Annotated in this window: 228 protein-coding genes, 1 tRNA gene, 8 pseudogenes and 1 riboswitch (2 of these 238 only partly in view); of the genes and pseudogenes, 95 read left to right on the forward strand and 142 right to left on the reverse strand. The window is 60.1% G+C overall.

Going from position 1 to position 226427, the window contains the following annotated elements; genetic code table 11:
* The 3 genes in view from AC0L37_RS15615 to recR are tightly spaced (at most 6 nt apart) and all read left to right on the forward strand, a layout consistent with a single transcriptional unit that may run on beyond the window.
* On the forward strand, positions 1–1536 hold the 3' portion of the coding sequence (locus AC0L37_RS15615; RefSeq protein ID WP_212659569.1) for a DNA polymerase III subunit gamma/tau. The gene continues 216 nt to the left of window position 1, outside the view; the window shows 1536 of its 1752 coding nt (coding positions 217–1752); its start codon lies off the left edge, out of view; its stop codon occupies positions 1534–1536.
* Positions 1533–1856, forward strand: coding sequence for a YbaB/EbfC family nucleoid-associated protein (locus AC0L37_RS15620; RefSeq protein ID WP_269370687.1), 324 nt, complete (start codon positions 1533–1535; stop codon positions 1854–1856). Before AC0L37_RS15615 ends, AC0L37_RS15620 begins: the two co-directional genes overlap by 4 nt.
* A gap of 6 nt (positions 1857–1862) precedes the next feature.
* Positions 1863–2465, forward strand: a complete 603-nt coding sequence (gene recR / locus AC0L37_RS15625) for a recombination mediator RecR (protein ID WP_473315436.1) — start codon at positions 1863–1865, stop codon at positions 2463–2465.
* Positions 2466–2478: 13 nt separating this feature from the next.
* Here recR and AC0L37_RS15630 read toward each other — a convergent pair whose 3' ends face one another.
* Positions 2479–2955 (reverse strand): hypothetical protein, encoded by a 477-nt coding sequence (locus AC0L37_RS15630; protein WP_282222706.1) that lies wholly within the window; start codon positions 2953–2955, stop codon positions 2479–2481.
* 76 nt (positions 2956–3031) lie between these two features.
* Positions 3032–4459, reverse strand: coding sequence for a DNA recombination protein RmuC (locus AC0L37_RS15635; protein ID WP_282222705.1), 1428 nt, complete (start codon positions 4457–4459; stop codon positions 3032–3034).
* Positions 4460–4598: 139 nt separating this feature from the next.
* Between AC0L37_RS15635 and def the strand changes: the two genes are divergently transcribed.
* From def to truA, 3 genes are read left to right on the forward strand one after another with little or no spacing between them, the layout of a single operon-like run.
* Positions 4599–5114: a peptide deformylase gene (gene def / locus AC0L37_RS15640; RefSeq protein ID WP_212659564.1), complete on the forward strand. Its 516-nt coding sequence runs from the start codon at positions 4599–4601 to the stop codon at positions 5112–5114.
* 48 nt (positions 5115–5162) lie between these two features.
* Entirely contained in the window at positions 5163–6083 is a 921-nt protein-coding gene (gene fmt / locus AC0L37_RS15645) for a methionyl-tRNA formyltransferase (RefSeq protein WP_282222704.1), read from the forward strand.
* Between the two features lie 2 nt (positions 6084–6085).
* A complete protein-coding gene (gene truA / locus AC0L37_RS15650) occupies positions 6086–6823 on the forward strand; it encodes a tRNA pseudouridine(38-40) synthase TruA (protein ID WP_282222703.1) in 738 nt (245 codons plus the stop codon).
* Here truA and AC0L37_RS15655 read toward each other — a convergent pair.
* The 5 genes and pseudogenes from AC0L37_RS15655 to dapD form a co-directional block, all read right to left on the reverse strand.
* Entirely contained in the window at positions 6820–7392 is a 573-nt protein-coding gene (locus AC0L37_RS15655; RefSeq protein ID WP_282222702.1) for a hypothetical protein, read from the reverse strand. The genes truA and AC0L37_RS15655 overlap by 4 nt on opposite strands.
* A 16-nt stretch (positions 7393–7408) precedes the next feature.
* Positions 7409–7942 (reverse strand): hypothetical protein, encoded by a 534-nt coding sequence (locus AC0L37_RS15660; RefSeq protein ID WP_282222701.1) that lies wholly within the window; start codon positions 7940–7942, stop codon positions 7409–7411.
* Positions 7939–9098, reverse strand: a pseudogene (dapE, locus tag AC0L37_RS15665) (succinyl-diaminopimelate desuccinylase). Before dapE ends, AC0L37_RS15660 begins: the two are co-directional and overlap by 4 nt.
* Positions 9099–9121: 23 nt before the next feature.
* Entirely contained in the window at positions 9122–9586 is a 465-nt protein-coding gene (locus AC0L37_RS15670) for a DUF805 domain-containing protein (protein WP_212659558.1), read from the reverse strand.
* 90 nt (positions 9587–9676) lie between these two features.
* Positions 9677–10519, reverse strand: coding sequence for a 2,3,4,5-tetrahydropyridine-2,6-dicarboxylate N-succinyltransferase (gene dapD, locus AC0L37_RS15675; RefSeq protein ID WP_282222700.1), 843 nt, complete (start codon positions 10517–10519; stop codon positions 9677–9679).
* A gap of 113 nt (positions 10520–10632) precedes the next feature.
* Here dapD and AC0L37_RS15680 point away from each other — a divergent pair, with 113 nt between their 5' ends.
* Positions 10633–10869, forward strand: coding sequence for a hypothetical protein (locus AC0L37_RS15680; RefSeq protein ID WP_212659556.1), 237 nt, complete (start codon positions 10633–10635; stop codon positions 10867–10869).
* A 1-nt stretch (position 10870) separates the two neighbouring features.
* Here the strand turns inward: AC0L37_RS15680 and AC0L37_RS15685 are convergent, their stop codons facing one another.
* On the reverse strand, positions 10871–11698 hold the full coding sequence (locus tag AC0L37_RS15685; protein ID WP_212659555.1) for a prephenate dehydratase: 828 nt from the start codon (positions 11696–11698) through the stop codon (positions 10871–10873).
* A 288-nt stretch (positions 11699–11986) separates the two neighbouring features.
* Here AC0L37_RS15685 and AC0L37_RS15690 point away from each other — a divergent pair, with 288 nt between their 5' ends.
* Both AC0L37_RS15690 and AC0L37_RS15695 read left to right on the forward strand, forming a co-directional pair.
* Positions 11987–12712, forward strand: coding sequence for a c-type cytochrome (locus AC0L37_RS15690; RefSeq protein ID WP_473313303.1), 726 nt, complete (start codon positions 11987–11989; stop codon positions 12710–12712).
* A gap of 76 nt (positions 12713–12788) precedes the next feature.
* Complete coding sequence (locus AC0L37_RS15695) at positions 12789–13727, forward strand: 2-hydroxyacid dehydrogenase (protein WP_282222698.1); 939 nt, start codon at positions 12789–12791, stop codon at positions 13725–13727.
* A gap of 6 nt (positions 13728–13733) precedes the next feature.
* Here AC0L37_RS15695 and AC0L37_RS15700 read toward each other — a convergent pair whose 3' ends face one another.
* Both AC0L37_RS15700 and AC0L37_RS15705 read right to left on the reverse strand, forming a co-directional pair.
* Positions 13734–14666, reverse strand: coding sequence for a bifunctional helix-turn-helix transcriptional regulator/GNAT family N-acetyltransferase (locus AC0L37_RS15700; RefSeq protein ID WP_282222697.1), 933 nt, complete (start codon positions 14664–14666; stop codon positions 13734–13736).
* A gap of 55 nt (positions 14667–14721) precedes the next feature.
* Entirely contained in the window at positions 14722–16065 is a 1344-nt protein-coding gene (locus AC0L37_RS15705) for a leucyl aminopeptidase family protein (RefSeq protein WP_282222696.1), read from the reverse strand.
* Between the two features lie 197 nt (positions 16066–16262).
* On the opposite strand from AC0L37_RS15705, the gene AC0L37_RS15710 reads away from it, so the two are divergent.
* A complete protein-coding gene (locus AC0L37_RS15710) occupies positions 16263–17033 on the forward strand; it encodes a tetratricopeptide repeat protein (protein WP_282222695.1) in 771 nt (256 codons plus the stop codon).
* 243 nt (positions 17034–17276) lie between these two features.
* On the opposite strand, the gene AC0L37_RS15715 is transcribed toward AC0L37_RS15710, so the two are convergent.
* From AC0L37_RS15715 to AC0L37_RS15750, 8 genes are all read right to left on the reverse strand, one after another.
* Positions 17277–18281 carry a type II secretion system F family protein gene (locus AC0L37_RS15715; protein WP_212659549.1) on the reverse strand — a complete coding sequence of 335 codons (1005 nt, stop codon included), beginning with the start codon at positions 18279–18281 and terminating at the stop codon, positions 17277–17279.
* Between the two features lie 18 nt (positions 18282–18299).
* Positions 18300–19277: a type II secretion system F family protein gene (locus tag AC0L37_RS15720; protein WP_212659548.1), complete on the reverse strand. Its 978-nt coding sequence runs from the start codon at positions 19275–19277 to the stop codon at positions 18300–18302.
* A 1-nt stretch (position 19278) separates the two neighbouring features.
* Positions 19279–20772, reverse strand: a complete 1494-nt coding sequence (locus AC0L37_RS15725; RefSeq protein WP_249327906.1) for a CpaF family protein — start codon at positions 20770–20772, stop codon at positions 19279–19281.
* A 34-nt stretch (positions 20773–20806) separates the two neighbouring features.
* Positions 20807–22078 carry a CpaE/TadZ family protein gene (locus AC0L37_RS15730; RefSeq protein ID WP_212659547.1) on the reverse strand — a complete coding sequence of 424 codons (1272 nt, stop codon included), beginning with the start codon at positions 22076–22078 and terminating at the stop codon, positions 20807–20809.
* A gap of 138 nt (positions 22079–22216) precedes the next feature.
* Entirely contained in the window at positions 22217–23635 is a 1419-nt protein-coding gene (locus tag AC0L37_RS15735) for a type II and III secretion system protein family protein (RefSeq protein ID WP_269370661.1), read from the reverse strand.
* A 13-nt stretch (positions 23636–23648) separates the two neighbouring features.
* A complete protein-coding gene (gene cpaB / locus AC0L37_RS15740) occupies positions 23649–24524 on the reverse strand; it encodes a Flp pilus assembly protein CpaB (RefSeq protein ID WP_282222694.1) in 876 nt (291 codons plus the stop codon).
* A gap of 198 nt (positions 24525–24722) precedes the next feature.
* The gene (locus AC0L37_RS15745) at positions 24723–25226 is read right to left on the reverse strand and encodes an A24 family peptidase (protein WP_473313317.1); all 504 of its coding nucleotides are present in this window, start codon (positions 25224–25226) and stop codon (positions 24723–24725) included.
* 148 nt (positions 25227–25374) lie between these two features.
* A complete protein-coding gene (locus tag AC0L37_RS15750; protein ID WP_212659543.1) occupies positions 25375–25548 on the reverse strand; it encodes a Flp family type IVb pilin in 174 nt (57 codons plus the stop codon).
* Positions 25549–25937: 389 nt separating this feature from the next.
* Here AC0L37_RS15750 and AC0L37_RS15755 point away from each other — a divergent pair, with 389 nt between their 5' ends.
* The 4 genes from AC0L37_RS15755 (at position 25938) to AC0L37_RS15770 (ending at position 28342) form a co-directional block, all read left to right on the forward strand.
* Positions 25938–26393, forward strand: coding sequence for a pilus assembly protein N-terminal domain-containing protein (locus AC0L37_RS15755; RefSeq protein WP_212659542.1), 456 nt, complete (start codon positions 25938–25940; stop codon positions 26391–26393).
* A gap of 140 nt (positions 26394–26533) precedes the next feature.
* Entirely contained in the window at positions 26534–27082 is a 549-nt protein-coding gene (locus AC0L37_RS15760) for a TadE/TadG family type IV pilus assembly protein (RefSeq protein WP_473313320.1), read from the forward strand.
* Complete coding sequence (locus AC0L37_RS15765) at positions 27082–27654, forward strand: TadE/TadG family type IV pilus assembly protein (protein WP_282222692.1); 573 nt, start codon at positions 27082–27084, stop codon at positions 27652–27654. The genes AC0L37_RS15760 and AC0L37_RS15765 overlap by 1 nt, the downstream gene beginning before the upstream one ends.
* Before the next feature lie 67 nt (positions 27655–27721).
* Positions 27722–28342: an HAD family hydrolase gene (locus tag AC0L37_RS15770; protein ID WP_282222691.1), complete on the forward strand. Its 621-nt coding sequence runs from the start codon at positions 27722–27724 to the stop codon at positions 28340–28342.
* A 47-nt stretch (positions 28343–28389) separates the two neighbouring features.
* On the opposite strand, the gene AC0L37_RS15775 is transcribed toward AC0L37_RS15770, so the two are convergent.
* From AC0L37_RS15775 to AC0L37_RS15845, 15 genes are all read right to left on the reverse strand, one after another.
* Positions 28390–28788, reverse strand: a complete 399-nt coding sequence (locus tag AC0L37_RS15775; protein ID WP_282222690.1) for a VOC family protein — start codon at positions 28786–28788, stop codon at positions 28390–28392.
* Between the two features lie 11 nt (positions 28789–28799).
* Entirely contained in the window at positions 28800–29441 is a 642-nt protein-coding gene (gene upp, locus AC0L37_RS15780) for a uracil phosphoribosyltransferase (RefSeq protein WP_212659537.1), read from the reverse strand.
* A 24-nt stretch (positions 29442–29465) separates the two neighbouring features.
* A complete protein-coding gene (locus tag AC0L37_RS15785) occupies positions 29466–30683 on the reverse strand; it encodes a phosphopentomutase (RefSeq protein ID WP_282222689.1) in 1218 nt (405 codons plus the stop codon).
* A 2-nt stretch (positions 30684–30685) separates the two neighbouring features.
* Positions 30686–32020, reverse strand: coding sequence for a thymidine phosphorylase (deoA, locus tag AC0L37_RS15790; protein ID WP_282222688.1), 1335 nt, complete (start codon positions 32018–32020; stop codon positions 30686–30688).
* Entirely contained in the window at positions 32021–32320 is a 300-nt protein-coding gene (locus tag AC0L37_RS15795; RefSeq protein ID WP_212659534.1) for a DUF6958 family protein, read from the reverse strand.
* 2 nt (positions 32321–32322) lie between these two features.
* A complete protein-coding gene (locus AC0L37_RS15800) occupies positions 32323–34689 on the reverse strand; it encodes an aldehyde dehydrogenase family protein (RefSeq protein ID WP_282222687.1) in 2367 nt (788 codons plus the stop codon).
* Between the two features lie 95 nt (positions 34690–34784).
* On the reverse strand, positions 34785–35774 hold the full coding sequence (deoC, locus tag AC0L37_RS15805; RefSeq protein ID WP_212659532.1) for a deoxyribose-phosphate aldolase: 990 nt from the start codon (positions 35772–35774) through the stop codon (positions 34785–34787).
* On the reverse strand, positions 35771–36565 hold the full coding sequence (locus tag AC0L37_RS15810) for a purine-nucleoside phosphorylase (RefSeq protein ID WP_282222686.1): 795 nt from the start codon (positions 36563–36565) through the stop codon (positions 35771–35773). The genes deoC and AC0L37_RS15810 overlap by 4 nt, the downstream gene beginning before the upstream one ends.
* The gene (locus tag AC0L37_RS15815) at positions 36562–36972 is read right to left on the reverse strand and encodes a cytidine deaminase (protein WP_269370641.1); all 411 of its coding nucleotides are present in this window, start codon (positions 36970–36972) and stop codon (positions 36562–36564) included. Before AC0L37_RS15815 ends, AC0L37_RS15810 begins: the two co-directional genes overlap by 4 nt.
* Before the next feature lie 21 nt (positions 36973–36993).
* Positions 36994–37959, reverse strand: coding sequence for an ABC transporter permease (locus tag AC0L37_RS15820; RefSeq protein ID WP_473313327.1), 966 nt, complete (start codon positions 37957–37959; stop codon positions 36994–36996).
* A gap of 3 nt (positions 37960–37962) precedes the next feature.
* The gene (locus AC0L37_RS15825; protein WP_269370640.1) at positions 37963–39093 is read right to left on the reverse strand and encodes an ABC transporter permease; all 1131 of its coding nucleotides are present in this window, start codon (positions 39091–39093) and stop codon (positions 37963–37965) included.
* The gene (locus AC0L37_RS15830) at positions 39090–40670 is read right to left on the reverse strand and encodes an ABC transporter ATP-binding protein (RefSeq protein WP_282222685.1); all 1581 of its coding nucleotides are present in this window, start codon (positions 40668–40670) and stop codon (positions 39090–39092) included. The genes AC0L37_RS15825 and AC0L37_RS15830 overlap by 4 nt, the downstream gene beginning before the upstream one ends.
* A 28-nt stretch (positions 40671–40698) precedes the next feature.
* Positions 40699–41703, reverse strand: a complete 1005-nt coding sequence (locus AC0L37_RS15835; protein ID WP_212659527.1) for a BMP family lipoprotein — start codon at positions 41701–41703, stop codon at positions 40699–40701.
* A 194-nt stretch (positions 41704–41897) separates the two neighbouring features.
* On the reverse strand, positions 41898–42020 hold the full coding sequence (locus AC0L37_RS15840; RefSeq protein WP_282222684.1) for a hypothetical protein: 123 nt from the start codon (positions 42018–42020) through the stop codon (positions 41898–41900).
* 105 nt (positions 42021–42125) lie between these two features.
* Positions 42126–42608, reverse strand: coding sequence for a CoxG family protein (locus tag AC0L37_RS15845; RefSeq protein ID WP_282222683.1), 483 nt, complete (start codon positions 42606–42608; stop codon positions 42126–42128).
* A 239-nt stretch (positions 42609–42847) separates the two neighbouring features.
* Here AC0L37_RS15845 and AC0L37_RS15850 point away from each other — a divergent pair, with 239 nt between their 5' ends.
* The 3 genes from AC0L37_RS15850 to AC0L37_RS15860 are packed head-to-tail and all read left to right on the forward strand — an operon-like array spanning position 42848 to position 46596.
* Positions 42848–44074, forward strand: a complete 1227-nt coding sequence (locus tag AC0L37_RS15850) for a cell surface protein (protein WP_427857110.1) — start codon at positions 42848–42850, stop codon at positions 44072–44074.
* A 31-nt stretch (positions 44075–44105) separates the two neighbouring features.
* Positions 44106–45044, forward strand: a complete 939-nt coding sequence (locus tag AC0L37_RS15855) for a DUF6384 family protein (RefSeq protein ID WP_212659525.1) — start codon at positions 44106–44108, stop codon at positions 45042–45044.
* Positions 45045–45048: 4 nt separating this feature from the next.
* Positions 45049–46596 (forward strand): coiled-coil domain-containing protein, encoded by a 1548-nt coding sequence (locus AC0L37_RS15860; RefSeq protein ID WP_282222682.1) that lies wholly within the window; start codon positions 45049–45051, stop codon positions 46594–46596.
* Between the two features lie 3 nt (positions 46597–46599).
* On the opposite strand, the gene AC0L37_RS15865 is transcribed toward AC0L37_RS15860, so the two are convergent.
* From AC0L37_RS15865 to AC0L37_RS15955, 19 genes and pseudogenes are all read right to left on the reverse strand, one after another.
* Positions 46600–46998, reverse strand: coding sequence for a VOC family protein (locus AC0L37_RS15865; protein ID WP_212659523.1), 399 nt, complete (start codon positions 46996–46998; stop codon positions 46600–46602).
* 52 nt (positions 46999–47050) lie between these two features.
* Positions 47051–47809, reverse strand: a complete 759-nt coding sequence (locus tag AC0L37_RS15870) for an iron ABC transporter ATP-binding protein (protein WP_282222681.1) — start codon at positions 47807–47809, stop codon at positions 47051–47053.
* The gene (locus AC0L37_RS15875; RefSeq protein ID WP_212659521.1) at positions 47806–48768 is read right to left on the reverse strand and encodes an iron chelate uptake ABC transporter family permease subunit; all 963 of its coding nucleotides are present in this window, start codon (positions 48766–48768) and stop codon (positions 47806–47808) included. The genes AC0L37_RS15870 and AC0L37_RS15875 overlap by 4 nt, the downstream gene beginning before the upstream one ends.
* The gene (locus AC0L37_RS15880; protein WP_212659520.1) at positions 48758–49720 is read right to left on the reverse strand and encodes an ABC transporter permease; all 963 of its coding nucleotides are present in this window, start codon (positions 49718–49720) and stop codon (positions 48758–48760) included. The genes AC0L37_RS15875 and AC0L37_RS15880 overlap by 11 nt, the downstream gene beginning before the upstream one ends.
* A gap of 75 nt (positions 49721–49795) precedes the next feature.
* Positions 49796–50719, reverse strand: a complete 924-nt coding sequence (locus AC0L37_RS15885; RefSeq protein ID WP_282222680.1) for a siderophore ABC transporter substrate-binding protein — start codon at positions 50717–50719, stop codon at positions 49796–49798.
* A 157-nt stretch (positions 50720–50876) separates the two neighbouring features.
* Complete coding sequence (locus AC0L37_RS15890; RefSeq protein ID WP_282222679.1) at positions 50877–51470, reverse strand: SCO family protein; 594 nt, start codon at positions 51468–51470, stop codon at positions 50877–50879.
* Positions 51470–52024 (reverse strand): copper chaperone PCu(A)C, encoded by a 555-nt coding sequence (locus AC0L37_RS15895; protein ID WP_282222678.1) that lies wholly within the window; start codon positions 52022–52024, stop codon positions 51470–51472. The genes AC0L37_RS15890 and AC0L37_RS15895 overlap by 1 nt, the downstream gene beginning before the upstream one ends.
* Before the next feature lie 54 nt (positions 52025–52078).
* Entirely contained in the window at positions 52079–52462 is a 384-nt protein-coding gene (locus tag AC0L37_RS15900; protein ID WP_282222677.1) for a hypothetical protein, read from the reverse strand.
* 55 nt (positions 52463–52517) lie between these two features.
* Positions 52518–53429, reverse strand: coding sequence for a LysR family transcriptional regulator (locus AC0L37_RS15905; RefSeq protein WP_282222676.1), 912 nt, complete (start codon positions 53427–53429; stop codon positions 52518–52520).
* 32 nt (positions 53430–53461) lie between these two features.
* Complete coding sequence (locus tag AC0L37_RS15910) at positions 53462–54199, reverse strand: TSUP family transporter (protein ID WP_212659515.1); 738 nt, start codon at positions 54197–54199, stop codon at positions 53462–53464.
* 119 nt (positions 54200–54318) lie between these two features.
* The gene (locus AC0L37_RS15915) at positions 54319–56148 is read right to left on the reverse strand and encodes an ABC transporter ATP-binding protein (RefSeq protein WP_282222675.1); all 1830 of its coding nucleotides are present in this window, start codon (positions 56146–56148) and stop codon (positions 54319–54321) included.
* 64 nt (positions 56149–56212) lie between these two features.
* Positions 56213–58069 (reverse strand): ABC transporter ATP-binding protein, encoded by a 1857-nt coding sequence (locus tag AC0L37_RS15920; protein ID WP_473313338.1) that lies wholly within the window; start codon positions 58067–58069, stop codon positions 56213–56215.
* Between the two features lie 172 nt (positions 58070–58241).
* Positions 58242–59222, reverse strand: a complete 981-nt coding sequence (locus tag AC0L37_RS15925; protein WP_282222674.1) for an acetyltransferase domain-containing protein — start codon at positions 59220–59222, stop codon at positions 58242–58244.
* A gap of 10 nt (positions 59223–59232) precedes the next feature.
* A complete protein-coding gene (recQ, locus tag AC0L37_RS15930) occupies positions 59233–61083 on the reverse strand; it encodes a DNA helicase RecQ (protein WP_269370618.1) in 1851 nt (616 codons plus the stop codon).
* 95 nt (positions 61084–61178) lie between these two features.
* Positions 61179–61346 (reverse strand): annotated as a pseudogene (locus AC0L37_RS15935) (plasmid stabilization protein); the annotation flags it as partial.
* A 176-nt stretch (positions 61347–61522) separates the two neighbouring features.
* Positions 61523–62077 (reverse strand): DNA-3-methyladenine glycosylase, encoded by a 555-nt coding sequence (locus AC0L37_RS15940; protein ID WP_212659511.1) that lies wholly within the window; start codon positions 62075–62077, stop codon positions 61523–61525.
* Positions 62078–62152: 75 nt separating this feature from the next.
* The gene (locus AC0L37_RS15945) at positions 62153–63214 is read right to left on the reverse strand and encodes a D-TA family PLP-dependent enzyme (RefSeq protein ID WP_282222673.1); all 1062 of its coding nucleotides are present in this window, start codon (positions 63212–63214) and stop codon (positions 62153–62155) included.
* Positions 63211–63987: an SDR family oxidoreductase gene (locus AC0L37_RS15950; RefSeq protein WP_473313344.1), complete on the reverse strand. Its 777-nt coding sequence runs from the start codon at positions 63985–63987 to the stop codon at positions 63211–63213. The genes AC0L37_RS15945 and AC0L37_RS15950 overlap by 4 nt, the downstream gene beginning before the upstream one ends.
* Before the next feature lies 1 nt (position 63988).
* Positions 63989–64375 carry a RidA family protein gene (locus tag AC0L37_RS15955; protein WP_212659508.1) on the reverse strand — a complete coding sequence of 129 codons (387 nt, stop codon included), beginning with the start codon at positions 64373–64375 and terminating at the stop codon, positions 63989–63991.
* 196 nt (positions 64376–64571) lie between these two features.
* Between AC0L37_RS15955 and AC0L37_RS15960 the strand changes: the two genes are divergently transcribed.
* Positions 64572–66029, forward strand: coding sequence for a M81 family metallopeptidase (locus tag AC0L37_RS15960; RefSeq protein ID WP_269370610.1), 1458 nt, complete (start codon positions 64572–64574; stop codon positions 66027–66029).
* A gap of 151 nt (positions 66030–66180) precedes the next feature.
* On the opposite strand, the gene AC0L37_RS15965 is transcribed toward AC0L37_RS15960, so the two are convergent.
* From AC0L37_RS15965 to AC0L37_RS15995, 7 genes are all read right to left on the reverse strand, one after another.
* Positions 66181–68202 carry a beta-N-acetylhexosaminidase gene (locus AC0L37_RS15965; RefSeq protein ID WP_473315439.1) on the reverse strand — a complete coding sequence of 674 codons (2022 nt, stop codon included), beginning with the start codon at positions 68200–68202 and terminating at the stop codon, positions 66181–66183.
* Between the two features lie 170 nt (positions 68203–68372).
* Positions 68373–69035 carry a MurR/RpiR family transcriptional regulator gene (locus tag AC0L37_RS15970; RefSeq protein ID WP_473313347.1) on the reverse strand — a complete coding sequence of 221 codons (663 nt, stop codon included), beginning with the start codon at positions 69033–69035 and terminating at the stop codon, positions 68373–68375.
* A gap of 232 nt (positions 69036–69267) precedes the next feature.
* Complete coding sequence (locus AC0L37_RS15975; protein ID WP_282222669.1) at positions 69268–70344, reverse strand: ABC transporter ATP-binding protein; 1077 nt, start codon at positions 70342–70344, stop codon at positions 69268–69270.
* Between the two features lie 95 nt (positions 70345–70439).
* A complete protein-coding gene (locus AC0L37_RS15980; protein ID WP_427857108.1) occupies positions 70440–71660 on the reverse strand; it encodes an ABC transporter substrate-binding protein in 1221 nt (406 codons plus the stop codon).
* A gap of 86 nt (positions 71661–71746) precedes the next feature.
* Entirely contained in the window at positions 71747–72589 is an 843-nt protein-coding gene (locus AC0L37_RS15985) for a carbohydrate ABC transporter permease (protein WP_269370803.1), read from the reverse strand.
* An 85-nt stretch (positions 72590–72674) separates the two neighbouring features.
* The gene (locus AC0L37_RS15990; RefSeq protein WP_282222668.1) at positions 72675–73565 is read right to left on the reverse strand and encodes a carbohydrate ABC transporter permease; all 891 of its coding nucleotides are present in this window, start codon (positions 73563–73565) and stop codon (positions 72675–72677) included.
* Positions 73566–73576: 11 nt separating this feature from the next.
* Complete coding sequence (locus AC0L37_RS15995) at positions 73577–74731, reverse strand: Gfo/Idh/MocA family protein (RefSeq protein ID WP_269370801.1); 1155 nt, start codon at positions 74729–74731, stop codon at positions 73577–73579.
* A 416-nt stretch (positions 74732–75147) separates the two neighbouring features.
* Here AC0L37_RS15995 and AC0L37_RS16000 point away from each other — a divergent pair, with 416 nt between their 5' ends.
* From AC0L37_RS16000 to AC0L37_RS16010, 3 genes and pseudogenes are all read left to right on the forward strand, one after another.
* Positions 75148–75633, forward strand: coding sequence for a hypothetical protein (locus AC0L37_RS16000; protein WP_212659503.1), 486 nt, complete (start codon positions 75148–75150; stop codon positions 75631–75633).
* A 142-nt stretch (positions 75634–75775) separates the two neighbouring features.
* Positions 75776–76966: an MFS transporter gene (locus AC0L37_RS16005; RefSeq protein WP_282222667.1), complete on the forward strand. Its 1191-nt coding sequence runs from the start codon at positions 75776–75778 to the stop codon at positions 76964–76966.
* Positions 76966–78406 (forward strand): annotated as a pseudogene (locus AC0L37_RS16010) (M81 family metallopeptidase). The gene AC0L37_RS16005 and the pseudogene AC0L37_RS16010 overlap by 1 nt, the downstream one beginning before the upstream one ends.
* A 63-nt stretch (positions 78407–78469) precedes the next feature.
* Here AC0L37_RS16010 and AC0L37_RS16015 read toward each other — a convergent pair.
* The gene (locus AC0L37_RS16015; RefSeq protein ID WP_212659500.1) at positions 78470–78763 is read right to left on the reverse strand and encodes an ArsR/SmtB family transcription factor; all 294 of its coding nucleotides are present in this window, start codon (positions 78761–78763) and stop codon (positions 78470–78472) included.
* 93 nt (positions 78764–78856) lie between these two features.
* Between AC0L37_RS16015 and AC0L37_RS16020 the strand changes: the two genes are divergently transcribed.
* The 5 genes from AC0L37_RS16020 to AC0L37_RS16040 are packed head-to-tail and all read left to right on the forward strand — an operon-like array spanning position 78857 to position 82741.
* Positions 78857–79285, forward strand: coding sequence for a YeeE/YedE family protein (locus AC0L37_RS16020; RefSeq protein ID WP_212659499.1), 429 nt, complete (start codon positions 78857–78859; stop codon positions 79283–79285).
* The gene (locus AC0L37_RS16025; protein WP_269370594.1) at positions 79285–79725 is read left to right on the forward strand and encodes a YeeE/YedE family protein; all 441 of its coding nucleotides are present in this window, start codon (positions 79285–79287) and stop codon (positions 79723–79725) included. Before AC0L37_RS16020 ends, AC0L37_RS16025 begins: the two co-directional genes overlap by 1 nt.
* 22 nt (positions 79726–79747) lie before the next feature.
* Positions 79748–80641 (forward strand): MBL fold metallo-hydrolase, encoded by an 894-nt coding sequence (locus AC0L37_RS16030; RefSeq protein ID WP_212659497.1) that lies wholly within the window; start codon positions 79748–79750, stop codon positions 80639–80641.
* A gap of 42 nt (positions 80642–80683) precedes the next feature.
* The gene (locus AC0L37_RS16035) at positions 80684–81010 is read left to right on the forward strand and encodes a protein tyrosine phosphatase family protein (protein ID WP_212659496.1); all 327 of its coding nucleotides are present in this window, start codon (positions 80684–80686) and stop codon (positions 81008–81010) included.
* Positions 81011–81016: 6 nt separating this feature from the next.
* Positions 81017–82741 carry a SulP family inorganic anion transporter gene (locus AC0L37_RS16040; RefSeq protein WP_212659495.1) on the forward strand — a complete coding sequence of 575 codons (1725 nt, stop codon included), beginning with the start codon at positions 81017–81019 and terminating at the stop codon, positions 82739–82741.
* A 41-nt stretch (positions 82742–82782) separates the two neighbouring features.
* Here the strand turns inward: AC0L37_RS16040 and AC0L37_RS16045 are convergent, their stop codons facing one another.
* The 4 genes and pseudogenes from AC0L37_RS16045 to AC0L37_RS16060 form a co-directional block, all read right to left on the reverse strand.
* Positions 82783–84027, reverse strand: coding sequence for a cation:proton antiporter (locus AC0L37_RS16045; RefSeq protein WP_212659646.1), 1245 nt, complete (start codon positions 84025–84027; stop codon positions 82783–82785).
* Positions 84028–84150: 123 nt separating this feature from the next.
* Positions 84151–86489: pseudogene (locus AC0L37_RS16050) on the reverse strand (glucose/quinate/shikimate family membrane-bound PQQ-dependent dehydrogenase).
* Positions 86490–86626: 137 nt separating this feature from the next.
* Entirely contained in the window at positions 86627–88198 is a 1572-nt protein-coding gene (locus AC0L37_RS16055; protein WP_282222666.1) for a serine hydrolase, read from the reverse strand.
* Between the two features lie 160 nt (positions 88199–88358).
* Positions 88359–89045 (reverse strand): GntR family transcriptional regulator, encoded by a 687-nt coding sequence (locus tag AC0L37_RS16060; RefSeq protein ID WP_249327879.1) that lies wholly within the window; start codon positions 89043–89045, stop codon positions 88359–88361.
* Between the two features lie 183 nt (positions 89046–89228).
* Here AC0L37_RS16060 and AC0L37_RS16065 point away from each other — a divergent pair, with 183 nt between their 5' ends.
* From AC0L37_RS16065 to AC0L37_RS16110, 10 genes and pseudogenes are all read left to right on the forward strand, one after another.
* Entirely contained in the window at positions 89229–90326 is a 1098-nt protein-coding gene (locus AC0L37_RS16065) for a branched-chain amino acid ABC transporter substrate-binding protein (protein ID WP_212659492.1), read from the forward strand.
* 76 nt (positions 90327–90402) lie between these two features.
* Positions 90403–91317 carry a branched-chain amino acid ABC transporter permease gene (locus tag AC0L37_RS16070; protein WP_212659491.1) on the forward strand — a complete coding sequence of 305 codons (915 nt, stop codon included), beginning with the start codon at positions 90403–90405 and terminating at the stop codon, positions 91315–91317.
* A gap of 1 nt (position 91318) precedes the next feature.
* Entirely contained in the window at positions 91319–92281 is a 963-nt protein-coding gene (locus tag AC0L37_RS16075) for a branched-chain amino acid ABC transporter permease (protein WP_212659490.1), read from the forward strand.
* A gap of 2 nt (positions 92282–92283) precedes the next feature.
* Positions 92284–93069, forward strand: a complete 786-nt coding sequence (locus AC0L37_RS16080; RefSeq protein ID WP_269370581.1) for an ABC transporter ATP-binding protein — start codon at positions 92284–92286, stop codon at positions 93067–93069.
* Positions 93066–93791 carry an ABC transporter ATP-binding protein gene (locus AC0L37_RS16085; protein WP_249327878.1) on the forward strand — a complete coding sequence of 242 codons (726 nt, stop codon included), beginning with the start codon at positions 93066–93068 and terminating at the stop codon, positions 93789–93791. The genes AC0L37_RS16080 and AC0L37_RS16085 overlap by 4 nt, the downstream gene beginning before the upstream one ends.
* 35 nt (positions 93792–93826) lie before the next feature.
* Positions 93827–94732 carry a dihydrodipicolinate synthase family protein gene (locus AC0L37_RS16090; protein ID WP_282222665.1) on the forward strand — a complete coding sequence of 302 codons (906 nt, stop codon included), beginning with the start codon at positions 93827–93829 and terminating at the stop codon, positions 94730–94732.
* A gap of 20 nt (positions 94733–94752) precedes the next feature.
* The gene (locus AC0L37_RS16095) at positions 94753–96003 is read left to right on the forward strand and encodes an NAD(P)/FAD-dependent oxidoreductase (protein ID WP_282222664.1); all 1251 of its coding nucleotides are present in this window, start codon (positions 94753–94755) and stop codon (positions 96001–96003) included.
* 13 nt (positions 96004–96016) lie between these two features.
* A pseudogene (locus AC0L37_RS16100) lies at positions 96017–97017 on the forward strand (4-hydroxyproline epimerase).
* Between the two features lie 18 nt (positions 97018–97035).
* Positions 97036–98139, forward strand: a complete 1104-nt coding sequence (locus tag AC0L37_RS16105) for a cis-3-hydroxy-L-proline dehydratase (protein ID WP_282222663.1) — start codon at positions 97036–97038, stop codon at positions 98137–98139.
* Positions 98140–98163: 24 nt separating this feature from the next.
* Positions 98164–99195, forward strand: a complete 1032-nt coding sequence (locus AC0L37_RS16110) for a trans-3-hydroxy-L-proline dehydratase (RefSeq protein WP_282222662.1) — start codon at positions 98164–98166, stop codon at positions 99193–99195.
* On the opposite strand, the gene lhpI is transcribed toward AC0L37_RS16110, so the two are convergent.
* The 11 genes from lhpI to AC0L37_RS16165 form a co-directional block, all read right to left on the reverse strand.
* Positions 99196–100137 (reverse strand): bifunctional Delta(1)-pyrroline-2-carboxylate/Delta(1)-piperideine-2-carboxylate reductase, encoded by a 942-nt coding sequence (lhpI, locus tag AC0L37_RS16115; RefSeq protein WP_282222661.1) that lies wholly within the window; start codon positions 100135–100137, stop codon positions 99196–99198.
* A 65-nt stretch (positions 100138–100202) separates the two neighbouring features.
* Positions 100203–100973 (reverse strand): enoyl-CoA hydratase/isomerase family protein, encoded by a 771-nt coding sequence (locus AC0L37_RS16120; RefSeq protein ID WP_282222660.1) that lies wholly within the window; start codon positions 100971–100973, stop codon positions 100203–100205.
* The gene (locus tag AC0L37_RS16125) at positions 100970–102166 is read right to left on the reverse strand and encodes a CaiB/BaiF CoA transferase family protein (protein ID WP_282222659.1); all 1197 of its coding nucleotides are present in this window, start codon (positions 102164–102166) and stop codon (positions 100970–100972) included. Before AC0L37_RS16125 ends, AC0L37_RS16120 begins: the two co-directional genes overlap by 4 nt.
* A gap of 16 nt (positions 102167–102182) precedes the next feature.
* The gene (locus AC0L37_RS16130; RefSeq protein WP_282222658.1) at positions 102183–102947 is read right to left on the reverse strand and encodes an SDR family NAD(P)-dependent oxidoreductase; all 765 of its coding nucleotides are present in this window, start codon (positions 102945–102947) and stop codon (positions 102183–102185) included.
* Complete coding sequence (locus AC0L37_RS16135) at positions 102944–104125, reverse strand: aldose 1-epimerase family protein (RefSeq protein ID WP_282222657.1); 1182 nt, start codon at positions 104123–104125, stop codon at positions 102944–102946. Before AC0L37_RS16135 ends, AC0L37_RS16130 begins: the two co-directional genes overlap by 4 nt.
* A gap of 32 nt (positions 104126–104157) precedes the next feature.
* Positions 104158–104490 carry an L-rhamnose mutarotase gene (locus tag AC0L37_RS16140; protein WP_282222656.1) on the reverse strand — a complete coding sequence of 111 codons (333 nt, stop codon included), beginning with the start codon at positions 104488–104490 and terminating at the stop codon, positions 104158–104160.
* The gene (locus tag AC0L37_RS16145; protein WP_282222655.1) at positions 104490–105539 is read right to left on the reverse strand and encodes an ABC transporter ATP-binding protein; all 1050 of its coding nucleotides are present in this window, start codon (positions 105537–105539) and stop codon (positions 104490–104492) included. The genes AC0L37_RS16140 and AC0L37_RS16145 overlap by 1 nt, the downstream gene beginning before the upstream one ends.
* 4 nt (positions 105540–105543) lie before the next feature.
* On the reverse strand, positions 105544–106377 hold the full coding sequence (locus AC0L37_RS16150) for a carbohydrate ABC transporter permease (RefSeq protein ID WP_282222654.1): 834 nt from the start codon (positions 106375–106377) through the stop codon (positions 105544–105546).
* A gap of 9 nt (positions 106378–106386) precedes the next feature.
* On the reverse strand, positions 106387–107301 hold the full coding sequence (locus AC0L37_RS16155) for a carbohydrate ABC transporter permease (RefSeq protein ID WP_212659475.1): 915 nt from the start codon (positions 107299–107301) through the stop codon (positions 106387–106389).
* A gap of 55 nt (positions 107302–107356) precedes the next feature.
* On the reverse strand, positions 107357–108610 hold the full coding sequence (locus AC0L37_RS16160; protein WP_282222653.1) for an ABC transporter substrate-binding protein: 1254 nt from the start codon (positions 108608–108610) through the stop codon (positions 107357–107359).
* Complete coding sequence (locus AC0L37_RS16165; RefSeq protein WP_282222652.1) at positions 108610–109809, reverse strand: mandelate racemase/muconate lactonizing enzyme family protein; 1200 nt, start codon at positions 109807–109809, stop codon at positions 108610–108612. The genes AC0L37_RS16160 and AC0L37_RS16165 overlap by 1 nt, the downstream gene beginning before the upstream one ends.
* A gap of 78 nt (positions 109810–109887) precedes the next feature.
* Here AC0L37_RS16165 and AC0L37_RS16170 point away from each other — a divergent pair, with 78 nt between their 5' ends.
* Positions 109888–110565 carry a GntR family transcriptional regulator gene (locus tag AC0L37_RS16170; protein WP_269370553.1) on the forward strand — a complete coding sequence of 226 codons (678 nt, stop codon included), beginning with the start codon at positions 109888–109890 and terminating at the stop codon, positions 110563–110565.
* Here the strand turns inward: AC0L37_RS16170 and AC0L37_RS16175 are convergent.
* From AC0L37_RS16175 to AC0L37_RS16195, 5 genes are all read right to left on the reverse strand, one after another.
* Positions 110562–111251 (reverse strand): ABC transporter ATP-binding protein, encoded by a 690-nt coding sequence (locus AC0L37_RS16175; RefSeq protein WP_269370552.1) that lies wholly within the window; start codon positions 111249–111251, stop codon positions 110562–110564. The two genes, AC0L37_RS16170 and AC0L37_RS16175, sit on opposite strands and share 4 nt — an antisense overlap.
* Complete coding sequence (locus AC0L37_RS16180; protein WP_282222651.1) at positions 111248–112453, reverse strand: ABC transporter permease; 1206 nt, start codon at positions 112451–112453, stop codon at positions 111248–111250. Before AC0L37_RS16180 ends, AC0L37_RS16175 begins: the two co-directional genes overlap by 4 nt.
* 3 nt (positions 112454–112456) lie before the next feature.
* Complete coding sequence (locus AC0L37_RS16185) at positions 112457–113554, reverse strand: efflux RND transporter periplasmic adaptor subunit (RefSeq protein WP_282222650.1); 1098 nt, start codon at positions 113552–113554, stop codon at positions 112457–112459.
* A 157-nt stretch (positions 113555–113711) separates the two neighbouring features.
* The gene (locus AC0L37_RS16190; protein WP_282222649.1) at positions 113712–113942 is read right to left on the reverse strand and encodes a hypothetical protein; all 231 of its coding nucleotides are present in this window, start codon (positions 113940–113942) and stop codon (positions 113712–113714) included.
* 203 nt (positions 113943–114145) lie between these two features.
* The gene (locus AC0L37_RS16195; RefSeq protein WP_282222648.1) at positions 114146–114769 is read right to left on the reverse strand and encodes a DUF930 domain-containing protein; all 624 of its coding nucleotides are present in this window, start codon (positions 114767–114769) and stop codon (positions 114146–114148) included.
* 745 nt (positions 114770–115514) lie between these two features.
* Here AC0L37_RS16195 and AC0L37_RS16200 point away from each other — a divergent pair.
* Positions 115515–116024, forward strand: a complete 510-nt coding sequence (locus tag AC0L37_RS16200; RefSeq protein ID WP_473313373.1) for a cytochrome c — start codon at positions 115515–115517, stop codon at positions 116022–116024.
* Positions 116025–116214: 190 nt separating this feature from the next.
* A complete protein-coding gene (locus AC0L37_RS16205) occupies positions 116215–116910 on the forward strand; it encodes a c-type cytochrome (protein ID WP_282222647.1) in 696 nt (231 codons plus the stop codon).
* 36 nt (positions 116911–116946) lie between these two features.
* Here the strand turns inward: AC0L37_RS16205 and AC0L37_RS16210 are convergent, their stop codons facing one another.
* The 27 genes from AC0L37_RS16210 to AC0L37_RS16340 all read right to left on the reverse strand — a co-directional run bounded on the left by AC0L37_RS16210 (position 116947) and on the right by AC0L37_RS16340 (position 144418).
* Positions 116947–117441 carry a DUF305 domain-containing protein gene (locus AC0L37_RS16210; protein WP_212659466.1) on the reverse strand — a complete coding sequence of 165 codons (495 nt, stop codon included), beginning with the start codon at positions 117439–117441 and terminating at the stop codon, positions 116947–116949.
* Positions 117442–117525: 84 nt separating this feature from the next.
* Positions 117526–118977 (reverse strand): multicopper oxidase family protein, encoded by a 1452-nt coding sequence (locus AC0L37_RS16215; protein WP_269370542.1) that lies wholly within the window; start codon positions 118975–118977, stop codon positions 117526–117528.
* A gap of 534 nt (positions 118978–119511) precedes the next feature.
* Positions 119512–119901 carry a c-type cytochrome gene (locus AC0L37_RS16220; protein ID WP_282222646.1) on the reverse strand — a complete coding sequence of 130 codons (390 nt, stop codon included), beginning with the start codon at positions 119899–119901 and terminating at the stop codon, positions 119512–119514.
* Between the two features lie 292 nt (positions 119902–120193).
* A complete protein-coding gene (locus AC0L37_RS16225) occupies positions 120194–120742 on the reverse strand; it encodes a WD40/YVTN/BNR-like repeat-containing protein (RefSeq protein ID WP_282222645.1) in 549 nt (182 codons plus the stop codon).
* 181 nt (positions 120743–120923) lie between these two features.
* Positions 120924–122168, reverse strand: a complete 1245-nt coding sequence (locus tag AC0L37_RS16230) for a L,D-transpeptidase family protein (RefSeq protein ID WP_282222644.1) — start codon at positions 122166–122168, stop codon at positions 120924–120926.
* 503 nt (positions 122169–122671) lie between these two features.
* A complete protein-coding gene (locus AC0L37_RS16235) occupies positions 122672–123421 on the reverse strand; it encodes a TSUP family transporter (RefSeq protein ID WP_282222643.1) in 750 nt (249 codons plus the stop codon).
* A gap of 73 nt (positions 123422–123494) precedes the next feature.
* On the reverse strand, positions 123495–124604 hold the full coding sequence (locus AC0L37_RS16240; RefSeq protein ID WP_282222642.1) for a nucleoside hydrolase: 1110 nt from the start codon (positions 124602–124604) through the stop codon (positions 123495–123497).
* A 9-nt stretch (positions 124605–124613) separates the two neighbouring features.
* Complete coding sequence (locus AC0L37_RS16245; protein ID WP_249327875.1) at positions 124614–125477, reverse strand: ABC transporter permease; 864 nt, start codon at positions 125475–125477, stop codon at positions 124614–124616.
* Entirely contained in the window at positions 125477–126373 is an 897-nt protein-coding gene (locus tag AC0L37_RS16250) for an ABC transporter permease (protein WP_269370532.1), read from the reverse strand. The genes AC0L37_RS16245 and AC0L37_RS16250 overlap by 1 nt, the downstream gene beginning before the upstream one ends.
* A gap of 63 nt (positions 126374–126436) precedes the next feature.
* A complete protein-coding gene (locus AC0L37_RS16255; RefSeq protein ID WP_282222641.1) occupies positions 126437–127786 on the reverse strand; it encodes an ABC transporter substrate-binding protein in 1350 nt (449 codons plus the stop codon).
* 53 nt (positions 127787–127839) lie between these two features.
* Positions 127840–128895, reverse strand: a complete 1056-nt coding sequence (locus tag AC0L37_RS16260) for an ABC transporter ATP-binding protein (RefSeq protein ID WP_282222640.1) — start codon at positions 128893–128895, stop codon at positions 127840–127842.
* A gap of 89 nt (positions 128896–128984) precedes the next feature.
* Positions 128985–130409, reverse strand: a complete 1425-nt coding sequence (locus AC0L37_RS16265; RefSeq protein WP_282222639.1) for an L-fucose/L-arabinose isomerase family protein — start codon at positions 130407–130409, stop codon at positions 128985–128987.
* A complete protein-coding gene (locus tag AC0L37_RS16270; RefSeq protein ID WP_282222638.1) occupies positions 130409–131167 on the reverse strand; it encodes a GntR family transcriptional regulator in 759 nt (252 codons plus the stop codon). Before AC0L37_RS16270 ends, AC0L37_RS16265 begins: the two co-directional genes overlap by 1 nt.
* A gap of 30 nt (positions 131168–131197) precedes the next feature.
* Positions 131198–132688 carry an aldehyde dehydrogenase family protein gene (locus AC0L37_RS16275; RefSeq protein ID WP_282222637.1) on the reverse strand — a complete coding sequence of 497 codons (1491 nt, stop codon included), beginning with the start codon at positions 132686–132688 and terminating at the stop codon, positions 131198–131200.
* Complete coding sequence (locus AC0L37_RS16280) at positions 132685–133602, reverse strand: tagatose 1,6-diphosphate aldolase (protein WP_282222636.1); 918 nt, start codon at positions 133600–133602, stop codon at positions 132685–132687. The genes AC0L37_RS16275 and AC0L37_RS16280 overlap by 4 nt, the downstream gene beginning before the upstream one ends.
* A complete protein-coding gene (locus AC0L37_RS16285) occupies positions 133602–134633 on the reverse strand; it encodes a dihydroxyacetone kinase subunit DhaK (RefSeq protein WP_282222635.1) in 1032 nt (343 codons plus the stop codon). The genes AC0L37_RS16280 and AC0L37_RS16285 overlap by 1 nt, the downstream gene beginning before the upstream one ends.
* Positions 134630–135178, reverse strand: coding sequence for a DAK2 domain-containing protein (locus AC0L37_RS16290; RefSeq protein ID WP_282222634.1), 549 nt, complete (start codon positions 135176–135178; stop codon positions 134630–134632). Before AC0L37_RS16290 ends, AC0L37_RS16285 begins: the two co-directional genes overlap by 4 nt.
* Positions 135175–136014, reverse strand: a complete 840-nt coding sequence (locus AC0L37_RS16295; protein ID WP_282222633.1) for a sugar phosphate isomerase/epimerase family protein — start codon at positions 136012–136014, stop codon at positions 135175–135177. The genes AC0L37_RS16290 and AC0L37_RS16295 overlap by 4 nt, the downstream gene beginning before the upstream one ends.
* Before the next feature lie 49 nt (positions 136015–136063).
* The gene (locus AC0L37_RS16300; protein ID WP_282222632.1) at positions 136064–137722 is read right to left on the reverse strand and encodes an AMP-binding protein; all 1659 of its coding nucleotides are present in this window, start codon (positions 137720–137722) and stop codon (positions 136064–136066) included.
* On the reverse strand, positions 137723–138109 hold the full coding sequence (locus tag AC0L37_RS16305; protein ID WP_282222631.1) for a Zn-ribbon domain-containing OB-fold protein: 387 nt from the start codon (positions 138107–138109) through the stop codon (positions 137723–137725).
* Positions 138106–139266, reverse strand: a complete 1161-nt coding sequence (locus AC0L37_RS16310) for a thiolase family protein (protein WP_282222630.1) — start codon at positions 139264–139266, stop codon at positions 138106–138108. The genes AC0L37_RS16305 and AC0L37_RS16310 overlap by 4 nt, the downstream gene beginning before the upstream one ends.
* The gene (locus AC0L37_RS16315; protein WP_282222629.1) at positions 139251–140495 is read right to left on the reverse strand and encodes an MFS transporter; all 1245 of its coding nucleotides are present in this window, start codon (positions 140493–140495) and stop codon (positions 139251–139253) included. The genes AC0L37_RS16310 and AC0L37_RS16315 overlap by 16 nt, the downstream gene beginning before the upstream one ends.
* A 534-nt stretch (positions 140496–141029) precedes the next feature.
* On the reverse strand, positions 141030–141506 hold the full coding sequence (gene ribH, locus AC0L37_RS16320) for a 6,7-dimethyl-8-ribityllumazine synthase (RefSeq protein WP_282222628.1): 477 nt from the start codon (positions 141504–141506) through the stop codon (positions 141030–141032).
* A gap of 9 nt (positions 141507–141515) precedes the next feature.
* Positions 141516–142715, reverse strand: a complete 1200-nt coding sequence (gene ribB / locus AC0L37_RS16325; protein WP_282222627.1) for a 3,4-dihydroxy-2-butanone-4-phosphate synthase — start codon at positions 142713–142715, stop codon at positions 141516–141518.
* Positions 142691–143269, reverse strand: a complete 579-nt coding sequence (locus AC0L37_RS16330) for a riboflavin synthase (protein WP_473313386.1) — start codon at positions 143267–143269, stop codon at positions 142691–142693. Before AC0L37_RS16330 ends, ribB begins: the two co-directional genes overlap by 25 nt.
* 49 nt (positions 143270–143318) lie before the next feature.
* Positions 143319–143801: a RibD family protein gene (locus AC0L37_RS16335; protein WP_282222625.1), complete on the reverse strand. Its 483-nt coding sequence runs from the start codon at positions 143799–143801 to the stop codon at positions 143319–143321.
* A 110-nt stretch (positions 143802–143911) separates the two neighbouring features.
* Positions 143912–144418, reverse strand: a complete 507-nt coding sequence (locus AC0L37_RS16340; RefSeq protein ID WP_473313393.1) for a hypothetical protein — start codon at positions 144416–144418, stop codon at positions 143912–143914.
* Positions 144417–144566, reverse strand: a riboswitch (FMN riboswitch). (Overlaps the previous gene by 2 nt.)
* Before the next feature lie 356 nt (positions 144567–144922).
* Between AC0L37_RS16340 and AC0L37_RS16345 the strand changes: the two genes are divergently transcribed.
* On the forward strand, positions 144923–145633 hold the full coding sequence (locus AC0L37_RS16345; protein WP_282222623.1) for a flavodoxin family protein: 711 nt from the start codon (positions 144923–144925) through the stop codon (positions 145631–145633).
* Between the two features lie 227 nt (positions 145634–145860).
* Here the strand turns inward: AC0L37_RS16345 and merA are convergent, their stop codons facing one another.
* The 5 genes from merA to AC0L37_RS16370 form a co-directional block, all read right to left on the reverse strand.
* Positions 145861–147309, reverse strand: coding sequence for a mercury(II) reductase (merA, locus tag AC0L37_RS16350; protein ID WP_282222622.1), 1449 nt, complete (start codon positions 147307–147309; stop codon positions 145861–145863).
* 138 nt (positions 147310–147447) lie between these two features.
* On the reverse strand, positions 147448–148803 hold the full coding sequence (locus AC0L37_RS16355; RefSeq protein ID WP_282222621.1) for a dihydrolipoyl dehydrogenase family protein: 1356 nt from the start codon (positions 148801–148803) through the stop codon (positions 147448–147450).
* A 68-nt stretch (positions 148804–148871) separates the two neighbouring features.
* Positions 148872–149102 carry a mercury resistance system transport protein MerF gene (gene merF / locus AC0L37_RS16360; protein WP_282222620.1) on the reverse strand — a complete coding sequence of 77 codons (231 nt, stop codon included), beginning with the start codon at positions 149100–149102 and terminating at the stop codon, positions 148872–148874.
* Positions 149103–149177: 75 nt separating this feature from the next.
* Positions 149178–149489, reverse strand: a complete 312-nt coding sequence (locus AC0L37_RS16365) for a heavy-metal-associated domain-containing protein (protein WP_282222619.1) — start codon at positions 149487–149489, stop codon at positions 149178–149180.
* Positions 149490–149507: 18 nt separating this feature from the next.
* Positions 149508–149891, reverse strand: coding sequence for a mercuric transporter MerT family protein (locus tag AC0L37_RS16370; RefSeq protein WP_282222618.1), 384 nt, complete (start codon positions 149889–149891; stop codon positions 149508–149510).
* Between the two features lie 73 nt (positions 149892–149964).
* Between AC0L37_RS16370 and AC0L37_RS16375 the strand changes: the two genes are divergently transcribed.
* Positions 149965–150390: a MerR family transcriptional regulator gene (locus AC0L37_RS16375; protein WP_282222617.1), complete on the forward strand. Its 426-nt coding sequence runs from the start codon at positions 149965–149967 to the stop codon at positions 150388–150390.
* 104 nt (positions 150391–150494) lie between these two features.
* Here AC0L37_RS16375 and AC0L37_RS16380 read toward each other — a convergent pair.
* The 3 genes from AC0L37_RS16380 to AC0L37_RS16390 form a co-directional block, all read right to left on the reverse strand.
* Positions 150495–150571 (reverse strand) — tRNA-Arg (locus AC0L37_RS16380).
* A gap of 122 nt (positions 150572–150693) precedes the next feature.
* Entirely contained in the window at positions 150694–152124 is a 1431-nt protein-coding gene (locus tag AC0L37_RS16385; protein WP_269370501.1) for a sensor histidine kinase, read from the reverse strand.
* Positions 152125–152178: 54 nt separating this feature from the next.
* Positions 152179–153624 carry an FAD-dependent oxidoreductase gene (locus tag AC0L37_RS16390; protein WP_282222616.1) on the reverse strand — a complete coding sequence of 482 codons (1446 nt, stop codon included), beginning with the start codon at positions 153622–153624 and terminating at the stop codon, positions 152179–152181.
* 215 nt (positions 153625–153839) lie between these two features.
* On the opposite strand from AC0L37_RS16390, the gene rpmH reads away from it, so the two are divergent.
* The 4 genes from rpmH (at position 153840) to yihA (ending at position 156947) form a co-directional block, all read left to right on the forward strand.
* Positions 153840–153974: a 50S ribosomal protein L34 gene (gene rpmH, locus AC0L37_RS16395; RefSeq protein ID WP_046136922.1), complete on the forward strand. Its 135-nt coding sequence runs from the start codon at positions 153840–153842 to the stop codon at positions 153972–153974.
* A gap of 14 nt (positions 153975–153988) precedes the next feature.
* Positions 153989–154393, forward strand: coding sequence for a ribonuclease P protein component (gene rnpA / locus AC0L37_RS16400; protein ID WP_212659396.1), 405 nt, complete (start codon positions 153989–153991; stop codon positions 154391–154393).
* Positions 154390–156225 (forward strand): membrane protein insertase YidC, encoded by a 1836-nt coding sequence (yidC, locus tag AC0L37_RS16405; RefSeq protein ID WP_282222615.1) that lies wholly within the window; start codon positions 154390–154392, stop codon positions 156223–156225. The genes rnpA and yidC overlap by 4 nt, the downstream gene beginning before the upstream one ends.
* A gap of 77 nt (positions 156226–156302) precedes the next feature.
* Entirely contained in the window at positions 156303–156947 is a 645-nt protein-coding gene (gene yihA, locus AC0L37_RS16410) for a ribosome biogenesis GTP-binding protein YihA/YsxC (RefSeq protein ID WP_212659394.1), read from the forward strand.
* Here yihA and AC0L37_RS16415 read toward each other — a convergent pair whose 3' ends face one another.
* The 6 genes from AC0L37_RS16415 to AC0L37_RS16440 form a co-directional block, all read right to left on the reverse strand.
* Positions 156948–157655 carry a type 1 glutamine amidotransferase gene (locus AC0L37_RS16415; protein ID WP_282222614.1) on the reverse strand — a complete coding sequence of 236 codons (708 nt, stop codon included), beginning with the start codon at positions 157653–157655 and terminating at the stop codon, positions 156948–156950.
* A 101-nt stretch (positions 157656–157756) separates the two neighbouring features.
* Complete coding sequence (locus AC0L37_RS16420) at positions 157757–157918, reverse strand: hypothetical protein (protein ID WP_212659393.1); 162 nt, start codon at positions 157916–157918, stop codon at positions 157757–157759.
* Positions 157919–157971: 53 nt separating this feature from the next.
* Positions 157972–158457 (reverse strand): peptide-methionine (R)-S-oxide reductase MsrB, encoded by a 486-nt coding sequence (gene msrB, locus AC0L37_RS16425; protein WP_269370796.1) that lies wholly within the window; start codon positions 158455–158457, stop codon positions 157972–157974.
* 190 nt (positions 158458–158647) lie between these two features.
* The gene (locus AC0L37_RS16430) at positions 158648–159178 is read right to left on the reverse strand and encodes a fasciclin domain-containing protein (protein ID WP_249327893.1); all 531 of its coding nucleotides are present in this window, start codon (positions 159176–159178) and stop codon (positions 158648–158650) included.
* 275 nt (positions 159179–159453) lie between these two features.
* Positions 159454–160170, reverse strand: a complete 717-nt coding sequence (locus tag AC0L37_RS16435) for an anti-sigma factor (RefSeq protein ID WP_269370488.1) — start codon at positions 160168–160170, stop codon at positions 159454–159456.
* Positions 160167–160721 carry a sigma-70 family RNA polymerase sigma factor gene (locus tag AC0L37_RS16440; RefSeq protein WP_249327869.1) on the reverse strand — a complete coding sequence of 185 codons (555 nt, stop codon included), beginning with the start codon at positions 160719–160721 and terminating at the stop codon, positions 160167–160169. Before AC0L37_RS16440 ends, AC0L37_RS16435 begins: the two co-directional genes overlap by 4 nt.
* A 194-nt stretch (positions 160722–160915) precedes the next feature.
* Between AC0L37_RS16440 and argB the strand changes: the two genes are divergently transcribed.
* Positions 160916–161818 (forward strand): acetylglutamate kinase, encoded by a 903-nt coding sequence (argB, locus tag AC0L37_RS16445; RefSeq protein WP_282222613.1) that lies wholly within the window; start codon positions 160916–160918, stop codon positions 161816–161818.
* 59 nt (positions 161819–161877) lie between these two features.
* Here the strand turns inward: argB and AC0L37_RS16450 are convergent, their stop codons facing one another.
* Both AC0L37_RS16450 and AC0L37_RS16455 read right to left on the reverse strand, forming a co-directional pair.
* Positions 161878–163374, reverse strand: a complete 1497-nt coding sequence (locus AC0L37_RS16450; RefSeq protein ID WP_282222612.1) for a DHA2 family efflux MFS transporter permease subunit — start codon at positions 163372–163374, stop codon at positions 161878–161880.
* A complete protein-coding gene (locus AC0L37_RS16455; protein WP_282222611.1) occupies positions 163374–163997 on the reverse strand; it encodes a TetR/AcrR family transcriptional regulator in 624 nt (207 codons plus the stop codon). Before AC0L37_RS16455 ends, AC0L37_RS16450 begins: the two co-directional genes overlap by 1 nt.
* Positions 163998–164260: 263 nt before the next feature.
* Between AC0L37_RS16455 and ilvA the strand changes: the two genes are divergently transcribed.
* From ilvA to AC0L37_RS16470, 3 genes are all read left to right on the forward strand, one after another.
* Positions 164261–165769, forward strand: coding sequence for a threonine ammonia-lyase, biosynthetic (gene ilvA, locus AC0L37_RS16460; protein WP_282222610.1), 1509 nt, complete (start codon positions 164261–164263; stop codon positions 165767–165769).
* Positions 165770–165949: 180 nt separating this feature from the next.
* Positions 165950–167191, forward strand: a complete 1242-nt coding sequence (locus AC0L37_RS16465; protein WP_282222609.1) for a hypothetical protein — start codon at positions 165950–165952, stop codon at positions 167189–167191.
* An 81-nt stretch (positions 167192–167272) separates the two neighbouring features.
* Positions 167273–167974, forward strand: coding sequence for a pyrimidine 5'-nucleotidase (locus AC0L37_RS16470; RefSeq protein ID WP_282222608.1), 702 nt, complete (start codon positions 167273–167275; stop codon positions 167972–167974).
* On the opposite strand, the gene AC0L37_RS16475 is transcribed toward AC0L37_RS16470, so the two are convergent.
* Complete coding sequence (locus AC0L37_RS16475) at positions 167975–168343, reverse strand: VOC family protein (protein ID WP_282222607.1); 369 nt, start codon at positions 168341–168343, stop codon at positions 167975–167977.
* A gap of 171 nt (positions 168344–168514) precedes the next feature.
* On the opposite strand from AC0L37_RS16475, the gene AC0L37_RS16480 reads away from it, so the two are divergent.
* Entirely contained in the window at positions 168515–169504 is a 990-nt protein-coding gene (locus tag AC0L37_RS16480) for a potassium channel beta subunit family protein (RefSeq protein WP_282222606.1), read from the forward strand.
* Positions 169505–169613: 109 nt separating this feature from the next.
* Entirely contained in the window at positions 169614–171491 is a 1878-nt protein-coding gene (locus AC0L37_RS16485) for an ABC transporter ATP-binding protein (protein WP_282222605.1), read from the forward strand.
* On the opposite strand, the gene AC0L37_RS16490 is transcribed toward AC0L37_RS16485, so the two are convergent.
* Entirely contained in the window at positions 171488–172477 is a 990-nt protein-coding gene (locus tag AC0L37_RS16490) for an acrylyl-CoA reductase family protein (protein WP_282222604.1), read from the reverse strand. The genes AC0L37_RS16485 and AC0L37_RS16490 overlap by 4 nt on opposite strands.
* A 396-nt stretch (positions 172478–172873) precedes the next feature.
* Here AC0L37_RS16490 and AC0L37_RS16495 point away from each other — a divergent pair, with 396 nt between their 5' ends.
* Both AC0L37_RS16495 and AC0L37_RS16500 read left to right on the forward strand, forming a co-directional pair.
* Positions 172874–173170: a hypothetical protein gene (locus tag AC0L37_RS16495; protein WP_212659381.1), complete on the forward strand. Its 297-nt coding sequence runs from the start codon at positions 172874–172876 to the stop codon at positions 173168–173170.
* Positions 173167–173415: a hypothetical protein gene (locus AC0L37_RS16500; RefSeq protein WP_212659380.1), complete on the forward strand. Its 249-nt coding sequence runs from the start codon at positions 173167–173169 to the stop codon at positions 173413–173415. The genes AC0L37_RS16495 and AC0L37_RS16500 overlap by 4 nt, the downstream gene beginning before the upstream one ends.
* Before the next feature lie 93 nt (positions 173416–173508).
* Here AC0L37_RS16500 and AC0L37_RS16505 read toward each other — a convergent pair whose 3' ends face one another.
* Positions 173509–173946, reverse strand: coding sequence for an FKBP-type peptidyl-prolyl cis-trans isomerase (locus AC0L37_RS16505; RefSeq protein WP_212659379.1), 438 nt, complete (start codon positions 173944–173946; stop codon positions 173509–173511).
* A gap of 143 nt (positions 173947–174089) precedes the next feature.
* A complete protein-coding gene (locus AC0L37_RS16510) occupies positions 174090–174620 on the reverse strand; it encodes a LuxR family transcriptional regulator (protein WP_282222603.1) in 531 nt (176 codons plus the stop codon).
* A gap of 150 nt (positions 174621–174770) precedes the next feature.
* Between AC0L37_RS16510 and AC0L37_RS16515 the strand changes: the two genes are divergently transcribed.
* From AC0L37_RS16515 to AC0L37_RS16580, 14 genes and pseudogenes are all read left to right on the forward strand, one after another.
* Positions 174771–175487, forward strand: a complete 717-nt coding sequence (locus AC0L37_RS16515) for a CoA transferase subunit A (protein ID WP_282222602.1) — start codon at positions 174771–174773, stop codon at positions 175485–175487.
* A pseudogene (locus AC0L37_RS16520) lies at positions 175487–176136 on the forward strand (3-oxoacid CoA-transferase subunit B). Before AC0L37_RS16515 ends, AC0L37_RS16520 begins: the two are co-directional and overlap by 1 nt.
* Before the next feature lie 4 nt (positions 176137–176140).
* Positions 176141–177316, forward strand: a complete 1176-nt coding sequence (locus AC0L37_RS16525) for an acetyl-CoA C-acetyltransferase (protein ID WP_282222601.1) — start codon at positions 176141–176143, stop codon at positions 177314–177316.
* Between the two features lie 68 nt (positions 177317–177384).
* Positions 177385–178461: a sigma-54 interaction domain-containing protein gene (locus AC0L37_RS16530; protein WP_473313418.1), complete on the forward strand. Its 1077-nt coding sequence runs from the start codon at positions 177385–177387 to the stop codon at positions 178459–178461.
* Positions 178445–178810 carry an AAA-type ATPase lid domain-containing protein gene (locus AC0L37_RS16535; RefSeq protein ID WP_473313420.1) on the forward strand — a complete coding sequence of 122 codons (366 nt, stop codon included), beginning with the start codon at positions 178445–178447 and terminating at the stop codon, positions 178808–178810. Before AC0L37_RS16530 ends, AC0L37_RS16535 begins: the two co-directional genes overlap by 17 nt.
* 159 nt (positions 178811–178969) lie before the next feature.
* Positions 178970–179749: a 3-hydroxybutyrate dehydrogenase gene (locus AC0L37_RS16540; RefSeq protein ID WP_282222599.1), complete on the forward strand. Its 780-nt coding sequence runs from the start codon at positions 178970–178972 to the stop codon at positions 179747–179749.
* An 8-nt stretch (positions 179750–179757) separates the two neighbouring features.
* Positions 179758–180537, forward strand: coding sequence for an ABC transporter ATP-binding protein (locus AC0L37_RS16545; protein WP_249327866.1), 780 nt, complete (start codon positions 179758–179760; stop codon positions 180535–180537).
* Positions 180530–181255, forward strand: coding sequence for an ABC transporter ATP-binding protein (locus AC0L37_RS16550; RefSeq protein ID WP_282222598.1), 726 nt, complete (start codon positions 180530–180532; stop codon positions 181253–181255). The genes AC0L37_RS16545 and AC0L37_RS16550 overlap by 8 nt, the downstream gene beginning before the upstream one ends.
* Positions 181256–181294: 39 nt before the next feature.
* On the forward strand, positions 181295–182491 hold the full coding sequence (locus tag AC0L37_RS16555) for an ABC transporter substrate-binding protein (RefSeq protein ID WP_282222597.1): 1197 nt from the start codon (positions 181295–181297) through the stop codon (positions 182489–182491).
* A 68-nt stretch (positions 182492–182559) separates the two neighbouring features.
* A complete protein-coding gene (locus AC0L37_RS16560; RefSeq protein ID WP_212659370.1) occupies positions 182560–183447 on the forward strand; it encodes a branched-chain amino acid ABC transporter permease in 888 nt (295 codons plus the stop codon).
* Positions 183447–184424 (forward strand): branched-chain amino acid ABC transporter permease, encoded by a 978-nt coding sequence (locus AC0L37_RS16565; RefSeq protein WP_282222596.1) that lies wholly within the window; start codon positions 183447–183449, stop codon positions 184422–184424. Before AC0L37_RS16560 ends, AC0L37_RS16565 begins: the two co-directional genes overlap by 1 nt.
* A 209-nt stretch (positions 184425–184633) precedes the next feature.
* Positions 184634–185680, forward strand: a complete 1047-nt coding sequence (locus AC0L37_RS16570) for an aromatic ring-hydroxylating dioxygenase subunit alpha (protein ID WP_282222595.1) — start codon at positions 184634–184636, stop codon at positions 185678–185680.
* Between the two features lie 4 nt (positions 185681–185684).
* Entirely contained in the window at positions 185685–186428 is a 744-nt protein-coding gene (locus AC0L37_RS16575; protein ID WP_212659368.1) for a GntR family transcriptional regulator, read from the forward strand.
* 10 nt (positions 186429–186438) lie between these two features.
* Positions 186439–187407: a PDR/VanB family oxidoreductase gene (locus AC0L37_RS16580; protein WP_282222594.1), complete on the forward strand. Its 969-nt coding sequence runs from the start codon at positions 186439–186441 to the stop codon at positions 187405–187407.
* Between the two features lie 61 nt (positions 187408–187468).
* Here AC0L37_RS16580 and AC0L37_RS16585 read toward each other — a convergent pair whose 3' ends face one another.
* The 4 genes from AC0L37_RS16585 to AC0L37_RS16600 all read right to left on the reverse strand — a co-directional run bounded on the left by AC0L37_RS16585 (position 187469) and on the right by AC0L37_RS16600 (position 191329).
* Entirely contained in the window at positions 187469–188497 is a 1029-nt protein-coding gene (locus tag AC0L37_RS16585; protein ID WP_269370461.1) for a TRAP transporter substrate-binding protein, read from the reverse strand.
* A gap of 94 nt (positions 188498–188591) precedes the next feature.
* Positions 188592–189914: a TRAP transporter large permease gene (locus AC0L37_RS16590; RefSeq protein ID WP_212659365.1), complete on the reverse strand. Its 1323-nt coding sequence runs from the start codon at positions 189912–189914 to the stop codon at positions 188592–188594.
* Entirely contained in the window at positions 189911–190447 is a 537-nt protein-coding gene (locus AC0L37_RS16595; protein ID WP_282222593.1) for a TRAP transporter small permease, read from the reverse strand. The genes AC0L37_RS16590 and AC0L37_RS16595 overlap by 4 nt, the downstream gene beginning before the upstream one ends.
* A gap of 108 nt (positions 190448–190555) precedes the next feature.
* Complete coding sequence (locus tag AC0L37_RS16600) at positions 190556–191329, reverse strand: crotonase/enoyl-CoA hydratase family protein (RefSeq protein WP_269370457.1); 774 nt, start codon at positions 191327–191329, stop codon at positions 190556–190558.
* A 97-nt stretch (positions 191330–191426) separates the two neighbouring features.
* Here AC0L37_RS16600 and AC0L37_RS16605 point away from each other — a divergent pair, with 97 nt between their 5' ends.
* Genes AC0L37_RS16605 through AC0L37_RS16615 form a run of 3 tightly spaced genes read left to right on the forward strand, consistent with a single transcriptional unit; the run spans position 191427 to position 193490 of the window.
* A complete protein-coding gene (locus tag AC0L37_RS16605) occupies positions 191427–192131 on the forward strand; it encodes an acyl-CoA dehydrogenase family protein (RefSeq protein ID WP_282222592.1) in 705 nt (234 codons plus the stop codon).
* Positions 192091–193014 carry an acyl-CoA dehydrogenase family protein gene (locus tag AC0L37_RS16610; RefSeq protein ID WP_473313441.1) on the forward strand — a complete coding sequence of 308 codons (924 nt, stop codon included), beginning with the start codon at positions 192091–192093 and terminating at the stop codon, positions 193012–193014. The genes AC0L37_RS16605 and AC0L37_RS16610 overlap by 41 nt, the downstream gene beginning before the upstream one ends.
* Positions 193014–193490, forward strand: a complete 477-nt coding sequence (locus AC0L37_RS16615; protein ID WP_282222590.1) for a MarR family winged helix-turn-helix transcriptional regulator — start codon at positions 193014–193016, stop codon at positions 193488–193490. Before AC0L37_RS16610 ends, AC0L37_RS16615 begins: the two co-directional genes overlap by 1 nt.
* 10 nt (positions 193491–193500) lie before the next feature.
* Here the strand turns inward: AC0L37_RS16615 and AC0L37_RS16620 are convergent, their stop codons facing one another.
* The 4 genes from AC0L37_RS16620 to AC0L37_RS16635 are packed head-to-tail and all read right to left on the reverse strand — an operon-like array spanning position 193501 to position 197801.
* Positions 193501–193920: an acyl-CoA thioesterase gene (locus tag AC0L37_RS16620; RefSeq protein WP_269370453.1), complete on the reverse strand. Its 420-nt coding sequence runs from the start codon at positions 193918–193920 to the stop codon at positions 193501–193503.
* 10 nt (positions 193921–193930) lie between these two features.
* Complete coding sequence (locus AC0L37_RS16625; RefSeq protein WP_282222589.1) at positions 193931–194692, reverse strand: SDR family NAD(P)-dependent oxidoreductase; 762 nt, start codon at positions 194690–194692, stop codon at positions 193931–193933.
* Positions 194689–195942, reverse strand: coding sequence for a thiolase family protein (locus AC0L37_RS16630; protein WP_282222588.1), 1254 nt, complete (start codon positions 195940–195942; stop codon positions 194689–194691). Before AC0L37_RS16630 ends, AC0L37_RS16625 begins: the two co-directional genes overlap by 4 nt.
* The gene (locus AC0L37_RS16635) at positions 195942–197801 is read right to left on the reverse strand and encodes a feruloyl-CoA synthase (protein ID WP_282222587.1); all 1860 of its coding nucleotides are present in this window, start codon (positions 197799–197801) and stop codon (positions 195942–195944) included. The genes AC0L37_RS16630 and AC0L37_RS16635 overlap by 1 nt, the downstream gene beginning before the upstream one ends.
* 137 nt (positions 197802–197938) lie before the next feature.
* On the opposite strand from AC0L37_RS16635, the gene AC0L37_RS16640 reads away from it, so the two are divergent.
* From AC0L37_RS16640 to AC0L37_RS16670, 7 genes and pseudogenes are all read left to right on the forward strand, one after another.
* Positions 197939–198418, forward strand: a complete 480-nt coding sequence (locus AC0L37_RS16640) for a hypothetical protein (protein ID WP_282222586.1) — start codon at positions 197939–197941, stop codon at positions 198416–198418.
* A pseudogene (locus tag AC0L37_RS16645) lies at positions 198415–199260 on the forward strand (arylsulfotransferase family protein). The gene AC0L37_RS16640 and the pseudogene AC0L37_RS16645 overlap by 4 nt, the downstream one beginning before the upstream one ends.
* Positions 199245–199553, forward strand: coding sequence for a hypothetical protein (locus tag AC0L37_RS16650; protein WP_282222585.1), 309 nt, complete (start codon positions 199245–199247; stop codon positions 199551–199553). The pseudogene AC0L37_RS16645 and the gene AC0L37_RS16650 overlap by 16 nt, the downstream one beginning before the upstream one ends.
* Positions 199554–199555: 2 nt before the next feature.
* Positions 199556–199936 (forward strand): hypothetical protein, encoded by a 381-nt coding sequence (locus tag AC0L37_RS16655; RefSeq protein ID WP_282222584.1) that lies wholly within the window; start codon positions 199556–199558, stop codon positions 199934–199936.
* The gene (locus tag AC0L37_RS16660) at positions 199929–200996 is read left to right on the forward strand and encodes a sulfotransferase (protein ID WP_282222583.1); all 1068 of its coding nucleotides are present in this window, start codon (positions 199929–199931) and stop codon (positions 200994–200996) included. The genes AC0L37_RS16655 and AC0L37_RS16660 overlap by 8 nt, the downstream gene beginning before the upstream one ends.
* 161 nt (positions 200997–201157) lie before the next feature.
* Complete coding sequence (locus tag AC0L37_RS16665; RefSeq protein WP_282222582.1) at positions 201158–202006, forward strand: NAD(P)-dependent oxidoreductase; 849 nt, start codon at positions 201158–201160, stop codon at positions 202004–202006.
* Positions 201978–203081, forward strand: coding sequence for a sulfotransferase (locus AC0L37_RS16670; protein ID WP_282222581.1), 1104 nt, complete (start codon positions 201978–201980; stop codon positions 203079–203081). Before AC0L37_RS16665 ends, AC0L37_RS16670 begins: the two co-directional genes overlap by 29 nt.
* A gap of 3 nt (positions 203082–203084) precedes the next feature.
* On the opposite strand, the gene AC0L37_RS16675 is transcribed toward AC0L37_RS16670, so the two are convergent.
* From AC0L37_RS16675 to AC0L37_RS16705, 7 genes and pseudogenes are all read right to left on the reverse strand, one after another.
* The gene (locus tag AC0L37_RS16675) at positions 203085–204143 is read right to left on the reverse strand and encodes an AroB-related putative sugar phosphate phospholyase (cyclizing) (RefSeq protein WP_282222580.1); all 1059 of its coding nucleotides are present in this window, start codon (positions 204141–204143) and stop codon (positions 203085–203087) included.
* Positions 204136–204852 carry an SDR family NAD(P)-dependent oxidoreductase gene (locus tag AC0L37_RS16680; protein WP_282222579.1) on the reverse strand — a complete coding sequence of 239 codons (717 nt, stop codon included), beginning with the start codon at positions 204850–204852 and terminating at the stop codon, positions 204136–204138. The genes AC0L37_RS16675 and AC0L37_RS16680 overlap by 8 nt, the downstream gene beginning before the upstream one ends.
* Complete coding sequence (locus AC0L37_RS16685; RefSeq protein ID WP_282222578.1) at positions 204852–205463, reverse strand: D-sedoheptulose-7-phosphate isomerase; 612 nt, start codon at positions 205461–205463, stop codon at positions 204852–204854. Before AC0L37_RS16685 ends, AC0L37_RS16680 begins: the two co-directional genes overlap by 1 nt.
* 9 nt (positions 205464–205472) lie before the next feature.
* Positions 205473–206510, reverse strand: coding sequence for a Gfo/Idh/MocA family protein (locus AC0L37_RS16690; RefSeq protein ID WP_282222577.1), 1038 nt, complete (start codon positions 206508–206510; stop codon positions 205473–205475).
* A 27-nt stretch (positions 206511–206537) separates the two neighbouring features.
* Positions 206538–207527 carry a class I SAM-dependent methyltransferase gene (locus tag AC0L37_RS16695; RefSeq protein WP_282222576.1) on the reverse strand — a complete coding sequence of 330 codons (990 nt, stop codon included), beginning with the start codon at positions 207525–207527 and terminating at the stop codon, positions 206538–206540.
* A 19-nt stretch (positions 207528–207546) separates the two neighbouring features.
* Positions 207547–208320: a 3-deoxy-manno-octulosonate cytidylyltransferase gene (locus tag AC0L37_RS16700; RefSeq protein WP_282222575.1), complete on the reverse strand. Its 774-nt coding sequence runs from the start codon at positions 208318–208320 to the stop codon at positions 207547–207549.
* Between the two features lie 33 nt (positions 208321–208353).
* A pseudogene (locus AC0L37_RS16705) lies at positions 208354–209125 on the reverse strand (HpcH/HpaI aldolase family protein).
* Positions 209126–209452: 327 nt separating this feature from the next.
* On the opposite strand from AC0L37_RS16705, the gene AC0L37_RS16710 reads away from it, so the two are divergent.
* The 18 genes from AC0L37_RS16710 to AC0L37_RS16795 form a co-directional block, all read left to right on the forward strand.
* Positions 209453–210652, forward strand: a complete 1200-nt coding sequence (locus AC0L37_RS16710; RefSeq protein WP_282222574.1) for a glycosyltransferase family protein — start codon at positions 209453–209455, stop codon at positions 210650–210652.
* Entirely contained in the window at positions 210649–211419 is a 771-nt protein-coding gene (gene rfbF, locus AC0L37_RS16715; RefSeq protein WP_282222573.1) for a glucose-1-phosphate cytidylyltransferase, read from the forward strand. Before AC0L37_RS16710 ends, rfbF begins: the two co-directional genes overlap by 4 nt.
* A 33-nt stretch (positions 211420–211452) precedes the next feature.
* Positions 211453–212550 carry a CDP-glucose 4,6-dehydratase gene (gene rfbG, locus AC0L37_RS16720; protein ID WP_282222572.1) on the forward strand — a complete coding sequence of 366 codons (1098 nt, stop codon included), beginning with the start codon at positions 211453–211455 and terminating at the stop codon, positions 212548–212550.
* Positions 212550–213059, forward strand: coding sequence for a dTDP-4-dehydrorhamnose 3,5-epimerase (locus tag AC0L37_RS16725; RefSeq protein ID WP_282222571.1), 510 nt, complete (start codon positions 212550–212552; stop codon positions 213057–213059). The genes rfbG and AC0L37_RS16725 overlap by 1 nt, the downstream gene beginning before the upstream one ends.
* A gap of 41 nt (positions 213060–213100) precedes the next feature.
* Positions 213101–214045 (forward strand): dTDP-glucose 4,6-dehydratase, encoded by a 945-nt coding sequence (rfbB, locus tag AC0L37_RS16730; RefSeq protein WP_473313462.1) that lies wholly within the window; start codon positions 213101–213103, stop codon positions 214043–214045.
* Positions 214042–214911, forward strand: a complete 870-nt coding sequence (rfbA, locus tag AC0L37_RS16735) for a glucose-1-phosphate thymidylyltransferase RfbA (protein WP_282222569.1) — start codon at positions 214042–214044, stop codon at positions 214909–214911. Before rfbB ends, rfbA begins: the two co-directional genes overlap by 4 nt.
* Positions 214901–216439, forward strand: a complete 1539-nt coding sequence (locus AC0L37_RS16740; RefSeq protein ID WP_282222568.1) for an aminotransferase class I/II-fold pyridoxal phosphate-dependent enzyme — start codon at positions 214901–214903, stop codon at positions 216437–216439. Before rfbA ends, AC0L37_RS16740 begins: the two co-directional genes overlap by 11 nt.
* 7 nt (positions 216440–216446) lie before the next feature.
* Positions 216447–217967, forward strand: a complete 1521-nt coding sequence (locus tag AC0L37_RS16745; protein ID WP_282222567.1) for an ATP-binding cassette domain-containing protein — start codon at positions 216447–216449, stop codon at positions 217965–217967.
* A gap of 41 nt (positions 217968–218008) precedes the next feature.
* Entirely contained in the window at positions 218009–218242 is a 234-nt protein-coding gene (locus AC0L37_RS16750) for a hypothetical protein (RefSeq protein ID WP_282222566.1), read from the forward strand.
* Positions 218242–218706: an acyltransferase gene (locus AC0L37_RS16755; protein WP_282222565.1), complete on the forward strand. Its 465-nt coding sequence runs from the start codon at positions 218242–218244 to the stop codon at positions 218704–218706. The genes AC0L37_RS16750 and AC0L37_RS16755 overlap by 1 nt, the downstream gene beginning before the upstream one ends.
* A complete protein-coding gene (locus tag AC0L37_RS16760; RefSeq protein WP_282222564.1) occupies positions 218703–219167 on the forward strand; it encodes an acyltransferase in 465 nt (154 codons plus the stop codon). Before AC0L37_RS16755 ends, AC0L37_RS16760 begins: the two co-directional genes overlap by 4 nt.
* 106 nt (positions 219168–219273) lie before the next feature.
* The gene (locus AC0L37_RS16765) at positions 219274–220413 is read left to right on the forward strand and encodes a DegT/DnrJ/EryC1/StrS family aminotransferase (RefSeq protein WP_282222563.1); all 1140 of its coding nucleotides are present in this window, start codon (positions 219274–219276) and stop codon (positions 220411–220413) included.
* Positions 220406–221347, forward strand: a complete 942-nt coding sequence (locus tag AC0L37_RS16770; protein WP_282222562.1) for a glycosyltransferase family 2 protein — start codon at positions 220406–220408, stop codon at positions 221345–221347. Before AC0L37_RS16765 ends, AC0L37_RS16770 begins: the two co-directional genes overlap by 8 nt.
* A 202-nt stretch (positions 221348–221549) precedes the next feature.
* Positions 221550–222668, forward strand: coding sequence for an O-antigen polymerase (locus AC0L37_RS16775; protein ID WP_282222561.1), 1119 nt, complete (start codon positions 221550–221552; stop codon positions 222666–222668).
* Positions 222669–222781: 113 nt separating this feature from the next.
* Positions 222782–223882 (forward strand): polysaccharide biosynthesis protein, encoded by a 1101-nt coding sequence (locus AC0L37_RS16780; protein ID WP_282222560.1) that lies wholly within the window; start codon positions 222782–222784, stop codon positions 223880–223882.
* Positions 223806–224939: a UDP-2-acetamido-2,6-beta-L-arabino-hexul-4-ose reductase gene (wbjC, locus tag AC0L37_RS16785; protein ID WP_435905168.1), complete on the forward strand. Its 1134-nt coding sequence runs from the start codon at positions 223806–223808 to the stop codon at positions 224937–224939. Before AC0L37_RS16780 ends, wbjC begins: the two co-directional genes overlap by 77 nt.
* Positions 224926–226236, forward strand: coding sequence for a non-hydrolyzing UDP-N-acetylglucosamine 2-epimerase (gene wecB, locus AC0L37_RS16790; protein WP_282222558.1), 1311 nt, complete (start codon positions 224926–224928; stop codon positions 226234–226236). The genes wbjC and wecB overlap by 14 nt, the downstream gene beginning before the upstream one ends.
* Positions 226166–226427, forward strand: partial view of a glycosyltransferase family 4 protein gene (locus tag AC0L37_RS16795; RefSeq protein WP_473315447.1) — the start only. 860 nt of this gene lie beyond the right edge of the window; 262 of the gene's 1122 nt are visible here — the first part of the coding sequence; it begins with the start codon at positions 226166–226168; its stop codon lies beyond the right edge, outside the window. Before wecB ends, AC0L37_RS16795 begins: the two co-directional genes overlap by 71 nt.

A 226427-nucleotide genomic window follows, 5' to 3' on the forward strand; every position in this document is an offset into this window, starting at 1 on the left:
GCCAGCGGACCGCACCCGACGCTCGACCTGAGTGTTGAGGGCGAGCACTGCCGCGCGATCATCGAAGGCCGCCACGTCGATGTGATCGAAATGGACGCCGCCTCCAATACCGGCATTGGCGATATTCGCGAGATCATCGACTCGGTCAAATACGCGCCGTCATCGGCGCCCTACAAAGTCTATGTGATCGACGAAGTGCACATGCTCTCCACGGCCGCCTTTAACGGCCTGCTCAAGACGCTGGAAGAGCCACCGCCCTATGTGAAGTTCATCTTCGCCACGACCGAAATCCGCAAGGTGCCGGTGACCATCCTGAGCCGCTGCATGCGGTTCGATCTGCGCCGCATCACGCCCGAAATCATGTCGGCCTATCTCGAGTCGATCTTGAGCCAGGAAGGCATCAGCTTTGAGCCTGAAGCACTGGCGATGATCGTGCGGGCCGGCGAAGGCTCGGCGCGCGACAATCTCAGCCTGCTCGATCAGGCGATTGCCCATGGCAATGGCACGGTCACCGCCGCAACGGTCAAGGCCATGCTGGGGCTGGGCGACCGGGCGCGGATCATCGATCTGTTCGAAGAATTGATGGGTGGCCGGATTGGCGAAGCCATCGAAACGATGCGCAGCCTGTATGACATGGGTGCCGATCCACAGACGCTGGTTGCCGATCTGGCCGATTTCACCCATCTGGTGACGCGCATCAAGGTTGTGCCCGCCGCAGCTGATGATGTGTCGCTGACACCTGATGAGCGCACACGCGGCGCCGATCTGGCGGGCAAATTGCCCATGCGGGCGCTGACACGGGCCTGGCAGATCCTGTTCAAGGGCTATGACGAAGTGGCGCGGGCCAATAATGGCCTGCAGGCTGCCGAAATGGCGTTGATCCGCCTGGCCTATGCCGCCGATCTGCCCAGCCCGGACGATCTGATTGCCAAGCTGGCCAATCAGCCCGCGCCGGCCGCCGGCCAGCAATCAATGATGCCGATGCCGCGCGGTCCCTCTGGCGGGTCTTCGGGCGCCTCCTCGGCCATGCGCGTTGAGCAGCCCCGCCCTATCGATACTGAAGCCATCGCGAGCCAGCCTGCGGTACCGCAGGCGCAGGTTCAGCCCGCGCTGGCCACTGTGGCCAGCTACAAGGAGTTGATCGCCCTGGCGGGCGCCAAGCGCGACGTTCTGGTCAAGCTCGCCCTGGAAGGCTCCATGCGACCTGTGTCGTTCGAGCAGGGCCGGATTGAGGTCGCGCTGGTCGACGGCACCGACCCGGGCATCATTGCCACGCTATCGGCGCGCTTGCAGAAGTGGACCGGCGAGCGCTGGCTGGTGATGGTTTCAACCAAACCGCCAGAGGGGCTGACGGTTCGTCAGGAGACCGAGCAACGCACACAGGCTCACCATGCCGCGGCGCATGAGGACCCTTTGGTCAAAGCCATTTTAGAGACATTTCCGGGGGCCAAGGTGGTCAACGTCAAGGTGCGCGATGACGCAGCTGTCGTTGATGATGTTCCCCCACCCCCAGTTGAAGAGGATGACGACGAATGAAAGACATTATGGGCATGATGAAGGCCGCCAGCGAGATGAAAGGCAAGATGGAGGCCATGCAGGCCGAGCTTGCCGAGCTGGTCGTTGAAGGCCGCTCCGGCGGCGGCATGGTCGTGGTTTCGCTCACCGGTAAGGGTGACATGAAGGGCGTCAAGATCGACCCCTCCATGTTCAAGGAAGATGATGTCGAGGTCCTCGAGGATCTGATCATCGCCGCTCATGCTGATGCCAAGACCAAGAGCGAAGCGGCCATGCAGGAGCGCATGAAGGAAGTCACCGCCGGGTTGCCCATCCCCCCCGGCATGAACCTGCCGTTCTAGGCCATTCTGCAATTGGCCAATGGTGGACCCGAGATTGAACAACTGATCCAGCTGCTGGCACGCTTGCCGGGGCTTGGACCGCGCTCGGCTCGTCGGGCCGTTCTGCAGTTGATCAAGAAAAAAGAGCAGTTGATGATCCCGCTATCGGCGGCGCTGGATCGGGCTGTCGAGGCTGTGCGCACCTGTGAAGTGTGCGGCAATGTCGATACCATCAACCCATGCTCGATCTGTTCGGATCCGCGCCGGGGCGATAGCGGCATGTTGATTGTGGTGGAAGACGTGGCCGATCTGTGGGCGCTGGAGCGCGCTGGTGTTGGCGCGGTCAGATATCATGTCCTGGGCGGCGTCCTGTCGCCGCTGGATGGGATAGGCCCTGATGATATCAGCATCAATGAGCTGATCGCGCGGGCACATGAGTTCCGCGAGATCGTACTGGCGGTCAACGCAACCGTCGAGGGACAGACCACAGCCCACTACATTATGGACCGACTTGGCGAGACCGAAATCAAGGTCAGCCGCCTGGCCCACGGCGTACCCGTGGGCGGTGAGCTGGACTATCTCGACGAAGGCACGCTGAGCCAGGCGCTGAAAGCGCGTACCGCGATCTAGTCGTCTTAGGTGTCTAGTGGGTCTGGGCGTCCAAATCCTCGGCCGCCTCCTCGGTATCTTCTGCCTCTTCGGCAACGCCATCGTCAGCGGTGCTGCCCTGCTCGATGGCTTGTCGGGCGTCAAAATCATCGGGTGACAGGGTGTCGAGGCGATCGCCCTGACCGGTTTCGAGCGGGGCACCCAGACCGGTAAAGTCGGCATTATCGTCGACATTCTCCATGGACCCGCTCAGCTCCTCAATGGCGCGGTCCACCTCATCGAGCAGAGCCGCCGGGTCTTCCTCGCCCCAGTCGCCGCTCTCACGTGCGGCGCTTTCGTCGCGCAGTTCCCGCAGCCGCGCCAGACGCTCGCTGGCCGGACGGTCTGCGCCATAGCGCAGGTCTTCGACCTCGCTCTGACTATAGGGCTGCGCGATGCCGGGCTGATCGGCGTTGTCGAAATTGGTGTCCTGCGGCAGCAATGTGCCGGGGTGATCGATATGTTGTGCCAAGACGGCCTCCTGCAATTGGTTTTGCGGGGAGAAACGCGACGGTGCGAAACTGGTTCGACCGACAGAGCAATCGTGATCAGGCCAGGTCGCCCGGATCGTCGACCACCAGCCGCAACGTCGGTTCAGGATCGCTCTGATCGCCATCAACGCCATCCCAGTCGGGTGGAATGGCCCGGCTGGACTTGGCACCGAGTTCACGCAGCATTTCGACCTGACGCACCACATTGCCATTGCCTGAGGACAGCTGCTTTTTGGCGTCGTCGAAGCTTGACCGAGCCTTGCCCAGATGACCATCGAGCTTGTCCATGGTGCTCAGGAACCCAGCCACCTTGTCGTAGAGCGCACCGGCACGGCTGGCGATCTCTTCGGCATTGCGGTGGCGCTTTTCGATGTCCCAGACATTGCGCACTGTGCGCAGCACGGTCATCAGCGTGGTGGGTGTGGTCAGCATCACGCCCTGACTCATGCCATATTCGACCAGCTTGGTATCGGCCTGAATAGCGGTGGCCAGCGCCGATTCGATGGGCACGAACATCATCACGTAATCGAGGCTGCTACGGGCGTGGCGTTGATATTCCTTGCCGCCCAGGGTCTTGATGTGACTGCGGATCGAGACAATGTGGGCCTGCAGATACTGGTTCTTGGCGTCATCCTCGCAATTGACGTAGGCCTCAAAGGCGGTGAGCGACACCTTGGAGTCGATGACCAGACGGTCATTATTGGGCATCAGCACTTCAACGTCAGTGCGCACTCGTGCACCGTCCTCGCCCGTGTGGCTGGCCTGGGTGATGAACTCTTCGCCTTCGCGCAGGCCTGAGCCTTCCAGAATGGTCGAGAGGATCATTTCGCCCCAGGCACCCTGAGTCTGGGAATTACCCTTTAGCGCCCGGGTCAGGTTCTGCGCTTCGGTGGTGATCTGCAGATTGCTGGCTGCCAAAGCGCGGATCTGTTCGCTCATGGTGGCGCGGTCGCGCAGCAACTCGCCCTGAAACTCGACGATTTTCTCGTTGAGCGGCTTGAGCAGCACGTCGACCTGCTCACGGTTCTGCTTGGAAAATGTCTCGCCATGGCTTTTGAGCACTTCGCCGGCAATGGCCTTGAACTCATCGGTCATGTGCTGGCGCGCCTCAAGGAAGCGCTTGTGGTTCTCTTCGGCCTGCTTGACCTGCTCAGCCATGCGGGCGCGCAGGCCCGAGACTTCCGAGAGCAGCGACGACCCCTTCTCACGTTCGATGTCGAGCAGTTCTTCGCCGCGCTCTCGCTCCTGGGCGAGCTGATGGTCCAGTTCCTGAATGCGGCTGTCGCGCTCGGTAATCTGAGCCAGGAAATTGCTGCGCAACTGCTCGGACGCCTGCTGGGCAGCCGCTTCGGCGCGCGCGGCGCTGGCGCGCATGGCGCCCACCACAATAGCGGCCAGCACCAGAACGAGTAACACCCCGCCCAGAATTGCCGCGGTGAGGTAGGAGACCGGCCAGTCGCCGAGTGTAAAAAGCAGTGTGTCCATGGGTGGAGTTCTAGCCGATTCGAGGCGTTGCCATAATGTTCCAATGCGCCGATGACGCCATCGCGACTGCCACAAGAGTTGACCTCACGCGCGAAAATACCATATCGAGAGGCACTTCCCTTATTGCCGGACCTTCATCATGGCCATTCGCCCCATTCTCGTCATTCCCGATGCGCGCCTGCGTGCTGTCACCGATCCGATCATCGAGGTCGATGAGGAGATCAAGACCCTGGCCGCCGACATGCTTGAAACCATGTATGACGCGCCCGGTATCGGTCTGGCTGCGCCGCAGATCGGGGTGATGAAGCGTATCGTGGTAATGGATCTGGCTGGGGAAGATGAGAAACCCGAGCCGCTGGTGATGATCAATCCCGAAATCACCCATTTCGGCGAGCAGATGCAGGTGACCGAAGAGGGCTGCCTGTCGATCCCCGAACTGTATTACGAAGTCGAGCGTCCCAATGATGTGGTGGTGAAGTACACCGATCTTGAGGGCAAGGAAGTCACCAAGGAAGCCGAGGGCAAGCTGGCCGTGTGCATTCAGCACGAACTCGATCACCTCGATGGCGTGCTCTATATCGACTATCTCAGCCGCCTCAAGCGCGACCGGGTCATCAAGAAATTCGACAAGGCTGCCAAGCGCGCCGCTGGCTAGAATTGCGCCGGCCCCAGTGTGGGCCAGGCCATCAAGGAAGGTCGGACAATGCGTGTCGTCTTCATGGGTACGCCCGATTTTTCCGTGCCGACCCTGACAGAACTTGTTTCCAGCGGTCACGAAGTGGTGGCGGTCTATACCCGCGCGCCCAAGCCGGCTGGCCGGGGACAGGAAGAGCGCAAATCGCCCGTCCACATGGCGGCCGAAGGTTTCGGCATTCCCGTGTTCACACCACGCTCACTCAAGGGCGAGGCCGAGCAGATCATCTTTGCCAGCCATGATGCCGATGTTGCGGTTGTGGTCGCCTATGGCCTGCTGCTGCCCAAGCCCGCGCTTGATGCGCCCCGCCTGGGGTGCCTGAACCTGCATGGTTCGCTGCTGCCACGCTGGCGTGGCGCGGCACCGATCCAGCGCGCGATCATGGCCGGCGACAGCCAGACCGGCGTGCAGGTGATGCAGATGGAAGAAGGGCTCGATACGGGCCCGGTCGGTCTGGGCGAAGTCATCGCCATCGCCCCCGACATGACGGCAGGCGAACTGCACGACACCATGATGCGGGTTGGTGCCGATCTGATGGGGCGGGCCTTTGCCGCGCTGGAGCGCGATAGCCTGGAGTTCACGCCACAGCCTGAAGAAGGCACCACCTACGCCAAAAAGATCGAAAAGGCTGAGAGCCGCATCGACTGGTCGCGACCCGCCGCGGACGTCCATAATCACATTCGGGGGCTGTCACCCTTTCCTGGCGCCTGGTTCGAAATCGACCTGGGTGGCAAGTCGGTGCGGGTCAAGGCACTGCGATCCAGCCTGGGTGAGGGCACCGGTGCCCCCGGAACCCTGTTGGGCGACCTGACAATCGCCTGTGGTGACGGTGCGGTGCGGCTGACTCAGGTGCAGCGCGAGGGTAAGGGCGCAATGGATGCCGCCACCTTCCTGCGTGGTGCGGGTACGCTGCCGGCTGCTGTCCGCTAGGCATGCCCCGCTTCAAGCTCACCATCGAATATGACGGCACGCCGTATTCCGGCTGGCAGCGGCAGAAGACGCAGCCGAGTGTGCAGCAGACGCTGGAAGATGCCATTTTCAAGATGACCGGCGAGACGCTCACGCTGCAGGCCGCAGGTCGCACCGATGCGGGTGTGCATGCGCTGGGCCAAGTGGCTCATATCGATTTGACCCGAGAATGGGACCCGTTCCAGGTCCGCGAAGGGCTGAACCATCTCATGCGACCCAACCCGGTTGGGATCATCGCGGCCGAGCGAGTAGACGAGACGTTCGAGGCGCGGTTCTCTGCAACTGCGCGCCACTATGAATACCGCATCCTCAATCGCCGTACGCCAGCGATCCTGGAGCGCAATCATGTGTGGCATGTGCACAAGCCACTGAATGCCGAGATCATGGATCAGGCCGCCCAGCTGATTCTAGGGCATCATGATTTTACCACCTTCCGGTCATCGGAATGTCAGTCCAAGTCGCCGATGAAGACGCTGGACGTGCTGCATGCGCGGCGCGAGGGCGATCATATCGTCATCAATGCCAGCGCGCGCAGCTTCCTGCACCATCAGGTGCGGTCGATGGTGGGTTGTCTCAAGCTGGTGGGCGAGGGCAAATGGACGCCAGCCGATTTCCGGGCGGCGCTTGACGCCAGAGACCGCAGCGCGTGCCGCGCGATGGCGCCATCAGCCGGACTATACCTGACGCAAGTCGACTACTAGCTGACCGCCGGCATGAAGATGTCGGGGGCGACCATGGCGATGATCAGTCCCATGGCCACGGCCTGGATGATCAGCTTGGCCACGATGAAGATCACGATCTGCAGTGGCGCCAGGGTGACGATCAGGCGGGCAATATTGACCTCCACGACCAGTGCGGCCACGCCCACCAGAATGGTGGCGAACTGACCGGCCCCGACCATGAGCAGGATCAGGGTGATCACCGAGGCGAACAGGTTGATCCAGTTAAAGGTCACGATATAGGGCACAAAACCGTCGAGGCGACCGAACTGGCGCAGCACCAGCCAGCCAGCACCAGCCTGCAGCACATAGAGCATGGCGCTCATGAACAGCCCTGTCGACGCTGCACCCGACTCCATGGAGAAGCCGAGCAGTCGCGGGCCATAGGCCGACAGTGCACCGGCAATCAGAAAGGCGATAAAGCTACTGACCAGACCACGCTGGCCGAAGTCAAAATAGGTCGGCGCCTTGCGATCTCCGGTAAGCAGGGCAAAGCTGCCCTGGGCGGCGGCAACCAGTTCGTCGAAGAAGGTCGGGGTCGATTGGGCCAAGGCGCGTCTCGATCGGTCAGAGGGGGGCGTTGGACAGCATGTAGAGCGCATAACGCATCGCCACAAGAAGCAGGACCGTCAAAACAGCAAAGCCGGCCGCAGTACCGAGGCTCCAATCGCATGCCTGACGGGCAAGACGATATAGCAGAAATCCCAGCGCGAACCATGCCATCATGACGACGGGACCGCCGATCATGGCCAGCAGGCCCTCGATCAGCAGGAAACCGGTCATGGCGTAGATGCCGGGCACCAGCACTGGCAGCATGGGCGCTTCACTCTTGAGGATATTGCGCGTGGTGACCAGCGTCACCAGCAGCGAAATGACCGGCAAGGCCAGAATGACCATGGCGGCGAGTACGCCGAACGTTGCAGGCATGCCGATGCTCATCGAGGCGATTGCCACAGCCAGAAAAGCGAAAAAGGCAAAGACGCACAGCGCCGTTGCCAGGCCGGCACCACTCAGAGTGAAGCGATCGCGCCAGCCGGGCTGGCCGCGGATGATCATCTGCCAACCTCTTGTCGCGTCGCTCAGGACCGACCAGATTTTCATGACGCCACTCCAAAAAAGCCAAGCATGAAACGGCGATATATATCCGTCAGCCCCGTGAGGTCGCTCAGGGCGATGTGTTCGTCTGCCTTGTGCATGGAGGGACCGACAAGACCGCATTCCACCACTGGCCCATATTGGGCGATGAAACGGGCGTCAGAGGTGCCACCACCCGTCGAGAGCGCCGGTGGCTGGCCCGTGATGGCCGCAATGGCTGCCGAGAGGGTTTGCACATCGTCACTGAGGGGTGACAGGAAGGAGCGCGAGGGCGTGCCAGCCAGTTCAAAGCTGATACTGGCGCCAGCTGGATCTATGCTGGCGATGCGGGAGCGCACCCAATCCGTCAGCCTGTCTGGCGTCCACAGGTCATTATAGCGGATATTGAAGCGAATGGTACCGGCGGCCGGAATGACATTGGAAATGGCATTGCCGACATCAATCGAGGTGACTTCGAGATTGGTCGCTGGAAAATGCTCGGTGCCGGTGTCGATGGTCGTGTCTAGGGCCGTGACCACGCGCGCCAGCGCCGGCATGGGATTGTTGGCCTTGTCGGGATAGGCCACATGGCCCTGTGTGCCCGCTACGGTGATGACCCCGGACAATGAGCCGCGGCGGCCAATCTTGATGCTGTCACCCAGGGTTGCAGCAGAGCTGGGCTCGCCCACAATAGCGAAGTCGAAGTGGTGCTGGTTCTGCTCGGCCCATTTCATCAGCTTGTCGGTGCCGTTAATGGCGTCGGCTTCCTCATCATTGGTGATGGCGAGCATGATGGTGCCGGCATCGGCAGGCATGGCTGCAGCAGCGGCAACAAAGGCAGCAACACCCGACTTCATGTCTGCTGCACCGCGACCATAGAGCTTGCCGTCAGCTTCGCGCGGGGTGAAGGGGTCGGCGGTCCAGTTGGCCAGATCGCCGGGGGGCACGACGTCGGTGTGTCCGGCGAACAGCAGACGGCGCCCCCCGTGCCGCGGGTGGCAAACAGATTGTCTACCGGATAGGAGCCATCGCCCTCAAAGACCAGCCGAGTGACTTCAAAGCCAATGGATTTGAGCGTGATCTCGAGCAGATCGAGCGCCCCGGCTTCGGTGGGGGTGACCGAGGGACACGCAATCAGATCCTTGAGAAGTCGAGCAGGATCATCCGCTACGCTTTTGGTCACCAGGTAATCCCGTTCTTGTTGGTTCAGGCCGCGCCGTCGAGCGGATCAGGGCCGTATGTGTTGCTGCCAGTCGTTCCGCGCAGAAAGCCCAGCTGAATGATGATATAGAGGCCGTAGATTGCGGCCGCGAAGAAGACGATCGCCAGCGGAAAGCTCGGCGTCGACATCGTCGTACCAGCGACATCGCTACTACTCATGCCGATCCCCAGAGCCTGTACCAGCGCGAGCACACCCGAAAGCCCCATGAATATCTTGAAGTCCTTGGCGCCGCTGTCCCGGTCGTGGCGGCGCTTGATGCCCAGCGACCAGTTTGGCACGAACATGATCACGTAGGCGACCAACTGTCCCCAAGCATCATTCAGCCCCAATGTCCGCAGGACGATATTGAGCAGAATGCTGGCGATCAGCAGGATCATCACCCCAAACCACCAGGTCTTGCGGGAGATACGCCCTTCGGTCGTGGTCAGAAGTGGCACGAGAGTGTCCATGATTTTCCCTCAAAAAATCAGCACGCGGCATGCCGAAATCTCCGACATGCCGCATGTTAGGCGACTCGTGTAGTTTGCACCAGAACGGGTCTAGTCGCGCAGCAGGTCGTTGATGCCGGTCTTGGAGCGAGTCTGGGCGTCGACCGTCTTGACGATCACCGCGCAGTAGAGGCTTGGGCCAGGCTCGCCATTGGGCAGCGGCTTGCCGGGGAGCGAACCGGAAACCACCACCGAATAGGGCGGCACCTTGCCAATATGGATTTCGCCCGTGGCGCGGTCGATGATCTTGGTGGACGCGCCAATAAACACTCCCATGGAGATGACCGCGCCTTCGCCGACGACGACACCTTCGACAACCTCGGAACGGGCGCCAATGAAGCAGTTGTCTTCAATGATGACCGGGCCGGCCTGCAGCGGCTCAAGCACGCCGCCAATGCCGACGCCGCCCGAGATGTGCACGTTCTTGCCGATCTGGGCGCAGGAGCCGACGGTCACCCAGGTGTCAACCATGGTGCCTTCACTGACATAGGCACCCAGATTGACGAAGCTGGGCATCAAGATGACGTTGCGCGAAATATGGGCCGAGTGGCGTACGATAGCCCCAGGCACGGCGCGGAAACCGGCTTCACGGAACTGGCTTTCGCCCCAGCCTTCGAACTTTGTGGGCACCTTGTCCCAGAAGGACGAGCCACCGGGGGCACCTTCGATCAGCTTGTTGTCGTTGAGGCGGAAGGAGAGCAGCACGGCCTTTTTGAGCCATTGATTGACCTGCCAGCTGCCATCAATCTTTTCGGCGACCCGCGCCTTGCCGCTGTCGAGCAGGTTGAGGGCCTCGACCACGGCCTCGCGAACGGGACCCTTGGTGTCGAAACCGATCGAGGCGCGCGCCTCAAAGGCGTCATCAATGGTCTTGGCGAGATCGGTATAAGACATGGCTGGTTCCTCAGAATATGGCGCGCGGACCATAGCGAGACAGTAAGGGGTGTCAATTGGCTAGGGAATGGCGCGACGAGGTGATAGGCCCACACCAACCTCTGGAGAGCGCCATGGCGACGATGTATCTCGTGCAAGCCTTTAAACTGAACGGCAAAAAACTGATCGCAGACCCGGTGCAACAAGCCAAGAGCGAAGAAAAGGCCATTGCCACGGCGGAACGGCTGGCGCCCATGCGCGCAGGCGTTCTGGTGTTTTCGCAAGAAGTCGACATCGAGACCGACGCCTATGATGAGCCGCGCGTCATCCTGCGCATCGGCTCGCTGCCACCGGGCCTGATGGACGGCTGAGCTATTCGCCGCTGGCGGCGGGATAGACGCCCAGAATACGAAAATAGTCGGTGAAGAAGCCCAGTTCCTCGAAGGCATGAATGACGCCCTGATCGTCTGGGTGTCCTTCAATGTCGGCATAGAACTGGGTCGCCGTAAACGCGCCGCCGACCATATAGCTTTCGAGCTTGGTCATATTGATGCCATTGGTGGCAAAACCGCCCATGGCCTTGTAGAGCGCGGCGGGCACGTTGCGGACCCGGAATACGAAGGTTGTCTTGACGTTGCCCCCCTGGGGCGCATGCTTTTCGTCGCGCGAGAGAACCAGAAAGCGCGTGGTATTGTGGTCGGCGTCCTCGATATTGGAAGCCAGCACATCCAGCCCATAGGTCTCACCCGCAAAGCGCGAAGCAATGGCCGCTACCGATTTATCGCCCTTCTGGGCGATTTCGCGGGCCGAGCCGGCGGTATCGACCGCATTGATGGTGCGCAGACCGTGCTCGGTGATGAATTTGCGGCACTGGCCCAGCGCGACAGAGAGTGATTGCACGGCCTTGATGTCGTCCAGCGTGGCGCCAGGCACACCCAGCAAGGTCATCTCGACCCGCAAATAGTGGTCACCAATAATGTGCAGCCCGCTTTCGGGTAGTAAGTGGTGAATGTCGGTGATGCGGCCATAGAGCGAATTTTCAACCGGGACGACTGCAAAATCGGCCTTGCCGGACTGTACCGCGTTGATCGTCTCCTCGAAGGTGACGCAGCCAACCGCATCCTCACCGGGAAAAAGATTATTGGCGGCGGCGTGGCTGAATGCGCCGGGCTCACCCTGAAAAGCGATCTTCTTGGTCATCTGCGGGTCCAATTGCTGTTGGCGCAAAGGCTTTTGGACCCGAGGGGGAGCGGAGTCAATTCGCGCTCGACCGCCATCGCGGACATGCCAGCGGTGGGGAATTGTCGCAGAGCGGGTTTGCATGGTTGCACCTTGCCAGCCTTGCGACTATCTTCCGCCCGCGTCGTGCCCCTCCGTTGAGGCGATTTCCCTATGGGACTATCGAAATTTGAGACGGGTACGACTATCGTCCGCAGGGGATGGACTGGCAGAGAGACCAAATGGATTCTGTTCGAGCTAAACAAGATCATGGGCGCCGTGCTGGGCACGCTGTTGTTCGTCATGGGTGCCGGCTTTGTCGCCGAGGCCATCTATCATCCGATCGAAGACAACGGGCCGGGCTATGCCTTGCCTGAGCCTGAGGCAACGCATGGCGGCGCGCAGGCCGAAGCTGAACCAGAAGTGCCGCTTGGCGTGTTGCTGGCCAGTGCTGACGCCTCCAAGGGCGCCAACTCGGTCAAGAAGTGCCAGTCGTGCCACAATTTCGGCGAGGGTGAGCCCAACAAGCAGGGTCCGCATCTTTATGATGTGGTCGGCCGGCTTGAAGGCAGCGTCGATGGGTTTGCCTATTCCGACGCGCTGCTGGCCCACAATGCCGCTGGCGATGTGTGGAGCTACGAGAACCTCAACGCATTCCTGACCAAGCCCAGCGAGTATGCACCGGGCACCAAGATGAATTTTGCCGGTATTCGCACGCCAGAAGAGCGCGCCAATATCCTGGCCTATCTGCAGACATTGTCGGGTACGCCCGTGGCCTTCCCTGAGCCAGTTGCCGTTGAAGCCGAAGCGGCACCTGCCGCTGACGATCACGCCGCAACCGGCGAAGCTGGTCATGACGCCCCCGCACCGGCTCCAGCTGAAGCCGCACCTGCCGCAGAGGCGCCAGCGCCTGCTCCGGCAGCGGTGATTGAGACGCCAGAAACCACTGCGACCGAAACGCCGGTTGAAGGCACACCAACCACGACTGCCCAGTAAGGCCGTCGCCAGTTGACGTGAATTGCAGAGCCGCGCCCCACAATGGCGCGGCTCTTTTTTGTCTGGAGAAATCTAAATGCTGTTGCTGCACCTGTCCGATGTCGATGAAGCGAGCTGGGCCGAAGCGCTGCGTGCTGCCCTGGGCGACTATCCTGTCGTGCGCCGCGGCGAGGATTACGATCCGGCAGATGTGCGCTATATCTTTGTGTGGAAACCCGAGCCGGAGGCCTTCGACGGGCTGACAGGTCTGCGCGCCATCCTCTCTCTAGGCGCGGGCGTTGATGCCCTGCTCAAGCATCCCGCCCTGCCCGACGCGCCCATTGTGCGCTTCGTCGATGAGGACCTCAGCCAGCGCATGAGCGACTATGTGGTGGCCCATGTCACCATGCACCATCGGCTCTATACCCGCTTCCAGGCCGACCAGAAGGCCAAGCGCTGGAGCCAACTCTATCCACCCGCCGCCTCGGAAACCACGGTGGGCATCATGGGCATGGGTGTACTGGGTCAGGACGCGGCCAGTCGACTGAAGCCTTTGGGCTTTGACTTACGCAGCTGGAGCCGGACGTCCAAGGACATGACAGGTGTCGAGGGCTTTGCTGGCGCCGAGCAGTTCGACGCCTTTCTGGCCGGCACTGACATTCTGGTCAATCTGCTGCCGTTGACGCCCGAGACCACGGGCATTCTGAACACACAGACCTTTGCCAAGCTGCGCCGGGACCGGCTGGCTGGTGGCCCGGTTATCGTCAATGCTGCCCGCGGCGGGCATCAGCGCGAGAGCGATATCGTTGCGGCGTTGCGTGATGGCACACTGGGCGCTGCAAGCCTTGATGTGTTCGAGACCGAACCACTTCCCGCCAGCAGCCCTCTTTGGGATATCGAAAACTGCTACATCACACCGCACATCGCGGCGATCAGCAATGAAGCCACCGGTGTGCGTTACTTCACTAACATCATCAAGCGGCATGAAGCCGGCGAGGCGCTGGTCAATGTCGTGGATCGCCGCCGCGGCTATTAGAACACGCTATAGCTGCAGCGCCCAATACTGGCCGTTGAGGTCGACACCAAATGAATGGTGCCGGTCCTCGCGCACCAGTTCGAAGCCTGCGCTCTGATAGATGCGCCGCGCAGAACTCAGGCAATCCTGCGTCCATAGAATGACGCGGCGGTAACCGGCGGAACGACAAAAACTGATCGCCTCTGCAACCAGTTGCTTGCCGACTCCGCGGCCCCGGAAGGCTGGTTCGACATAGAGCATACGCAATTGGGCAGTGCCTTCACCCTCGCTGGCGGCGGCTGGGATGATGTAGACCGAGCCGGCCACTTCCTTACCCAGCTCCGCGATCCAGAGCGCTTTGGGCGGCGTTTCGGGGGCATCAGCAAACTCACCATATAGTCTGGTGATCAGGGTCTCGAACTCCCCGTTCCAGCCCTGTTCAAGGTGATAGAGAAGACCCTGACGATGGATAAGCCAGCCGAGATCGCCAATACGGTGCGGCCGCAGGGTCAACGGGCTGTCATCGGGCTCGGCGAGCATGGCCTGAATCCGCCGCATTGAGCTGACCAGATCACGTCGCTCGAACTCATCGAGCGGCGTAAGCAGGGTATCGGCTGCGGCCCTGTCACTCATTTCGTTGAAGCGGCGGTACACCGTGTCGCCATCAGGCGTCAGCGCCAAGGGCGCGGCACGCTTGTCGTGACCAGGCGGCAGCAAAGCCACTACACCCCGATCGGTCAGTTTTAGTACCAGTCGGCTCATCTGACCGCGATCCATGCCCAGATGCTCGGCGATGGCAGATGCTGTCGCCGTGTTGCGTCGGCCGAGTTCGTAGATGACCCGCGCTTCAGCGAGCGTGAATGGGCTTTCGTGCATTGACTCGGCAAGCAGACCGATCACCTGCGTGTAGAACCGGTTGAAGGCGCGCACCTGCGCAATGTCCTCGGCTCTTACCGACATGACGGCCTCCCTAGCTGACACTTGGTGTTGTCAGCTAGTTAGTTGTCAAAGTCAACTATCTTGGAAACCGCTGCTTGAGCACGCCATAGACCGCTCGAATGGCCTGATCGGTCCCGCCATGAGAGCGACCAGCCCGCGCTTCGGGCGACCAGCCATAGATATCCAGATGCACCCAGGCGGCGGCCTTGGTGACGAAGCGCTGGAGGAACAGGGCTGCGGTGATCGAGCCAGCAAACCCGCCAGCGCCAGCATTGTTCACGTCAGCAATTCTGCTGTTCATCATGGTGTCGTAGGGCGACCAGAGCGGCATGTGCCAAAGCGGGTCGTCGGATGCCAGGCCGGTCTCCATGAGCAAGCGCGCCAGTTCGTCATCGGCCGTATAAAGTGGCGGCAGTTCGGGACCCAGTGCCACGCGAGCCGCGCCGGTGAGTGTTGCCATATCCAGCAGAAGTTCGGGACTTTCTTCGTCCGCCAAGGCCAGTGCATCAGCCAGGATCAAACGTCCTTCGGCATCGGTATTGCCGATTTCCACTGTCAGTCCCTTGCGCGACGGCAGTACATCGCCAGGTCGGAAAGACGCGGCCGATATGGCGTTTTCTACGATTGGAATAAGCACGCGCAGGCGCAAATTGAGGCCCGCTGAGACAATGGCGTGGGCCAGACCCAACACATTGGCGGCGCCTCCCATATCCTTTTTCATCAGTAGCATGCCGGCGGCACCCTTGATGTCGAGACCGCCAGTATCAAAGGTGACGCCCTTGCCGACCAAGGTCACCTTGGGCGCTGCGGGATCACCCCAACTCAGGTCAATCAGACGTGGCGGCTCGGCCGCAGCGCGCCCTACGGCGTGGATCAACGGGAAATTGGCCTTGAGAAGATCATCCCCAGCAGTCACGGCTATATCCATGCCGCGCGCCTTGGCGAAGTCGCGGATCGCAGCCTCAAAGGCATCGGGCCCCAGATCATTGGCCGGGGTATTGATCAGGTCGCGGGCAATGATGGCGGCTTCGACCAGTCGGTCGATCTCGGCGGCATCAGCGCCGTCAGGCGCGCTCAATGTCGGCGCAGGCCTGGCCGAGCGATAACGATCGAAGCGATAGGCGCCCAGGCGAAAGCCAATGGCCGCCATGGTCGGGTCGCCAAAGGCACCCTCGAGGCAGTAGTGGGCTGCGGGCAGCGCCGTGCCAGCCAGACCGGTGACCAGCGTGGGGCGGTCGGTGGTAGCGCCCATCCCGAACAGATAACTCGTCAGTGCAAATTGCGCATCGGGCACAGGCAACAGGCGGCCGCGCTGTCCGGAGAAATCGCTGGCCTGTGCCCACGCCAATTGCGCGGGCGACAGACCGGCAGAGGCCAGTTCACCCTCCTGCACGCAAACGACAGGAATTGGCTTGGACATGAGCGTGCTCCGCAACTGATTGACGTGGATTTGTAGCGATCAGGCAGAGGCACGGCAACAGCCGAGCCTTAGCTTTAACCGGCTGTTAGGGTTAATGTTTTATTGCTTGAACGCAATGGGCCAAAGCCCAAGACAGACTTTCGCATGGCGGCATTGGCGAATTTTTCGCGCGCCCGACCGTGCCTTGGGAGCCGCCCGTGACGTTCCGCAAAACCCGTTTCAAAGCCCTGCGTCCGCTGCTGCTGGCAGGTGTGGCTATTGTGGCGTTGAGCGGCTGCGCATCCAATCGGGGCAGTGCGCCCTCCCCCGACTATTCGGGCCTTTCCGCCAGCCAGAGTCAGGCTAGCCTGGGCGAACTGGCTGCCCGCTACAAAGCCAATCCGCGCGACAAGAATGTGGTTATCCACTATGCCGCAGCACTGCGTGCCGTTGGCCAGCCCAAGCAAGCCATTGCCGTCCTTGAAGTAGGCATCGACCTACATCCCGGTGATGCCGATATCTCGGTTGCCTATGCCAAGGCGCTGACGGCCGATGGCCGGTTCGACCAATCGCTGACCGTTCTGGACAACGTCATCCGTCCCGACGTGCCTGATTGGAATGCGTTGCTGGTCAAGGGCGCAACCCTGGACCAGCTCGGCCGTAATGGCGAGGCTCGCCAGCTTTACACTCAGGCGTTGACAATTGCACCGAGCGAAGCCTCGATCGAAGCCAATCTGGGTCTGAGCTATGCGATGACCAATGAACTCACCACAGCTGAGCATCACCTGCGCCGTGCCGTGCAGATGCGCGGCGCCAGCAGCCAGATCAGGCAGAACCTGGCGCTGGTTGTCGGGCTGCAGGGTCGCTTTGACGAATGCCGGGCGCTCTATGCGGCCGAACTGCCGCCTGACCAGGTCAACAACAACATGGCCTATGTCCGCGCATTGCTGACTCAGCAGAACCGCTGGGACATGATCGCCAAGAGCTAGGCCTGTCGCGCGGATAGGCGAGTTCACACAAGTTTCCTGACAATCGCAGACTCGGAACGTCCGGCCTCGCCACGGCTGATCGCCTTTAGGCAGCTCCATTGCTGGGCAGGTTTCTTGGCCACGTCCTGCCAGAGCACAATCTGGTGGCTTGTGGCGCCTATCGCAAAATCTATCGACGACTGGAGTCGGGCCGGAACGCCGCAAGGTTGTCTCGCGCCAGCCGGTGCGGCGCAGCTGAGCACATTAGCCGCCGGCGACGCCGCCCGGACCGAATACCTTGATCAGGGCGGGTGCGATGATGACGATGAACAATACTGGCAGGAAAAACAGGATCAGCGGCACGGTCAGCTTGGGCGGCAGGGCGGCAGCCTTCTTTTCGGCATCCATCATGCGCTGCTCACGACCTTCTTCTGCCATGACGCGCAGCGCCTGCCCCACGGAGGTACCGTAGCGGTCAGCCTGGATCAGGGCGGTCATCACGGATTTGACGCCGTCGAGCCCACTGCGGCGACCCAGATTTTCATAGGCGCGACCACGATCCTCAAGGAAGGCCAGTTCGGCCGTGGTGAGCGCCAGTTCTTCGGCAAGTTCGGCACTCTGATGGCCAATTTCGCGACCGACACGCTTGAAGGCATGTTCCATCGACATGCCCGATTCAACACAAAGCAGCAGCAGATCCAGGCAATCGGGCCACGCCGAACGGATCGAAAGCTGGCGCTTGGTTGTGGTGTTCTTGAGCAGAATGCCGGGCAGGAACGAGCCAAGCAGGCCGGCGCCGATCGCATAAACCAGATTGAGGTATAGCGGCCGGTCACCCGGCGACAGCACCAGCACGTAGAATGCCGCGATGGCAAAAATGGCGATGGGCGTAGACAGGCGCATGAACAGAAAGGTGGTCAGATGGCCTTGGCCACGAAAGCCCGCCATAGCCAGCTTGTCGACGGTGGCATCGTCCTGAAATGCCTTTTTGAGGTCGAGTTTTTCGACCACGTTCTTCATGTAGGATTTGGTTTCGCCGGTGCGACGGATGCCCCGCCCCTCAACAACTGCGCTGCCATTACCGCGCAGACGGGCCATTTCTTCGGCGCGCATCTTTTCGCGCTCCAGCGCGACCCGCTTGATGCGGTCCTTCATCTCGGACTTGACGATGAAGCTTGAGCCGAAGGTGAAGACCACCGCCGCCATCGAGATGGCGGCAAGGACGGCGATCAGAAATTCGCGCTTGGCGAGAAGTTCAAAGATAATCATTGGTGCTTCCCCGCGCGATCAATAGTCGAACTTGACCATCTTGCTCATGACAAAAATACCGGCAGAGAGCATGACGACGCCAATGCCCAGCCAGATATTGCCCAGCGTGGTGAAAAACAGGGGAGCCAGATAGGTAGGCGATGTCAGACTGACCAGAATGCCCACCACGAATGGCAGTGAGCCAATGATACCAGCCGAGGCCTTGGCTTCGGAGGACATGGCCTTGATCTTCTGCTTCATCTTCTTGCGGTTGCGCAGCACCTTGGCCAGATTGCCCAGCGCTTCCGACAGATTGCCGCCTGCCTGCTGCTGCACGGTGATGACCACGACAAAGAAGTTCACCTCGGGCAGCGGCACGCGATCCAGCAACACGCCGACCGCCTCGGTCATGCTCATGCCGAAGGCCTGCTGATCCAGCACGCGCCCGAATTCAGATTTTACGGGCTCTTTGGCGTCCTTGGCCACTACGCGAATGGAATCGTTGAGCGGCAGACCGGTCTTGACGCCGCGCACGATGGCTTCGACGGCGTTAGGCAGTTCATCAAGGAAGCGGTCCTGATAGATGCGGCGCTTGCGGTTCACATACATGCGCGGCAGCAGGTAGGCGGCGGCAACGGCAAACACCGGCGCGAAATAGACAGGCACCTGCACAATAATCAGGATGACAAACGCCACGGCGCCGAAGATGACGCTGTTGCGGATAAAAGCCGCTGGCTTGATGGTCATGCCAGCCTGAAACAGCAATTGCTTGAGGCTGACCCGTTTTTTCTGGTTGAGGGCAGCCGTCTGGCTCTTGAGCGTCTGCTGAAGTTCCTTGCGACGCTGGTCGCGCGTACGCGCGGCGTCATTTTCGAGCCGATTGACACGAATATCACCCTGAAACGACTTTAGCCGCTGTTCGGCGCGGCCGCCGCCAATTGCCGAGGGCACCAGCGCAAAGCCGACCGCCCCCACGACGATCATGGCAAGGATGGCAATGACGAGGGGACCAAGCATTCTACGATCCCATGAGTTCTTGATGTTCGGTGTTGGACTTTTCGAGCGCCTCGACCAGATTGGCCTCTTCGTTGAAGTAGCGCGCGCGTTCGGCAAATTGCGGCTTGGTGATGCCGGTGGAGCGGTGGCGCCCCAGCAGCATGCCATTGGCATCTTCACCCATGATATCGTAGAGGAAAATGTCCTGTGTCACGATCACATCACCTTCCATGCCGAGCACTTCGGAGATGTGGGTGATGCGGCGCGAACCGTCGCGCAAACGCGCTGCCTGCACCACAACATCAATGGACGATGTGATCATTTCGCGAATGGTGCGGCTGGGCAGCGAATAACCGCCCATGGTGATCATGGATTCCAAACGTGAGAGGGCTTCGCGCGGGCTGTTGGCGTGCAACGTGCCCATGGAGCCATCGTGACCAGTGTTCATGGCCTGAAGCAGATCGAAGCTCTCGGGGCCACGTACCTCACCCACGATGATGCGTTCAGGCCGCATACGCAGGCAGTTCTTGATCAGGTCGCGCATGGTTATCTCGCCCTCGCCCTCGAGATTGGGCGGGCGGGTTTCGAGGCGAACCACATGGGGCTGCTGCAGTTGGAGTTCGGCGGAGTCTTCGCAGGTAATGACGCGCTCGTCTTTTTCGATGAACGCGGTCAGGCAGTTGAGCAAAGTAGTCTTACCTGAACCGGTACCGCCTGAGATCAGCACATTGGCGCGCACCTTGCCCAGAATGCGCAGCACTTCGGCGCCTTCGGGCGAGATGGAGTTGTATTTGACCAGCTGCTGGAGGGTCAGCTTGTCTTTCTTGAACTTACGAATGGTCAGTGCTGCGCCATCGATAGCGAGCGGTGGCGCAATGACGTTGACGCGAGAGCCGTCTGGGAGACGGGCGTCACATATGGGTGAACTTTCGTCCACGCGACGGCCGACCTGGCTCACGATACGCTGACATACATTCATCAGATGCGCGTCGTCGCGGAAGCGCACATTGGTCAGGCGCACCTTGCCCGCGACTTCGATGTAACAGCGCTGGCTGCCATTGACCATGATATCGGCGATGTCGTCGCGGGCCAGCAAAGGCTCGAGCGGTCCATAGCCAAGCACGTCATTGCAGATGTCTTCGAGCAGGTCTTCCTGCTCGGAAATCGACATGATGATGGATTTGAGCGCGATGATTTCGGCGACGATATCGCGGATTTCTTCGCGCGCGGCGACCTGATCCATGGTCGCAAGCTGGCTGAGATCGATACTGTCGATCAGCGCATTGAAAATCGCCGACTTGGTGTGGAAATACTCCTTGTCGCGCTGGGCCTCGGCAGGTGCGCGCACGTCAACGACTTCTTCCCCGCGCAGGCGCGAGGCCATGGAGTCGCTATCAGCTGACCGGCGCGCCGGTGCCGCGGGAACTTCGGCCCGTGGCGGCGGGCTCTGCACCGGACGCGCGGCTTCGCCGACGCCGGGGGTGTTGCCGCCAAAACTGGTGCGCTTGCCAAACATAGTCATCCTACCGTTTCAGGCTGCCGATGGTCGGTCAGGCCCGCTTCTTGAGGAACGAAGGCAGCTTCATCAGGCTTCCTGACTTGCCTCCGACATGCGCCGCCTGCCGACCTGTTACCTGCATGCCGATGGCGCGATAAATCTCGTTGATCTTGTTGTTGGCAGCGACCTCGGCGATCATCTGACCATTATTGGCCGCCGTGCCGAACAGGGCCGCGTCAAACTGCAGCTGACCGATCAGTTCGCATTCGATCGAGCTGGCAAATTCGCCAGGGCTGATCTCGGGGCGACGTGGCAGACCGACCTTGTTGAGGACCAGCGAAGGCGGATTCTCGGTCGGCCGCAGCGCCTTGATTGTGTCTGCCAGATTCTTGGCATTGCGCAGATTGGCCAGGTCGGGCTCGGCCACGATGACAACTTCATCAATGGTCGCCAGCGTATGACGCACCCAGGCGTTCCAGGCGTGCGGAATATCGAGCACCACGACCGGCATGGTGTTCTGACACATTTCGATGATCTGCTCGAACTCGCGCTCTTCGAAATCGAAGGTGTGGTCGAGCGTGACGGGTGCGGTCAGCAGGTTGATATGGCTGGCGGCCTTGCTCATCAGGCGGTCCAGCATGGTCTGATCGACCTTCTGGTTGGCCGTTACGGCATCGGCCAGCCCGTGTGGCGGGTCCTGATTGAAATTGAGCCCGGCAGTGCCAAACGCCAGATCCATATCGAGGATCAGGCTGTCCTGACGTAGCGCGGTTGCGATGGCCCAGGTCACATTATGCGCGACAGTTGAACCACCCGCGCCACCCTTGGCCGACACAAAGCCCACGGTGCGTCCGATAGGGGCAGCATTCTCGGAGGCAAACAGCTCGGTGATGGCCGACACGATCTGGCTGGCCGTTGCCGGCAGCACAATATATTCGGAAATGCCCGACCGGACGAGATCGCGATAGAGCAGCACGTCATTGACGTGACCCAACACGACCACACGGGTTGAGGCATCGCAGACCTCAGCCAGCTTTTCGAGGGCGCCGAGCATCATGTCGGGCGCGAGCGTGCTCTCGACCACAATCAGATTGGGCGTGGGGTTGGATTTGTAGGTTTCGACGGCCCCGTCAATGCCACCATTGTGCGTGGTCAGTGCGACCTTGGACATGCGGCGGTCATGAATGGCGCTTTCGACCAGCTGGGCAGTCTGGGAGTGTTCGCAGAATGCCTGGATGGTAATGCGCGGAATGAGCCGAGCACCGGTCGCAATCTCTGCTGCCGGCTCATCTGCCTTCTTGGAATCTGGGGTCAGAAAACTCATCGAATCTACTCTCCTTGACCGGGGCTGGTACGCTGTCCCCGTTGCCGCTGACCTGACTGTGTCGGATCAACGGCTCGTCCAAATTGTGTGCCGCAGGGCGTCGTGCTGAAATCGATACTCACTCTTCCCACCTCAGCTCTAATCGAGCACAAAGCCCACTGAACCCGAGAAGCTGCCGCGCATTTCACCGCTGCCGGCGACGCCATAAATGTTCTCAATGCGTCCCAGGAAAATGCCCTCGGCATCACTGGCCACAACCGAGTTGTCGGTCGGAACCGGGATGGAGTTAGCCGGACTTGGATTGACCAGATAGGGCGTGACCAAAATGACCAGTTCAGTCTGTTCAGTCTGGAAATCGCGTGAGCGGAACAGTGCACCCAGAATGGGAATATTGCCCAGTCCGGGTAGCTGATCGATCTGCTGGCGGGAAGATTCCTGCAGCAGACCACCAATGGCCAGCGTCGTCCCCGCAGGCAGCTCAACCGAAGTATTGGCCTGGCGCCGCGTCAGCGAACCATCAGTCTGAGGATCAGATACCGAGGTATCGATCTTGAGCGCGATGACATTGTTGGATTTCACGACCGGCGTAAATTTGAGCTCGACGCCATAGGGCTTGAACAGCACAGAGCGCGTATTGCTGGCGGGATCATAAGTATAATAGGGCAGCTCTCCACCGGCGAGGAACTCAGCTGGCTGGCCAGAAATCGCCGTGAGCGTGGGCTGTGCGAGAATGCGCAGACCGCCGCGCGACTCCAGCGCACGGATCGCAGCGTCGATCTGCAGATCACCGATACCGAAATTGCCCGAAGCGCCGTTGCCGGTGAAGGTCGATGGCGTGGAGGTGTTGTTGAAGCTGAGATTGGCGTTGCCCACACTCAGCGTGCCCGAGAGATTGATGCCGAACTGCTTGGCGACATCGCGCTTCACTTCGGACACTGTCACCTGCAGCATGACCTGCTGCGGGCCGATGACATTGATCAGGCTGCCCGTGCCGCCATCTTTGTCGGACAGATCAGCGGCCAGCGATTCCGCCACGGCCTTGTCCTGCGCCGTCAACACCGTACCGGTGAGCACAAAGTGGGTGACGCCATTAATGGCGTTGTTGGAGAGCGTCTCAACCTTGATATTGGAACCAGGGATCACGCGGGCCAGCGTGGATTCCAACGCGCGTCCCACCTCGGAAGCAGGTTCGCGCACATCGAGATCGAGCACCGAGATGGTGCGGCCGGCATCATCGATAAAGAACACATTGGTGCTGCCGGCCTGTACGCCCTGCAGAATGGCTCGGGTGCGGGTGCGCATGATCGCGGCCGCCACGTTGGGTTGGCTGACCACCACTTCGGCTACGCCGGCGGGCAGGTCCACCAGCATGGACTTGTTGACCTCAATTTCCACCGACCGGGTCGCGCCGTAGGCAGCAGATGAGATCGTCAATTGGGTCTCACCAGCCGTTACAGGTGCCGTCACAATTGCAGCCCCTGCCAGCAGTGCTGCCAAGGCTGGTGCAATGAGCCGGCTGGTCGCGGAACGGGGGAGATGGTTCAAAAACGTCTTCATATTCTTCTCCACCCTACTCGGACCCGTTCTCGGACTGATTGCCCGTCTCGGCGAGCTGCACCTGTCCGGCGCTGCCTGCCATCACGCTCTGCTCTTTGCCAAAGCGGAAAACGCGCACGGTCTGGTTATTGCTGGGGAGCTGCGCCAGGGCATCTTCCCCAAAATCTGCGATTGAGCGCAGCGTGAGGGAGAGTTGGCCCCGGGTTGCTGCATTGATCAGGGTTTCGGCCTGACTTGGATTGAGTTCGATTGTGGCGATCGCACCATCATCGAAAGTGATGGGTTGTGGCGTGCCGCCAGCCGCAACGTTTTCCTCAGACTGGCCGCCGCTGGCACCCACTTCGCCGAGGCGCTTGCCTATGGCAAGGATGCGCACATTGGCCAGGATCACCTCGGAGCGCTCGCCCACTTCGGTGGCTGTCGTGAGAACCACATCGACATGATCGTTTGGTACGATGAAGCCGCCGGCGCTCGATACGGCGCTGACACCCACAGAGACACCGCGCATGCCTGGCGAGAGAACCGCCGACAGGTAACCCTGATCGGCGCTGACCAGCTTGGCCTCGCGGATAGGCTCGCCGGGGAAGAATTCGTAACGGGCCACGGCGCCGGTCAGGTCTGCCGGGGCATCGGGCATGGCCGAGATGGTCACATAGTCAGCGCGCAGGGCGCCTTCTGGCCAATCCTGCCATTCCACGGTTTCCTGATTGAGTCTTTCACCAACGCCGATCGGCAATTTGGCGACCAGAACCTGAGTCTTGGCCTCTTCGATAACCTGGGTGACCTGCTGCGGCTCGGGCGCCTGACCACCGCCACGCGTGACCAAAAAGGCAGCGAGGCCGCCGGCCACAAGGGCTACTAGCAACAAGATAATACGCGCCGGCTTCATGACTCACTCCGGTTGTACTCAGGGCAACAATGCCCAATTCGACCGAGTGAACCTTGCGCCCAAAGGGTCAAAGTTTGGTTAATCGGAGCTTTGCGAACTCAGTTAACAATAAGTAAATTTTGCCGATTTACGAAAAGCACGCAGCAAGACGCGGCGGATACTTTATACCCACACGCTCAAATTTGAAAAATGAAGTAATCAGGCGGCCAACAGTGCGAAAATCGCGGAGTTGGCATAAGTCATCAGCCCTGCAAGGGCCAGCGCGACACCATAAGGAACACCCGACTTGGGGTCACGAAGACGTTCGAGCCAAGCATAGCGAGTGAAGATTGGCATGAGCGGCAAGCGACGCAGTCCTAGAATCATCAAGGTGAGCACCCCGCCAAACAGCGCCGAATAGACAAGATAGGGGACAATCAGCGCGAATCCGAGCCAAAGCGCCGTTGCTGCGGCCAGTTTGGCATCGCCGCCACCAATCCAGCCGAGGGCGAACAGGGCAAAGCCACCACACAGCACCGCCAGTGCACACATGACATGCATCCCCAGCAGTTGCAGGGGAAGCTGCACAGCCAGAGCAATGATGAAGAACGCCGCGGTGATTGCCAGCACCAGCTTGTTGGAGATCTTCATGGTGAGAACGTCTGACGACGCGGCCAGCGCCATACCGGTGGGAAACAGCAATAGGGCGATGGTGGACAACATGAAGCGCTCCTGGTGGGCGATCGCCCTGCGCGCTCAACTTGTCGAATGGGCGTTAAGAAAGCTCAAAAAAGAAAACGGGGAGAGTGCAAGCACCCTCCCCGTCCGAATATTGGTAGCTGACTTACCCGTCAGCGGTCATCGCGACCGCTTATGGCAGGTTGTTGCCGAGCTCGTTCGAGATACCGTTGAACAGGTTGCCAAGGCTGCCGCCGAGAGCGGTAGCGGCAACGATGATGCCAACAGAAATCAGAGCGGCGATAAGGCCGTATTCAATTGCGGTCGCGCCGGACTCGTCCTGCGCGAAACGTGCGAAGAGGTTCATTCCCAGACTCCATTTATTACGTCATCAAGAGACGCCATCGTTCGACACGTCACACATCGAACATTGGGCGAAGCTAGGCCGTAGTCCTTGAAAATAGGTTAATCCGGGCCAGCAATCCCGAGATACCGCCATGCAAACAGCTTATGGTTACCAGATATTTAACGGTTTATATTGTATTGCAACAATATAATTACGCATATCTTCTGCTGTATATTTAAACACGCCTCTTCTTTTCACAACTTGCTCCAAGCGCTGTTTGATAAGGTGATGTCAGCCTCTGTCGCGGCTGGAGTTTATGCTGGCGTATGACGCTCCAGCGTTGTTTGCCAATTATTCACCATTCGGGGGGAAAATGGCCCCATTGAGTATCAGTACTGCCGGAAGAAGCCATGCGCCCCCATCTCGCTGCCGTCGTCGCCCTCTGCATGACATTGGGAACTGCTCTGAGCACGGCGCCTGCGCTGGCGGTAGATGGGGCAGCCATCAATGTAAACGTGAACATGGCACGTATTCTGCGTATTAATGCTTCAGCAGCAACTGTGATCGTCGGCAATCCCGGCATTGCTGACGTCACGATCCAGGACCCCCAGACACTGATCCTGACCGGCAAGAGCTATGGCCAGACCAATCTGATTGTGCTGGACAGCGTCGGTAACCCAATTGCCGACACCATGATCGAAGTGGTGCAGATGCAGGCGGGGGTGACCACGGTTTACCAGGGTCTGGCACGCACCAGCCTCGCATGTGCGCCGGTGTGTCAGAACATCATCATGATGGGCGACGACCCGGGGTTCTCGGGCCAGGCGGTAGCTTCGTCTAGCCTGGTTGAAGCCATGGGCAACTGATCTGGGCGCTTTAACCGGACATTAACCGCATACGCAGTTGTCAGCCCTTTCGGCCCCACTCCTAACCTTCAGTTAGCCATGCACCGTTAGCGTTGCCCTCTAGCAAGAAGGCACGGCTAATGGCCACTCTATTGGGAAGATTGATCAGACGGGTTTGCCGTCGCAAGGCAGGCGCTGCATTGCTGCGCAATGAGCGCGGCACCACCGCAGTGGAATTCGCGCTGCTCGGCCTGCCCTTCTTCATGATCATCGGTGCTATTCTGGAGACCTCGGTGGTGTTCCTGTCCAGCCAAGTGCTGGAAAGTGCGGTTCAGGACACTAGCCGACTCATTCGCACCGGCCGGTCCCAAGGCACCATCACCACAGCCGCTGAATTCAAGACCAAGGTCTGCGATCGCCTATTTGGGCTATATGGCGATTGCAGTGGTCTCCATGTCGAAGTCTCGACCATCAACGATTTCGCCTCGGCGGCAATTTCACCGCCCGTGGACTGGACCTGCGAAGTCGATTGCACCTGGAGCCGGCCCGAGACCTATGTGGCAGGCAAAGGATCGAGCATCGTTGTGGTGCAGGTCTATTACAAATGGCCCATCCTTTTGTCACTGGGCGAGATGAGCCTGGCCAATCTGCCCGGGCAGAAACGCCTGCTGGCGACATCCACCGTGTTCCGCAGCGAGCCGTACAGCTAATGGGTGTTCGCTCAAAACTGCTGCAGCGCCTCCGCCGATTCAAGCACGCCGAAGCCGGTGTTGCTGCGGTTGAGTTCGCCATGATCCTGCCCATCATGCTGATGCTCTATATTGGCATGGTCGAGGGCAGCACCCTGATCTCTATGGACCGCAAGGTGCAGACGGTATCGGGCGCCGTGGGCGATCTGGTGGCCCGTATTGATGGCAATATCAGCGCGAGCATGCTCAACGACTACGTCAAGATCGCCAGCGGAATCATGACACCCTACCCGGTCGACAATCTGGAGCAGATCGTCTCACAGGTATACGTCAACAATAGCGGCCAGGTCACCGTGGATTGGTCAAAGCGCTATCTCGGCCAGACCCCCAAGGCGTCTGGTGCGCATGCATCTGGATCCAGCATTCCCTTGCCTCCCGAAATCCTTGCAATCGCCAAGGGGCAGTATGTGATCGTGACCGAGGCGGCATTGTCCTACTCGCCACTGTACGGCATCGTCTTTGACACAGCGGTCAATCTGTCACGAGAGAACTTCTTCATGCCGCGGTTTCGTGAACGGATCGTGCTGAACTAGTGCACTTGCACCGTCCCTGAGTGCGTGTCACAAGCCGGGCAAGATCCCTCCATCCGGCAGATTCAGCATGACCGATACGCTCGTTCCCGTATTCGACCTTGGCGGCGTTTTCGTCGACTGGAACCCGATGTACCTATTCCGCAAGCTCTTCGAGACTGAAGAGGATGCATTATGGTTCCAACAGAATGTCTGCACGCTGGACTGGAATCTGGAATTCGATGCCGGCGAGATCTACTCTGAAGGCGTGGCCAAACTGATCACGCGCTTTCCCAAATACTGGCGCGAAATCCAAGCCTATGACCTGCGCTGGAAAGAAACCCTGGGCGGCTTTATCCAGGGCACGATCGACATTCACGATGAACTGGTCGAGCAGGAAATCCCGACCTTTGCGATTACAAATTTTTCGTGGGAGAAATGGGTGAGCTGCCTGCCTGAGTGGCCGTTCCTCGAGAAATTCGATGGGGTGATCGTCTCGGGTCTGGAGGGTCTGGTCAAGCCGGACCCGCGGCTCTACCGCGTGTTCAGCGAGCGATATGGCATTGCCGCAGAGAATTGCGTGTTCATCGATGACAGCGAACCCAATATCATCTCGGCCCGCAAGTTCGGCATGCATGGCATCCACTTCAAGGACCCGATCATGCTGCGCAAGGAACTGATTACGCTGGGGCTGCCGCTCAAAGCGAAATAGGACAAACGAAAAACCCCGGAGCGATCCGGGGTTTTGTGTCTATCGGCCTAGCCGAAGCGGCCACCCTTCTGGATGACCTCGATCTGGTAGCCATCGGGGTCGGCAATGAAGAAGAAACGCCCCACCAGTTCTTCGCCGTTCCTGAAATCGACCAGCTTGCGCGGGCTGAGACCAGCCGCGTCCAGCCGCTCATGCTCGGCATCAAGGTCATCGACCACGACAGCGAGATGGCCATAGCCATCGCCCAGATCATAGGGCTCGGTGCGGCCGATATTGACCGTCAGCTCTAGCTCAAAACCGCCCGTTTCCGGGTCGTTGAGATAGATCAGGGTGAACTCGGGAAAAGCAACGCGATCCACGACCTGCAGGCCAAAGGCACGGTGATAAAACTCGACCGACCGCGCCTCGTCGAGGACGCGGATCATCGAATGGACAAGCTTGGCCATGGCGAGGGATCCTATTTGGTGCCGTACATGCGGTCGCCAGCATCGCCGAGGCCGGGGATGATATAGCCCTTTTCGTTGAGCTTCTCATCGATGGAGGCGGTAAAAATCGGTACGTCGGGGTGAGCTTCGGTAAAGCGTTGGACACCTTCGGGCGCAGCCAGCAGGCAGAGGAAGCGGATATTGTTGGCGCCGCGTTCCTTGAGCTTTTCGATAGCAGCAGTTGCCGAATTGGCAGTCGCCAGCATGGGGTCGACTACGATGATCAGGCGATCTTCGAGGTTGGATGGTGCCTTGAAATAGTACTCGACCGGCTGCAGCGTTTCATGGTCGCGATAAAGACCGATATGGGCCACACGCGCTGCGGGCACGAGATCGAGCATGCCATCGAGCAGACCGTTGCCAGCACGCAGGATGGAGGCGAATACCAGCTTCTTGCCCTTGATGGTGGGCGAATCCATCTGCGCCATCGGCGTCTCGATGGGGATCATCTCGAGCTCCAGATCACGCGTGACCTCGTAGCACATGAGATGGGCGATTTCGCGCAACAGGCGGCGGAAACCCGCAATCGAGGTCTCCTTGTTCCGCATGATGGTCAGCTTGTGCTGAATCAGGGGGTGATCGATGACGGTTACGTTGCCGCGCACTGGGTTCATGAGATCACCTGCCTTATTGTTGTACTAGAGAAAGCTCTTGCCGTGGCTGCCGGGCACGAGACCCAGCCAATGGGCTATGCTTTCGCCAATATCTGCGAACGTGGTTCGAATGCCAATCTCTGACTGCCCCAGGCTTGGGGAAAAGACAAGGATGGGAATCTGTTCGCGGGTATGATCGGTGCCGGTCCAGGTCGGATCATTGCCATGATCAGCGGTGAGCACCAGCAAATCATCGTGGCGCAAGGCTGCGATCATTTCCGGCAGGCGGCTGTCAAAGTATTCGAGTGCAGCGGCATAGCCTGGCACGTCACGGCGATGACCATACTCGGAGTCGAAATCGACGAAATTGGTCATGACAAAAGCGTTGTCGGCAGCCATTTCCATGGCCTCAAGGGTCTTGTCAAAGAGCTGCGGCAGTCCTGTGCCCTTGATCTTGTGGGTAACACCATGGCCAGCATAAATGTCGGAGATCTTGCCAATGGCATAAACCTGATGACCCGCCGCCTGATTACGATCAAGCAGGGTCGGCTCGGGCGGGGCAATGGCGAAGTCGCGCCGATTGCCGGTACGCTTGAAGCTCGCAGCGTCTTCGCCCACGAATGGCCGGGCGATTACACGGCCAATCATCAATGGCGCCGTCAGTTCAAAGGCGATCTGGCATATCTCGTAAAGGCGTTCGAGGCCGAAATGGCTCTCATGGGCCGCAATCTGGAATACCGAGTCGATCGAGGTGTAGCAGATGGGTTTGCCGGTGCGGATGCTCTCTTCGCCCAGCTCAGCGATGATGGTGGTGCCCGAGGCGTGCTTGTCGCCCAGAATGCCGGGCAGCTTGGCACGTTTGATGAATTCTTCGATCAGATTAGGCGGGAAAGTCGGCTCGGTGTGGGGGAAATAGCCCCAGTCAAACGGTACCGGCACGCCAGCGATTTCCCAATGTCCCGAGGGCGTATCCTTGCCGTTGCTGACCTCGCGGCCTACGCCGAAACGGCCACCTTTGGCAGTGGCTGACAGCCCCGGCGGCAATGTGCCAGTCGAAAGTTTGATGGCCGCGCCGATTCCCAACGCATCCAGATTGGGCACATTGAGTGGTCCGGAACGCAGGCCTTCGAGATCTGCTTTGCCGGCATGGGCCCATTCGGCGATGTGGCCAAAGGTATTGGAGCCAACATCGCCATATTTGTCAGCGTCGGGGGCACCGCCGATACCGACGCTATCAAGAATGCACAGAATAGCGCGTGGCATGGTCAGACCTCCTGGGCCGTGGTGTGTGGCACGCTATCGGGAATCAGTTCGTGGGGCGTCAGCTCGCCACCCTGTGTATAGGCAGCCTTGATGCGGGCTTCGGCATCAGCAGCGCTGTCTTCGTCGGCCGCATGGATACGGGCGATGGGAGTGTTGCTGTCGAGCATGGCGCCCAGGCCTGCCAGACGATCAAAGCCAACGCGGTGGTCGATGTTGTCGGTGGGCATAGCGCGGCCGCCCCCCAGTGCAACAACAGCCATGCCGACGCCGCGCGTATCAATAGCCGAAACGGCGCCAGGCTCATCAGCAAACACGTCGCGGATGATCGGCGCCACCGCCAGATGGCTGTCGATGTTGTCGATAAAGTCGCCCGGTCCGCCCAGAGCATGCACCATGATGCCGAAACGCTCGGTGGCGCGCCCACTATTGAGCGCGGATTCGGCCAGCATGCGACCAGCATCAACCGTGGCAGCAACGCCAGTCATTTCCGCGACGGTGGCGCACAGGGACAGGGTCACCTCGCGCAGGCGTGGGTCCTGATGGCGGCCGGTGAGGAAGTCGACTGCGTTGCGGACTTCGAGACCATTGCCTGCAGCACTGGCAAGTGGTTCGTTCATATCGGTGATAAGAGCACCGGTCTTGAGGCCCGCGCCATTGGCGACCTCAACGAGGCTCTGTGCCAATGCGCGCGAGCGTTCCAGCGTCGGCATGAAGGCACCCGAGCCTGTCTTGACGTCGAGCACCAGCGCGCCAAGGCCTGCAGCAAGCTTCTTGGAGAGAATAGAAGCGGTGATCAGGGCGATGGATTCCACTGTGCCAGTGACATCGCGAATGGCGTAGAGCGCCTTGTCTGCAGGCGCGAGGTCTGCCGTCTGGCCGATGATGGCGCAACCGGCCTGCCGCACGACCTGACGGAACAGGTAGTTGTCAGGCTGGGTCTGATAGCCGGGAATGGCATCGAACTTGTCGAGCGTGCCGCCGGTGTGGCCCAGGCCACGGCCCGAGATCATGGGCACGTAAATGCCCATGGCTGCCAGAATTGGCGCCAGCATCAGGCTGACATTGTCGCCAACACCGCCGGTGGAATGCTTGTCGGCCACCGGGCCTTCGAGATCAGACCAGTCGAGCACTTCACCGCTATCGCGCATGGCCAGGGTGAGCGCAACGCGCTCAGGCATGCTCATATCCTTGAAATAGACCGCCATGGCTAAGGCTGCGGCCTGGGCATGCGAGACGCTGCCCTTGGCAAAGCCTGCGATAAAGGCGGCTATCTCATCATTGCTGAGCGTGTGGCCGTCGCGTTTGCGCGCGATAACCTCTTGGGGCAGAAAGACCATTCAGTGTCCTGACGAAACTCGGTACAGACGGACGGGCGACGGCGTGCGAGCGATGACTCGCTTGGCTTCGAGGTCGAGTTGCACGCATTTGACCCACCAGCCTGCGGTGTCGCCACCAGGAAACAGGTCCTGGGGCAGGTGCGGTTTGACGGCAGCGATGACGTCGGCAACAGTTTGCCCCGGCGGTTCAGTGGACAGAACCTTGAGCATCGCGTCGCGCATGGCCGTGTATTTGGCCGCATCGACACGATAGGTCTTGCCGGGTTGGCCGACGTTTTCGACGTCCATCTTGTCGTCCATGATCAGGCTCCGTATGGAATCCAAACGTTCTTGACCTGGGTCGCCTTGGCAAGGAAGTAGTCGCCCTCAAAGCGGCGGTCAGCGAGATCATAGTAAAGACCCCGGCTGGTCCAGGTCTGCTTGAGATTGGTGATCGAGACCTTCTCGACCATGGCCGAGCTCTCTGCATCGCCAGCATACCACAGTCCGTCAACGCCATCATGCTCGGCCAGGGTCTTGGCGAGGCTGACACTGTCGCCGGTGACGATATTGATGACGCCCTTGGGCACGTCAGAAGTTTCAATGACCTGATACAGGTCGGTGACGGACAGCGGGGACTGCGCCGAAGGTACCAGCACAACCGGATTGCCCATGGCCAGCGCCGGGGCGATCAAGGCAATCGAGCCCAACAAGGGCCGCGATGGTGGGGCGACAATACCCATAACACCCAGCGGCTCGACCATGGCAGCCGCCACAGCGCGCAGTGGCGGATTGTGCACAGCACCGTCATATTTGTCAGCCCAGCCGGCAAAGGCAAACAGACGCTCTACCGAAAGCGCGACTTCTTCGACACCGTTCTCACCAGTCTGTGCCTTGATGCGATCAGCGAATTCGTCGCGGCGGTAGTCGAGATTTTCTGCCAGGAAATAGAGTATCTGGGCCCGGCTATGGGCTGCAGTCGTGGACCAGCCGAGCGCCGCGCGCGCGGCTTCGACGGCGTTTCGGATATCCTTGCGATTGCCATCGCCGACTTCGCCAACAAGCTTGCCGGACGGATCGTACACGGCACGGGAATAGCCGCTATCGGGGCGCGACTGCTTGCCGCCAATATACATTTTTGCGGTCTGGTCGAGATGCCCGCTGTCGAGTGGGTTTGTCGCCTTGGCCGCAGCGATCTTGGGGGCTGGCGCTGGCTTGAGGTCTTTTTCCCAGGCTGGCTTGAGATAGGCACTCATGCCTTCACGACCGCCTTCGCGGCCGTAGCCGGATTCCTTGTAGCCACCAAAGCCAACAGCGGCGTCGAAATTATTGGTGCCATTGATCCAGACCACGCCTGCCTTGATCTGGGGCGCGATATCGAGCGCGAGATTAATGTTCTCGCTCCAGACGGTGGCAGCCAGACCATATTTGGTATTGTTGGCAAGTTGCACGGCCTCTTCGGGCGTACGGAAGCTCATGGCGACCAGAATGGGTCCAAAGATTTCCTCGGCCACCAGGGTGTTGGCGGGCGAAACATTGGTGACCAGTGCGGGCTTGAGGAAGCAGCCGCGCGCAGGCATCTGCCCATCGGGTTCATAGACTTCTGCGCCTTCAGCAATGCCGCGCTTCATCAGATCCTTGATGCGCTCGACCTGAATGGGGGCGATCATGGCGCCGATGTCGATGGACTTGTCGAGCGGGTCGCCGACGCGCAAGGTCTGCATGCGCTTTTTCAACTTGGTGATGAAGCGCTCTTCAATGCTCTCCTGCACCAAAAGGCGCGAGCCGGCGCAGCAGACCTGGCCCTGATTGAACCAGATCGCGTCGATCAGGCCTTCAATGGCGCTGTCGATATCAGCGTCTTCAAACACGATATAGGGCGACTTGCCGCCCAGCTCGAGGCTGAGACCCTTGCCCGACCCTGCGGTGACGGCACGGATGGCCTTGCCCACATCGGTCGAGCCGGTAAAGGCGATCTTGTCGATCCCCTCATGGGCGGTGATGGCCTGACCGGTGCCGCCTTCGCCGGTGACGATATTGACCACGCCCTTGGGCAGGCCGACGCGCTCGCAGATTTCAGCGAACAGCAGTGCGGTCAGCGAGGTAAATTCTGCGGGCTTGAGGATCACCGTATTACCCGCGGCCAGCGCCGGGGCAATCTTCCAGGCCAGCATGAGCAGCGGGAAGTTCCATGGAATGATCTGTCCGCACACACCATAGGGCACGGCATCGGGGAATTCACGGTTCAGATGCTGGGCCCAGCCAGCATGGTGGTAGAAATGGCGAGCGACCAATGGGATGTCGATATCGCGGCTTTCGCGGATCGGCTTGCCGTTGTCCATGGTCTCGAGCACGGCGAACAGACGGGCATGCTTCTGCACTGCGCGGGCAATGGCGTAGAGATATTTGCCGCGCTCATAGCCCGACAATGCGCTCCAGCCCTTGAAGGCGGCGCGTGCCGCTTTGACTGCTGCGTTGACGTCCTCGGCAGTGCCGTCGGTAATCTGCGCCAGGCTTTCGCCAGTCGCCGGATTGTCTGATGAGAAGGTTTTGCCCGGCTTGGTCCATTTGCCATCGATGAAGTGACCGAACTTACGGTCATGGGCATCGAGCCAGGCAATGGCCTGATCGGGGCCTTCAGGGGCCGGACCATAATCGAGCGACTGGAATATCTGAGCGATCTTGTTCATGTGTGGCCTCCTTCAGAGTGCCGGTATTTCTCATGGAGATCGACTGGACCTCCTCCCTGCCCGTTCCTTTGGAGCGGACGCGGCGCGCCTCGCGCCTAAACCATGGGTTGCCGATAATCGGCAGAATAGTGACCGGTCAGGCCATGTTCGATCTGGCGCTCGATGTCGGTGAGCAGGCTTGAAGCACCAAAGCGGAACAGATGAGGCTGCAGCCAGTGGGTGCCCAGCTCTTCCTTCATCAACGCCATATAGGTCAGCGCATCCTTGGTCTTGGAAATGCCACCCGCGGGCTTGTAGCCGATCTCGATGCCGGTCTCTTCGGCAAACCAGCGGATCATGCGGATCATGGTCAGGCTGGTGACCAGATTGGCGTTGACCTTTTCCTTGCCGGTCGAGGTCTTGATGAAATCGGCACCGGCCATCATGCACACCAGGCTCGCCTTGGCGACATTGGTCTGGGTAGCCAGTTCGCCTGTGCCCAGAATGGTCTTGATATGGGCGTTGCCACACGCCTTGCGGAAGGCGCGGACCTGATCGTAGAGCGCCTGCCAGTCATTGCGCAGTACCATGCCGCGTTCGATGACGATGTCGATTTCGGCCGCGCCATCGGCGACCGACATCTCGATCTCCTTGAGCTTGGTTTCGATCGGCGCCAGACCATGCGGGAAAGCCGTGGAGACAGCTGCAACGGGAATGCCCGAGCCTTCCAGCGCGTCGACAGCCGTTTTGACGAAGCTGTGGTAGACGCAGACCGCGCCGGGCAGGATACGCAGATCGCCCAGATCAAGCTGGTCGAGAATGTCCTGACGCAGCGGGTGCAAGGCCTTGGCGCAAAGCCGTTCGACGCGACCATCGGTATCGTCAGAATTGAGCGTGGTCAGGTCGATCATGGTGATCGCCTTGAGCAACCATGCGAGCTGATAGTCCTTCTTGACCGTGCGACGCGCACCGATAGAGCCGGCACGGCGCTCGAGCGCCGAACGGTTCATGCGGACGCGTTCGACCCAATCGAGATCGAGCGGAAAACCGGGATTCCTTTTGTGCGGAATGTGGGGCTGGCTGTTGTCGACGACGCGCAGGCTCATAGTTCCTCCACCAGCGCGGGTATCAGCTGTTTCAGCTTGGCCGCGCCCTGTACCGCCATGGTTTTTGTATGCTCATGGCTGATGTTTTCGCTCGACAGGCCGGCACCCATATTGGTGATCGAGGAGCAGGCCCAAACTTTCATGCCCAGGAAACGCCCGAGAATGACTTCTGGTGCCGTCGACATGCCGACGGCATTGGCGCCCAGGCGCACGGCCATCTGGATTTCGGCCACCGTTTCGAAGCTAGGGCCAGAATACCAGAGATAGATGCCTTCGCCGAGCTTGATGTCGAAACGGTCCGCAACGGCATGCGCCTTGGCGCGCAAAGCGGGGTCGTAGCAATCGACCATGTTCACAAAACGGCGCTCAGTTGGTTCACCGATCAGCGGGTTCATGCCAGCATAATTGATGTGATCGGAGAGCAGCATCAGATCGCCGGGCTGAAACCGCTCGTCGAGCGAGCCAGCCGAATTGGTCAGCAGAAGGGTCTTGGCGCCCAGCTCTGTCATGGCTTCAAGCGCGGGGCGCATGGCAGCGGCATTGCCGTGTTCGTAATAGTGCTCGCGCCCCGTCAGGATGGCAACACGCTTGCCCCCCATGGTGCCGATCAGCAAGTCTCGGCCATGCCCGGACACGCCCCCGCCGGGAAACCCCTTGAGCTCGGAATAGGGAATGGTCACCTTGTCTGTCAGCAGCTCGCCGATGGCCGACAGCCCTGAGCCGAGCACAATGGCGGCGTCGATGGGCTGATCGCCGGCAATCTTGCGGATTGTCTTGGATGCCTTGGTCATTTCGAAAGATACTCCGGGCCGAAACTATGCGGCAGCAAATAGTCGAGCGTGCAGGTAAGCGGATCGCCGTCGACACCGTGGGAGATCACCTCCACATCAAGATCGGCAAACTCGCGGATGCGCTGGCGGCAGCCACCGCAAGGGGTGACCGGTGCGGCGCCCGTGCCGATCACATAGATGCGCTTGATGCGTTTGCCACCCGCCGCGATCATCGCCGAAATGGCGGAGGCCTCGGCGCAATTGCCCTGCGGGAAGGCCGCATTCTCGATATTGCAGCCGGCGTAGATCTGACCGTCATCAGCCAAGATCGCTGCACCAACGGCAAAGTTGGAATAGGGCGAGTAAGATTTAGCGCGAATAGCAGCCGCGGCCTCGTACAAGGCCTTGTCCGTTGCAGTGTGTGTCATTGTCTGACGCCAGCGTAGCCGCTAGCGCTCCTTGGTATAGGGGACGCCGCCAGCCTTGGGGCCTACAGCCTTGCCGATAAAGCCCGCCAGCAGAACCACTGTGAGCACATAGGGCAACGCCTGAATGGCCTGTACGGGCACTTCGATACCGAACAGCTCTGCGCTCTGCAGACGGATCTGCATTGCATCCAGAAAGCCGAACAGCAGGCAGGTAAACATGGCCGGGACAGGCTTCCACTTGGCAAAGATCAGCGCGGCCAAAGCAATAAAGCCCTTACCCGCCGTCATGTTATTGCCGAAGCCCGAGCCTTGGGCGATGGAGAAATAGGCGCCGGCCAGCCCGCACAGCAGACCGGTGATGATAACGGCTTGAAAGCGCAGTTTGACCACGGAGATACCGGCGGTATCGACGGCCTTGAGGTTTTCACCCACAGCGCGCAGCCGCAGGCCAAACCGGGTACGGAACAGCACGAACCAGGTTACCGCCACCATGATGAAGGCGATATAGACCAGCAGGTAGTGGCCCGATAGCAGGTCGTAGTAGATTGGCCCGAGCACGGGCACGCCCTGAAGCTGTTCGGCGAATGGCAGGGTGATCGGCTCAAAGCGGCCGCCATCGCCCAGCGGCGGGGTGCGCCCGCCCTGATGGAACCAGGTTTGCCCCAGAAATGTCGTCAGACCAGCCGCCAGCATGTTGATCGCAACGCCGGCAATCAACTGATTGCCCTTGAGCGAGATTGCGGCAAAACCCTGCAACAGTGCGGTGGCCAATGAGACGAGCATGCCGGCTGCAAGGCCCAGCCAGGCCGAGCCTGTAACGGCGGCGACGGCACCAGCTGCGAACGCGGCAGCAAGCATCTTGCCTTCAAGACCAATATCGAACACGCCAGCGCGTTCGGAATACATACCAGCCAGGCAGGCGAGCAGAAGCGGGGTGGACAGGCGAATGGTCGCGTCCAGAATGGAAAGGGTTGCTGAAAGATCCATCGGTCAGCTCTCCGTCTTGGCGGTTTCCCGCTCGATGGCTTCAGACTTTTGCTCAGGTGAGAACAGCATGAAGCTGCGCTCCAGAGAGGGGCGGAACAGCCCTTCCATGGCACCGGTGAACAGGATCACCAGCGCCTGGATCACGACAATCATTTCCTTGGTGATGGCGGGAATAACGAATTGCAACTCCTGACCACCCTGATAGAGGGCGCCAAACAGAAGCGATGCAAGCAGGATGCCGATGGGATGGTTGCGGCCCATCAGGGCCACAGCGATGCCCACGAACCCGGCACCTGCGACAAAGTCGAGCACGAGCCGATGTTGAACGCCCATCACTTCGTTGATCGCCACCATCCCGGCCAGTGCGCCGGAAATAGCCATGGTGATCATGATCATCTTGGAGTTTGAAATACCCGCGTAGCGGGAGGCGGTCGGGTTGGCGCCCAGTACCCGTACGGCATAGCCGAACTTGGTGTGCCAGATCAGGATGTAGACTCCGATCAGGGCCAAAACCGCAATGACGATGGACAGGTTTACCGGCGAGTAGCCAAAGAATGAGCTGAACTCGCGCAGCTGCGGCACGCGGCCACCCATCTCGATGGTGTCGGATTCAGGTGCCATGCTGCTGGCAGGCTTGAGCACGCGATTGACCATGTAAACCATCAGCGCGGCGCCGATGAAGTTGAACATGATCGTGGTGATCACGACGTGGCTGCCGCGCTTGGCCTGCAGATAGCCGGGAATGAAGGCCCAGAAGCCGCCAACGGCCGCAGCGGCCAGAATGGCCAGCGGCATGGCGATCAGCCAATGGGTCTGATCAAGCGCCAGCGCGACAACAATGGCGCCAAGCCCGGCAACATAGGCCTGTCCATCACCGCCAATATTGAACAGTCCGGCATGGGCGGCAACGGCCACGGCCAGGCCGGTGAAGATGAAGTTGGTCGTGTAGTACAGCGTATAGCCGAAGCCGTCGCCATAGCCGAAGGCGCCGTAGATGATGACCTGAATGGCGTGCAGCGGATTTTCACCCACCAGCAGCACCACAAGACCGGACACCAAAAACGCCAGAAGCAGGTTGATCGCGGGCAGCAGGGCCACATCAGCCCAGCGCGGAAGAGGTCTACGGGCGCTCATTGGGCGGCCTTCTTGTCGTTGCCGATACCGGCCATCATAAGGCCCAGCTCGCCTTCAGTGGCGGTGGCTGGATCGGCTTCACCGACGATCTGGCCGTCAAACATCACCAGGATGCGGTCGGCCAGAGAGCGGATTTCGTCTAGCTCGACCGAGACAAGCAGGATCGCCTTGCCCTCGTCGCGCATCTTGATGATCTGATTGTGGATGAACTCGATGGCCCCGATGTCGACGCCACGCGTGGGCTGACCAACGACCAGCACATCGGGGTCGCGCTCCATTTCACGTGCCAGCACGATTTTCTGCTGGTTGCCGCCGGAGAACAGCGAGGTTTTGAGATTGATATTGGCCGGTCGCACGTCGAACAGTTCGACATGTTCGGCAGCACGCTTTTTGGCGGCCTTGATGTCGAGGAAGCCGTTGATGCCGTATTCGGGACTGTTCTGGTAGCCCAGGATGGCATTTTCCCATTCGGCAAACTGGGTCACCAGACCCATGCGCTGACGGTCCTCGGGCACATGCGCCAAACCCGCGGCGCGGGCGCGCGAAGCGCCATCATCGCCGGCCAGCGAGAGGGTGACACCCTTGAGGATAATATCGCCCGCGGACTGGTCACGCATGCCGCTGACGGCCTCAAGCAGATCGCTCTGGCCATTGCCGGAAACGCCGGCAATACCGACGATCTCGCCGGCGCGTACCGAGAAGCTGACATTCTTGACCCGGGTGACACCCATGTCGTCCTTGACGACGAGATTGTGCACTTCGAGCAGCTTTTCGCCGGGCTTGGCCGGGCCTTTTTCGACTTCGAGCAAGACGTGGCGACCGACCATCAGTTCGGCGATCTCTTCGGGGCTGGTGTCGGCGGTCTTGAGGGTGGCCACCATTTCGCCCTGACGCATCACCGACACGCTGTCGGTAATCGCCATGATTTCACGCAGCTTGTGCGTGATCAGGATAACTGTCTTGCCCTGAGCGCGCAGTGTTTCCAGCACGCGGAACAGATCGTCGGCTTCCCTTGGCGTCAGCACGCCCGTGGGTTCGTCCAGAATCAGGGTTTCAGCGCCGCGGTAGAGCGCCTTGAGAATTTCGACGCGCTGCTGCTGTCCGACCGAGATGTCCTCGATGATCGCATCGGGATCGACCTCAAGGTCATATTCGGTTTCGAGCCGGTTGAGCTCCTGACGCGCGCGGTCAAGGCTGGGCTTGATGAAACCGGAGTCCTCGGCGCCCAGAACGACGTTTTCGAGAACCGAGAAATTATCGACCAGCATGAAGTGCTGGTGCACCATACCGATGCCCAGTGCCAGAGCATGGCGGCTATCGGTGATTTCCTGCTCGGTGCCGTTGACGCGGATGGTGCCGCTGTCGGCCGTGTAGAAGCCATACAGGATGGACATCAGCGTGGATTTGCCAGCGCCATTCTCGCCCACGATACCATGGATGGAGCCCCGCGCGACCTGGAGGTCAATGTCCTTGTTGGCGTGAACAGCGCCAAATCGCTTGTTGATTTTCTCAAGCTGAATTGCCCAGCCATTGGCCGGGGCGGATGCAGCGGCCGTTTCCGGCCGCTGCGAGTTCATTGAGTCGTCTTGGCTCATCTAGCTGGGCTTAGAGCGGGCAGGTTGAGTCGGTGGTGTAGTCGTGCACGACCAGCGCACCGGACTGGATCTGAGCCGAGAGCTCGTCAACCGTGGTCTGCATATCGGCAGTGATCAGGTCGGCGTTGTTCTCGTCCAGCGAGTAGCCAACACCGTTTTCAGCCAGACCAAGCACGGTCAGGCCGGGCTGGAAGGTAGCGTCATCGGCGGCTTCGGTCAGAGCGTTCTGCACAGCCACGTCAACGCGCTTGAGCATAGAGGTCAGCACCGAACCGGGCTGGAGGTAGTTCTGGTTGCTGTCGACACCGATCGAGTACTTGCCGGCATCCTTGGCAGCCTGAAGCACGCCAAGGCCCGAGCCACCAGCGGCAGCGAAGATCACGTCAGCGCCGTTATCGATGGCAGCCTTGGTCAGTTCGCCAGCAGTCACGGGATCATTCCAGGCAGCTGGAGTGGTGCCAGTGTAGTTTTCGATCAGCTTGATGTCAGCGTTGACGGCCTTGGCGCCCTGAGCATAGCCACAGTAGAACTTGTGGATCAGTGGAACGTCCATGCCGCCAACGAAGCCGACCGTGCCGGTTTCGGACTTGAGTGCGGCCAGAGCGCCGACCAGGAACGAGCCAGTGTGCTCATCAAAAATGATCGACTGCACGTTTGGTGCGTCAACGACGGTATCGATCACGACGAAATTGGTGTCGGGGAATTCTGGCGCCACAGCGGTAAGCGCAGCAGTCCAGGAGAAGCCAGCCATAACGATGGGGTTTGCACCCTGACCAGCAAAGCGGCGCAGAGCCTGTTCGCGCTGGGCATCGTTCTGCAGTTCAAGATCAAGGAAGCTGCCGCCGGTTTCGGCCTTCCAGGCTTCGGCACCGTTATAAGCGGCTTCGTTGAACGACTTGTCGAACTTGCCGCCCAGATCATAGATGACTGCGGGGTCGGCAAAGGCAGTGCCTGTGAGGATCGCGCTCAGCGCAACGCCGCCAGCAACAGCCTTGGTAAAGGTGGAAAATTTCATCGAGTTCGTCTCCCTGTCTCGCACGCTCGCGCTGGCAATACGCTCCAGCGGACACTCGGCGTGCTCTAGGCAGCGATACAACCGTGCAAATGCAGCACTTGCAAGATGGAATCGCCCATTTTTTTCCGATTGGTCAAATTTTGGACATCAAGCCTGCGTGCTACGCGGCGATTTGCCCAAACTATCGGCCAGAGCTACCAGCGCGACAGGACGGACTGGAACAGGCCCTCGAGATCAATATCGGGCGAGAACACCACCAGAATGGCCAGGGAGCCAATAGCGAACAGGGCGATCGTGTCTCTTGTGCGGGAGGTCATTACAATTTGTTTCAAGGTTGAGCGAATGCGGAGGCATTCCCTACTGCATTGAGACCGTCCGATTGTGATGGTTTGAGGGCAGATGCGGGCATGGTTAGCGCGCGCTTAATTGCTGCCGGCGTCCTCCTCGACCGGCAGCGGGGTAACCTCAGCACCCATGGCCGCGCCGAACCGCTCAAAGAAGCCGTCAATGATCTTCTGCGCCGAATTGCCGATGATTGCCTTGCCCAGCTTCATGATCTGGCCCGACGCACCGCCCTTGGCGTCAAACACCAGCAACGTCTGCTCGCCGCGATCGGAGAGAACGATGTCGGCCGAGCCTTCAGCCAGACCGAGCAATCCACCCTTGCCCCGCCCGGTCAGCGTATAGCGCTCCGCTGGCACGATGCCGGTCAGGGCCAGATCGCCTTTGAAGACGGGGTGCACCACGCCAAGATTGACCTTGATCTCAAGATCCAGCGTGTCCGCGCCGGACCAGGCAATCTTGTGACAGCCCGGAATCGCCGCCTTGAGCATGGCGGTGTCGTTGAGTGCAGCCCACACGGCCACGCGCGGGGCGGCGACGATATAGCGTCCACCAAAGTCCATTAGCGGCCACCTTCGCGCTTATGTTGCATGACGGCCCTATTGTGGCCGCGATACCACCAGAAACACTTGCTTGCCATAGTTGCGGGCCTTGCTCTTTACGTGCGGCTTTTTCGCACCAATATGGTCTAAATAGTTGTCTGAATGGGCAGTTGCAATTGTCAGGCAGCGACCCAGCGGCGATCAATAGCGCGACGAGGGCATTCCGCCGGTTCGGCGTCAATCATACGGGGAGCGATACAATGGCCAATGAAGTGACCACTGCACCAGCAACTGAAGTGGCGCCAGTCGCGATGTCGGCTGACAAGCCGCTGCAGTATCTGGACAAGGCGGTCAACGCCATTCGCGACCTGGGGATCTGGCCTGAACAGCAGGGTGAAGCCCCAATTACCGGCCTGCTCGCCAAGATCACCGAACTGGACGAGACCCGCGTGGTACTGATTGGTCGCACGCTAAGCCAGGCGAGCGCCTTCAATGAAGTGGTCCGCGAGCAGATCGCCGCCATGAAGATCGGTGAGCGCTACGAAGACATCACCAAGGGTTTTGATTCCATCCGCGACGACGCCAAGGGCATGGTCGACCAGTTGGCAGACAACAAGCTCGACCTGCTTGAGCGGGCGTCCAATGTGTGGATGAAGGTCAGCCGCGGCGATATCGCCACGCGCTTTGACAAAATCCGTGACACCTATCTGGCCGTCACGGCCGACACCAAGGATCAGATCGACCGCGAACACACCATTCTGGAGGCCTATCGCGACTTCCGTGGCGCGCTCAAGCAGTCAGAAGTGATGGCCCTGGAAGTGCTGGGTACCGCTGAAAAGCGTCTAACCGAGAAAAAGAACATCCTCCAGGCTGCTTCGGAAGCCGTCTCGACGTATGCCGGCAGCGTTCCTGCTGATCGTGCGCGTCTGGAAATGGATCGCGACGAAAAGCTGCGCGACATGCAAAATGAAGAGTCGCGCTATCAGATCGCCAAGGATCTCTCGGACAATCTGACCATTTCGTACAACACGTCCGAAGTGGTGATGGCTCGTCTGATGCAGACGACCAATGCCAAGGAGCGGGTCTATCAGCAGTCGATTTCGTTCTTCTCGACCAATGAGACCGTGCTGACCGCATTGTCCGCGTCGTTCACCGGCATGTTTGGCCTGCATGAATCCACCGAGACACTGAACGCCATGAAGGAAGGGATGAGCAAGAGTCTCGAAACCCTTTCCGAGATCGGCGACAAGGTGACCGAGGAAGCCGTCCGGGCTGGCTACGGCCCAACGGTGCGCGCCGACGCGGTCAAGAAGCTGGTGGATTCGGTGGTGAACTTCCAAGAGAAGAGCCGCACCATCATCAACGAGATGCGCGTCGCGTCGACCAAGAATTCCGAGGAAATCCGCGACGCTGTTGAAGATGGCAAGCGCCGTCTGGCGGCTTTGGCTGCCGAGGGCAATGCGCTGCTGCTCGAGGACCGGAACTGAGCCGAGAGACGCATACGGGTGGACGGCAATTATGAGTGACGCGACCGCAAAGTCCGCTGCACCCCTGGACGAAGTCATGCTGGCGATGGATGTGGTGGATACCCTGCGTCACCAGCAAGGTCTGGCGACGCGTGAACTCGACACCGACGCCAAAGAAGCGCAACTGATCTCCAAGCTGCGCGATATCTATCATCAGCAGGGCATTGAAGTGCCAGACCACATCCTCAAAGAGGGTGTGGCGGCACTGCAGGAAAGTCGTTTTGCCTATGATGCGCCCGAGCCAAGCTTTGGTGTGACCCTGGCCAAGCTCTATGTGGGTCGCAAGCAATGGGGTAAGCCCGTGCTCGCCATAGTCGGCGCAGTACTGGCGGTCATGATTGGCTATTTCGGCGTCTGGCAACCGTATCAAGCCGGACAGGCCGAACAGGCCAGGATCGAGCTGGCCGAAGGTCTGCCAGCGCAGATGGACGCGCTATATGAGACCATTTTTGAAGAAACCAAGGTGCAGCAGGCCGTTGTGGATGCCGAGGCCCTGCGGACCCGCGGTCAAACCTTTGCTGCTGAAGGTGACCGCGCTGCTGCAGAAGCAGCGGTTGCTGATCTGACCACGCTGCGCGATCAGTTACGTCAGGAATATACGCTGCGGGTGGTCAATCGCCCCGATGAACAATCGGGCTTCTGGACCTTTCCGGAAATCAATACCGACGCCACCAATTACTATCTGGTGGTCGAAGCGCTCGATACCGATGGAGATGCCATCAGCCTGCCAATCCTGAACGAGGAGAACGGGCAGACAGAAACTGTGGCTAAATGGGGCGTGCGGGTCCCAGAGTCGGTCTACGAGGCCGTCGTGGCCGACAAGCAGGATGACGGCATCATCCAGAGCAATGAGATCGGTCGTAAATCGTATGGTTTTGTAGATGTCGAATACAATGTGCCGGTATCCGGCGGGGCGGTAACGCGGTGGTAGAGCTATGAGTATCCGCGGTCCCGAAGCCCTGGCGAGCCTTGACGAGGCGATGCGCGATATCCGTCGCGAGGAAGACGAAATTTCCAAGCGTCTTGCCCGTTCGGCCGAGCGTATCAGCAAGATCCGCGAGAGTGAGGCCGAGCTGTTCCGGCAGTTGGCCCGTTTGCGGCTCGACCCGGCGGTGCAGGGCGAGCTTGATGGCGCCATTACCACGGCTGAGACCAAGGCACGCGCGCAGATAAAGACCCATGCCAAGGAGCTGAGCAAGGCTGAAAGCGCTATTGCCAGCATTGACGAAGCGCTCAACAAACTCACCGGTGAACGCGCCGATGCGCTCAAGCAGTTTGAGAGCCATCAGGCCCAGCTCAAGGCGTTGGCGAGCAAGCTGGGGGCGACGATTGCGCGCGACCCCGCCTTTGCTGCCAAGCGGCAGAAGGCCAGCGAGCTGGCTGAAGTGGCGGCGCAGTCGATGCGTAAGACCGAACAGGCCGAAGCGGACCGTGATGAAAAGGGACAGCCTTACCGCGACGACCCTCTGTTTATGTATCTGTGGGAAGCCGGCTATGGCACCTCGAACTATCGCGCCAACAATCTGGTGCGCTATCTCGACGGCCTGGTGGCCGGACTGATCAAATTCCACAAGGCGCGGCCGAACTTTGCCATGCTCAATGAGATTCCGTTGCGGCTGCGTGAGCATGCCGAACGGCAGATTGCGATTGCCAGCGTGGCCGAGACCGAGCTGGATGCTCTGGAGACCGAAGCCATCGACACCGCCGGGGGCAAACCCATTCGCGAAGCGATGGAAAGCGCTCAGCAGCGGATCGATGCGCTGGATGCTCAAATCATGGCGCATGAGGACCAGCGCGATGAGACCGCCAAGACCGTTGCCGGCCTGTCGCAAGGGCTCAACCCGGCCTTTGAAAGCGCATCGGCAGAACTGGCGACCGCACTAGGGCGCGAAGATATCAAAACCCTGCTGGCTGACGCCCGTCGCACCCGCACGGGCCAAGACGACACGATCGTTGCCCAGATCGACGATGCCCGAGCCCGGGCACGCGAAGAAGATCAGGAGACGCGCGAGCAGAAAGAGCGCCTCAAGACCCTGGCGGCCCGGCGGCGCGAGCTGGAAGACATTCAGTGGGAGTTCAAAAAGCAGCGGTTTGATGATCCGCGCTCGACCTTCCGCGAAGACCGGCTGGTGGGCGATCTGCTCAATGATTTCCTGCGCGGCGGCATTACCGCTGCGAGCTATTGGGACAGTTGGCAGCGCAGCCAGAACTGGAGCGCAGGCACCTCGGACTGGGGTGGTGGCGTCGGCCTGCCCAATAATGGTCGTCAGCGCTCGAACAACCCCTGGCCAGATAATGGCGGCTTCAAGTGGCCCGATAATAGCTTTGGTGGCGGTGCGGGCGGCAAGACCAAGGGCGGCTTCGGTGGCGGTTTCGGACGCCCCTCGGGTGGCTCGGGATCAGGCGGCGGGTTTTCACGGCCCCGCACCGGCTCAGGCGGCACACGCAAGCATGGCGGCTTCAAGACCGGCGGCGGCTTCTAGCAGCTAATTGGCGGGCGGCTGAGCCATCAGCTCCCAGATATTGCCTTCACTGTCCTCGAAATAGGCAGAATAGCCCCATTCGGACTGGGTGCCTTCGGTGACTATGGCGCCACCACCGGCCAGCACCTTGCGCAAGATTTCGTCGACTTCTGCTGCGCTGGATGCCTGGTGGCTGAGCACAAAGCCGGGCGTCCCGGCCACGGCGATGTCCTTGCCGGCTGTCTGGGCGATCTGCTCGCGCGGGAACAGTACAAAGGAAAAGCCGTCATCAAAAAAGAAGGCTACGTGGTCTTCTCCAGCGCCGATCTGCTCTTCGGCGATGTCGAACAGAGCCCGATAGAACACGAAGGCGCGCTCCAGATCATCGACACCGATGGTAATGATGGAAATCGATGGCTTCATGGTGCGCTCCTTTGCGATCTTGGCTTCACGTTAGCCATCGCAAGCTGAATCGTCACCCGTAATAGACACTGATTTTCTGCCCACCGATCTGGTGCACCTTGATGTCCATCTCATAGATTTTCGAGAGGACGTCGGGATCAATCATGGCATCGGCAGCGCCCTGCCCCACCACCTTGCCCAGCTTCATGGCGACGATGTAGTCCGAATACCAGGACGCGAAATTGATGTCGTGCAGCACCAATACCACGGTCTTGCCGAGCTCATCGGCGGCACGGCGCAGCAGTTTCATCATGCCCATAGCGTGCTTCATGTCGAGATTGTTGAGCGGCTCGTCGAGCAGCACATAATCAGTGTCCTGACACAGCACCATGGCGACAAACGCCCGCTGACGCTGGCCGCCCGAAAGCTCGTCAAGGAAGCGATCAGCAAGTTCGAGCAGGTTGAGGTAACCCAGCGCCTGTTCGATGTGGTGCTGATCCTCTGTGGTCAGACGTCCTTTGGAATAGGGATAGCGACCAAAGCTGACCAGATCGCGCACCGTCAGACGGGCGGTCATGTGGTTGTCCTGGCGCAAAATGGACAGGCGGCGCGCGAGCACGTCGCTGGGCGTGGTCGCGATATTGAGTCCATCAATGACAACGGTGCCGGTGTCCATGGCCATCAGGCGGCTGACCATTGAAAGCAGCGTGGACTTGCCCGCGCCGTTGGGGCCGATAATTGAGGTGATGCCGCCGGCCGGCAGGTTCAGCGAGACGCCGTCGACAACGCAACTGGTTCCGTAATGCTTGGTCACGCCCTGGGTGACGATCATCGGGCAGCTCTCCGCAGAACAAGGAAGATAAAGACGATACCACCCAGAAACTCGATGATGATCGAGAGGGCCGTATCAAAGGCAAATACGCGTTCGAGCACGGTCTGGCCGCCGACCAGAAAGATGATCGACAGCAGCACGGCAGCAGGCAGCACGAATTTGTGACGGCTGGTGCCCACCAATCCATGCGCAAGACTGGCGACCAACAGGCCGAAAAAGGTGATGGGTCCCACCAGCGCGGTGGAGACGGCGACCAGCACCGAGACCAGCATCAAAATGGTCACCACCGTGCGCTTGTAGGGCACGCCCAGATTGATCGCCTGGGACCGCCCAAGCGCGAGCACATCGAAGGTGTGACCGAGGCGGAACGCGACCAGGCTAACGGCGATGACAATGATGGTTGATGTGGTCAGCAAGGTCGTATCGACCGTGGCGAAACTGGCAAAAAAGCTGTCCTGCAGCACATTGAAGGCGTTGGGATCGAGCAGACGCTGCATGAACTGGCTCAGGCTGCGAAACAGAATGCCAAAGACAATCCCGACCAGCACCAGCAAATGCAGGCTGCGCTCTTCACCCAGAAACAGCCAGCGGAACAGCAGGCCGGAGAACACGACCATCACGACGATCTCGACACCGAACTGGGCCTGGTCGTTCAGCGTGGTCAAGGCACCGGCGCCCAGAAAAAAGACAATGGCGGTCTGGAGCAGGATGTAGAGCGCGTCGAACCCCATGATGGAGGGGGTCAGAATGCGGTTATTGGTGACCGTCTGAAATAGCACGGTCGAGACCGCCACCGCATAGGCCACCAGCACCAGCGCCAGCAGTTTGCGGCCTCGGAACGGCAGCACAAAGCTCCAGCTACCCTTGGCGCCGAGCGTCATGAAGCAGAGAAGTGAAACCAGCGCGAGCAGGCTGAGAACGATCAGAGCAAGGACCGGGCGAGAGAGCTTAACTGGCATGGCGCGGGGTCCGCAGCAGCAGATAGAGGAAGATGGCGCTACCGGCGACGCCGACCACCACACTGATGGGGATTTCATAGGGAGCCCGGATCAGGCGTCCCAGAATATCGCAGGCCAGCACGAAGCCGGCTCCAGACACAGCCACCCAGGGCACGGTGCGGCGCATATTGTCACCGACAAACAGGCTGACCAGATTAGGAATGATCAGGCCCAGAAACGGGATGGACCCGGCGCTGACCAGTACCACTGCGCTGATCAGCGAAACGATGACCAGTCCGAGCACCATGACGCGCTCATAGTTCAGACCCAGATTGGTGGTGAAGTCCTTGCCCATGCCCGCCACGGTGAACCGGTCAGCAGCGATATAGGCGAGAATGGCGCAGGCTAGACCGATCCAGAGCAGTTCATAACGGCCGCGAAGAATTCCGGAGAAGTCGCCCATGTTCCAGGCGAGCAGCGAGGGCAGCAGACCGTATCGGTAGGCAAAAAAACTGGTGACGGCCCCAATAATGCCGCCCAGCATGATGCCGACCAGCGGCACCAGCAATTGGTCGCGCAGCGGCACCACCCGCAAAATCCGCAGGAACAAAGCGGTTCCCGCCAAAGCAAAGGCAGCGGCAACCAGCATCTTGGCCATCAAGGGCCAGCCCGGCGCCAGAATGGTGACGACGAGAAAACCGAGGCTGGCAGCTTCGGTTGTGCCCGCGGTGGAGGGTTCGACGAAGCGGTTGCGCACCACCATCTGCATCACCAGCCCGGCAATGGCGAGCGAACTGCCCGCCAGAATGATCGCCAGTGTGCGTGGAATACGGCTGATCAGCAGTACCTGCATCGCGCGGCTATCAGCGTCAGACGCCAAAAGGGTGCCAAGCGAAACATCGCTGACACCAACAAACAGGCTGACAATGGCCAGGGCAATAGTTGCCCCGATGGCAAGAGCAAGCAGGCGCATCGCGACCAGCTCCAATCAAACAGGCAAACACCCGGCTGCCGAAACAGCCGGGTGTTGGTTGGTTCTCGTGGGGGATTAGCCGTTCAGGCCGGCCAGCACCTGATCGAGCAGCAGCATCACGCCGGTATAGCCGTGCATGGTGATGTAAGCAGCCTGCGGATCGAGATAGACGATGTGCCCGTTCTGGGCAGCACTGGTCTGGTTGACCAACTCGTTGTCGAGCAGGGCAGCGGCTGCGCCGGTGCTTTCGCCGGTTCCCGCATTGCGGTCGATAACGAACAGCCAGTCGGGGTTGGTTTCCAGGATGAACTCAAACGAGATGCCGTCGCCACCGTGATCGCCATCTTCGACGTCAGGCATGGCAGTGGGAATACCGAGCTGATTGTGGATCCAGGCAACGCGGCTGTCGGGACCATAGACGCCGACATTGCCGGCATTGGTGACCAGCACCAGAGCATTGCCCTTGCCGTCGGCAGCAGCCTTGACCTCAGCCACTTTGGCATCGAGCGCGGCGTTGAGTTCGGCAGCCTTGTCCTGCAGCTGGAAGATTTCCCCCAGCTTGGTCAGATTGGCCTCAATGCCACCGATGATGTCGGCATTGTCGATCGACATGTCGATGGTGGGCAGAATGTCCTTGGCCGTCTCGTAGGCTGCGCGCGAGCGGGCGCCAACGACGTAAAGATCAGCTTCCGAGGCGGCGATGCCTTCAAAATCGGGCTCAAACAGCGAGCCGATCTGCAACGCATCTGGCGCCACGAACCCCTGAAGATAAGCCGGGGAGTTGGAGGCAGGTACGCCGGCAACGGCAATGCCCATGGCATGCAGGTTATCAAATGCAGCCCAGTCCGAGGTCAGCACCTTTGCTGGTACACCGGAAATAGTGGTTTCGCCCTGTGCATGGGTGACCGTGACGTCTTGCGCCAGGGACATGCTGGGCAGGGCAAGAGCGCCAGCGACCAGCGCTGCGAGAATGGCGGGCGTGTGAGTAAGCTTGTTCACTTGGCATCCAATCGGGAACGACAAACAGGGGCACAATCAAACATGATTGAGTATGTCCGGTTATTATCCACGCCGCCAAGCGGAGTCAAAAGCTAATGTGATATTTTCCGTCATATTATAAGCGCCCGGGCTGAACTTAATCAGACCGGGCGGGGGATCAGGACTTGGCCAGCAGCATGCGCAGCTTTGCCAGTGCCGTGGTCTGATCTTCGCGATAGGCAATTGTGCCCTGGAATTCGCCGTTGTCGTCGATCAGGAAAACCGAGGCGCTGTGGTCCATGGTGTAATCGTCGCCTTCGAGCGGCACGCGCTCGTAAAAGACAGCCCAGGACCGGGCGATCTTGGCAATTTCCTCGGGCGAGCCGGTCAAGCCGGTAATGCGATCACTGACCCAACCGACATAGTCAGCGAGGATTTCTGGCGTATCGCGTTCTGGATCGACCGTGACGAAGTAGGCGCGCAGATCCTCGCCTTCATCGCCAAGCGCTTCAAACCAACCGGCCATTTCCGCCATGGTTGTGGGGCACACTTCAGGGCAATGGGTGAAACCAAAGAATAGCGCCGAGGGATGGCCCACAAAGATGGTTTCATCCACCGCATTGCCTTTCTGATCAACCAGATCATAGCTCCCCGTGCCAAAGCCCGAGGCGGGTTTGGGTGGTTCGCGCAGCAAAAACGCCCCGGCTCCGGCCGTCAATGCAAGCACGCCAACCAGTCCCCAGAGCCAGAAACGAATGGTCCCAAGATCCATCAATTGGTGCTTTCGCTGTTCAGGGCGTCATGGTCCATCATGGGCGCATCATCCTGGCTGGCGCCGTGATCCATTTCCATTGCGCCATGCCCTGCACTATCGGCAGCAGTGCCCAGCACGGGCAGTTCGACTTCAACCGGACCGGCCTTCTCAAATACCAGCGTGATGGTGATGCTTTCGCCTTCAACGAAGGCCTGATTGAGACCCATGAACATGATGTGGTAGCCGCCGGGAGCCAGGGCCACGGTTGCACCGGCGGGGATTTCCAGCCCTTCGGCCAATTCACGCATCTTCATGACGTCGCCCTGCATGGACATTTCATGGATCTGGGTGTCGCCAGCTACGCTGGATGTGGCCGAGATGAGACGGTCAGTCTGATCACCTGTATTCTCGATGGTCAGAAAGCCACCCCCGACCGGCGCATTGGGCAGGGTGGCGCGGGTGAAGGGCGCCGAGATGCTGATTTCACCGAGGTGAACAACACCGTTATGGGCTAAGGCGGGGGTAACGAGCAGAAGAGTGGCCGCAAGGGCGGCGCGCAGCAGAGTGATCATGATGATCTCCGGAAATGGCAGTGTGATTTGAGGCGAGCCCAATGGCTCAGGCGGTCAAACCAGTGCCGGCGGTCCGCGCGGTCCCGATGGTGCGGCAATGATCGCAGGCGTCGGGGTCTGCGTTGCAAAGGGGCGCGGGGCCGTCAGGCGTGCGGGGCGCTGCTCGAGTACCAGCGCTGTCGACGTGGGCGCCACCGCGGCAGGCTTGCCAATACCGGTTACGGGACATTTGGTGAGCGAAACGTCGCCGTCCTGCCCATTGGTTTCGAGCGAATTACACAGCACCCAGCCGGTCTGGATGGTGCTGTAGCCGAGTTCCTCAAAGGCCAGTTGGCTGGCGCGGGCTTCGTGCAGCGGCGCCAGGATGGTAAACAGATAGACGGCGAGGACAGCCAGGGCCGTTCCGATCTCTCTGCTGAAGCTGCGCGCGCTGTTCATGGCTCACTCATAGGATGGCACCGCGGCGCGCGAAAGCGCCGAAATGTCGCAAGCCTCAGATTGAGGGGACGTAGGTTTCGCTGCACAGCGTAATGAAGGTCTTGACCGCTGCCGAGAGCGGCGTCGACTTGCGGCGTGCCACCAGAAGCTGGCGCAATGCCCAAGGCTCAGCCAAAGGGGCGCAGATCAGATCGGTGCCGGCCAGCAGATGCAGGCTGGTCGAGCGTAGAAAGCCGATGCCAAAACCGGCCTCAACCATGCGTACCAGCGCCGGGAAACTCTCGACGCGCAGCGTTTCCGTCAGCGGCTTGTCGGCGGCCTTGGCGGCATCGGCCAGTAGTCGATCAAGCGAGCCGGCGTGATGAATGCCGACAATGGGATGATCGAGCACATCGGCAAAGGCGATATCCTTGCGCGGCTCGATCCGGTCCGCCAGGGCGTGATCAGGCGGCGCCACAACCCACACTCGATCATCCTCAAAAGGTTTGATGTCGAAGCGCGTGAAATCGTAATTGTCCGAGACGATGGCGACATCGGCTCGCCCTTCGTCCAGCGCCAACAGTGCCTTGGCTGCGCTCATTTCCTGAATATCGAGATCGATGCCGACATGCTTGTCAGCGTAGCGTGCGAGCAATTCGGGCAACCGCCCGGTGAGTGCCGAACTGGTACAGGCCAGTCGGAGCGCGCCGCGCTGGCCGCTGCCAAAATCGGCCATGACGGCATCGAGGTCGGCAATGGCGCGCAAGACGGTGCGACAACCCTCGGCATAGGACAGACCCGCCGTGGTCAGCTTGACCCCGTGCGCGGAGCGGTCAAACAGGACGACCCCCAGGCGGCTTTCGAGATCGGATACGCGGCGGCTGACAGCCGAAGAGGCAATGCCCTCGCGCTCGGCGGCGCGGCCGATCGAACCGGTATCGGCCAGCAATAGAATCAAGCGCGCGGTAACGCTGTCGAACGGTGTCATCTGGTCTCCTGAGGGCACCATACCCATCAGCGTCAGATCAGCAAGGAAATGCCGCGCAGCAGATAGAAAATCCCTATCGCGGTCACGATCAGTCGCGTCCAGGCGCGGAAATTGGCGTCGGTCAGCCGCTGCAAGATCCAGTGTCCTGCACTGGTGCCAGCAATGGCGAAGGGCGCGGCCAGCGCAATGGCGCCCCATTCAAGCGGGGTCAGGACCTGGGTGGCATTCCAGTAGAACACAACCTTGGCCGCATGGGACACGACCTGGGTGGCCGCCTTGGTGGCAATAACCTTGCGGCGATCCATCTCGGTACGGATGAAGAAGATATCGACGGTGGGGCCGGACACGCCGACCGTCAGGTTCAGCCCACCGCCGAGCAGGCCACAGAAAAATGCGTGCGCTGGCTTGCTGGCATCAAGCGCCAGCCAGTGCTTGGGGATCCAGACCAGAACGGGCAGCAGACCGATGGTGATGCAGACGGTGGCCAGATCGGGCGTGTAACGCACGATGAACAGGATGATGCCCGCCACCAGCAGCCCCAGGCAGATGGTGCCGAGGATTTTCCAGTCGATGAAGGCGCGGGACAGAAAAGCCCGAGAACCATTGGCGACAATCTGGATGGCGCCCTGAACGGCTATTGCTGTGCCCACGGGCAGAATCGTCAGCAGAATGCCCAGAAGTACGAGGCCGCCGGCCATGCCGAAGACGCCCGAGAGTGTTGACGTGGCAAACACTGCCAGCAGCAGCACCGCAGTGATCAAGATCGTCATGCCCGTTTTCCCTCAAAGCTGAGGCTAGTCATGACTGCGCCGGTGGCATGCGCCAAGAACCAATGCGGCATGAGGGGATGCCGAATACGCGCCGGGAAGCGCCGGCCAGCCAGACCGCCTCAGGTTGAGGCGGCCTTTGCGTTGCCCTGGCTCACCAGTTCATCGGGAATGTCGTCAAAGCTGGAATAGTTCATGTTGTAGAGCTTGGCGTAGAGCCCGCCGAGTTCCATCAGTTCGTCATGATTGCCGGTTTCGATCAGTTCGCCATTCTGCAGCACGATGATCCGATCGGCGCCACGAATGGTGGCCAGCCGGTGGGCAATGACCATGCCGGTGCGACCCTCAAGCAGGGTCAACAGCGCCTTCTGAATCTGTCGCTCGGTATAGCTGTCGATATTGGCAGTGGCTTCGTCGAGCACCAGTATCTTGGCGTCGGCCACCAGCGCCCGTGCAAAACTGAGCAATTGCCGCTGGCCTTGCGAGAGGTTGGATCCACGCTGTTCGAGCACTGTGTCATAGCCTTCGGGCAGGCGGACGATGAACTCATGCGCTCCCACGGCCTTGGCCGCGTCAATGACGTCTTCAAGAGTAGCCGTACTTTTATTGTAGCGAATGTTCTCGAACACGCTACCGGTGAACAGGAAGGCCTCCTGGAGCACCATGGCAACCTGTTGACCCAGCGATTCCTGGGTGATGTCGCGCACGTCGTGCCCGCCAACCAGCACGGCGCCCGACTGCACTTCGTAGAAGCGATGCACCAGTGCCATGGCACTGGTCTTGCCCGATCCGGTGGGGCCGACCAGCGCGACGGTCTCGCCCGGCTTGACCTTGAAGCTGACCTTCTTGAGCACCGGACGATCAGCATCATAGGCGAAGTCGACATTGCGGAACTCGACCGAGCCATCCATGTCGCGGGTCAACTCGATCGCGCCGGGCCTGTCGTTGATGGAGGCTGGAATATCGAGCACTTCGGTGATGCGCCGGCCCGAGGTCATGGCCCGCTGCATGATGGAATACTGCATGGTCAACGAGCGGATCGGATCAAAGAAGCGCTGCACATAGAACAGGAAGGCGACGATGACGCCGACTTCGAGTCCGCCATTGAGCACCAGCGAGCCGCCCACCACCACAACGATGGCCATGGCTGAACCGGTGAGACTGTCGACGATGGGCACCATGACCTGGGCAAAGCGTGAGCCGGTCAGCTGGGTGCGCAAATTGGCGTAGGCTTTGTCATCGAACAGGTCGAAATTGACCTTCTGGCGGTCCAGATTCTGCACCGTGCGCACGCCATTGATCCCCTCGGCCATGGCGCCGGCGGTGATGGAATTAGTTTCATGCGCCGCCCAGAAGGCACGCTTGGCGCGGGGCAACCAGAAGATGCGCACCACAAACAGGATGGGCATGGTGGACAGGGTCAGCAAGCCCAGACGAAAATCGAGGCTGAGCAGCACCACCACGATACCGACCAGCAGCACCATGTCGCCGACCGAGATCACCGAGGTTTCCAAAAACTCCTGCATGGAGTTCACATCGCCCTGCAATCGGCTCATCAGGCGGCCGACTTCAGTCTTGTCCATGAAGCTGAGCGAGACACGCTGGAGTTGTGCAAACATGGCGCGGCGCATGTCGAACAGCACGTTTTCAGCAACCTTACCAACTTCGGTTTCCTGAACGAAGGACGCGCCAAAATTGAACAGGACAGCGATGGCAAAGGCGCCGATGGCCCACAGCAGATTGGTGGCGTTGCCGCCCTGGGTCATGCCGCTATCGATGGCGCGCCCGATGATCAGGGGGATCGCCAGCTGGGTGGTGGTAAACACCAGTACCGCTGCCACGGCCAGATAGATGCGCAGCCTGTAGGGGCGCACAAAGGCCCAGATACGGCGCACCGTTTTGGGGTCATAGGCCTTGCCGAAGATCTCTTCTTCAATGCGGTGGCTGCCCACGCTGGCACGGGGGGACGCTGACCGGGGAAGGATGCGGTTTCGCGTTCGTCTTGATCAATAGCGCTCATTGGGCTGCGCTCCCGAGTTCGATATCGTCGGTGGGGCGGGTTTGCAGGTCATAGAGCGCGCGATAGCGCCCTCCCAATGCCAGAAGTTCGTCATGCGTGCCCTGTTCGACAATCTTGCCGTTCTCGAGGAACAGAATGGTGTCGGCATGCAGCAGCGAGCTGAGGCGATGGGAGATGACCAGCGTCACCCGGTCCTTGGCGTAACGGCGGATGGCGCTGCGAATACGGTGTTCGGTGCCCGCATCAATGGCCGCGGTGGAATCATCGAACACCATCACTGCTGGCTTGAGCACAAGGCTGCGGGCAATCGACAGGCGCTGGCGCTGCCCACCGGAAAGCGAAACGCCGCGCTCACCCACCACGGTGTCGTAACCGGCGGGCAGACCCATGATGTAGTTGTGCAGCTGGGCGCTTTCGGCGGCCTTTTCGATCTTGGTCTCCTTGGACCAGGGATCACCATAGGCGATGTTGTTCTCGATGGTGGTGGTGAACAGGAAGGTATCCTGCTGCACGACGGCCACGGCGCGGCGCAGCGACTGCAGCGTAACCTGGCTGACATCCTGACCATCAATGGTGATGGAGCCGCCATCGATGTCATAAAAGCGCGGGATCAGATGCGCCAGCGTCGACTTGCCACTGCCCGGCGCGCCAACAATACCGACCGTCTGGCCGGCCCTGGCTTCAAAGCTGACGCCATCAAGCGTTGCATGGGTGGCGCCGGGATAGGTGAAGCGAACGTCGTTGAAGCGCAGCGTGCCCTTGTCGGTGATGAGGTCGGTGGCGCCGGGCGCGTCATCAATGGCCAGAGGCTCATCGATAAAGCCGAACAGGCGCTCCCCACAGATCGAGGCACGGGCATAGGAATTGACCATCATGCCCAGCTGGCGCACCGGCATCTGCAGAATGGTCATGAAGGTCAGAAAGGTCGCCAGCGTTCCGACGCTGATCTCACCGTCGATCACTTTGTTGCCACCGAACCAGAGCACCAATCCCATTGCGGCAAAGAAGGAAAAGGTCATGGCGCTGGTATTGCGCACACGGACATTGACGCGCTGGTGAGACAACTCAAGCGCCTCGCGCGATGCGGCTTCAAACTTGTCGAGTTCGAAATCCTGCGCCGAGAACGCGCGGACCACGCGAATGCCCCCCAGGTTTTCTTCCATCACCCGGGTCAGTCCACTGAGCTTTTTCTGCAGCGCGATCCAGGTGGCGCGCAGGGTAAGCTGGGCCACCGAAGAGCGCCACGCCACGAAGGGCACAAAACTCAGCGCCAACAGGCCCAACATCAGGTCGGTGCTCAGCAGCATATAGGCGCCCACTCCGATCAGTACCGAGAGCAGGATGGTGCGGACCAGACCGGTGGCGAAGAACATGCGCACGCCGTCCAGGTCGAGCAGCCCCATGGTGATCAGATCACCGGTGTGGACCTTGTCATGATAGGAATAGGAGAGCTTTTGCACCTTGTCGTAAAAGGCCAGGCGCAGTTCATAGCCAACATGATGGCCTACTGATTCAGAGAAATAGTTCTGCAACAGGGTGAAGGCGCCGCGGGCAACCGAGACGCCCAGCAGGGTCATGGCGGTCCACATCAGGGCGGCCTGCGCATCATCGGCCGCTACGGTGAGGATGTTCTGCGCCTGATCAACCGCCTGCCCCAGCAGACGCGGGATCATCAATTGCAGTACCGAGGCGACAATGGTCGCACCAATCGCCAGCGATGCCTGAAAGGGATGACGCAGGGAAAACAGCGCAATTCGAACCAGAGGACGACGGCCTTTGCCTGCATGTGCGGCGGCCAAATGTGCCCGTGCATCGCCGCGTGAATGGTCGCGGCCAGCCGTGTGGGTGGTCAAGGAAGTATCCAGACTTCAAAATTGTGTGGGGTCCGAACGAGCCGGGCGGCAACCGTCACCGGGGCTCGGACAAATCAACTCGCGTGCGTATTGAATGCCCATTCCGCCTACCATTCAAGATAGAATCTGAGCAAAAAACGCAAATCGCAACGTTCTAGTGCCCGTCAGGACGTTATTGGGTGGCATCGAGCTCGGGATATATCAGGGCCGAACACTGGCGATTGCTGGCGTCCAGGATGGTCTGTTCCTGGGCCGTCACCATGCCGGTAAACACCGCATTCCAAAGATCGTTCTGCTCCACCCCTTCGAGCCCGCACTGGCAATATGTGGTGCAGAGCGGGGCCGTAGTGCCGCCCGCCATGCAGGTCGACTGGCAGGCAGCGAGAAAATCGTTCTGCCGCATGGCGATCTCGGGCTGCAGCAGGCCGGCTGCGGGCGCGACAAGCGCCAGCAGGATGGGCTGATGCAGCAGATAGATCAGCAGACTCCAGCGCCCCATGAACGCCAGGGTATTGGCCAGGCGTCCCTGTGGCCTGATGGCCGCGAGTTTTGTGGCCAACGAGGAGGCCAGCACAATGCGCGCAGCAATGATGCCGACCAGCACGGCCCCAAACCATGGGAAGAGCGGCACCAGATCGTTGGTGGGTGGCGGCACCTGCCAGAAACCGATCCACGAGTACGGTTTGGCGTTGAACAACGCGTCTGCATAGAGGAAGGGCAAAGCGATCACCGCCACGGCCACCCCGATGACCAGCCAGAGCGGCGCGCGCACAAACGCCAGACCCAGCAGGCTGAACAGCGCGATGGCATGCAGCACGCCGAAATAGACGAAGCCATCGGGGAAGACGAGCCAGGTGCCAATGGTTATGGCCAGCGCGCCCAGAACCACAAAGGCCCAGCGTCGCCAGAAGCTGTGCCACCGAATACCGCTGCCATGACCGAGCACCAGCCCTACCCCGACCAGTGCCAGAAATACCGCGAGGATCGAACGGGCAATGACCACCCATTCGGGGTCGCGGCCGACATCTGGCGCAATAAAGCGGAAGAAACTGAGATCCCAGCAGAAATGGTAGGCGACCATGGCGATGATGGCCACGCCCCGGGCAATGTCGATGACAGCGAAACGGGGGCGGGCGACAGGCTGGTCAGTCATGGACAATGGCTCAGTTCTGCAGTGCCAAAACGGCCAGAAAGGCATCGCCATAGCGGTCGAGCTTGGCCTGACCGACACCGGGCAGGTTGAGCATGTCGTGGGGATGGCCGGGCATGGCCAGTGCCATGGCGCGCAGCGTAGCATCGTGGAAAATCACATAGGGCGGCACGCCCTGATCCTTGGCGATGCGCAGACGCTCCTCGCGCAGGGCGTTGAATACGCTCATGGCGGGTTCAGGAAGTTCCACGGCATTGGCCAGTTGGCGACGCACCTCGGTAGCTTTCTTGGGCCTGTCCTTGCGCAGGATTACGCTGCGCTCATGCCTGAACACCGCCCGGGCGCCCTCGCCTAGGGTTAGCGCGCCATGGGCCGCCTGATCGACAACGATGAGGCCCGAGGCCGTCAGCTGCCGGATGACCGATTGCCAGGTGCGCGCGTCGAGATCGGACCCCTGACCGAATACGGCCTGATTCTGATGGCCGAAGCGTTCGACCTTTTCGGTGGATTTGCCCATCAGCACATCAATGACGTGCGCGGCGCCAAAGCGCATGCCGGTGCGGTAAATGGCGGCCAGCGCCTTGATGGCTGCCTCGGTGCCATCCCAGGTTTCCACGGGCGAACGGCAGGTATCGCAATTGCCGCAATTGCCGGGATAGGCCTCGCCAAAATGGCTCAGGATCGCCTTGCGACGACATTCGGCCGTTTCGCAAACGCCGAGCAGGGCGTTGAGCTTACCGTGTTCGAGGCGCTTGACCTCATCGGGGGCATTGCCCTCATCGATCATGCGGCGGCGCTGCACCACATCGGCCATGCCATAGCTCATCCAGGCATCTGATGGCTGGCCATCGCGACCGGCTCGGCCGGTTTCCTGATAATAGGCTTCGATGGAGGCGGGCAGGTCCATATGGGCGACGTAGCGCACGTCGGGCTTGTCGATACCCATACCAAAGGCCACAGTGGCCACGATGCAGATATTTTCTTCCTTAAGGAAGGCGTCCTGATTGGTGTTGCGCATCTCGGCGCTGAGCCCGGCATGATAGGGCAGCGCCGGAATACCCTTGCGCGACAGCCAGTCTGCCGTGTCCTCGACTTTGGCACGGCTGAGGCAATAGACAATGCCCGAGCTGCCCTTGTGCGCCGCCAGGAAACTGAGCAGCTGGTCGCGGGCCTTGTCGCGCTCAACGATGGAATAGGAGATGTTGGGCCGGTCAAAGCTGGTGGTGAAGACCTCAGCGCTTTCCAGCCCTAGACGCTCAATGATGTCTTCGCGCGTTGTCGGATCAGCCGTCGCGGTCAGTGCAATGCGCGGCACGCCGGGGAACAGCTCGGTGAGCTTGGTCAGCTCACGATATTCGGGCCGGAAATCATGCCCCCACTGGCTCACGCAATGGGCTTCATCGATGGCGAACAGGGCTATATCAATGCCCGACAGCATGTTGGCAAAGCCGGGCGTCGCCACGCGTTCGGGCGCCACATAGAGCAGATCGAGTTCGCCGCGCCGCAATTGCCCGCGCACTTCAGCGGATTCGTCAGCGCTCAGCGATGAATTGAGGGCAGCGGCGGCAACACCAGCCTGCTTGAGCGCTTCGACCTGATCGCGCATCAGGGCAATCAGGGGTGAGATGACAATGCCGACACCCGGGCGGCAGATGGCCGGGATCTGGTAGCACATGGACTTGCCAGCACCGGTGGGGAACAGCACCACCGCGTCGCCGCCGGTCACCACATGACTGACGACATCGTGCTGCAGGCCACGAAAGCTCTTATGGCCGAAAACTTCGCGCAGAACCGCGAGCGGGTCGCGCGGCGTCGCCGTGCGCTCCGCCTCGAACAATGCAAAGGCCGATTCTAGTGTGCTCACCCGGCTCTTGAATCACAGGGGTGGGTGCGCCGCAAGGCGTCAGGGGTCACGTGTGGGTGGTATCCACCGCACAAGCGAGCGACCGGTTAGTCGTCGCGGCCCGAACCCGATTTGTTACCCCCGCCATCCTGCTTGTTGACGGTCGCCCAAGCGCGGCGTTCCGCCTCGTCCTTGCCGACGCCCTGCTCCTCGTAGCTATCCTCGATGTGCTCGGCCTTGCGCTTCTGCTTGTCGGTGTAAGCGGATTTATCACCCTGTGGCATGCCTGGCTCCCGAGTTTGAGGTGAGACCAGCGCGGGCGGGATAAGGGCTCGGCTGCCGCTTCGTTGGCCGGGGCGGGAAATCGGAAAAACCACCCCGTTCCCTGTGCCGCCATGTCCGATTGACGCGCGCTGGTCTCGTGCTGGAAAAATTCAGATCCGGGCAAAAAGTTCCCCGATCAACGTAACGGCTTGCTCAAAAAGGGCGAGCCGCGCCGCACGAAACGCCAGGGTGTATCGATCGCCTTGGTAATGCCGATGCGGGGTCCGGCGGCGATATCATGGGCCTGTTCGCGGGGGATCAGCGCAAAGGGCGGCGCGTCGAGCGGCAGGGTGTTCTGAGCCGCATCAATCCCCAGCGCCTGACATATCTTGCCGGGTCCCGAGCAGAGCTGACGCGGCGTAAGCTGACCTCGGCGCGCCTGCATGCGCTCAACCCCATGGGCTGGCTCCAGCGCCCGGATCAGAATGGCGCTGCCGGGCTGGCAAACGAAATTCAGGCACCAGTGAATGCCGTATATCTTGTAGACATAGGCGTGGCCGGGCGGACCAAACATGGCGGCATTGCGCGGTGTCGGCCCGTTAAAGCTGTGTGATGCGGGGTCGGCGCCGTCATAGGCCTCCACCTCCACGATAGGACCGCCAACGCCGTTTACCAGCAGGGTAACGCCGATCAGTTCGGCGGCGACGGTGGCGACGGGACGGTCGAAGAAGGTTTGGTCAACTGCAGTCATCGGCGCGCTTTGCTCCACCTCCTCCTGCCCCCCATCAGGGGTAGGGATCACGCCACACAGGTGGCGCTTACCTCCTCAGCCCACTCGCCCTCGCGCACCAACCGCGACCGTCTCGACGACGTCATCGCCCGAAATCAGCGTCACATGATCGAACAGATTGCTGACCACGCAGGCGTGGTTGGGGATGATGCGGACGGTGTCGCCGATCTGCGGCTTGTCGGTACAGGCCGACAGATCAATCGTACCGTGCTCTTCGCTTAGCCCGACAATCCGGGCCTCGGGGTATTCCTCGATCAGACCAAAGCCATCCATGCCCAGTGTATCGCTGGTCAGCGCCTTGGAGCCGGCGTCGATAATGGCGCGATCGTCGGTGGGGCGACTGACGATGGTGGCCAGAACCGTCAGGGCGCAATCGTCGAAACCGCCAACGTCTTTGGAAACCTGGAACCGGTCCATATAGATATAGGTGCCGGGGCGATGCTCGGTGGCGGCGGTCACTTCGTGGGCGCGCCAGAGATCGGGTGTACCGCCGTTGGAAATGATAGTTGGTGCCAGATCGGCTGCAATCAGGGCGTCCTGTGCGGCGGACAAAAAGGCCTGATTGGCCTCAACCTGACCGGCAGCGGGATAGGTCATCAACCCGCCGAAAACCAGTCCGGGGGACGCTGCAATCGTCTGCGCCAGCGCCAGCGCTGCCTCGGGACTTTGCACGCCGCAGCGGCCCATGCCGGTATCGCATTCCACCAGCACGGTGAGAGGCTCGGCCGCATCGGCAAAGGTGGCCGAGAGACCAGCGACAGTCTGCGCGCTATCGGCGGTGACGGTGATATGCACGCGCTCATGCAGCGCCTTGAGGCGGGCCAGTTTGGCCGACCCGAGAATGTTGTAGGGCAGGAAGATTTCGGTAATGCCGCTATCGGCCATTACCTCGGCTTCACCCAGTTTCTGGACGGTAATACCTACCGCACCCAGATCCATCGCCAGCCGGGCGAACCTTGGCAGCTTGTGGGTCTTGATGTGCGGCCGCAGCTTGAGCCCGTGGCTGTCGGCATAATCCTGTGCGCGCTTGAGATTGGCCTCGACGCGGTCGAGATCGATCAGAACGGCGGGGGTATCAAGGTTGGAAATCTTGCTCATTTGCCCCTCAGGACTTCATCGACGAAACGCAGATTGCCGGCGGTCAGGCCAGCGTCGACAGGCAGCACCGTGCCGGTGATACCCGAAGCGGCGGCGCTGGAATAGAACACCGCGGCATTGGCGACTTCGACCGGCAGAACCATGCGTCCCAGTGGATAATGCGGCAGCACATTATCGAGCAGGGTGGGGTCCGCCTCCAGCCGATGATCCCAGGCCGGAGTGCGCACCGAACCGGGGCAGATGACATTGGCGCGGACGCCCTGCCCGCCCCGTTCGACCGCGATCGCCCTGGCATAGGCGATCAGCCCGGCCTTGGCGGCCGAATAGGCCGGATTGCCGTAGTGACCCAGCGCATTGACCGAGGAGATGAACACCAGACTGCCGCTGCCCCGCGCGGCCATGGCGGACACGATAGGGTCGGTCATGGCATAGGCGCCATTGAGGTTGATTGCCAGTTCGGCGGCCCAGACATCATCATCGAGTTGATCGAGATGCTCAGCCCGGGTGAAGCCGGCATTGGAGATCACCGCATCGGGCGCGCCATGGGTAGCCAGATAGTCCATCACGGCGGCGCGCGTCGCCTTGGCATCGGCCTGGTCGAACAAGAGCTGGGCGCTCAGTTCGCGGTCTTTGAGCATGGCGGCATCCCGATCCGCCCCGACGACAGAGGCGCCTGCTGCACGGAAGGCGGCGACCAGCGACTGGCCGATGCCACCACCGGCGCCGCTGATCAGTACGGTCTTGCCATCAAGGCGGAAGGGAGATGGGCTCATGCTACTTTTTGGCCTTGTAGGCGACGCAATCGATCTCGACCTTGCAGTCCACCATCATGTGGCTCTGCACGCAGGCACGGGCTGGCGGGTGCTCGCCGAAATAGCTTTTGTAGACGCCATTGAAGCTCCAGAAATCGCGCGGGTCATCAAGCCAGACGCCGCAGCGCACCACATCTTCAAGACCGTAGCCAGCCTCTTCGAGAATGGCGATGACGTTCTTGATGGTGAGGTGGGTTTCTTCGACAATGCCACCGCGCACGATCTCGCCATCCTTCATGGCCACCTGGCCGGAAACGTAGAGCCAGCCATCGGCTTCGACAGCGCGTGCGAAGGGCAGGTTCTGGCCACCGGCCCCGGATTTTTCAGCACCATAGCGTTTGATCGACATAGCGGGTCTCCTGGATGATTTTCTGAAAGGCAATTTCGCTGAAAGGCAGCATAGCGAGCTCAAAGCGCGGTTTCATCGACTAATTGCGGACAAAAATGTAAATTTCTTACGTGATTGCACCCCATGGCCTGTGCTAACCTGCTTGAAGGGCACCTCAAGGCCAAGCCCATCGATTTTCATTATTGCGAGTTTCCACGTGCGCGTCTTCACCGCCGCCCTGGCCACTGAAACCAATACGTTTTCTCCTATCGCCATCGACAAGCGGGCGTTTGAAGCCTCGCTTTATGCCAAGGCGGGCGAGCATCCGGCGACGCCGACATTGTGTACGGCGCCGATCACGGTGGGGCGTGCGGTATGCGCCGATCTGGGCTGGACCCTGATCGAGGGCAGCGCCAGCTGGGCCGATCCTGCCGGTCTGGTGGCGCGGGCAACCTATGAAGAACTGCGCGACGAAATTCTTGCCCAATTGCAGGCGGCTATGCCGGTTGACGGCGTGGTGCTGGGGCTGCATGGCGCGATGGTGGCGCAAGGCTATGACGACCCTGAAGGGGATCTGCTGGCACGCGTGCGGGCCATCGTCGGGCCGGATGTGCTGGTCTGTGCCGAGCTTGATCCGCATAGCCATCTGACGGCCAAGCGGGTGAATGCGGCCAACTTCTTCGTGGTGTTCAAGGAATTCCCTCATATCGATTTCGTCGATCGGGCGCGGGATCTGTGGGCCATCGCGGTGCGGGCGCTCAAGGGCGAGATCAAGCCGGTGATGAGCGTGTTCGATTGCCGGATGATCGATGTATTCCCGACCTCCAAGGAGCCGATGCGGGGCTTTGTGAACAAGCTCTATGCGCTGGAGCAATCGGAACCCGATGTGCTGTCGCTATCGGTTATCCATGGCTTCATGGCGGGTGACGTGCCCGAACTGGGCACCAAGATCATCGCCATTACCAACGACAATGCGGCCAAGGGCGACGCCCTCGCCGAGACGCTGGGGCGCGAGTTGTTTGCCCTGCGCGGGACCTTCATGGTGGCGCAGGTGGATGAGCATGCCGCCGTCGATGCGGCCGTGGCTGCGCCGCGCGGGCCTGTGGTGATTGCCGATATGTGGGACAATCCCGGTGGCGGCACGGCGGGCGATGCAACGGTCATTCTAGCAGAGCTGATTGCGCGGGGGATAAGTGACGTTGCGGTGGGCACGATCTGGGACCCGATTGCGGTGCAGATCTGCATGGCAGCGGGCGAAGGTGCTGAAATTCCACTGCGTTTCGGTGCCAAATCGGCGCCACATACCGGCAGTCCGATCGACCAGTTCGTGCGGGTGAACCGGCTGGTGCGGGATGCCGAAATGCGGTTCGGCGAGAGCTATGCGCCCTTTGGTGACGCGGCGTGGATCAGCTTTGCCGGGATTGATGTGATCCTGAACTCCACCCGCGCGCAAAGCTTTGATCCGTCACTGTTTTCCGTGATGGGGATCGATCCGACATCGCGCAAGATCCTGCTGATCAAGTCGACCAATCACTTCTACGATTCCTTCTCCAGGATCGCCTCGGAAATCGTTTATTGCGCGGCCGGAAAACCCTATCCGAACACCCCGGCCACCACGCCCTATCGCAAGGCGCGGCGCGATATCTGGCCCATGGTTGAGAACCCCTGGGCCTAAGCATTTACGCGTGACAGGTGAGGCTTTGGCGCTCACACACTGTTAGCGTCGACGCGCTGACGCGTGAAATTGCCATCGCGTGACCAGCCCAATCTCAAGATGCATCCCGGCTTTCGCCGGGATGACATGGAGTGCGCAGAACCGTCTGGTCTTATTCGGCAGACCAGTGGCCGTACATGATGGGCATCAGGCCGACCAGGGATTTGAAGCGATCCCAGCTCTTGCGATCGGGCGCGGTCCAGCCGGCCTCGGCAATGGCCGACAGACGGGGGAAGACCAGACGATCAAAGATGGCGCGGTCGGTCATGGATTCGCTCCAGATACAGGCCTGCACGCCCATGAGCTTTTCCAGCCCCTGTTCAGAGAAGCCGGCACGCGCTTCGAACTCATAGGTTTCCTGTGGACCAGACCAGCCGGCCCAGCCGGCGCCGGGCTCGGCCCAGTCGACGCCATTGGCCATATCGAGATAGTAGCGCTGGCCGGGCGAGACCACGATGTTGAAGCCCTTTTCGGCCAGCGCCGCGTTGATCTCGACATTGCGCCAGCCGATGACGAAGCTCTTGTCGGGGTCAACCGCATTGCCATGGGCGGCCTCTTCCCAGCCGCCGGTAATCGCCCCCTTTGACGCGATGTATTCGTGCACGCGGCGGACGAAGGCGGCCTGAATGAGCGCGGTGGGCGAGCCCTCGATTTCGTCGGCGCCGTGATACTCGCTGAGCTTGTTGAACTGGCGCTCATGCTTGGCGCGCATCTCGGGACCGCCGAGCTTTTCGATCATGTCCAGGGCCAGCGGCGAGCCCGACCAGGCGGCCAGTGGCACTTCGTCAGCCCCGAGGTGGAAGATGCCCGCCGGGAACAGCTCAAGGATTTCATCGACCACGGTCTCGACGAATTTATAGACCGGCTCATAGGCCGGGTTCAGGCTATTATTGGGAAAACCCTGCACCGACTGATACTCACCCTGCTCGGCCGGATCGCGCAGCTGCGGCAGCGATTGCAGCGTGGCATAGGAGTGCCCAGGAATGTCGATTTCAGGGATGACGGCGATGGCCAGGCTATCGGCCAGCGCAACGATCTGACGGGCGACGTTCTTGGAGTAGTAGCCACCGGTGGGCTGTGGACCAGAGCCAAGCAGCGGCGGCAGGGCCTTGCCGTGACCGCGCCAGGCGCCGATCTCGGTCAGCTCGGGGAATGCCTCGATCTCGATGCGCCAGGCTTCGTCTTCGGACAGGTGCCAGTGGAACTTGTTGAGCTTGTTCCAGGCCATCAGCTTGATGAGCTGGCTGACTTCAGCGGCCGAATAGAACTGGCGCGCCACATCGAGATGGCAGCCGCGATAGGCAAAGCCGGGTTCGTCGGTGATGATGCCACCGGTGGGGAAGACGAAGGTTTGTGGGTGCTGTCTGGCGCCGCGCAGGATCTGCCCCAGCGTGATCAGACCATAGAGCATGCCCTGACGCGTGGTTGCCGATACGTTGGCGGCAGCTTCATCAAAGGTGATCTCATAGGCTTCGGCGCCCAGGCCTGCTTTATGCCTGATGGTTACGGGCATGCCCGCTTCGGCCGCTGGCCGCACCAGACCTTCAACGGGGAAGAGATCGTCGACCAGCCCAGCGAAGGCGGCTGCGGCCTGGCCCGCATCATCGCCCTGCGGCTGCAGGTCAAAACCCTGTGGGGCGATGCGGGCGCCCGTGGTGGCAACCGATTTGGGCCAGGGGATGATCGAGACGGCGACCGGTGCCTTGGCGGGCACAGGGAATTTGGCAGCGCCCTTGAGCAGCGGCGAATTGTGGCCCTTGCCCTGGGTGGGGGCGGTGTCAAGATTGACGATGGTACCATCGGCCAGTTCGACATAGGCAGCATTGGCGCCATCGCTCCAGTGGCGCAGTCCATAGGAGAGGCCGCGTGCGACCGAGCGCCATGTTTCGCCCGGCGCCAGGGTGTAGCCATCAGGCGGGGCGATCAGCGTGTAGTTGGACAGGCGCTTGAGCAGCTTGCCGTTTTCCAGCGTCGCTGTGGGGTCGATGCGAGCGGGGCCTGAAAAGCCCATGGTGAAACCGGAAATGGGCGCGTCACCATGATTGGTGAGCTCAAGCCCATAGGCCAGTCCTTCCGTCTCGGTAGCTGGGGTCCAGGTGGTGGCAAGCGAAAGTGCGATGGGCATGGAAGTCATCCTGGGGAAGTGGGGGAATTGAGATTTGCCGCACATGAGGCGGCGCCCTCCCCATTCCGGGCAGGGCTGGCAATGGGGGAAGCTGGACGGGCGACACACCCCCTTCCGGCCTCCCCTATCAAGGGGGAGGTGTCGCGCCGGGCACGGGGGATTTGGTGCGCCTGCCATCATCAATCCCCGAGGGGTTGGGCGTCATCGCCATCGCGATTGACGACGAGCTGGTGCTTGATGCGGCGCATGCTGGCGACAGCGGATGGACCCAGTCGGGTCGCCACGGTCTGGGCCAGTACGTCGATGGTCGCGAGGAAGGCATAGCGACCCGGTGTGGGGCGCAGAATATCGGTGTTCTCGTGCCAGTTGATGGGCAGCAGGATATCGGACTGCGCCGAGACCATGGAGGCGGAACGGGTGATGACGATGCGCGTCAGCCCGTATTCACCGGCCACGGTGAGGGTCTTGGCCAGCTGGGCGTTATTGCCTGACAGCGAGAAGGCCACGATGACAGTGCCGGCCGGTGCAGCAGCGGCGCGCATCATCTGGAGCTGGTGATCATCGGTCGAGGCGATCTTGAGACCGAGGCGAAACATGCGGGCCTCGAACTCGCCAGCCATCATGGAAGAGGCGCCACCCGAGCCAAAGGAGAGGATGTAGCTGGAATTGACCAGGCTTTCGGCGGCGCGCTCGACGGCAGCAAAATCGAGGTGATCGAAGGTTTCGTAGATGATGGACTGGATGCCATTGACCACGCCCTGAGCGATCTCATGCACGCTTGAAGGCCCGGCGGCAGGCGCGAAGTAGCGCTGTCCGACAAAACGCGACTGCGCCAGCCGCACCTTGAAATCGGCATAGCTGTCGCAGCCCAGCCGACGACAGAAGCGGGTGACGGTGGGGGGGACACATCGGCCTGGGCGGCCAGATCAACGATGGAGAGCTTGAGAACGCTATCAACGTCGGCCAGCACGATTTCGGTCAGGGCACGCTCGGAACGGGTAAATTCGTTCTTTTCGGTCTGCAGCAGTCCAACAATATCGAGCATGGTCACCTCCCCGGCGCGTGATGTGCCGTTCAGTAGACCGCCAGACCCGCCTGATCAAACAGGTGCACCTGGCTGCGCGCGAAACTGATCTGAGATGGCGCACCTTCGGGAATCTGCGGATCGCCCTCGAACAGGGCGATGAAGTTCTCGCCAGCGGGGAGCGTCGAATAGCTCACGGTATGGATGCCGAGCTGCTCGACGATATTGGGCGTGATCGAGAGGGTGAAGTCACCCGTGCCCAGCTGAAGATGCTCTGGACGGATACCCACAGTCACCGTCTGGCCGGCAATGGCGGCTGCGGTACGCGGCAGATCCAGCGTGCCGAGCGCGCCCAGATCGATGGTCGCGGTGGTGCCATCGGCCTTGCTGACCGTGCCGGAGATGAAGTTCATCTTGGGGCTGCCGATGAAGCCGGCAACAAACAGATTGTCGGGCTTGTGATACAGCTCGAGCGGCGAGCCAACCTGGGAAATCTGCCCGGCATCAAGCACCACGATCTTGTCGGCCATGGTCATGGCTTCGACCTGATCATGGGTGACATAGACCATGGTGGAGCCCAGGCGCTTGTGCAGCTCCATCAGCTCGATGCGCATTTCGGAGCGCAGGGCGGCGTCGAGATTGGACAGGGGTTCGTCGAACAGGAAGATCTTGGGCTGGCGCACAATGGCGCGGCCAATGGCAACGCGCTGGCGCTGGCCACCTGAGAGCTGGCCGGGGCGATGCTGCAGGCGCGATTCCAGCTGCAGCACCTTGGCGGCAGCGTCAACGCGCGCCGCGACTTCAGCATTGGGCAGCTTTTCCACGCGCAGGGGGAAAGCGATGTTTTCGTATACGGTCATGTGCGGGTAGAGCGCGTAGCTCTGGAACACCATGGCGATGCCGCGCTGCACGGGTGGCAGATCATTGACCACCTTGCCGCTGATTTCGATCTCGCCTTCGCTGACGTCCTCAAGACCGGCAATCATGCGGAGCAGTGTGGACTTGCCACAGCCGGACGGGCCGACAAAGACCACGAATTCACCTTCGGATACCTCCAGATCGATGCCCTTGATGATGCGGGCTTCGTTGAAGGACTTTTCGAGGCGTTTGAGGCTGAGCTGCGACATGGGTCGTCTCCGGTCGGCGGACTGGTCCGCGGGCAGGCGATGGGAAAGAAGGTGCCGCCGCCCCGGTGCAGGGACGGCGGCCAGGTCGGAGGACCTTACTTGTACTGCTCGAGTTCGCCAGCAGCCTTGGTGAGGGCTTCTTCTGGCGTGGCAGCGTCAGTCACAACGGACTGAACCATTTCGATCATGGTGTTCTGCAGGCCGACATAGTCGGTGAACAGAGGCTCAGGACCACCGAATTCGATGCCGTCCAGGAATGGCTTCCAGTAGGGCTTTTCGGCGACCAGTGCGTCGGTCTGTGGCTGCAGTGGGCGCAGTGGGGTCAGGCCCTGGGCCATTTCAGCATCCCACTGACGCTCAGGCGCAGTGATGAACTTGGCCAGGCTGATGGCCTGCTCTTCAACCCCGGTACCCTTGAACACGGCGAGCGAGTCAGTGATCAGCAGCGTGCCGGGACCCTTGGCATCGGGACCCAGTGGCAGTGGCGCCACGCCCCAGTTCATGCCGGCTTCTTCACCGCGCAGAGCGGCACCAACGCTGGCTTCGATCATGGCAACGCCACCGTCGAGCCAGATGGCACGGACTTCATTCTGCTCGTAAGCGGTCGGACCTTCTTCTGCATAGGCAGTGATGTCATGCAGAGCGGTCAGGGCCGCCAGGACCTGTGGGCTGTCGGCAACGATATTGCCATCGGCGTCGATGATCTGGCCGTCATTGGTGTAAACCCAGTGCAAGAACTGGTGCATGGTGTTGTCGAAGGTCTTGGCGACAACGCCATAGCCGGCAGCGTCGGTGTTTTCCGAAATCTGCTTGGCGAAAGCGATCTTTTCTTCCCAGGTCTTGGGCGCAACTTCGGGATCGAGGCCTGCGGCTTCGAACAGGTCCTTGTTCCAGAACAGGGCCTTGGTCGAGAAGGCAACCGGCACGCCCCACTGAGTGCCGTCAAAAGTGACGGTGTCGGGCACGTAGTTGTAGTAGCCGGCTTTTTCTTCATCGGTCATCGGCACGGGCACGATGAGGTCGTTGAGCGCAAACTGCTTGAGGGTACGCGAGCCAACATAGGCCAGCGAAACGGGCGTGCCAGCAGCGGCCAAGGTGGTCACCTTGTCCTGGCACTGGCCCCAACCGACGATCTCGGGAGCGACCTTGTAACCTGGGTTGGCAGCTTCCCATTCGGCGAAGTATTCGGCGTAACCAGCGGTCAGCTCGTCACCACAGTTGATGAAGCTGATTTCCTTGTCCTGGGCGAAGGCAGCGGGTGTTGCAACGGCGACAGCCAGCAACGATACCGCGGTCAGTGCGATAGTCTTTTTCACTTTGTAGTCTCCCTTTGTGTGCGCCCCGAGAGGCGACTTCCCTCAACCGGGATCGCTAGACCCCGATCTCGATTCCCTTGGTGGTCTTACTGCTTGATGGCACCGGCGGTGAGGCCGGCAACCAGGTAGCGCTGCAGGAACACGATGACGATCATGACCGGCAGGATTCCGATGAAACTGGCTGCCATCAACTCGTTCCAGATCACTTCCTGCTTGCCGAAGAAGGCGAAGAGGCCAACCGGCAGGGGCATGAATTCGGTCTTGGAGTTGAAGGTCAGGGCGAAGATGAACTGCTGCGCATAGGCACCGATAAAGGTCATGATGGCGACCACCACGATGCCCGGCATGGCCAGAGGCAGAATGACCCGGCGCAGCGTGTAGAGACGGGATGCGCCATCGACCCATGCGGCCTCATCCAACTCCTTGGGAATGCGCATCATGTAGGTGCGCAGCAGCCAGATGGAGCTGGGGATCAGGAAGGCGGCGCCCGGCACGATCATGGCCCAATAGGTATTGAGCAGGCCCAGCTGGCGCATCAGGCGGAACAGCGGGATCAGCAGCACAGCGCCCGAGAACATGTTAACCGCCAGAAAGCCGCCCAGCATCAGGCTGGAGCCGGTAAACTGGAAACGGGCAAAGGCGTAGGAGGCCGGCACCACAATGGCCACCACGATCAGTGTGACGACGCTGGAGATGAAGAAGGAATTGAAGATGTGCATGCCCAGCATGGGGACCGATTCCCACATGCTGAAATAGGCATCGAACGACCCGTTCTTGGGCAGGAAGCTGTAGGGCGTGGAGAACAGCAGCGCGAGGGGCTTAAGCGACACCAGGAAGCCTTCGATGAAAGGCGCCAGGATGAAGAACAGGAACACCGCCATGCCCAGATACATCAGCGCGGTTTCATACCATTTGTAGCGGTCGATCATCGGCTTGGTGGAGCGGGCGCGGCGCGGCTTCGGCTTGACCAGCGCCTTGCTGTCGACGGCAGCGACTTCGGTGGTGCGGGCGACGTCACTCATTTGGCTTCTCCTGCGCGAGCTTCCGGACGGCGCGGAAATAGACGATGCAGAACAGCGACACGAAGATGCAGATCACCACGGCGCGCGCGGCGCCTTCGCCGTATTTGCGGCTGCCCATGGCGGTCTTGTAGGTGTCGATGATCATGGTGGTGGTGGTGCCCGAAGGACCGCCCTGGGTCAGGATCCAGATGATGTCGAACGAGTTGAAGGTGGCGATCATGCTGAGCAGGCTCATGGTCAGCAGGGCAGGCACCAGCAGCGGCAGGGTGATGCGGCGGAAGCGATAGCCACGCCCGGCACCATCGGTCCAGGCGGCCTCATAGAGATCCTTGGGGATCGATTGCATGGCGGCCAGCATGTAGATGGTGACCATGGGAATACCGATCCACACGTCGGTGACGATGGTGGCCCAGAAGGCGCTGTCGCCATAGGCGAGGATCGGCCAGGGCTTGTCGATGACACCGAAGTTCTGCAGCAGGCCCGAGATCATGCCGAACTGGCCGTTATACATCCAGCCCCACATGAAGATGCCGATGGCCATAGGAACGATCCAGGGCGGCATGATCAGGATGCGGAAGATGGCCTGACCGGGAATGGCGGCATTGAGCAGGGTGGCGCCCAGCGTGCCGATGATCATCTTGGCGGCAACCGAAAAGAAGGTCCAGATGAAGGTGCGGATGATGACTTCGGTGAAATTGCCAGCGCCGAAGATGCGCTCGTAATTGGCCCAGCCAACCCAGTCGGAAGTGGGGCGGAGCGACGCATTGGTGAAGGACAGCACCACTGTGTCGAACAGCGGATAGGCCACGATGATCAGGATATAGATGAGAGCCGGAGCCAGCAGGGCCAGGGCAAACAGTGAAGCGCTTCTTGTGCTGGTCATCGGCTTGTCTCCTAGCCCGCTTTGCCAAGGGCGGCGTCGAATTGCTGCCAGATGGGGGTCATGTCGATGACGGATCGGGTGCGCATGGCGCGATCCATGGTCAGAGCCAGCAAGCCGGCCTCGAGTGCATCGGTGATCGAGACGGGCAATGGATCGCCATCCAGGACGTGATTGAGGATGTCCTCGGCCATCTGCTCATCGGCACCATAATGCTGGCTGAGCTCGCTCATCTTGTAGGTGGTGTCGACCAGTCGCTCGGATGTACGGCTGTCAGTGACGCGCAGGAAATTGCGGATGAAATCGCCCTCAGCCATGCCCTTGGCGCCCATGACGGCGAAGCGGCGGAAATCATCGGGGACGTTGAGATTGGTGTGGAAGGTCAGCGCGGCGCCATTGGCGTATTGCACCATGGCAGTCTGGAAATCGATGATGTCACCATCACTATCAAAGACCTTGTCGCTACCCTGCCAGCCACTGGGCTTGCGGTGATAGACTTCCATGTCGTTGATGCCGACATTTTGCGGGGCATTGGCCGGCACGAAGGTGCGGCGACCGCCAAAGCTGGAGACATATTGCGGGCGGCAGCCCATCACGCCGTTGTAGAGATCAAGGTCGTGACAGCATTTTTCGAGCATGAAGCTGCCCGAATAGCGCTCATAGCGGCGCCAGTCGCGCATGAAGAAAGCGCCGTGATAGGGCGGAATGTGCTCGGAAGCCTCGATTGAGGTGACATCGCCCAGATGGCCCTCGGCCTGCATCCTGCGCAGATCGACATAAAGCGGCGCGTAGCGCAGCACCAGGCCAACCATCAGATTGTCGGAGCCGTACTGAGCGATCAGCCCGGCGATTTCCATGGTGTCTTCAATGGATGTGACGACTGGCTTTTCGGTGAAGATCTTGAGGCCGCGTTCAAGGCCGATGCGAATGTGTTCGAGATGGAGATGGTTGGGCGAGCCCACCATCAGCAGATCAAGCGGCTCGCTGTCGAGCATGGCCTCGAGGCTATCGAACTGGGCGCCGACATCAACACCATGTTCGCTCGCATAGGGCAGACCGGCGGGCGCCGGATCCACATATCCGGCAATAGAGAAGTCATCCCGGGCGGCGGAAAAAACCCGCGCCAGATAGCCCAAACGATAGCCAAGGCCGATGATGCCTACCCGCATATTAGTGCCCGTCATCCCTGTATTGCCCGCCAAACTCTGCTGGTTTGGTCGTGCTTTCTGTAAACGATTTTCAAGATTAGGATCGTTCTGAAAGCAATGTCAACACAGAATCCGCCGCAATAACAATACCAATATAAGCCACTTGAGCGATTTGCCTAAAGAGGCAGCGTTTTGGCGCATTTCTGGGCGTTGTACTGGGGCTTTTCGCGCTTATGAATGTGGACAAGCCGCGACTTAACGCGCAGATTGTCCAGATTGGTATTCATGTGGGCTTGAAAAATTACCTCTACCCAGATGACAGCTTTGAAAATTTGGAACACAAATAGTGACGCGACGCCATCGCATTGAAAATCGGCGTTCTCTGGCGCAGCACCGAACCAAGCCCCGCACGATCACAGCACAGACACGAGATAATCATGAGCAGCACCAACCCTTTCCCCCATGACGCCGACCGCAGCGCAATATGGACCATGCTGGTGGAGCGCGACATTGCGGCGTTCGTTGCAGCGGACTGGAGCATGGTGGATGGCGATTTCGTCAAAGAGGGCTTTCTGGGAATCAATGGCGGCAAATCGGGCAACCCCGATGACTGGCGCATCAGCTACCCCACGCTTGAGGCCTATCGCGATGACTGGCTCAACCAGGCGCGGGAAAGCCAAAAGCTGGACTATGCCGAAGACGTGCTGGCCGGCATTCATCGCGCCACCTCGCTAAGCGAAATCGAGATCAGCGGCGACATTGCCATTGCGCACAAGAAGTTCGACGGCGAAATCGCGCTGAGCGATGGCGGCAAGGACGTGCTGAACTGGCAGACCCTGTATTTCTGCCGCAAGGTGGACGGGCAGTGGAAGCTGACCGGCTTCACTGGCTACCTGCCCTATCCCATGGGCAAGGCAGGGTAGCGCCATCTGCTTGCATCCCATGCCGGGAAGAAATGAGGGTGGAGTAATTCAAGCACTTTTGCTGAGGCCCACCCACCCCGGCCCTTCCCATCAAGGGGAGGGAATCCGTCCAGCGACTGTTTTCGCATCGAGTTCAACGACCATGTCCTTCCTTACCGCACAGCGCCTGACCATGCTGGTGTTCTTTCTGCAGCCGATCGCATTCGGCTCCTGGCTGGTGCGCATTCCCGAAGTGCAGACGGCTTTGGGGCTGGGGCCCGCCGGGCTGGCGGTAGCCCTGCTGGGGCTGCCCTGCGGTACACTGCTCACCCTGCCCTTTGCCGGACCGCTGGTGGGGCGGATCGGGGCGCGCGCGGCGATCCTTGTGGGGTTCGTGCTGTATTCGATGGCGATGGTTCTGCCCGCGTTTGCCAGTGACGCCACGCTGCTGTTTGTGGCGCTGATGCTGATCGGCTCGTCGATGTCGTTTGTCGAACTGGGGCTGAACGTGCAGGCCGACGCCGTGGAAAAGGCCACGGGGTCGATGATCATGACCACATCGCACGGCTTCTGGTCTGTCGGTATCATGGCGGGGAGCCTGATCGGCTCGGCATTGGCGGCGCTGGGACTGGAAGCGCGCTGGGCCATCGCGCTGGTGTCAGCGCTGGTTCTGCCGCTGTCGATCGTGGTGGCGCTGGCCCTGCCGGTATATGCCGAGAGCAGGGAGAGCGGTGAGAGCAAGCGATCGGCCTGGGCATTGCCCAGCTGGGCCCTGCTGGGGATCTGCTTTTTTGTGTTTGGCATCACCATGACCGAGGGCGCGATGGCGGATTGGTCCGCGATCTTCCTGCGCGATGCACTGGGCGCCGAAGCGGGCACGATGGGGCTTGGCTATTCGGTATTCGCCCTGATGGTTGCGGCGGGCCGATTTGGCGGCGACACGCTCAAGCGCCGCTTTGGTGCGGTGATCACGGCGCGCATTTGCGGCGTGCTGGCACTGACTGGCGCCGCGATCCTGTTTGTCACACCCAACACAGCGCTGGCGCTGATCGGGTTTGGCGTAATCGGCCTGGGCGTTTCGGTGGGCTTTCCGCTGGCGGTGACGGCTGCCGCCGGGCTGACTGATCGGGCCGCATCGGCCAATGTCGCGATTTTGAGTTTTGTGGCACTGCTGGGCTTTCTGGTGGGCCCGCCGGTTATCGGCTTTGTCGCCGAACATGCCGATATCCGGCTGGGGGTTGCCTGTGTGGTACCTGCGCTGCTGGTGAGCCTGATGCTGACCGGAAGGCTGGCAACCAAGAAACCCGCCAAGACCAATCATAATCCTGAAGCCGATATTGCTGGAGTGCTTTGATGCGTATTGCTGTTGCCGGCCTGCACACCGAGTGCAGCACCTATAACCCCGTGCTGGCGCGCGAGGCCGATTTCCGGGTGCTGCGCGGACCATCCATGCTCAAGGACGGCTATTTCGATTTCCTGACGCATTTCCCGGCCGAGTTCATCACCGTGCTGCATGCGCGCGCCATTGCAGGCGGGCCGGTGGAAGGGGCGCTCTATGCGCGCTGGAAGGCCGAAATCCTCGAAGGCATCAAAGAGGCCATGCCCGTTGACGGGGTTTATCTGGCCATGCATGGCGCGATGTTTGTCGAGGGTATTCACGACGCCGAAGGCGACTTCATCAGTGCGGTGCGCGCACTGGTCGGTCCTGATGTGCTGATCGCTGCGAGCTACGACCTGCATGGCAATGTCAGCCAGAAGATCATCGACGGGCTCGACATCTTTTCGACCTATCGCACGGCGCCCCATATCGATGTGGCGGACACCATGCGGCGCGCGGTGACCATGCTGGTGCGCGCCTTGCGCTCGGGCCAGCGACCCGTTGTGGCCTGGGCGCCTGTGCCGGTGCTGTTGCCCGGCGAGCGCACCTCGACCCAGGACGAGCCGGCGCGGAGCTTTTACACCCAGTTGCAGGCCACAGAGGATCCGACGGGAATTTGGGATGCCTCGTTTCAGGTGGGTTATGTGTGGGCAGACGAACCCCGCGCCACCGCATGTGCGGTGGTCACGGGCACTGACCGGCTGGCAATGACTGCGGCAGCGCGGGCGCTGGCGCAGAACTATTGGGATATTCGCGAACAGTTCGTGTTTGGCACCACCACGGGCAGCATTGAGGCCTGTGTCGACTGGGCACTGGAAGCCACGACCAGCCCGGTGGTTCTGGCCGAGTCCGGTGACAATCCAACCGGCGGGGGCGTGGGTGACCGGGCAGAGGTGCTGGCCGAACTGATGGCCAATGATGCGCAGGGCGTGGTGTTTGCCGGTATTGCCGACAAACCCGCCACCGACGCAGCTTATGCAGCCGGCGTGGGCGCCACCATTGCGATCCACGATCGGCGCCAGCCTTGACCCTTCGAGCACCATGGTGGAGGCGACAGCAGAGGTGGTATTCCTGCTTGAAACCGCGCAGCCCCATCTGCGTGAAGCGGTGGTGCGCATTGGCGGGATTGATCTGGTGCTGACCGCGCGGCGGCGGCCATTCCACAATATAGAAGACTTCACCCGGCTGGGTCTTGATCCGCACACGGCCAAGATTGTGGTGGTCAAGTCAGGCTATCTGTCACCCGATCTGGGGCCGATCGCCAATCCGAGCCTGATGGCGCTGTCGCCCGGCGTGGTGGATCAGTTTGTCGAGCGGCTGGAGCGCCAGCACAAGAGCGTGCCGCAATATCCGTTCGATACCGACTTTGCCTGGGCGCCGGAAGTAAAATGGTCAAGCCGCGCCGACGCACGTTGAACCGGTTGCCAGAATAGTCATACGGGGCCGGCGGCGATGTCGCCGGTCCATGCGTTTTGCCTGTCAGTCGCAGTAGATGTCGTACAGCGTCGTCAGGATCTTGCTCACCTCATCTGAGGCGATGGAATAATAGACCTGCTGGCCGTCGCGCCGCGTTTTGACAAAGTCCCAGGCGCGCAGCTTGGACAGGTGCTGGCTGAGCGGGGACTGGGCCAGACCCACGCGCTCTTCAAGATCACCCACATTCATCTCGCCATCGAGAAGACAGCATAGAATCCGGAGGCGCTTGGCATTGGCCATGGCCGTGAGCAGGCGCGAGGCCTGCTCGGCATTGGCTTCCAGTTTTGCGATTTCCATCTTGACCTTATTAGAATGTTCTAATAAACATATATGCAGATCGAGACCTAGCACTCAATCCCCCTATAAATCAATGTGCAGAGTTATTCATAAATGACGGAATTCACCCCTCTCGCGTCGCTGTCCGGTGGCGCGCTGATCGGTCTTGCTACCGTATTGCTGATGGCCTTTCACGGCCGCATCGCCGGCATGACCGGCATCCTGACAGGCCTGGTGCCGCCCCTGGCGAGCGACTGGGGCTGGCGTGCTGCCTTTCTGGCTGGCGCGATCATCGCCCCTGCCATTCTGGTGTCGTTCTCTGAAGCCAGCGTCGGCTTCGTCAACCCCGTCCCCACCCCCTGGCTGGTGATTGGCGGATTGATTGTTGGCGTTGGTGCCTATCTGGGCTCAGGCTGCACGTCAGGGCACGGCGTGTGCGGCATGGCGCGTTTGTCCCCACGCTCGATTGCGGCCACCGCCACCTTCATGGCGACCGCCATCATTACCGTTTTTGTCATTCGTCACGTGCTGGGAGGCTTCTGATGCGCCGCACTCTGCTTGCGGGCCTGATCGGCCTGATCTTTGGCACCGGCATTGCCATCTCCGGCATGGCCAATCCGGCCAAGGTGCTGAATTTTTTCGACCTGGCCGGCACCTGGGACCCCTCACTGGCGTTTGTCATGGGTGGTGCCCTGGTGGTGACTGCGATTGGTTATTTCTTCGTGCTCAAGCGCGACAAGCCGGTGCTTGAAGCGCGCTTCCACCTGCCAACCAATCGCAAGCTGGACACCCAATTGCTGGCAGGCTCAGCCATTTTCGGCATTGGCTGGGGCATAGCCGGCTTCTGCCCGGGCGGCGCCATTCCGGCGCTCGGCCTTGGTGAAAGCTCGGCCTGGATTTTCGTTGGCGCCATGCTCACCGGCATTGCCGCCGCCCGTACCGTCCGTGTGGCCCTGCAGGCCCGGACAACACAAACCGCCTGATGACCAAGAAGAGGATATGACCATGACGTCCATTCCATTCACCCCCGAACTCGATGTGCATCCTGAAGTGGTGGCGTTCTTTGACGCGCCGACCAACACCATCAGCTATGTGGTCAAGGATCCCGACTCGAACGCCTGTGCGGTGGTCGATTCAGTAATGGATATCGACTACGCGGCCGGCCGCATCACCTATGACGGCGCCGACAAGATCATCGCCTATATCGAGGATAACAAGCTCGATTTGCAGTGGCTGATCGAAACCCATGTGCATGCCGATCACCTGTCGGCCGCGCCCTATATCCAGGGCAAGCTGGGTGGCAAGCTGGGCATTGGCGAGAACATCAAGATCGTGCAGGAAACCTTCGGCAAGGTCTTCAATGAAGGCACCGAATTCCAGCGCGATGGCAGCCAGTTCGACCGGCTCTTCACCGATGGCGACAGCTACAAGATCGGCGGGCTGACGGTGCGGGTGATGCACACGCCAGGCCATACCCCGGCCTGCATGACGCATGTGGTGGGCGACGCCGCCTTCGTCGGTGACACCCTGTTCATGCCCGATGGCGGCTCGGCCCGTGCCGACTTCCCCGGCGGTGATGCGCGCACGCTGTATCAGTCGATCCAGCGCGTGCTGGCCCTGCCCGGCGAGACCCGGCTGTTCATGTGTCACGATTACGGCCCGAACGGCCGCGACATCCAGTGGGAGACCACGGTGGCAGACGAGATCGAGCACAATATCCATGTCGGCAAGGGCACTGACGAGGACAGCTTCGTGGCGATGCGTGAAGCGCGCGATGCGACGCTGGCCATGCCCAAGCTGATCATCCCGTCGCTGCAGATCAACATGCGCGGTGGCAAGCTGCCGCCCAAGGATGAGGATGGCAAAAGCTACCTCAAAGTTCCCGTGAACGGGCTGTGAGCCATGTGGCCCTTCAGCAGTTCAAACCCGAAAGAGAAAACCATGAACGTCACCAAAATCAGCCCTGACTTCGCCACAACCGGCCAGATCACTCCCGATCAGGTCAAGACCGTGGTCGATGCCGGCTACAAGTCGATCATATGCGCCCGTCCCGACAATGAAGAAGGCGGCCAGCCTGCTTATGACGATGTCGCGCGGGTCGCCGAAGCGGCAGGCCTGAAGATCGTCCACATCCCGGTTTCCGGGCCGCTGGGCGAAGGCCAGATCATCCGTTTCCACGACGCCTGGGCCAACCTGCCCAAGCCAATGCTGGGCTATTGCCGCTCGGGCATGCGCGCCGGCAGCCTCTACGCAACTCTGTCCAAGTAAGATCCCATGAAGCTCAAGACCTATCTTCCCATTCTGGACTGGGGCAGCCGCTATAATCAGGCGACCCTGACCAGTGATCTGATCGCGGCGGTGATCGTGACGATCATGCTGATCCCGCAATCGCTGGCCTATGCCCTGCTGGCTGGGCTGCCGCCGGAAGTGGGTCTTTACGCTTCGGTGCTGCCGCTGGTGGCCTATGCCATTTTCGGCACGTCGACGGCGCTGGCTGTCGGCCCCGTGGCCGTGGTGTCGCTGATGACCGCTTCGGCGGTTGGCAGCATCGCCGCGGAAGGCACGGTGGACTATGCCAGTGCCGCCATTCTGCTGGCGGCGATGTCGGGCATTATCCTGGCGGCGCTGGGGCTGTTTCGTCTCGGTTTCATCGCCAATTTCCTGTCCCATCCGGTGATCTCGGGCTTCATCACCGCGTCCGGGCTGATCATTGCGACCAGCCAGGTTGGCGGCATGCTCGGCATCAAGACCGAAGGCCATGCCCTGCCCGACCTGGTAATGTCGATCGTGCACAATATCGGCACCATCAACTGGTACACGCTGGCTGTGGGTGCGGTGTCGCTGGCGCTGCTGCTGTGGATCCGCATGGATCTCAAAAACTGGCTGATCCGTTTCGGCCTGCCCAAGGGCGCGGTGACCATCATCACGCGGGCTGGCCCGGTGCTGGTGGTGTTTCTGACCATGGCCTGGTCGGTGCTGGGTGATCTGGGTGCCAAGGGCGTCTCGCTGGTTGGCGATGTGCCACAGGGCCTGCCCATGCTGTCGCTGCCCAATTTCAATCTGGACACCATTCAGGCGCTGTTGCTGCCCGCGCTGATCATCTCGATCGTGGGTTTTGTGGAATCGATCTCGGTGGCGCAGACGCTGGCGGCCAAGCGGCGTGAGCGCATCAATCCCAATCAGGAACTGATCGGGCTGGGTGCTGCCAATATCGCGGCAGCCGTCGGTGGCGGCTATCCGGTGACGGGGGGCTTTGCCCGCTCGGTGGTCAATTTCGATGCCGGCGCCGCTACGCCAGCGGCTGGTGCCTTCACCGCCATCGGCATTGCCGGGGCAACCCTGCTGCTGACCCCGTTCCTGGCCATCCTGCCCAAGGCAACGCTGGCGGCAACGATCATCGTGGCCGTGCTGACACTGGTGGATTTCTCGATCCTCAAGCGTGCCTGGACCTATTCCAAGGCCGACTTTGCCGCCGTGGCCATCACCCTGCTGGGCACGCTGCTGATGGGTGTCGAAGTCGGCATTTCGCTGGGCGTGGGCGCGTCTATCCTGATTTTCCTTTATCGCTCATCGCAGCCGCATGCGGCCGTGGTGGGGCAGGTTCCGGGCACAGAGCACTTCCGCAACGTCAAGCGCCACAATGTCGAGACCACGCCCAGCGTGCTGTCGATCCGGGTCGATGAGAGCCTCTATTTTGCCAATGCGCGCTATCTCGAGGATCTGGTCTATGACCAGGTTGCGGGACGGCCCGAGCTCAAGGATGTGGTGCTGATGTGTTCGGCGGTGAATGCCATCGACATGTCGGCGCTCGAAAGCCTTGAGGCCATTGAGCACCAGCTCAAGGATCTGGGGGTGCGCTTGCACCTGTCGGAGGTCAAGGGACCGGTGATGGACCGGCTGGCAGGCACCGAGTTTCTGGCGCATCTGTCCGGTGGCGTGCATCTGAGCCAGCATCAGGCAATGCAGGCGATCAACAAACCACCGGTTGCTGCAGCCTAGCCACCGATACAGACCCGCAGGGCCAACGCCCTGCGGGTTTTTCAATCGACGACGCGCTTGACCAGTCCTGCCAGGGTGAGACCCTGAATGATGATGGTGAACACCACCACGGCATAGGTGGCCGCCAGGATTACGGTCTTGATGTCGGACTCCGGCAGCGAAAGCGCCAGCGCCACCGAAATACCGCCGCGCAAACCACCCCAGGTCAGCACGCGCACCGTGCCTGACATGACTTCCGTGCGGCGACGGATCAGGCTGACGGGCAGCCCTACCGCGAAAAAGCGCGCCAGCAGCGCCAGCGGGATCGAGGCAATTGCCAGCGCGATGAAGGAAAGATCAAAGCGCAGCACCAGCACCTCGAGCCCGATCAGCAGGAACAGCACGGAATTGAGGATTTCATCGATCATGGTCCAGAAGCCAAACAGGAAGCGCTGGGTGACATCGCTGAAGGCGTCGAGGGGGCCGCGATGACCAACCAGCAGGCCGGCAACCACCACCGCAATCGGTCCGCTCATGTGCAGCTTGCTGGCCACCGCATACAGACCGGTCACCAGCGCCAGTGAGATCAGCACCTCGACCGGATAATCGTCAATGGCCCGCATGGCGCGATAGGCCAGATAGCCGGTGACCCAGCCCAGCAACCCACCGCCGACGGCCTCGACCAGAAACAACTCACCGATGTGGAAAGCATCAAGGCCCTCGCCGCCCATGGTGGTGGCCGCGGCCAGCACGACGGTGAACAGCACAACCCCAACGCCATCATTGAACAGGGATTCCCCGGTCATGGTGCTCTCCAGCGCCTGCGGCACCTTGACCTGTTTGAGCGTGGACAGCACGGCCACCGGATCAGTGGGACTGATCAGGGCACCAAAGACCAGGGCCCAGACAAAGGGGATGGCAACGCCAAACAGATTGGCCAGCAGCCAGAACCCGGTACCGATCAGCGCGGTCGAGATCAGCACGCCAAAGGTGGCCATGATGGAAATGGTCAAAAGGCGCGAGCGCATGGCGTTGAAATCGACATGCAGCGCCCCGGCAAACAGCAGGAAGGCCAGCATGCCGTCGAGCACGGTCGACTGGAAATCGACCTGGTTCAGCAGCGCAACGGCGTCCTCGTAGATCACGAACTGCGGGAAGGCGAGTTCGACACCGATCAGCACCAGCGAGGCGGCAAGGGCCATCACTAGCAGACCGATGGTCTGGGGCAGTTTGAGCACGACGTGGTTGATCCAGCCAAAGGCGGCGGTGAGAACCAGCAGGACAGCGATCATATCGAACAGGGACAGGCTGGGCATCGTGGCTCGCTTGGTCGGTACGGTTGAGAGCGCCAGCTTGGCACTATTGCCGGCACGCGCAAAGGGCCGGGCAACACTTGGTTGCCCGGCCCTCTATCTAAGCATGCGAACGGCCTATTGGGGCAACGCGTAGGCGATGATGGAATCGCCAGCCTTGGTGCCGGTCGACCCGTGGCCGCCGGCGACAACCACCACGAACTGGCGCTGGCTGTCTTCGGACCAGTAGCTCATGGGCGTGGCCTGACCACCGGCTGGCAGACGGCTCTCCCAGAGCTGGTTGCCGTTGTTCACGTCATAGGCGCGCACATAATAGTCGAGCGAGCCGGAGAGGAAGGCCACCCCACCGCGGGTGATGATCGGACCACCAATGCCGGGGACGCCCATCTTGATCGGCAGCGGCACAGGCGAGAGATCCTGAATGGTGCCGTTGACGTGGCGATAGACAATCTCACCGGTGCGCAGGTCGGCGCCGGCCACATAGCCCCAAGGTGGCGACTGGCAGGGCAGACCAACCGGGCTGAGCAAAGGGCCCATCTCGGCAGCATAGGGTGCGCCATAGTTTTCGTTGAATGGCGGGGCACCTTCATCGGTCACGACGCGCTCTTCGGGATTGTCGCGCGGAATGAGCTTGGAGGTGAAGGCCAGATAGACAGGCATGGCGAAGACAGCCTGACGGACAGGATCAACGGCCACAGCCCCCCAGTTGAGCGTGCCGAAATTGCCGGGATAGACAATCGAGCCCTGCTCGGAAGGCGGGGTGTAACGCCCCTCATAGCGCAGCGACTGGAACTGGATGCGGCAGGCCAGCTGGTCAAAGGGTGTCATGCCCCACATCGATGCTTCGGTCAGCGGTTCAGGATTGAACGAGAGGGCCGAGAGTGGCTGGGTTGGCGCGGTAAAGTCACCGGCCACAGCACCCTGGGGTGCGGGTACTTCGTTGACCGGCAGGATAGGCTCGCCGGTTTCGCGATTGAGTACGAAGATTTCGCCCTGCTTGGTGGGGACCACTACGGCGGGCACGGTTTCGCCACCGATATCGAGGTCGACCAGACTTGGCTGGGCCGGCATGTCCATGTCCCAGATGTCATGGTGCACGCCCTGGAACACCCAGTCGACCTGCCCAGTATCGGCATTGAGCGCAACGACGGCGGAGGAATAGGTTTCGGCTTCCTCGCTGCGATTGCCACCGAACTGATCAGGGGACTGATTGCCCATGGGGATGTAGATCAGATCGAGTTCAGGGTCATAGCTCGAGACACTCCAGCTATTGGGCGAGTTGACCGAATAGGTCTGGCCGTCAGCCAATGGTTCGGTCTGCTCGGGGTTCAGCGAATCCCAGTTCCAGACCAGCTCGCCGGTGAACTTGTCAAAAGCCCGGATGACGCCCGAGGTCTCATTGGTCGAGACGTTGTCATTGACCGCACCGCCGACAACCACGACGCGGTCGGTAATGACTGGCGGGGAGGTGGAGTAATACGAACCGGCCGTGACGTTGGGCATGTTCTGCCACAGATCCACAGTGCCATCAGCGCCACCAAAACCGGGGCAGATTTCGCCGGTTTCAGCACTGATCGAGATCAGGCGTGCGTCAGCGGTCGGCGCGAAGATGCGGGCTGCACAATCGCCCACAGGACCGCCCGCGGAGGGGGCATCATAGGACACGCCGCGGCAGGTCAAATGCTGGGTCTGATTGCGCGGTGGCTGATCAAGATGGGGATTGAAGGTCCAGCGTTCGGCGCCGGTTTCGGCATCGAGCGCGATGATCAGATTATGCGGCGTGCACAGATAGAGACTGCCACCAACCTTGAGCGGGGTTACCTCATAGGTGGTTTCGCCGGGATCGCTTTCGCCGCGCACATCACCGGTATTGAAGGTCCAGGCGACTTCAAGGTTTTGCACATTATCGGGGGTGATCTGCTCAAGCGGAGAATAGCGCTGGCCATAGGTATCGCGGCCATAGGAATGCCATTCCCCATCGGGCACGGCCGGGTCAGAAAGTGCCGCCTCGGCGGTCATGCTGGATTCGGGCAGTGTGCCTTCCAGATCATGGGTGGGCGTGAACATGGCGATGCCTGCCACGATGACGCTGAGCACCAGTGCGACGGCAAGGGCAGGCCAGCCGCCGGACGCCGAATAGCGATTGAGGCTGCGCACGCTCCAGGGCAGCACCAGCAGAATGCCCAGAATGACCAGCCAGTCGCCGCGGGGGCCAGCTGCCACCAGTCAAAACCGACTTCCCAGACCGCCCATGCCATGGCTACGATAATGGTGCCGGCATGCAGCCAGAGCGCGCGGCGATCGCGCTGCCAGACCATGATGGCGGTGATCAGCAGGGCTGCGCCGAGCAGCAGGTAGAACCAGCTGCCCCCCAGCGCCGCAAGCCAGATACCACCGCCTCCCAGAAACAGCCCGCTCAGGGCAAACAGAGTGGCAAGAATGCGGGAAAATATCATGGGACGCCTCCGGGTGTGTCTCTACCCGAATGCATGTGGCCGCTGATCGTTCCAACTATGGCACGATTGCGGCACCGGCCCCGGTTCAGAACAGGGGCAGAGCCGACAACGGTGCACAGTGGATTGCGGTTCCCCCGCTAGCGCTGCCAGGTGGCCAGACCGTTGCCGTCCAGATAGTCGATATTGACGCTGCCCGTAGCCAGATCGAAGCTGACAGAGGACCGTGAACCGGTCGGGGCATTCTCATTGTGCGGTTCGACAGCAAAGACATCGCCATCCCAATGGGTGAGCGGGAAACTGTCACCACGTGGGCCAAGCTGGGCGACCAGGGCGCCATCATCCAGAACGATATCGAGAGGACCGAAATAATCATTCTGGTAGGTGCCGACATAGTTCTCAAGCGCCTGGTGCGGCTTGGGCTCGGCAGGCAGGCCCCTGTCAACGAGATCGCCGACAGGATCGTAAAAGCCGGCCATCAGCGCATGAAAGCCCGCATACCAGTCGCGGGTGGGGCCGCCGAACTGCGCGGTGTCGAGGAAGATGTTGGCAATCGCTTCGGGGGCACCGAGCGGACCGGCATTGGTCAGCACGATAATGCCCAGATCGGCAGATGGCACAAACTGGATGCGGGTGGCCGCGCCCAGCGTGAAGGCACCGGAATGCCCGAAAGTGGTGCGCCCGTCGGCGCCCACACCGACATTGAAGCCATAGCCATAAAAGCCGGGGCGCGCGCTGGGCACGTGGCCGGGCGAGCTGAAAGACTGCGGGCTGAGCGCGGCCTGGAGCGCGGCGGGGTCGATGAGCTGACGCTCATCATGGACGCCATCGGCCAGCAGCACCTTGAGCCATTCAGCCAGGTCAATGACATTGGATGAGACGCCACCAGCGGGCGATTGGGCGTCGCCATTGCGCTCATAGAGCGGTTGCAGCGTGCCATCGACAAGCGCGTGCAGGCTGGCGCGATCGGGTTCTGCCTGAAAATCGGCATAGCGCGAACTGGTGTGATCCATCTTCAGGGGCGCGTAGAGCGACTGGGCCGACAGGTCCTCCCAGCTCTTGCCCGTGGCCGCAGCGACGGCCTGAGCGGCGCTGGTGATGCCGAAATTGGCGTAGTTGTAAGAGGTGCGGAAGGTATCGAGCGGCTGGTAGCGCAGACGCGCCATCACATCGGCCCGGCCGAAGCCGAGATCTTCGAGGTCATCGCCCGCGCCCAGCGGCAGGCCGGAGCGATGGGCATAGAGATCCCCGATGGTGAGATTGGCACTGACCCATTCCTCGCCGAGACGGAAATCGGGCAGATAGCTGGTTACCCGATCATCCCAGGTGATCAGCCCCTCGGTAACGGCAATCGCCGCCACGGTGGCGGCGAGCGGTTTTGACACCGAGGCAATCTGGAAGACCGTCTGAGGGGTGACAGGATCATCGGCGCCGCGTTTCCTGACGCCATAACCCCTGGCAAACACAGTCTGCCCACCCTGCACCACCGCAACGGCAACGCCTGGAACGCCGCTGCGCTCCATAATGGTGTGCACCGTGTCATCAAGCTGCTCAAGCGCCAGTTCGACCCCGCCGGGAGCGAGCTTGCTGACATCCATGGAGGGCGCGGGCCCGATATCGAGATTGGCGGGCTGGGCCTGGACCGGCGCGATAGCAAAAACGGTGCCAAGGCTGGCCGCGGTCAGAAACGCAGAAAAACGTGTCTTGGTCATGCAAATAGTCCCCCGACTGCACTGTCCTGTCATGCGCACCGTCCCGCAATATGGGTATGGTGGCAATGGCGACACTGCCATGGCGGGGTGATGAGCGGGTTAGCCCAATGCCGGACATTTTACGGGCCAAGGGTAACAGTCACGAGCGCATGCGCCGCGATCAGTCGCGCTGCTGGACCTGTTCTTCAATGACACGGGTGAGGGACAGCGAGGCATTGACGATGTGCTGGCGTGTCAGATCGGCGGCGCGTTCGGCATCGCCGGCACGACAGGCATCGATGATCTGCTGATGCTCTTCAATGGCGCGTTCGCGGCCATGGGCGAGGCTGAGCTGGGCGCGGATATAGCGTTCGATGCGATCATTGGCGGCTTCGGCAGCCGCGAAATAATAGGGCAGATTGGCGTCGACATAGAGCGAGGAATGGAACTGGCGATTGAGGTCGCCCCAGCGCACGCCATCGGTTTCTTGCTCAAATGAGTTGCACAGATCCTGCGCGTGCTCGATGGCCTGCTGGCTCATGCGGGGTACGGAATGGGCAATCAACTTGGGTTCGACCGTGGCGCGGAAATCGAAAATCTCGCGGATCTCGTCGCTCGATATGCGGCTGACCACGACGCCCTTATAGCGCACAGAGGTCACCAGCCCGCTGGCTTCGAGCTGCTTGAGCGCCTCGCGCACCGGGATGCGGCTGACATTGAACATCTTGGCGATGGCGTCCTGGCGGAGGGTCTGGCCCTCCTCGAGTTCACCGCGAATGATCGCCGCGCGCAGGGCGTCGTGAATGACGTCCGATGAGGACGCCCCGGCTCCAAGATTAGATGCTCGCGCGCTGAGCTGGTCGATCAATCCACTTCCTCCAAGATTGGCAATGCCCGGCTTTTACCGGTGCTTTTTGCCAACCACAATCACTTCGTGGGACCACCAACATAGCATGTTGTATATTGGATACAATCGTGCAAATCTTGGTTTCAGAAGCCTTGGTGAGGGGAACGAAGCCAGGGTCGAAAACAGGGTTGAGGAGCCTTTAATATGAAAATCACTGCACTTCTTGCGACCACCGCGATTGCCATGGCGTTCGCTGCGCCCGCCTACGCGGAAATGAAGATCGGCATCCTGGTGCCCACCACCGGATCGGAAGCAACCTATGGCCAGGACATGGCCAATGCGGTTGATCTGGCGATCGCCGAAATCAATGCTGCCGGCGGTGTGCTGGGCGAACAGCTCAGCTCGGTTGTTGGTGATGATGGCTGCGACCCACAGCAGGCCGTCAACGCTGCCAGCAAGCTGGCTTCGTCCGATGTGACCGGCATTGTCGGTGGCTACTGCTCGGGCGCGACTGTTCCGACCCTGAAGATTTTTGGCGATGCGAACATCCCATTCGTGATCGCAGCTGCGAACTCGACCAAGCTGATCCCCGCCAATCCCGGCAATGCCTTCATGATCAACTCCACCGGCAATGATCAGGTGGCCAAGGCCATCGAATATTTCACGGCCAATGGCGTGAGCTCGCTGGCCATCGTGAACCAGGGCGATGCCTATTCGCAGGACCTTGCCGATCTGACCAAGAAGAACTGGGAAGAAGCCGGCAATACCGTGCCCGCGTTTGAAGTCGCCAATAAAGGCGAGCAGGACTATTCGGCCATCGTGACCGCCATTCGTTCGGCCAATCCCGATGCCGTGTTCTGGACCGCCTATTACGCCGATGGTGGCCTGCTGATCCGTCAGCTGCGTCAGGCCGGCTATCAGGGCAAGATCGCCGTGGGCGATGGTTCAAACTCGCCCGAGCTGTTCAACATTGCCGGCTCGGCCGCTGATGGCGTGGTCGGCTTCTCCAACCCGACCGCCGAATTCCTGCCAGAAGCAAAAGCCTTCATCGCCGACTATACCGAAGCCAATGGCTCGGCTCCCGGCCCCTATGCCCCACTGGCCTATGACGGCATGCACCTGCTGGCCAAGGCAATCGAGACTGCTGGCAGCACCGATGCCGAAGCGATCAACGCCGCGCTCGCCGCGTCGGATTACACCGGCATTGCCGGTCAGATCACCTTCACCCCTGAAAACACCCTGGCACGCTCCAACTTCGTGGTGCTGCAGGGTAAGGGCGGTGCCTGGACCCTGGCTGAATAGGCGACCGATTACAGGCCCCGCCGCTCACCAGAGCGGCGGGGTCAATCACAATCGGGGTCAGGTGGGGAGCTTGTGAATGTCGGTCCTTGATATCTTTTTGCAGCAGCTGGTGAACGGGCTGGTTCTCGGCTCATTCTATGCGCTGGTGGCGCTGGGCTACACCATGATCTTTGGTGTGGTGAAGCTGCTCAATTTCGCCCATGGCGATATTTACATGGTCGGCGGCTTTGTCGGCTTTCTTATTCTTTCGGTAATCGCGCCCATTGTCGGGCCCGGCTGGACAGGCGTTGCGATCTCGATGGTCGTGGCGATGATCGCGGTGGGCTTTCTGGGCGTGGTGATCCAGCGGGTTGCCTACCAACCCATGCTCAATGCCCCCCGGCTCTCGATCCTCATCACGGCACTGGCCGTGTCGCTGGTGTTGCAGAACGGCGTGCTGACCCTGACCCATGGCCAGTATCAGCCCATGGGCGCTGATCTGGGCTTTGGCGGTATCAATCTGGGCCTGTTGTTCATCAGCCATAACCAGATGATCCTGGTGGGCACTGCTGCGGCGCTGATGATCGGGCTCGAACTTTTCGTCTCGCGCACCCAGTACGGCCGCGCCATGCGCGCCATTTCAATCGACAAGGACATGTGCCGCCTGATGGGGATCAATGTCACCGCAGTGATCGCGGTGACATTCTTTGTCGGCTCGGCACTGGCCGCTGCGGCAGGCACCATGGCCGGGGCCTATTACGGCTCGGTCTGGTATTTCATGGGCTTTCTGATCGGCATCAAGGCGTTCACCGCAGCGGTGATCGGCGGCATTGGCTCGATCCCCGGCGCCATGCTGGGCGGGTTGATCCTGGGCCTGCTGGAAGCCTTTGGCACACAGATCCCCGGCATTGGCAGCGAGTGGAAGGACGTGTTCTCGTTCTCCGTGCTGATCCTGGTGCTGGTCCTCAAGCCGACCGGCCTGTTGGGCAAGTCAGAGCAGGAGCGCATGTAACATGGCCCAGCCCCGCTCAAACGCTTTCAACAACATCATCGCCCAGTTCAACGAACCCTGGAAACGCTACACAGCCTTTGCGGTGATCATCGCGCTGCTGCTGATCGCGCCCATTTCGCTTGGGCCCTATGCCACCGTGATCCTGACCAATGCATTGCTCTATGTGGTGCTGGCGCTGGGGCTCAACGTGGTGGTGGGCTATGCCGGCCTGCTCGATCTGGGTTATGCCGCCTTCTTTGCGGTTGGTGCCTATACGGTGGGTATCCTGACCCACACATTCGGGCTCAACTTCTGGGTCACCCTGCCCGTGGCCGTGGGTGCGGCCGTGGTTGCCGGTATTGTCATCGGCACACCAACGCTGCGCCTGCGCTCTGACTATCTGGCCATTGTGACGCTGGGCTTTGGCGAGATCGTGCGCTTTACCGCACGCAATCTCGACATCACCGGCGGCGCCAGCGGCATTTCTGGCATCCAGCAGCCCTGGCTGTTTGGCTGGCACATCAATACCCCGTTTGAATTCTACTATGTGTTCGTGGTGCTCGCGATCCTGGCTGTGATCGTCAGCGTACGCTTGCAGAATTCGCGACTGGGTCGGGCCTGGCTCTATGTGCGACACGACGAAGATGCCGCCGAAGCGATGGGCATCGACACGGTGCGCGTCAAACTGGCCGCCTATGTCATCGGCGCAATCTTTGGCGCCATTGCCGGAGCGTTCTTTGCGGTCAATCTGGGCGCCATTTCGCCGGAAAGTTTCTCGTTCCAGCAATCGGTGCTGATCCTGATGGCCGTGATCCTTGGCGGTATGGGCAAGATCCCGGGTGTGATCCTGGGTGCCTTCATCGTGGTGCTGGCGCCCGAACTGCTGCGCGACATGGGCGAATTCCGCCTGTTGCTGTTCGCTGTGGGTCTGCTGCTGGTCATGCTGTTCCGACCCAGTGGCATCTGGCCTGTGAGGGGGAAATAATCATGAGTAATCCCCTCCTCGAACTGGCCGGCGTCAATCTCAGCTTTGCCGGCAATACCGTGCTGGACAATGTCGACTTCACTGTCGGGCGCGGCGTGATCGCCAGCCTGATCGGCCCCAATGGCGCGGGCAAGACCTCGCTGTTCAACTGCATTACCGGTTTTTACAAACCGCAGTCGGGCTCGATCAAGGTTGATGGCCATGAGCTGATGAACCTCAAGCCCCACAAGGTCACCCAGGCAGGGATCGCGCGCACATTTCAGAACGTGCGGCTGTTCCAGCAGATGACCGTGCTGGAAAACGTGATGAGTGGCAGTCATTGCCGCTCCAAGGCGGGGGCCCTGTCGGCCATTCTGGGCTTGCCCAGCCAGCGCCGCGAGGAAGCAATGATCCGCGCGCACGCCATTGAGTGTCTGGAGTTTGTCGGCATTGCCGATGAGATGGATCGCGATGCCACCAATCTGGCCTATGGCCATCAGCGCCGGGTCGAAATTGCCCGTGCCTTGGCGACACGGCCCAAGCTCCTGCTGCTGGATGAACCCGCAGCGGGGCTCAATGCCGGCGAAAAGCAGGGTCTGCTTGAGCTAATCGGGCGCATCCGCGATGAGCTCGATATCTCGGTGCTGCTGATCGAACACGACACGGGCATGGTGATGAAGATTTCCGAACACATCAACGTGCTCGACCATGGCGTGATGATTGCCGAAGGCACACCAAAGCAAGTCCAGGCCAACCCCAAGGTGATCGAAGCCTATCTGGGTCAGGAAGACGGGGAGGACCTGCTATGAGCACCCCAGCTGAAACCATCCTGCAGCTCGAAGGGGTCACCGCTGGCTATGGCCGGATCGTGGCGCTGAACGGCATTGATCTCAAGGTCGAGACTGGCGCCATGGTGACCCTGCTGGGCGCCAATGGCGCGGGCAAGACCACAACGCTCAAGACCATTTCGGGCCTTGTGCGCGCAACCGGTGGCCGCGTGCTGTTTGAGGGTGAAGACATTACCCAGACACCCGCTCACGAGATCGCCCGGCGCGGTCTGGTGCATGTGCCTGAAGGGCGCCACGTGCTGCGCGGGCTCAGCGTGCGCGAAAACCTCGAACTGGGCGCCTTTACCGTCAAGGACCCGGCCCTTCGCGCCAAGCGGATGAAAGAGGTGTTCGGCCTGTTCCCCGTGCTGGAAAAGCGCCAGCATGGCGACGGCTCCCTGCTCTCGGGCGGCGAGCAGCAAATGCTGGCCATTGGCCGGGCGCTGATGCACGGCCCTCGCCTGCTGCTGCTGGACGAACCGTCGATGGGTCTGGCCCCCAAGCTGGTGATCGAGACGATGCAGATCGTCAAACGGCTGCACGAGGCCGGCACCACCATCCTGCTGGTCGAACAGAATGCGCGGCTGGCGCTCAAGCTGGCCGATTATGGCTATGTGCTCGAGGGCGGGCATATCCGCATGCAGGGCGAGGCCGCCACGCTGCGCGCCGACAAATCCATCGTCCAGGCCTATCTGGGCGAATAGAACTTCAATCAATCCCTCTAGACTGTGAGACTGAAATGACTGTGAATTGGCAAGGCGTTATCCCCGCTCTGATGACCGAAATGAAGCAGGACGGGGCGCTGGATATGCCCTCGACCGCAAAGCATGTCGAATCCAGCCTCAAGGCGGGCTGCGAAGGCTTCATCATGCTGGGCACGCTGGGCGAAAACTCGTCGCTGTCGCTGGATGAAAAAGAACTCGTCGTGCGTACCGCCGTGGAAGCATCCAATGGCCGCGCACCGGTGATTGCCGGCATTGCCGAATACACCACTGATCTGGCTATCGAGACCGCCAATCGCCTCAAGAAGGCCGGCGCTGACGGCATCATGGCACTGCCAACCATGGTCTATCAGCAGGATGCGCGCGAAGCTGTCGAGCATTTCAAGAAGCTGGCGCAGGCCGTCGATCTGCCGATGATGATCTACAACAATCATGTCGCCTACAAGGTCGACCTGCTGCCCGAGGATTTCGTCGGGCTGAACGATCAGAAGAACATCGTGGCGGTCAAGGAATCCAGCCATGACAGCCGCCGCATCACCGATATGATCAATGTGTTGGGCGATCGCTACAAGCTGTTCTGTGGCGTGGACGACCTGATGCTGGAAAACGTGCTGTTCGGCGCGGTTGGCTGGGTGTCGGGCATGACCAACAGCTTCCCCAATGAAGCCGTGCAGATGTACAAGCTGGCCAAGGCCGGTCGGGTCGATGAAGCCCTGGCGATCTATCGCTGGTTCATGCCGGTGCTGCATCTCGATACCAAGGTCAAGCTGGTGCAATATATCAAGCTGGCCAACCAGATGGCTGGCGAAGGCGCCGAATGGGTACGCGCACCGCGCCTGCCGCTGATCGGCGAGGAGCGCAAGATGATCGAAAAGATCGTCCAGACCGCCATTGATACGCGACCCACGCTGGCAGCACTTTAGCCCGATCGGCAGACAGCCAAATGGTCAAAACCAACCAGGCTGATGTCGTCATTGTCGGGGCGGGTATTATCGGCCTTTCAGCTGCGTTCCGCCTGCAAGAGGCGGGGCGCAGTGTGACCTTGATCGACAAGACAGGCATTGCCCGGGGCACAAGCTTCGGCAATGCGGCCGCCTTTGCCTTTTCCGACGTGCTGCCCATGGCGGCCAAGGGAATGATCGGAAAGGTTCCCGGCTGGCTGATGGACCCGCTGGGGCCCCTGAGCATTCCGCCCGCCTATTTCGTCAAAATCATGCCCTGGCTGGTGCGCTTCTGGCGCGCGGGCTGGCTCGACAAGCGCGATGCCAGCATTGCCGCGCAGGTTGCGCTGATGGAGCTGGCCCGCAGCGAGATGGCGGCCCTGACGCAGGCGGCCGGCACCGCGCATATGGTGCGCTCGGAAGGCTCGCTGGAGCTTTACGAGAGCGAAGCAGAATTCAGCGACAGCCTGTCGGGCTGGGCGGTGCGCGAGGCAAACGGGATCGGCTTTGAGCATGTGCGCGGGGCGCGGCTGGCGGAATTGCAGCCGGGGCTGGCCGCGCGGTTTGTTGCCGGCACATTCGTGCCGCAATGGCAGACCGTCAGCGAGCCCTATGAGTTTGCCAGCGCGCTTGGCGCGGCTGTGCTGGCCAAGGGTGCCACGCTGCTCACCGAGACTGTCAGCAGCGTCAAGCCGGGCGATGATGGCATCATCGTCGCGCTGGGCAATGGCGAGATGCTGCTGGCCAGGCAGGTGGTGATTGCCTGTGGCGCCTGGTCGAAAAACCTGGTTGCGGGATTGGGCGACAGCGTGCCGCTCGATACCGAGCGGGGCTACAATACCACCCTGCCCGCCGGTGCCTTCCCCTTGCAGCGTCAGCTGATCTTTGGCGGGCACGGCTTTGTGGTGACGCCGCTGGATAATGGCATACGCATTGGTGGCGCGGTGGAACTGGGCGGGCTCGAATTGCCGCCCAATTATGCCCGGGCCGATGCGATGCTGAAAAAGGCCGCAAGCTTCATGCCGGGGCTGAAAACCGACGGCGGCAAGCAGTGGATGGGCTTTCGGCCGTCGCTGCCCGACAGCCTGCCGGTGATCGGTCGTTCAACGGCAAGCCCTGATATCGTCTATGCTTTCGGGCACGGGCATCTGGGCCTGACGCAATCGGCAGCAACAGCGCGGCTGATCGCGGATCTGATCAGCGACAAGGCACCGGCAATCGACATCACGCCCTTTGCGGCGGACCGTTTTTAATTCGAGAACAGCCATGGCACGACACAGTTTCTTTTGCGTAGATGGGCACACATGCGGCAATCCGGTGCGACTGGTGGCCGGCGGCGGGCCGCTGCTCAAGGGTACCACCATGCTGGAGCGGCGGGCCGATTTCCTGGCGCACCACGACTGGATCCGCACCGCGCTGATGTTTGAGCCACGCGGGCATGATGTGATGTCGGGCTCGATCCTCTATCCCCCGCTGATCCGGCCAATGACATGGCGATCCTGTTCATCGAGACCTCGGGGTGTCTGGCCATGTGCGGACACGGCACCATTGGCACAGTGACCATGGCGATTGAACAAGGGCTGATCACCCCCAAGACACCCGGCACTGTGCGGCTTGAAGTACCCGCCGGGCTGGTGGTCGCCGAATATAGGCAGCTGGGTGATTACGTCGAAGAGGTCAAAATCACCAATGTGCCCTCCTTCCTCTACAAGACCGATCTTGAGGTGGAATGCCCTGATCTGGGCATGCTGAAGGTCGACGTGGCCTATGGCGGCAATTTCTATGCGATCATCGATCCGCAGGAAAACTTCGCCGACATGGACCAGTACTCGGCGGCCGATTTCATTCGCTGGAGCCCGGTGCTGCGGCAGCGACTGAACGAAGCACACAGCTTCATCCATCCCGAAAAGCCCGAGATCAACGGGTTGAGCCACATGATGTGGACCGGCGCGCCCAAGCACGACGGATCGACGGCGCGCAATGCGGTGTTTTATGGCGACAAGGCCATCGACCGCTCGCCCTGCGGCACGGGCACCTCGGCGCGCATGGCGCAATGGTATGGCAAGGGCAAGCTCAAGGCGGGCGATGCCTTCATCCATGAGAGCATTATCGGCTCGATCTTCAAGGGTCGCGTCGAAGATACGCTGAGCGTGGGCGGGCTGCCTGCCATCGTCCCCTCGATTGCCGGCTGGGCCCGGATGACCGGCCTGAACACAATTTTTGTCGATGACCGCGACCCGTTCAAGCACGGCTTTCTGGTCAACTAACCCAAGGACATCACTGCCATGAAAATCACCGCCATCACTGCCTGGCAGGTCGATCTGCCGCTCAAGGAAGGCCGCTATAGCTGGTCCAATGGCAATTTTGTCGATGTGTTCGACACCACCGTGGTGGCGATTGAAACCGATGCGGGCATTACCGGTTATGCCGAATGCTGCCCGCTGGGCTCGGCCTATCTGCCATCCTATGCGCTGGGCGTGCGCAGCGGATTACACGAAATCGGCCCCAAGCTGATCGGCATGGACCCGACCAATCTCAATGGCATCAATCGGCATATGGATGCGGTACTGCGCGGGCACAATTACATCAAGGCGCCAATCGACATTGCCTGTTGGGACATTCTGGGCAAGCTGACCGGGCTGCCGGTCTATACCCTGCTCGGCGGCGCGGCGCAGGAGAAGGTGGCGCTCTATCGAGCCATCTCCCAGCAATCGCCCGAGGAGATGGCGGCCAAGATCGCCGGCTATCGCGCCGAGGGCTATACCAAGTTCCAGCTCAAGGTGGGCGGCAATGCCGAAGAGGATATCGAGCGCATCCGCGCCTGCCGCGCCATCCTGTCGCCCAGCGATATTCTGGTGGCCGACGCCAATACCGGCTGGAACCGCGCTGAAGCCGCCCGCGTAGTGGCGGCAGTGGCTGATCTCGATGTCTATATCGAGCAGCCCTGCATGACCTATGAGGAATGTCTGTCGATCCGCCGGCGCACCAGTCGCCCGTTCATCCTTGATGAAGTGATCGACAATGCCGGCTCGCTGGTCAAGGGCCTGGCCGAAGACGCCATGGACGTGATCAATCTCAAGATCTCCAAGGTGGGGGGGCTGACCAAGGCGCGGCTGATGCGCGATCTGGCGGTGGCCAGCGGCATTCCCATGACCATTGAGGACACCTGGGGCGGCGACATCACCACCGCGGCGATCGCCCATCTGGCGCGCTCAACGCCCGAAGAATTCTGCTTCTCGGCGACCGACTTCAACAGCTATGTCACCACCTCGATTGCCGAGGGAGCGCCGGTACGTGAACAGGGCTTCATGACGGCGCCCGATGCACCCGGTCTGGGCGTGACGCCGCGTCTGGATGTGCTGGGCGAGCCTGCGCTGCATATCGTCTAACCTCTTACCCCGAGACCCCTCGCCATGCGTTCCAGCAAGTCCATTCACATCATCTCCTGCCACGCTGAAGGCGAGGTGGGCGATGTGATTGTCGGCGGGGTGGCACCACCGCCCGGCGATACGCTGTGGGAGCAGTCGCGCTGGATCGCCAGGGACCAGACGCTGCGCAATTTCGTGCTCAACGAGCCACGCGGCGGGGTGTTTCGCCATATCAATCTGCTGGTCCCTGCCAAGGACAAGCGGGCAGTGATGGGCTGGATCATCATGGAGCCCGAGGATACCCCGCCCATGTCGGGGTCCAACTCGATCTGCGTGTCTACCGTGCTGCTCGATAGCGGCATAGTGCCGATGACCGAGCCGGAAACCCGCATGGTGCTTGAAGCACCGGGTGGACTGGTCGAGGTGGTGGCGCAGTGTCGCGACGGCAAGGCGCAGTCGATCACCGTGCGTAATGTGCCCTCCTTCGTCGACAAGCTCGACGCCACCATTGAGGTGGAAGGCATTGGCACGCTGAATGTCGATACGGCCTATGGCGGCGACAGCTTTGTGATTGCCGACGCCAAGGCGCTGGGCTTTGCCATTCGCGAAGACGAAGCGCGGGAGATTGCCGAGACCGGCATTCGCATTACCCGCGCCGCCAATGAACAGCTGGGCTTCACCCACCCGACCAATCCGGAATGGGCGCATATCTCGTTCTGCCAGATCGCGGCACCGCTCGAGACCATTGAGGGTCGCTTGACCGGGGCCAATGCCGTGGTGATCCAGCCGGGCAAGATCGACCGTTCACCCACCGGCACGGGCTGTTCGGCCCGCATGGCGGTGCTGCATGCGCGCGGGTTGATGGGCGTGGGCGACGAATTTGTCGGTCGCTCGATTATCGGCTCGGAATTCTTCTGCAAGCTCGAAGCGCTGAGTGATCTGGCGGGCAAGCCGGCGATCATTCCCTCGATCACTGGCCGCGCCTGGATCACCGGGACGCGGCAGGAAATGCTGGACCCGGCCGACCCATGGCCGGCCGGTTATCGGCTGTCGGACACCTGGCCCAAGATCAGCTGATCAATCGCGATCTGCAGCCGTCAGGGCGACGGCAGCAGCCAGGTCTTCAAGCGCCGTGCCGACCGATTTGAAGGCGGTGATCGCCGTGTCGCTTTGACGCCCGGGATGTTCGCCACGGCACAGCATTGCCAGATCGGCCAGCAGGCTCTCCTGGGTAATGGTACCCGCTGCCATTGGGATGGTGATGTCGCCGGTTTCCTTGCTGGCGCCCTCAAAGGTATCAACGAAAATGCCCCCGGCGCGGGCCAGCACGGCATCATCGGCTTCGCGCATATCGGTGCGGAAGCTGCCGACCAGATCAACATGGGTGCCGGGACGCAGCAGCTCGCCGAGCACGATTGGCGTCTTGGCCAGCGTGGCGGTGCTGAGAATATCGGCATCGCTGACGGCGCTGGCGAAATCGGTCGTGGTGACGACATTGGGCGCGATGGGGCCCAGCTCGGTGGCCAGCGCCTGCGCCTTGTCGAGCGAACGGCTGCACATGGTCAGCTTGTCGATGGCGAAGATGGCGCAATAGGCCTGCGCCAGATTTTTGGAGACGCGACCCGTGCCCAGGATCACCAGATTGCGGGCGCTGGTGCGCGCCAGAAATGTTGCGGCCAGCACGGAGGCGGCGGCGGTGCGACGGGCGGTGAGTTCGCCACCATCGATCTGGCCGATAATGGTGCCGTTCCGGCCATCAAACAGCGTATAGACGCTGGCTACGGCGGGGAGGCCGACGGCGTCGTTTTCAGGAAAGACCGTCACCAGTTTGACGCCGATATGCTGGCCTGCCTGCCAGGCGGGCATCAGCAACAGATTGCCATTGATGGCATCGCCGCCGACATGCAGATGCTGGCGCAATGGCGCCTCCACCCCCTGGGCAAAAGCGGCCTTGAGCGCGGCAATCAGGTCAGGCCAATCAAGGCCCTCGCGAACGTCTTGTGCGGAATAGGTTTTCATCCCCCAACCATAGGCGAAGCGCACTGTTTTGTAACGCGTGGCCTGCCTTGGGGTGGCGAAATGTCCTAACGGCGTTTGAAGGTCGGAAAGCGCTTTTCCTTGAAGGCGGCGCGGCCTTCCCGGGCGTCGTCGGTGGCAAAGCAGATAGTCTGCAGATCGCGCTCATAGGTGATGGCGTCAGCAGTGGATTTGTCCCAGGCGGCGCGCAGATTGAGCTTGGCGGTTTCAGCCGCAATCGGGGCGCGGGCAGCGATGGCCAAAGCGATCTTTCTGGCTTCATCGAGCAGGCTGGACTGAGGCACAACGCGGCTGACCAGTCCCCAGCGCTCGGCTTGGAGCGCATCGATGGGATCGCCGGTCATGATCATCAGAGCGGCGTTGGACGGGCCCACCGCGTGGGCGAGATTGACCGCCATGCCACCACCGCCGATCCAGCCCAGCTTGATTTCGGGCGCGGCGAAGCTCGCCGTATCGGCAGCAATGCGGATGTCACAGGCCATGGCAGTTTCGAGCCCGCCGCCAAACGCATAGCCGTTGACCGCGGCAATGGATGGCTTGAGCAGCGCCCGGATCGCATCGCAATAGTCAGGGCGGTTGCGGAAGTTCCAGGGCGTGTCGTAATCGTCGAGGACCCGGATATCGGAGCCGGCCGAAAAGGCCTTATCGCCCGCGCCGGTGAGGATGACGCAGCGAATAGCATCATCGGTATTGAAACCCGTGACTGCCTCGACCAGCGCGCTGGCCATTTCGGGTGTCATGGAATTGAGCTTTTCGGGCCGATTGATGGTGATGATGCCAACAAAGCCGTCGCGCTCAATTTTGATGTTGTCGCTCATAACTGTCCCTCCTGCAGCACGGCTTTTGATGCCAGCAGCGCATCGATAGCGGCGTCGGCAAAACCAGCTTCACGCAGCACGTCGCGGGTGTGCTCGCCGGTCAGGGGCGCGCCGCGATCCACCGTCGAGGGCGTCTTGGAAAACCGGATCGGGAAGCCCGGGGTTTTGACATGACCTTCGGTGGGATGGTCATATTCGACAAAGGTGCCGTTGTGCTTGATCTGCTCGTCCTCGATCAGATCGGCATAGCCATAGACCGGGCCACACCAGATATCGGCAGCGCGCAGTTTTTCGAGCCAGGCGGCGGATGTATCGGTCTTGAGCCGCTCCCGCGTCCTGGCAAAAATCTCGTCGCGACGGGACCAGCAATCGACCTCGTCATCCATGTCGAGGAAGCTGGGTTCGCCGATGACCTCACCCAATGTCGCCAGCTTGGGGAAGGCGACAATGATGAATCCATCGCTGGTGGCGAAGGCACCATAGGGCGCCCGGATATAGACATGGGCGTGCGGTTCGGCCGAGCGGGTCTGTGGCTTGTTGCCGACCGAGAACACCGAGAGTTCCTGCATCTGGATGGTGGTGATGGCGTCGAGCATATTGACCGAAACCATCTGGCCTTCGCCGGTGCGTTCGCGGTGCAGTAGCGCGGCAAGCACGCCCTCAAAGGCGGTATAGGCCGTGATGGCGTCGACGAGATATTGTCCAGCGGGGGTCGGCGCTTCTCCGTCGCGGCCCGCCGAGAGCATGGCGCCCGACATGCCCTGGAGCACCAGATCCTGACCGGGGCGGTTCACATAGGGACCGTCTTCGCCATAACCGGAAATCGAGACATAGATCAGCTTGGGATTGATGGCGCTGAGGGTTTCGTAGTCCACGCCCAGCCGCCTGGCGACACCGGGGCGATAGTTCTGCAGGAAGACGTCGGCGGTCTTGACCAGCTCGATCAGAGCGGCCTTGCCATCGGGGTTTTTCAGATCCACCGCCAGCGAGCGCTTGTTGCGGTTGAGCGAGAGGAACGAGACGTTGACCTTGTTGCCCTGCGCCCCGCCCGCTGCAACATGGCGCTGCCATTCGCCGGTCACCGGTTCAACCTTGACCACATCGGCCCCCAGATCGCCCAGGCGCTGGGCCGCAAAGGGCCCGGCCATGGCGATGGAGCAGTCGAGAACGCGATAGCCGCTGAGAATACCCATGTGAGTTCCGGTCTGGTTAGTGCATGACCCAGCCGCCATCGACATTGATGGTCTGGCCGGTAATGAAGGAGGAAGCGTCCGAGGCCAGGAACATCAGCGCATTGGCGATGTCGGCAGGGCTGCCGCGACGCTGGATGGCCTGATGCTCGTAGATGCGTTTTTCATAGGCTGGCAGGTCGGGGTGGATCTTTTCGGCGTCGGTGGGGAAGGCGCCTGGTGAGATGGCATTGACGGTGATGCCATGGGCGCCAAATTCGCGGGCCCATGCACGGGCTAGCCCGATCAGCGCGCCCTTGGACTGCACATAGGGGGCCAGTTCGGACCAGCCGCCCGAAAAAGTCACCGAGGCGATATTGATGATGCGGCCACGGCCAGTGGCCTTCATGTGCGGCAACGCCACCTGCACGCAGACAATGCCGGCCTCGACATTGATGCGCTGGATCAGCTGGATTTCCTCAATGGTGAAATCCTCGAAGGGCTTGGACGGGTAGATTGCGGCATTGTTGATCACAACATCGAAGCCCCCGACCTGTTCGGACAGCGCCTCAAGCCCGCTGCGCAGACCGGCCAGGTCGGACATGTCGATCCTGGCCACAGTCAGACCGGGCAGGCCTTCTGCTGCAGCTTCAAGCGCGGCGATCTTGGCAGGGTCATTGTCGATGGCGACAACTTTTGCGCCGGTGCGCAGGAATTCGAGCGTCGTTTCGAGGCCCAGGCCACCGGCCGCGCCGGTATAGAGAATGGTCTTGCCGGCCAGTGAGCTGAAGGTGTCGGTGCTCATGAGCGGCCCTCCAGTTTGGCGTAGAAGCCCGAGGGCATTGGGTAGTCGCTGTCGGGCTGCCGGGCGATGGCGGCGATGCGCGCTTCAGAAGCCGCAATGGCCTGGGCACCATCGAGCACGCGGAAAATGGTGTCGTAGCGGCGCTCATCGCCGTGTTCGAGCCAGATCATTTCGCCGCGTTCGCGCGCCGCCAGATTGCCCAGAACGTGATGGGTAGAGGGCTCGATGCCCAGCGCATATTGGCCGGCCTGCAGGTTCTGCCACTCGAACTGACAGGGGAACTGCTCCTTGCGGGTGGTGACCTCAAAGCCCAGACCGATCCGGTCATTGACCAGCGCCACGGGGACTTCGCCGGCTACGTCGGCGCCCATTTCGTGCTGCCAGACCTGCTCGTGGAAGCCATGCTGGGGCGCGGGCAGCGTGCGGTAGCCGGACTGCTGTTTTTCATAGTCAGCGCCAGCATGAGCGGCCCAGACGACGTCGCGGATTGGCGCCAGATAGCGCGACCCGGCGTCGAGCACGGGGTGGCCGAGATTGATGTGGTAACACAGCATGTGCGGGGTCTTGTAGAAGCCGTGATTGACCACGCGGTCGCTCATGCGGATTTCATTGGTGCCCACTTCGGCTTCAATGCGGCGGATCAGATGCAGGTCTTCGCCAAACACGGCGGCCTGCTGCACCATACCCTCGGCCCAGAGGAAGCAGCGGTCACCCTCCCAGCGCTCGCCATAGCCGCTCATCTTGGCCGGGATCGTGCCGACACGGCCATGCAGGGAGTGGCTGACAGTCTCCTTGGGACCATAGACATAATTATCAGCGGGCACGTCGTTCATGAACAGGATGTGGTCGAGCCCGCAGGTCACCAGCAATCCGGAAAACGAACGTGCCCAGGCCAGACCGCCCTCGCCCTCATATTCGTGCAGGCCGGGATGGCGGAATCCGGCGGGCGAATTCCAGCCAATGGACTGGCCCTTGAATTCGCAATCGGCCAGATCAAAGGCGCGGTCGATCAGCACGGTGAAGCGCAGACCGGTGCCGGTGCGGAACTCGAGCATGCGGATGCCGCGCTCAAGCCCGTCGCCCAGTGTCATCAGGCGCACGCCGGCGAACTGGGACAACGCCCCTGCCCGCTCGGCGAGCGCACGACGCGACAGGTTTTCTCCAAACAGTTCAACCATGATGCCTCATCTCGTTGTGGTTTGCCGATGGCTCAATCGAGGTGAAAGATTTCGGGCAAATAGCTCCACCATTCCCCCGGCGCCGCGCTGTCGAGCGGGCTCTGACAGGGATCGGTAAGGGCTAGCCAGCGCTTGCACACATCTGTCTGGCCGAGCACGGCCATGTCGGCGGCAAAATCGTTGCCGCCATATTCCCAATAGCCAAACAGCAGGTTTTCCGGCTCGCGCAGATAGATCGAATAGTTGGCGATCTGCGCGGCCTTGAGCGCTGCGTTCATTTCCGGCCATGGCGCGGCATGCAGCCGTTTGTAGTCTTCAATACGCTCTGGCTTGAGCGCAATGACCATGGCCATGCGCTGGCCCATCAGCGCAACCGCATACCGGCGGCGTTGAACAGTCGGACCTTTTTGGGATCAAACCGGACCTCGATGGTATCGCCCAGACTGCAGCCACCAGCGCGCTGCTCGGCCACCACCGTCTCGCCGGTCTCGAGCACACCATGCACATAGGTGGTGGAGCCGAGCTGCTCGACCAGTTCAACCTTGAGCGGCAGTACCACACCGGTTTCGCTATCGAGATGCTCGGGGCGGATGCCGACGCTAACCTCGGCCCCGGACGTGACGTCGATCGGCGCATCAAATTCGATGCCGCCAACCGCGATGCGATTGGCTGGCAGGCCCTTGCCAGCGACGAAGTTCATGCGGGGTGAGCCGATAAAGCCGGCAACGAAAGCATTGGCGGGGTTTTCGTAAAGTTCAAGCGGTGAGCCGACCTGTTCGATCACGCCGCCCCGCAACACGACGATGCGGTCCGCGAGAGTCAGCGCCTCGGTCTGATCGTGGGTGACGTAGATCATGGTATTGCCCAGCGTCTTGTGCAGCTTGGCAATTTCCACGCGCATCTGGACGCGCAATTCGGCGTCCAGATTGCTCAGGGGTTCGTCGAACAGGAACACCTTGGGATCGCGCACGATGGCGCGGCCAATGGCGACGCGCTGGCGCTGGCCGCCCGAGAGCTGGCCCGGCTTGCGGTCGAGCAGTTGATCGAGCTGCAGTATCTTGGCAGCACGGCCGACCTTGTCGTCGATCTCGGCCTTGGGCCGATGCGCCATGCGCAGGCCAAAGCTCATATTGTCGGCCACGCTCATATGGGGATAGAGCGCATAGCTCTGGAACACCATAGCGACGCCGCGATCGGAGGGTTCCTCATCGGTGACGTCCTTGCCAGCGATATGAACGCTGCCATCGGTGACGTCTTCAAGCCCGGCGATGACCCGCAGCAGGGTGGACTTGCCGCAGCCCGAGGGGCCGACAAAGACCACGAACTCGCCGGATTCGATTTCCAGCGACACATCGCGGATGACGTCGACCTTGCCGAAGCTCTTGTGGATATTCTGCAGTGCGATTTCTGGCATGGTATCAGCCCTTCACGGCGCCAACGGCAATGCCGGAGACGATCTGCCGTTGGAAAATGATGTAGATGATGACGATGGGTGCGGCGGCCAGCACGATGCCGGCTGACAGCAGGGGCACATTGGTGGTGTATTCACCGCGCAGCGCGGCGATACCCACCATCAGGGTGCGCTTGTCCTGCAGCACCAGCAACGAGATGAGCACGTCGTTCCAGCAATAGAGCGTGTTGAGAATGCCCAGGGTGATCAGCGCGGGTTTGCCCATGGGCAGCATGACATGCCACCAGACCTGGATCAGCTTGGCCCCATCGATGCGGGCCGCCTCGACCAGTTCGCGGGGCAGACCGCTATAAAAGGCGGTCATCAGATAGACCGAGAACGGCAGGAAAAACGCGGTGTAGGAGATGATCAGTCCGACATGGGTGTTGAGCAGGCCCAGCCCGATAATGGTCTTGTAGAAGGGCACCAGCACCACCTGCACCGGGATCATCAGCGACGCCAGAATGACGATGAAGATCAGCTTGCGCATGGGAAAGCGCAGCACGGCCAGCGCAAACCCGGCCAGCGAGGACACCACCAGCAGCAGCGCCACCGCGCCGACGGTGACGATCACCGAATTGAGGAAATAGGTGTCGAGGTTGGAGCGGGTCCAGGCCTGCACGAAATTGTCGAAGGTCGGCGCTGTCGCCAGCCCGAAGCGATCCAGAATGTAGCTCTTGGAGGTCTTGAGCGCGTTGTTGATGGCGAAGAAAACCGGATAGACGCAGCTGAGCGCCAGCAGTGCCATGGGCACCGAGATGATCCAGAGAATGCGCTTTTCTTTATTGCCCGCAGCAGCCATGTCCGCCTCCTATAGATTGGCGTTGCGGTTCATGATGCGGATCTGGAGCCAGGCCAGCCCCCCCATCAAGACGAACAGCACCATGGAAATTGCCGCGGCATAGCCGGGCCGGTTCATCTTGCCCTGCTCGAGCCAGATGAGGAATTCGGGCATTGTGGTCGCTGTGCCCGGACCGCCGGCGGTCAGCACATAGATCAGGCCGAACATCGAGGTGAGCACGCCAATAGTGGTGACCACGGCAACGAATTCGATGATGGGGCGCAAGGCCGGAATGATGATGTGCCACCAGGTTTGGCCCAGCGAGGCGCCTTCGAGGCGCGCGGCTTCTATCATGTCCTTGGGCACCGTCGACAGCCCAGCCAGGAAGATCAGCAGGCTCATGCCGAAGGTGGACCACAGCTGTACCGCAATCAGGCTGCCCAGTGCGGTGGCGCCAGTGCCCAGCCAGTCGACGGCATTGATACCGAAAAATTTCAGCAGTGCATTGAGCGAGCCATCATAGCGCAGCACGACGTTGAAGATGGAGCCCACAATGACCGAACTGAGCACGGCGGGGAAGAAATAGACCGCCCGGAACAGCTTGCCGCCCGGCACACCCTGATGGATCAGGATGGCCAGCAACATGGGCAGCATTATCCAGATCGGCAGGGTTGCCAGCAGGATCACGGTATTAAGCAGGGATGCGTGAAAGGTCGGATCGCCGGCTATGGCGGCATAGTTATCCGCGCCGACGAAATCAGCCGTGCCCAGCCCGGTCGAATTGGTGAAAGAGAGCGCAAATCCCCAGATCAGCGGAATGATGCGGAATACCAGCACCAACAGTACCGCCGGCAGCACGAAGAGATAGGCAAAACGGCGTTCGGCGCGAGAGCCCTGCCGGGGCTTGCGTTTTCTGGTCATCGGCGCGGTCGTGGTGGTGGTCATTGATCAGCTTCCGGAATGGGTGGGGCCAAGGCCCCACCCGTGATCGTGCGTTCGATCAGCCCTGCGGCTTGGCTTCGGCCTGCACGGTATCGAGCCGGGCAGCTGCATCATCCACGCTGGTCTCGCCATTGAGCAAGAGCTGGCTCTGACGATGCCATTCTTCGAGCTCCTGAGCGGAGGCATTGGCATGAGCGGTCGGGGCACTCGATGTGCCCAGCCATTCCAGAATGGTCTTGATGGAAGGGCTGGCCAGACCGGAGGTATCGACCTTGGTATTGGCCGGCACAACGCCGGCAATGTTGACGAAGGTCTGGATCGGGCCGGGCGAAGCGAGTTCAGCAACAAAGGCCTTGGCCAGATCAACATTGGCCGATGCCTTGTTGACGCCGTAACCGATGCCGCCCGAGACGGGGACCTTGGGCTCACCCTCGGTCTTGTCGGCAGCGATGGTGGGGGAAGGATGGCGGAAGACGCCCAGATTGTCGGCACCGAGAAATTCGTCAAACTGCTTCCAGTGCGCCACGTCGGAGAGCAGGCCGATGGTGCTGGCTGCTTCGCCGCGCATGAACATCTCGTATTCGTCCATGAACTTGGCAGTGGAGTTGGCGCCCTGTGGGTACCAGCCATTGGCCTGGGTATCGACCCATGCCTGCAGGATCGCCTTGATCTGCGGGCTGGACCATTTCAGCTTGCCGGCGGTCCAGTCAGCCTGTTCCTGGGCGGTCAGCGAGGTGGCCGCCACAGAGGACAGGAAGAATTCGGCGCCGTAGCCTTCCTTGTTGCCCAGAGCAAAGCAGGGCACGGCGCCCTTGGCCTTGATGGCCTCGCACGCGGCTTCAAGTTCGGCCCAGGTGGTGGGCGGGTTTTCGGCATCAAGGCCCGCCTCGGTGTAGCGGCCCTTGTTGTAATAGACCACGAAGCCCTGCAGCGTCAGCGGCAGCGCATAGAGCTTGCCGTCGTCGCCAGCGAATTCTTCAGTGCCGATCAGGTCGGCGCCTTCGGCAGTCAGGTCGACCAGCGCCTCGATGCGGGCCTTGGCCTGGGCGCCACCATTCATCAGAAACACGTCCGGGCCCGCGCCCGAGGACAGCGCTGTACCGAGCAGGGTGTAATACTGGTCATTGGGCTGAAAGACATAGTTGATCGTGGCGCCGGGATGGGCGGCCTCAAAGGCGGTCTTGGCCTGATCGAAATAGGCTGCCGCTACCGGGTCGCCAGACTTCCAGTCCCAGACGGTAATTTCCTGGGCCAGCGTGGGGCTGGCTGCCAGCAGCGCGGAAAGCGCGACGAGTGTGTGAGTCAGTTTCATCATTGTCTCCTCCATGATGGGTGTCGGCAGCACCGGTTAACCCCGGCTGACTGCCAATTTCGGTGCGCTTCTGACGCGCGGATTGTGAGGGCCTCGCCCAGTTCGGCGCGGCTCAGCAATTTGGGGCGGCGCCATTGGGTGCGCGCGGTTTCGCTGAGCACCAGACCGTGGCCGGGACGATCGGGGGCATAGGCCCAGCCGTCGCGAATTTCGATGGGCTGGTCGACCAGATGGTCAAAGTTCTGGAAGGAATATTCCAGCCACTCGACCTCGGGCAGCGCGCAGGCGGCGTGGATGCCAACCTCAAGAAAGGTATTGCCGAGCGACACCGGCACACCCAGATCGGCGGCGAGCCAGCCAACGCGCATGACGTCGGTGACCTGACCATGGACGTTGAGAATGTCGGTACCACCAGCAGCCATCAGCGCGCGCTTGCCCGAGACATCGAGATACTCGCCCGAATTGATCTGGGTCCATGGTGCGCTTTCGCGCAGCAGGCGCAGGCCATCGATGTCGTGACGCAAGATGGGGTCTTCGACCCAGAGCAGATCGTAGCCGGCAGCTCGGAAGGCTTCGAGCTTGACCAGTGCCTCCTTGGCACCCCAGGCCTCATTGGCGTCGACCATGAATTGCGCGCCGGGCCGCACGACATTGGCAAGCAATTGCATGCGGTGCAGATCGCGCTCGAAATCGGCATGACCAACCTTGATCTTGAAGGCGGTGTAGCCGAGCTCGTCGGCATGGGCGAAGAAATCGGCAAAGGCGTCATCATCGAGATGGAAGTCGAGGCCACTGGCATAGGCCTTGACCCGCTCGCGCTGGCCGCCAAGCATTTTGTGCAGCGGCAGATTCACCTGCTTGGCCGCCAGATCCCAGAGCGCCACCTGCAGCGCCTCATGGAATGGCAGCGAGAAGCTCCGCTGTTTGCCGCCACGCGGCCGCCCGACACGATTGCACAGCGCCACGGGCGGCTGACCTTCTAGATCAGGCCAGGCTTCGGAGAGAAAAACGCGCTCGATTTCACTTTCGTCGGGCAGCGGATGGAACAAGGTCTGGATAAAGCCCAGGCCCACCTCGCCGCTATCGGCAATCAGCTCTAGGGCAGCTACATTGGCGTCGTCGGCGCGCACCTGGCTGTCGCCGATCACGCGATCACGGGCAAACTGGAAACGGGTAATCCTGAATTCGGTAATGCGCATGATGTTATTGATCGACCAATTCGTGTTACTGATATATCAGTGATACGAGTTGATAGACCATTGTTTGGAGGACCGCAAGTGGGTGCAGATGTAGCAGCAGGGACTGGGGGCAGCAGACGGCTCAGCGATGTGGCCTATACGCGCATCCTGGAAATGCTGTTCGCGCGACGGCTGCCTGCCGGCGCCTTCGTGTCGCAGAACGATCTGGTCAAGCTACTCGATATTCCGGTGGCGCCGCTGCGGGATGCGCTGAAAATCCTGGAAACCGAGGGCGTGCTGACCATTCATCCGCGCTCGGGTATTCAGTTCGTCAAGCCGGGGCTGGAGCTGACGCGCTCGACCTATCAGTTCCGCAGCATCATCGAGCGGGCGGCGGTTGCGGTCTATGCCGAAACGGCCGAGGACGCCGAGCTTGCCGAGATCGAACGCCGCCATCTGGCGCTGATCGCTGCCATTGAAAGCGACGGACTGACCGATGTGGGCAAGAGCGAACTCGAGAGCCTGGAGCAATTGCTGCACAACGCCATTATCGGGGCGCTGAACAACCCACTGATCGAAACCAGCTACAAGCGCATGCATAATTATCTGCGGCTGGTGCGGCTCGATCGCAAGCTGACCGCCCCGCTGGCGCAACGCTCGCTGCGCGAGCACATGCAGATCATCACCGCCTGCAAGGCACGCGATCCGGCGCAGGCCGAGGCGGCGTTACATGCCCACTTTTCGGCAGCCATGCAGCGCCATATGGGGCTGTTCTAGCCCTGGGACTGGCTTGCGGTGCGACCGTCAAGCACCCGGATCTGGCGGCGACAGGTCTCGGCGATCTTTTCGTCGTGGGTGGAGATCAGGAAAGTGGTCTGCTCGTTGTCATTGATCTCGGCGATCAGTTCCATCACCTGGGTGGCCGATTCCCGATCGAGATTGCCGGTGGGCTCATCGGCCAGCACCAGTTCGGGCTGGTTCATCAAGGCGCGGGCGATGGCGACGCGCTGTTTCTGACCGCCTGACAGCTTGGTGGCCAGAAAATCGGTGCGATCCTGCAGCCCCACCCGCGCCAGCAGTTCCCGGCCCCGATCGCGGGCGGCGCGTGTTTCGCGCCCAGCCGCCACAGCAGATGGAAAGATGACGTTTTCCAGCGCGGTGAAATCGGGCAGCAGGTGGTGGAACTGGAAAACGAAACCGATATGACGATTACGGAACTCGGTGAGGTCGCGGTCATCGGCAGTGGTCAGATCCTGCCCCAGCATGATGTGCTGTCCCGAGGTGGGCTTCATCAGCGTGCCCAGAATGGTCAGCAGGGTCGACTTGCCCGAACCCGACGGCCCCAGCAAGGCTGACAGCTCCCCGGTTTCCAGTGACAGATCAAGCCCCTTGAGCACGCGCGTTTCCGCATCCCCCTCGCCATAGGTCTTGACCAGATCGCGGACGTCCAGCAGCGCACTCATTGACCGATCACCGAAACGGGGTCGACGCGGGCTGCCGAGCGCGCGGGCAGGATGGAGGCGAGGATGGCGCCCAGGGTGGTCAGGCCGATGGCCAGACCATAGGCGCCCTGGCGCACATCGACCGGCAGGCCGCCGGGCGGGGCCAGTTCGGGGACCGGAAAGGGCGAGAGCGCGGCATAGCCGAGCCCGGCACCGATGAGACCGCCCAATATGCCGATCAGCGAGCCCTGGGTGACAAAAACAAAGATCACAAAGCCACGGCTGGCGCCCATGGCGCGCATGATGCCGATCTCGGGGCGGCGGCGATACGTGGAGAGCAGCAGGGCACTGGCCACGCCGATGACAATGGTGATCAGGGCAAAGGCCTTGATCAGGGTGCCCGAGCTGCCTTGCGCCTGCAGGCCAGAAAGCAATTGTGCATTGCCCTCGGTCCAGGAGGTCGCCTGCAGTCCGGTTTCAGCCGCGATGCGCGCGGCAAAGGCATCGGCCTGATCAAGATCATCGAGCTTGATCTCAATGCGCGAAATACCCTGCGGCAGTTCGAACAGGGTGCGGGCCGTGGCCAGGCTGACAAAGGCGGCGCGACTGTCGAGTGCATCAAGGCCAAGCTCGAATATGCCGCCAACCACGAGCGCGCGCTCGACGCCGCGATCAGACTGCAATCGGGTCACCTGCCCCACACCAATGCCGAGATCGTGCGCGAGCGTCTTGCCGATGATGACGGTGGAATTGCTCAGATCAGTGCTGCCATCAACCAGTGCGTTTTCGATATTGGCGATGGCGGAGACCTTGCCGATCTCAACCCCGGTCACGCCGACCGGAGCGGTCACCATGCCGCGCACCAGAAAGCCATTGCCGACAATCTGCTGGGAGGTGACAGCCACACCAGGCAATGCCTCGATCACCGGCACGAAGGCATCGGCGGTGCGCAATTGTTCGCGCTGATTGGTGACGCGCTGCTGCACCACCAGCACGCCGGCGCTATCGGGCAGCAGCGATACGGCATCGCGGCTGGGCGCCTGGACGGTAACATGGGCAATGTCACCAACCGTGCGCTGCACCAGATAGACGGCCAGGCCACCGATCAGCGCGCTCATGAAGATGAAAACAAACACGCCCACGGCCACGCCAGCAATCAATAGCCCGGTCTGGGCCTTGCTGGCGGTGAGATATCGCATGGCAATCTTGAGGCCGTAGAGCATTGGCTATTCCGCCACCACGCTCTGGCCCGGCGTCACACTGGTCGGATCAAGAATGACCTGATCGCCAATGGCCAGGCCCTGGTTGACGATGACGCGGTCAGCAGGCCAGTCGGAGAATTCGATTTCACGCGCAACCGCCAGACCATCCTGGACCAGCAGCACATGGCTCTGAGTGTCTTCGGTCAGGATCGCACCGCGCGGAATGGCCAGGGCGGCGTCGGTTTGCGCCACAATGATATTGGCGTTGACGGTCAGGCCCACGGGCAAATCGACAGGCTGGTCAAAGGCGATCTTGATGGCCCTGCCCCCGGTGCTCGGATCAACCGTGGGCGCGGCAAAAACCACCGTGCCATGCTGGGGGACGGTATCACCAACAGGTTTGAGCAGAGCCTTCAGGCCCTGCTTGATGCGGGCAGAATAGAGTTCGTCGACATCGGTCTCAACCAGCAACTGGCTGAGATCGGCGACGGTGAACAAAGCCGTCTGGGTGTCGATCAACTGGCCCTGATCGACCGAGCGGTCAAGTACGGTGCCGCTGAGCGGGGCGGTGATGGTGTATTGGCTGAGCTGGCTTTGCACCTGCTCCAGGGCTGCCGTCAGTCGCGCAACTTCGTTGCTGGCGGCGGTGAGGCTGCGTTCGGCATCTTCGCGGGTGGCGCGGGTAGCGTTATCACCCAGAGCACGGGCCCGGTCCGCATCGGCCTGCGCCTGAGCCTGCCTGACCAGTCCGGCTGCGCGGGCCGCCTGCGCCTGATCCACCAGCGCCTGGGGCTGGGCGGTGTCGACTTGCACCAGCAGATCGCCCAAGGCCACGCTGGCGCCTTCACGAGCCCCGACATTGGTGACCAGACCGGATACAGCAGAGCGGATATTGACCACATCGCGGGCAGCCACCCGCCCATTGACGGCCAGCAATTGGGAGACCGGTGCTTCGGACACGGTTTCAACGGCCACGGCGGTCGGTTTGGTTTCCCAGGGGCGCTGCACATAGCCATAGGCGCCCGCGCCGACCAGCAGCACCAAGAGTACGATCAACCAGCGCCAGTTTCGGCGACGACGGCGCACTGGCTGGGGATTATCCGCGTGCTGGGGTGACGCCATTGCTGTGTTTCTCGGGTTAACTACTCAAACTGATACGAGCGTTGTTCCCCATTGGATTGCAAGCACCATCGCGGCGGCCGATCGGTTTGCCGCAACAAAGCCCGCATGACACGGACTGCCTTTGGCAGTGGTGGCTGAAGTGATGTTTGAAAAGAAGTCACGCGCCGGTCAGATCAGAACTGCAAACTCTTACTCCATTGAAATCAATAGATAGTTCTGTGAAACCGATGCTCAACAGCGACACCATGCAGGACATCCGCCCGCCCGCAACAATGGGGCCGAGGCTGTCATCTAATCGCATGTCGTTTTGCAACGCCTTTTTTGGCGCCGATGGGCGTCGTTTACCGGGAGCAGTGTCATCTCCGCGGTCGGCATTGAGCTGCCGCATGGCGGGGCTTCGCAGGGGAACCTTTGTGTGAAGCGCACGCATCGTCTAGTCAGGGCAGATGGTGCAACAGCCTCCGCGGAATGGTCTTCGCCACGTCCCGGCAGGAACGCCGGGGCGCGTCGAAAGACTGACGCGGGTGGTTTTGGATCAAGCCAAGGCTTCCGCTTCGCGCTGGAAAGACTGACCGGACTTCAGACCATCGATCAGTCGTCGTCGAAATCTTCTGCTATCAAGTTGTGGCTCTCCCAAGCGTCTTTCGGGATTGGCCTGCCAAGGCGAAACTTGAACGCGGCAACGCTCTCGAGATCGTCTCCAACAGTGCATTCAAAGCTAATTTCGAACCACCTCCTATCCGCACGGTAGGCGCCGTTCGGTGCTTTCATGACGACTCCAGATATCGAAGTATCCCCAAACGCACTGGGCACTGCAGAGTCAGCCAACGCTGCGGCACCGCTTAACCGCACCTGTTCCAGCGCTTCAATGCTGCACAGTTGGGTAATTCTCTCGTATCGGTCCAGTCGCGGCAGCATCTCTCGGACTTCCCGATTAGCTGGATCGTGCAGGATGTCGCTCGCCAGCAAGTTGACCGCATCGGTCATATCATCGGGGTTGTTGGTAGCTGGCATGGGCGCGACCGACTTGGGTGCCACAAGAGGTGGCGTGGCGGTCTGGGGAGCAGAAACTTGTGCAGTTAGCTGCCCCGTATCGGGTAGCGGTTCTGTGGGGGCCGCCCGTTGCGCGGAAACCAGATCCACCGAGATGACGCGCTGGCGTGGGCTGGACAATTGCCGGGACACAGGAAAGGCCAGCAAAGCAGCAACGAGCATGACGTGCCCTGCGATCGAGATTGCTCCGGGGCCCCACATCGGACTTCTCATGGGGAAAGCAATTGGCATGGGCATAGGTTGGACTGTTGGCCGTAAAGATCGGATGATGCGCAATCCAAGCCAAAGCTCTCCTCGCGCGGATTGCCCTGGACTTCAGTTAGCGCTTTGTTAACCTGAAGACGGTGTGCTGTCGCTTGAGTTCGTGCGCAAGACACTCAATCGTCATCGGGGCGAACAATAGGATACATTGGTTGAAGTCGTTCCGCTGCATCGTCCACCTTCTTGCCATGTGCTTGGTGATATACCTGGGCAGTGCTCCTGCCCATGCGGCGCCAGACCTGGACCATGCCCAATCGGTGGCGGCGCATGTCGATTTGGTCCCAGAGCTCAATGGGACCGACCATCATCAATCGCCTGGCTCGCTGGTACACTGCGGCTCTCCCATGATCTTCGCGGTGTTGTTAGTCGAACACTGTCGAGTTGCAGACCGTATTGGCTTTGTCCGCCTACTCAAGACCCGCAGTACCGCCATCGGCCCTCCGCCGGATATTCGTCCTCCGCGCCCCTAACCACCGACCATCTGGTGCGGCCGTCCTAACGGCCAAGGAAACCTTGCGGGAAAATTTTTATGAATAGAATCAGTGTATTCGCTTGGCTAGTAGCCGGCGGAATTGCGCTTGGAACAAGCGTAACGGCAACGGGCCACGGGGGTGCAACGGGAATCGTTGCAGACCGGATGATGGGCATGATGATGCTCGCCGAGCAGGTGAAAGCCCTGACCCCGCTGCTGGAAGGCGGAGGACAAGTCGAGCAGGCAACCATCGTAGAAGCGGCCGGTATGATCAGCATGCATGCTGGCAGCGCTATGACAGGCCTGTTCCCGGAAGGCAGTTTGGACGCACCTTCCGTTGCGCGGCCCGAGATATGGCAGCGCTGGGAAAAATTCTCCGACTATTCGAGCCGCTTGGCAGAGTTAGGCGACGAGCTTGCCATGGCGGCAGAGCCAGCTCGTCTTGGACTTGAGCCAACTGCTGCTGAGGTAGTGGAACAGCCACCGACAGAATGGGAAGCAATGAGCTTTGAGGGCCTGATGGGGCTTCCAAGCGAGGAGCAGGCAAGCTCGGACGCCATTGATTCCCTGATAGCCAGCTCCGCGCCTTCGGGCGATATCGCCGCGCAGCCCCGCGAGCCAAAGCAGATTGTTGCCGAGATCACGGCAACTTGTTCTTCCTGTCATGCAGCGTTTAGGCGGTAGCATGAAACGGCTATATTTATTGTCGATCTTGACCGTTTTCGCTGCGGCTATGGCCGTGCTTGCCTTGGTGGTTTGGCCTCTCCCCGCAACGCAGTCGGTACCCGAGCTCAAAGGGGATGCAAAGCGGGGAGCCTACTTAGCCAGGTTGGCGGGCTGCGTAACCTGCCACACGGCGCCAGGCGGGAAACCAATGTCTGGTGGAGCGGCCCTGGAATCAAAATTTGGCAATTTCTACGCCCCCAACATCACCCCGGATGCCGAGTACGGCATCGGGCGCTGGACATTTCAGCAGTTCGCACGCGCGGTACGCCAAGGCGTGTCGCCGGACGGGGAATCCTATTACCCCGCGTTTCCCTTTGAGTTCTACGCCAGTCTGACGGATCGGGATCTCGCCGATATCTGGGAAGCTCTTCAAGAGGTGCCTGCCGTAGCGGCGCCGTCAACGCCCAACGCCGTCAAGTTCCCGTTCGATATCCGGCTAGGGTTAAAGCCGTGGCGGTCACTGTTTGAAAGAGTTTACACCTACAAAGAGGACCCTTCGCGATCTGAGGCCTGGAACCAGGGCAGGTATCTTGTTTTGGGACCAACACATTGTGCGGCGTGCCATTCTCCGCGAAATCTCGCCGGTGGTTTGGCGCCTGAAGGAGACCTCAGCGGTGATCCTGTTATGCAGGACGGCGGTGCATCCCCTTCAATAACGTCGCATGATCTGCTGACTAATGGGTGGACGAAAGAAAACCTCGTTTCGGCGTTGAAAACGGGCGTTCTGCCAGATGGAGATACACTTGGAGGCTCCATGGCTGAAGTGGTGCACGGCAGTACCAGATTCCTGCTTTCCAAACATCTTGATGACATGGCCACCTACCTGCTGGACATCAAAGACTAGCGCCGCCCCCAGTTGAAGGAGCGACGCCTAGTAGAGCTATTGAGTGGGAACAGTCGGCGGCAGTTCGTTGGCACCTGCCGCCGGCGGATTGGCCTCGAGATCGGCGATCAGCTGTTTCATTTCGGCTATCTCACGCACCTGAGCCTCAATAATGCCATCAGCCAACTCACGCACGCGCGGGTCTTTAATGTGAGCGCGGGAACTGGTCAGAATGGCTATCGAGTGGTGAGGGATCATGGCCTTCATATAGTCCACGTCGCCGACAGTCTGCTGACTGCGAACCAACCAGAGCGAGCCAGCAAAGATCACAGCTGCGCCCACCAATATGGCGATGTTCACGGCCTTGTTCTTGTACATGGAGAGCATGAACAGCAGCATGATGATGGCCATTACGGCGCCCATCAACAGTGCCATCCAGCCGCGGGTCTGGCTCCAGAAGATGTGGTCGAGTGCAAAAGTATTCAGGTACATCAGGCCAAACATGACGATGGTAGACGTCAGGATCATTGCCGCAAATTTTGCGTAGCTCATGGAGAGCCTCCTTGTTGTGCAGTGTTGGGGTGCTGGCTCGGGTTCCGCACAATCATACCGCCGCCCGGAACCCCATGGGTCAGGCTATACGTATCGGACTTCGCCCATCATGCCGGTCGCCATGTGGTAGAGGTTGTGGCAGTGGAACAACCATCTGCCTGGATTATCGGCGTCGAATGCAATTGAAATACGGCCCATGGGCGGCACAACGACCGTGTCGCGGATCGCACCAGCCAAAGGTTTCCCGTTGATATTGGTGACTTGAAAGTGATGCCCGTGCAGATGCATCGGATGGGCCATCATGGAGTGGTTCATCATTTCAAGCTCAATGCGCTCGCCTTGCCTCACCTCAATTGGTCGGGTATCGGGCCAGTAATTGCCATCGATGTTCCAGGCATAGGGAGACATGGCGCCCATCAGCATGACTGACGACTTGGCAGTCGAACGTGCTCCCGGGGTTGATTTGGCGCGCAGTACAGCCTCAAGCGATAGGTCGACCGGTCCTATGTCATTGTCTGCGAGCTCGGAAAATCTGGGAATGGTAACGTCGGGCGCGGCGAGGATTACCCCCGTGCGTTCCCGCCCACCTTCCCGCTGCGCAAAGACTGGCACAATTGAGCCGGGAGCAACATCGATCAACAAGTCGATCCGTTGGGCCTGGGCGAGGGGAAACAGAGACCCCTCGACTGGCTCAACATCATTGCCGTCCACAGCAATCACGGTGCCTTGCGTGGCACCAAGGTCAATCCAGAAGGCCGTTGAGGCCGCCCCGTTGATCAATCGCAGCCGCACTCGACCGTTGCGCTCAGCCCGAATGACCTCGGGATCCTCTAAAGTCCGGTCATTGGCCAGATAGGCGTCGTATTCAACATCATTGAGATCCATGGCCATCATGGAGGTCCCACCCATCATGGGGGCGTTGTTCATTCCCGGCATCATCATGCCACCCATCATGCCGCCCATGGACACGCCATCTTGACCGCTTGCGGTCGCGCCTACCAAGTCTTCGAGAATGTCTTCCGGGCTGCGGAAAGCGAAGTCATGAAGCAGCACGGTTGCATCCTGCACGTCGGCGGCTTCGTCTTCACGTGTCCGTACAATCAACGGGGCAGCAAGTTGGCGCTGCTCCTGGAGTCCGTGGTGGGAGTGCATCCAATGGGTGCCGGGTCGTGGCGTAAAATCGTACTCTCGCGTTTCCCCGGAAGCCAAGGGCCCGACGTAGCCTGTGTCCGCGACACCATCGAGATCGGGGGCGGGTGTCTGACCATGCCAGTGGATGATGCTGTCCACATCCAGCTGGTTATCGAGGGTGACCGTGAACGGCTCATCGGCCCCGAGAAACAAACCTTGTCGTCCGTCTGGTCCAGCAAGGCCGTAAACACTGGCAGCTCTGCCGAGAACCTCGATCGTGCGTTTTTCGATCGTCAGGGTCTTGGACTGCGAGGCGCCAAGGGCCCATCGCGACGGCAGGATAGTGGCGGCACCAGCAATGGCCGCAGAACCGAGAAATGCTCGGCGTGAGAGCTTCATGCTCATGTGAATCTCCATCAAAAGAGGTGTCCGGCATATGCCGGAGTGACATCAATCGAACGGAGCTATGGGCGGGCGGAAATGGGGAAGCTGAACCGAATGTGCGAGCATCTGGACGAAAGGAATGACCTGTGAATGCTTAACCGACCGGGACCCAAAGCTGTACAACGGCGCCACAATCGCGCACCCGATGCAGTGTGCTCCCCCAGAATGATGAATTGTCCCGTCTTCATGGTCAGACATCGACAGCATTGGGGAAAGTTCTACATGCGGCATCGCCGATGCCGCAATTGTCTGACCCGAGCCATTCACGGTTGCGCCGTGCGCTGGGGCGAACGCAATCAGCTGTCCAAGAAACAGCATCGTGACCAGCAATAGCGTGCCAATTCTGCAGATGACCGGTATCCCCTTTGGTGTCATTCAGCGACCGATGTAGTGATTACAACCGTGGCAAGGTCAAGATGGTTGCACAGCCAAATCTACGGCGCGCGAACGCCCCCTGCAGCCATTAAGTGGCGGCGGGTCGGCGTAGCGTCTGGTTCACCGTTCCTGCTGGTACCGCCGCTCGCGCTCCGGCCAGCCTTGCTTGATGAACCCCAGTATCGACATGATTTCCGCGTCGGAGAGTGTTTCACCAAAGACCGGCATGTCGGATTCATAGCCAGGCGCTATGGCGCCCAACCCGTCTCGGATTATCCTTAGCAATTGCTCGTCTGAATGATGCCAGGTGTGACCCGAGGCGTCGTGCGGGGGCGCCCGACGCCTGCCATCAGGCAAGGGTGACATCCAGTCTGGCTGACCTTTCAGATCTGCACCGTGACAGCTCGCACAATTGTCTCGATATAGGGCCGTCCCATCGGGCAGTGTGGCTTGGGCAAAAGCTGGCGTCGTCAGAAGTGCCGCGACAATGGCGGCCCGCAAAGCAATCATGACCCCAAGGCGCGCCAGGTCACACCGCCGTCTGAGCTGAGTAGAACCGAGCCGTCGTCGAGCACCGATGCCATGCGGTCTGGCGAGGCCTCGTCCAAAGCGATGTGCAGCATCACTTGGTTTCCGAAACTCTCTGAGAGAGCAGACCACTTTCCGTCAGAGTTCCGAGCGAACAGGCCCGCGCCGGCAAAAAACGCATACACCGTTCCCGTAGAGCTCGCCTCTACTGCCGTGACTGGTACGCCCTCGGGCCCTTGAAGTGCCCAGCTTGCACCAAAGTCGTCGCTGAACATCAGGCCCGAACGGGTTCCTGCGTAGACGGATCCGCGAGAGTCAGGTGCAGCTGCGATATCGATCGTGTCGGGAGCACCGGGACCAGTCTGGGTCCAGCTCTCCCCCCGTCCTGGCTGACCTGGATCCCCCCATAAAGTCCATAGACCGTCTGCCGGTCAGCAGCGCTGACACTCATCGCGTGGAAATCGACTGGGCCATTGCTGCCATCGGCGATGCGATCCCAGTCAGCTCCCGCATTTTCGGATAGCAGAACGCCCATATTGCCGCCTTGCACGGGGTGTCCGCTAGCTATGAAGCGGTCTCCCTGAACACGAGTGAACCCCATGAAATCGTCTGGCTGAGAAATCAAAATTGCCTGACCTGCGTCATCGACATTGTAGACCCCGTGGTGCGTCGCCAGGATCACACCGGCCGCCGGGTTCGTTGCGAAGGCTATACCGTGAGCATGCGCCAGTGAGGATATGGGAACACCGTGACTATCAGCACGAACGGCGGGTGCGGACAGCAAGGCAATTGATGACAGAAGGAAAAGGGTAAAGCGGTTCATTTCGGTTCCATTTTTGGTAAGCTGCTTTGGACGGCGAATGTGCCAGTCGCCCAAAGCGGCGAGACCGCACGCACCAGAGCAAGTTCAATGCCGGCTGAGGCGTTTCGCGATCGCGATCGTCAACATATTGGCGACAGGCGGGAGAGCCAGATAATCTGGTCCTTCACGCCTATTCTGAAGGCTATCCCTCGAGATTTACTTTGCCCGCCATATCGAATTCATACACGTCATCGCGGAAGCTGACGGTCCCCTGGCGATTGGCCCATGCCGAAATATAAGTGGTGTGAAGTTCGACAGGATTTTTCACCGCGACGTCCTTGCGCTCGCCGCTGGCGAAAATGCCAGCGATCTCAGGTCTTGCCCAATCGCCATTGTCGCGCAGCACCCACTCAACAAAATCTTGAACTTCGTCGACACGAACGCAGCCAGATGAATAGAAACGTGCGTTCTCTCCGAACAATCCCTTGGTCGGTGTATCATGCAGATAGACTGCATGACGGTTATGAAAGTTGATTTTCACATTTCCCATGGAATTGTTTGGTCCAGGGTCCTGGCGGAAGTTGTAGTTGACCGCATCTTCAGTTTGCCAGTTGATGTCGGAGGGCTGTAACTGCTTGCCCTGTCCATCATAAATCCTGATATTCTGCTTGGTCAGGTAATCGGCGTCCTCATTCATGTACTTGATCAGATCACGTCGGATAATGCTGACCGGGACGTTCCAGAACGGGTTGAAGTTAATCTCGTGAATACGGCTTTTGAGAATTGGGGTTTGCCGATCTATGCGACCCACGATGGCTGTGTGTCGGCGTGAAACCTTGCCGGCATCGACGGTCTCAATTGACGCGGCAGGAATGTTGACCACAACGTAACGATCCGCCAGCTTCGGGGCCATTGCCTGCACCCGTAACAGGTTCAGGCGCAGCTGGTGCAAGCGAGCCTCGGCCGGCACATTTAGTGCATACCAGGTGGCTTCATCCACCTGGCCGCTAATCAGCAGCCCATGCCGTGCTTGGAACCTGCGTAGGCCGGCATCCAGCGGCGTATCAAATCTGTCGTCTATGCGCTCGGTCAACGGCATGTCCGTCGACGATATCAACCGACGTTTGAGCGCAATTACCGCATCGCGAGCGTTGCCGATGTTTAGTCCATACGCTTCTTGCGGCACCTGTTCCCAACCGCCCGCGAGAACGAACGGCTCATACTGTGCGATAGCGAGTTGCAGGTTGTTGGCAGTGTCGTACGACAGGATAGGTTCATTCGTATCCACCGCTTGTAACGCCGCGACGCTATGCGTTTCGCGATCGGTCTGGTCGAGCGTGCGGCTGCGGGACATCATATCCCATATTGATTGCTGAGCGTATCCTGGCTTGGCCAGCATCGCGCCGGCAGCAAGAGGGAGCAGTCTTATGAAGTCTCTTCGTTTCATCTTGATTTCCTGATTTGATGTTGGAGCAACGTCAAAAAATCAGGCGGATCTCGGCGGGCGCTCAAGACGGTTCGAAATCGCAGTAGCGGCGTTTACCAGTGGCGAAGAAGTGGCAATTTCGCAGCCTACGGACCGTAAATCTGATTCTGTTCGGGGCAATAGTGCAACGCACCAAATTCCTGAACAGCAACGATCGAGACGGCTGTCCACCGTTGTGTCAACGTTCTCTTGGGAGGTGTGATGCGAGGCGATATCCGCGACGTCGATGGTGTGTGCCTGGGCATCTGGTACGTGATGCAAACCAGCGCCGGCAGTCCATAGAGCAACCAACGCGACAAGCAAAATGGCGCGCGTCTTGAAAACTGCCTGTACTGCTCGCGAAGCGTTCAAAGCCTAACCCCAAGGCACTGGATCATATCCGCATCGTGCCAAGACATTACAATAGGGAACATTGCGGCGATAGTTCGCCAAGCGTCTTTGAGCATCGCCGAGAACGGTGATCGCTAGAGCAGCGCCTGAACGCTCAGGCTGAGCCCCGAAGCCAGCAGCAATCCGAATGTTAGCCGACGTAGGGTATTGGGTGCCATCGCGGGGGGCCATCGATGGGCGATTTCAGTGGCCATCAGAATGGCAGGGATTGCCAGCAGGCTCCACCACACCGTGGCATACGGAAAGCCACCAGTCGCAATGGCCATCGTCGTGCGCAACAGAATGCTGACTGTGAACACCAGGACCAGCGTTACACGAATCGTCGCAACCGCCATGGGCTGGCGATAGAACAGATAGACCAGAGGCGGCCCCGCCGTTGAAAACAACCCTCCGAGCAGACCTCCGGCGGCACCAGCCATAATGAAGTGCCGTGGGGGTGATGGCTCGGCCAATGGGTGAGGTCTGAGGAGGAGTTGTGCGGCTGCCGCGATAATCACCAGGCCCAGGACCAATTGCAGCACTGCCAGGTTTGCAGCGGCCACATGCTCGATAATGGCATAGCCGGCGATTGTTGCAGCCAGCGTTGGGCCAATCACCAGCAAGAATTCGTGCCAGGCGACATTCCGCCATCCTCTGACAAGAATGTGGACCGCGTTCACCAGGGACAGGATGCCCACGACAATCGCGGCGTCGGACAGCGAAATGAGCCCCAGCAAGGCTATGGCGGCCATCATGACCAGGCCAAAGGCGAAGCCGGTCAGGGTTTGCAGGTAGGCGGCGGCGCCGGCGACCAGCATGAGCTGGCACAGATCAACTATGGTCATTCCGGTGCCCAACTCAGTTTGGAGATATGTCAGTCGGGGTGGTACCGACCTTCGCACCGCAAAACCAAGACACCTAGGCAGGGGCCTTACTCAGGCAACGGTAGAAATCCTCGAAGATCGCATCGCGGTTGAGATCAAACGCCTCGACCATGGGGTGCCTTGTGCTGTCCTGGCGCCAGTACAAGTCTTCGTCCAGGCTGGGCGACTGGGTGTCAAAGGTTGAAACATAGCCCGGGTCGAGTAGCCAGGCGATGTTGATCATGTCCCAGATCACCCAGGTCTTGGCCTCGGCGCCGGTTATGGCGAACATCTCATGCAGCGGATTGTTGGTGTAGAGCTGGTGCAGATAGTCGCCAATGGCACCCTGCTCCTTCACGAAGCGCTCCATTTCGGGAAGTGAAATCTTGAGCTGCGCACCGACGTGATAGCCTGGCAGATAGACCTGCGGCACACCGCAGTCAAACAGCAAGCGGGAGGATAACCTGTCCTGCACCAAATTGAGCGATGGCAGGTTCGAAAATGGTGCATAGGTTGGGAAACCGGCGGTCCAGACCACCACGATATTGTCGATGATATCGGGCGCTAGCAGCAGGGCCGAGGCGACATTGGTCAACGCACCCATGGCCAGCACATAGACCGGCCCATCCTCGCGACGGCGGGCGCTGTCGATGATGAATCGTGCCGCCGGGGTATCTAGAGGCGCATCGAAGCTCTCAAGATAACCAGGAGATCCCCGGAACACCTTGTCCTCGGGGTCCACGCCGCACTTGGCAAAGACGCGCAGGATTTCCTGATAGGACAGTTCGACGCCTTCGTCGGGGAGCGTAAACAGCGTCTGGTTGGGATCGCGTCCGGTATCGACCATGCGCTGCGCCCAACCGGACAGACCACCCATGAACTTCTCTTCAACAGGATTCTCCGGACCACCTCTTTTGAGAATGGCGACCGAGCGAATGAGGTCTTTCTTGTGGTGGGCAAAGGAGAACGGCACTGCCGTCACGCCTTCAAGCCGCACGCGATCAGGAGAGAGCAAGGCCCAGGCCAGCGCATACTGATCATCTATCTCATTGGCAGTGTCCGTGTCGATGATGACGCGGGCGGCATGGCCGGGATGGGCGAGACGGCTTTGATAGAGCTCTGCGGACAGCTTGGGAAAGCGCGCGAGCACAGACTGGTCTAACATATCGAAATCCTAGTTGCCGAAGCCCTTGCCGAAGGCTTCTTCCTTGATGAAGCGCTCGGAAATGATGAGCAGGACCACCCCTGGCAGGGTCACCACCAGCGTGATGCCGGCTGCTGACGCATCCAGTGTTCCGCCCGCGATCTTTGAGAACAGCAGGGTTGGCAAGGTGATGATCTTCCCCTGCCCCAGAAAGAAGGTGAGCAGGAAGATGTTGGTGGACACCAGGAAGGTGAACAGGGCACCCGCCACTACGCCGGGCAGCAGCATGGGTAGCGTGACAAGCCGCATAACCTGCCAACGGCTCGCGCCCAGGATCATCGCCTGTTCTTCAAAATCCTTGCCCAGGCCCTGATAAACCGCGGTCAGCATGCGGATCATGTAGGGAATGGTGGGAATGAGGTGCGCAATGATGATGCCGACATAGCTGCCGGCGATGCCCATGCGGATGAAGATCATCAGCAAGGCGATGCCGATTGCCGCCTCAGGGACGATCAGTGGCAGGGACAGGAAGAACTCGAAGGCGGATTTGCCGCGAAAACTCTCCCGAGCGAGAACGCGCGCTGCCGGCAGGCAGATGGCCAGACAGATCACGGTGACGATGCTGCCGATCAGCACGGTATTGATCGTCGCTTCCAGAATGCGGCTATAGGGCGAGAGCACATAGTCCCATGCAAGCGGCAGCTTGGAGATTTCGCGCTGATCCATCCACCACGTACTGGGGAGCAGGTCAGGCCAGGCCCAACGGAAGGCCAGGCTCTGAATGATAAGCGGCAAGAATGGTCCCAGAATGAACCCGACGATGAGGATCAGATAGATCTTCTGGAAGCCCGAGAGCTGGTTGTTCAGCGCCGTATTAGAAAATTTGCGGGCCATCAGTTTCTCCCGATCTTGCGTTCAAAGCGGCGATAGATGGCCAGGTAGGTGAACAGGATGACGCCCGCGACCAGCGCAATGGACACCACGGTGGCCATGCCCTGAAGTTGCAGCGTGTAGTCCGCATCGTTGAAATAGCGCCATGCCACTACGGGCAGCGTATCGGGGAAGCCACCACCCAGGATGAACGGGGCCTCGAAGGCACCCACATTGAAGGCAAAGCAAATCAGGGTCGACGAGACGACGCCGGGCATGATCTGGGGCAGTGTGACCTGGGAAAGGATCTGCCAGCGATTGGCGCCAAGAATGGCTGCGGCCTCTTCGGTCTCGCGCCCAACACCCAGCATGACGGCATAGATTGCCAGGGTAATGAACGGCACCTGTTTCCAGACATAGACAGCGATAATACCCCAACCCGCATGGGTCTTGAGGATTTGCGGAAACTGTGAGGGATCAGAAATGAAGCCAAAGAACGCAGCCAGTCGCGAAACCATGCCGCCATTGCCCAGCATGATCACGGCCAGGGCGATACCCACCGTATAGGGGATCATCAGGGGCAGCTTGTAGATGTATTTGTAGAGCTGCTTGCCGGGGAAAGTGCGCACCAGCGCCAGAGCGAGCGCGATGCCCATGGCCAATGCGATCACCGTAGAAACAGTCGCATAGTAGAGCGTCAGCCACAGTGACTCCCAGAATGATACTGAGCCCCACAACGCGCCAAAATACTGGAAGCTGGGAAAGGTGTTGACGCCGAACCAGGGTGCGAAGCCCAGAGATTGCACGACGGCGAGCACCAGCGCGCCACCAAAGAGCACAGCGAGGATGAGCAATACCGGGGAGAGCTGCAGCCACAGCCACAGTTTTTCCCTCAGTGCGCTTTCTTGGGAGCGTGCCATATCAAACTTCCGGGACGAAATTGAAGACAGGTGACCCGGCCTGCAGCCGGGCCACCAATTGCACTACTGGTTCAGGTTTTCCGCAGCGCGGGTCACGATCGTTTCGATCGAGTCCGTGCTGTCGCGTTCGATGTATTCGAGCCAGGTGGCTTCGATCACATCGACCAGGGTCGCATTGGTGTCTGGAGCGATGTTGGCGTCGAGATCGGCTGCTTCCAGACCGGTGTGGCCTGGCGAGGCAGCAGCGAGAGCTGCAGCATCTTCGTCGCTGAGCAACCAGGGATCGATACCCGCTGGCATGCCAGTGAACTCGAGCTTGGAAATCTGCGCTTCCACGGTCGACATGTAATCGGCCAGAACAAGGGCTGCACCGGGGTTCGGAGCATTGGCTGGAATTGCCAGATAGTTCTTGTTCTTGATCATGTTGCCTTCGGGAAACACGAACTCCTGAGCCGCTTCAGGATAGGTACCCTGGCTGAGGCCGGTGGCGACGGCATAAAGACCGAACTTGCAGTTGAAGTTCACTTCACCGTTAAGGAACAGGCCATCCAGCGCGTTTGAATCTTCGGGATAGCGTGGCGTACCGCTGTCACCACCGAGCAGCAGTGGCTCGATGTTCTTGAGGTATTCCAGACCCGGTGCGATCAGGCGAGCCAGTTCGGCAGCACCCAGTTCGTCAAGCGACTGCTGAAACGGTGCTGCGCCGGTGCCATCAGGATTGTGCGCATAGACCGCTTCCTGAACGAAGGTGTTGCCGATGTAGTGCGGCGGCTTGACGTAGATGAACTTGCCCGGATTGGCTTCGAGATAGGTCTGCAGGCCATCAAAGGAGTGCGGTACGTCTTCAGCGCTGACGCGATCAGCATTGACGGCGCAAACATACTGCTCGCCAGACCATGGCACTTCTGCGCCGCCGGTGAGCACGCCGAAGTCGCGCAGGTTGAGCAGCGAGCGGGGATCTGCTTCGTCCCACTCAATGTTTTTGGCATTGGGCAGCAACGGAGCAAACGCGCCAAACAGAGCGTCCTGCTTTTTCAGGGTCGAGAAGTTCTCGCCGTTCAGCCAGATTGCGTCGACGCTGCCTTCACCAACCATCTTGCCCGAACCGAGTTCGGCCAGCACGAGATCAACGGCGTCCTTGGTGCCCGTGATGCGAACGGGATTGAGCGTCACACCCAGTTCGGCCATCGCTGGCGCAACAATGCTGTCCATCCACACATTGAGTGGGTCGCTACCACCCCAGTAGTAGAGGTTCACAGTACCTTCGGATTTGGCGCGCTCGGCGACGGCAGACCAGTCGAGGCTGCCGGCGAGGAAGCCCTCGCGGAATTCTGTCGCTGCCGGATCCTGTGCCTGTGCGACGCCAGTGGCGAGCATCGCGACGATTGAAACGCCTAGTGCTATCTTACGCATGATTGACTTTCCTCCTCATTGAAAACATTCGTTTTTCTGGTTCGTTCGCTTTTCTAACGGGCGATGGTCCACACCCGGTCCGGCTGGACCGAGAGAACAACTGGCTGGCCAACATCGAGCAGGCGACGGGATTGTTCGGCGACGGTTATGTCCGCGCCACCGGCACTGACGACATACTGGACCGACGCACCGAAGAACTCGCGCGCTTTGATCTGGCCGGAGATCAAGTTTTGGGTGCCCTGCGGCGCCTCAGCCTGTGGGTAGAGATCGATGCCTTCGCTGCGCAGCATCACATGCACATCGGCACCAGTGGTGAGCCCCGCTTGCGGGGTGATCTCAATGATGCCGAAGGAGGCTTCTGCCCGATTAGCCGCCAGGAGCCTGGCGCTGAAAATGTTGCTGGCCCCCATAAAGTCGGCAACTTCAGTAGAATTGGGCTGCTGATAGAGCTCCTGCGGCGCGCCAAACTGGGCGAGCTTGCCGTTGAAGATCACCGCCACCCGATCCGCCAGCTCCATGGCTTCGACCTGATCGTGAGTTACGAAGATTGTGGTAATGCCCAGACGCTTCTGTAGTTCGCGGATGAAGCGTCGCATCTCGCCGCGCAGCTTGGTGTCCAGATTTGCCAGCGGTTCATCCATCATCAGAACGGATGGCTTGGTGATCAGCGTGCGTGCGATGGCAACGCGCTGCATCTGGCCGCCGGAGAGCTGCGCCGGGAAGCGTTTACGAAACTGATTGAGCTGCACGACGTCGAGAATTTCCTCGAGCCGCTCGTTGATTTCCTGCTTGGGCAGGCCACGCACGTCCAGACCAAACGTGACGTTCTTTTCGACTGTCATGTGGGGGAACAGCGCATAGCGCTGAAAGACCATGCCGACATTGCGCTTCTGCACGGCAACGTCAGATACGTCCTTGCCGTCAAACAGCACCTCGCCGCTGGTCGGCGCTTCCAACCCGGCGATCATGCGCAGCGTTGTCGTCTTGCCACAGCCGGAGGGACCCAGCAGAGCAACCAGCTCTCCGGACTTGATATCGAGATCAATGGACTCGATTGCCGTGAAGGCACCAAATCGTTTTTGAACCGCATTGAGCCGAACTTCGGTCACGCGCGCCCTCCCCTAAGAGTGAATTGGTTGTATCCAATTCGATACTACAAATTAATGCGGAAAATTCTGTCCTGTCAACTCCAAACGCCCTATTGGCGCGGAGAAAGGCCGATGTTTCTTTCCCGCTTGGCGATGTCCAGAGTGACGAGGTTTGACCACTCGCCAAATTCTGCAAGAACCTGATCCCAATGCCCAGAAACCAGGACAAAATGGTGCTCTACGCCATGGTCGAGCACGGCGCCGACAATGTCGTGGGCGCTGCGCGTTTCGCCGTTCTCGGCAAAACCGGAGACCCAGCCTCTGCACCCGGTGAAGCCGGATTCCGGCGCCTTGATGACCTGGGCTTCAAAGCTGAACCGGCTCGCACCGCTACGCCCAATTCGAAGCACGGTCACCGGACCCAGCGCAAAACAATAGTCTGCGATGGCGCCATAGATCGGCCCCTGCTCGGTGCCGCGTCCGATCATTGGATGGTTGATCCATCGGGCCCGTCCGTCTGCCAGATAGAGCGGGCCACCACCACCATGCCACATCAGGATACGGTCCTCGGCGAGCTGCGGGGAGGTCATGTCGAGCAGGCAACCGACCTGCCCGGTCATGGCCTTGACCGCAAGCTGGGTTACCGCACCCATGACATCGCCTTCCGAGGCGACGGGGATTTGATCGTGTTCTTCCAGCCAGCTGAAAGCGGCACCCGGATGAAAGCCGGGATCCTGCTGCAGCGCCGGCCAGTCGGAAACCGCAAGGGCATCATAGCGATTGGCCTTTGCCAGTTCGCGCAGTGCCAGAACCATGCGCGCGGTCAGATTCATCTGCGCATCTGATACGCCATCCACATCGGCTGCTGCTGCCATTGCGGTCAGTTCCCGCGCGACGGCATCGCCGGCAAAACCGGTCATCGCCTGGGTGAGTTGGTGCATGTCGACATGCTCGACTTCGACGCCGAGCCGCTTGAACAGCTCTTCTTCCCGCACTGCCATATTGTAAAAGGTCGGTGCCAGACCGCCAACGACGCCGATCCGCGAGCCGCGCAGCGCTGTGCACATGCCCAGCGCCTGGATTGTCTGTCGCAACACACCCTGTAGCGCCGCGTCATCGGGCGCCCCAAAGTACCAGCGGACTGGCGACGCCTGCAGATCGCGGACACCGCGGGCAATCGACATGCTCATATTCAGCGAGACGAAATTGTTGAGCTGGATGTCGCCTTCATGACTGGGTTCGGGCGTTGCCCAGAATCCCAAAGGCACATCATAGCTCGCCAGGACCCGAGCCACGTCACCCATGGTGAAGCCACCATGCAGCAGGATGACGAAATCGGCACCCTGTGCGAGAACCGCATCCATGGCCTGCCGCGCCTGCGATGCATCCATCGGCACATCCGGCGCAACAACCAGTTGTGCGCCCTCTTCCGCTACCAGGCGACCCAGCGCGGATTCGGCCTGTTCAAAGACACCATGCTTTTCCGGAAAATAGCTGGGCAACGATGCTTTGATCAGGCCGATGGTAAAGGTCATTACACAGAGGTTCCCGCCGAGTTTCCGGCTGTTCGTATTGGGGCTGACTTGTCGAGATTGTAGGTGATGGGCGACTGCCGGAAGACCTGGTCGTAAAAGACCGGCTTCTGGTCTTCGTCAAATGCCGTACAGGCCTGTGAAAGAATAGGCGCATTGGGCTGCACGGCCAGCAATTCGGCAACTTCGGCGTCCGCGATCAGTGAACTGATAACCTCGCAGGCGCGGGTCCACTGCATCTTGAAGCGACGCCCCAGAATGCGCAGGATCGACTGGTTCTGACCGGTTTCGGGCAGGTCAGCGGCGGAAATGTCGGGCACGAGATGGCTTGGCACCCAGGTGCGCACCAGCATGACCGGCGCGCCATCGACAGTGCGCAGACGACGGATCAATGTCAGTTCACCGTCAAACAAGGCAGCAACTTCTGGCGGTACCGATTTAGCCGGGGCGTCAATGCCCAAGAGCTTGGCACCGGGTATCCGCCCCTCGCCTATCACCTGGTCGGTGAACGACACCAAACAGGTCGAGGATGGAGGCGACAGCGTCGAAACGACGTAGCCGCTGCCCTGGCGCGCGGTGACGTAGCCGGACTGCACCAGCATATCGAGCGCCTTGCGCACCGTGACCCGGCTGACGTCAAACGACTTGGCGAGCGCGTCTTCCGTGGGCAAGCGCGTGCCCACCGAGTACATGCCAGTATCGAGCCTGTTCAGCACCTCGTCATGCACGGCCTGATATTTTGGAACCGACTTGCTTTCCACCTGATCACCCTTTCAAAAGAAACAAATTGATTAGATCAAATCAGATTCCCTGAGACCAAGCCATACGCTCTTGGTCTGTGAGTAAAGCGCGATGGCTTCCTGGCCCATTTCGCGGCCGTAGCCACTTTGCTTCATGCCGCCAAAGGGCGACGCCGCATCGGTATCGCCCCAGGTATTGACCCAGATCGTACCGGCCTGCAGCCGAGCCGCCATGCGGTGGGCACGTGACAGGTCATTGGTCCACAGACCGGCGGCCAGACCAAATTCAGTACTGTTGGCGCGCTGCAGAACTTCGGCTTCATCGTCAAACGAAAGAACGGCCAGGACGGGTCCAAAGATCTCCTCGCGGGCAACAGACATGGTGTCTGTCACCCCATCGAGGACGGTCGGCGCAACGAAATACCCGGCATTGCGAATACGCTCGCCGCCGGCAACACATTGCGCGCCGTCTGCCTGGCCCTGGCAGACATAGGACAAGACCTTGTCCATCTGTTGCTGGGAGATGATGGGGCCCAGATCATGCTGCTGGGCGTCCATGCCGGGACCAACCGAAAGCGCCTTGGCGCGCTTGACCAGACCGGCAACGACCTGCTCGCGGATGGACGAGTGTACAAACAGACGGGCACCGGCAGTGCACGATTGCCCGTTATTGCCGAACAGCGCCCAGAACGACCCCTCGATTGCCGTTTCGATATCGGCGTCGGGAAAAATGATATTTGCGGCCTTGCCACCCAGTTCGAGCGAAACCTTCTTGAGATTGCCTGTCGACGCCGCAACGATCCGTCGACCGGTCTCGGTCGAGCCGGTAAAGCCGATCTTGTCGACCCCTTTATGGCTCGCCAGAGCCGCACCAGCGCCAGCACCCAGACCCGGCACGACATTGAGCACTCCCGGCGGGAACCCGACTTCCAGGGCGAGATCGGCCAGATAAAGCGCACTGAGCGGCGTCTGTTCGGCAGGCTTGAGGACAATAGTGTTGCCGGCAGCCAGTGCAGGCGCCAGCTTCCAGGCCACCATCAAAGTGGGATAGTTCCAAGGTGTAATAAGGCCGCAGACGCCTACAGGCTCGACGCGGGTGTAGTTGAACCGCCCGGGATCGGAAACCGGAATGGTGCGCCCTTCAATCTTGCTGGCCCAGCCGGCAAAATAGCGGAAATGGCGAGCGGAATAGACAGCATCCACATCGCGGGCCTTGGTGAACGGCTTGCCGTTATCCAGCGCATCGAGCTGTCCGAAGATGTCCTTGCGCGCTTCAATCGCATCGGCCAGCCGCCAGATCAGCACCCCGCGGTCATGGCTGGACATGGTGCCCCAGGGACCTGAGAGCGCCAAGCGTGCCGCGTCAACGGCAGCATCGATATGGTCAGCTTCGCCGCAGGCCACCTGCGCCAACCGCTCCTCGGTGGATGGGTTCAGCACGGTGATGGTTTGGCGTGCCTGCACCTGTTCGGCACCAATGCGCAGTCCCTGAACCGCGTTCAGAAAGGCTGAAACGTCCGGGTTAAGGGCCAGCAAGGTCATGCAATGGCCTCGCCCATGCGGGCCAGCCGGTCACGGCCTGTTGTTTCCATCCACTTGGCCATGGCGCTGCCGCCATCAGCGCCAAAAACGCCGATGGCATCACTCCACAGGGCCCGCCCACACATGAAGCCGGCCGCCTTGCCCGAGCTGGATTTACAGAACGACAGGCCCTCGATAAAGCGCTCGAATGTGACGCCAGCGCTCAGATAGAGGAACGGCATGTCACCAGCGGCATTGGAAACATCCACTATTGCCGCTTCGGCGTCACGGCGGCTCATTGCTGCCGTTCCGAAGTCCTCGACGAAATCCAGGGTGACCGGAATTTCGATCTTGAGAATGTCGATCTTGTAATCAGGATTGACGAAATCCTCGACGGCCCGGCGCACGAGGCTGGGCTTGAGCAGCGCGAATTCCGTCGATGTGACATCCGATATAGCGCGATCATAGACGATGGGTTCGAACAGGAAGGTAGTGCCCTGTGCGCGACATCGGTCACCGATTGAGCGTACCAGATCGAACTTACGCTGGTTCAGTTCGGCAGGATCGTTTGGACCGTAATACAGGAAGAATTTGAGTACTGGTGCGCCAAGAGCGGGAAACTGTTCCACGCTCAGATCATCTGGCAAGCGGGTGATCCGATCCTCATCAGCGATGTGATAAACATCGGCTTCAAACGCCAGCATCGGAATGCAGGATGACGCCATGTGTGGGAGCAATTGGGGTCCGTAATTGGAGTCGACCAGCAGGGTCGTCGCCAGGGGACTTGCCGTTTCCACAACGATCCGCTTGAAGGTCTTGAGGTCATCATCGCGTGCATCAGCGCCACGAGCTGCGGCAATTGCCGCCGCCAGACCACTGCCTTGATCAACGGCCACGCCGTGGATGAGCTCTTGGGATTTGAAAGGAGCGGGCATCACGACAGTGCCTCCTGGGTCAGCAGTGAAACTTTGGGGAAGGCCGGGCTGTCGGAGGGTTCACACCAGTAGTCCAGCATCTGTTCAGTTGGCTCGAGTAGCGAGATGGAGAAGCCACCCATTTCCTGGGTGGTGACAAAGCTTCCTACCATTGGCGCAATCGCGGTGATCCCGCGCGCGGCCAGCGCTTTGCTCGTCTCGTTCCAGATGGTGTAGAGCTCCATCAGGGTGGTGCCGCCCATGCCATTGATGATGACGGCGGCGCGTCCGCCCGCAGCGATGGGGCGATCCTGCAGCAGCTTGTCGACGATGGTCTCGACCAGTCTGTCGACCGGCCCATGCGGCATGCGGCCTGCACCAGGCTCACCATGCACGCCCATGCCGATGAAGATTTCGCCTTCCGGCAATTTGAACATGGGCTTGCCGGTCAATGGCGAGATACCAGGAGAGATGGCCGCCGAAAGGCTCACCGTGCGATCACGCACCGCTTCGCCCAGCGCCATCAGGCCATCAAGGTCCAGCCCAGCTTCAGCGGCGGCGCCGACGATCTTGTAGATAAACATGGTGCCGGGCGCGCCGCGCCGATCCTGCCGCCGTTCTGGCGGCGCCGAGGCGACATCGTCATACATCAGCAGCGCCCGGGCGTTCAGCTTCTCGTCGTCAGCGAGCATGATTGCGGCACGGCCATTGATCACGTCGCCGGAGTGCTGCGAGATCAACAGCAGCGTACCGGCTGTCCCGTTCACTTCGCGAATACCGTCCAGAATGAGATCGGCCGAAGGAGCGGCAAAGACGTCGCCAACCACATTGGCGTCGAGCAGGCCCTGACCGACAAATCCCATGGCGATTGGCTCGTGGCCCGATCCATTGCCGATCAGCACGGTGACCTTCCGGTCGGGGTCCTTACGTGCCCGGCTGCGCACGACGACACGCGGATCGATTTGCCCCCGTTTGACCTGGGGAAACGCGGAAACAAAGCCGTCGATCATATCGTCGACCATCGTCTCCTGGCTGTTGAAGAGCTTGGTCATAGGTTTTCCTGGGTTTCGCGCAGAACTTCAAACAAGATCACGATCGATGTCGCGCCAGGGTCCTGATGGCCCCTGCCCTTGCCTTCGACATATTGGGCGCGTCCGCGGCGCGCCTCGAGCACAATGGTGGCCTCGCACCCATGCCGCGCCGCTTCGATGGCGGCGTCCAGACCGCTGCTTTCCAGAGCCGCAACAGCGGGTGTCAGCGCGTCAATCATGCTCTTGTCGCCCGGCTTGACCTGGCCCAGATCGCAAATGCGCGCTTCGGCCAGCGCAAGCTCGGCCGCCAGATCTGCCCCGGAGTCCAAGTGCCGCTCGATGGCAACGAGCACCAGCCCGAACAGCGTCCCGGCCGCCCCGCCAGAGGCGCGCATGAAAGCCTTGGCACCCAGACCCGGCTCGGCCTGTGCCGCCTTGGTCAGCCCGCGGACCATAGTGGTACCGTGATCGCCATCGCCCAAGGCCGCATCAAGCGCATTGAGCTGATCCTTGCGGGCGGTGATGCTGGCCAGGAGCCGCGTAAAATACTGTTGCGCCGCGGTCATCGGGAAAAAATCCTTTGCATGAATGACAGCGTGGCTCGCGCTGCCTCGGTCGGATCCGCTTCAATGTTGCGCCAGATATTGACGTCCGCACTATTGGGATTGCCCGCCGTGACGAACATTTCGGCCATCACCCAACCGGTGTAACCGATCTGGCTCAGCGCCTGCGCGGTCGTCTTGAAGTCGTAATGGCCGGAGCCCGGCACGCCGCGATCGTTCTCGGAAATGTGAAAATGCACCAGTGACTTACCGGTCGCGACGATTGCCGCGGGCGGTGATTTTTCTTCGACGTTCATGTGAAATGTGTCGAGCAGAACGCCAATATTCTGGCTGCCGATGGCAACGGCAATCGCCTGCGTCTCGGCGGCGGTATTGGTCAGGTCAGACTCGAAGCGGTTGAGCGCCTCGATCCCCATAACGATGCCCTCTTCACGCAATATCGGGTCAAGCTTGGCCAGGGATTCTGCGGCGTACTTCGCACGTTCGGCCTTGCGCGTCGGCTCGTAATAACCCCAGGGACTGGCGACCACTCCGGAGAGATTTCCCGCGCCCATTGCGCCCGCCGTGCGCACAGCATTGGTCAGCGTCGCAATCGCTGCAGCGCGACGCTCGGGATCCGCCGAGCCAGGGTCATCGCCAGCGCCCAGACCTGTCGAGCAGGTCAACGCCAGATCAAGCTCGCCAGACAATTTCCGGAGCGCTGCCGCGTCAGCCAAACCGACGCCGAGCAGGGAAAGCTCGACCCCGTCAAAGCCAAGACTTTTGGCTTGCCGCATGATTGGGGCTGGATCGTCACTCCAGGCGCGCTGCCAAAGGCCTGCATGGATACCGAACTTCATGGGACCTCCAAATTGATAACTACAGATTAGTATGTACCAATTGGTGACGTCAATGCTTTTGGGCGTCGATTTCTGCTAAACGGAGCTTCTTGCGGTTGATTTTCCCCGACGACGTCATGTCGAAGCCCTCGACATAGGCGATTTCGCGCGGTGCCTTGTAGGGCGCCAGCCGGCTGCGCACATGGTCGCGCAATTGTTCGGTGAGTTCGTCGGAGGGCTCAAAGCCACGCGCCAGCTGCACGAAGGCCTTGATGATGCTGCCGCGATCCTTGTCGGGCTTACCGACAACAGCGGCTTCAGCAATCGCAGGATGGCCGATCAGGCATTCCTCGATTTCGGCGGGGCCAATGCGGAAACCTGATGACTTGATCAGGTCATCGCTGCGGCCCTTGTACCAGAAATAGCCATCGGCATCACGTACGGCCAGATCATAGGTCCGCATCCATTCGCCCAGACGCAGTTCAGATTCCTTCTCGGCATTCTTAAGATAACCCAGATAGCGGGTCGGGGCGTCGGCCCGAGTGACGATCTCGCCCTCCTCGCCGCGCGCCACTTCCACACCATTGTCGTCGACCAGCCGGACATCATGCCCCGGATAAGCAACGCCCATCGAACCGGGACGACGGGGGTACATGGCCTGACAATTGCCGATCAGGTGGTTGACCTCAGTCATGCCGTAGAACTCGTTGCACACGGCGCCCAGCTCACGCCCCACCCAGGTCAGCGTTTCAGCCGCCAAGGCCTCGCCGCCTGTGCAAATGACACGCAGTGACAGGTCATACTTGCCGCGCGGGTTTTCAGTGTCGGCCAGCCGCTTGATCGCGGTCGGGGGCAGGAATGTGTGGGTGACCTTGTGGCGCGCCATGAAATCATAGGCCCAATCGGCCTTGAACCGTGACTCGGCCGTCGCTACCGGGCGGCCTGCCATCCAGGCGGGAAACAGCATGTCCAGCAAGCCGCCGACCCAGGCCCAGTCGGACGGTGAGAAATACACGGCATCCTCGTCCTCAAGCGTCAGGTTGAAGAACAGATTGATCGAGGGCCGGTATGAAGCCAGTACCCGATGACCATGCAGGATGCCCTTGGGCATGCCGGTTGACCCGGAGGTATACATCAGCAGGGCCGGGTCATTGGCGCCGGTCAGATCCGGCACGAAATCGACAGGCGCCGAACCGGCCAGGATGTCGGTCAGATCTGCCTCGGGCCCTGCCGAGCCGGCTACCAGCACATGTTCGATATGGGTGAAGTTTGCGGTTGCTGTGTCGCGCAGCGGCGCCCAAGCCTTTTCGATGGTCAGCAGGCATTTGGCTTCGCTGTGATTGAGCGCATGGCTGAGGGCATCGGGGCCATAGAGCTGGGACAGGGTGACTGCCGTGCCACCAACCTTGCAGATCGCCATGTGGGCGATCGCGGTTTCCGGGCGATTGCCGGTATGCAGCGCGACGAGGCTGCCGCGCCCAAGGCCCAGTCCGCGCAGATGCGCCGCCAAAGCGGTCGCCGCCTGGTCGATCTGGTTGAAGGTCCAGCGCGTGACGCCATCGGCCTGCTCAAAGATCATGGCAAGGCGTTCGCCCTTGCCCGCGGCCAGTTGCGCCCCCACCGTCATTGCATAGATGTTGGCATCATCGGGAACGCTGATCGACAGGCCCGTCTTGCCGCGCACAAGACCAATTTTGGCAAGTTCCTCGGTATTCAGGTCGTTCAGCATCTAGTCTTCCTTTCCGGAGTCAGGCGCATCAGCACCGAGCCACAAGCCAATGAGTTCATCGTGCGGGGCGATCAGCCGCCCGTGTGACAGGTGAGGATCAATTGCGTGCAGCCGCACGATTGAGCGGGTCTCTGCGCCGTCGAACTGGACCAGCGCAAACGTCTGTTCCAGCCCCGCTGTGCGCTGCAAAATCCGGGCGCGACCCGAGAGCTTCTTCCAAGCGATGACGTTGCCGGTGCATTGCGGACAGACGATGCGGGCGGGGAATGCGGTGTGGCCGCAGTGCTGGCAGACACTGGCCAGCGCCTCGCCAGCCCGTACCGCCTCGGCATAGGGCGCCAAGGCGCCAAAGACCAAAGTGTAGTCCAAAACCATCTGGCGTTTCATGGTGCCTCCACAATACTGACGGCGCACAGCGTGGCGATACCGCCATGGGTGTCGACCAGTCCCCGGCGGGGTATCCGGGCAGGCTTGCGTCCCCAATAACGGCCCTCGAGCTGGCGGGCGATGGTGAGCACCTGCGCCACTCCGGTTGCGCCGACCGGAGCGCCCTGCCCCAGCAGCCCACCGGAGAGATTGACCGGCAGACTGCCCTGAGCGCCAAAGCGTCCCGCGCGTTCATCCGCGAGCAACTGGTCGCTCAGCCCAAGGGCTTCGATGGCCTGTAACTGCGCACCAGAATAGCTGTCATAGACTTCGGCGATATCGATGTCGGATAGTGCCCCTCCGGCAGCGGCAATCGCGCGCGCCGCAGCAATCTGCTTGGCACCGAAATATCCGGGGTCAGTCCGCTCGCCCAGACGGACGCGGTCATTGGCGGCACCCATGCCGACCAGCCGGGCACGATCGCGACCAGCGTGTGGCAGACCCACGCCGCGCCCGACAATGAGGCAGGCCGCGCCATCACTCAGCGGCGAGCAGTCCAGCCGGTGATACGGCGCAGAAATCATCGGCGACGACAGCACATCCTGCACGCTGATCTCGAGTGGCAGATGCGCAAATTTATTGTCGCGCGCATGGTCCCGATTGCGTACGGCCACTGCGGCGAAGTCGCTTTCGCTGGCGCCGGTTCGCTCCTGAAATGCCAGAGCGGCCAAGGCATAAAGCGCGGTGGAATCGATGCCAGTCATTCCGTCCGTCCAGGCGTCGAACGACAGCCCGTAGAGAGTGGACACGGTGGCGCCGGGCAGATGGGCTGCCAGCGCCTCGACACCAAGCACCGCGACACGGTCCGCCTGACCGGAAAGCACCTGCATCACCGCCGCCTGCACCGCGAGGTGACCCGACGCACCGCCACCTTCGACACGCATCACCGGCTTGCCAAACAGCGCCAGATCATCGGCCAGCACGCTGGCCGGGTTCAGTTGCAGGGTGAAGAAGTCGCTCTCGCTGGCCACGACCAGCGAATCAATGTCCGGCCGCTCCAGATTGGCGTCGGCCAATGCCGCCTCGAAGGCTTGTCTGGCCCAGTCGCGCCAGGACGAGCCGTCCTTGCGTCGGTTGAACGGCGTCATTGCACCGCCAGCAATTATGACTGGGTCCATCTCGCTCTCCCATGCGATTCAAACTGCCCGAAAACCGCAAAACCGAGCGCGGTCAGATTGACCGCCAACAGCGATGCGATCAGCCCCTGATAGCCCAGATTCTGCATCATGACGCCCCCAAGCGCGGGCGCGGCGGCCATCATCAGCAAACCAATTGTCGCTATCGAACCAAGTGTCTGACCCAGACTGGACAGCGGCAGCACTGAAGCGGCAACGAGCGGGCGCAAGACGGTGTGGATGCCATAGAGCCCACCTTGCACTAGCAGCGCCAGCAAGACCCCCATCCAGTGCGATTGCGCCACCAGCAAGATCAGCGGCGGCAACAGCAACAGGGCGAACATGGCATTCGCCGCACTCTTGGGCTGACTTCGCGGCGCCAGGCGGCGCCACAACAAGCGCCCGGCAATCTGGGCAGGGCCCAGAATGGCGGGCAAATAGAGGGCCCAGCTGTTGTCACTGCTGACTTTCAGCAATGCCAGTGGGAGCAAGAATAACAGCGCCGCATGGGTGAACATGGCCAGCCCGAATGGCACGGCAATCAGCGCTACATCAAATCTGGTGCGATGCGGCGGCTTCTCAGGCGACGCCGGAGCGGAAAGGACGGACGTCTGCGCATTGGCTTGACCGGGGATACTGGCAACGCCAAGGGCTGCAATTGCTGCGAAGACCAGCACCACGCCCTGCCACGGCCATGCGGCGGCAATCAGCATGACCAACGGAAAACTGAGCAAGGTGGCAAGGCCCGCCACCAGCGTCACTGTGGTTATGGCGCGACTGGCATCCAGTCCGGTCGTGCGCAACAGGATCGCGAAACAGGGGTCATAGAGGGTGGCGGCCATCGGCACGCCCAACGCCACAATCACCAGCGGCACGCTCGCATAGGGCACGACGGTCATCAGCACCAGAAGGGCGACACCCAGAGCACCGCCCAGGCGCATCATGACAACGCCATGGCCGTGGTCGACCAACCGCCCTGCCACGGGGATGAGCACGGCCCAGACTAGGATCGCGGCGGTGACAGCACCTGAGATACCACTGAAGGACAGCTCACCGCCTGTCATATGGGGCAATAGGGCGGGAAGCTGGTAGTAGAATGCGGACCACAACAACAGCTGGGCCGCCCCGTGCCGGGTCACCGCGTCTAATTTCGTCCCCCACAACACGCCATCAGCCCCCAACATTGATGCATATCTATTGATTAGGACAAATGTGATGTCAAGTTCCCACAACCGGATAAGTTTGGGGCCTAGCGCTCAAACAAAAATGCAAAATGTCTGACCGCACCAACCATGCACTTCCCGCCAGCATGAGGCCGTTGGCTTGGTAGGCGCGGAACCAGAGAATGAGACGGCGGATACGGTATCGATTATTCTCACAAGCCGCGGGCCCGCTTGCGGCCCCCACTCAGCCGTTTATCGGAATCCGGGCAATGGCAAGAATGGGGCCGGTTGGGGACCGGCAGCTGTCAGGACCTGAATGACGATAGCCGCCGTTCAGCAGAAAATCGCCCCAAGGTACAACCGTCCCCATTCCGGTCGTTCGCGGTCGGTTCTCTGCCCCGCACAACCAAGCACTCGCATATTGTCATGAGAAGCAGCGATTGGGCGAATTCGGGCTACCGGATAAGGCACGGCGGGGGCAGTTCGGAGCGTTTAGACGGGTGGCGTAAAGCATGTCGATGTAGCAGTCCGATCTCCGCTCCTGTTCTGGCGACGTGGGGATGGTACCGGCCGCGCCGAGCTTCAGATCATGAGGCTAGTCGGTCATCGGGCCGCACCAGAGAACTGGTTGATCGCTGCGAGGGTGTGGATCGCTTCCAGACAGGCCAGAGCCGCCTCTCGCCCCTTGTTGTGAACGTCGTCACGACTGCGCACAGCGGCCTGTTCATCGGTGTAGGTTGTCAGAATGCCAAAGCTGAGCGGCACACCGGTGGACAAGGAAGCCGCCATCAGGCCCGAGCTGGCCGCTTGGCTGATGTATTCGAAATGGGCGGTGTCCCCCTTGATCACGCAGCCCAGGCAAATCACGCCGTCGAACTGGCCAGACTTGGCCAGGGCTTGTGCGATCAGCGGGATTTCAAAGGCACCGGGCGCCGACAATACGTCGGTCTCGGCCAGCGCGATGCCATGTTCGACCAGGCAGGCCCTGGCACCCCAGAGCAGGCCATCGGTCACATCTTGATTGAAACGGCTCACCACGATGGCGATCCGGCTATCTTGGGAAGCGATAATATTGATCATGGGTTACTTTCAGCTAGGATGAGTCAGCGCGTGACCGAATTTTTCACGCTTGGTATCGAGATAACGCAGGTTGAATCGGTTCGAGGCAATAATCAGGGGCTGTTGCGCCTGAACGGTGATACCATTGGCCTCTAGCGCCTCGGCCTTGGCCGGATTGTTGGTCAACAGCGTGATCGTGTCGATCTCGAGTGCCCGCAAGATCTGGGCGGCGATCGCGTAGTTGCGGGCATCGGGAGCAAAACCGAGATCGGTATTGGCTTGCACGGTGTCGCGGCCCTTGTCCTGCAGGGCATAGGCGCGGATCTTGTTGGCTAGGCCAATGCCGCGGCCTTCCTGGCCGCGCAAATAGATCAGCACACCGCCGGTGCCGCTGATCATTTGCTGCGATTGCTGCAATTGAGGGCCGCAATCGCAGCGCAGCGATCCCAAAGCATCGCCCGTCAGGCATTCGGAATGCACCCGGACCAACGGCACGCCGGAAATTGGTGCGTTGACCACTGCAAGGTGCTCCGCTCCATCAAGAAGACTGCGAAAGGCATAGACCCGCGCGGCAACGCCCGACAGGGACGATGGCAGATCGGCGACGGCCACCTGTTCGACCAGTTGTTCGGTCCGGTAGCGATGGGCGACAAGTTCGGCAATCGTCAGTATGGGCAGACCATGTCTGGCGGCAAAGCGCTCCAGATCAGGGCGTCGCGCCATCTCACCGTCATCCCGCATGATCTCGCAAATTGCGGCGGCCGGCTCCAAGCCAGCAAGACGCATCAGGTCGACCCCGCCTTCGGTATGACCGTTGCGCACGAGAACGCCACCCTCTGCCGCGCGCAGCGGAAAGACGTGCCCCGGCGAGACAATGTCTCCGGACCGGGCTTCGGGATTCACAGCAGCCAAAATCGTGCGCGACCGATCATGCGCCGATATGCCGGTGGTTATGCCCGCATGCGCCTCGATCGAAACCGTGAACGCCGTTGTCCGGCGGCCCTTATTGCTGTTCGTCATGGGCGACAGTTGCAGCCGGTCGACCTGCTGACCACTCAGCGCCAGACAGATCAGGCCCCGCCCATAGGTGGCCATGAAGTTTACAGCGTCAGGAGTCGCAAATTGCCCAGCAACAATCAGATCCCCCTCGTTTTCGCGGTCTTCGTCATCAACCAGGATCACCATTCCCCCCTGGCGAAGCTGGCTCAGGGCTTGGGATAGGGCTGACATAGGCGCTCCACATATTTGGCGATCATATCGACCTCGACATTGATTTCGTCACCCGGTCCGGTGGCGTGCAAGTTGGTGTGGTTCCACGTATGGGGAATAATGGTGATGCCGATAATGGTTTTGCCGTCTGCCGCGGCGCTGACGCTATTGAGCGTCAGACTGATCCCGTCCAATGCAATCGAGCCTTTTTGCACGCAGTAGCGGCCAAGTTCTGCGGGCAGTGCCAGTTCCAGTCTGAACGCCCCGTCCTCAGGGGTGGCAGCGATCAGTTGAGCAGTGCCATCAACGTGACCTTGTACCAGATGACCCGACAGCCTGGTTTCCAGGCGCACCGCACGCTCAAGATTGACGCTGCCGCCCACCGCAATCCGGCCAAGGCTGGTACGCGCCGTCGTTTCGGGGCTGACAAAGAAGGTCGCCTCGCCCCCCGTAGTCAGGTCGGTGACGGTCAGGCAAACGCCATTGACCGCGACGCTTTCCCCCAGCGCAAGGTCATCCCAACCGGTCTGCAACACCAGCACGCGGGTCTGTCCCCGCTGGGTGATGCTGATCACCGGGGCCAATCGTTCAACTATTCCAGAAAACATCGGTTTCCTCTCAACTTTAGGTTGTCGTGGAGCGGTAGCGGATCGTGACCAGATCGTTCGCGCCGGGATCTGCGGCCTGCCGGATCAGAACGTGTTCATCCCAGTGCCCTCCGGCCAGGATGGACTGGGTCAACTCGGCCCCGGCCTCGACCAAGACCTCCAGACATCCGGCTGCGCCCAGCCGCGTCAGGGCAGTGGTGATGTCGGTCTCGATCGACACCAGGAAGCCGCGGCTCTGCGCGGCCGCGATATAGGCGGGCGCGACGCGAGCACGACGGTCAAGAATGACCAGATGACGCTGCTTGTTCTGGAAATCGGAGACACGACGGACGCTGAAATCGGGTGCATCGGCGAGGACAGTGCCCGACCCCGTCAACACGGCGTCGGCCTGCTTGCGCCGGCGATGAGCGAGATCGAGCGCTGCGGGACCCGTGAATGTTTTCTGCCCTGCTGGGGGGACCATGCCGCCTTCGCGGCTGATCGCCTGCTTGAGCGTCACCCAGGGAAGTCCGGTTTGGGTGTGTTTGACAAAGGGCGCCAGCAGGCGGGCTGCCCTTCTATGAAGTTCTTCGGTCGTCCCGGTCTCAAGTTCGGCCAGGTCATGTACCGTCAGCCCTGCGCGTTGAAGATGCTCTGCGCCACCGCCGGCAACGCGTGGATTGGGGTCGCGCGCGCCGATCCAGACATGGTGGGCCGGCGTTTGCAGGAGGGCCCCGCGCAGGGCGGTGTTCGGCCCGAATGGTTGCAGGGCTCTAGGGTGACGATAATGGTGTGAATGCGGGCGAAGCTGCCATTTGATTGGCTCTGGGCAATAGCGAGCGCTTCAGCGTGAGGCTGGCCCGCTCGCTGATGTGCGGCCGCCGCCAATATTTCTCCGTCAACACCGAGCAGGACGCAGCCAACGGGCGGATTGGGCGCGGTCGCCCCTTGCCATTGCTGAGCCAGATCCAGCGCGTGAGCAAACGCCGAGGCGATTGCCCCTGCTGGCAGTGTTGAGTGTTCTTGGGTTTTTGACGTCTGCATGCCGGCCCGCACTTTCTCAAGAGAAAGACGCAGCGCAGGGCAATGACAGCAATTCCCCGTCTCCGGAGTGCGGAAACGTGGTTCGCCTGTCATGTGTTCTCTACCATCCGGACTATACCGTCGGCCTCGGAGTCAAACCGAGTCTGCTGACCTTGCCTCGATTGAAGCAAGCGCTCGCGGGCTGATGCGCCAAAGCGCAAACACCGCCGGTGGGGAATTGCACCCCGCCCTGAGAACGTCTGTCAGACCAGTTTGGTCTGACGACGGCGATATAGGCGGCAAAACCGGTTCACGCAAGTCACGTCCAGTTTAGCTGAAGCAAGATAATCCTCCCATGGCGGCGAACATCCCGACCGTCGGGGGCGCAAAAACTCGCCAACGGCCTAACGAATTGCTGCAGACCTCCGGGTCCAGCGGATAGGTATCCAGGCGCCACCCCGACAATATCGACTTGCGCTATCGTGCGGGGCTTCTGAAGTCGGTTCAGTCTTTCGCGCCAACGACGCAACGCTAGGGCGCATGGAGCGTTGTCGTCAGAAGACGTCGGCAACGGTCGGGTGTCTGAACCCTCATAACACGCCCCCAAGGATCATGGCGATGTCCGTGCCTCTCAAAGCCGTGATGATCAATTGCAGCCTTAAGCCTGAGCCGGGTGCCTCCCACACTGGGTCTGTGTTGCAGGCCGTTGAGAACATTATGGGCAAGAATGCGGTAGACGTGGTCCACATCCACGCCGCAGCCCGACAAATTGCGTTTGGGATTTATCCCGACATGACAGAGCACGGCGCCAAGATTGATGACTGGCCCGATATTTGGAAGCAAATCGACGCCGCGGACATCCTCGTCGTGGGGACGCCGATCTGGCTGGGTGAAGAAAGCTCGATCTGCCGGCTGGTGATCGAGCGGCTATATGCCATGTCCGGCATCCTGAATGACAAGGGGCAGAGTATTTTCTACGGCAAGGTCGGCGGGGCCGTTATTACCGGCAATGAGGACGGTATCAAACACTGCGCAATGACCATCCACTACGCCATGAGCCACGTCGGCATTACTATTCCGCCTCAGGCGGACTGCGGCTGGATCGGCGAAGCTGGCCCTGGCCCCTCCTATGGTGATGAGGTTGACGGTAAGCCAGTCGGTTTTGACAATGAATTCACGCAGCGCAATACAACGATCATGACTTGGAATCTGATACACTTGGCCCGCATGCTCAAAGTCGCGGGTGGGTATCCGAACGAGGGCAATGACCGTAATGCCTGGAATGCGGGCCAGCGCTTCGATTACGAGAATCCAGAATACCGTACCTAGGACGTGCGGCCGATATCCTGGGTCAGATCCATCGCGACTGCCAAACTCAAGCGCCTTAGTGTAGATATAACCAAGCTTACTTCATAGTCGGAGGAATCGCCCGCCTATCGGCGAAGACTCATTTCTTACTCCGACATGGCTTTTCTTCATCAGGAAGTCTTGTGTCGTTATGAGCGCAATTGACGGGTGCTATACTGTAGATTGGGTGGCATCTGGAATGCGCCGCTTCACCCCGCGCAGCAGGACAGTTTTGCAACGTCGCGGTCAAAGGTCTGCGCGGCGAGTTTCAGGCCTTCAACCGTTGTCAGGTAAGGGAATAGCGTTTCACCGAGTGCCTTGGTTGTCATGCCAAACTTCAGAGCCAGCGCAAGGGTCTGAATACTGTCTGAACCCTCAGGCGCCAAGATTACACCACCGAGCAAGCCGTCGGTATTTGCGTCCGCTATAAGCTTGATGACACCACGCGTATCGCGTGCCGCCAGTGCGCGTGGGACATTGTCGAACGTCAACACGCTGGTTTTCACCTCATGCCCTGCGGAGATCGCTCCGCTCTCGGTTAGCCCCACTCCCGCCACCTGCGGATCGGTGAACACGACCCATGGCATCGCCGCATTGTCATAGCGTTCTGTCCCGCCCATTGCGTTCTTGGCGGCAAGTTTTGCGCCATAAGCGGCCATGTAGACAAACTGGTCGCGGTCAGTCACATCGCCTGCAGCGTAGACACCGGGGCGCGTGGTCTGCATGTCATCGCCGACTTTGATCGCACTGCGCCGGTCAGTTGCAACGCCCATGGCTTCTAATCCCAGCCTGTCAGTATTTGGACTGCGACCTGTAGTAACCACCAGATGATCGGCACTGAGCTCAAGCGGCCTGCCATTTTGTGTAACGCTCAAAATTACGGAACCACCATCAGCGCGGCAGCCATCGTAAGTCACACCGCTACGCACGGCGATATCCTCGTCATCGAATACTTGTGCGAGCGCTTCGGAGACCTCTGGCTCGACCTCTGGCAGAAGGCGGGAACGGCAGACCACCGTCACCTTCACGCCCATACGCGCCATCATTTGCGCCAGCTCGACGCCAATGTAGCCGCCGCCAACAAATATCAGACTGTCGGGTAAAGTATCGAGTTCCAGGAGTGAGGTGCTGTCGAGTGTTGGAACATCTGCAATGCCGGCAATGCTCGGTAGTGATGGTCGCCCCCCAGTGGCTATTATGATCCTGGGTGCCTGGATCAGGCGATTGCCAACTTTTACGCCGTCCTTTACCAGCACAGCAGCACCCTCATCGAAATAGGTGATGTTTTCATACCCGGGGAGCAGGTCGGCATATTTCTTCTGGCGTAGACCTGCCACCAAAGCCTCCTTTCCCGCCATAAGTGCGCCCCAGTCATCGACTTGTGCTGAGCCCGACACGCCAGGAAACCGCATGGCTGTCCGTGCGCCGTAAATTGCCTCGGCTGCACGGATCATTGCCTTGGAGGGAACGCAGCCAACGTTGACACACGTGCCGCCGATGAGCCCATGGCCGATGAGCGCCACCCGCTTGCCTGCCTCTGCCGCCGTTATCGAGGCCGAAAATCCCGCTGAACCAGCTCCGATCACAGCGATATCAAAGGTGTCTTTGTCGACACTGGGAATGGTGCAGCAATCGTGCGTCTCGACCTGCTGGTCCATAGCTAAGTCCTTTCAGCGAGCGTATCCGCGCATTTGGTGTTGAGATGCGCGCGCGCAGCGGTGACTGGGGTCAGGAGCGGCGTCAGAGCCCATCCGATCTGGAAAAGCGGTTGCCATCATTGGCAATGGTCTCGAAGATCAAACCATGGAGCCTATGTCCGAGGCGTAGCTCGGATAGGCAAATATCATGGCTTTGATCTGATTGGCGGTCAGGCCAGCACCCATCGCCATTGCAAAAAGATTGATCTGTTCTTCAGCTCCAGGCCCGATTAGATGTGCGCCCAAGATCAGACCTGTACCCTGTTCAACTAGAACCTTGAAGGCTGATCGCTTCGCACCAACCCGCATAGACGAATACCAACCCGGCGTTCGCTCGAAATGCGTGTCGAACTTTAACCCGCGCTCTGTTGCAGCGAATTCTGACAAACCAACGGTGGCGACTGGCGGTAGCGTGAACACCACGCTTGGTACAGGTGGGTAAGACACTGTGCGTTCGTCCTTGCCTGCCAGCAAATTCTTGCCCGCAATGCGCGCCTCATACGCTGATACAGGGGTGATATTCAGGCCGCTATCAGCGCAGTCTCCGGCAGCGAAGATCGCAGGATTGGTGGTGCGCATCGCGCTATTTACCTGAATTCCGCGCGGTCCAGCCTCAACTCCAGCCGCTGGCAAATTGAGGTGATCAATATTGGGCACGCGTCCCGTTGCATGGACCACCAGGTCACATGTCTGTGTCTTGGTGCCGTAGGGCGTTTCAAAGACAACGGCGAATTCCTCTTCGCGCTTTTCAACCTTCAGTACCTTTGCCTCTGTCTGCAGGTCGATGCCCAACTCGACCGAGGCCTCAACCAGCATTTCAACCAGATCAGGATCGAACGGTCCGAGTGGTCGCTTTGCCATTTCCAGAACCGTAACTGCGCTGGCTCCCGCACGTTTGGCGATGTGGGAAAACTCCATCGCGATAAACCCGCCACCAACGAAGACAACGCGGTTGGGCCGTTCGGGCAGGTCGAGAAATTCCGTGCTGGTGGTCAGAAGACCTTCGCCAGGAATGTTCAGGGTCATCGGGCGGGCGCCGGTCGCAATATGGAAATGTTTGGCGCGCAAGGTTTCGCCGTTCAACTCAATTGCGTCAGACCCCGTGAACCTCGCCGACCCGTGCAATGTGGCGATGCCAGCCTTCTTGAAACCTGTCTCAATGCGTTGTGGCATTGCATCGGTGAAGGTGCGTTTGAACGCCATCATCTCGGGCCAGTTAATTGATGGACGGGCGTCAAAGCCGTTTCCCGACATGTTCTGCGCCCATTCCACGCCTTCGGTGACAGCGATCAGCATCTTCTTGGGATCGCACCCTCGCAGCGCGCAAGTGCCGCCATACGGCAACTCGTCGATACTGGCGACCTTCCAACCCGCTGACGCCGCCATCCTGGCCACCCCATTGCCGCCGGTTCCCGCTCCAATCACGATCAGGTCGAAGTCAAATGCCTTAGTCATGAGGGTTTCCCTTTATTGAAACAAAAATGGCGGCTCGGTTTATCGAGCCTGCATGGTCATGGCCCGCGTCAGGAATTCTTGCGCTGCTGACGGCGCCATACAGCGTAAACCGTCAACCCGATGAAGAACGCGAGTGCGGGCAACAGCACAAAGTCCAGCCAGCCCAGCACCGCCGACATCCCAACAATACCGAGAAGGATCACCAGAACCGGTGTGAAGCAGCAGAGTGCCAGAATTACCGTGCCGAACAGGCCAAGGCCGAGCAGTTGCTTGTTCGATTTCTCGGACTTTGAATTCATGAATATCGCCCTTGTTCATTGCCTGGTGTCACAAAGCTGCGCTGGCAGCGCGCTCTCCGAATTTCCTCGTCGGGCCTAACCCTGAACCGCTGCGGGGTAGCCTGATTGTTCAGACGCCAGTGCAATTGCCGCGATGTCGGTCTTCGCCGGATCAAACGAAACATGTGCTGTGCGCGCGTCAAAATTCACTTCGACCGATTGCACACCTTCGACACCGCTCATCGCGGCCTTGACCGTTACGGGGCACAATGCACAGGTCATGTTCTCAATAAAAAAGGTGGCCTCAGCGAGCTCTGTCTGGCTGATCGATTGCGCATAGGTTGCGGGAGCGATTGCGGAGACACCAAACAGCAAAATTCCAAGCGCCAGGAAGACGGTACTTCTCATGATTACTTCTCCTTTGATTCAGTAAAATAGTGGCGCCCACCAGTTGACCGTCAACGACAGGAGCACCAGCACGGCGGCCACCCACAGCACCGCCTTGGTGATGCGCGAGGATTGCGGTCGCGCACAGTATGAGTCGTCGACACAGGCTGGCTGCTTGCGAAAATAGACGTGCCAAAAGCCCACTGAGATGAAGGCAATTGCGATCCCCGATGTGATCGGCTTGTAGGGTTCAAAGGCCACCAAATTGCCGATCCAGGCCCCGGAAATTCCCAGCGTAACGAGTGCGAGGGGCACGATGCAGCAGGCAGAAGCGAGAAATGCGCCAGTCAGTCCAAGGGCCGCGAACAAGCCCTTGCGATCAGGGGCGTCCGTGGTCCTATGCTCGTCTTGAATGTCGGTCATGTGCACGCTCCTTGTCAGCCGCATGCAACATCCCTACGGTCTGTAGTAGGTACAGATGCAAGGGGAAACCGACATGTCAGCCCATCACGGTGCCGTGACGTCCAAAGCCATGCGCCGTGCAGATTTGGCTACAGCCACGGGCTGCAACATTGAGACCATCCGCTATTATGAGAAAGCTGGTATTCTGCCGGATCCAGACCGCACCCAAGCAGGGCACCGCGTCTACGGTGCCCCAGACGTTCAGCGTTTAAGGTTCGTAATGCGGGCGCGCGAGCTGGGTTTTTCGCTTGAAGATGTCCGCGGACTGCTCGGTCTGGGCGACGGCGCCATGCGGACCTGCGCAGAAGTCAGGGAGAGGACAGAAGTTCATCTGGCCGAAGTTCGCGCCAAGATCGCTGACCTGCGGCGGATCGAGACGGTGCTGGCAACCACGGCAGCGCAATGCTCGGGCTCGGATGTTCCGGAATGCGCCGTGTTGGACGCTTTGGAGCGCGTTTGACCGTCGCGACGACGAACCTGATGCCGTTCCCCGGCATAGATGCTGACGTTGCCCCAACTTCTATCCAGCGTGATGGACACTCTGTCGGTTGTTTTGTTCAGAAGTGGCGCGCCCTAAGAGATTCGAACTCCTGACCCCCAGATTCGTAGTCTGGTGCTCTATCCAGCTGAGCTAAGGGCGCGCACGGCCGTTTGTCACGGCGGTTTCAGGAAACGGCGAGAACGCCTGTCTGCCTGAAGCGGCGCAACCCATACAGGGGCGTTTGGAGCTTGGCAAGCGCAGATGACAGTTTTTCTCTGCGCGCTAGTTTTTCACCAGCAAACTGCGCGGCAGGAACAGATCAAAGCGGGTCCCGACGGGCTGGTCAACAAAGCTGAGATGGCCGCCATGGGCCTCGGCGATTTCGCGGGCAATGGCCAGCCCCAGCCCCGTGCCACCGGCGCGCGCGGAGCCCTCAAAGGCCACAAACAGATTGTCGCGCGCCCGCGGCGGCAAGCCGGGGCCGTTATCGGCCACCGACAAGGTGATGCCCTGATCACTGGTGACCTGCGACAGAGTGACCGCGGGGTCGCTGACCTTGGCACCGGCCGCCTCGAGCGCTTCACGAGCGTTCTTGAGCAGGTTGAGCAGCACCCGGCCCAACTGGCCGCTATCGACACTGAGCACCAGGGTGTCGGGGATGGCATTGGTAAAGGTAATGGCAGGGTGCCCCGAGAGCCGGGCGTCAAAGGCCGCCTCGTCCACCAGGGGTCTGATCGGGGTGGGCGCAAGCACGGGCGGGACCGATGTCTCACGGCCATAATCGAGCACGGACTGGGCAAAACCGATGGCGCGGTCCAGCGTGGTGACCAGACGCGGCGCCAGACGCTGCACCTTGGGATCGTCGAGCGTGGCCACCTGATCGGAGAGCAATTGGGCCGAGGTCAGCGTATTGCGCAGATCGTGGTTGATCTTGGCGACCGCCAGCCCCAGATCGGCCAGATGTCGCCGCTGGCGCAGCAGGGTGAAAATGTCCTGCTCCATGGCGGCGAGCTCGCGCTCGGCAATGCCGATCTCGTCCCGCCGTGCCGATGGGGTGATGATCAGGCTGCCATTTTCGGGCGCCTGGCGGAAGGCAAGCATGTTTTCGGTCAGCCGCCGGACCGGGTGGATGAACAGGTAGCTGGCCAGCAGATAGAGCGCCATGGCTGTCAGGATGGCCAGTACCAGCGAGAGAATGACCACCTGGCGGGAATAGTCGAACATCTCCTGACGCAGGGGACGCTCGGGCATCAACAGCTCGACCATGGTCTGGTCGAGGTCGCCGGGACCGACAATGCGCAGCGTGCGACCGGGGCCGGCCAGCATGGTGTCGAGCGCACCCATGATCAGGGTGGGCAGATCGCGCTGGCGCATATCGGCGGTAACAACGGTTTCGGGGGTTACCGGATTGGCCAGCTCGATCAGCTGGCTCTGGCCCTCGCGGCGATAGACAATGGCATAGGCACCTGCCGAGGTCAGCAGCCTGTCGGTCAGGTTGCGCGGCAGGGCCATGACATCGGGTACGGCATCGAGCACCCGGGCCCCGACAACACCCACGCGCAGGCGGTCATCGAGCCAGTTGGCACGGTAGGTGGCGAGCGAGGGCAGATAGACCACAACTTCGACCAGAAGTATCACCGCGCTGATAGTGGCGATGAGTTTGATCGAGAGGCCGGCAAACCGGCTGGGCAAAGCGCTGCTTCTGGCTGTCATCGGGCAATACTATAGGCGAAGCTGAGCGGTGCGTAAGCCCCGTGGCTGCGCATTTCAGGGGAGCAAACGCCGCAGGGCTGCCCGGCGTCGGGCCCAGTCGGAGGGGCGATGCTGAGCGATGAACTGGCGCCCCAGATCAACCAGTTGAGCGGCGGGGCTGGCTGGTGGCAGCAGCAGGCCAGCCAGGTCTGCCGCGCCCATGCCGCGCTCAAGCGCCAGTGCGAGCATGGCGATAGTTTCGCTGCTATGCGCGCCAATCATGGCAGCGCCCAGGATAGTGCCATCGCTTGTGGTGATCAGCTTGGTATTGCCCGGCAGATCAGCACTAGCGCGGGCTGCCGTGGTTTCGCTGGCATTTGCGCGCAACACCATTTGACCGGGTCGCAGGCCATTGGCTGTCTCGACCAGGCCGATCTGGGCAATGGCGGGGCTGGTATTGACGCTGTGCGGCACCAGCAGCGGATTGATGCGGCCAGCGGCTGCGCCGGTGGCCCGCTGCAGGACGATAGCGGCCTGTCGCAGGGCGCTCTGAGCATCATATATGCCAGCCGCGCCACCGATGGCGGTGACCCGGCCATTGGATGTCTGGCCTTGAGGGGAAAGCTGCAGGAAATCGGGACGCGCAGGATCGCGTTTGAGACGGGCCTGCTCCAGCAATTCGGGATCGAGATCCGGTACGCGCCCGAAGGCCAACAGAACGTGGGAAACATCGAGCGTGTCGAGGCTGCCATCGGCATGGGCAATGGCAATGCCGGTGCCCTGACTGCGGGGCAGAATAGCGGTGACGCTGGCGCCATCGAGGATAGCCACACCCTCCTGACGCAGGCTGCGCAGCAGAATCGCGACAGGCTCGGGATCAAAGCCTTCCAGCAAGGGGCCATGGGGCACGACGGTCACATCCGAGCCGAGACGGCGATAGGCCTGGGCCAGCTCGAGCGCCGTGGCATCGCCACCGATGACCACCAGATGGCTCAGCTTGCGCATATTGGCCAGAATGGTGTCGGGATTGAAGCTCTGGACCTTGTCGTGTCCGGGCAGATCCGGCGTAGTTGGGTGGCTGCCGGTGGCCAGCACAAACTGGCCAGCACGAACCAGCGTGGTGCCCACCCGCAAGGTCTGCCGATCAGAAAACGCCGCGGGCTCATCGCGCAGGATAACGCCCAGCGCGGCCAGACGGTCGGGCGCGGTCTGGGGCGCAACAGCGTCAGCTATGGCGCTGGCGCGCTCGCCGATGGCGCGAAAACTGGGTTTGGGATCGGTGTCCTTGAGTCCCAGCGCGGATGCGGTACGCATGGCGTGAGCGCGCGCGGCACTGGCCATAAAGGCTGCCCTGACAGCCTCGTCCCGCGCCGTATTGCCGGGCTCATCGCCTGGTCTTTGCACCAGCACGACACTGAGGTTGCGCGCCCGCGCATCGATCGCCAGAGATATGCCAAGCGCGCCTGCACCTATGATGCAGAGATCAGGTTTGAGTATATCGACCATGTCCGCCAACGGCATGAAGTGCTCTATAAAGGTCTTATGGGGCGATCCGGATGTGAAAACAACGGGGCAAGACTGGCTGGGAAGTGTCGCTAGGCGCGTTGACTTGGGGTCCAGTTTTCCCTATAGACGCCACCAACCCGCACCGTGGGCGCCCCGCGCTCCATGTGTGTCCGATATTCTTGCTCAAGAGCAGCAATCTAGAGGAACCGCGCCCCGCGCGGTTTGATGTCATGAAACGTACTTATCAGCCGTCTCAGCTCGTGCGTGCCCGCCGCCACGGTTTCCGTGCCCGTATGGCCACCAAGGACGGTCGTGCGATCATCAATAAGCGCCGTCGCGACGGCCGCAAGAAGCTCACGGCCTAAGGCCGCTTGGCCGGATGACGGCCGTAGCGCCCAAGCCTGACGCCCTGCGTCGGCTCACCAAGCGCTCCCAGTTTCAAAGGGCTGCCCGGGGCAATCGCGCCGGGCGCTCTGCGTTTGGGCTGCAGGCTGTCGCCGCGCCCACGCCGGAACCGGGAATCGGGTTTACCGTCACCAAGAAGACGGGCAATTCCCCCGAAAGAAACCGTATAAAACGTCGCTTGCGCGCGGCTGTGACAGCATGCGCGCGTGACTTTGTGCCCGCCCACGACTATGTGCTGGTCGGACGGCGCGAAGCGCTGAGCGAACCCTTTGCCAAGCTGGTTGCCGATCTGGGTGCCTTGATCGTGCGTGTGCACGCTCCCAGATCGACTGATCAGCGCAACTCTTCCGGCCGCGGCCCACGGAAACAAAAACAATGACCGATAATCGCAATGTCATCCTGGCTATCGTGCTCAGCATGATCGTGCTGTTTGGCTGGCAGTTCTTTATTGCCGGCCCGCAATTGGAGCGGGCACAGCAGCAGGCACAGATCGCGGCTGAACAGGCCCAGAGCGAAGCAGCCCTTGCCACGCCCAATGCAACTGCCGTTGCTGCAGGCACACCCGGCACCGTGGCCGCTGACGGTACTGCCTTTTATACCGATCGCGCCGCAGCGATTGCCGCAACAGATCGCGTTGTCATCGACACGCCCGATCTGCACGGCTCGATCAACCTGACCGGTGCGCGGCTCGACGATCTCGAACTCAAGCAGTATCGCGAGACGGTTGATCCGGAGTCGCCGATCATCACCCTGCTGACCCCGGCGGGCGCCCCCAATGCCTATTTTGCTGAACAGGGCTGGGTTCCCGCTGCAGGCGCTGCAGTCACCGTGCCCGACAGCAAGAGCGTGTGGAGCGTTGAAGGCAATGCCACCACGCTCAATGCATCAAGCCCGATCACACTGCGCTGGGACAATGGCGATGGCCTGACTTTCCGTCGCACCTTTGCGGTCGACGAATACTACCTGTTCACCGTGACCCAGTCGGTGGAGAACAACAGCTCGGGCGATATCGCGCTGTTCCCCTATGCGCGCGTTGCCCGTCATGGCACGCCCCAGGTGGCCAATTTCTTCATCCAGCACGAAGGCCCGCATGGCGTTCTGGGCTCCAACAACATGGTGTCCAAGAAATATAGCGACATGCAGAAGGACCAGCAGGTTCGCTTCGACAACACCTCGGGCTGGCTTGGCTTTTCGGACAAGTACTGGGCAACCGCTGCGCTGCCCAAGCCCAATACCGATATCAATGCCCTGTTCTCGTGGAAGAATACCGGCGCCTATGACGACTACCAGACCAGCTTCGTGGAAACGACGCCGGTTGTGGTTGCTGCAGGCGCAACGGCCACCAATGAGAGCTATCTGTTTGCCGGCGCCAAGGAAGAAGCGGTCATCAATCGCTACCAGCAGGAATACGGTTTTGACCGCATCGACCTGCTGATCGACTGGGGCTGGTTCAGCTTCCTGACCAAGCCGATGTACTATCTGCTGACGTTCCTCAATGGCATTATCGGCAATTTCGGCCTGGCCGTGATGGCGGTGACGGTGATCGTCAAGGCCGTGTTCTTCCCGCTGGCCAGCCGCTCTTATGCATCGATGGCCGCCATGCGCCGCGTGCAGCCGGAAATGAAATCCATTCAGGAACGCCTGAAGGATGACCGTCCGGCCCAGCAGCAGGCCATGATGGAGCTGTACAAGAAAGAAAAGATCAACCCGCTCAGTGGCTGCTGGCCGGTTTTGATCCAGATCCCAGTGTTCTTCGCACTCTACACGGTGATCTTTATCAGCCTGGACATGCGCCATGCGCCGTTCTTCGGCTGGATCCGCGATCTGGCGGCACCCGATCCAACCAATATCTTCACGCTGTTCGGCCTGATCCCCTGGGATCCGACGGTTCTGCCAGTGGTAGGCGGCTTCCTGCATCTGGGCGTGTGGCCCGTGATCATGGGCCTGACCATGTGGGTGCAGATGAAGCTGAACCCGCCGCCACCCGATCCAACCCAGGCGATGATCTTCAACTGGATGCCGGTGATCTTCACCTTCATGCTAGGCACCTTCCCCGCTGGTCTGGTGATCTACTGGGCCTGGAACAACACGCTGAGCGTGACCCAGCAGTACTTCATCATGAAGCGCCATGGCGCCGAGGTGAATCTGCTTGGCAATATTCTGGACGCCTTCAAGCGCAAGCCCAAGGCGAATGAACCGACCAAACCCTGATCGCCACAACCGATCAGCCATGCTAAATGCCCGCCGGGACCCTCCGGCGGGCAAATTGTTTTGAAGGCAGCAGCACCATGAGCACTATTGATTACGCGCCTGAAATGATTGAACGCGGCCGGCTGCTGTTTGCGCGGCCGTTCCTGTTCGTCAAAGGCTGCGTCAGCATTGCCGATCTGCCCGAAATGGACCGGGTGGAAATCTCGTTCGCCGGCCGCTCCAATGTGGGCAAGTCGAGCCTGATCAACGCGCTATGCGGTGTGTCGGGCCTAGCGCGCACGTCCAACACCCCGGGCCGCACGCAGGAGCTCAATATCTTTGAGAGCCAGAGCGAAAACCTGCGCATTGTCGATATGCCCGGATATGGCTATGCCCGCGCGCCCGAGGACAAGGTGCGCAAATGGACCCGACTGGTGCATCGCTATCTCACCGGCCGCGCTACGCTGCGCCGCGTCTATGTGCTGGTCGATGGCCGCCATGGCCCCAAGGAAAACGATCTGGTGGTGATGAACGAACTCGACAGCACCGCGGTGAGCTATCAGGTGGTGCTGACCAAGTCGGACAAGCCGACCAAGGAAGAGCTTGAAAAGGTCATTGCCAAGACCCAGGCGGCCATCGCCAAGCGACCCGCAGCACATCCGCATGTGATCCTGACCTCGTCGGTCAAGGATGTGGGCCTGAAGGAACTGCGCACCGAAATCGCCATGCTGCTGGAAAGCTGATCAGCTTTTCTTGAAGAACCGGGCGATGTAGTCGGCAGTCTGAGCGCTGTCCGATGGAGTAGCGATGGACGAGACTGCGGTGTCGACCAGCTCGTCAGGCACATTGCCACGGCGCAGTTCGGCCAGTGCGACCGTATAGGCATCGTCAAATTCGGGATGCGGCTGGAGGCTGAGCGCTGCGCCATTGCCATAAGCCAGCCCGGCATTTGGCGTGAACGCTGATGCCAGAATGACTTCGGCATTGGCTGGCGGGGTGATGACCTGATCCTGATGCGAACAGGCGATGGCCAGACTGGCCGGGGCGGCCTGCATATAGCGGGGCCGCTGGGTCACGGCATAGGTATGGCGCCCCAGGCCCCAGCCCTTGTGCGATTTGCGCACTTCGCCACCAAGCGCATCCGCCATGATCTGATGACCAAAGCAGACCCCGAGCATGGGCGTGCGTTGCTGATAGCCCTTGCGGATGAAATCGCGCAACGGATCGAGCCAGGCCAGCTTGTCATAGACACCGGCGGCCGAGCCGGTGATGACAACGCCTTCAAGGCGATCAAGATGGGGAAACGGTTCGCCATCGGCGATGTTGATGGTCTGGTACTCGAAGCCCTGCCCTGTTCGATCGAACATGGCCTCGAACATCTGGCGATACGGAACGAAGCGGGAGCGCAGCGGCGCGGGCACTTCACCGGTCTGGATAATGGTCAGTTTCATGGGTGGTGGCATCACTGAAAGAGACCACCCTTAAACGCCTTCGGCCGACGCAAGGCAATGCCTGCATCGGCCGAAGTGGGGAGGATTAGAAACAAGCGGGACTACTTGTCCGAACGGGGACGGGTCTTGCCCTGGTCGGGATGTTTGACCTTGGCTTCGCCCGGGGCCTGACCAAACTCGGTGCCCCCGAGGTGACCGCCAGCGCTCATCTTTTCGACCTGGGCCAAATCGTGCTCGACCTGTTCGGTAATGCTCTTGCTCATGGTTGGTCTCCTTTTGCTGGAATTTCCAACCGCTCAGGAGCCAAATCGTTCCACTAGGCGGGCACGAAGTCGAGCGAAACGCCATTGATGCAGTAGCGCAAACCGGTTGGTTGCGGACCGTCCTCAAACACGTGACCTTGATGACCACCGCAATTGGAGCAATGCACTTCGGTGCGGGTCATGAACAGGCTTTGGTCCACCGAGGTGCCAATGGCGCCTTCAATGAAGGTATAAAAACTGGGCCAGCCGGTGCGGCTGTCATACTTGGTTTCGGAGGCAAAGAGCGGCTGTGCACAGCCGGCGCACACAAAGGTGCCAGTGCGTTTCTCGTCATTAAGGGGCGAGGTAAAGGGGCGCTCGGTGCCTTCGTGGCGGAGCACGTCATAGGCGCTAGGCGATAGCTTGGCGCGCCATTCCTCATCGCTGAGCTGGTAGGGGAAGTCGCCTTCTGCGGCCTGGGTAGAGCCCATGGAGCGCAGGCCGAAAAAGGCGCCGAAGGCGGCGATGGCGGTGCCACCCAGAAGATTACGTCGGTTCATAGCCATGACAGTTCTCCTTTACGAGATTGCCCCGCGCCCGGGACCGCAGGAGGGAGTGCGGGCAGCGGCGCGGGGCGTATTGACGTGCACTATACGTTCTTGGGCAAGACAGTGGCACGTCAAGATTTGGTGAGAGACTGCACGCCGGCAGCCTCTCTCATGGGGCCATTCGCAGTGGCCCCATGATTGGTTACATAGCCGAGGCTGGGGTCAGCACAGCGTCGATGACGTGGATGACGCCGTTGGACTGGATGACGTCGGCAACCGTGACGTTGGCCACGGTGCCGTTTTCGTCGGTGACGGTCACGCCGCCATTTTCAGCCTTCAGGGTCAACTTGCAGCCACCAACGGTGTCCACAACGTGTTCGCCGCCATCGGCTTCAACCATGCCAACGATATCGGTGGACAGGGCCTTGGCGGGGATCACATGGCACGCCAGAATGGTTGCAAGGGTGTCCTTGTTTTCTGGCTTGAGCAGGGTTTCGACGGTACCGGCTGGCAGGGCGTCAAAAGCGGCGTTGACGGGGGCCAGCACAGTGAATGGGCCTTCGCCGGAGAGGGTCTCAACCAGGCCAGCGGCCTGTACGGCTGCAACCAGCGTGGTGTGGTCAGCCGAGTTCACGGCGTTTTCGACGATGTTCTTGTCGGCATACATGGCGGCGCCGCCAACCATTGGGTTGTCCTGGGCCATTGCACCACCGATCGAAGCAGCGGAGAGCATGGTAGCGACGGTAAGTGCGCGGAGAGAGAAGTTCATTGGGTCGTTCCTTCCTGTGTTTCGTTCCCAGTTCGCTTGGGACATGTGGAGGAACGGACGGTTTTCCGGATAAGTTTCAGATTGTTTCGCGAAATCGGAAAATAGTTTGAAATTTTCTTCGACGCACCTGAAACCCCTATATTTACTGGTACAAACAAAACTGCCGTCGACCAATTTAGGATCAACGGCAGTACTTTTTTCGATCACAAATATTCTTATTTTCTAGTGATCCAAGAAAACTATATCTTCGTAACGGCGCCCTTGGCCACTATGGGACCATGCGGATTGCCATCTGGCGAGCCACCGGCCTCCTCGAGGGTAATAGCCAGTACAGACCCTTCACCCCAACCGGCCATCACGTCAGGAGAGATCTCCACGGCACTCCGCTGATCGACGGGAATGACGCCCATGGAGATGGGGTTGTTGCCGCCCTGAATGGCCCAGAGCTCGAAATCCTTGTTCGGGACAGCGTCGCCCGAAAGCGCAGTGAGCCGAACATTGCCGCTGCCATCATAGAGAGCGACAAACTTGACGGCGCTGCCTTCTTCCTCGAGCGCGGCGACCAGTTGCGTGGTCAGACTTGAAACGTCGCTGGCAGGCTGCATCAGATTGAAGCCCACGGCAGCCACGGCAACCGCAAGGGCGCCGGCAGCAATTGAACGCCACACCATCAGGCTCTCCCAGAAGCTGGCCGTCGGACGTGCCTTGACCACGTCGCCAAAGGCGCGTGCTTCGATAGCGGCGTAGATGTGGCCGGGAACGGGGGTTTCTTCGTATTCCTCGTTGAGCGCGGCAAAGCGCGACACCCAGAAGTCGCGTTCGGCACGCAGGCCCTGGTCGTTTTCGATCAGGCGACCGACGCGCTCGTGTTCGCCGCTGGAGAGAAGGCCGAGCACATACTCGGCCACCAGGGCGTTGCGGTCCTCGCCATCCTTGATGTGGTCATCTGTGCTCATGCGCTCAGGCAATCTTTCAGTTTGATCAGACTCCGGCGCAGCCAGGTCCGCATCGTGTTCAAAGGCACGGTATGACGGCTCGCCAGTTCCTCATAGCTATAGCCATCAAGATAGGCACCGCGCACCGCATCGGCACGATCAGGTTCGAGCGTGCCCAGACATTGTTCGATCTGGGCTCTTTCCTGGTTGTCCTGCGTGGCCCGCTCGGGAGAGGGACCAGCATCGGGAATTTCCAGCGCCACATCGATATCGTCAGAAACCGGGCGACGGGCCCGCAGAATATCCAGTGCGTGATTGCGTGCCACGGCAACGAGCCAGCTAATGGGGCTGGTATTGCCTGCCACGTAACGATCGGCGCGTTGCCAGATCTTCACATAGACTTCCTGAATGGCCTCCTCGGCTTCTGATCGGTCCTTCAAGATACGCAGGGTGACGCCAAAAAGTTTCGCGCTGGTCCGCTCATAAAGAGTGCGGAAGGCAGCGCGGTCGCGCAGGGCGCAGCGCGAAATCAGATCAGCGATGTCCTGGGACGGCGTCTGTGTCATCGTCATGGTATAGCGGACCTCCGGGCAGTGGCCCATCCCCCGCCTTGCCCCAGGCGCGGTCTGGCAAGAGGTTATACGCGCCTATCGCGGAAAAGGATCAGTCGCAAAACCGGTACAAGCGTCTTTTCCTTTGCAGCCGAATGCTCTATTCCCGGTGCGGACTTTTTATTGCCGTTCGACCAACCGATTGGGTCTGCCAAATGTCCGATAAAGCCGCCGAGACCGACCGGTTCAGCCACGATGCTGGCATTCTGGCCCAGGCGCTGCCCTATATGCAGCGCTATGAAGGAAAGACCGTTGTGGTCAAGTATGGCGGGCACGCCATGGGTGACGCCAAGCTGGGTCAAGCCTTTGCCCGCGACATCGCCCTGCTCAAGCAGTCCAAGGTCAATCCGATTGTGGTGCATGGCGGTGGGCCGCAGATCGCGCTGATGCTGAAGAACCTTGGCATTGAATCCAAGTTCGAAGGTGGGCTGCGCGTTACCGACAAGCGGACGATGGAAGTGGTCGAGATGGTCCTGGCCGGCTCGATCAACAAGGAAATCGTGGCGCTGATCAATGCCGAGGGCGAATGGGCAATCGGCCTGTGCGGCAAGGACGGCAACATGGTGTTTGCCCGCAAGGCCGAAAAGACCGTCAAAGATCCGAACTCCAATATCGAGCGCGTGCTTGATCTGGGCTATGTCGGTGAGCCGGTCGAGGTGGACCGCACCCTGCTCGATCTGCTGGCCCGTTCAGAGCTGATCCCGGTGATTGCGCCAGTGGCGCCGGGTCGCGATGGCAATACCTACAATATCAATGCCGATACCTTTGCTGGCGCGATCGCCGGATCGCTGGGTGCCAAGCGCCTGCTGTTCCTGACCGACGTACCCGGCGTGCTCGACAAGGACGGCACGCTGATCCCCGAGCTGAGCGTGCGTGAAGCCAAAGAACTGATCGCTAATGGCACCATTTCGGGCGGCATGATCCCCAAGGTGGAAACCTGCTTTGCCGCGCTCGAAGATGGTGTGGAAGGCGTGGTCATTCTCAATGGCAAGCAGCCCCATGTGGTGCTGGTCGAGCTGTTCACCGAGTTTGGTGCCGGCACGCTGATCATTCGCTAGGGCGCGCTCCGAAACTACACGAGAAAGGCCGCCATTTCTGGCGGCCTTTTGTTTTGGGATCAGACCTCGACCACAGCTGGGGCCGCGCCGGGTCGCTGTGCTGGCACAACCCGCTTGAACAGCGGGGATAGCAGCAGCACCACACTGAAACTGCCCATGACATAGAGCAGGGCTGTGCTGGCGGCACCGGCAAAGGCAGCGTGCTGGCTGGAGCCAGCGGCGAATGCTGTGCCCAGATTGCCAAAGAACAGCTCGCCGATAATGGCCACGCCCAGCGCGCCACCGACCTGCTGGAAGGCCTGTAGCGATCCCGAACCGGCCCCGGCGTCGCGCGGTGGCACATTGGCCAGCACGAGCTGGAACAGCGAGGAGAAGCCCAGGCCCAGCCCGATACCGGCAATCAATAGCGGCGGCAGAAAGGCCCAGTGATCAATGCTGTCGGTTACACCCGCGATATAGAAATGCAGCAGACTAATGCCCACCGTGATCAGTGCGCCAGCTGCAGCCAGACGGGCGCGCAAAAACCGCGCGCCAAAGCGGCCGGCAATGGCCGAGGCAACCAGAACACCGACCGAGAAGGGCGTGTTGGTCAGACCCGATTCGAGTGGAGTGAAGCCAAAGCCACCTTGCAGGAGCAGGGAAATTACCATGAACATGCCGGGAATGCCCGAGGCAAAAATGGTGGTGACAAAGGCGCCGAACATGAACTGCTGATTGGTAATCAGATCGAAGTTGAGCAATTGCGACAGACCAGCGGCAGCGCGGGCGCGGGTCCACAGGACAAACAGCACCAGCAGCACCAACCCTGTCGCGATCATGGCAAACGCCCAAAGCGGCCAGCCATAGGCGCGCCCCTCGATGATGGGGAAGATCACGCACAAAATGCCCAGACCAAACAGCAGGATGCCGACATAGTCGTTACGCAGGACCGCATGGCCGGGAAGCCGCGGGATGAGGAACCAGCCTGCAACCACGGCGGCGATGCCGATGGGAATGTTGACCAGAAAGATTGGCTGCCAGTCCAGCCCGAACAGATTGGCCGAGACCAGAACGCCGCCCAGAATGGGGCCACAAACGGCGGCCAGACCCGCGGACAGGCCAAACAGGGAGAAGGCCTGACCGCGTTCGTGGGGCGGGAAGGTGACCGTGGCGATGGCCAGCACCTGCGGGGTCATCATGGCGCCAGCCAGACCCTGAATGACACGGGCCGCGATGAGGAGTTCGATATTGGGAGCCAGACCACACAGCGCCGAGGCGGCCGTGAAACCGGCAACGCCCCACAGGAACAGCGTGGTGCGCCCGACAATGTCGCCGAGCCGTCCGAATGGCAGCAGGCCCAGGGCAAAGGCCAGAATATAGCCCGCGACAACCCATTCAATCTGGTTGTCCGTGGCACCCAGCCCTTCGCGCATGGAGGGCAGCGCCACATTGACGATGGTGACGTCGATCAGGTTCATGAAATTGGCAATAAGCAGCACGAACAGCGCCGGCCAGCGGCGTGGATCGGGCGCGTCGGTGGCCATCTGGCCCCCTGCTGCGGCTGAGTGAGCAGACATCAGGAATGATCCTCTAATAATTTGGGGTCGGCAATGAAGGCCCGCTCCACTTCGGCTATCAAAAGGTCGAGCGGGAACCGGGTGGAAAAGCCTTTGCGCCAGTGATCGGACAGGGCGCCGGTGGTGATCAGGGCAGCACTGGTGGGGTCAAGATTGGCGCGAAACATGCCTTCGGCTATGCCGCGGGCAAAGATCTCGGCAAACTCGTCGCGCCAGTGGTCGTACATGGGCTGCATGATGTCGCGAATGGCGGGCTCAATCCGGGCCTTTTCAGTCAGCACGGTCAGCACGATGACCAGTTCTGGCATATCGAGAGTGGTTTCACGGAAATCTGCGAATTCGAGTCGCAGCAGTTCCAGCGCTGTCTTGCCTTGGCGCGAATTGCGCTGGGCCTGAACCCTGAAATCGTGCCGAATGCTCTCGGCCACCAGCGCGACCAACTCGGCCTTGGAAGGCACGTGATAGTGCAGCGTGGCAATGTTGATGCCGACGCGTTCGGCAATGTCGCGTGTGCGCAGACCCTCAAGGCCTTTTTCCACGATGATGTCGCGTGCAGCTGCCGCAATGGCCAGTCGGCGCTCATTACCGCTTTCGCGTCTGGTGGGTGGGCTATCTTGGGTCATGCGGTCCTCTGAACGCGGCTGCTATACACCCGTGACATTTATCAATCAATCATTTGATTGAGAATAATGTCAGCTGCGCATAGGCCCGCTTGCATGCGTGCGGATTCCCAAACTTCCGAACCGGCAACTGTCTCGAACTGTCTCCCCTCCCCTGTCTTCGCCCCCAAGCCCATACAGGTCATCAAGCGCGCACGGATTGGCGCGCCACTGTTGACAAATCTGCCGCCAAAGCGTTGCTCGCGGACATCATTGGAGTGCCCGCCATGCAGGATTATGTCCGCCGCATCCTCACCTCATCGGTCTATGAAGTGGCCGAGGAAACACCGCTGGAAAAAATGGTCATGCTCTCGGCGCGACTGGGCGTTGATGTGCAGCTCAAGCGCGAGGACATGCAGCCGGTCTTTTCGTTCAAGATCCGTGGCGCGCATAACCGGATTGCCCAGCTCAGCGCCGATGAGAGGGCGCGTGGGGTCATCTGTGCCTCGGCAGGCAATCACGCGCAGGGCGTTGCGCTGTCAGCCAGTCGGCTGGGTATCAAGGCGGTTGTGGTGATGCCTACCACCACGCCGGTGATCAAGATCAATGCAGTGCGCAAGCGTGGCGGCGAGGTAGTGCTGTTTGGCGACGGCTTTGATGCAGCCCGCGCCCATGCAGCCAATCTGGCCGAAAAGCACGGCTATGTGGTGGTGCATCCCTTTGACGACCCCGACGTGATTGCCGGGCAAGGCACGGTGGGCATGGAATTGCTGCGCCAGCATCCGGGCCCTATCGGGGCGATCTATGTACCGGTTGGTGGTGGCGGGCTGGCAGCGGGCATTGCCGCCTTCGTCAAGTTTCTGCGCCCCGAAATCCGGGTGATCGGGGTCGAGCCCGAAGAGGCTGCCAGCATGAAGGCTGCGATTGCAGCAGGCCATCCAGTTGCGCTGGACCAGGTCGGGCTGTTTGCCGATGGCGTGGCCGTGCGGCAGGTGGGCGATGAGACCTTCCGGCTGTGCCGCGAACTGCTCGATGACATTGTCACCGTCAGTGCCGATGAAATCTGTGCGGCGATCAAGGATATCTTTGACGATCACCGCGCCATTGCCGAACCGGCCGGCGCTCTGGCGCTGGCGGGTCTGCGCCGTCAGGTCGAACAGGGCGAAGCGCCCGAGGGCGCGCTGATTGCCATCAATTCGGGCGCCAATGTCAATTTCGACAGGCTGCGTTACGTTGCTGAACGGGCCGAGATTGGCGAGCGCGCCGAGGCGCTGCTGGCGGTGGAGATCCCGGAGCGCCCCGGCAGCTATCGGGCGTTCATGCGTCTGTTGGGACCGCGCGCGATCACCGAATTCAACTACCGCTTTGCCCATGGCGAGAGCGCCAAGATCTTCGTTGGCATCAAGCTGACCGGTGGCGATGCCGAGAAACACGAGATCATCGCGCTGCTGCGCAAGAATGATCTGGGCGTGATCGACCTGACCGACAATGAAGTGGCCAAGCTGCATGTGCGCCACATGGTGGGTGGCCGGGTCAAGGACCTCAGCGACGAAGTGGTCTATCGCTTCCAGTTTCCCGAGCGGCCCGGCGCCTTGCTGAAATTCCTTGAAGGGCTCAACGACGCCTGGAATATCTCGCTGTTTCACTACCGCAACCATGGTGCCGATTATGGCCGCGTGCTGGTCGGGGTTCAGGTACCGGCGGAAACCCACGCCGATTTCATCGCTCATATCGATGCAGTTGGATTTCCCTATTGGGCGGAAACCGACAATCCAGCCTATCGGCAGTTTTTATGAGAACAGTTTGAGTGTCGCGACAGCGCAATAAACACGCAATAGTATGACAGGCCCTATTTGTGGCTGCTTTGCATTGCAATTGGACTGCTGCAACGCCATTTGCAAAAGTTCAGACCACAAGAATTTTTGACGACGCCTAGCCGCTAAAAAATCAAAGCAATAACCAGCCGGAGACGCCATATGTGGACCACCAGAACAACCATTGTGATGCTGATGAGTGGCGTGGCCACCATCGCCTCGCTGGGTCAGGCCAGCGCGCTTGAAGCCCAGGCCTTTGTTGATCGCCTGACGGCGGTGTACAAATCGGCGGGGTTGGATTTTGAGTTTGGCGCCGCCACCATGGACGGCGACACCATCATTGTCGATGGCGTGACCATCTCGCCAGAAATGCATGGCGGTCAGGATCCGATGCACCTTGACACTGAGATCACCTTCTCGGGCGTCACCGAGGGTGACGATGGCAGCTACTATGCCGACAGTGCCACCATTCCCGACATCGAAACCGAATTTGCCGATGATCCCAAGGGAGAGTTCAGCCTCAAGGATATCCGGATCGAGGACCTGTATGTTCCCGGTGAAGATCCTGTGCCGGCCATTGCCAATATGCAGCTGGTGGGCGCGATGAGCACAGGCCCGCTGTCGGTGCGCCGCGCTGGTGAGGAAGTGATCGCCTTTGAGAGCTTTGTGAACAACTACAGCTACAATCCCGCTCAGGGCAGCGCTGATCTGGTCGATATGCAGTCGAGCGTGCTGATCAGCGGCATTGAGGCTGATCTGTCGAGCGTGAGCGAGGAAGACCCCGGCGCCGGTGCAATCATCGAGGCGCTGGGCCTGACCCAGATTTCGGGCGATATCAGCCAGGAATCTTCCTGGTCGATGGCCGACGGTCATCTGACGATCGATGAATTCCTGTTCGACTTCGCCGACGTCGGTGCGCTGGATATTCAGGCTGAAGTAACGGGCCTGACGCCAGCGGTGATCGAGCAGATCGTTGCCATGCAGGCCAATATGGAAGCCGGTGGCGAAATGACCGACGAGAAGGCCCAGGCGCAGATGATGCAGGGCATGGCCATCATGCAGGGCGTCTCGATCGTGGGCGCTTCGGTGCGCTATGACGATGCGTCGCTGGCCAGCAGCCTGATCGATTTCTTTGCAACCCAGTCGGGCGCCGACCGCGACACCTTTGTGGCAGGTCTGAAATCAATGCTGCCCATGATGATCGGCGAGACCGGCATTCCGGCTCTCAAGGATATCGTGGTGCCGCCTGTTGAGGCATTCCTGGACAATCCCGAGAGCCTTGAAGTGCGCATTGCGCCACCATCGCCAACCTCGGCGCTGGTGCTGATGGCCGCCGCCGCCAATCCAGCCGGCCTGATCAAGGCGCTTGGCCTGGTTGTCGAAGCCAATATGCCGCTCGAATAGAGCCCGAAGGAGAGCGGCGCAGCCGTGCCGCTCTCCAGGCCGTGAGATGAAACATTCAGGAATTTCGGGCATAGTGGCGACATGAATGATTTGACGCCACCGATCCGCAGCCTGAGCCATGTCACCGACTGGGTGTTTGACCTGGACAACACCCTGTATCCGCGCAGCTGCAATCTGTTCGCGCAGATCGACATCAAGATCACCGAATATGTGATGGGGCTGACCCAGCTTGAGTTCGATGCCGCGCGAACCCTGCAGAAGGGCTATTACCGCGATTTCGGCACGACGCTGAACGGCTTGATGAGCCAGCACAAGGTCGACCCGGACCACTTTTTGGATACCGTGCACGCCATCGACTATTCACCGGTCGATCCGCATCCCGATCTGGTGGCGGCGATCCGTGCCCTGCCCGGTCGTAAGTTCATTCTGACCAATGGCGATACCGGCCATGCCCGCGCCGTACTGGCCAAGCTGGGCGGCGGCGACCTGTTCGAGCATGTGCACGACATCCGCGCCATGACCTATGTGCCCAAGCCGCATCGCCAGGCCTATGAGGGCTTCTTTACCCTGCACGACATCGACCCCACCAGCGCGGTGATGTTTGATGATCTCGAGAAGAACCTTGTGGTGCCCCATGATGTGGGCATGGCTACCGTGCATGTGGTGGCAGGCGAGGATTTTGCCCATGATCAGGTCGAGGCCTGGGAGCTGGGTCGCAGCAACGGTCCGCATATCCATCACATTACCGATGATCTGGCCCGCTTCCTGCGCGAGCGCCCCTGATCAGATATTGTTGAGGTGAAGCAGATTGCCGTCGGGGTCCTTGAACCAGACGGCCTTGAAGTCACCCGCCACATGCACATCGCCACGCCGCTCGATGGTGTCGTAATGCTCGAAGGTCACGCCCTTGGCCTGAAGGTCGGCGACAATGGCGTCAAACTGGTCCCCCACACCCCAGACCACCGCATTGGCCTGATTGGTGCCTGCATGTTCTGAGACATAGACAATCAGTGACGTGGTGCCCGTGCGCAACTGGAGCACATTGCCGTCATCCTTGATCAGCTCAAGGCCCAGAATGGTGGTGTAATAGTCGCGCGCGCGGCCAATGTCGGTAACGGCCAGAATGGCTGAAGAATCGATGTCGCTGAGCATGTGGCAAACCCTGCGGGCCCTGGTTGGGATAACTGAGAATAAGCCGGTGCAACCAAGTGGTCCAGCGGCGGGTTTACAGCGTGCACGTCAAATTGTATGACAAATCAGTCCATCGGCAATTGCCGATGGAACGAGGGGCGGTCCAGTGCCGCAAAACAGCAGGAAAATCTCATGGAATATCGTCGCTTGGGCAAATCTGGCCTCAAGGTCAGTGAAGTCTCGCTTGGAAGCTGGGTCACCTTCTCCAAGCAGGTGGATCACTCCGAAGCCATGGCCCTGATGAGCCTGGCCTATGACGAAGGCATCAATTTTTTCGACAACGCCGAAGGTTATGAGGCCGGCGAGTCCGAAACCCTGATGGGCGCTGCGCTCAAGGATCTGGGCTGGAGCCGCGATAGCTTTGCAGTGTCCTCCAAGGTGTTCTGGGGCGGCAGCAAGCCAACGCAGAAGGGGCTGAGCCGCAAGCATGTCACCGAGGCGTGCCACGCCGCACTCAAGCGGCTGCAGGTGGATTATCTGGACCTGTATTTCTGCCACCGTCCCGACATCGACACCCCGATCGAGGAAACCGTCTGGGCGATGCACAATCTGGTGACGCAGGGCAAGATCTTGTACTGGGGTACCTCGGAGTGGAACGCCCAGCAGTTGACCGAAGCCTGGGCCGTGGCCAAGGACCTCAAGATCACCCCGCCCGTGATGGAGCAGCCGCAGTACAATCTGTTCACGCGCGAAAAGGTCGAGAATGATTATCTGCCGCTTTATGACCTGATGGGTCTGGGTACGACGATCTGGTCGCCCCTGGCATCGGGCGCCTTGACCGGCAAATACAATGACGGCATCCCCGATGACAGCCGCCTGAACCTGCCCGGCTATGAATGGCTCAAGGACGCCTGGACCAGCGACGAGGGCAAGGCCAAGCTCGAAAAGATCCGCCAGCTGGCCGATCTCGCCAAGCAAGCGGGCATGCCGATCCATCACATGGCGCTGCTGTGGTGCCTGCGCAATCCGCACGTCTCGACGGTTATCCTGGGCGCGTCCAAGAAGTCCCAGCTGGCAGACAATCTGTCGGCGCTAGACAACAAGGCCAAACTCACGCCCGATGTGATCGAAAAGATCGAAGCGATCATGGGCAATAAGCCTGCTGAACGGCAGCGCTTCTAGCTGCATGTGCAGGCCTTCGCGCGCGTAGCGCGAAGGCCTGCGCTTTTGGCATGGTGGCTTGCCACGCAAATCAGTTTCAGAGTGCGCCGCGCCGGGATAACATGGCGACATGACCGACCTTCCCGGGCGCCGACCACCGCCCATCCCCGAACAGACCCCCAGTTTCCGCGAGCGCATAGATAATCTGCGCCATCTCGGGCGTCTGCTGGCGCAGATCTGGCGCACCAGCAAACCACTGATGGCGGCCAGCATCGGCTTACGCCTGGTGGCCTCACTGCAGCCCATTGCCATGCTGTATGTGGGAAAGCTGATCATCGATGAAGTGGTGCGCCTGACGGGCATAGCCGCGCCGGGGCCGGGCTTTGCCGAGTGGTGGAGCAGTGGCGCGTTGACACCCGTCATTGCGCTGCTTGTGATCGAACTGGCGCTGGTGCTGGCATCGGACCTGCTGAACCGCGCCACCGGGCTGGTGGATTCCATTCTGTCGGAGTTGCACTCCAATACCGTCAGCGTCGAGTTGATGGCCCACGCCGCTCGGCTCGATCTGGTGCATTTCGAGTCCGCTGAATACCAGGACAAGCTGGAGCGCGCGCGGCGTCAGGCGGCAGGGCGCAATGCGCTGCTCAGTCAGATGTTTGGGCAGGCGCAGGATATCATCACCGTGGCCACGCTGGCAGCGGGTCTGTTCATCTATGCGCCGTGGTTGATCCTGCTGCTGCCGATCAGCTTTGTGCCGGCGGTGTGGGGCGAGGCACGGTTCAACACGCTGGCCTATATGGTGAGCCGCTGGCGCACGCCCGAGCGGCGCGAACTGGAATATATCCGCCATGTCGGGGCCAGCGCCGAGACCGCCAAGGAGATCAAGCTGTTCGGTCTGGGCGGCTTCCTGATCGAGCGTTTCAAGACGCTGGCGCAGCGCATCTTTGCCGATAATCGCCGCATCGCCATGCAGCGTTCTTTCTGGGGCGCGCTGTTCTCGGCGATTTCCTCGCTGACCTATTACGGTGCCTATGGTTTCATTGTCTGGCGCACGATCATCGGCGACTTCTCGATTGGTGACCTGGCGTTCCTGTCGGGCTCATTCCTGCGCCTGAACGGGTTGTTCCAGAAACTGCTGCTGGGCTTTACCCAGATTGCCGGCCAGTCGATGTATCTTGATGACCTATTCTCATTCTTTGAGATCGAACCGGGCATCGTCTCGCCAGCTGAGCCCGAGCCGTTTCCAGACCCGATCGAGCAGGGCATCGTGTTCGAGAATGTAGGTTTCCGCTATCCCGATACCGAGACCTGGGCCCTGCGCCATCTCAGTTTCACGCTCAAGGCCGGCGAAACGCTGGCGCTGGTGGGCGAGAACGGGGCAGGCAAGACCACCATCGTCAAGCTGCTGACCCGGCTGTACGACCCCGATGAAGGGCATATCACCGTGGACGGCATCGACCTCAAGGATTTCGCCGTCGCCGACATCCACGCCCATATCGGGGTGATCTTTCAGGATTTCATTCGCTACAGCCTGTCGGCCCGCGACAATATCGGGGTTGGCCGGGTTGAGGCGCAGGGCGATATGGCGCGCATTGCCAGCGCTGCCGAACGCAGCCTGGCCGATGCGGTGATCGCCAAGTTGCCGCAGGGGTATGACCAGCAACTGGGGCGCCTGTTCAAGAAGGGGCGCGATCTCAGCGGGGGCGAATGGCAGAAGGTCGCCATTGCCCGCGCCTATATGCGCGATGCAGGTCTGATCATTCTGGATGAACCAACGGCCGCGCTGGACGCCAAGGCGGAAGCCGAAGTGTTTGCCCGCTTCAAAAGTCTGGCGGCAGGCAAGACGGCGGTGATCATCTCGCACCGCTTTTCGACCGTACGGATGGCGGACCGCATTTTGGTGATGGAAAATGGCTCCATACTTGAATCGGGCAGCCACGCAGAACTGCTGGCGCTGCGTGGTCACTATGCCGAATTGTTCGAATTGCAGGCGGCGGGCTATCGCTAGCGTGGACGCACCAGCACCCGCCCCTTGATCTCGCCGGCCAATATCTGATCGGCCGCGGCGGGCAGTTCTTCGAGGCCGATTTCGCGCACCAGATCGCCATAAGCAGCTATGTCGAACGTCTCTGCTATGCGCTGCCAGGCGGCAATACGGGTGTCGAAAGGCTGCATGACGCTATCGATGCCGATCAGGGTAACGCCGCGCAGAATGAACGGCAGTACATTGGTTTCCAGACCAATACCGGCGGCATTGCCCAAGGCGGCAACCGCGCCATCATATTTGACCTGTTTGAGCAGCTTGCTGAGCACCTTGCCCCCGACGCAATCAATGGCCGCGGCCCAGCGGGCAGATTCCAACGGCTTGTCGGGCTGCGCGAGAAACTCGTTGCGATCGACAATGCAGGCGGCGCCCAGCGCAGTGAGCGCCTCGGCATGCTGAGGACGCCCCGACAGGGCCGCCACGGTGTAGCCCAGCTTGGCGAGCAGGGCGGTTGCAATGGAGCCGACACCACCGGCGGCGCCCGTAACCAGCACCTCGCCCGATGCGGGGGTCAGCCCTGCCGCCTCCAGACGGTTGATCGAGAGCATGGCGGTCAGCCCCGCCGTGCCTACCACCATGGCTTCACGCGTGCTCAACCCGCCGGGCAGTGGCACCAGCCAGTCGGCATTGACGCGGGCGCGCTCGGCAAAGCCGCCCCATTGCACCTCACCGACCCGCCAGCCGGTGAGCACCACCTTCTGGCCGACCGCGTAGCGATCATCGGCGCTGTCTCGGACCGTGCCGGCAAAATCGACGCCAGCGACATGGGGATAGTTGCGCACCAGACCACCGCCCCCGGTCAGGCACAGGCCATCCTTGTAGTTGAGGCCGGCCCAGTCGATATCGATGGTCACATTGCCCTCGGGCAAACGCGCCTCGTCGATTTCAGTGACAGCGGAGCTGACCTTGCCCGCGTCGTCGCGGTCGGTGAGAAGTGCGCGAAATCCCATGGGGTGATCCTTCATCGTGATCGTTGTTGGGGGCAGTCTGCCCTGTTGGGTTCGATTTTCCAATCCGCCCTTTGGCGCGATCAATCGTCCTGCTGGGCGCAGCATCATGACCGCGCGTTAAGGCTGAAATGTGCGCCAACTTGCATAAGGGTCCAGTTGCGCCTATATTGACGTCATACGTTTCAGCGCATCATAGCTGTCCGACAGCCGGATTACCGGTCTATTGGCTTTCCTGATTTTTGCGAGCGTGTTGTACCGACCAGCATGGTGCTGGGCGGTCGCGATGCCGTTGGCCGCATTTCGTGCGCCTGCATCGCGCTATTAGAGCATGGCCAGCGTATCGCGGCCCCACAATTAAGACTGGTTCTGGCGCATTGCTGGACCAAATGAGAGATAATGACACAGTTTGATTTCCAGGCGCCTGCCGCGCTTTTTCTTGGCAGCGACTGGCACGTAGCGGCAGCCCAAGGCTCCCGCAAGTTTCGTACCGCAGCCCAGGCCCTTTGCTTCGCACTAGAAGAAGCGGCCCCGGTCAGTCTCAAGGGCGCAAGCCTGGAGGTGAACGGCAAGCGCTATAGCAATCACGAGATGATCTGGCTTCACAGGAGCCCCGATTATCCGCTGCCGCGCAAGAAGCTGCAAAAGCTTTCCCGGGCCCGTTCGCGGGCTTCTGCCATCAAGGAGCCGACATGACGTTCAATTACAATGCCGCCGCCGAGCTGTTCCCCAGCCGCCGGGTGGCCAAGTCGCAGCAGACCCAGTATCGCCGCTTTCCAAAGGCTGCCGAAGCCATTCGCTTCTGCATGGAAGAGCTGCCCGAAGCCGGGCTTGGCGGCACGATCCTCGAGGTCCGTGGCGGTCGTTTTGATGGCCAGGCCATCAAGGCTCTTTATGAAGCTGAAGACTATCCGCTGCCGCGTCAGGAAGTTGCCGCCTAGGCACCCGACCAGCGCGTTGCGCTAGTATCACATAAAAAACAGGCGGACGCTCGATCGAGTGTCCGCCTGTTTTGCTGTGGTCGTGGGCGCGCCTTAGGCGGCCTGGACGATCTCGACCAGCTCAACGTCAAACACCAGATCCTGCCCGGCAAGCGGGTGGTTGGCGTCGACCTTGACGATTGAATCGTCGACTTCCACGACACGAATGGGCAGCATGGAGCCGTCGGCCGTCTTGGCCTGGAGCTGCGTGCCCACTTCAATATCGATGCCGGCGGGCACCTTGGCGCGTTCCAGCGTCTGGACGGCTTCAGCGCGGTGCGGGCCATAGGCCTCGTCGCACGGAATGGTCACGGTGGATTTGGCGCCCTGCTCCATGCCGGTGATGTGCGCTTCAAGGCCACGGATCACCTGGCCTTCGCCAAGGGTGAACTGTAGTGGCTCGCGCCCTTCGGATGAATCAAAGGCAGTGCCGTCGGTGAGACGACCGGCATAGTTGATACGAACGGTATCCCCGGTTTTTGCTTCGGTCATGGCTGTTCTCCTATTCAAGGGGGCCGAGAAGAGGCCCAGTCTGGATCAGCCGCACGCCCGATTACGCACGACGGTGACCCCATTATGTAGGCAAAAGCGGCATAATTTAAACCGTTTGGGGGCAGAAACTTTGACGGGGCCGATTACTGTGCGGAGAACCAGGCCACCAGTTCAGCGCTATTGCGCACGCCAACAGCGCGCATCAGGCGCAGTCTGTGGGCCTCCACGGTTCGGCGACTAAGCCCTATTTCCTCGGCGATCAGCGCATTGGTCTTGCCCTGGGCCACCAGCGTCAATATCTGGCGCTGCCGTCCGGTCATGGCAGCCTCGGTCACCGGCCGGCTCATCGGCTCAAAGCAATAGAGCGCTTCAGCGAAGGGGTCAGTGTCGTGGCGCGAGCGGCCATTGACGCGGCACCAGAAACGCCGCCCGCCTGCCCCCACCATGATGCGCTCGTCATAATAGACCTGACCACCCGGCAAATGGTTGCGCCACATCTGCCCGGTGCGGACAAAATCGGCGATCTTGGGATAGAGCCGTGAGAAACTCTGGTCGACCAGTTCGTGGCGCCCAAAGCCGAACAGGCCGGCAAACTCGGCATTGCAATCGCGAATGATGCGATGGCTGGCAAATACCATCGGCACCGGAATATCGCCCAATGCGAAGCGTGGCATGGCCCGGTCGGCGGCCGATAAAGCAGGTGCATCCATAGGGTATAAATACGACTAACCGGGCAGCCTCAGCAAGACCTAGCCTTGAGCAAAGGCCGGCGCTGCGGGGAGCAGGGTTGCGCCCTATCCAGAACACTGTGAGGAGGACGGGCTGTGCAGAAAGTCTATGCGGACGCCACTGACGCGCTTGCCGGATTGCTGAAAGACGGAATGGTGGTGATGGCCGGCGGCTTTGGCCTGTGCGGCATTCCTGAATCACTGATCGCGGCGATCAAACAGTCGGGCGCCAAGGATCTGACGGTTATTTCCAACAATGCGGGCGTGGACGGCATCGGGCTGGGCACGCTGCTGGAGACCCGGCAGATCAAGAAAATGATCTCATCCTATGTGGGTGAGAACAAGCTGTTCGCCCAGCAATATCTGGCGGGCGAGCTGGAGATCGAGTTTACCCCACAGGGCACGCTCGCCGAACGCATCCGGGCCGGTGGCGCGGGCGTTCCCGCCTTCTTCACCAAGACCGGCGTGGGCACGCTGATTGCCGAGGGCAAGGAAGTGCGCGAATTCGACGGCGAGGACTATGTCATGGAGCGCGGTCTGGTGGCCGATGTCGCCGTGGTGCACGCCTGGAAAGGCGATGCGGAAGGCAATCTGGTTTACCGGAAGACGGCGCGGAACTTCAATCCGATGATGGCGACCGCCGGCAAGATCACCGTGGCCGAGGTTGAACATCTGGTCGAGACCGGCGCGATCGAGCCTGATCAGATCCACACGCCGGGTATTTTCGTGTCTCGGCTGATCCATGTTCCCAATCCGGTCAAACATATCGAGCAGCGCACCGTGCGGTCGCGCGCCACTGCGGAGGCAAACTGATGGCCTGGACACGCGAACAGATGGCGGCCCGCGCCGCGCGCGAACTCAAGGACGGCTTCTACGTCAATCTGGGCATTGGCATTCCCACACTGGTGGCCAATTTCATTCCGGACGGCATGGATGTGCGCCTGCAGAGCGAAAATGGCATGCTGGGCATGGGCCCCTTCCCGTTCGAGGGCGATGAAGATGCCGACCTGATCAATGCGGGCAAGCAGACGATCACCGAGTTGCCAATGACCAGCTTTTTCTCCAGTGCCGACAGCTTCGGAATGATCCGGGGGGGCATATCGATCTGTCCATTCTGGGCGCCATGCAGGTGGCCGAAAATGGCGATCTGGCAAACTGGATGATCCCGGGCAAGATGGTCAAGGGCATGGGCGGCGCCATGGATCTGGTGGCCGGCGTCAAGCGCGTGGTGGTGGTGATGGAACACGAGGCCAAGGGCACGCCTAAGCTGCTCAAGGCCTGCACCCTGCCGCTGACCGGTCAGCGCGTTGCCGATCTGGTGATCACCGATCTGGGCGTGTTCACCATCGCCCGGACCGGGGAGCCATCCATGGTATTGATTGAACTGGCCGATGGCGTCTCGCTTGACGAAGTGACGGCCAAGACTGAAGCGGCGTTCAGCGTTCAGCTGGACCAGGAGTAGCAAGATGCGTGATATTGTAATCGTAGGCGCCGCCCGCACCGCTGTAGGCGCCTTCATGGGTAGCCTCGCCAGCGTGCCCGCCCACGAGTTGGGTGCTGTGGCCATCAAGGCGGCTCTGGAGCGATCTGGTGTTTCTCCCGACGATGTCGATGAAGTCATTCTGGGTCAGGTGCTGACAGGCGGCGCGGGTCAGAACCCGGCTCGCCAGGCCGCTATGGCGGCAGGCATTGGCCAGTCAGCCACCGCATGGGGCCTCAATCAGGTGTGCGGCTCGGGCCTGCGCGCCGTGGCGCTGGGCATGCAGCAGATCGCCATGGGCGACGCGGAGATCATCGTTGCCGGTGGGCAGGAATCGATGTCGCTGTCGCCGCATTGCCAGCAATTGCGGGCACCGGCAAAAATGGGCCCGATCACCCTTGTGGACACCATGATGAGCGATGGTCTGGTGGACGCGTTTGGCGGCTATCACATGGGCATCACGGCCGAGAATGTGGCGCGCAAATTCGATATCAGCCGGGACACCCAAGACGCCTTCGCGCTGGCCTCCCAGCAGAAGGCTGCCGCAGCGCGGCAGGCCGGGCGTTTTGTTGACGAAATCGCACCGGTCACCATCAAGACCCGCAAGGGCGAGATCGTTGTCGATCAGGATGAATATATCCGCGCTGACGCCAGCGCCGAGGCACTGGCCAAGCTTCGACCAGCCTTTGACAAGGCGGGCAGCGTCACCGCCGGCAATGCATCGGGCATCAATGACGGCGCGGCGGTGCTGGTACTGATGAGCGCCGAGGAAGCTGCCAAACGCGGTCTGACGCCACTGGCGCGCATTGCCAGCTGGGCCACGGCGGGTGTTGACCCCGCACTAATGGGTACAGGCCCCATTCCGGCCTCGACCAAGGCGCTGGTTAAGGCGGGATGGAGCAGCGGCGATCTGGATCTGATCGAAGCCAATGAGGCCTTTGCGGCGCAGGCCTGCGCGGTCAATCAAGCGATGGCCTGGGCGCCTGAAAAGGTCAACGTCAATGGCGGCGCCATTGCGATTGGCCACCCGATCGGCGCCTCGGGCGCGCGCGTGCTGGTGACCCTGCTGCACGAGATGGTGCGGCGCGACGCACACAAGGGCCTGGCGACCCTGTGCATTGGCGGCGGCATGGGTGTGGCGCTGTGTGTCGAGCGCCCGTGAGCGCGTTGCGATCCCTTGCGCCGGGGCATAGACTCCGGCGCAACTGATCGCGCAACAGAGACCGCACCATGGCCCGCCCACCGACAACTGAACGCTGGCCAGCTTCCAATGGCCTGGCCAGTATTGAAGAGGCTGTGGGCGCCTTCAGCCTGCTGCGCGACTTCTTTGAAGGCGCCATTATCGTTGATGCCGACACCCACATCACCTGGATGGATGCGCGCTATCGCGAACTGCTCAAGCTGAACTCATCCTTTGACCCGATCGGCCTGCCGGTCGAAGATGTCATTCCCCATTCCCTGCTGCGGCGCGTGGTGGAAACAGGACGACCGATCCTGCTCGACATCATGAATTTCAACGAGCGGCAGTTTGTGGTCTGCCGCATCCCGCTCAAGGATGCCTCAGGCGCGGTGGAAGGGGCCATCGGCTTCGTCTTTTACGACAATGTCGATTATCTGGCGCCCATTCTGGACAAGTTCGAGACCCTGCACAAACAGCTGACCCGCGCCCAGGCGGCGCTGACGCGGGAGCGGCAGACCAAATATTCGCTGTCGAGCTTTGTCGGGCAGAGCGAAGCAGTCAGAGAGCTCAAGGCCATGGTGCGCCGGTTTGCGCTGCGCGACGGTGCTGCGCTCATTCTGGGGGAGACCGGCACCGGCAAGGAATTGCTGGCGCACGCTATCCATCAGCAATCTGACCGCGCCGATGGACCGTTTGTGGCGGTCAATATCGCCGCCGTGCCCGAGGCACTGCTCGAAGCGGAGTTCTTTGGCGTCGCACCGGGGGCCTATACCGGAGCGGACAAGAAACCACGCAAGGGCAAGTTCGAACTGGCCCATGGTGGCACGCTGTTTCTCGACGAAATCGGCGATATGCCGCCCGCCATCCAGGCCAAGTTCCTGCGCGTATTGCAGGAAGGCGAGGTCGAGGCGCTGGGGTCCAATACGGTCAAGAAGATCGATGTGCGTATCATCGCCGCGACATCACAGGATCTCGAAGCCAAGGTGGCCGACAAGAGCTTCCGCGCCGATCTCTATTACCGCATCGCGGTGCTGACCGTGCATGTCCCGCCCTTACGGGATCGGCGGGGAGGACATCGCCCTGATCTGCGAAGTGCTGCTCGAGCAGACCATGCGCGCGGCCGATGAGCGGGGCTGGGTGATTACACCCGAGGCTGTTGCCCTGCTGCAAAACCATGACTGGCCAGGCAATGTGCGCGAACTGCGCAATGTGCTGGAACGGGCGGCGGCGCTCGCGCCCAGCGAGGTGCTTGATGGCGCGGTGATCAGCCGCGCCATGCCGCCGGGCGCAGCCCGCTCGATGATCACAAGCACAAGCGGTCAGGCGCTGGCCCACACCATCGCCGACACCGAACGGCAGGCCATTATCGATGCTCTGGCGACCACGGGCGGTCAGAAGTCAGCGGCGGCCCTGCGGCTGGGCGTATCGCGGTCGCAGTTTTACGAGAAGCTGAAGCGCTACAATATCGACATCTGAGGTGTCCGGATTTCCGGACAGCTGTATGTTTTTCCGGACACCACCGCCGGACACTGCCATCGACACCCTCCAGAAACCGGCGTTTCTGAGTTGGCACGGAACTTGAAAGAGTACCGTCAAAACAAAGCGGGCCGCCAAAGGTCCGGATCAGGGTGGGGTATGAACACAAAGCGCGTGGCATTGGTCACCGGCTCAACGAGCGGCATTGGCTTGTCGATCGCCAGCAAATTTGCGGCGATGGGCTATGACGTGGCGATCAACAGCTTTGAGGCCGAACAGGATGCCGGTGCCGCGCTTGAAGCGCTGGCCGCCAGCGGCGCCAATGTACGTTACTTCCAGTCTGACCTGGCCGAAAATGGCGGCGGCTATGATTTGGTAGGCGCCGTAGTGGCCAGCTTTGGTCGGCTCGACGTGCTGGTCAACAATGCCGGCATCCAGAAGGTCGCGCCGATCGAGGAGTTTCCTCCCAGCGACTGGCAGCGCATTGTCGCGGTCAGTCTGGATTCGGCCTTTCACACCATTCGCGCCGCGCTGCCCGGCATGGCTGAGCGCGGCTGGGGGCGCATCATCAATATTGCCTCGGCCCATGGCCTGCGCGCCTCGCCCTTCAAGTCAGCCTATGTCGCCACCAAGCACGCTGTGGTCGGACTGACCAAGACAGTGGCGCTGGAGACGGCAGAGAAGGGCATTACGGTCAATGCGATCTGCCCGGGCTATGTCTGGACCCCACTGGTGGCGGCTCAGGTGGCTGACCAGGCTCGCGTGCATGGCATGAGCGAAGAGCAGGTCATGCGCGAAATCATCCTGGCGCCGCAGCCGACGCGCCAGTTCGTGCAGCCCGAAGAGATTGCGGAGATGGCCGGTTACCTATGTGGTGATCTGGCCCGTTCGATCACCGGGTCAACCATTTCCATCGACGGAGGGTGGACCGCCAAATGAGTGCAGCCATGAACCAGTCGCCTGTCGCATCGCCCAAGGCGGACATCATCCTGTCGGCGCGCGGCCTGACCAAACGCTTTTCCGGCTTCACGGCCGTGGACAGTGTCGATCTCGATATCAAGCGCGGGACCATCCACGCCCTGATCGGGCCCAATGGCGCGGGCAAGACGACATGCTTTAACCTGCTGACCAAGTTCCTGCAGCCCAGTGCTGGCAAGATCACCCTGAACGATCGGGACATCACGCGGCTGTCGGCCGCCGATATCTCGCGACGGGGTCTGGTGCGTTCGTTCCAGATTTCGGCGGTATTCCCGCAGCTCAGCGTGCTGGAAAATGTGCGCATTGCGCTGCAGCGCCGCCGTGGCGACAGCTTCGATTTCTGGCGCCCCGAAAAGGTATTGTCCGCCTATGACGAGGAGGCGAGCGCCCGCGTCGAAGAGGTCGGGCTATCGAGCCATTTGCACGAGCCTGCCGGCGAATTGAGCTATGGCCGCAAGCGGGCGCTCGAAATCGCCACCACGCTGGCACTGGAGCCCGAAATGCTGCTGCTGGACGAACCCATGGCCGGCATGGCGCAGGAAGATGTGGGGCGCATCTCGGCGCTGATCCGCAAGATTTCGGCCAATCGCACCATTTTGATGGTGGAGCACAACCTGTCGGTGGTGGCGGACCTGTCCGATCAGATCACCGTTCTGGCGCGCGGTCAGGTACTGGCTGAAGGCACCTATGAAGATGTTTCGCAGGATGAACGCGTCGTTGAAGCCTATATCGGAGCTGGCCATGAGTGAGACCACCACCGCCAGCGCGGTACCCTTGCTCGCCGTGCGCGATCTCAATGGCTGGTACGATGAAAGCCACGTGCTGCACGGCATCAATTTCGATGTGAAGCCCGGTGAAGTGGTGACCCTGCTGGGCCGAAATGGTGCGGGCAAGACCACGACGCTGCGCGCCATTATGGGCATTCTGGGCAAGCGCCAGGGTTCGGTGCAGTTCGAGGGCACCGAGTTGATCGGCCTGCAGCCGCGCGCCATCGCCAAGGCCGGCATTGCCTTTTGCCCAGAAGAGCGCGGCATCTTTGCCAGCCTGTCGGTGGACGAAAACCTGATGCTGCCGCCCGAGGTCAAACCGGGCGGGCTAAGCCGCGAGGCAGTGCTCGAGATGTTCCCCAATCTGCGGGAACGGCTGAGCAGCCAGGGCACCAAGCTTTCCGGCGGCGAACAGCAGATGCTGGCCATTGGCCGCATCCTGCGCACCGGCGCCAAATTCCTGCTGCTGGACGAACCCACCGAGGGCCTTGCTCCGGTGATCGTGCAGCAGATCGGACGCACCCTGGTGCAGTTGAAGAACCAGGGCTTCACCATCGTACTGGTGGAGCAGAATTTCCGCTTCGCGGCCTCGGTCGCGGATCGGCACTACGTGGTCGAACAGGGACGGGTGATCGACACCATTCTCAATGCCGACCTCGCCGACAACATCGACAAGCTGCACGCCTATCTGGGCGTCTAGCACCAGCCGCAAGGCTTCACTCGGGAGGAGAACCGACACATGAAACTACAGACCCTAATCCTGGCCTCCGCGGCCAGTCTGCTGATGGCGGGCACCGCCATGGCAACCGACATCAAGATCGGCGTGCTCAATGACCGCTCCGGCGTTTACGCCGATCTGTCGGGCGAAGGCTCGGTGATTGCAGCGCGCATGGCCGTCGAAGACTTCGACGCCGCTGCCAAGGGCATCAATGTCGAGATCGTCTCGGCCGATCACCAGAACAAGCCAGACGTTGCCTCCACCATTGCCCGGCAGTGGTATGATCAGGATGGCGTCGACATGATCGCCGACGTCCCGACGTCTTCGGCAGCTTTTGCCGTGGCCGAAGTGACCCGCGACAAGAACAAGATCTTCATGGATTCGGGCGCTGGCTCGGCTGATCTGACCGGCGCGCAGTGTTCACCCAATACCGTTCACTGGACCTATGACACCTGGGCCCTTGCCCATGGCACAGGCACGGCCATGGTGCAGGAAGGCTACAAGAAGTGGTTCTTCATCACCGCTGACTACGCCTTCGGTCAGGCGCTGGAAAAAGACACCTCGGCCGTGGTCGAATCGGCGGGCGGCGAAGTGCTTGGCGCAGTGCGTCATCCCTTCCCCGGCACTGACTTCTCATCCTATCTGCTGCAGGCTCAGGCCTCTGGCGCCCAGGTGATCGGTCTGGCCAATGCTGGTGGCGACACCGTCAACACCATCAAGCAGGCTGCCGAGTTCGGCATCACCCAGGCCGGTCAGGCACTGGCCGGACTGCTGATCTTCATCACTGACGTGCATGCCCTTGGCCTTGAGACCGCTCAGGGTCTGGTGCTGACCGAGGCCTTCTATTGGGATCTCAATGACGATACCCGGGCCTGGTCGGAACGCTTTGCGGCCCAGAATGGCGGCAACATGCCTACCATGGTGCATGCCGGCGTCTATGCCAGCGTGCTGCATTACCTCAAGGCAGTTGAAGCGACCGGTGGCAAGGACACCGCCGCGCTGATGGACGAGATGAAGGCAGAGCCAAGCCAGGATCCACTGTTCGGTCAGGGCATGGTCCGTCCCGATGGTCGTCACATCCACGACATGTACCTGTTCCAGGTGAAGTCGCCAGATGAGTCCACCGGTCCATGGGACTATTACAACCTGCTCGCAGCCATTCCTGCCAAGGACGCCTTCCGTCCGCTGGCCGATGGCGGTTGCGATCTGGTGAAGTAGATTGAGCTGGGTGCCCCGGCCGTGTCGGGGCACCCGTTTTCAAGACCAAGAGAAACCGGAAAACATTCATGTTTGAGCTTTTGGGGATACCGCCACAGGCGCTGTTCGGCCAGCTGCTGCTGGGCCTGATCAACGGGTCGTTCTATGCGCTGCTGAGCCTTGGGCTCGCCGTCATCTTCGGGCTGCTCAACATCATCAATTTCAGCCATGGCGCGCAGTACATGATGGGCGCCTTCGTCGCCTGGATGCTGATGACCTATGCTGGCATCAATTACTGGTGGGCCCTGCTGCTGGTGCCGATCATTGTGGGGGCGACGGGCGTGGTCATCGAGCGGGTTATGATCGCCCGGCTCTACCATCTCGATCATCTCTACGGGCTGCTGCTGACCTTCGGTCTGGCGCTGATCATCCAGGGTCTGTTCCGCAATCAGTATGGTGTGTCGGGGCTGCCCTATTCCATTCCAAGCGAGCTGTCGGGCGGCACCAATCTGGGCTTCATGTTCCTGCCCAATTATCGCGCCTGGGTGGTGGTGGCCTCGGCCATTGTCTGCTTTGGCACCTGGTTTGCCATTGAGAAGACCCGGCTTGGTGCCTATCTGCGCGCAGCCACCGAAAACCCGGTTCTGGTTGGTGCATTCGGCATCAATGTGCCGCGCATGATTACCCTGACCTACGGCTTTGGCGTTGCCCTGGCGGCGCTGGCCGGGGTGCTTGCTGCACCGATCTATTCGGTCAATCCCAATATGGGCGCCGATTTGATCATCGTGGTGTTTGCCGTGGTGGTGATTGGCGGCATGGGTTCGATCCTCGGCGCCATTCTGACCGGCTTCGGGCTGGGCGTGGTTGAGGGGCTGACCCGGGTATTTTACCCCGAGGGCTCGTCTGTGGCGATTTTCGTGATCATGGCGCTGGTACTGCTGGTCAAGCCAGCTGGCCTGTTTGGAAGGACGGTCTGATGACCACGCAATCTGAATCCGCGCTCGTGACGACCCCGGCGCCGCCTGTGGGCACGCCGCGTCACCACATCGCGATCTTTGTTGGCCTGCTGGTGCTGCTGCTGGTCGCGCCGTTCGTGCTCTACCCGGTCTTTGTGATGAAGGTGCTGTGCTTTGCGCTGTTTGCCAGCGCACTGAACCTGCTGCTGGGCTTTGGCGGGCTGCTGTCGTTTGGCCATGCGGCGTTTTTTGGTTCCGCCAGCTATGTCGCGGCCCATGCCGCCAAGGTATGGGGCCTCAACCCCGAATTCGCCATTCTGCTGGGCGTGGCTGCCGCGTCCCTGTTGGGACTGGGCATCGGCGCGCTGGCGATCAAGCGCCAGGGCATCTACTTCGCCATGGTGACGCTGGCCTTTGCGCAAATGGTCTACTTCATCGCCGTGCAGGCGCCGTTTACCGGCGGTGAAGACGGCATCCAGGCGGTTCCGCGCGGTATGCTGTTCGGCATTTTTGATCTCAGCTCGGACTTCACGCTGTACTTTGTGGTGCTGGCCATTGTGATGGGCGGCCTGCTGGCGATCTACCGCATCATCCATTCGCCCTTCGGGCAGGTGCTCAAGGCCATTCGCGACAATGAACCCCGCTCGATATCGCTGGGCTACAAGGTCGATCGCTACAAGCTGGCGGTGTTCGTCATGTCGGCTGGACTGGCCGGCCTAGCCGGGGCCACCAAGGCCATTGTATTCCAGCTGTCCTCGCTGACCGACGTCTACTGGTCGATGTCGGGTGAAGTGGTGCTGATGACGCTGTTGGGCGGCATGGGCACGGTTTTCGGCCCGTTCGTCGGCGCTGCCGCCATTGTCACCATGCAGAACTATTTCGCCGGTTTCGGGGCCTGGGTGACGGTCATTCAGGGCGCGATCTTTGTGGCCAGCGTGCTGCTGTTCCGCGAAGGCATTGTCGGCGTCCTCGCCAAATGGCTCAAAAAGCCACTCTGATTTTCGGCCGTGCCCGACGAACCTTGGCGTTGGTCGCTCTGGGTCAACGTCGTTCGGAGCAAGTAAGTGCCGGCGCCCAATTCAAAAACGTGCTCTGACGTACTGGCTCCGCACCACCGGGCGGAGCCAGTCTCGCGTGGGGACTTGTAAATTGTATACAACCGATGTTTCCTGCCTGCACAATCAATCGCAGGGAGAGGAGCCCAGTGATGACCACTCAGACGTTTCCAATGAACGCATGGTACGCCGCAGCATGGGACACCGAGCTGAAGCGCGAACTCGTTCCGCGGACAATATGCGGAAAACCAGTGGTTATGTATCGAAAACAGGACGGATCAGCCGTTGCGCTGGCCGACGCCTGCTGGCATCGCCTGCTGCCGCTCTCTATGGGTGAACTGCATGGTGACAATGTCATCTGCGGTTATCACGGCCTTGAATTCGATGATTCCGGCCGCTGTGTATACATGCCTTCTCAAGACACTATCAATCCGTCGGCCTGCGTGGTGTCCTACCCGCTGGTCGAGAGGCATCGCTTTATCTGGTTGTGGATGGGCGATCCGGCGCTGGCAGACCCTGCCAAGGTGCCCGATCTGCATTGGAACGACGATCCTGAATGGGCTTCTGATGGCAAGCTGATCAAGGTCAAATGCGATTACCGCCTTGTGATCGACAACCTGATGGATCTGACGCACGAAACTTATGTACACGGCTCCTCTATCGGCAACCGAGCCGTGGCTGAAGCCCCGTTTACCGCGACACATTCTGACCGGACAGCGACCATTACCCGCTGGATGAAGGACATTGACGCGCCGCCCTTCTGGCGTGGCCAATTGGGCAAGTCCGGAAATGTCGACCGCTGGCAGATCATCAATTTCGAGGCGCCGGCGACAATCGCTATTGATGTCGGCGTGGCACTGGCGGGAACAGGTGCACCAGAGGGCGACCGCAGTCAGGGTGTCAACGGCTTCGTACTCAACACCATCACCCCTGCGGACGAAAAGACCTGTCATTATTTCTGGGCCTTTGCGCGCAATTACAAGACATCTGAGCAGCGCCGGACCCATGAATTGCGCGAAGGGGTGGCCAAGATATTTGGCGAAGACGAGATCATCCTGGAAGCCCAGCAGATCGCCATCGACAACAATCCGGATCACGTCATCTACAATCTCAATATCGACGCCGGTTCAATGTGGGCGCGCAAGCTGATCGACGCGATGATTGCTGAAGAACAGCAGCAAGCGATAGCGGCGGAATAGGGCAATGGCAGCGAGACCGGCGCATCGCCAGCAATCGCGATCATTGAAGGCCCTGATGGGCGTGCGTGATCTGATATTGGGGGGGCATGCCCGTCCGGGGGAGCGGCTTTCGGAGGTGGCTATCGCCGACAGGCTCGGCATATCACGCACGCCTATTCGGGCGGCACTGGCGCGACTTGAGCAGGAAGGGCTGCTTGAACTCATCCCGTCGGGCGGCTTTGCAGTGCGCAGCTTTGCGCGGGACGAAGTGATCGACGCCATCGAGTTGCGCGGTGTGCTTGAAGGCACGGCAGCGCGACTGGCGGCAGAACGCGGCCCACACCCCGCCCGGCTGGCCGAGATCAAGAAGCTGGTTCAGGCGCTGGACGACACCATCTGCGACGGTCCTGAGGCAATGGACTTTGAGCGTTATGTGGAGCTCAACGCTACCTTCCATGCGGCTCTGGCGGGTCTGTCCGGTAGCGAAACCATCCGACGCGAAATCGCCCGGGTGACAGGACTGCCATTTGCGTCACCGAGCGCCTTTCTGGATAAGCAGGCCGATGTACCCGCCTTTCGGCAATCGCTGGTGATCGGGCAGGCGCAGCACCGCGCCATCATCAATGCCATTGAAATGCGCGAGGGTGGCCGGGCCGAAGCACTGGCGCGCGAGCATGCACGGCTGGCCCGACAGAATCTGGAATATGTGATGGCCCAGGACCGCAGTTTGCTGCGCAGTGTGCCGGCGTTGGCCCTGGTGGGCGAATAGGAGAAGCGCTATGCGCAACAAACTTGACTGGCGGCAAGCAGTGGTCAGCCATGCCGAGCAGATCGCCGACGAAGTTAAGCTGCTTGAGTTTGCTGTCGAGGGAAACGTGCCGCGCTTTGATCCCGGCTCGCACAGCAATTTCAGGGTTAGCCTCGGGAGCGGAGAAGCGATCCGCACCTATAGCTGCCTGCCAGCGGCGCCTGGTCACATCCGGATCGCAGTCAAGCGCCACGACAATAGCCGGGGCGGCTCGCGTTTCATGTGGACGCTCGAACCAGGCAAGACAATTGCATTGACCATTCCCGAGAACCGGTTCGAGTTGGCGTGGCGAGCACCCTACTATCTGCTGATGGCGGGGGGTATTGGCATTACCCCAATTTATGGCATGGCGCTGGCGCTGCAGCAGCGGGGGATTCCGTTCCGGCTGGTGTATGGCGGCCGGACACGTGGCGTCATGGCCTTCGCTGACGGGTTGGAAAGCCAGCTGCCTGATCAGGTTGTGGTTCACGCTGGCGATGCGGGGCAAAGGATCGATGTGGCCGCCGAGATCGCTAACCTGCCCGCCGACGGGGAGCTTTATGTTTGCGGCCCCATTGCCATGCTCAATTCGGTCAAGGCAGCTTGGCAGGCGGCTGGACGACCGATGGGCCGGTTGCGCTATGAAGTTTTCGGTGACAGCGGTCTCTATGCCGAAGCGCCATTTCAGGTCGCGGTCCAGGGACTGGACCGTACCGTCGACGTTCGAGCGGATCAGACGCTGCTGGAAGCCTTGCTGGGCGCCGGGGTCGAAATGATCTATGATTGCCAGCGCGGCGAATGCGGTCTTTGTGCCGTCGAGGTCATCTCACATGATGCGCCCATTGATCACCGCGATGTATTTTTCAGCGAGGCCGAAAAGGCAGACGGCAAACGGATGTGCGCCTGCGTCTCGCGCCTGGCAGAGGGCCAGGCCGTCATCGACGTCGGCTACCGGGCCTAAGCTGGAGATAAAATAAAGGGCGCCGTGTGGCGCCCTTCGTATTTGGTGATGACGCGCCGGATTACAGGCCGGATTCGGCCGCAACCAGTGACTGGGCTTCTTCATAGAGCGCCCGGCCATCAATGCCCTGGCCATCCATATCAGCAAACCACTGATCGATAGTGGGCTGGGCCGCAGCCTTCCAGCGGGCAGTTTCGACAGCGTCGAGGGTGATGATGTTGTTGCCCAGGCCTTCAGCGATAGCCAGACCACCAGCATCGCCAGCATCCATGACCTTGCCGAACATGCGGGCTGTCTCAACGCCGGAATTGGCGTCGATGATTGCCTTGAGGTCATCAGGCAGGTTGTTGTAGCTGTCCTGGTTCATCACGAAACCAAAGGTCTGGGTGTACAGGCCATATTCGCCGGTGAAGCCGGTGTGGTTCTTGACCAGTTCAGCAACCTTGAGCGATGGCGTGACCTCCCATGGAATGGTGGTGCCATCGATAACGCCCTTGGAAAGCGCTTCGGTCACGGCCGGCACTGGCATGCCGATCGGCTCGGCACCTAGACGAGACAACATGTCGGAGATGACGCGCGAGCCACCGCGGATCTTCATGCCGGCGAGGTCTTCCAGCTTATTCACCGGGTCCTTGGTGTGGAACAGACCAGGGCCGTGAGTGTGGACGGCAATGACGTGCACACCGGCAAATTCATCCATGGCGTTGGCTTCCACATATTTCTGGAATGCCACCGACGTCGCCTCACCTGTAGTCACCAGGAAGGGCATTTCGAAGACTTCGGACTTGGGGAAACGACCCGGGGTATAGCCGAGCACAGTCCAGATAATGTCGACCACGCCATCCTTGGCCTGATCGAACAGCGATGGCGGCGCACCGCCCAGCTGCATGGCGGGGTACAGTTCAAACTTGATCCGACCACCGGACTGCTCTTCGACCGCTGCGGCCCATGGCGTAATGGCGTCGGCCGGAATAGTAGCCTGGGCTGGCAACATCTGATGGATGCGCAGCGTGACTTCCTGCGCCAGGGCGCTGCCACACAGCAGGGTCGCTGCCAGGGCACCTGCCAGAATTGTGTTGAGCTTTCTCATTCGTCTCACTCCCTATTTTGCGCATCTGTGTGCGCGTTGCAGTCGTTGGTGTTGGACCGCCCATCGCCCCCTCCTCAGGACGCGGCGCGCGGTCTTAATAGAGCAATCTGACCAGATACAGCGTCAGGGCCGGGAATGCGGCCAGGATAGCGGTTCGGATAAGATCGCTGGCGACAAAGGGCAGAACGCCCTTGTAGGTCTGGCCAAGCGAGGTGGTCTTGGCCATGGAATTGATCACGAACAGGTTCATACCCACAGGCGGGGTTATCAAACCCACCTCCACCACTATGAGCACCAGAATGCCAAACCAGATGGCGAACTCATCAGGTGGCAGACCGAAATCGAGCGCAGTGACCATGGGAAAGATGATCGGCACGGTGAGCAGGATCATTGACAGCGAGTCCATGACACAGCCCAGCAGCAGGTAGAGAAAGAGGATCGCTATCAGCACGACCCAGGGATTGAAGCCCTGTGCCACAACCCACTCGGCAGAGACCTGCGGCAGCTGCGACATCGCCAGGAAACCGTTGAGCGCCCCCGCACCCAGCACGATCAGGAAGATCATGGCGGTTGACGACGCGGTCGACAGGATAGCCTCGATGAAGTTCTTGCCCGTCAGGCTGCGGTTGAACAGCGAGATGATGGCCGTGCCCGCGGCGCCAATGGCGGCCGCTTCGGTGGGGGTGAACACGCCACCATAGATGCCGCCGATGACTACGATGAAGACGACCAGAACGGGCCAGACGCCAGCCAGCGCCTTCCAGCGTTCGCTATAGGGCGCGCGCTCGACCTGCCCGGCAGATTCGGGATTGATGCGCACATAGATGGCGATGGTGATCATGTAGCCGATGGCGGCCAAAAGGCCAGGAATGAGCGCGGCCATGAACAGCTTGGAAATGTTCTGCTCGGTCAGGATGGCGTAGATCACCAGAATGATCGAGGGCGGAATGAGAATGCCCAGCGTGCCGCCGGCGGCCAGCGTGCCGGTGGCCAGACCACCCGCATAGCCGTATTTGCGCAGCTCGGGCAGCGCCACCTGCCCCATGGTGGCAGCGGTGGCCAGCGACGAGCCACAGATGGCGCCAAAGCCGGCACAGGCGCCGATGGCTGCCATTGCCAGCCCGCCCTTGCGGTGCCCCATCCAGGTAGCAGCAGCCTTGAACAGCGCCGCCGACATGCCGCCCAGCGTGGCGAACTGGCCCATCAGCAGGAACAGCGGCACCACCGACAGGGAATAGCTGGCAAATGTACCCTGGGTCAGGTGCTTGAACTGGGCCATGACCGGGTTGAAGGACCCGGTGATCAGATAGGAGCCCCCAATGCCCACCGCCAGCATGGCCAGACCGATGGGGATACGCAAAAAGATAAGAATGAGGATGACCGGGAAGGAAAGCAGCCCGAGTTCGATATTGCTCAATGCACCGCTCCTTGACCGGCCTGTGGCTGACGCCCGGTGGCCGCATCGGTAAGGCTGACCGCCAGCAGATAGGCGGCGACAAGGACGAGGGTGACAGCGCCGATCAGACCGGCGGTATAGGACCACCATAGCGGCATGCGCAGCAGCAGGGTGGTTTCGCCATAGGCGAACTTGTCCATCGCCCCCAATGCCTGACGCCAGGTGATAAAGACCGCCACTGCCAGCATCAGCGCGTCACACACCACCATCAGCCAGGCATTAAAGCGCGGCCCGGCCATGTCGGTGAAGATGGAAACGACGGCGTGGCCACGGGTCAGATGAGCCCAGGGCAGGAATGCAAAGACAGCGAACCCGACTCCGGCTTCGACCAGTTCATAGTCACCCGTGATAGCGCCCAGCCCGAGCGGAATCAGCGCGCGACCAATAACACTGAGCACAATCAATATGACGGTGGCGACAAGCGCCAGGCCACCGGCGATCGCTACATAGCGCGCCAGACCGGAGACCAACCGCTCCACTGGATTCAAACTCATTTCCAAAGGCTCCTCCCTTCGTCGATGATCGCTGTCCGCCCCTTAAAACAAAAGGGAATTTCTGACCTGAATTAATAACCTCCCGATTATGTTCGAGTCTTGGACGTTTCAGATAAAGTTCGGTTTTCGCTTCTCGAGAAAGGCCTGCAGCCCTTCTTCGGCATCCGCCCCGGTCTGGCTGAGCGCTGCCGCCAGACTTTCGGCATACAGCCCGTCTTCTGCAGACATATTGGCGATGCGCGAAATGGTCTGGACGATCAGGTAATTGACAGTCGCCGAATTGGTGGCGATCTGGCGCGCCAGTTCGTCGGCCTTGGCCAGCGCCCCGTTGGCAGGCGCCAGGTAGTGCGCCAGACCAATCCGTTCGCCCTCTTCGGCAGAATAGGTACGGCCGGTCAGCATCATTTCGGTCAGCCGGTCGGCGCCGATAATGGCGGCCAGCCTTACAGTGGCGCCGCCGCCCACGAAGATGCCACGCTGGCCTTCTGGCATGCGAAACATGGCGCCCGGCTCAGCGACGCGAACATGGCAGGCAGATGCGATTTCAAGACCGCCCCCCATCACCGCGCCACTCATGGCGGCGACGACCGGCACGCCGCTGAACTGGATCAACCCCATCACGGCGTGCCAATTGCGCGAATGACGCATGACTTCCTGGGGTTCGCGCCGGACCTGCTCGCTCAGATCGAGCCCGGCGGAAAAGTGCCCGCCTTCGCCTGAGAGCACCACTGCGCGCACGCCCTTGGGGACCGCGCCAAAGAATGCGCGCAGCGCCTCGATCGTCGCGTCATTGATGGCATTGCGCTTGGCAGGGCGGTTGAATGTCAGGTGGGCAACCGCCCCCTCGACCCGCAGTTGCAAAACCGAACCATCCTGACCCATGCCAATCCCCGCTGCTTTCGACCATTCGACAGACTTTGACGCTGCCAGCTATCTATGAAATGTTCTACTATATAACAATCTGGGATGCCAGCACGCGATGGACCGAATTTCTGATATTGTTCTGACGCTGGCCGCCACGGGTGGGCTGAGTGCCGCCGCGCACTGGGATGCCGCAGCCACCGAAAGCGTCCTGCTGGCGTATAAGGAATTCATCGATACCGAGGTCGCGCCGGGTAATGGACCGGCAGATCGCACCGGTTGCCGCATTGTTGATGGGCGCGTGCGCGTACCCTCCCCACTGCCCCAGAATTATAAAAGCTATGTCGATCTGGGCTGGCATCTGCTGCCGCTTCCGGTCTCGATCGGCGGCATTGGCGCGCCATCCCCGATATGCTGTGCGGGAGCCGAATTGCTGGCCGGGGCCAATCACGCCTTTCAGATGCTGGTGGGCCTGGTGCCCGGTGCCATCGGGGTCATCGAACGCTTTGGCACCCAGGCCCAACAGGACGCTCTTATCCCCGAACTCACCGCGGGCACGACGCTGGCAACGATGTGCCTGACCGAAGCCGATGCCGGCTCCGATCTGGGGGCGATCCGCACCAGCGGCACCCGGAATGTGGCTGGAGAGTGGACGCTGAGCGGCGAAAAAATCTTCATTTCCGGCGGCGATCAGGACCTCAGCGACGCCATTGTGCATCTGGTGCTGGCGCGTACCGGCGCGCCAGCCGAAGGCGTGAAGGGGCTGTCGCTGTTTGCCTGCCATGCGCAGCGCAGCGAACAGTATCGAAGTGGTGCGGATTGAAGAAAAGCTCGGGCTGCACGCCTCCCCGACCTGCCAGTTGCGCTTTGCGGGTGCCGATGCCCAATTGCTCGGTCAGCCGGGAGACGGGCTCAAGGCGATGTTCGTGATGATGAACCATGCCCGGCTTGACGTGGCCATGCAGGGGGTGGCCCATGCTGCGCAGGCGCATGCTCTGGCCAGCGCCTATGCGGACCAGCGTCGACAGGGCGGCCGGGTGATTGCCAGACATGGTGATGTGGCGCGCATGCTCGCTGAAATGGACGCCCTGACCCTGGGCGCCCGCGCCATGGGCTATCGCGCCGCCGCGCTGCTCGAGGACGCCGATCTGGCGGCCTTTCTGACCCCGGTGTGCAAGGTCTTTTGTACCGATACGGCTTCGCGGGTTGCTGATCTGGGTATTCAGGTTCTGGGTGGCTATGGCTATCTGCCCGAATACGGGATGGAGCAAATCTGGCGCGACGCGCGGGTGACCCGGCTCTATGAGGGCACCAATGGCGTTCTGGCGATGACACTGGTGCGACGTCTGCTGGGGGGCGCCAGCGAAACTGCGTTTCTGGAGGAGATCGATCAGGCGCTGTCGCTGTCCTCATCCACGCAGGCCCATACCGGCTTGGCCCAACTGCGCGCGGACTGGGTGGCAGCCGCCGCTGCCGTGCGCGCCATTCCCGAGCCCGGCATGGTCGTCGCACCGCTGATGGCGCTTACCGGCCTACTCTATTTTGGCGCGTGCTGGGTGCGGCTGGAGGCAGCGCAGATTTCCGGTGAACAGGCGGAACGAATGGCCCGATTGGGGCAGTTTGTCCGTGACGCCCTCTTGCCGGACGCGGCTGCACTGCGAATAAGGTGTCAGGCGCCCCGACGCGCCGAAAACGAGGATGGATGATGGAACAGGCCAGTCCCGCGCTGCGGACCAAGCCGACACGGCAACGCTTTGACGATGGCGCGGTGTCCGAGATTATTGGCTATCAGCTGCGGCGGGCGCAGATCCAGATCTTTCAGGAATTCATGGCGCGCTTTGCCAGCTTTGACATGCGCCCGTCCGAATATTCGGTGATGGCACTGATCGCCAGCAATCCGGGCAGCAAGCAGATCGCCATTGCCGAAGCGCTGGGCATCAAGCGCGCCAATTTTGTGGCCCTGATCAATACGCTGGAGGCACGCGGACTGGTGGAGCGGCGCCAGCCCGCCAATGACCGGCGTTCGCACGCCCTGTTCCTGACCAGCATTGGTATATCGCTGATGGAAAAGCTGGACGCGGCTCAGGCCGAGTTTGAGGCCGACTGCATCGCGCGCCTGGGCGGCACTGCCGAGCGCGACCAACTGATGGAATTGCTGTCCCGGTTGACCGACCAGCGCTGATCCGGTCGCTTTAGCGCGACAGCGCGTCGATGACGTCCTGGGGAATGGGCAGCGATTTGATGCGCCCGGCATTGTCGGGGTCATGGCCGGTCCAGACCCGGACCTCATGGGCCTCGATCGCCAGTTCACCCCCATTGAACAGCTTGTGGCCCACGACAAAGCTGGAGCGCCGCAATTCGGTTATGCTGGTTTCAATTGTCACCACATCGCCAAAGCGCGACGGCTTGGAGAATTTGGCGCCGGTATCGACCATGGCAATGCCGACAATGCCGTACTTCTTGACCCAGGCGATTTTCTTGATCCCCAGTGCTGCCTCAAAAAGATAGGCGGTGGAAGCATCGAACATGCGGAAATAGTTGGGATAAAAGACGATGCCGGCGGGATCGCAATCGCCAAATTCGATCTCAACCTGACGGGTATTTATCAGCATGGTGGGCTTCCTATTTGGGCTGCATACGGAGCGCGCCATCGAGCCGCACGATCTCGCCATTGAGATAGTCGTTTTCGATCATGGCCAGCACCATCTGGGCAAACTCTTCGGGCGCGCCCAGTCGAGCCGGATAGGGGATGGCTGCCCCCAGGGCGTCCTGTGCATCTTGCGGGAGCTCGGACAGAAGCGGCGTCTTGAACAGGCCCGGGGCGATGGTGAGCACACGCACCCCGAAGCGCGCCAGTTCGCGCGCCACCGGCAGGGTCAGCGCCGCGATGCCACCCTTGGACGCGGCATAGGCGGCCTGCCCAATCTGGCCTTCAAAAGCGGCCACCGAAGCGGTGGAGACAATGACGCCCCGCCCACCATTGGCCATTGGTTCGGCCAGCGACATTTCGGCAGCTGCCAGCCGCATCATGTTGAAGGTGCCAATCAGATTGACGCGGATGATCTTTTCGAAGGCGGCCAGCGGCAACGGGCCGTCGCGGCCCACCACCCGGCCAGCGCCCCCAATGCCGGCGCAATTGACCAGAATTTGCGGACAGCCAAAGGCGAGACGACTGGCGGCGAGCGCCGCTGTGGCGCTGCCTTCATCTGCCACATCGCAGGCAGCGAAAAGACCATCGATTTCCTTGGCGACCGCGGCGCCGGCATCCGCGTTCAGATCAAGAATTGTCACCCGGGCCCCACGGGCGGCCAGCGCGCGCGCCGTCGCGGCCCCCAGGCCCGAGCCGCCGCCTGTCACCAGTGCCGTCGTGCCGGCGATGATCATGGGATTGCCTCGGGGTTCTCGAGCAGCAGGGCAATGCCCTGGCCACCGCCGATACAGGCCGAGGCAATGCCATAGCGCAAGCCGGATCGCTGCAGTTCGCGGGCCAGTGTCAGGGTGATACGTACCCCAGTAGCGCCGAGAGGGTGGCCGATGGCGATGGCTCCGCCATTGACGTTGAGCTTGGCTTGATCAAGGCCAAGTTCGGCGACGCATGCCAGGATCTGCGCGCCAAAGGCTTCGTTGATCTCGACGCGATCAATCTGGTCCAGGCTCAGCCGCGCCGCATCGAGCACCGCGCGAATGGCGGGTGCGGGACCGATGCCCATGATATGGGGCGGCACCCCCACCGCAGCGCCAGCGATAATCCGTGCCAGCGGCTTGAGCCCCCTGGCAGCAATATACTGGGCCGAGCCAACCAGCGCCGCGGCCGCGCCGTCAACGATGGCCGAGGAATTGCCACCGGTCTGCACGCCGCCAAAGGCGGGGCGAAGCTTGGCAAGCACCTCATAGGGCGAGGGCCGGATGTGGCTGTCCTGGGTGACGCTGTCGACGCCCCGAGCCAGTTTGATGCCCCGGCTCTCAAAGCCTTCCATGGCAAACTGTTCGGTGCTGACCGGGGTGATTTCGCCAGCGAGGAAGCCCGATTGCCGAGCGGCGATGGCACGCTCAAAGCTCTGGCTGGCAAATCGATCCACGGCTTCGCGGGAGATGTCATACTGCCTGGCAAGATTCTCGGCCGTGTCGCCCATATTGCACAGCACGGCGGGGTCCATCAGGGCCTCCCAGAGAAAGTCCTTGAACTCGACCTGCCCCATTCCAAAGCCATTGCGATGGGTATAGGCAGCGATGGGATTGCGGCTCATCGATTCTGCGCCGACGCCCAGCGCCAGTTCGGTCCGCCCCAGGGAGACCACATCCGACGCCTGCATCAGCACCTCAATGCCGGTGCCACAAATGCGCTGCACCAGATGGGCGGGACGATCCACCGGCACCCCGGCATAGATACCGATATGGCGCGGCGTCATGAAGGCGTCAAAGGATGCCTGTGCCATGGAACCGGCAATGGTGGTGCCAATATCGGCGGGATCAATGCCGGCCTTGTCGATGACGGCCCGAGCCGCCTTGATGCCCAGATCGATGGGCGAAATCGCCGATAGCGCACCACGGTAATCGACAAACGGCGTGCGCATGCCATCGATCAGCCAGGCGTCAGCATAGTGGGCCTGCAGGCCATGTGAAGCTGTGCTCATTAATTGGCCTTTCGCGCGAATGTCAGGACATGGTGGGGTGCCGGATCGCGGTAGAGATCGGCAAATAATTGCGGCCGCGCCGCCAGCACGGCACGCTGGTTGATCGAGCCCTTGTCAGTGACCTCGCCCGCATCAAGTGCTGGGGGATCCGCCAGAATGATAGCGCGGGCAATATGGCTGGCACTGCCGGTCGCCTTGGCTGCCAGGGCGTCAAAGCGCTCCTGAAACGCGGTCCGGACGGTGGGGTGTGCTACGATATCGGCGCCGCTTGCTTCAGCGTCCAGACCCGCCAGACGTCGACAGGCCTGGAGATCAGGAAACACCAGTGCGGCGATGTAATTGCGATCCAGCCCGGTCAGCACCAGATCGCGCAGCAATGGCGCTCCGATGGCGATGGCACCGCCGCGCACGCCGCCCATATTGACCCAGGTGCCGGTGGCGAGCTTGAAGTCCTCGGTCACCCGACCGTCAAAGACAAACCCGGCCGACAGATTGTCGGGGTCAGCAAACTTCATGGCGTCGCCGATCTTGTAGTAGCCCTCTTCATCGAAGGCCTCGGCAGTCTTGTCGGCCTGCTTCCAATAGCCCGGTGTCACATTGGGGCCGCGCAGGCGCAGTTCGAGCTTTTCGGCTGATGGCACCAGCTTGACCTCCAGACCCGCAGCGGGCAGCCCGACCAGCCCGGCGCGATCAACCGTCCAGGTGGTGGTGAAGGCAAAGGGGGCGGTTTCGGTCGAGCCATAGCCGGAAATGATGCGGATACGTTCGCCGGTGGCGGCCAGCGCCGCAGCATCGAGCCCGTCCCAGACATGCTGGGCCAGGCTGGCGCCGGCATATTGCATGACCTGCATCCGGCTGAAGAAGGTTTCGCGCAGCCGCGCATTGTCGGCCAGATGCTCGACCAGCAGCTCGTAGCCCTTGGGCACATTGAAATAGAGCGTGGGCGCGATCTCTTCGAGGTTGCGGACGGTGCGCTTGATGCCCTCGGGTGTGGCCACACCATCATCGATATAAAGGCTGCCGCCATTGTAGAGCGCAATGCCCAGATTATGGCTGCCGCCGGCGACATGGTTCCAGGGCATCCAGTCCACCATGACGGGCGGCGCATCGCCCAGAAACGCCAGGGCGGTGCGGATCATTTCCTGATTGCAGGTCAGCATGCGCTGGGTGGTGATCACCGCCTTGGGCATGCCCGTCGAGCCCGAGGTGAACAGCAGCTTGGCCACCGTATCGGGTGTCACGGCGTCATGCGCCTGGGCGACCGCGGGGGTGATCGCTGTTTCGGCCAGTTCGCTCCAGAGGTGCGAAGGGCGACCAGCGATGGGGTTGGTGCGCACTACAACGGGCACGTCAGGACCGATCGCTGCTGCGATCGCCGGCGCAAATCGCGCGCCGTCGCTGGCATAGACCATGCCGGGATTGAGCAGGCCAACAATGTGCTTGAGCTTGGCGTGATCCCTGGACACCAGCGAATAGGCGGGCGAGACCGGCGCATGGGGTACGCCCACCAGCATGGCCGCGTAGCCCAGCAAGGCGTGTTCGATCTCATTGCCCGACAGGATCAGCAAGGGGCGCTCAGCGCTCAGTTCGGCATCAAGCAGCGCAGCGGCCAGCGCCTGCACCTTTACCCAGGCTTGACCATAGCTGAGCCGGCGCCATTCACCGTCCGCGCCCCGATCTGCCAGAAACAGCGCCTCGGGCGCCTGTTCCGCCTTTTGGGCGAGCACGTCAGTCATGGCGCGCGGATAAGCGCCCAGCGTCTCGCTGGAGCGCACATAGATCACGCCATCGGCGCCCCGGGTCATCCCCGCTCGCATCTGCCCCATGCGCACCGGCCGATACACCACTCCATCCCGCATCACCGCTCCTCCATATTGTTATGATACATAACAATATTGTCGCAGGGAGTTCAAGGGGTGGAGGCACGGCCTAGCCCATAGCTTTGGAGCATGTTACGTGGTCCTTGGCGTAGAATGCTAATGGAGATACAGCGGCGATGCTGGAGAAGATTGAGCGTCTGATGTTTCGTGCCGTACCACTATGGCTACTTTTATTCGCCATCATCGTACTCGCATGTGGGACCGCAATTTTTTCGGCAAGCGCCGTTTTCGTTGAGCGCGGCGGGGATCTGGGACTGCCAGGCAAGATCGCCCATCGCACCAGCACGCTTCCAATGACAATCATGGCAGCAAAAGAAGAACTGCTGGAAGAAGACGTATCCGTGGCGCACGCGTTTCCACTCAAGGACGGAATTGAGATCTTCAGTTCGCCTCAGGACGGCTATCTGGCAGTGAACCAGACAGATGATGAGTTTGGCTACCTAAAGGTTTCTCTGCTCGACATCGCCTCAGGAGAAGAAGTGCACAACTGGCGCGCCTTGCCCTCTTGGTTTGACCCCCTTGACGCTCAGGGGCTCACGGCGACGCGCAGCGGCATCGGAATGGGTTATGTCGATATTGAAAGGGGGAACTGGTGACGCTGGTCGGTGCGGAAGGCCGCCTGATCAAAGTTGATGCGGATTCTCAACTGGTTTGGGAAAACCACGAGTACATCTATCACCATCTGATAAATCTTGATGCCGACGGGAATATCTGGGTACCCACCCAAATCGATGCTCACCCAGCAATGATGACATTTCAGCCGCAGTACAGAGACGACGGCTTTGCCCAGATTTCTGCACAAGGGGAGGTCCTGTACCACAAATCGGTCACCGACATTCTTCTACAAAACGGGCTGGAGAACCTGCTGTTTATGAAGCTCGTTGAACCCGATTAGATACATCTCAATTCTGTTGATGTTGCCGACGCCGATACTCCCTACTGGAAAAGGGGCGACGTTCTCCTGAGCCTGCGTCACCTTTCAATGGTGATATTGTTCCGCCCCTCAACCGACAAGGTAATCTGGTATCAAGTCGGCCCATGGCTCAACCAACACGATGCAGAATTCAGGGAAGACGGGCAAATTTCGGTGTTCGGGAATGACGTGGTGACCAACCATATTGACCGCACAACCGAAAAGTCACCATATCGCTATGGCCACAATACGATCTATGTACACGATTTCAAAACCGGGCAAACTACGAAGCCATATGACGCGCAAATGGCGGCCAGCCCAGTAAATACCGTTACGGGCGGTGCCGTCTCCTACGCGCCCAGTGGACGCTTTGTGATCAACTATGACAACCAAGCCGTGGCTGATATCTACTCCAGTTCAGGCAAGCTGGTTGGCCGCTATGCTCGATTGAATGCTGCAGGCCGCGCTGTGCGCGGGTCAGTTATGCTGTTTGATGATGGAAACTACAATTGGCTGGAAAAATGAGAGCATCACACCGCAACCGCCTGGATTTGGCACATAAGATCGTTTTGGCCGGATCGATTGTTCTGGTTACTGCATGTTTCACTGCGCAGCCGGCCTTTGCCTATATTGGCCCTGGTCTGGGCGCGGGATTGATTGCGACAATATTTGGCATTCTGGGAAGCATTGGCTTGCTAATTGCCGGGATTATCTATTTCCCGATCAAGCGCGCTCTGAAACGCCGCAAAAGCAAGAATGAGGCGCTCCCGGCGTCGGATGGAGCTGCGGGGGATCAGAACTCTCCGAAGGAGAGATAGACGTGCTGCTTGCCACAGTCTGGCTGTTTCTAGTAGCAGCGTTGTGGATGATAATCCGCCCGCTTCCCGCTGCGCGTGCGATAGCCAGCCTCTCACGTCGCGCGGCTAAGGCTCTCGGATCACCCTCAGGGTCAGACGACTCAAAGCAACGGGCGTCCTTCCTGTTTTCGCGTCAGATCATGCTACAGACACTTCGGCTGACCGCGTTTCTGGCACTGACTCTTTTATCGGGTGCCGTGACAACGTTCGCGCTTCACCCGCGCTACAGTCTGGACGATGTGACAAATACCATGTTCAGCCCAGAAGTTCTGATCTGGCTCACGGTTCTTGGCTTGGGCTGGATTGGTGTGAGCTACGCCGCGAGAAAAATCCGCCGTGGCTAATGGTTCAACTGACTACGGTTTTTACGCCAGGCTACTGCACGACATAGTGCTTTCGCGCCCTATGGTAGGCGAATTTCTGTTTGATATTGAATCCGCGCGCAAGCAGCCAGAAGTTAAGCCAACCACTGCTGGAGCGCATGTTCTAGTCTCAGGCTGCGCGCGCGCTGGCACAACGCTCGTCACCAATCTACTCCATCAGACCGGGCAGTTCTCGAGCCTGACATATCGCGATATGCCCTTCGTAATGGCCCCTGCCACATGGGCGACAATTTCAATGAGGGATTCCCGCGCCAGCGCACCTCGGGGTCGCGCCCACAATGATGGCGTCGAAATTTCCTACGACTCACCCGAAGCGTTTGAAGAAGTCTTTTGGCGAACATTCGACCCGGCATATTTCAAGCGTTCCGAACTGAACCACCATCACGTAAACGATCAGATCATCGCCGCTTACCGGCAATTCGTGACGAACGTGATCCGTGCCAAGACAAAATCCAGATATCTCGCAAAAAACAACAATGCGGTTGTGCGCCTCTCCAGCTATGTAGAAGCTTTTCCTGACATCCGGATAGTAATAGTCTTCCGAAACCCGATGGAGCAGGTTCGATCTCTGCTGCGGCAACATGAATTATTCGCCAAAATGCACCGCAACGATGCGTTTTCTTTAAGATATATGCGATATCTGGGGCATTTTGAGTTCGGACAAGCACATAAGCCTTTTGTGTTTGAACGGGCAGTCAGCGCACATTCTTCGCCAGAGCATGCTGATTACTGGCTTGACCGCTGGGTTGATATTTACCGGCACGTGCTGAAAGAAGCGGCCTCTATTCCTCCAGGCAATCTGCTGTTTGTGAACTACGACCGTCTTGTTCGCAATCCGGCAGAGAACTGGCACCAAGTCCTGGATTCTCTTGGTCTGGGAAACGATAGTGGGTTGCGCAATTTCTCTTCGATCATCCGGCAACAAACGCCAACACCTATGCCGCCCGCTGAGAATGATGGCGAACACGAGGCTATTGGCCTCTACGAAACCCTTACAGCGCGATCGGTTGGCCACATATAGTGTATGTTGCTGACCGTTGAACGATGATATCTGCTGCACCCCTTAGACCGAGTTGGGACAACAAGAACGTGCGAAACACTAGCGACCGGGTGGCTGTAGCATCCCGTTCATTTTCAACTAACCCCGTCCTCCGAGCTGAGTTGCTGGAGCGTTACGAACACGTGACCTTCAACGACGAAGGGCGCCGACTCGTTGGGGATGATCTCGTGTCTTTTCTACGCGGGCACCAGAAGGCCATTACGGCCCTCGAGACAATAGATCAGGCAGTAATCCGCCAACTGAGCGATCTCAAGGTCCTGAGCAAGTATGGTGTCGGCATCGATATGGTCGACACGGCTGCATTGCACGAAGCTGGTATCGGCTTTGGGTGGACAAAGGGGGTAAACCGCCGGTCTGTATCCGAGCTTGTTCTGTCGGCAGCGATATCTTTGCTGCACCACGTCCCCGCTGCAGTTGCCGAAGTTCAAGCGGGAAAGTGGCGCCAATTGAACGGCAACCAGCTGACAGATAAGACTGTCGGAATCGTTGGCTTCGGACATGTCGGCAGGGATTTGGTGGAACTACTGCGCGCCTTCTCCTGCCGAATCCTGATCACCGACATTGTTGACATGAGTAGCTATGTTCGCGACACGGGATGCGAACAAGTTGATCTCGATGTGCTGATGCGGACGTCCGACGTCATTACGGTCCACACCCCGCTCGACAAAAGCACTCGCGGGCTGATTGGGGCAAAGGAGATCGCATCGATGATGTCCCACGCCATTCTAATCAATATGGCGCGCGGCGGAATAGTGGACGAAGCTGCGCTTCTTGAGGGGCTCGACGCAGGCCGACTTGCTGGGGCTGCACTTGATGTGCTGGAGCTCGAACCCCCGCAGACCGAGTGCGCAACCGCGCTGATCAACCATCCCAAAGTAATCGTTACGCCCCACATGGGGGGGTCGGCAAAGGAGGCGGTTCTGGCCATGGGGCGGGCTGCAATTGCTGGCCTCGATGACTATGTCCTTTAACTCTTCGGCCTCCTTGGACGACCAGCAGCGCATCCGGTTCGTTGACGTGTCGGGCATCGGCAGCTCTGGAAAATCAGCGGTGACTGACCTTCTCCGCGAATTCGATGGTCTATATGTCCCGCATTTCCAGTTTGAGTTCGATCTCATCCGTGCACCAGGAGGGCTGCTGGACTTGCGCCACGCCGTTCAGGAGGACTGGTCTCCTGTCCGATCTCACGCTGCGCTCAATCGTTTTCGGCGTCTGGTGCGGACTTTGGGCATTGATGCCAAGCCGTGGCAGCTTGGAAAATTGTTCAGCAGCGGTAGCCAGCGCTATTCGCGGCAATTTGGCCCGTCCTATTTCAAGATATGGGAGACATTTTGCGAGGCGCTTGTAGCGCTGCGCTACCGGGCAGAATGGCCCTATGACGACTATGAAATACCGGGCTGGTGGCGCTTGGCCAAGCGGGTATTGAAGCGTTTGGGTATGCGAGAAGCATTCCTGCATCAGGTTACCGTTATAGACGGTAGCCGCTTTGATACGCTGGCCCGCCATGCCATGCAGCAATTATACGCGCCGTTGATGACACCCGGTCAGACATTGGCCATCCTTAATAACGCACTGGAACCGTTTAACCCATCACCGGGTCTGGACTTGCTCGGAGATGCACGACAAATAGTGGTTGTCCGAGATCCTCGCGATGTTTTCGCCACGGGTCAGAAAGCGAGTGGGGACGTAAAAACGCGTGGCATGCAGGCCTTCGACAATGACGGGTTGAACAAGACTTTCCTTGCCAGCGACGATGTTAGCGCGTTCTGTCTCCGGCACCGCCTTCATTGGGACTCGCTGCCCAAGTCTCGTGACCGGCGAATAATGCGTATCTGGTTTGAAGATCTTGTCGAGAAACCCGAACAAACCGTCGCTGAAATATTGCGCTTCCTAGACCTGGACCCCGCTGGACACACAGCGCCACGAACAGCCTTCAAACCTGAAGTCAGCCGCAAGAGCGTACGTGCTGCCAGACACTTTCCCGATCAGGAGGCAATCGCCGTTATCACTGACAAATTGCCCGATTGTCTCTACCCCGACTGGTAGCGGCTAGAGGGCCAGTGCTGCCTTCAAGGTATCCAGAAAGAACTGATCAGGTTTGACCGTAATCGCTTCGATCCTCGCTTCGGCGCCCACGGGGATGATGATCCCATAGCCGGCATCACTGTTTTTCTTGTCTTTCGCCATGGCGTGGAACACCGCCTCTGCGTCGATCGCATAGTCTGCAAATGATGCGTAGTTCTGTTGCAGAATGCCCAGCATACGATCGCGATGCCCCGCGTCAGCCTTGCCCAAGGCCACGGCGAAGTCATTGGCGATCTTCATCCCCATTGTCACGGCGATACCGTGCGGGATGCCGTAGTGGGTCGCGGTTTCGATGGCATGGCCGAAACTGTGACCAAAATTGAAAATCTTGCGTGGGCCACGATCAAACTCGTCAATTTCAATATAGCGCTTCTTGATGCGAAGTGCCCTCGAAATAAACTCAGCCAGCACGGCGTCGTCGCTCACTAGCTGATCGAATTTTCCTGCCAAATAGTCGAACGATTCCGGCCCATCGATGGCGTGAACTTTGATGATTTCACCAATGCCCGAGCGGACCTCGTCGTCTGGCAGTGTCTGTAAAAACCCCACGCCGACGAAAATTTGCTTGGGTGGATAGAAAGTCCCAAGGATGTTTTTACCGGCATTCATATTGACCGAACTCTTGGAACCAATAGCGCTGTCTGCCTGTGCAAGAAGCGTGGTTGGCACAAAGTGCCACGGTATACCGCGCATAAAGACGGAAGCTATAAAACAGGCAATATCCTGTACGACCCCCCCACCAATTGCTACCAGGGTCTGACTGCGCTTGAGACCGAGTTCCGCAAGTTGCTCGAGAACCGGGACGATTTTGGCAATCGACTTTGCATCTTCGTCTGCCTCAATGAAGATACAGGGGGTGCCGTCCAATACTGCAAAATCGGCGGCGTAGAGTTCCGCCACCCGCGCGTCAGCAATCACCACGCACCCCGGCAGCAGAGCTGCTGCTATCGCTTCGCCGGGTGAGCCCGCGTAGGTGACTGAGTAGGGACCCACATGCGATTGAATCTCGAGATTCTCAAGCACGGGTAAAACCTCCGTCAACGGGAATGTTTTGTCCGGTTATGAAAGTGTTGGCGTCGCTGCCCAGCCATTTAACGAAGGCGGCAACTTCTTGCACGTTTCCGAGCCGGCGCGCAGGCACTCGACTGAGCAAGGCATCAATCTGGCTGGAACTGAGCAGCCCGCGTGTCATCTCTGTATCGATGAAACCAGGGGCCACAGAATTGGCCAGGATGTCGTGCTGACTGTGTTCGACTGCAATGGCTGCTGTCATACCATCGATAGCGAACTTGCTCGTTGAGTAGCTGGCACGAAACTCCTTGGAGCGCATACCCCAAATCGATGAAATGTTGACGATTCTTCCCCAGCCATTTTCCAGCATGTTTGGGATAACTGCCTGCGAAAAGCGAAAAGGCGCATAGACATTGACGTCTTGTACGCGCCTGAATTCAGCCGGATCGATTTCGGCAAATGGCGCAATCTTGTTGATGCCCGCATTGTTGATAAGAACGTCAACACGCTCTTCTGCTAGCGCATCGGCGGTTTCGTCAACGGCAGCTGTATCCGCCAGATCAAAACCAAAGTGACGCGCTGGCTTGAGTTCTTCGCGTGTCCATTCTTTGGAGCTCAGCGTGAGGACACGGTATCCGTCCGCTGCGTATTGCCGGGCAATTTCGAAGCCTATCCCTCGGCTTGCCCCGGTGATGAGAACTGTCTTTTGCGCGCCACCCATTATGTCCGCCCCGGGTTGAGATGATTGGTCATATAGGAGACAAAGACGTGGTTGAGGATCAAATGCGCGTCCTCAGCCGGGCCATATTCCGCAGGGTCAGTAGGCACGTGAATGCAGAGGTCGGCCATTTCCCGAAGTTTGCCACCGGTGACGAAGGAAGTCAGTGCGATTGTGGTCAGCTCGTTCTTGCTGGCCCAATCGAATGCATGCACCAAATTGGGAGAGTTTCCCGAGGCGGAGATAGCGATCAGTAGATCGCCAGGTTGGGCCTGATAAGCCAATTGCCGGGTGAATATCTCGTCATAGCCGAAGTCATTGCCCACGGCGGTCAGAATCGAGTTGTTGTCGCACAGGCTCATGGTGCGAAAGGGACGGTCCGCCAGCCGGCTGCCAATAGCAAGGTCGTTTGCCATATGGCTGGCGGTAGATGTGCTGCCACCATTGCCGATGATGAAGATCATCCGGCGCTGTTCGCGTGCGGCAATCATAGCCTTGGCGACGGCGTCAATTTCGGCCCCGTCGATGCCGTCGAGAATCTTGGCCAGATGGCGAAAGTAATTCTTCGAGTAGCGTGCGATGTCGTCGTCGTGCAAGTTTAGCAGCGTGCTCATTGATCAGCCTCAGGCGTCGGGATTGTCGATAGCAGCAAACTGCCGCCACTCAGGATCGCTGTAGTAAATGCGGAAAACCTGCTCCATGGTGCGCAGCGCATCGAGTGATGACCCGCTGTCCACCGGTGTGTCTTGGCGAACATGAGCCACAAAGTCATCAACCTCCGTTTGCCAACTCGGATCATGATTATAGCGGATCAAGGTTTCCTTGGGGTCGCCCTTGTCGCTCTCCGGATTGGCCTCAATGATGGCGAGAGTCTCGGCACCATAGCTCTTCGAACCAGACAGGATGCCTCCCAGCAGAACAGCGCCACGTTCCATGGTGATATCGAGACTAAAACGGTGTCGCCAGCTGGTCGCGGTACTGTTTAGCATAGCAACGACACCGTCAGAGGTCCGCATCAACGCATACGCGTTATCCTCGACATCATACCCCCAGAACGAGTTGGAGATGAAGCTGTGGACGTCCGTAAAGTCGCCAGCAAACAGCCGCATTAGATCGACCATGTGGATGCCCTGATCGAGCAAGACGCCACCGCCCGCCATTTTCCTCTGGGTGCGCCAATCCGACTGACCAAAGGTGATGATCTGGGACTTCCCATAGACACCGCGTAAGCTGATTATCTTGCCGTAGGTGCCGCTCTCGATGACCCGCTTCGCCTCCAGAACGCTCTCATGGTAGCGATGGTTGAAGCCGTACTTCAACTTGAGACCAGGATGCGCCAACTCTGCTTCGCGAACTTGGCGGATCTCAGCAACGCTGCGCCCTGGCGGTTTTTCGCAGAAAACGTGGCACCCCTTCTCGAGTCCCGCAATTGTAGCGTCGGCAGCCACATCGTTGGTCAGACAAACGACAACCACGTCGAGTTCTTCCGATGCTATCATGCTGCGGTAATCAGGATAAGCGGACACGTCCTTGGGCGGTTCGCTGTCAGCAAAGCGCTGGTCAGCGACGGCAACAACGGTGGTGTCTGGATTTTTATCAAAACACTGGTGGCGCCGACTACCCACCACGCCATGACCGGCAATGCCTACGCGTAGGCTCATACAGCACCTCTATTCACTTGAGCTAGCTCATGCTGGCTTTCGGGCCAGCACCCAAGTGTGCGAGCTGAGCCGGTTCTGGGCAAGAAACTGCTGAAACGCCGCCGCAGTTGTATCGTCGTTGAGCAATGCCTTGATGAAGGGTTGGCTGTCCAGCAATTCGGGAAGCTCGCTCAGCTTGTTGCGAACGATATCCACATCAAGCTTGCCCGGGGTCAGCACCTCGACATCAGTCAGGCCAGCGCGACGGCACAGGATGTCAAAGCCCTCAACCGACATGAAGTTGAGGTGATGGGGTGGGAACACCGCGTTCGCATGCTCGCCGAGCACCGTGATATCAAAACCGTCAGCCCCTAGCGTGGTAAAAAAGACCCAGCCGCCAGGCGCGGTGAATGCAGCAAGGTTGGATATGAAGCGCAGGGGATTGTGTACATGCTCCATTACCTCGAGCGAGCACACCAGATCACCTCGGCCATCCAGATCTTTAACGTCTTCAGCCAAGGCTTCTCGCACTTCGAAGCCAAGCTTGCGGCAACTCTCGATCATCTCCGACGACGGTTCGACAGCAATGCCCGAAGCGCCTTCGAGCCGTCCCACCAATTCGGAGAGAAACATCCCGTGCCCAGCACCGACATCGACCACCGTCCGGGGCTCGAAACCACGATCCTTGAGCATCTTGGCGAGTTCGGCGGCACGCGGCGCGAATACGGCAGTCCGCCGCGCCTCTGCTACTTGGGGAAAGAAGGTCTTTGCCCAGAAGTCGGAAGATTCCGAGTTGACGTAGAACTGTTCAAAAACCGCCAGTTGGGGGCGCGGGGTCTGAAACAGCGTGCCGCAGTCGCTGCAGCGTGAATAGCCAAAACCATTCTTCTCAAAGGCAGGCAGGACGTTGCCGCTGTCACAGGCTACGCAGGGAACCACGTCACGCGCGCCATCGGCAAACAGCGTCGTTGCATCCTGCTCGCTTAACCGCAGGTATTCGTTGAGCAACTCACGTGGTCGTATGTCTTTTTCGCGCATCTGAGCTAGCTCCGACGGTTCAATCTAACGTCAGGTAATGACGGGTTACCGGATCAGCGCGGAGCCATGCTTCCATGGTCTTGAGCTCTTCTGGGGTATCAACACCGAGTGTCGCTGTCGGGTTCTTGATCAGCTTGATCTTGCGCCCATGCTCGAGAGCCCTGTTCATATCAACAGATTCGATCTGCTCCAGAGGTGTTTCTTCCTGATCAAGGAACCAGGCCAGCACCTCGCGCCGGAAAGCGATGATCCCAACTTGCATCCAGCGCGGTAGGTGACTCTGCCCCTTCCAGGGAGATGGGATCTGCTCACGCGAGAAATAGAGAGCGTTCATTTGCCGGTCGAACACCGTCTTGACGTTATTGACGTCAGCAAATGCTTCATCGGAACTGAATTCGGAGATAATGTTGACGATATCGACCGAAGTGTCCTCAAAGGCCGGCACCATGGCGGCAAGAGAGGACGGCGCCACAGCGGGCTCATCGCCTTGCAGCATGATGACATAGTCGTAAGAGACACCGGTCTCGGCCTCAATGTGAACAAGGGCTTCGGCCGTTCGGTCGGTCGCGCGCTGGTGGCTTTCCGAGGTCATAACCACGTTACCGCCAATTGAGCGCACATAGTCGTAGATCACCTGATCACAGGTTGCCACGTATACGGCGTCAACGCCGTCGGCCAACTGTGCCCGTTTGACACAGTGACCAAGCATCGGCATGCCACAGATTTTTTCTAGCGGCTTGCCTGGAAAGCGCGACGAACCCATTCTTGCCGGAATGACAATAAGTGTAGCCAACGACCATACCCTAATCTGAATGCAGTGATTGTATCAGGTGAGCAATGCCAACGCATCGTTCATGCCCCGGTGCATTAGCCGGAAATCCACTCCATAGGCTATCATACGATAACCCATATCGACCCTAGCCTGCAGATCGGCTGGATTCGGCTCTACCACATGATATCCGGCGGGCAAACCCATTTCCCGCCCCTTGGCCAGCAAGGTGTCCATCGCTTGAGCGAACTCCGGAGTCGTGAAGTCGCCGGGGGATCCTAGGCTGCAAGACAGATCGTACGGACCGACAAAAAAGGCATCTATTCCGGCCACCGAAAAAATGTCATCCAACTCAGCGATGGCTCGCTTGTCCTCGATCTGGACAATTACCAATGCCCCCTCCTGCGCCCAATCAAACTGCTCACGGAACCCGTTTCCGTAGGCCTGTGCCCGACCGAGGCCCACTCCACGCGTGCCACTTGGTGCATATCGCGTGGCGGCGACTGCATCCTTGGCCTGCTGCACAGAAATTACGTTGGGAATCATGATGCCGTGTGCGCCCGCATCAAGGATCTCGTTTGATCAACGCGGCATCAAGTTCAGGAGGACGTACCAGAGCGACCTTGCCAAGCAGATCAACCACGCGAATAGCCTCCGCGACATCGCGGAGGTCCAGCATGGAATGCTCCATGTCAATCATGACCCAGTCAACGTTAGTTCCGGCCAGCACTTCGGATATCCCGGCGTTTCCAAGCGTCTGCCAGGCGCCAATGCAGGGGGCGCCCGATTTGAGCTTTGCGCGGAGTGCGCGGCCAGATTCAAAGTTCATAGTGAAACTCGTTCAGTGTTAGGTGACAGTCTGTGTAAAACGTCGCTTTTGCTAAGCGGACAGATGGCACAGTGGCCGATGTGAAGCAACAATCCGGGCAGCTGCAAAGAGGAACGTGAGACGGCTTACTTGATGGCTGAGAACAATTTTTCCCTGTAGTCCTTCCGCTGGGTGTGCGTGAATGGCCCAAGCTCTGGCAGTCCTATTGTTTCACTGCCCATTCCTGATATCTGACCTGACAGCCACAAACAGCGAAAGCGTGCCAGCTTGCCTCAACTTCCCAGACTATTCTTCTGTTTCCCCTATCGGGGTGTTGGTGGCGTCGGATTGCTGTTCTTGCGTATCGGCACCTACCTGGCCGAGAAACACGGGCTGGACGTGACGCTGATTGACTACCCGGATGGGTTCATGGCGACAAATTTGCGCTCCGAAAAGGTCACCATACTACCCTATAGCGACGAGGGGGCGACACACGTCCCGGCTGACGCCATTCTTGTACTTCAGGCGATGAACCCCTGGTCTATCTTTCCAGGTCTATCTGTCTGTCGGGAGACCCGACTGATTTTCTGGAATTGCTTGCCCTTTAACCTCGTACCCGCATTGCCGGGCTTGCGTGAGATCAGTTACCGCACGCCCGCTTTGCTGATGGCCAGCCTGTCTACCCTGCTCGCAGGTCGGCGGAAAACAAACCGCCAACTGGTAGAGGCCATGCACGGGCGCCACTCCATTTTCTTCATGGACGAAGAGAATGTTGGCGCTGTCCGGCGCTTCCTGAAGGCGCGCGTAGACGACCCTGTTTTTTTGCCTATACCGGTGGCTGATCCAGCCCTGTCTGTCGTCCGACAGGCGCGCGATCTCCGTCATAGCGCCCTGCGAGTTGTTTGGGTTGGCCGGATCGCCGACTTCAAACACCACATACTCGTGCGCGCGATGCTGGATCTGGATGGTTACAGCCGTCAGAGCAAGCAAGCTGTCGAACTGACAATCGTGGGTAGCGGCGCTTTTGCTGCAAGGGTGGCGGATCAGGGATCCGAGCTTGAGTTTGTTGACCTGACGCTCATCAACAACGTACCCCCCGACCAACTGGATGCTTTTTTGACGGACCGGGCGGACATCGTCATGGCGATGGGTACGGCCGCTCTTGATGGCGCAAGACTGGGTATCCCAACTATCCTGCTCGACCCGAGCTACGGCCCCGTCTCGCCGGCTTACCTCTATCGATGGCTATTTCAAGAGAGCGGTTTCACGCTGGGACGCATTCTGTTTGATCCTGCCAGCTACCCTGGCGGCACGCCCCTCACCGACATGCTGAGCGACTTCACAGCCGATAGTCAGAGGCTGTCGCAGCTTTCGCTAACATACGTGGCGACAAATCACGCGCTCCCCAAGGTCGCCACCAAATTGGTCTACTTTGCAGAACGCGCGACCTATAAGTGGGGCGATTTGGTCGATTCGGGCGCGAACCGACGTGACTGGATCTACCGAGCCTTTACATTTGCGAGAAATTTGGTGGGGAGAGGACGTTGAAGGTTCTAATTCTAGCTGGCGGCTACGGCACACGGTTGGGCGAAGAAACAGCCCAAATACCGAAGCCCATGGTAACCGTCGGCGGGCGGCCAATCCTGTGGCACATTATGAAGCTCTATGCATCTCAGGGGTTCAATGAGTTCGTGATCCTGCTTGGTTACAAGGGATACGTGATCAAAGAATATTTCATGAACTACTTCCTGCACCAGAACGACGTCACGATCGATCTGGCGAACAATGAAGTGCTGTTCCACAATCAGCATGAAGAGGACTGGAAAGTCACTCTGCTGGATACCGGCGAATCCACGATGACCGGCGGCCGCGTGCTTCGCGCCAAGGACTTCATTGGCAATGAGCCGTTCATGCTCACCTATGGTGATGGCGTATCAAACATCAACCTGAACGAACTGCTGAGCTTCCACCAGGCACACGGCAAGACTGCGACCATGTCCGCAGTGCAGCCCGATGGCCGCTTTGGCACCTTCGAGGACGAAGATGGCCTGGTGACCAAGTTTGTCGAGAAACCGCGCGGCGATGAGGCTTGGATCAACGGCGGCTTTTTTGTCTTTGAGCCGCAGATATTCGATCATATCAGCGAAGGTGACCGGTCGGTCCTTGAGGATGGGGCGTTGCAGTCGCTCGCCAATAGCCGCGAACTGGTCATCCGCAAGCACCATGGTTACTGGAAGTGTATGGACACACTCAAGGACAAGCTTGTTCTCGACGAGTTGTGGAACAATGGCTCGCCTCCTTGGAAGCTTTGGTAACCGAATTCCTTAACAATCGACCCGTGGGGCCTGATGTTCGATAATTGCTACAATGGAAAAACCGTCCTTGTGACCGGACACACCGGCTTCAAAGGAAGCTGGTTGACGGCTTGGCTCATGCGCATGGGGGCTCGTGTCGTCGGATTTTCTGATATGGTTCCGACACAGCCGGCGCTGTTTGACCTATTGGAGCTATCCGGCCAGATCGTTGATATCCGCGCTGATGTCCGCGATCTGGATGCTGTGCGACGTGCCATTCTTGAACACCGGCCCGACTTTGTATTCCACCTTGCAGCTCAGCCTCTGGTATCGGTCGCCTATGCCGACCCCGTATCGACATATACGACGAACATTGTAGGCACCCTAGCTGTTCTGGACGCTCTGCGCTCGGTTGAGTGGCCCTGCGTGGCGGTCATGATCACGAGCGACAAGTGCTACGACAATGTTGAGTGGACTTGGGGCTACCGGGAGACCGACGCAGTTGGTGGCAAGGATGTGTATTCCGGTTCAAAGGGCGCCGCGGAACTGGTCATCAAGAGCATGTTCCACTCCTTCCTTACGCCAGAAAAATCCTCGGTTCGCATTGGCGTGGGGCGCGCCGGAAATGTCATTGGCGGCGGCGACTGGGCCAAAGACCGCATTGTCGTCGATGCCATAAAATCATGGCAGACTCTTACACCTGTCACCATCCGCAGCCCCAACGCCACTCGTCCCTGGCAACACGTTCTGGAGCCACTCTCGGGCTACCTCGCTCTCGGACAAAGTCTGGCGGAGAACCGCACGCCGAGTGGTGAGGCGTACAATTTCGGCCCAAGCGGCGAACAAAATCGCTCGGTCGCGGAGTTGCTCGACGCGCTCTATGCCAACTGGGGCAAGGAACAGAGTTTTGCTCCCTACACTGTGCAAGGCCAGTCCATGCAGGAAGCGGGATTGCTAAAGCTCAATTGCGACAAGGCCATGCACGCGCTGAAATGGACACCTACCCTGGCTTTTGAAGAGACAGCCGAACTTACAGCGCAGTGGTATCACGGTGTCATCGTGGGGCGCGCAGACCCCGTTGCCCTGACTTCTGAGCACCTCGACCGGTACCTTGCACTGGCGAACGAGCGCAACAAGATCTGGATGACCTGATGGCATCGCACCTCACATGGAGCCCCCTGGCAGGCGCGGCGGTAATGCCATCGGGGTTGATTTTGACGCCTGAGCGGCAAATTCCAACCTCGGGCGGCGCTGTGTTCCATGCGCTAAAGCAGACCAGTGCAGGTTTCAAAGGATTTGGTGAGGCCTATTTCTCCCTGGTTGACGCTCAGACAGCGCGCGACTGGAAGTGCCACTCACGCATGACTCTTAACTTGGTGGTCCCGGTAGGCAAGGTGGCGTTTCTGCTTGCCAGGCGGGTAGGAACCTCGTGGGTCGACTATCATTATGCGGTGCTTGGGTCCGAGAATTATGCAAGGTTGACCGTATCTCCAGGCTGGTTCATGACCTTTGTCGGCTTGGGGCCCGGACAGAGTTTACTTATGAATCTGGCCGATATCGTTCACGATCCGGATGAAGCCGAGAGACTGGAAGCGGGCTTTGGCCCAAGGCTGCCTGACACCAAGCAGTTGACAATGGGTAGAGGGCCAATTGCCTCATGATTTTGGTAACGGGTGGAGCGGGGTTCATAGGCTCCGAAGTAGTGCGTCAGCTGATTTCGGCAGACCGACAGGTCGTGGTTGTTGACAGCCTCACCTATGCAGGCTCGCTGGCGAATCTGGAAAGCGTTGCCGGAGCATCGAATTTTTGCTTCGTACAGGAAGACATCTGTCATGCAGACGCTATGCGGCGCGTCTTTGCAGAATTCGGGGTATCACAGGTCATTCACCTGGCGGCGGAGTCCCACGTGGACCGTTCGATCGACAACGGAATGCCCTTCATCCAGACCAATGTGATCGGCACCGCAAACTTGCTCGAGGCAGCGCGCCTCGCATGGTCGAAATCTGGCTCGACATCACACCGGTTCACCCATGTGTCGACAGACGAGGTTTATGGCGATCTCAGTGAAGCTGAGCCCGGCTTCACCGAGAAGTCCCCCTACCGCCCTTCATCGCCATATTCGGCGAGCAAAGCCGCCAGCGATCATCTCGTGACTGCGTGGGGCCGAACCCATCAATTGCCTTACGTGATTACCAATTGTTCCAACAATTACGGCCCCTTTCAGTTTCCCGAAAAGCTCATTCCGCTGACCATTGCTCGGTGCCTCGAAGGCCAATCGATACCCGTGTACGGGAACGGGCAGCAGATTCGTGACTGGATCCATGTGTCCGACCATGCTCGTGGCGTAATCATGGCGCACGAAAAAGGACTAAACGGCGAAAGCTACCTGCTCGGATCGCGCAACGAACAACGCAATCTGGATTTGGTTCGCCGCATTTGCGACGAAATGAATGACCTGTTGGGCCGCGACGACCTGCATCGACTGATCACATTTGTCGAGGACCGAAAGGGACATGACTTGCGCTATGCGATCGATCCAACCAAGGCAGAGGCCGAACTGGGCTGGGCTCCGGAGATCGACTTTAGCTCCGGGCTCCGGACGACCATTGAGTGGTATGTCAACCGCTTTAGAGGGGAAGCATCATGAAGGGTATATTGTTGGCAGGCGGTCAGGGCACGCGCCTCTATCCCGCGACCCTTGCGATCAGCAAGCAGTTGCTGCCGATCTACGACAAGCCGATGGTCTATTACCCGCTATCGGTTCTGATGCTCGCCGGCATAAGAGACATTGCAATCGTCTCTACACCGCATGATCTGCCACAATATGAACGCCTGCTGGGGGATGGCAGCCGCTTTGGCGTGCGTCTGACTTATATCTCGCAGCCCGAGCCTGGCGGGATTTCGCAGGCCTTCATTCTTGGCGAAGAGTTTCTAGCCGGCGAGCCATCCAGCTTGATCCTTGGCGACAATATATTCTTCGGTCAGGCCTTCAGCCAAGGCCTGCGTCGCGGACACGAACTGACGCATGGCGCGATGGTATTTGCCCATAAGGTTCGTGACCCGGAAGGCTTTGCTGTAGCCGAATTCGACGAGACGGGAAAATGCCTGTCGCTAGAAGAGAAACCAGCGTCACCAAAATCAGACTGGGCTGTCACCGGTTTGTATTTCTACGATGGACGCGCCTCCGAGATGGCCAAAACCCTCTCGCCGTCGCCTCGCGGCGAACTGGAAATTACCGACCTGAACCGGCTCTATCTGGAAGAAGGCAGTCTGATTGTCGAGCGTATGGGCCGCGGCTTTGCCTGGCTCGATACCGGCACCCATGACAGCCTCATGCAGGCGGGACAATTTGTGCAGACAATCGAGCAACGACAGGGCTTCAAGATTGCCTGTCTTGAAGAGATAGCCTACGCGCAGGGCTGGATCAGCAAGGAAGAGCTCCGAGCGGCAGGAATGAAGATGAAAAGCACCAGCTATGGGCGGGCAATCCTTGATATCGTCAATGAAGCTTGAGACGCAGCATCAGGTTATCGCGCTACCAAAACGGGCGGATCCCAGAGGTATTCTGGTTCCTATCGAACTGACCTCCCAGGTCCCCTTTACGGTGCAGCGCGTCTATTTCATCACCAAGGCGGACCCTGCACTGCCGCGCGGCTTCCACGCCCATCGTCGGACACGAGAAGCGATGGTCTGCGTTAGCGGCTCATGTGATCTGCGTCTTCGCTCACGAGACGGCGCTCAGACCAGCATTGAGATGGACGACCCAGGACGCATGGTCATTATCGAGCCAGGCTTGTGGCGCGAAATGCACAACATCACAGAAGACGCTGTTATCCTTGTCCTGGCGAGCCTGCCATACGACGAGGGTGACTATATTCGTGACCAAACAAGCTTTGACATGGAGCAGCCCAAAGGGGTGGTCACGGCCGTCAGTTCGCTCGATCTCAAGCGCGAGAATGCCGCTTTCGAGCCTGCATTGAGTGCTGCTGTGCAGCGTGTTGTCGAGTCAGGCTGGTATGTGGGTGGGCCCGAGGTCAAGGAATTCGAGGAAAGGTGGGCGGCGTTTTGCGGCGCGCGGCATGCTGTTGGCGTCGGTAACGGCCTGGACGCCATGGAACTCGTGCTCCGCGCCTGGGGTGTCGGTCCCGGCGATGAAGTCATTGTTCCAGCCAATACATATATCGCAACTTGGCTGGCTGTTGATGCAGTCGGTGCCCGCGTTGTCCCGGTCGAACCAGACCCGGCGACCTTCAACATATCAGCGCCCACTATCGAGCCGGCACTGACCAACCGCACGAAAGTCGTGCTGGGTGTCCATCTATATGGTCGCTCCCTGGACCATGCGCCCATTCGCCGGCTTTGCGACGAGCGAGGCATCAAATTCCTGGAAGACGGTGCGCAAGGGCATGGTGCCAGCAAGGACGGTGTTCGCGTTGGCGCCCAGGGACACGCTGCAGCTTTCAGCTTCTATCCCACCAAAAACCTGGGGGCACTCGGCGACGCCGGAGCCATCACTACCGACGATCCGGCGACCGCTGAAAGCGTTGCGCTGCTGGGTAATTATGGGTCCAAGGTGAAGTACGTCAACGATGTGAAGGGCCGAAACAGTCGACTTGACGCAATCCATGCCGCAGCTCTGTTGGCCAAGTTGCCCAGACTGGATTCAGGTTCAGAGCATCGCCGCATTTTGGCGGGCCGATATCAACAGAAACTAGGCAAAATCGAGGGGCTTGAGCTGCCTGCAGCCCCGCTATCTGCGGAAGAACATGTCTGGCATACCTATGTCGTTCGGTGTGCGGACCGGCTTGGCCTTCAAACACACTTGCAGCGCCAGGGAATCCAGACTCTGATTCACTACCCAATTGCGCCATTTGATCAGCAAGCCTATGCCGACTATGGGCTTGATCCTGCTAATTTTCCGATCAGTCGCAGCATTCACAAGAACTGCCTGAGCCTGCCGATTTCGGCCACGCACACTGAGCTCGAAATTGATCATGTCTGCGACGCGATCAGCGACTTTTTCGCTCAAGAGCAGGCATAGACGGCCAGTGCGCAGCTTATTCAAACCTCTTGCATTTTTCCTGGCGCCGTACCGCTGGAACGTGGTGGGGATCAGCGCCCTCTTTCTGCTGCTGAGCATTATCGACCTGTTTGGTGTCGGACTGATAGCTCCCTTTGTAGCCATCATCCTCAACCCCGAAGCCGTTTCGGGAGAGTTTCTCGGAATCACACTTCCTGATTGGCTGCTGGGAGGCCAGTTTGGCGTTTGGCTTGCGGCCGGCATTGTGCTTGCCTTTGTGCTCAAAGGCATCAGCGGTGTTTTCGTTCAGTGGTTGATCCTGGGTTTCGTCACCCGGTTCCGAGCCGCGCAGATCAAGACCCTGATGGATGGCTACCTCGGCCAGCCCTACCAGTTTTTTCTGACACGCAACTCATCCACACTCATCCAAACCATCCTGGTGAATTCCAAGATATTCTCCGATGACCTGCTGCTGCCCCTTTTCCGGATGCTCGCGGAACTGGCAGTGGTGTTGGTACTCACCTGTCTTCTGCTGTCAATTGCGCCCGGGTTCTTCATTGCTCTAATCGCATGCATGATGATCGCTGGCATCATCTACGTTCAGGTCATCGCCCGACGGACCAAACGGGCTGGCGAACGGGTCACCACTGCGCAGGAACAATTGGTGCGCGGCGTGACGCAGGGCATCGGCGGGATCAAGGAAATTCGCACTTTGGGTGTGGAGGTCGGCTTTTCAGACTACGTCGCCAATGCTGGCGTAAGGCTTGGTGTTAATCAGCGACAATTCTATACTTTTAGCGTCATCCCAAAATATCTGATGGAAGTTGTTGCGGTAGGCTTTGTCGTCTCGCTGGTGGGGTTTTATCTGGCCACCAATCGCGATCCAGCAGAACTGCTGCCGGTAATCGCAACTTTTGCCGTGGCTGGCCTGCGCCTAATGCCAGCTTTCTCGCAGACCTTTTCGTCACTCAACAGCATCAGCTATTCCAAGTTCGCCAGCGACCAGCTCTACGAGGACCTCAAAGGCTTCGGAGGGTCAAAGGCACCATTCAAGACAGTCACTGAGCGCGGCGAACCCCCTCCAGAATTTCGCGAAATTAGACTGTCCGACGCAGCATTTACATATAAAGGGAGCGACGCGGAGGCTGCTCCGTTTGGCCCAGTCTCGCTCAATATTCCAAAAGGAGCGATTGTGGGCCTGATTGGTCCATCAGGGGCTGGAAAGACAACTCTGGCCAATCTTATTCTGGGGCTCCTGCAGCCCAGCCAGGGCAGTATTGAGGTGGTTGGCGATGATGGCGGGGTGCTCGCCCCCGAAACCGCACGCAGCCTGTTCGCCTATATCCCGCAGGAGCAGTTTCTGCTTGATGACAGCATTGAGAAGAATATCACGCTGGACTGGAGCGGCGCCCCCGCTGACACCGAGCGGCTGCAACGCGCTCTCGATCTCGCGGACTTCCAGCGCGTGCTATCGAAGATGCCGGAGGGTTTGGCGACTTCATCTGGGGAGCGGGGGCGCGGCTGTCCGGCGGCGAACGGCAGCGGCTGAGCATTGCCCGCGCCCTGTACCACAATCGTCAGGTACTGGTGATGGACGAAGTGACATCTGCCCTTGACGAAGAGACCGAGCGTGGCATCGTCGCGGCTTTTGAACGACTTCGCGACGAGGGGCTTACCCTTATCATGATCGCGCACAGGCACAGCACACTGCGCATCTGCGACACCATACTGCGTATGGAGAGCGGCCAAGTTGTGCAAACGGGCAGCTTTGAGCAGATGCTTGTCGAACCGCATGACCCGGAAAACGCACAGGGACATTCTTGATGACCAATTCCCGCGTACCGACCAGCACCAAGGTTTGGCAGCATGTTGTCATTCTCCCCGATGCCATCATCGGGGAGAACTGCAACATCTGCAGTCATGTGTTCATCGAGAATGATGTTGTCGTTGGAGACGATGTGACCATTAAGAATGGTTGCCTGATCTATGATGGCGTGCGGATCGCACGCGGCGCCTTTATCGGCCCGGGCGTGGTATTCACCAATGATCGCTACCCGCGCGCCCGTGGCTACGACACCGAGAGAGCAATCGTGTTTGAGCCAACGGTTGTCGAGGAAGGGGTCGCCATTGGCGCCAACTCGACGATCATCTGTGGCGTTACGATCGGGAAGGACGCCATGATTGGCGCTGGGAGTGTCGTAACGCGAGACATTCCGGCAGGGGCGAAGGCATTTGGCAACCCCGCCAGAGTGGTTGGTCGGGCGCCCGATTCTGAGCGATCGCGATGAACTGGTTTATCAGAGCCACCAAGCCGCTGGTCCAACGCTTGGCACGGGCGTACGACATTCGTTTGGAGCGGCCTTTATACGCCACGGGACAACATCCGATCTTGTTTCCCAAGGGAGCCGAACGAGGTATCCCAAAATCTTGCGTATTCAACACGCGTAGTGGAGCCATCACCATTGGTACGAACGTGGTGTTCGGTGAGGATGTCCAACTTTTAACCGGCAAGCACTTGTCCATTGAGGAGGCCGAGGTCACGGGCCTGCCGCTTCACCATGTTCCGGAGTCTGGCCGTGATATTGTGGTCATGGACGGCGTCTACATTGGCACAATGGCAATAGTTGTCGGCCCTGTAACCATCGGCGAGCATGCGGTCGTGGGAGCTGGGGCGGTGGTTACCAGCGACGTGCCGGCTCGTACATTTGTTGCCGGGGTACCTGCCAAAGTGATTAGACATTTTGGATGAGTTTTAACATCACAAACTCGCCGAACCCCAGCAAACCAAACATGCAGCCATTCTCCGTATGGTATACTGCAATTCACGATTTCCCAAAGCGCGCTGAAGACCGTTGATGAACAACAATAATGCCTCCACAATCCGGCTTTCTCGCTCTGTCCTGGGCGATGAAGAGAAGAACGCTGTCATGCGTGTGCTGGACAAAGGCTTTCTCGGAATGGGGAGCGAGGTGCAGGCGTTTGAGCAGGAGCTCGCGACATTCATCGGAACAGATCGGCCGGTGCACTGCGTCAACACTGGGACATCTGCACTCCACTTGGCAGTTGAGGCCCTCGGCATCGGGCCAGGCGATGAGGTGCTTGTGCCCTCAATTACCTATGTCGCCTCGTTCCAGGCCGTTGCTGCGACCGGCGCCACGGCTGTGGCGTGCGATGTGCGTAGCGACTCTGTATATCTGGACGTGGAGGACGCGGCACGGCGAGTGACGCCGCGTACGCGTGCCATCATGCCGGTGCACTATGCCAGCAACGTTGCTGGGGTTGAGGATGTCTATCATCTGGCGCGCGCCAAAGGCCTGCGGGTTATCGAAGACGCCGCCCATGCCTTTGGCTGCCGTCGAGGCAACGAGATGGTCGGCTCAACAGGCGACATTGTCTGTTTCAGTTTTGACGGCATCAAGAACATTACCAGCGGCGAAGGCGGCGCTGTCGTAACCGGCGATGCCGACATTGCGCAATACGTCGCAACAGCCCGGCTGTTGGGCGTCGAGAATGATACGCAGAAACGGTTTTCGGGCGAACGGAGTTGGGTTTTTGATGTTCTGCATCAAGGGCATCGACACCATATGAGCGACATCATGGCGGCAATAGGCCGTGCGCAACTCAAAAAGATCGAACATTTTGGTGCGACGCGAAGGGAATTGGCCACTGGATATGCCGCAGCCTTCGGTCAAGTCGAGGGGCTTACGCTTTTCGACTTCGACTACAGCTCGTCCATACCGCACATTTTTCCGTTGCGGGTTCGCAACGGCAAACGCGATGGCCTGATGGACCACCTCAGGGCAAGCGGTATCCAGTGCGGATTGCACTACGGACCCAACCATCTGTTGTCATACTTCAAAACCGAGTACGCCCTCCCTACCGCCGAGAAACTTGGCCGAGAACTCATCAGCCTGCCGCTTCATCCGATGGTTAGCCTTGATGACCAACAGCGGGTTGTCACGGCCGTCCAAGATTATCTGCACCGCCATGACTAAGGTTTCTGTGGTCATGAACTGCTACAACGGCGCTGCGTATGTGCGCAGTGCCATTGAATCGGTATACGCTCAGTCCTTCCAGGACTGGGAGATCATATTCTGGGACAATGCCTCAACTGACCAGACCGCGGCGATCGCCAAGTCATTCGACAGCCGGATACGATATTTCTGCAGTGCCGAGAATGTACCTCTGGGACACGCCCGTCGGCTGGCGATGGCAGAGTGCCGCGGGGAATGGATCGGCTTTCTCGACAGCGACGATCTTTGGTACCCTGACAAACTTGAAAAACAGCTTTCCGCGATAGCCCAGTGCCCCGACGACACCGTGCTCTGCTATGCGGGTGTGCGCGAACAGTTGATGGATGGAACTTTGATCCGGGAGGCCTTGCCACGATCGAGTTCTGGAGACATTTTTGCCCAACAGTTGGTGCAGTTCGATATCAACATGGTTACGCCCTTGCTACGGCGTGCAAGCCTTGAGACGTTCAAACTTACCTTTGACGACCGCATTCAGGCATCCGAGGAATACAACCTCTTCATGCGCCTGCTGGCCAAGGGGCCAGCCTGCGTTGTGAATGAATGCCTGGGAATTTGGAACATTCGGGCAGGTTCGCTAACTGATCAGTCCATCGCCCGATGGGCGACAGAACGCCGTCTCACTCTTGAAATGGTGAGAGAAGAAAACCCCGGAATTGATAGACACAATGCCGAGGCGTTTGCTGCTGCCGAGCAGCGAGCCTGTTACTACGACGCCCGCTACCAGATGGCCGAGGGTAAAGGCAAGGCGGCCCGAGCCAGCCTTTCGGCAAGTAACAAGAATGGCCTTATCTACCGGCTGCTATATCTGCTGACATTCTCACCATTTGCCTGGAGATTGGCACACAGTGATATAGTCCGCAGACGAATCAGCAAGTTTTTATTCAAAGCTAGATAAACACGCCGCCAAATAGCACTCGCGCTAAACTATTTAAATCAATTCAATAAAAACCAAATGAGACGACCGTGGGCTATAGAAAATATCTTACAGTTCTCATGCGTCCTGACGCGGCATTTGCGGCGATTTGGGTCCTTGTTCTGGCGATCTACAGTCCAGCGATCGTCAATTTTTTCCTGAGCCCAATACTACCATTTTCCTGATGGTAGCTGGTTCCATCGCTATCGCCGCAGGCGGGTCTTTTCTCCTGGAGCGATTTACACCCAGTGCAGTGGCGGCTCCGCCGCCGACCGACTTAGTGATTTTCAGCACACCGTTCATACTGGCGGTATTTGCGGTTTGGACAGCCGGTTTTGCGCTGATTATCGCATATTCCGGCGGTCTTCCCGTTTTCTGGTCCATCGAAGGACTGGACCGCTACTATTATGACTATGGTGTGCCAACGTTTTCAGGTGCCTGGAACACGCTTCGCATTGTGATTTCCATACTGGCCACTATTGCTCTGGTCAGGTCGAGTTCATTCCGCTGGGTACTCGCGTTGATCATTGCGCTGCTGACACTGACCGTTGTGGCCGAGATCAACCGGGGGGGCTACGTGCTGTACTGCCTCAACGTTGTCGCTGCCGGGGCACTGGTCGCTCCTAGTTTCAAGCGGCAAGTTGCGTGGGTTGCCGTGTTGGCTATCGCTACGCTGGGCGGGATTTACGGCATCGGCAGCGTGCGCTCGATTGATGCTAAAGCGACGGTGGCCATCGCTGCCCCCTTCGAGGTTGCGCAAGGCGCCACCGATACGACCAACCCCACCGCTGCGCAGCCGACCGCTGTCACAAAAGCCGTCCGAGACCTGATGGAAAAATCGGCGGCTGTTTCCTGGGTCTATCTGTATCTGACAACCCCAATTGCAAATTTGCATCTCGCGGCCAACGAGACGCTCAAGGCGGCGCCATTCCCCGGATTTTACTCGCTTTATCCGTTTCTACCAAGCGTGATCAGACCCGACCTGCTGCCTGAGGACCGCTATCCGCTGCCGCTGGCGTCGCTGGCGTACACAATGTCGAGCGGCTACGGCACCTACATTGCAGACTTCGGATTTGCGGGGGCGAGTGTCATTATGGGCCTTCAACTACTGCTCGGTATCTGGGTGTTTAAACTGGCCCGCTACCATGTCTGGGCCCAGATCCTGTTTCCAATGTTCTTCGCCATCAGCATGCTGAGCTTCTTTACAAACTACTTTGTAACTCTGCTCACGCCCTTTCATATGGCGCTCGCCGTTCTGCTGGGTGTGATCATACCCCGCTTCTGGTCACCAAAGCAGGCTTAGACCTCAAGGTATCGACAGGTGACGTCCACATGCTGCGCACAAGGTTGCGTCTATCTGCACATGCGGATAGGCGTGGTCTCCAGTCGCCGGCTTTCTACATGCAAGGGTTCAGCATGACCTATTCGGGAAAAACACTTCTGATCACTGGTGGCACCGGGTCGTTTGGCGGCACCGTTCTGGAGCACCTTTCCAAGCTCGATTTTGCGGAAATTCGCGTGTTTAGCCGCGACGAGAAGAAACAGGATGACATGCGCCGTCGCCTGGCGAACCCCTCGCTTTCGTTTCATATCGGCGATGTCCGCGATCGTGATGCGGTTCAGGCTGCAATGCGCGGCGTCGACCACGTTTTCCATGCTGCAGCGCTCAAGCAAGTACCCTCTTGCGAGTTCTATCCAATGGAAGCGGTCAAGACCAATGTCATGGGCACACAAAATGTCCTGCTGGCCGCTGCGGCGCAAAATGTGTCGCGCGTCGTTTGCTTGAGCACCGACAAGGCGGTCTATCCCATCAACGCCATGGGAATTTCCAAGGCCCTGATGGAAAAGGTGATGGTTGCCGAGTCACGTAACGCGCCTGAGGGGACGGTCTTTACCGGGACACGATACGGCAATGTGATGATGTCGCGCGGCTCTGTTATTCCGCTGTTTATGGAACAGATCCGGCAGAACAAACCGTTGACCCTGACGGACCCCGAGATGACCCGTTTCATGATGTCGCTTGATGATGCGGTCGAACTTGTCCTGTATGCATTTGAGCACGGACAGAGTGGGGACCTGTATATCCAGAAATCACCGAGCGCAACGATCGAGGTTCTTGCAGAAGCCGTCAAACGACTGATGGGCGCGCCTGATCATCCGGTCAAGGTGATCGGTACGCGCCACGGCGAAAAGGTATACGAAACGCTACTTAGTCGCGAAGAGCGAACCAGTTGCATTGACCAGGGGCGCTATTTCCGTGTGCCTGCTGACGCGCGGGACCTTAACTATGGCAAATTCTTTGACGATGGCGATCAGGAAATCTCAGAGAGCACCGACTACAACAGCCACAATTCCGAGCGACTGACGGTCGAGCAGACCATACAATTACTTGAGCAATTGCCGCTGTTCCAAGCGGCATTGGCTGGGGGATGTCTTGATCATGCGGACTGTCTTGGTAACGGGTGCAAGTGGCTTTATCGGCAGCAACTTGATGCTCCATCTTGGTGCGAGACCTGACATAAAGGTAATCGCGGTCCGCAAAGAGGCGGAAATAGATGCGGCAATCGAACAGCTTACCAGTGCGGACATCATCTTCCATCTGGCCGGCGTAAACCGGCCCAAGACCGAGGACGCGTTTGAGACAGGCAATGCGGGCCTGACTGAGCTCATATGCAGTAAGCTTGGCTCGCTAGAAATTGCGCCGACGCTGGTTTTGTCGTCATCGATTCAAGCAACACTGGACAACCCATATGGCCGGAGCAAGCGCTTGGCCGAAATGGCGCTGGAGAATTACGGGAAGAGGCACCCAGGAAAGTCGATTATCTATCGGTTACCCAATGTATTCGGCAAATGGGCGCGCCCAAACTACAACTCCGTTGTTGCAACCTTCTCCTACAACGTTGCCAACGGGCTACCGATCCAGATTAATGACCCGAGCGCGGCCATCTCGCTGCTGTATATCGACGACCTGATTGCACTATGGATGGATTTGGTGGACGGCGTATCGCCTGCGCTGGACAGCAATGGGTTCTGCACGATCCCTGAAACCTATCAAACCACCGTGGGCAAACTCTCCGAAAAGCTCTCTGCGTTCAAAGCCTCAAGAGAGTCACTTGTGACCGAGCCGGTGGGCTTCGGTCTGGACCGCGCATTACACGCGACCTATCTCAGCTATCTCCGACCCGAGCAGTTCAGCTATGAGCTGACGACTCATTCTGATCCCAGGGGGCAGTTCGTTGAGATGCTCAAAACCCGGGATGCGGGACAGGTTTCATTCTTTACATGCCGTCCTGGCATCACGCGAGGTGGCCACTACCATCACACCAAAACCGAAAAATTCCTGGTAGTCCGCGGACATGCCCTGTTCAAGTTTCGTCACATGGCTACCGGCGAAACCGCGGAATTGAGTACGAGCGACAGTCACTTCGAGATTGTTGAAACGGTGCCTGGCTGGACGCACGACATCACAAATGTCGGCCAGGACGATATGATCGTGATGCTGTGGGCCAATGAGATCTTTGACCAGAACAACCCCGATACATACCAAGAGCCTGTGAATCATGCCGCCTCGTAAACTCAAAGTCGCGACGATTGTTGGCACTCGACCAGAGATCATCAGGCTGTCCAGCGTTATCAAGAGGTTCGATGAAGTATTCGACCACCATCTGATCCACACGGGACAGAACTACGACTTTGAACTCAATGAGATATTTTTTCGAGACTTGGGGCTGCGAAAGCCTGACTTTTTCCTGAACGCTGCGGGAAAGACCGCGTCTGAGACAATTGGACAAATAATAGCCAAAGCGGACGAAGTGCTTGCATCGTTGAAACCCGACGCACTTCTGGTTCTGGGCGACACAAATTCTTGTCTGGCAGTCATCCCAGCGAAACGCCGCAGGATACCAATCTTTCATATGGAGGCAGGCAATCGTTGCTTTGATCAACGTGTGCCAGAAGAGACCAACCGCCGGATTGTGGATCATGTCGCAGACATCAACCTGACCTACAGCGCCATCGCGCGCGAGTATCTCCTTCGCGAAGGGTTGCCACCCGATCAGGTCATTAAGACCGGCAGCCCCATGTTTGAGGTACTGACGCAAAATCGCACTGCTATTGAACGATCAGACGCTGTGTCCCGACTTGGCCTAACCCGCAACCAGTACTTTGTCGTGAGTGCGCATCGGGAAGAAAACATCGAATCTGACGAGAACTTTGCATCGTTGTCCGAAAGTCTTGATCGTGTCGCGCAAACTTACGGCTTGCCGGTGATCGTCTCTACACACCCGCGCACACGCAAGCGGATTGAACAGGCTGACCGGGTGTTCAACCCTCTGGTTCAGTTCTTGAAGCCCCTGGGCTTCCATGACTATGTCAACCTACAGATGCATGCCCGCACCGTGCTATCCGACAGCGGGACCATCAGCGAAGAAGCATCGATCCTTAATTTTCGCGCTCTCAATCTGCGCGAGGCGCATGAGCGGCCAGAGGCGATGGAAGAAGCTAGCGTAATGATGGTTGGGCTATCGCCGGATCGCATCATGCAAGGGATTGATCTTGTTCAGCACCAGCCAGTCGGGTCCGAGCGGGCGTTCCGTCAGGTTGGCGACTACTCGATGCCCAATGTGGCGGAAAAAGTCGCCCGCATCGTGCTGTCCTACGTCGATTACGTGCGTCTGCGCGTCTGGGGGAACGCCCCACGCAATGAGAATACTGATCGTCAGCCAGTACTTTTGGCCGGAAAATTTCAGGGTCAACGACCTGTCGGCAGATCTGGTTCGACGCGGTCACACCGTTACAGTTCTGACCGGGAAACCAAACTACCCCGATGGATCGGTTTTCCCCGAGTTCACATCCAACCCTTCCGCATTTGACAGCTTTGAGGGAGCAGAGGTGGTTCGCGTTCCGCTGATACCTCGCGGCAAAGGCGGCGTGACTCTCATACTGAACTATCTCTCATATGCGGTGAGCGCCAGCATACTGGGACCATGGCGGCTTCGTGGCAGACAGTTCGACGCCATCTTTGTGTTTCAAGGCTCGCCAGTCACGGTGGGATTGCCCGCTA

It is taken from the genome of Devosia sp. J2-20 (assembly GCF_055808475.1).

Excerpts from the sequence above, each read along its gene's own strand:
- AC0L37_RS15620 (WP_269370687.1), top strand. The coding sequence starts at position 1,533 with ATGAAAGACATTATGGGCATGATGAAGGCCGCCAGCGAGATGAAAGGC.
- AC0L37_RS15635 (WP_282222705.1), bottom strand. The coding sequence starts at position 4,459 with ATGGACACACTGCTTTTTACACTCGGCGACTGGCCGGTCTCCTACCTC.
- def (WP_212659564.1), top strand. The coding sequence starts at position 4,599 with ATGGCCATTCGCCCCATTCTCGTCATTCCCGATGCGCGCCTGCGTGCT.
- fmt (WP_282222704.1), top strand. The coding sequence starts at position 5,163 with ATGCGTGTCGTCTTCATGGGTACGCCCGATTTTTCCGTGCCGACCCTG.
- truA (WP_282222703.1), top strand. The coding sequence starts at position 6,086 with ATGCCCCGCTTCAAGCTCACCATCGAATATGACGGCACGCCGTATTCC.
- AC0L37_RS15660 (WP_282222701.1), bottom strand. The coding sequence starts at position 7,942 with ATGAAAATCTGGTCGGTCCTGAGCGACGCGACAAGAGGTTGGCAGATG.
- AC0L37_RS15670 (WP_212659558.1), bottom strand. The coding sequence starts at position 9,586 with ATGGACACTCTCGTGCCACTTCTGACCACGACCGAAGGGCGTATCTCC.
- dapD (WP_282222700.1), bottom strand. The coding sequence starts at position 10,519 with ATGTCTTATACCGATCTCGCCAAGACCATTGATGACGCCTTTGAGGCG.
- AC0L37_RS15680 (WP_212659556.1), top strand. The coding sequence starts at position 10,633 with ATGGCGACGATGTATCTCGTGCAAGCCTTTAAACTGAACGGCAAAAAA.
- AC0L37_RS15685 (WP_212659555.1), bottom strand. The coding sequence starts at position 11,698 with ATGACCAAGAAGATCGCTTTTCAGGGTGAGCCCGGCGCATTCAGCCAC.
- AC0L37_RS15690 (WP_473313303.1), top strand. The coding sequence starts at position 11,987 with ATGGGCGCCGTGCTGGGCACGCTGTTGTTCGTCATGGGTGCCGGCTTT.
- AC0L37_RS15695 (WP_282222698.1), top strand. The coding sequence starts at position 12,789 with ATGCTGTTGCTGCACCTGTCCGATGTCGATGAAGCGAGCTGGGCCGAA.
- AC0L37_RS15700 (WP_282222697.1), bottom strand. The coding sequence starts at position 14,666 with ATGTCGGTAAGAGCCGAGGACATTGCGCAGGTGCGCGCCTTCAACCGG.
- AC0L37_RS15705 (WP_282222696.1), bottom strand. The coding sequence starts at position 16,065 with ATGTCCAAGCCAATTCCTGTCGTTTGCGTGCAGGAGGGTGAACTGGCC.
- AC0L37_RS15715 (WP_212659549.1), bottom strand. The coding sequence starts at position 18,281 with ATGATTATCTTTGAACTTCTCGCCAAGCGCGAATTTCTGATCGCCGTC.
- AC0L37_RS15720 (WP_212659548.1), bottom strand. The coding sequence starts at position 19,277 with ATGCTTGGTCCCCTCGTCATTGCCATCCTTGCCATGATCGTCGTGGGG.
- AC0L37_RS15725 (WP_249327906.1), bottom strand. The coding sequence starts at position 20,772 with ATGTTTGGCAAGCGCACCAGTTTTGGCGGCAACACCCCCGGCGTCGGC.
- AC0L37_RS15730 (WP_212659547.1), bottom strand. The coding sequence starts at position 22,078 with ATGAGTTTTCTGACCCCAGATTCCAAGAAGGCAGATGAGCCGGCAGCA.
- AC0L37_RS15735 (WP_269370661.1), bottom strand. The coding sequence starts at position 23,635 with ATGAAGACGTTTTTGAACCATCTCCCCCGTTCCGCGACCAGCCGGCTC.
- cpaB (WP_282222694.1), bottom strand. The coding sequence starts at position 24,524 with ATGAAGCCGGCGCGTATTATCTTGTTGCTAGTAGCCCTTGTGGCCGGC.
- AC0L37_RS15745 (WP_473313317.1), bottom strand. The coding sequence starts at position 25,226 with ATGTTGTCCACCATCGCCCTATTGCTGTTTCCCACCGGTATGGCGCTG.
- AC0L37_RS15750 (WP_212659543.1), bottom strand. The coding sequence starts at position 25,548 with ATGAACCTCTTCGCACGTTTCGCGCAGGACGAGTCCGGCGCGACCGCA.
- AC0L37_RS15755 (WP_212659542.1), top strand. The coding sequence starts at position 25,938 with ATGCGCCCCCATCTCGCTGCCGTCGTCGCCCTCTGCATGACATTGGGA.
- AC0L37_RS15765 (WP_282222692.1), top strand. The coding sequence starts at position 27,082 with ATGGGTGTTCGCTCAAAACTGCTGCAGCGCCTCCGCCGATTCAAGCAC.
- AC0L37_RS15770 (WP_282222691.1), top strand. The coding sequence starts at position 27,722 with ATGACCGATACGCTCGTTCCCGTATTCGACCTTGGCGGCGTTTTCGTC.
- AC0L37_RS15775 (WP_282222690.1), bottom strand. The coding sequence starts at position 28,788 with ATGGCCAAGCTTGTCCATTCGATGATCCGCGTCCTCGACGAGGCGCGG.
- upp (WP_212659537.1), bottom strand. The coding sequence starts at position 29,441 with ATGAACCCAGTGCGCGGCAACGTAACCGTCATCGATCACCCCCTGATT.
- AC0L37_RS15785 (WP_282222689.1), bottom strand. The coding sequence starts at position 30,683 with ATGCCACGCGCTATTCTGTGCATTCTTGATAGCGTCGGTATCGGCGGT.
- deoA (WP_282222688.1), bottom strand. The coding sequence starts at position 32,020 with ATGGTCTTTCTGCCCCAAGAGGTTATCGCGCGCAAACGCGACGGCCAC.
- AC0L37_RS15795 (WP_212659534.1), bottom strand. The coding sequence starts at position 32,320 with ATGGACGACAAGATGGACGTCGAAAACGTCGGCCAACCCGGCAAGACC.
- AC0L37_RS15800 (WP_282222687.1), bottom strand. The coding sequence starts at position 34,689 with ATGAACAAGATCGCTCAGATATTCCAGTCGCTCGATTATGGTCCGGCC.
- deoC (WP_212659532.1), bottom strand. The coding sequence starts at position 35,774 with ATGAGCCTGCGCGTCGTCGACAACAGCCAGCCCCACATTCCGCACAAA.
- AC0L37_RS15810 (WP_282222686.1), bottom strand. The coding sequence starts at position 36,565 with ATGACCAAGGCATCCAAGACAATCCGCAAGATTGCCGGCGATCAGCCC.
- AC0L37_RS15815 (WP_269370641.1), bottom strand. The coding sequence starts at position 36,972 with ATGACACACACTGCAACGGACAAGGCCTTGTACGAGGCCGCGGCTGCT.
- AC0L37_RS15820 (WP_473313327.1), bottom strand. The coding sequence starts at position 37,959 with ATGGATCTTTCAGCAACCCTTTCCATTCTGGACGCGACCATTCGCCTG.
- AC0L37_RS15825 (WP_269370640.1), bottom strand. The coding sequence starts at position 39,093 with ATGAGCGCCCGTAGACCTCTTCCGCGCTGGGCTGATGTGGCCCTGCTG.
- AC0L37_RS15830 (WP_282222685.1), bottom strand. The coding sequence starts at position 40,670 with ATGAACTCGCAGCGGCCGGAAACGGCCGCTGCATCCGCCCCGGCCAAT.
- AC0L37_RS15835 (WP_212659527.1), bottom strand. The coding sequence starts at position 41,703 with ATGAAATTTTCCACCTTTACCAAGGCTGTTGCTGGCGGCGTTGCGCTG.
- AC0L37_RS15840 (WP_282222684.1), bottom strand. The coding sequence starts at position 42,020 with ATGACCTCCCGCACAAGAGACACGATCGCCCTGTTCGCTATTGGCTCC.
- AC0L37_RS15845 (WP_282222683.1), bottom strand. The coding sequence starts at position 42,608 with ATGGACTTTGGTGGACGCTATATCGTCGCCGCCCCGCGCGTGGCCGTG.
- AC0L37_RS15850 (WP_427857110.1), top strand. The coding sequence starts at position 42,848 with ATGGCCAATGAAGTGACCACTGCACCAGCAACTGAAGTGGCGCCAGTC.
- AC0L37_RS15855 (WP_212659525.1), top strand. The coding sequence starts at position 44,106 with ATGAGTGACGCGACCGCAAAGTCCGCTGCACCCCTGGACGAAGTCATG.
- AC0L37_RS15860 (WP_282222682.1), top strand. The coding sequence starts at position 45,049 with ATGAGTATCCGCGGTCCCGAAGCCCTGGCGAGCCTTGACGAGGCGATG.
- AC0L37_RS15865 (WP_212659523.1), bottom strand. The coding sequence starts at position 46,998 with ATGAAGCCATCGATTTCCATCATTACCATCGGTGTCGATGATCTGGAG.
- AC0L37_RS15870 (WP_282222681.1), bottom strand. The coding sequence starts at position 47,809 with ATGATCGTCACCCAGGGCGTGACCAAGCATTACGGAACCAGTTGCGTT.
- AC0L37_RS15875 (WP_212659521.1), bottom strand. The coding sequence starts at position 48,768 with ATGCCAGTTAAGCTCTCTCGCCCGGTCCTTGCTCTGATCGTTCTCAGC.
- AC0L37_RS15880 (WP_212659520.1), bottom strand. The coding sequence starts at position 49,720 with ATGCGCCTGCTTGCTCTTGCCATCGGGGCAACTATTGCCCTGGCCATT.
- AC0L37_RS15890 (WP_282222679.1), bottom strand. The coding sequence starts at position 51,470 with ATGGATCTTGGGACCATTCGTTTCTGGCTCTGGGGACTGGTTGGCGTG.
- AC0L37_RS15895 (WP_282222678.1), bottom strand. The coding sequence starts at position 52,024 with ATGATCACTCTGCTGCGCGCCGCCCTTGCGGCCACTCTTCTGCTCGTT.
- AC0L37_RS15900 (WP_282222677.1), bottom strand. The coding sequence starts at position 52,462 with ATGAACAGCGCGCGCAGCTTCAGCAGAGAGATCGGAACGGCCCTGGCT.
- AC0L37_RS15905 (WP_282222676.1), bottom strand. The coding sequence starts at position 53,429 with ATGACACCGTTCGACAGCGTTACCGCGCGCTTGATTCTATTGCTGGCC.
- AC0L37_RS15910 (WP_212659515.1), bottom strand. The coding sequence starts at position 54,199 with ATGACGATCTTGATCACTGCGGTGCTGCTGCTGGCAGTGTTTGCCACG.
- AC0L37_RS15925 (WP_282222674.1), bottom strand. The coding sequence starts at position 59,222 with ATGACTGACCAGCCTGTCGCCCGCCCCCGTTTCGCTGTCATCGACATT.
- AC0L37_RS15940 (WP_212659511.1), bottom strand. The coding sequence starts at position 62,077 with ATGACTGCAGTTGACCAAACCTTCTTCGACCGTCCCGTCGCCACCGTC.
- AC0L37_RS15945 (WP_282222673.1), bottom strand. The coding sequence starts at position 63,214 with ATGAGCAAGATTTCCAACCTTGATACCCCCGCCGTTCTGATCGATCTC.
- AC0L37_RS15950 (WP_473313344.1), bottom strand. The coding sequence starts at position 63,987 with ATGAGCCCATCTCCCTTCCGCCTTGATGGCAAGACCGTACTGATCAGC.
- AC0L37_RS15955 (WP_212659508.1), bottom strand. The coding sequence starts at position 64,375 with ATGTCGATCAAACGCTATGGTGCTGAAAAATCCGGGGCCGGTGGCCAG.
- AC0L37_RS15965 (WP_473315439.1), bottom strand. The coding sequence starts at position 68,202 with ATGACTTCCATGCCCATCGCACTTTCGCTTGCCACCACCTGGACCCCA.
- AC0L37_RS15975 (WP_282222669.1), bottom strand. The coding sequence starts at position 70,344 with ATGTCGCAGCTCAGCCTCAAACGCCTCGAAAAGTCCTTCAACGAAGCC.
- AC0L37_RS15985 (WP_269370803.1), bottom strand. The coding sequence starts at position 72,589 with ATGATCGACCGCTACAAATGGTATGAAACCGCGCTGATGTATCTGGGC.
- AC0L37_RS15990 (WP_282222668.1), bottom strand. The coding sequence starts at position 73,565 with ATGACCAGCACAAGAAGCGCTTCACTGTTTGCCCTGGCCCTGCTGGCT.
- AC0L37_RS15995 (WP_269370801.1), bottom strand. The coding sequence starts at position 74,731 with ATGCGGGTAGGCATCATCGGCCTTGGCTATCGTTTGGGCTATCTGGCG.
- AC0L37_RS16000 (WP_212659503.1), top strand. The coding sequence starts at position 75,148 with ATGAGCAGCACCAACCCTTTCCCCCATGACGCCGACCGCAGCGCAATA.
- AC0L37_RS16005 (WP_282222667.1), top strand. The coding sequence starts at position 75,776 with ATGTCCTTCCTTACCGCACAGCGCCTGACCATGCTGGTGTTCTTTCTG.
- AC0L37_RS16015 (WP_212659500.1), bottom strand. The coding sequence starts at position 78,763 with ATGGAAATCGCAAAACTGGAAGCCAATGCCGAGCAGGCCTCGCGCCTG.
- AC0L37_RS16020 (WP_212659499.1), top strand. The coding sequence starts at position 78,857 with ATGACGGAATTCACCCCTCTCGCGTCGCTGTCCGGTGGCGCGCTGATC.
- AC0L37_RS16025 (WP_269370594.1), top strand. The coding sequence starts at position 79,285 with ATGCGCCGCACTCTGCTTGCGGGCCTGATCGGCCTGATCTTTGGCACC.
- AC0L37_RS16030 (WP_212659497.1), top strand. The coding sequence starts at position 79,748 with ATGACGTCCATTCCATTCACCCCCGAACTCGATGTGCATCCTGAAGTG.
- AC0L37_RS16035 (WP_212659496.1), top strand. The coding sequence starts at position 80,684 with ATGAACGTCACCAAAATCAGCCCTGACTTCGCCACAACCGGCCAGATC.
- AC0L37_RS16040 (WP_212659495.1), top strand. The coding sequence starts at position 81,017 with ATGAAGCTCAAGACCTATCTTCCCATTCTGGACTGGGGCAGCCGCTAT.
- AC0L37_RS16055 (WP_282222666.1), bottom strand. The coding sequence starts at position 88,198 with ATGACCAAGACACGTTTTTCTGCGTTTCTGACCGCGGCCAGCCTTGGC.
- AC0L37_RS16065 (WP_212659492.1), top strand. The coding sequence starts at position 89,229 with ATGAAAATCACTGCACTTCTTGCGACCACCGCGATTGCCATGGCGTTC.
- AC0L37_RS16070 (WP_212659491.1), top strand. The coding sequence starts at position 90,403 with ATGTCGGTCCTTGATATCTTTTTGCAGCAGCTGGTGAACGGGCTGGTT.
- AC0L37_RS16075 (WP_212659490.1), top strand. The coding sequence starts at position 91,319 with ATGGCCCAGCCCCGCTCAAACGCTTTCAACAACATCATCGCCCAGTTC.
- AC0L37_RS16080 (WP_269370581.1), top strand. The coding sequence starts at position 92,284 with ATGAGTAATCCCCTCCTCGAACTGGCCGGCGTCAATCTCAGCTTTGCC.
- AC0L37_RS16085 (WP_249327878.1), top strand. The coding sequence starts at position 93,066 with ATGAGCACCCCAGCTGAAACCATCCTGCAGCTCGAAGGGGTCACCGCT.
- AC0L37_RS16090 (WP_282222665.1), top strand. The coding sequence starts at position 93,827 with ATGACTGTGAATTGGCAAGGCGTTATCCCCGCTCTGATGACCGAAATG.
- AC0L37_RS16095 (WP_282222664.1), top strand. The coding sequence starts at position 94,753 with ATGGTCAAAACCAACCAGGCTGATGTCGTCATTGTCGGGGCGGGTATT.
- AC0L37_RS16105 (WP_282222663.1), top strand. The coding sequence starts at position 97,036 with ATGAAAATCACCGCCATCACTGCCTGGCAGGTCGATCTGCCGCTCAAG.
- AC0L37_RS16110 (WP_282222662.1), top strand. The coding sequence starts at position 98,164 with ATGCGTTCCAGCAAGTCCATTCACATCATCTCCTGCCACGCTGAAGGC.
- lhpI (WP_282222661.1), bottom strand. The coding sequence starts at position 100,137 with ATGAAAACCTATTCCGCACAAGACGTTCGCGAGGGCCTTGATTGGCCT.
- AC0L37_RS16120 (WP_282222660.1), bottom strand. The coding sequence starts at position 100,973 with ATGAGCGACAACATCAAAATTGAGCGCGACGGCTTTGTTGGCATCATC.
- AC0L37_RS16125 (WP_282222659.1), bottom strand. The coding sequence starts at position 102,166 with ATGGGTATTCTCAGCGGCTATCGCGTTCTCGACTGCTCCATCGCCATG.
- AC0L37_RS16130 (WP_282222658.1), bottom strand. The coding sequence starts at position 102,947 with ATGAGCACCGACACCTTCAGCTCACTGGCCGGCAAGACCATTCTCTAT.
- AC0L37_RS16135 (WP_282222657.1), bottom strand. The coding sequence starts at position 104,125 with ATGGTTGAACTGTTTGGAGAAAACCTGTCGCGTCGTGCGCTCGCCGAG.
- AC0L37_RS16140 (WP_282222656.1), bottom strand. The coding sequence starts at position 104,490 with ATGGGCCAGCGCATGGCCATGGTCATTGCGCTCAAGCCAGAGCGTATT.
- AC0L37_RS16145 (WP_282222655.1), bottom strand. The coding sequence starts at position 105,539 with ATGCCAGAAATCGCACTGCAGAATATCCACAAGAGCTTCGGCAAGGTC.
- AC0L37_RS16150 (WP_282222654.1), bottom strand. The coding sequence starts at position 106,377 with ATGGCTGCTGCGGGCAATAAAGAAAAGCGCATTCTCTGGATCATCTCG.
- AC0L37_RS16155 (WP_212659475.1), bottom strand. The coding sequence starts at position 107,301 with ATGACCACCACCACGACCGCGCCGATGACCAGAAAACGCAAGCCCCGG.
- AC0L37_RS16160 (WP_282222653.1), bottom strand. The coding sequence starts at position 108,610 with ATGAAACTGACTCACACACTCGTCGCGCTTTCCGCGCTGCTGGCAGCC.
- AC0L37_RS16165 (WP_282222652.1), bottom strand. The coding sequence starts at position 109,809 with ATGCGCATTACCGAATTCAGGATTACCCGTTTCCAGTTTGCCCGTGAT.
- AC0L37_RS16175 (WP_269370552.1), bottom strand. The coding sequence starts at position 111,251 with ATGAGTGCGCTGCTGGACGTCCGCGATCTGGTCAAGACCTATGGCGAG.
- AC0L37_RS16180 (WP_282222651.1), bottom strand. The coding sequence starts at position 112,453 with ATGCTCTACGGCCTCAAGATTGCCATGCGATATCTCACCGCCAGCAAG.
- AC0L37_RS16185 (WP_282222650.1), bottom strand. The coding sequence starts at position 113,554 with ATGGCGTCACCCCAGCACGCGGATAATCCCCAGCCAGTGCGCCGTCGT.
- AC0L37_RS16190 (WP_282222649.1), bottom strand. The coding sequence starts at position 113,942 with ATGCGGCAGCTCAATGCCGACCGCGGAGATGACACTGCTCCCGGTAAA.
- AC0L37_RS16195 (WP_282222648.1), bottom strand. The coding sequence starts at position 114,769 with ATGCTCGTTGCTGCTTTGCTGGCCTTTCCTGTGTCCCGGCAATTGTCC.
- AC0L37_RS16200 (WP_473313373.1), top strand. The coding sequence starts at position 115,515 with ATGATGATGCTCGCCGAGCAGGTGAAAGCCCTGACCCCGCTGCTGGAA.
- AC0L37_RS16205 (WP_282222647.1), top strand. The coding sequence starts at position 116,215 with ATGTCTGGTGGAGCGGCCCTGGAATCAAAATTTGGCAATTTCTACGCC.
- AC0L37_RS16210 (WP_212659466.1), bottom strand. The coding sequence starts at position 117,441 with ATGAGCTACGCAAAATTTGCGGCAATGATCCTGACGTCTACCATCGTC.
- AC0L37_RS16215 (WP_269370542.1), bottom strand. The coding sequence starts at position 118,977 with ATGAGCATGAAGCTCTCACGCCGAGCATTTCTCGGTTCTGCGGCCATT.
- AC0L37_RS16220 (WP_282222646.1), bottom strand. The coding sequence starts at position 119,901 with ATGATTGCTTTGCGGGCCGCCATTGTCGCGGCACTTCTGACGACGCCA.
- AC0L37_RS16225 (WP_282222645.1), bottom strand. The coding sequence starts at position 120,742 with ATGAACCGCTTTACCCTTTTCCTTCTGTCATCAATTGCCTTGCTGTCC.
- AC0L37_RS16230 (WP_282222644.1), bottom strand. The coding sequence starts at position 122,168 with ATGAAACGAAGAGACTTCATAAGACTGCTCCCTCTTGCTGCCGGCGCG.
- AC0L37_RS16235 (WP_282222643.1), bottom strand. The coding sequence starts at position 123,421 with ATGACCATAGTTGATCTGTGCCAGCTCATGCTGGTCGCCGGCGCCGCC.
- AC0L37_RS16240 (WP_282222642.1), bottom strand. The coding sequence starts at position 124,604 with ATGTTAGACCAGTCTGTGCTCGCGCGCTTTCCCAAGCTGTCCGCAGAG.
- AC0L37_RS16245 (WP_249327875.1), bottom strand. The coding sequence starts at position 125,477 with ATGGCCCGCAAATTTTCTAATACGGCGCTGAACAACCAGCTCTCGGGC.
- AC0L37_RS16250 (WP_269370532.1), bottom strand. The coding sequence starts at position 126,373 with ATGGCACGCTCCCAAGAAAGCGCACTGAGGGAAAAACTGTGGCTGTGG.
- AC0L37_RS16255 (WP_282222641.1), bottom strand. The coding sequence starts at position 127,786 with ATGCGTAAGATAGCACTAGGCGTTTCAATCGTCGCGATGCTCGCCACT.
- AC0L37_RS16265 (WP_282222639.1), bottom strand. The coding sequence starts at position 130,409 with ATGACCTTTACCATCGGCCTGATCAAAGCATCGTTGCCCAGCTATTTT.
- AC0L37_RS16275 (WP_282222637.1), bottom strand. The coding sequence starts at position 132,688 with ATGACCTTGCTGGCCCTTAACCCGGACGTTTCAGCCTTTCTGAACGCG.
- AC0L37_RS16280 (WP_282222636.1), bottom strand. The coding sequence starts at position 133,602 with ATGCCCGCTCCTTTCAAATCCCAAGAGCTCATCCACGGCGTGGCCGTT.
- AC0L37_RS16285 (WP_282222635.1), bottom strand. The coding sequence starts at position 134,633 with ATGACCAAGCTCTTCAACAGCCAGGAGACGATGGTCGACGATATGATC.
- AC0L37_RS16290 (WP_282222634.1), bottom strand. The coding sequence starts at position 135,178 with ATGACCGCGGCGCAACAGTATTTTACGCGGCTCCTGGCCAGCATCACC.
- AC0L37_RS16295 (WP_282222633.1), bottom strand. The coding sequence starts at position 136,014 with ATGAAGTTCGGTATCCATGCAGGCCTTTGGCAGCGCGCCTGGAGTGAC.
- AC0L37_RS16300 (WP_282222632.1), bottom strand. The coding sequence starts at position 137,722 with ATGCTGAACGACCTGAATACCGAGGAACTTGCCAAAATTGGTCTTGTG.
- AC0L37_RS16305 (WP_282222631.1), bottom strand. The coding sequence starts at position 138,109 with ATGAAACGCCAGATGGTTTTGGACTACACTTTGGTCTTTGGCGCCTTG.
- AC0L37_RS16310 (WP_282222630.1), bottom strand. The coding sequence starts at position 139,266 with ATGGACCCAGTCATAATTGCTGGCGGTGCAATGACGCCGTTCAACCGA.
- ribH (WP_282222628.1), bottom strand. The coding sequence starts at position 141,506 with ATGATCAATATTATCGCTTCCCAAGATAGCCGGATCGCCATCGTGGTG.
- ribB (WP_282222627.1), bottom strand. The coding sequence starts at position 142,715 with ATGTCAGCCCTATCCCAAGCCCTGAGCCAGCTTCGCCAGGGGGGAATG.
- AC0L37_RS16340 (WP_473313393.1), bottom strand. The coding sequence starts at position 144,418 with ATGACAGGCGAACCACGTTTCCGCACTCCGGAGACGGGGAATTGCTGT.
- AC0L37_RS16345 (WP_282222623.1), top strand. The coding sequence starts at position 144,923 with ATGTCCGTGCCTCTCAAAGCCGTGATGATCAATTGCAGCCTTAAGCCT.
- merA (WP_282222622.1), bottom strand. The coding sequence starts at position 147,309 with ATGGACCAGCAGGTCGAGACGCACGATTGCTGCACCATTCCCAGTGTC.
- AC0L37_RS16355 (WP_282222621.1), bottom strand. The coding sequence starts at position 148,803 with ATGACTAAGGCATTTGACTTCGACCTGATCGTGATTGGAGCGGGAACC.
- merF (WP_282222620.1), bottom strand. The coding sequence starts at position 149,102 with ATGAATTCAAAGTCCGAGAAATCGAACAAGCAACTGCTCGGCCTTGGC.
- AC0L37_RS16365 (WP_282222619.1), bottom strand. The coding sequence starts at position 149,489 with ATGAGAAGTACCGTCTTCCTGGCGCTTGGAATTTTGCTGTTTGGTGTC.
- AC0L37_RS16370 (WP_282222618.1), bottom strand. The coding sequence starts at position 149,891 with ATGACCGACATTCAAGACGAGCATAGGACCACGGACGCCCCTGATCGC.
- AC0L37_RS16375 (WP_282222617.1), top strand. The coding sequence starts at position 149,965 with ATGTCAGCCCATCACGGTGCCGTGACGTCCAAAGCCATGCGCCGTGCA.
- AC0L37_RS16385 (WP_269370501.1), bottom strand. The coding sequence starts at position 152,124 with ATGACAGCCAGAAGCAGCGCTTTGCCCAGCCGGTTTGCCGGCCTCTCG.
- AC0L37_RS16390 (WP_282222616.1), bottom strand. The coding sequence starts at position 153,624 with ATGCCGTTGGCGGACATGGTCGATATACTCAAACCTGATCTCTGCATC.
- rpmH (WP_046136922.1), top strand. The coding sequence starts at position 153,840 with ATGAAACGTACTTATCAGCCGTCTCAGCTCGTGCGTGCCCGCCGCCAC.
- rnpA (WP_212659396.1), top strand. The coding sequence starts at position 153,989 with ATGACGGCCGTAGCGCCCAAGCCTGACGCCCTGCGTCGGCTCACCAAG.
- yidC (WP_282222615.1), top strand. The coding sequence starts at position 154,390 with ATGACCGATAATCGCAATGTCATCCTGGCTATCGTGCTCAGCATGATC.
- yihA (WP_212659394.1), top strand. The coding sequence starts at position 156,303 with ATGAGCACTATTGATTACGCGCCTGAAATGATTGAACGCGGCCGGCTG.
- AC0L37_RS16415 (WP_282222614.1), bottom strand. The coding sequence starts at position 157,655 with ATGAAACTGACCATTATCCAGACCGGTGAAGTGCCCGCGCCGCTGCGC.
- AC0L37_RS16420 (WP_212659393.1), bottom strand. The coding sequence starts at position 157,918 with ATGAGCAAGAGCATTACCGAACAGGTCGAGCACGATTTGGCCCAGGTC.
- msrB (WP_269370796.1), bottom strand. The coding sequence starts at position 158,457 with ATGAACCGACGTAATCTTCTGGGTGGCACCGCCATCGCCGCCTTCGGC.
- AC0L37_RS16430 (WP_249327893.1), bottom strand. The coding sequence starts at position 159,178 with ATGCTCTCCGCTGCTTCGATCGGTGGTGCAATGGCCCAGGACAACCCA.
- AC0L37_RS16435 (WP_269370488.1), bottom strand. The coding sequence starts at position 160,170 with ATGAGCACAGATGACCACATCAAGGATGGCGAGGACCGCAACGCCCTG.
- AC0L37_RS16440 (WP_249327869.1), bottom strand. The coding sequence starts at position 160,721 with ATGACGATGACACAGACGCCGTCCCAGGACATCGCTGATCTGATTTCG.
- argB (WP_282222613.1), top strand. The coding sequence starts at position 160,916 with ATGTCCGATAAAGCCGCCGAGACCGACCGGTTCAGCCACGATGCTGGC.
- AC0L37_RS16450 (WP_282222612.1), bottom strand. The coding sequence starts at position 163,374 with ATGTCTGCTCACTCAGCCGCAGCAGGGGGCCAGATGGCCACCGACGCG.
- AC0L37_RS16455 (WP_282222611.1), bottom strand. The coding sequence starts at position 163,997 with ATGACCCAAGATAGCCCACCCACCAGACGCGAAAGCGGTAATGAGCGC.
- ilvA (WP_282222610.1), top strand. The coding sequence starts at position 164,261 with ATGCAGGATTATGTCCGCCGCATCCTCACCTCATCGGTCTATGAAGTG.
- AC0L37_RS16465 (WP_282222609.1), top strand. The coding sequence starts at position 165,950 with ATGTGGACCACCAGAACAACCATTGTGATGCTGATGAGTGGCGTGGCC.
- AC0L37_RS16470 (WP_282222608.1), top strand. The coding sequence starts at position 167,273 with ATGAATGATTTGACGCCACCGATCCGCAGCCTGAGCCATGTCACCGAC.
- AC0L37_RS16475 (WP_282222607.1), bottom strand. The coding sequence starts at position 168,343 with ATGCTCAGCGACATCGATTCTTCAGCCATTCTGGCCGTTACCGACATT.
- AC0L37_RS16480 (WP_282222606.1), top strand. The coding sequence starts at position 168,515 with ATGGAATATCGTCGCTTGGGCAAATCTGGCCTCAAGGTCAGTGAAGTC.
- AC0L37_RS16485 (WP_282222605.1), top strand. The coding sequence starts at position 169,614 with ATGACCGACCTTCCCGGGCGCCGACCACCGCCCATCCCCGAACAGACC.
- AC0L37_RS16490 (WP_282222604.1), bottom strand. The coding sequence starts at position 172,477 with ATGGGATTTCGCGCACTTCTCACCGACCGCGACGACGCGGGCAAGGTC.
- AC0L37_RS16495 (WP_212659381.1), top strand. The coding sequence starts at position 172,874 with ATGACACAGTTTGATTTCCAGGCGCCTGCCGCGCTTTTTCTTGGCAGC.
- AC0L37_RS16500 (WP_212659380.1), top strand. The coding sequence starts at position 173,167 with ATGACGTTCAATTACAATGCCGCCGCCGAGCTGTTCCCCAGCCGCCGG.
- AC0L37_RS16505 (WP_212659379.1), bottom strand. The coding sequence starts at position 173,946 with ATGACCGAAGCAAAAACCGGGGATACCGTTCGTATCAACTATGCCGGT.
- AC0L37_RS16510 (WP_282222603.1), bottom strand. The coding sequence starts at position 174,620 with ATGCCACGCTTCGCATTGGGCGATATTCCGGTGCCGATGGTATTTGCC.
- AC0L37_RS16525 (WP_282222601.1), top strand. The coding sequence starts at position 176,141 with ATGCGTGATATTGTAATCGTAGGCGCCGCCCGCACCGCTGTAGGCGCC.
- AC0L37_RS16530 (WP_473313418.1), top strand. The coding sequence starts at position 177,385 with ATGGCCCGCCCACCGACAACTGAACGCTGGCCAGCTTCCAATGGCCTG.
- AC0L37_RS16535 (WP_473313420.1), top strand. The coding sequence starts at position 178,445 with ATGCGCGCGGCCGATGAGCGGGGCTGGGTGATTACACCCGAGGCTGTT.
- AC0L37_RS16540 (WP_282222599.1), top strand. The coding sequence starts at position 178,970 with ATGAACACAAAGCGCGTGGCATTGGTCACCGGCTCAACGAGCGGCATT.
- AC0L37_RS16545 (WP_249327866.1), top strand. The coding sequence starts at position 179,758 with ATGAACCAGTCGCCTGTCGCATCGCCCAAGGCGGACATCATCCTGTCG.
- AC0L37_RS16550 (WP_282222598.1), top strand. The coding sequence starts at position 180,530 with ATGAGTGAGACCACCACCGCCAGCGCGGTACCCTTGCTCGCCGTGCGC.
- AC0L37_RS16555 (WP_282222597.1), top strand. The coding sequence starts at position 181,295 with ATGAAACTACAGACCCTAATCCTGGCCTCCGCGGCCAGTCTGCTGATG.
- AC0L37_RS16560 (WP_212659370.1), top strand. The coding sequence starts at position 182,560 with ATGTTTGAGCTTTTGGGGATACCGCCACAGGCGCTGTTCGGCCAGCTG.
- AC0L37_RS16565 (WP_282222596.1), top strand. The coding sequence starts at position 183,447 with ATGACCACGCAATCTGAATCCGCGCTCGTGACGACCCCGGCGCCGCCT.
- AC0L37_RS16570 (WP_282222595.1), top strand. The coding sequence starts at position 184,634 with ATGACCACTCAGACGTTTCCAATGAACGCATGGTACGCCGCAGCATGG.
- AC0L37_RS16575 (WP_212659368.1), top strand. The coding sequence starts at position 185,685 with ATGGCAGCGAGACCGGCGCATCGCCAGCAATCGCGATCATTGAAGGCC.
- AC0L37_RS16580 (WP_282222594.1), top strand. The coding sequence starts at position 186,439 with ATGCGCAACAAACTTGACTGGCGGCAAGCAGTGGTCAGCCATGCCGAG.
- AC0L37_RS16585 (WP_269370461.1), bottom strand. The coding sequence starts at position 188,497 with ATGAGAAAGCTCAACACAATTCTGGCAGGTGCCCTGGCAGCGACCCTG.
- AC0L37_RS16595 (WP_282222593.1), bottom strand. The coding sequence starts at position 190,447 with ATGAGTTTGAATCCAGTGGAGCGGTTGGTCTCCGGTCTGGCGCGCTAT.
- AC0L37_RS16600 (WP_269370457.1), bottom strand. The coding sequence starts at position 191,329 with ATGGGTCAGGATGGTTCGGTTTTGCAACTGCGGGTCGAGGGGGCGGTT.
- AC0L37_RS16605 (WP_282222592.1), top strand. The coding sequence starts at position 191,427 with ATGGACCGAATTTCTGATATTGTTCTGACGCTGGCCGCCACGGGTGGG.
- AC0L37_RS16610 (WP_473313441.1), top strand. The coding sequence starts at position 192,091 with ATGCGCAGCGCAGCGAACAGTATCGAAGTGGTGCGGATTGAAGAAAAG.
- AC0L37_RS16615 (WP_282222590.1), top strand. The coding sequence starts at position 193,014 with ATGGAACAGGCCAGTCCCGCGCTGCGGACCAAGCCGACACGGCAACGC.
- AC0L37_RS16620 (WP_269370453.1), bottom strand. The coding sequence starts at position 193,920 with ATGCTGATAAATACCCGTCAGGTTGAGATCGAATTTGGCGATTGCGAT.
- AC0L37_RS16625 (WP_282222589.1), bottom strand. The coding sequence starts at position 194,692 with ATGATCATCGCCGGCACGACGGCACTGGTGACAGGCGGCGGCTCGGGC.
- AC0L37_RS16630 (WP_282222588.1), bottom strand. The coding sequence starts at position 195,942 with ATGAGCACAGCTTCACATGGCCTGCAGGCCCACTATGCTGACGCCTGG.
- AC0L37_RS16635 (WP_282222587.1), bottom strand. The coding sequence starts at position 197,801 with ATGCGGGATGGAGTGGTGTATCGGCCGGTGCGCATGGGGCAGATGCGA.
- AC0L37_RS16640 (WP_282222586.1), top strand. The coding sequence starts at position 197,939 with ATGCTGGAGAAGATTGAGCGTCTGATGTTTCGTGCCGTACCACTATGG.
- AC0L37_RS16680 (WP_282222579.1), bottom strand. The coding sequence starts at position 204,852 with ATGGGTGGCGCGCAAAAGACAGTTCTCATCACCGGGGCAAGCCGAGGG.
- AC0L37_RS16685 (WP_282222578.1), bottom strand. The coding sequence starts at position 205,463 with ATGAGCACGCTGCTAAACTTGCACGACGACGACATCGCACGCTACTCG.
- AC0L37_RS16690 (WP_282222577.1), bottom strand. The coding sequence starts at position 206,510 with ATGAGCCTACGCGTAGGCATTGCCGGTCATGGCGTGGTGGGTAGTCGG.
- AC0L37_RS16695 (WP_282222576.1), bottom strand. The coding sequence starts at position 207,527 with ATGCGCGAAAAAGACATACGACCACGTGAGTTGCTCAACGAATACCTG.
- rfbG (WP_282222572.1), top strand. The coding sequence starts at position 211,453 with ATGTTCGATAATTGCTACAATGGAAAAACCGTCCTTGTGACCGGACAC.
- AC0L37_RS16725 (WP_282222571.1), top strand. The coding sequence starts at position 212,550 with ATGGCATCGCACCTCACATGGAGCCCCCTGGCAGGCGCGGCGGTAATG.
- rfbA (WP_282222569.1), top strand. The coding sequence starts at position 214,042 with ATGAAGGGTATATTGTTGGCAGGCGGTCAGGGCACGCGCCTCTATCCC.
- AC0L37_RS16740 (WP_282222568.1), top strand. The coding sequence starts at position 214,901 with ATGAAGCTTGAGACGCAGCATCAGGTTATCGCGCTACCAAAACGGGCG.
- AC0L37_RS16750 (WP_282222566.1), top strand. The coding sequence starts at position 218,009 with ATGGACGAAGTGACATCTGCCCTTGACGAAGAGACCGAGCGTGGCATC.
- AC0L37_RS16755 (WP_282222565.1), top strand. The coding sequence starts at position 218,242 with ATGACCAATTCCCGCGTACCGACCAGCACCAAGGTTTGGCAGCATGTT.
- AC0L37_RS16760 (WP_282222564.1), top strand. The coding sequence starts at position 218,703 with ATGAACTGGTTTATCAGAGCCACCAAGCCGCTGGTCCAACGCTTGGCA.
- AC0L37_RS16765 (WP_282222563.1), top strand. The coding sequence starts at position 219,274 with ATGAACAACAATAATGCCTCCACAATCCGGCTTTCTCGCTCTGTCCTG.
- AC0L37_RS16770 (WP_282222562.1), top strand. The coding sequence starts at position 220,406 with ATGACTAAGGTTTCTGTGGTCATGAACTGCTACAACGGCGCTGCGTAT.
- AC0L37_RS16775 (WP_282222561.1), top strand. The coding sequence starts at position 221,550 with ATGGTAGCTGGTTCCATCGCTATCGCCGCAGGCGGGTCTTTTCTCCTG.
- AC0L37_RS16780 (WP_282222560.1), top strand. The coding sequence starts at position 222,782 with ATGACCTATTCGGGAAAAACACTTCTGATCACTGGTGGCACCGGGTCG.
- wbjC (WP_435905168.1), top strand. The coding sequence starts at position 223,806 with ATGCGGACTGTCTTGGTAACGGGTGCAAGTGGCTTTATCGGCAGCAAC.
- wecB (WP_282222558.1), top strand. The coding sequence starts at position 224,926 with ATGCCGCCTCGTAAACTCAAAGTCGCGACGATTGTTGGCACTCGACCA.